At 62.6% G+C, this 226,419-nt stretch carries 204 protein-coding genes, 3 tRNA genes and 1 pseudogene (1 of these 208 only partly in view); 112 read left to right on the top strand and 96 right to left on the bottom strand.

Annotated elements, in window-relative coordinates; genetic code table 11:
* The 7 genes from BLS75_RS29300 to BLS75_RS29325 form a co-directional block, all read right to left on the bottom strand.
* Positions 1 to 5,207: two-partner secretion domain-containing protein (locus BLS75_RS29300; RefSeq protein ID WP_143031446.1), on the bottom strand; the 5,207-nt coding region annotated here is incomplete at its 3' end.
* A 27-nt stretch (positions 5,208 to 5,234) separates the two neighbouring features.
* A complete protein-coding gene (locus BLS75_RS32450; protein WP_019094135.1) occupies positions 5,235 to 5,372 on the bottom strand; it encodes a hypothetical protein in 138 nt (45 codons plus the stop codon).
* A 392-nt stretch (positions 5,373 to 5,764) separates the two neighbouring features.
* Entirely contained in the window at positions 5,765 to 6,202 is a 438-nt protein-coding gene (locus BLS75_RS29305) for an Lrp/AsnC family transcriptional regulator (protein WP_019095870.1), read from the bottom strand.
* Between the two features lie 22 nt (positions 6,203 to 6,224).
* Positions 6,225 to 7,601, bottom strand: coding sequence for a threonine synthase (thrC, locus tag BLS75_RS29310; RefSeq protein ID WP_072452823.1), 1,377 nt, complete (start codon positions 7,599 to 7,601; stop codon positions 6,225 to 6,227).
* Positions 7,602 to 7,617: 16 nt separating this feature from the next.
* Positions 7,618 to 8,508 (bottom strand): LysR substrate-binding domain-containing protein, encoded by an 891-nt coding sequence (locus BLS75_RS29315; protein ID WP_072452821.1) that lies wholly within the window; start codon positions 8,506 to 8,508, stop codon positions 7,618 to 7,620.
* 41 nt (positions 8,509 to 8,549) lie between these two features.
* The gene (locus tag BLS75_RS29320; protein WP_072452819.1) at positions 8,550 to 9,986 is read right to left on the bottom strand and encodes an amino acid permease; all 1,437 of its coding nucleotides are present in this window, start codon (positions 9,984 to 9,986) and stop codon (positions 8,550 to 8,552) included.
* Positions 9,987 to 10,139: 153 nt separating this feature from the next.
* A complete protein-coding gene (locus BLS75_RS29325) occupies positions 10,140 to 11,414 on the bottom strand; it encodes a cystathionine gamma-synthase family protein (RefSeq protein ID WP_072452817.1) in 1,275 nt (424 codons plus the stop codon).
* A 239-nt stretch (positions 11,415 to 11,653) separates the two neighbouring features.
* Here BLS75_RS29325 and BLS75_RS29330 point away from each other — a divergent pair, with 239 nt between their 5' ends.
* Positions 11,654 to 12,190, top strand: a complete 537-nt coding sequence (locus BLS75_RS29330; RefSeq protein WP_072452815.1) for a DinB family protein — start codon at positions 11,654 to 11,656, stop codon at positions 12,188 to 12,190.
* Here the strand turns inward: BLS75_RS29330 and BLS75_RS29335 are convergent, their stop codons facing one another.
* Entirely contained in the window at positions 12,191 to 12,502 is a 312-nt protein-coding gene (locus BLS75_RS29335) for a hypothetical protein (protein WP_072452813.1), read from the bottom strand.
* Between the two features lie 92 nt (positions 12,503 to 12,594).
* Between BLS75_RS29335 and BLS75_RS29340 the strand changes: the two genes are divergently transcribed.
* Complete coding sequence (locus BLS75_RS29340; protein WP_011062106.1) at positions 12,595 to 12,894, top strand: YceK/YidQ family lipoprotein; 300 nt, start codon at positions 12,595 to 12,597, stop codon at positions 12,892 to 12,894.
* 60 nt (positions 12,895 to 12,954) lie between these two features.
* A complete protein-coding gene (locus BLS75_RS29345) occupies positions 12,955 to 13,344 on the top strand; it encodes a YceK/YidQ family lipoprotein (protein WP_011062107.1) in 390 nt (129 codons plus the stop codon).
* A gap of 27 nt (positions 13,345 to 13,371) precedes the next feature.
* On the opposite strand, the gene BLS75_RS29350 is transcribed toward BLS75_RS29345, so the two are convergent.
* A complete protein-coding gene (locus BLS75_RS29350) occupies positions 13,372 to 14,145 on the bottom strand; it encodes an EAL domain-containing protein (protein ID WP_072452811.1) in 774 nt (257 codons plus the stop codon).
* Positions 14,146 to 14,391: 246 nt separating this feature from the next.
* Here BLS75_RS29350 and BLS75_RS29355 point away from each other — a divergent pair, with 246 nt between their 5' ends.
* Positions 14,392 to 15,393, top strand: coding sequence for an AraC family transcriptional regulator (locus BLS75_RS29355; RefSeq protein WP_072452809.1), 1,002 nt, complete (start codon positions 14,392 to 14,394; stop codon positions 15,391 to 15,393).
* Positions 15,394 to 15,439: 46 nt separating this feature from the next.
* Here BLS75_RS29355 and BLS75_RS29360 read toward each other — a convergent pair whose 3' ends face one another.
* Positions 15,440 to 15,961, bottom strand: coding sequence for an SgcJ/EcaC family oxidoreductase (locus BLS75_RS29360; RefSeq protein ID WP_053152622.1), 522 nt, complete (start codon positions 15,959 to 15,961; stop codon positions 15,440 to 15,442).
* Positions 15,962 to 16,134: 173 nt separating this feature from the next.
* Between BLS75_RS29360 and BLS75_RS29365 the strand changes: the two genes are divergently transcribed.
* From BLS75_RS29365 to BLS75_RS29380, 4 genes are read left to right on the top strand one after another with little or no spacing between them, the layout of a single operon-like run.
* Positions 16,135 to 17,295: a sensor histidine kinase gene (locus BLS75_RS29365; RefSeq protein WP_065363281.1), complete on the top strand. Its 1,161-nt coding sequence runs from the start codon at positions 16,135 to 16,137 to the stop codon at positions 17,293 to 17,295.
* The gene (locus BLS75_RS29370; protein ID WP_011062112.1) at positions 17,292 to 17,960 is read left to right on the top strand and encodes a response regulator; all 669 of its coding nucleotides are present in this window, start codon (positions 17,292 to 17,294) and stop codon (positions 17,958 to 17,960) included. Before BLS75_RS29365 ends, BLS75_RS29370 begins: the two co-directional genes overlap by 4 nt.
* Positions 17,957 to 20,284 carry an ATP-binding protein gene (locus BLS75_RS29375; protein ID WP_176876780.1) on the top strand — a complete coding sequence of 776 codons (2,328 nt, stop codon included), beginning with the start codon at positions 17,957 to 17,959 and terminating at the stop codon, positions 20,282 to 20,284. Before BLS75_RS29370 ends, BLS75_RS29375 begins: the two co-directional genes overlap by 4 nt.
* Positions 20,281 to 20,733, top strand: coding sequence for a response regulator (locus BLS75_RS29380; RefSeq protein ID WP_015636233.1), 453 nt, complete (start codon positions 20,281 to 20,283; stop codon positions 20,731 to 20,733). Before BLS75_RS29375 ends, BLS75_RS29380 begins: the two co-directional genes overlap by 4 nt.
* A gap of 73 nt (positions 20,734 to 20,806) precedes the next feature.
* On the opposite strand, the gene BLS75_RS29385 is transcribed toward BLS75_RS29380, so the two are convergent.
* Positions 20,807 to 21,604, bottom strand: a complete 798-nt coding sequence (locus BLS75_RS29385; protein ID WP_015636234.1) for an AraC family transcriptional regulator — start codon at positions 21,602 to 21,604, stop codon at positions 20,807 to 20,809.
* Between the two features lie 85 nt (positions 21,605 to 21,689).
* Here BLS75_RS29385 and BLS75_RS29390 point away from each other — a divergent pair, with 85 nt between their 5' ends.
* The 3 genes from BLS75_RS29390 (at position 21,690) to BLS75_RS29400 (ending at position 24,650) form a co-directional block, all read left to right on the top strand.
* Complete coding sequence (locus BLS75_RS29390; protein ID WP_015636235.1) at positions 21,690 to 22,688, top strand: bile acid:sodium symporter family protein; 999 nt, start codon at positions 21,690 to 21,692, stop codon at positions 22,686 to 22,688.
* A gap of 104 nt (positions 22,689 to 22,792) precedes the next feature.
* Complete coding sequence (locus tag BLS75_RS29395) at positions 22,793 to 23,821, top strand: hypothetical protein (protein WP_072452805.1); 1,029 nt, start codon at positions 22,793 to 22,795, stop codon at positions 23,819 to 23,821.
* Positions 23,822 to 24,029: 208 nt separating this feature from the next.
* Positions 24,030 to 24,650: a LysE family translocator gene (locus BLS75_RS29400; protein ID WP_011062117.1), complete on the top strand. Its 621-nt coding sequence runs from the start codon at positions 24,030 to 24,032 to the stop codon at positions 24,648 to 24,650.
* Positions 24,651 to 24,662: 12 nt separating this feature from the next.
* Here the strand turns inward: BLS75_RS29400 and BLS75_RS29405 are convergent, their stop codons facing one another.
* Positions 24,663 to 25,541: a putrescine utilization regulator PtrR gene (locus tag BLS75_RS29405; protein WP_072452833.1), complete on the bottom strand. Its 879-nt coding sequence runs from the start codon at positions 25,539 to 25,541 to the stop codon at positions 24,663 to 24,665.
* A 101-nt stretch (positions 25,542 to 25,642) separates the two neighbouring features.
* Between BLS75_RS29405 and BLS75_RS29410 the strand changes: the two genes are divergently transcribed.
* From BLS75_RS29410 to BLS75_RS29420, 3 genes are all read left to right on the top strand, one after another.
* A complete protein-coding gene (locus BLS75_RS29410) occupies positions 25,643 to 27,034 on the top strand; it encodes an aldehyde dehydrogenase family protein (RefSeq protein ID WP_072452803.1) in 1,392 nt (463 codons plus the stop codon).
* Positions 27,035 to 27,250: 216 nt separating this feature from the next.
* Positions 27,251 to 27,529, top strand: a complete 279-nt coding sequence (locus tag BLS75_RS29415; RefSeq protein WP_065363278.1) for an Arc family DNA-binding protein — start codon at positions 27,251 to 27,253, stop codon at positions 27,527 to 27,529.
* Between the two features lie 231 nt (positions 27,530 to 27,760).
* Positions 27,761 to 29,944 carry a TonB-dependent siderophore receptor gene (locus BLS75_RS29420; RefSeq protein ID WP_072452802.1) on the top strand — a complete coding sequence of 728 codons (2,184 nt, stop codon included), beginning with the start codon at positions 27,761 to 27,763 and terminating at the stop codon, positions 29,942 to 29,944.
* An 87-nt stretch (positions 29,945 to 30,031) separates the two neighbouring features.
* Here BLS75_RS29420 and BLS75_RS29425 read toward each other — a convergent pair whose 3' ends face one another.
* From BLS75_RS29425 to BLS75_RS29435, 3 genes are all read right to left on the bottom strand, one after another.
* Positions 30,032 to 30,757 carry an alpha/beta fold hydrolase gene (locus BLS75_RS29425; RefSeq protein ID WP_072452800.1) on the bottom strand — a complete coding sequence of 242 codons (726 nt, stop codon included), beginning with the start codon at positions 30,755 to 30,757 and terminating at the stop codon, positions 30,032 to 30,034.
* Between the two features lies 1 nt (position 30,758).
* Positions 30,759 to 31,577 (bottom strand): alpha/beta fold hydrolase, encoded by an 819-nt coding sequence (locus tag BLS75_RS29430; protein ID WP_072452798.1) that lies wholly within the window; start codon positions 31,575 to 31,577, stop codon positions 30,759 to 30,761.
* 124 nt (positions 31,578 to 31,701) lie between these two features.
* The gene (locus BLS75_RS29435) at positions 31,702 to 32,595 is read right to left on the bottom strand and encodes a LysR family transcriptional regulator (RefSeq protein WP_072452796.1); all 894 of its coding nucleotides are present in this window, start codon (positions 32,593 to 32,595) and stop codon (positions 31,702 to 31,704) included.
* 103 nt (positions 32,596 to 32,698) lie between these two features.
* Here BLS75_RS29435 and BLS75_RS29440 point away from each other — a divergent pair, with 103 nt between their 5' ends.
* The 7 genes from BLS75_RS29440 (at position 32,699) to BLS75_RS29470 (ending at position 39,834) form a co-directional block, all read left to right on the top strand.
* Positions 32,699 to 33,367, top strand: a complete 669-nt coding sequence (locus BLS75_RS29440; RefSeq protein WP_072452794.1) for an RraA family protein — start codon at positions 32,699 to 32,701, stop codon at positions 33,365 to 33,367.
* Positions 33,364 to 34,026: an RraA family protein gene (locus BLS75_RS29445; RefSeq protein WP_072452792.1), complete on the top strand. Its 663-nt coding sequence runs from the start codon at positions 33,364 to 33,366 to the stop codon at positions 34,024 to 34,026. The genes BLS75_RS29440 and BLS75_RS29445 overlap by 4 nt, the downstream gene beginning before the upstream one ends.
* Before the next feature lie 2 nt (positions 34,027 to 34,028).
* Positions 34,029 to 34,652, top strand: a complete 624-nt coding sequence (locus tag BLS75_RS29450) for an RraA family protein (protein ID WP_065363271.1) — start codon at positions 34,029 to 34,031, stop codon at positions 34,650 to 34,652.
* Entirely contained in the window at positions 34,649 to 35,860 is a 1,212-nt protein-coding gene (locus BLS75_RS29455) for a pyridoxal phosphate-dependent aminotransferase (protein ID WP_072452790.1), read from the top strand. The genes BLS75_RS29450 and BLS75_RS29455 overlap by 4 nt, the downstream gene beginning before the upstream one ends.
* Positions 35,861 to 36,068: 208 nt before the next feature.
* Positions 36,069 to 37,493: an FAD-binding oxidoreductase gene (locus BLS75_RS29460; RefSeq protein ID WP_072452788.1), complete on the top strand. Its 1,425-nt coding sequence runs from the start codon at positions 36,069 to 36,071 to the stop codon at positions 37,491 to 37,493.
* A 25-nt stretch (positions 37,494 to 37,518) separates the two neighbouring features.
* A complete protein-coding gene (locus tag BLS75_RS29465; RefSeq protein WP_072452786.1) occupies positions 37,519 to 38,466 on the top strand; it encodes a LysR family transcriptional regulator in 948 nt (315 codons plus the stop codon).
* Between the two features lie 48 nt (positions 38,467 to 38,514).
* Entirely contained in the window at positions 38,515 to 39,834 is a 1,320-nt protein-coding gene (locus BLS75_RS29470; RefSeq protein WP_072452784.1) for an MFS transporter, read from the top strand.
* Between the two features lie 89 nt (positions 39,835 to 39,923).
* Here the strand turns inward: BLS75_RS29470 and BLS75_RS29475 are convergent, their stop codons facing one another.
* From BLS75_RS29475 to BLS75_RS29485, 3 genes are all read right to left on the bottom strand, one after another.
* Positions 39,924 to 40,403, bottom strand: coding sequence for a DUF4265 domain-containing protein (locus tag BLS75_RS29475; protein WP_072452782.1), 480 nt, complete (start codon positions 40,401 to 40,403; stop codon positions 39,924 to 39,926).
* A 70-nt stretch (positions 40,404 to 40,473) separates the two neighbouring features.
* Positions 40,474 to 41,160, bottom strand: coding sequence for a hypothetical protein (locus BLS75_RS29480; RefSeq protein WP_072452780.1), 687 nt, complete (start codon positions 41,158 to 41,160; stop codon positions 40,474 to 40,476).
* On the bottom strand, positions 41,160 to 42,128 hold the full coding sequence (locus BLS75_RS29485; protein ID WP_072452778.1) for a hypothetical protein: 969 nt from the start codon (positions 42,126 to 42,128) through the stop codon (positions 41,160 to 41,162). The genes BLS75_RS29480 and BLS75_RS29485 overlap by 1 nt, the downstream gene beginning before the upstream one ends.
* Before the next feature lie 433 nt (positions 42,129 to 42,561).
* Between BLS75_RS29485 and BLS75_RS29490 the strand changes: the two genes are divergently transcribed.
* The 6 genes and pseudogenes from BLS75_RS29490 (at position 42,562) to BLS75_RS32455 (ending at position 50,518) form a co-directional block, all read left to right on the top strand.
* A complete protein-coding gene (locus tag BLS75_RS29490; protein ID WP_072452776.1) occupies positions 42,562 to 42,843 on the top strand; it encodes a fructose-bisphosphate aldolase in 282 nt (93 codons plus the stop codon).
* Positions 42,844 to 43,132: 289 nt separating this feature from the next.
* Positions 43,133 to 45,973 (top strand): type I restriction endonuclease subunit R, encoded by a 2,841-nt coding sequence (locus BLS75_RS29495; RefSeq protein ID WP_176876781.1) that lies wholly within the window; start codon positions 43,133 to 43,135, stop codon positions 45,971 to 45,973.
* Positions 45,973 to 47,538, top strand: a complete 1,566-nt coding sequence (locus tag BLS75_RS29500) for a restriction endonuclease subunit S (protein WP_072452772.1) — start codon at positions 45,973 to 45,975, stop codon at positions 47,536 to 47,538. Before BLS75_RS29495 ends, BLS75_RS29500 begins: the two co-directional genes overlap by 1 nt.
* Before the next feature lie 181 nt (positions 47,539 to 47,719).
* The gene (locus BLS75_RS29505; protein WP_072452770.1) at positions 47,720 to 49,195 is read left to right on the top strand and encodes a class I SAM-dependent DNA methyltransferase; all 1,476 of its coding nucleotides are present in this window, start codon (positions 47,720 to 47,722) and stop codon (positions 49,193 to 49,195) included.
* A 15-nt stretch (positions 49,196 to 49,210) separates the two neighbouring features.
* Positions 49,211 to 49,438 (top strand): annotated as a pseudogene (locus BLS75_RS29510) (DUF3077 domain-containing protein); the annotation flags it as partial.
* 306 nt (positions 49,439 to 49,744) lie between these two features.
* Positions 49,745 to 50,518: an HNH endonuclease gene (locus BLS75_RS32455; protein ID WP_176876782.1), complete on the top strand. Its 774-nt coding sequence runs from the start codon at positions 49,745 to 49,747 to the stop codon at positions 50,516 to 50,518.
* Between the two features lie 120 nt (positions 50,519 to 50,638).
* Here BLS75_RS32455 and BLS75_RS29520 read toward each other — a convergent pair whose 3' ends face one another.
* From BLS75_RS29520 to BLS75_RS29545, 6 genes are all read right to left on the bottom strand, one after another.
* Positions 50,639 to 51,658, bottom strand: a complete 1,020-nt coding sequence (locus tag BLS75_RS29520) for a DUF4238 domain-containing protein (protein ID WP_019095867.1) — start codon at positions 51,656 to 51,658, stop codon at positions 50,639 to 50,641.
* 184 nt (positions 51,659 to 51,842) lie between these two features.
* Positions 51,843 to 53,876, bottom strand: coding sequence for an LTA synthase family protein (locus BLS75_RS29525; RefSeq protein WP_072452768.1), 2,034 nt, complete (start codon positions 53,874 to 53,876; stop codon positions 51,843 to 51,845).
* Between the two features lie 49 nt (positions 53,877 to 53,925).
* Positions 53,926 to 54,537, bottom strand: coding sequence for a hypothetical protein (locus tag BLS75_RS29530; protein ID WP_072452766.1), 612 nt, complete (start codon positions 54,535 to 54,537; stop codon positions 53,926 to 53,928).
* Positions 54,537 to 55,832, bottom strand: a complete 1,296-nt coding sequence (locus BLS75_RS29535; protein WP_072452764.1) for a sialidase family protein — start codon at positions 55,830 to 55,832, stop codon at positions 54,537 to 54,539. Before BLS75_RS29535 ends, BLS75_RS29530 begins: the two co-directional genes overlap by 1 nt.
* Before the next feature lie 45 nt (positions 55,833 to 55,877).
* Positions 55,878 to 56,423, bottom strand: coding sequence for a cytochrome b/b6 domain-containing protein (locus BLS75_RS29540; RefSeq protein ID WP_072452762.1), 546 nt, complete (start codon positions 56,421 to 56,423; stop codon positions 55,878 to 55,880).
* On the bottom strand, positions 56,423 to 56,689 hold the full coding sequence (locus BLS75_RS29545; RefSeq protein ID WP_042941807.1) for a PepSY domain-containing protein: 267 nt from the start codon (positions 56,687 to 56,689) through the stop codon (positions 56,423 to 56,425). The genes BLS75_RS29540 and BLS75_RS29545 overlap by 1 nt, the downstream gene beginning before the upstream one ends.
* Before the next feature lie 169 nt (positions 56,690 to 56,858).
* Here BLS75_RS29545 and BLS75_RS29550 point away from each other — a divergent pair, with 169 nt between their 5' ends.
* The 3 genes from BLS75_RS29550 (at position 56,859) to BLS75_RS29560 (ending at position 59,633) form a co-directional block, all read left to right on the top strand.
* Complete coding sequence (locus tag BLS75_RS29550) at positions 56,859 to 57,521, top strand: response regulator (RefSeq protein WP_072452760.1); 663 nt, start codon at positions 56,859 to 56,861, stop codon at positions 57,519 to 57,521.
* Positions 57,518 to 58,900 (top strand): ATP-binding protein, encoded by a 1,383-nt coding sequence (locus tag BLS75_RS29555; protein WP_072452758.1) that lies wholly within the window; start codon positions 57,518 to 57,520, stop codon positions 58,898 to 58,900. Before BLS75_RS29550 ends, BLS75_RS29555 begins: the two co-directional genes overlap by 4 nt.
* A 190-nt stretch (positions 58,901 to 59,090) precedes the next feature.
* Positions 59,091 to 59,633 (top strand): hypothetical protein, encoded by a 543-nt coding sequence (locus BLS75_RS29560; RefSeq protein ID WP_072452756.1) that lies wholly within the window; start codon positions 59,091 to 59,093, stop codon positions 59,631 to 59,633.
* 75 nt (positions 59,634 to 59,708) lie between these two features.
* On the opposite strand, the gene BLS75_RS29565 is transcribed toward BLS75_RS29560, so the two are convergent.
* From BLS75_RS29565 to BLS75_RS29600, 8 genes are all read right to left on the bottom strand, one after another.
* Complete coding sequence (locus BLS75_RS29565; protein ID WP_072452754.1) at positions 59,709 to 60,482, bottom strand: 1,6-dihydroxycyclohexa-2,4-diene-1-carboxylate dehydrogenase; 774 nt, start codon at positions 60,480 to 60,482, stop codon at positions 59,709 to 59,711.
* A gap of 142 nt (positions 60,483 to 60,624) precedes the next feature.
* Positions 60,625 to 61,638 (bottom strand): benzoate 1,2-dioxygenase electron transfer component BenC, encoded by a 1,014-nt coding sequence (gene benC / locus BLS75_RS29570; RefSeq protein ID WP_072452752.1) that lies wholly within the window; start codon positions 61,636 to 61,638, stop codon positions 60,625 to 60,627.
* Positions 61,639 to 61,648: 10 nt separating this feature from the next.
* Entirely contained in the window at positions 61,649 to 62,137 is a 489-nt protein-coding gene (benB, locus tag BLS75_RS29575) for a benzoate 1,2-dioxygenase small subunit (RefSeq protein ID WP_011062145.1), read from the bottom strand.
* Positions 62,134 to 63,498 (bottom strand): benzoate 1,2-dioxygenase large subunit, encoded by a 1,365-nt coding sequence (benA, locus tag BLS75_RS29580; RefSeq protein WP_072452750.1) that lies wholly within the window; start codon positions 63,496 to 63,498, stop codon positions 62,134 to 62,136. Before benA ends, benB begins: the two co-directional genes overlap by 4 nt.
* Positions 63,499 to 63,749: 251 nt before the next feature.
* Positions 63,750 to 64,706: an AraC family transcriptional regulator gene (locus BLS75_RS29585; protein WP_011062147.1), complete on the bottom strand. Its 957-nt coding sequence runs from the start codon at positions 64,704 to 64,706 to the stop codon at positions 63,750 to 63,752.
* A 136-nt stretch (positions 64,707 to 64,842) separates the two neighbouring features.
* Positions 64,843 to 65,772, bottom strand: a complete 930-nt coding sequence (catA, locus tag BLS75_RS29590) for a catechol 1,2-dioxygenase (protein WP_011062148.1) — start codon at positions 65,770 to 65,772, stop codon at positions 64,843 to 64,845.
* 51 nt (positions 65,773 to 65,823) lie between these two features.
* Positions 65,824 to 66,114, bottom strand: coding sequence for a muconolactone Delta-isomerase (catC, locus tag BLS75_RS29595; protein WP_011062149.1), 291 nt, complete (start codon positions 66,112 to 66,114; stop codon positions 65,824 to 65,826).
* Between the two features lie 10 nt (positions 66,115 to 66,124).
* The gene (locus tag BLS75_RS29600) at positions 66,125 to 67,273 is read right to left on the bottom strand and encodes a muconate cycloisomerase family protein (protein WP_011062150.1); all 1,149 of its coding nucleotides are present in this window, start codon (positions 67,271 to 67,273) and stop codon (positions 66,125 to 66,127) included.
* A 125-nt stretch (positions 67,274 to 67,398) separates the two neighbouring features.
* On the opposite strand from BLS75_RS29600, the gene BLS75_RS29605 reads away from it, so the two are divergent.
* Entirely contained in the window at positions 67,399 to 68,307 is a 909-nt protein-coding gene (locus BLS75_RS29605) for a LysR family transcriptional regulator (RefSeq protein ID WP_072452748.1), read from the top strand.
* 72 nt (positions 68,308 to 68,379) lie between these two features.
* Here the strand turns inward: BLS75_RS29605 and BLS75_RS29610 are convergent, their stop codons facing one another.
* The gene (locus tag BLS75_RS29610; protein WP_011062152.1) at positions 68,380 to 69,132 is read right to left on the bottom strand and encodes an outer membrane beta-barrel protein; all 753 of its coding nucleotides are present in this window, start codon (positions 69,130 to 69,132) and stop codon (positions 68,380 to 68,382) included.
* A gap of 184 nt (positions 69,133 to 69,316) precedes the next feature.
* Between BLS75_RS29610 and BLS75_RS29615 the strand changes: the two genes are divergently transcribed.
* From BLS75_RS29615 to BLS75_RS29625, 3 genes are all read left to right on the top strand, one after another.
* Positions 69,317 to 69,772, top strand: coding sequence for an RDD family protein (locus BLS75_RS29615; RefSeq protein ID WP_072452746.1), 456 nt, complete (start codon positions 69,317 to 69,319; stop codon positions 69,770 to 69,772).
* A 61-nt stretch (positions 69,773 to 69,833) separates the two neighbouring features.
* Positions 69,834 to 70,169 carry a DUF6388 family protein gene (locus BLS75_RS29620; protein ID WP_011062154.1) on the top strand — a complete coding sequence of 112 codons (336 nt, stop codon included), beginning with the start codon at positions 69,834 to 69,836 and terminating at the stop codon, positions 70,167 to 70,169.
* Between the two features lie 42 nt (positions 70,170 to 70,211).
* A complete protein-coding gene (locus BLS75_RS29625; RefSeq protein ID WP_011062155.1) occupies positions 70,212 to 70,916 on the top strand; it encodes a YoaK family protein in 705 nt (234 codons plus the stop codon).
* 15 nt (positions 70,917 to 70,931) lie between these two features.
* Here the strand turns inward: BLS75_RS29625 and BLS75_RS29630 are convergent, their stop codons facing one another.
* Positions 70,932 to 71,681, bottom strand: a complete 750-nt coding sequence (locus tag BLS75_RS29630) for an SDR family oxidoreductase (RefSeq protein ID WP_011062156.1) — start codon at positions 71,679 to 71,681, stop codon at positions 70,932 to 70,934.
* Positions 71,682 to 71,867: 186 nt separating this feature from the next.
* Here BLS75_RS29630 and tusD point away from each other — a divergent pair, with 186 nt between their 5' ends.
* The 6 genes from tusD to BLS75_RS29660 all read left to right on the top strand — a co-directional run bounded on the left by tusD (position 71,868) and on the right by BLS75_RS29660 (position 75,340).
* Positions 71,868 to 72,260: a sulfurtransferase complex subunit TusD gene (tusD, locus tag BLS75_RS29635; RefSeq protein WP_019092899.1), complete on the top strand. Its 393-nt coding sequence runs from the start codon at positions 71,868 to 71,870 to the stop codon at positions 72,258 to 72,260.
* A gap of 1 nt (position 72,261) precedes the next feature.
* A complete protein-coding gene (gene tusC / locus BLS75_RS29640) occupies positions 72,262 to 72,624 on the top strand; it encodes a sulfurtransferase complex subunit TusC (RefSeq protein WP_011062158.1) in 363 nt (120 codons plus the stop codon).
* A complete protein-coding gene (gene tusB, locus BLS75_RS29645) occupies positions 72,624 to 72,920 on the top strand; it encodes a sulfurtransferase complex subunit TusB (protein WP_065363243.1) in 297 nt (98 codons plus the stop codon). The genes tusC and tusB overlap by 1 nt, the downstream gene beginning before the upstream one ends.
* The gene (locus BLS75_RS29650; protein WP_019092901.1) at positions 72,917 to 73,252 is read left to right on the top strand and encodes a TusE/DsrC/DsvC family sulfur relay protein; all 336 of its coding nucleotides are present in this window, start codon (positions 72,917 to 72,919) and stop codon (positions 73,250 to 73,252) included. Before tusB ends, BLS75_RS29650 begins: the two co-directional genes overlap by 4 nt.
* A complete protein-coding gene (locus tag BLS75_RS29655; protein WP_011062161.1) occupies positions 73,249 to 74,250 on the top strand; it encodes a glycosyl transferase family protein in 1,002 nt (333 codons plus the stop codon). The genes BLS75_RS29650 and BLS75_RS29655 overlap by 4 nt, the downstream gene beginning before the upstream one ends.
* Positions 74,251 to 74,338: 88 nt before the next feature.
* Positions 74,339 to 75,340: a glutathione S-transferase family protein gene (locus BLS75_RS29660; RefSeq protein ID WP_072452745.1), complete on the top strand. Its 1,002-nt coding sequence runs from the start codon at positions 74,339 to 74,341 to the stop codon at positions 75,338 to 75,340.
* Between the two features lie 71 nt (positions 75,341 to 75,411).
* On the opposite strand, the gene cysG is transcribed toward BLS75_RS29660, so the two are convergent.
* From cysG to BLS75_RS29690, 6 genes are all read right to left on the bottom strand, one after another.
* Positions 75,412 to 76,806: a siroheme synthase CysG gene (gene cysG / locus BLS75_RS29665; RefSeq protein ID WP_072452743.1), complete on the bottom strand. Its 1,395-nt coding sequence runs from the start codon at positions 76,804 to 76,806 to the stop codon at positions 75,412 to 75,414.
* The gene (serS, locus tag BLS75_RS29670) at positions 76,807 to 78,087 is read right to left on the bottom strand and encodes a serine--tRNA ligase (RefSeq protein ID WP_072452741.1); all 1,281 of its coding nucleotides are present in this window, start codon (positions 78,085 to 78,087) and stop codon (positions 76,807 to 76,809) included.
* A 16-nt stretch (positions 78,088 to 78,103) separates the two neighbouring features.
* On the bottom strand, positions 78,104 to 78,478 hold the full coding sequence (crcB, locus tag BLS75_RS29675) for a fluoride efflux transporter CrcB (protein ID WP_011062165.1): 375 nt from the start codon (positions 78,476 to 78,478) through the stop codon (positions 78,104 to 78,106).
* The gene (locus tag BLS75_RS29680; protein ID WP_015636284.1) at positions 78,475 to 79,800 is read right to left on the bottom strand and encodes a replication-associated recombination protein A; all 1,326 of its coding nucleotides are present in this window, start codon (positions 79,798 to 79,800) and stop codon (positions 78,475 to 78,477) included. Before BLS75_RS29680 ends, crcB begins: the two co-directional genes overlap by 4 nt.
* Before the next feature lie 33 nt (positions 79,801 to 79,833).
* Complete coding sequence (gene lolA / locus BLS75_RS29685; protein WP_011062167.1) at positions 79,834 to 80,457, bottom strand: outer membrane lipoprotein periplasmic chaperone LolA; 624 nt, start codon at positions 80,455 to 80,457, stop codon at positions 79,834 to 79,836.
* Between the two features lie 68 nt (positions 80,458 to 80,525).
* Positions 80,526 to 82,934 carry a DNA translocase FtsK gene (locus BLS75_RS29690; protein WP_015636285.1) on the bottom strand — a complete coding sequence of 803 codons (2,409 nt, stop codon included), beginning with the start codon at positions 82,932 to 82,934 and terminating at the stop codon, positions 80,526 to 80,528.
* 295 nt (positions 82,935 to 83,229) lie between these two features.
* On the opposite strand from BLS75_RS29690, the gene trxB reads away from it, so the two are divergent.
* From trxB to infA, 4 genes are all read left to right on the top strand, one after another.
* Positions 83,230 to 84,180: a thioredoxin-disulfide reductase gene (trxB, locus tag BLS75_RS29695; RefSeq protein WP_015636286.1), complete on the top strand. Its 951-nt coding sequence runs from the start codon at positions 83,230 to 83,232 to the stop codon at positions 84,178 to 84,180.
* Positions 84,181 to 84,252: 72 nt separating this feature from the next.
* The gene (gene aat, locus BLS75_RS29700; protein WP_015636287.1) at positions 84,253 to 84,933 is read left to right on the top strand and encodes a leucyl/phenylalanyl-tRNA--protein transferase; all 681 of its coding nucleotides are present in this window, start codon (positions 84,253 to 84,255) and stop codon (positions 84,931 to 84,933) included.
* Between the two features lie 58 nt (positions 84,934 to 84,991).
* Positions 84,992 to 85,699, top strand: a complete 708-nt coding sequence (locus BLS75_RS29705) for an arginyltransferase (protein ID WP_015636288.1) — start codon at positions 84,992 to 84,994, stop codon at positions 85,697 to 85,699.
* 100 nt (positions 85,700 to 85,799) lie between these two features.
* Positions 85,800 to 86,018, top strand: coding sequence for a translation initiation factor IF-1 (infA, locus tag BLS75_RS29710; RefSeq protein ID WP_002553999.1), 219 nt, complete (start codon positions 85,800 to 85,802; stop codon positions 86,016 to 86,018).
* Positions 86,019 to 86,145: 127 nt separating this feature from the next.
* On the opposite strand, the gene clpA is transcribed toward infA, so the two are convergent.
* The gene (clpA, locus tag BLS75_RS29715) at positions 86,146 to 88,416 is read right to left on the bottom strand and encodes an ATP-dependent Clp protease ATP-binding subunit ClpA (protein WP_011062172.1); all 2,271 of its coding nucleotides are present in this window, start codon (positions 88,414 to 88,416) and stop codon (positions 86,146 to 86,148) included.
* A 29-nt stretch (positions 88,417 to 88,445) separates the two neighbouring features.
* Entirely contained in the window at positions 88,446 to 88,808 is a 363-nt protein-coding gene (gene clpS / locus BLS75_RS29720) for an ATP-dependent Clp protease adapter ClpS (protein WP_011062173.1), read from the bottom strand.
* Positions 88,809 to 89,026: 218 nt separating this feature from the next.
* On the opposite strand from clpS, the gene cspD reads away from it, so the two are divergent.
* On the top strand, positions 89,027 to 89,290 hold the full coding sequence (gene cspD / locus BLS75_RS29725) for a cold shock domain-containing protein CspD (protein WP_275656340.1): 264 nt from the start codon (positions 89,027 to 89,029) through the stop codon (positions 89,288 to 89,290).
* Between the two features lie 79 nt (positions 89,291 to 89,369).
* On the opposite strand, the gene icd is transcribed toward cspD, so the two are convergent.
* Entirely contained in the window at positions 89,370 to 90,626 is a 1,257-nt protein-coding gene (gene icd, locus BLS75_RS29730; RefSeq protein ID WP_011062175.1) for an NADP-dependent isocitrate dehydrogenase, read from the bottom strand.
* Positions 90,627 to 91,130: 504 nt separating this feature from the next.
* Between icd and BLS75_RS29740 the strand changes: the two genes are divergently transcribed.
* From BLS75_RS29740 to BLS75_RS29855, 24 genes are all read left to right on the top strand, one after another.
* On the top strand, positions 91,131 to 93,356 hold the full coding sequence (locus BLS75_RS29740) for an NADP-dependent isocitrate dehydrogenase (protein ID WP_072452739.1): 2,226 nt from the start codon (positions 91,131 to 91,133) through the stop codon (positions 93,354 to 93,356).
* Between the two features lie 147 nt (positions 93,357 to 93,503).
* Entirely contained in the window at positions 93,504 to 93,950 is a 447-nt protein-coding gene (locus tag BLS75_RS29745) for an NUDIX hydrolase (RefSeq protein WP_053152686.1), read from the top strand.
* Positions 93,951 to 94,021: 71 nt separating this feature from the next.
* Positions 94,022 to 95,155: a tRNA 2-thiouridine(34) synthase MnmA gene (gene mnmA / locus BLS75_RS29750; protein WP_015636291.1), complete on the top strand. Its 1,134-nt coding sequence runs from the start codon at positions 94,022 to 94,024 to the stop codon at positions 95,153 to 95,155.
* Positions 95,152 to 95,775: a high frequency lysogenization protein HflD gene (gene hflD / locus BLS75_RS29755; RefSeq protein ID WP_011062179.1), complete on the top strand. Its 624-nt coding sequence runs from the start codon at positions 95,152 to 95,154 to the stop codon at positions 95,773 to 95,775. Before mnmA ends, hflD begins: the two co-directional genes overlap by 4 nt.
* Positions 95,776 to 95,894: 119 nt before the next feature.
* Positions 95,895 to 97,265: an adenylosuccinate lyase gene (purB, locus tag BLS75_RS29760; protein ID WP_019092906.1), complete on the top strand. Its 1,371-nt coding sequence runs from the start codon at positions 95,895 to 95,897 to the stop codon at positions 97,263 to 97,265.
* An 83-nt stretch (positions 97,266 to 97,348) separates the two neighbouring features.
* Complete coding sequence (locus BLS75_RS29765) at positions 97,349 to 98,515, top strand: ribosomal protein uL16 3-hydroxylase (RefSeq protein ID WP_015636294.1); 1,167 nt, start codon at positions 97,349 to 97,351, stop codon at positions 98,513 to 98,515.
* Positions 98,508 to 98,930 (top strand): GNAT family N-acetyltransferase, encoded by a 423-nt coding sequence (locus BLS75_RS29770; protein WP_011062182.1) that lies wholly within the window; start codon positions 98,508 to 98,510, stop codon positions 98,928 to 98,930. Before BLS75_RS29765 ends, BLS75_RS29770 begins: the two co-directional genes overlap by 8 nt.
* Positions 98,931 to 99,108: 178 nt before the next feature.
* Positions 99,109 to 99,864, top strand: a complete 756-nt coding sequence (locus BLS75_RS29775; protein ID WP_072452737.1) for a secretin N-terminal domain-containing protein — start codon at positions 99,109 to 99,111, stop codon at positions 99,862 to 99,864.
* Between the two features lie 515 nt (positions 99,865 to 100,379).
* Positions 100,380 to 101,705: an isocitrate lyase gene (gene aceA, locus BLS75_RS29780; RefSeq protein ID WP_011062184.1), complete on the top strand. Its 1,326-nt coding sequence runs from the start codon at positions 100,380 to 100,382 to the stop codon at positions 101,703 to 101,705.
* A gap of 604 nt (positions 101,706 to 102,309) precedes the next feature.
* Positions 102,310 to 102,723 carry an NADH-quinone oxidoreductase subunit A gene (locus tag BLS75_RS29785; RefSeq protein WP_011062185.1) on the top strand — a complete coding sequence of 138 codons (414 nt, stop codon included), beginning with the start codon at positions 102,310 to 102,312 and terminating at the stop codon, positions 102,721 to 102,723.
* A 10-nt stretch (positions 102,724 to 102,733) separates the two neighbouring features.
* Positions 102,734 to 103,408 (top strand): NuoB/complex I 20 kDa subunit family protein, encoded by a 675-nt coding sequence (locus BLS75_RS29790; protein WP_072452735.1) that lies wholly within the window; start codon positions 102,734 to 102,736, stop codon positions 103,406 to 103,408.
* A 70-nt stretch (positions 103,409 to 103,478) separates the two neighbouring features.
* Complete coding sequence (nuoC, locus tag BLS75_RS29795; RefSeq protein ID WP_011062187.1) at positions 103,479 to 105,260, top strand: NADH-quinone oxidoreductase subunit C/D; 1,782 nt, start codon at positions 103,479 to 103,481, stop codon at positions 105,258 to 105,260.
* 2 nt (positions 105,261 to 105,262) lie between these two features.
* On the top strand, positions 105,263 to 105,760 hold the full coding sequence (gene nuoE / locus BLS75_RS29800) for an NADH-quinone oxidoreductase subunit NuoE (RefSeq protein WP_011062188.1): 498 nt from the start codon (positions 105,263 to 105,265) through the stop codon (positions 105,758 to 105,760).
* Positions 105,757 to 107,112, top strand: a complete 1,356-nt coding sequence (gene nuoF / locus BLS75_RS29805; protein ID WP_011062189.1) for an NADH-quinone oxidoreductase subunit NuoF — start codon at positions 105,757 to 105,759, stop codon at positions 107,110 to 107,112. Before nuoE ends, nuoF begins: the two co-directional genes overlap by 4 nt.
* Before the next feature lie 137 nt (positions 107,113 to 107,249).
* Positions 107,250 to 109,964 carry an NADH-quinone oxidoreductase subunit NuoG gene (gene nuoG, locus BLS75_RS29810; RefSeq protein ID WP_072452733.1) on the top strand — a complete coding sequence of 905 codons (2,715 nt, stop codon included), beginning with the start codon at positions 107,250 to 107,252 and terminating at the stop codon, positions 109,962 to 109,964.
* The gene (gene nuoH, locus BLS75_RS29815; protein ID WP_011062191.1) at positions 109,961 to 110,968 is read left to right on the top strand and encodes an NADH-quinone oxidoreductase subunit NuoH; all 1,008 of its coding nucleotides are present in this window, start codon (positions 109,961 to 109,963) and stop codon (positions 110,966 to 110,968) included. The genes nuoG and nuoH overlap by 4 nt, the downstream gene beginning before the upstream one ends.
* An 11-nt stretch (positions 110,969 to 110,979) precedes the next feature.
* Complete coding sequence (gene nuoI / locus BLS75_RS29820; RefSeq protein ID WP_003223795.1) at positions 110,980 to 111,528, top strand: NADH-quinone oxidoreductase subunit NuoI; 549 nt, start codon at positions 110,980 to 110,982, stop codon at positions 111,526 to 111,528.
* 9 nt (positions 111,529 to 111,537) lie between these two features.
* Positions 111,538 to 112,038 carry an NADH-quinone oxidoreductase subunit J gene (gene nuoJ, locus BLS75_RS29825; protein ID WP_011062192.1) on the top strand — a complete coding sequence of 167 codons (501 nt, stop codon included), beginning with the start codon at positions 111,538 to 111,540 and terminating at the stop codon, positions 112,036 to 112,038.
* A 4-nt stretch (positions 112,039 to 112,042) separates the two neighbouring features.
* Positions 112,043 to 112,366 (top strand): NADH-quinone oxidoreductase subunit NuoK, encoded by a 324-nt coding sequence (gene nuoK, locus BLS75_RS29830; protein ID WP_011062193.1) that lies wholly within the window; start codon positions 112,043 to 112,045, stop codon positions 112,364 to 112,366.
* Positions 112,363 to 114,216, top strand: coding sequence for an NADH-quinone oxidoreductase subunit L (gene nuoL / locus BLS75_RS29835; RefSeq protein WP_072452732.1), 1,854 nt, complete (start codon positions 112,363 to 112,365; stop codon positions 114,214 to 114,216). The genes nuoK and nuoL overlap by 4 nt, the downstream gene beginning before the upstream one ends.
* 39 nt (positions 114,217 to 114,255) lie before the next feature.
* Complete coding sequence (gene nuoM / locus BLS75_RS29840) at positions 114,256 to 115,788, top strand: NADH-quinone oxidoreductase subunit M (RefSeq protein ID WP_015636298.1); 1,533 nt, start codon at positions 114,256 to 114,258, stop codon at positions 115,786 to 115,788.
* Between the two features lie 7 nt (positions 115,789 to 115,795).
* Positions 115,796 to 117,259, top strand: coding sequence for an NADH-quinone oxidoreductase subunit NuoN (nuoN, locus tag BLS75_RS29845; RefSeq protein ID WP_011062196.1), 1,464 nt, complete (start codon positions 115,796 to 115,798; stop codon positions 117,257 to 117,259).
* A gap of 237 nt (positions 117,260 to 117,496) precedes the next feature.
* Positions 117,497 to 117,847, top strand: a complete 351-nt coding sequence (locus BLS75_RS29850; RefSeq protein WP_072452730.1) for a toxin — start codon at positions 117,497 to 117,499, stop codon at positions 117,845 to 117,847.
* On the top strand, positions 117,834 to 118,151 hold the full coding sequence (locus BLS75_RS29855; RefSeq protein ID WP_053152691.1) for a helix-turn-helix domain-containing protein: 318 nt from the start codon (positions 117,834 to 117,836) through the stop codon (positions 118,149 to 118,151). Before BLS75_RS29850 ends, BLS75_RS29855 begins: the two co-directional genes overlap by 14 nt.
* Positions 118,152 to 118,219: 68 nt before the next feature.
* On the opposite strand, the gene cysS is transcribed toward BLS75_RS29855, so the two are convergent.
* Both cysS and BLS75_RS29865 read right to left on the bottom strand, forming a co-directional pair.
* Entirely contained in the window at positions 118,220 to 119,602 is a 1,383-nt protein-coding gene (gene cysS, locus BLS75_RS29860) for a cysteine--tRNA ligase (RefSeq protein WP_072452728.1), read from the bottom strand.
* 18 nt (positions 119,603 to 119,620) lie between these two features.
* Complete coding sequence (locus tag BLS75_RS29865) at positions 119,621 to 121,321, bottom strand: glutamine--tRNA ligase/YqeY domain fusion protein (RefSeq protein WP_072452726.1); 1,701 nt, start codon at positions 121,319 to 121,321, stop codon at positions 119,621 to 119,623.
* Positions 121,322 to 121,591: 270 nt separating this feature from the next.
* On the opposite strand from BLS75_RS29865, the gene BLS75_RS29870 reads away from it, so the two are divergent.
* Positions 121,592 to 122,095, top strand: a complete 504-nt coding sequence (locus tag BLS75_RS29870) for a peptidylprolyl isomerase (protein WP_011062201.1) — start codon at positions 121,592 to 121,594, stop codon at positions 122,093 to 122,095.
* Positions 122,092 to 122,844, top strand: coding sequence for a UDP-2,3-diacylglucosamine diphosphatase (locus BLS75_RS29875; RefSeq protein WP_053152695.1), 753 nt, complete (start codon positions 122,092 to 122,094; stop codon positions 122,842 to 122,844). The genes BLS75_RS29870 and BLS75_RS29875 overlap by 4 nt, the downstream gene beginning before the upstream one ends.
* A 97-nt stretch (positions 122,845 to 122,941) precedes the next feature.
* On the opposite strand, the gene BLS75_RS29880 is transcribed toward BLS75_RS29875, so the two are convergent.
* The 4 genes from BLS75_RS29880 to BLS75_RS29895 all read right to left on the bottom strand — a co-directional run bounded on the left by BLS75_RS29880 (position 122,942) and on the right by BLS75_RS29895 (position 127,707).
* The gene (locus BLS75_RS29880) at positions 122,942 to 124,471 is read right to left on the bottom strand and encodes a DHA2 family efflux MFS transporter permease subunit (protein WP_072452724.1); all 1,530 of its coding nucleotides are present in this window, start codon (positions 124,469 to 124,471) and stop codon (positions 122,942 to 122,944) included.
* Positions 124,472 to 124,548: 77 nt separating this feature from the next.
* Complete coding sequence (locus BLS75_RS29885) at positions 124,549 to 125,751, bottom strand: HlyD/EmrA/EmrK family protein (RefSeq protein WP_011062204.1); 1,203 nt, start codon at positions 125,749 to 125,751, stop codon at positions 124,549 to 124,551.
* A gap of 14 nt (positions 125,752 to 125,765) precedes the next feature.
* Positions 125,766 to 127,235 (bottom strand): efflux transporter outer membrane subunit, encoded by a 1,470-nt coding sequence (locus BLS75_RS29890; RefSeq protein ID WP_053159455.1) that lies wholly within the window; start codon positions 127,233 to 127,235, stop codon positions 125,766 to 125,768.
* Entirely contained in the window at positions 127,225 to 127,707 is a 483-nt protein-coding gene (locus tag BLS75_RS29895) for a MarR family winged helix-turn-helix transcriptional regulator (protein WP_011062206.1), read from the bottom strand. The genes BLS75_RS29890 and BLS75_RS29895 overlap by 11 nt, the downstream gene beginning before the upstream one ends.
* Positions 127,708 to 128,325: 618 nt before the next feature.
* On the opposite strand from BLS75_RS29895, the gene BLS75_RS29905 reads away from it, so the two are divergent.
* The 5 genes from BLS75_RS29905 to BLS75_RS29925 all read left to right on the top strand — a co-directional run bounded on the left by BLS75_RS29905 (position 128,326) and on the right by BLS75_RS29925 (position 136,000).
* Positions 128,326 to 131,499, top strand: a complete 3,174-nt coding sequence (locus BLS75_RS29905) for a hybrid sensor histidine kinase/response regulator (protein ID WP_072452722.1) — start codon at positions 128,326 to 128,328, stop codon at positions 131,497 to 131,499.
* 5 nt (positions 131,500 to 131,504) lie between these two features.
* Positions 131,505 to 131,759, top strand: coding sequence for a hypothetical protein (locus BLS75_RS32660; protein WP_072452720.1), 255 nt, complete (start codon positions 131,505 to 131,507; stop codon positions 131,757 to 131,759).
* 271 nt (positions 131,760 to 132,030) lie between these two features.
* Positions 132,031 to 132,612 (top strand): fimbrial protein, encoded by a 582-nt coding sequence (locus tag BLS75_RS29915; protein ID WP_072452718.1) that lies wholly within the window; start codon positions 132,031 to 132,033, stop codon positions 132,610 to 132,612.
* Between the two features lie 72 nt (positions 132,613 to 132,684).
* Positions 132,685 to 133,434, top strand: a complete 750-nt coding sequence (locus BLS75_RS29920) for a fimbrial biogenesis chaperone (protein ID WP_072452716.1) — start codon at positions 132,685 to 132,687, stop codon at positions 133,432 to 133,434.
* 85 nt (positions 133,435 to 133,519) lie between these two features.
* Entirely contained in the window at positions 133,520 to 136,000 is a 2,481-nt protein-coding gene (locus BLS75_RS29925) for a fimbria/pilus outer membrane usher protein (protein ID WP_072452714.1), read from the top strand.
* 4 nt (positions 136,001 to 136,004) lie between these two features.
* On the opposite strand, the gene BLS75_RS29930 is transcribed toward BLS75_RS29925, so the two are convergent.
* The 3 genes from BLS75_RS29930 to BLS75_RS29940 all read right to left on the bottom strand — a co-directional run bounded on the left by BLS75_RS29930 (position 136,005) and on the right by BLS75_RS29940 (position 142,122).
* A complete protein-coding gene (locus BLS75_RS29930) occupies positions 136,005 to 139,682 on the bottom strand; it encodes a translocation/assembly module TamB domain-containing protein (protein ID WP_072452712.1) in 3,678 nt (1,225 codons plus the stop codon).
* Complete coding sequence (locus BLS75_RS29935; protein WP_015636311.1) at positions 139,679 to 141,406, bottom strand: autotransporter assembly complex protein TamA; 1,728 nt, start codon at positions 141,404 to 141,406, stop codon at positions 139,679 to 139,681. The genes BLS75_RS29930 and BLS75_RS29935 overlap by 4 nt, the downstream gene beginning before the upstream one ends.
* Before the next feature lie 65 nt (positions 141,407 to 141,471).
* Entirely contained in the window at positions 141,472 to 142,122 is a 651-nt protein-coding gene (locus BLS75_RS29940; RefSeq protein ID WP_072452710.1) for a GNAT family N-acetyltransferase, read from the bottom strand.
* Between the two features lie 176 nt (positions 142,123 to 142,298).
* Between BLS75_RS29940 and xthA the strand changes: the two genes are divergently transcribed.
* Positions 142,299 to 143,111, top strand: a complete 813-nt coding sequence (gene xthA / locus BLS75_RS29945) for an exodeoxyribonuclease III (RefSeq protein ID WP_011062215.1) — start codon at positions 142,299 to 142,301, stop codon at positions 143,109 to 143,111.
* A 47-nt stretch (positions 143,112 to 143,158) separates the two neighbouring features.
* Here xthA and BLS75_RS29950 read toward each other — a convergent pair whose 3' ends face one another.
* Positions 143,159 to 143,491 (bottom strand): DUF1508 domain-containing protein, encoded by a 333-nt coding sequence (locus tag BLS75_RS29950; RefSeq protein WP_011062216.1) that lies wholly within the window; start codon positions 143,489 to 143,491, stop codon positions 143,159 to 143,161.
* A gap of 294 nt (positions 143,492 to 143,785) precedes the next feature.
* On the opposite strand from BLS75_RS29950, the gene BLS75_RS29955 reads away from it, so the two are divergent.
* The gene (locus tag BLS75_RS29955; RefSeq protein WP_072452708.1) at positions 143,786 to 145,168 is read left to right on the top strand and encodes a substrate-binding domain-containing protein; all 1,383 of its coding nucleotides are present in this window, start codon (positions 143,786 to 143,788) and stop codon (positions 145,166 to 145,168) included.
* A gap of 42 nt (positions 145,169 to 145,210) precedes the next feature.
* Here BLS75_RS29955 and BLS75_RS29960 read toward each other — a convergent pair whose 3' ends face one another.
* Complete coding sequence (locus BLS75_RS29960; protein WP_011062218.1) at positions 145,211 to 146,440, bottom strand: acyl-CoA dehydrogenase; 1,230 nt, start codon at positions 146,438 to 146,440, stop codon at positions 145,211 to 145,213.
* 179 nt (positions 146,441 to 146,619) lie between these two features.
* Between BLS75_RS29960 and BLS75_RS29965 the strand changes: the two genes are divergently transcribed.
* From BLS75_RS29965 to BLS75_RS29975, 3 genes are all read left to right on the top strand, one after another.
* Positions 146,620 to 147,555, top strand: a complete 936-nt coding sequence (locus BLS75_RS29965) for a LysR family transcriptional regulator (protein ID WP_072452706.1) — start codon at positions 146,620 to 146,622, stop codon at positions 147,553 to 147,555.
* Between the two features lie 125 nt (positions 147,556 to 147,680).
* The gene (locus tag BLS75_RS29970; RefSeq protein WP_011062220.1) at positions 147,681 to 148,085 is read left to right on the top strand and encodes a MerR family transcriptional regulator; all 405 of its coding nucleotides are present in this window, start codon (positions 147,681 to 147,683) and stop codon (positions 148,083 to 148,085) included.
* 62 nt (positions 148,086 to 148,147) lie between these two features.
* Positions 148,148 to 149,047: a hydroxymethylglutaryl-CoA lyase gene (locus tag BLS75_RS29975; RefSeq protein ID WP_041119081.1), complete on the top strand. Its 900-nt coding sequence runs from the start codon at positions 148,148 to 148,150 to the stop codon at positions 149,045 to 149,047.
* Positions 149,048 to 149,430: 383 nt separating this feature from the next.
* Here the strand turns inward: BLS75_RS29975 and BLS75_RS32280 are convergent, their stop codons facing one another.
* On the bottom strand, positions 149,431 to 149,652 hold the full coding sequence (locus BLS75_RS32280; RefSeq protein ID WP_125062762.1) for a hypothetical protein: 222 nt from the start codon (positions 149,650 to 149,652) through the stop codon (positions 149,431 to 149,433).
* A 6-nt stretch (positions 149,653 to 149,658) separates the two neighbouring features.
* The gene (locus tag BLS75_RS29980) at positions 149,659 to 151,362 is read right to left on the bottom strand and encodes an AMP-binding protein (protein ID WP_072452704.1); all 1,704 of its coding nucleotides are present in this window, start codon (positions 151,360 to 151,362) and stop codon (positions 149,659 to 149,661) included.
* A 228-nt stretch (positions 151,363 to 151,590) separates the two neighbouring features.
* Here BLS75_RS29980 and BLS75_RS29985 point away from each other — a divergent pair, with 228 nt between their 5' ends.
* The 4 genes from BLS75_RS29985 to BLS75_RS30000 are packed head-to-tail and all read left to right on the top strand — an operon-like array spanning position 151,591 to position 157,152.
* Positions 151,591 to 152,754 carry an isovaleryl-CoA dehydrogenase gene (locus BLS75_RS29985; RefSeq protein ID WP_015636316.1) on the top strand — a complete coding sequence of 388 codons (1,164 nt, stop codon included), beginning with the start codon at positions 151,591 to 151,593 and terminating at the stop codon, positions 152,752 to 152,754.
* Positions 152,755 to 152,765: 11 nt separating this feature from the next.
* On the top strand, positions 152,766 to 154,373 hold the full coding sequence (locus BLS75_RS29990) for a carboxyl transferase domain-containing protein (RefSeq protein WP_072452702.1): 1,608 nt from the start codon (positions 152,766 to 152,768) through the stop codon (positions 154,371 to 154,373).
* A 17-nt stretch (positions 154,374 to 154,390) separates the two neighbouring features.
* A complete protein-coding gene (locus BLS75_RS29995; RefSeq protein ID WP_072452700.1) occupies positions 154,391 to 155,206 on the top strand; it encodes a gamma-carboxygeranoyl-CoA hydratase in 816 nt (271 codons plus the stop codon).
* Positions 155,206 to 157,152: an acetyl/propionyl/methylcrotonyl-CoA carboxylase subunit alpha gene (locus BLS75_RS30000; RefSeq protein WP_072452698.1), complete on the top strand. Its 1,947-nt coding sequence runs from the start codon at positions 155,206 to 155,208 to the stop codon at positions 157,150 to 157,152. Before BLS75_RS29995 ends, BLS75_RS30000 begins: the two co-directional genes overlap by 1 nt.
* Positions 157,153 to 157,205: 53 nt before the next feature.
* Here the strand turns inward: BLS75_RS30000 and BLS75_RS30005 are convergent, their stop codons facing one another.
* A complete protein-coding gene (locus BLS75_RS30005; protein WP_011062227.1) occupies positions 157,206 to 157,871 on the bottom strand; it encodes a LexA family protein in 666 nt (221 codons plus the stop codon).
* Between the two features lie 131 nt (positions 157,872 to 158,002).
* Here BLS75_RS30005 and BLS75_RS30010 point away from each other — a divergent pair, with 131 nt between their 5' ends.
* Positions 158,003 to 158,350: a DUF6124 family protein gene (locus tag BLS75_RS30010; protein WP_015636319.1), complete on the top strand. Its 348-nt coding sequence runs from the start codon at positions 158,003 to 158,005 to the stop codon at positions 158,348 to 158,350.
* Between the two features lie 488 nt (positions 158,351 to 158,838).
* Positions 158,839 to 159,993, top strand: coding sequence for a M14 family metallopeptidase (locus tag BLS75_RS30020; RefSeq protein ID WP_011062229.1), 1,155 nt, complete (start codon positions 158,839 to 158,841; stop codon positions 159,991 to 159,993).
* Between the two features lie 36 nt (positions 159,994 to 160,029).
* Here the strand turns inward: BLS75_RS30020 and BLS75_RS30025 are convergent, their stop codons facing one another.
* On the bottom strand, positions 160,030 to 160,485 hold the full coding sequence (locus BLS75_RS30025) for a winged helix-turn-helix transcriptional regulator (RefSeq protein WP_011062230.1): 456 nt from the start codon (positions 160,483 to 160,485) through the stop codon (positions 160,030 to 160,032).
* Between the two features lie 104 nt (positions 160,486 to 160,589).
* Between BLS75_RS30025 and BLS75_RS30030 the strand changes: the two genes are divergently transcribed.
* Entirely contained in the window at positions 160,590 to 161,810 is a 1,221-nt protein-coding gene (locus BLS75_RS30030; RefSeq protein WP_072452694.1) for an MFS transporter, read from the top strand.
* Between the two features lie 21 nt (positions 161,811 to 161,831).
* Here the strand turns inward: BLS75_RS30030 and BLS75_RS30035 are convergent, their stop codons facing one another.
* Both BLS75_RS30035 and BLS75_RS30040 read right to left on the bottom strand, forming a co-directional pair.
* A complete protein-coding gene (locus BLS75_RS30035; RefSeq protein ID WP_011062232.1) occupies positions 161,832 to 162,371 on the bottom strand; it encodes a cytochrome b in 540 nt (179 codons plus the stop codon).
* On the bottom strand, positions 162,368 to 163,453 hold the full coding sequence (locus tag BLS75_RS30040; RefSeq protein WP_072452692.1) for a catalase family peroxidase: 1,086 nt from the start codon (positions 163,451 to 163,453) through the stop codon (positions 162,368 to 162,370). Before BLS75_RS30040 ends, BLS75_RS30035 begins: the two co-directional genes overlap by 4 nt.
* A 167-nt stretch (positions 163,454 to 163,620) precedes the next feature.
* Between BLS75_RS30040 and BLS75_RS30045 the strand changes: the two genes are divergently transcribed.
* Both BLS75_RS30045 and BLS75_RS30050 read left to right on the top strand, forming a co-directional pair.
* Positions 163,621 to 164,127 carry an RNA polymerase sigma factor gene (locus BLS75_RS30045; protein ID WP_053152719.1) on the top strand — a complete coding sequence of 169 codons (507 nt, stop codon included), beginning with the start codon at positions 163,621 to 163,623 and terminating at the stop codon, positions 164,125 to 164,127.
* Entirely contained in the window at positions 164,124 to 164,849 is a 726-nt protein-coding gene (locus tag BLS75_RS30050) for an anti-sigma factor family protein (RefSeq protein WP_065363221.1), read from the top strand. Before BLS75_RS30045 ends, BLS75_RS30050 begins: the two co-directional genes overlap by 4 nt.
* A gap of 3 nt (positions 164,850 to 164,852) precedes the next feature.
* Here BLS75_RS30050 and BLS75_RS30055 read toward each other — a convergent pair whose 3' ends face one another.
* The 7 genes from BLS75_RS30055 to BLS75_RS30085 form a co-directional block, all read right to left on the bottom strand.
* On the bottom strand, positions 164,853 to 165,842 hold the full coding sequence (locus BLS75_RS30055) for a Csu type fimbrial protein (RefSeq protein WP_011062236.1): 990 nt from the start codon (positions 165,840 to 165,842) through the stop codon (positions 164,853 to 164,855).
* 32 nt (positions 165,843 to 165,874) lie between these two features.
* Entirely contained in the window at positions 165,875 to 168,232 is a 2,358-nt protein-coding gene (locus tag BLS75_RS30060) for a fimbria/pilus outer membrane usher protein (RefSeq protein ID WP_072452690.1), read from the bottom strand.
* A 119-nt stretch (positions 168,233 to 168,351) separates the two neighbouring features.
* Positions 168,352 to 169,122, bottom strand: coding sequence for a fimbrial biogenesis chaperone (locus BLS75_RS30065; RefSeq protein WP_227454130.1), 771 nt, complete (start codon positions 169,120 to 169,122; stop codon positions 168,352 to 168,354).
* A 67-nt stretch (positions 169,123 to 169,189) separates the two neighbouring features.
* Entirely contained in the window at positions 169,190 to 169,690 is a 501-nt protein-coding gene (locus BLS75_RS30070) for a Csu type fimbrial protein (protein WP_015636326.1), read from the bottom strand.
* A gap of 4 nt (positions 169,691 to 169,694) precedes the next feature.
* Complete coding sequence (locus BLS75_RS30075; RefSeq protein WP_015636327.1) at positions 169,695 to 170,231, bottom strand: Csu type fimbrial protein; 537 nt, start codon at positions 170,229 to 170,231, stop codon at positions 169,695 to 169,697.
* A 20-nt stretch (positions 170,232 to 170,251) separates the two neighbouring features.
* Entirely contained in the window at positions 170,252 to 170,788 is a 537-nt protein-coding gene (locus BLS75_RS30080; RefSeq protein WP_011062241.1) for a Csu type fimbrial protein, read from the bottom strand.
* A 102-nt stretch (positions 170,789 to 170,890) separates the two neighbouring features.
* Positions 170,891 to 171,391, bottom strand: a complete 501-nt coding sequence (locus BLS75_RS30085) for a Csu type fimbrial protein (RefSeq protein WP_029978055.1) — start codon at positions 171,389 to 171,391, stop codon at positions 170,891 to 170,893.
* Between the two features lie 240 nt (positions 171,392 to 171,631).
* Between BLS75_RS30085 and zapE the strand changes: the two genes are divergently transcribed.
* The 4 genes from zapE (at position 171,632) to BLS75_RS30105 (ending at position 175,131) form a co-directional block, all read left to right on the top strand.
* On the top strand, positions 171,632 to 172,762 hold the full coding sequence (gene zapE / locus BLS75_RS30090) for a cell division protein ZapE (RefSeq protein WP_072452688.1): 1,131 nt from the start codon (positions 171,632 to 171,634) through the stop codon (positions 172,760 to 172,762).
* The gene (locus BLS75_RS30095) at positions 172,759 to 173,373 is read left to right on the top strand and encodes a hypothetical protein (protein ID WP_047337314.1); all 615 of its coding nucleotides are present in this window, start codon (positions 172,759 to 172,761) and stop codon (positions 173,371 to 173,373) included. The genes zapE and BLS75_RS30095 overlap by 4 nt, the downstream gene beginning before the upstream one ends.
* The gene (locus BLS75_RS30100) at positions 173,360 to 173,728 is read left to right on the top strand and encodes a hypothetical protein (protein ID WP_072452686.1); all 369 of its coding nucleotides are present in this window, start codon (positions 173,360 to 173,362) and stop codon (positions 173,726 to 173,728) included. Before BLS75_RS30095 ends, BLS75_RS30100 begins: the two co-directional genes overlap by 14 nt.
* A gap of 89 nt (positions 173,729 to 173,817) precedes the next feature.
* On the top strand, positions 173,818 to 175,131 hold the full coding sequence (locus tag BLS75_RS30105; RefSeq protein WP_072452684.1) for a leucine-rich repeat-containing protein kinase family protein: 1,314 nt from the start codon (positions 173,818 to 173,820) through the stop codon (positions 175,129 to 175,131).
* Positions 175,132 to 175,196: 65 nt separating this feature from the next.
* Here BLS75_RS30105 and BLS75_RS30110 read toward each other — a convergent pair whose 3' ends face one another.
* The 3 genes from BLS75_RS30110 to BLS75_RS30120 all read right to left on the bottom strand — a co-directional run bounded on the left by BLS75_RS30110 (position 175,197) and on the right by BLS75_RS30120 (position 178,825).
* Positions 175,197 to 175,901, bottom strand: a complete 705-nt coding sequence (locus BLS75_RS30110; RefSeq protein WP_011062247.1) for a YebC/PmpR family DNA-binding transcriptional regulator — start codon at positions 175,899 to 175,901, stop codon at positions 175,197 to 175,199.
* A gap of 108 nt (positions 175,902 to 176,009) precedes the next feature.
* A complete protein-coding gene (locus BLS75_RS30115; protein WP_072452682.1) occupies positions 176,010 to 177,401 on the bottom strand; it encodes an FAD-dependent oxidoreductase in 1,392 nt (463 codons plus the stop codon).
* 98 nt (positions 177,402 to 177,499) lie between these two features.
* Entirely contained in the window at positions 177,500 to 178,825 is a 1,326-nt protein-coding gene (locus BLS75_RS30120) for an MFS transporter (protein ID WP_019095130.1), read from the bottom strand.
* A 286-nt stretch (positions 178,826 to 179,111) separates the two neighbouring features.
* Here BLS75_RS30120 and BLS75_RS30125 point away from each other — a divergent pair, with 286 nt between their 5' ends.
* Complete coding sequence (locus BLS75_RS30125; RefSeq protein ID WP_072452680.1) at positions 179,112 to 179,999, top strand: LysR substrate-binding domain-containing protein; 888 nt, start codon at positions 179,112 to 179,114, stop codon at positions 179,997 to 179,999.
* 170 nt (positions 180,000 to 180,169) lie between these two features.
* Here BLS75_RS30125 and BLS75_RS30130 read toward each other — a convergent pair whose 3' ends face one another.
* Positions 180,170 to 181,030: a LysR substrate-binding domain-containing protein gene (locus BLS75_RS30130; RefSeq protein WP_072452678.1), complete on the bottom strand. Its 861-nt coding sequence runs from the start codon at positions 181,028 to 181,030 to the stop codon at positions 180,170 to 180,172.
* 110 nt (positions 181,031 to 181,140) lie between these two features.
* On the opposite strand from BLS75_RS30130, the gene BLS75_RS30135 reads away from it, so the two are divergent.
* The 3 genes from BLS75_RS30135 (at position 181,141) to BLS75_RS30145 (ending at position 183,935) form a co-directional block, all read left to right on the top strand.
* Positions 181,141 to 182,250, top strand: a complete 1,110-nt coding sequence (locus BLS75_RS30135) for a 2-aminoethylphosphonate--pyruvate transaminase (RefSeq protein WP_011062252.1) — start codon at positions 181,141 to 181,143, stop codon at positions 182,248 to 182,250.
* Positions 182,251 to 182,351: 101 nt separating this feature from the next.
* Positions 182,352 to 183,179, top strand: coding sequence for a phosphonoacetaldehyde hydrolase (gene phnX / locus BLS75_RS30140; RefSeq protein ID WP_047287945.1), 828 nt, complete (start codon positions 182,352 to 182,354; stop codon positions 183,177 to 183,179).
* A 201-nt stretch (positions 183,180 to 183,380) separates the two neighbouring features.
* Positions 183,381 to 183,935 carry a cytochrome b gene (locus BLS75_RS30145; protein WP_011062254.1) on the top strand — a complete coding sequence of 185 codons (555 nt, stop codon included), beginning with the start codon at positions 183,381 to 183,383 and terminating at the stop codon, positions 183,933 to 183,935.
* On the opposite strand, the gene BLS75_RS30150 is transcribed toward BLS75_RS30145, so the two are convergent.
* The 4 genes from BLS75_RS30150 to BLS75_RS30165 form a co-directional block, all read right to left on the bottom strand.
* Positions 183,926 to 184,855 (bottom strand): 1-aminocyclopropane-1-carboxylate deaminase/D-cysteine desulfhydrase, encoded by a 930-nt coding sequence (locus BLS75_RS30150; protein ID WP_072452676.1) that lies wholly within the window; start codon positions 184,853 to 184,855, stop codon positions 183,926 to 183,928. The two genes, BLS75_RS30145 and BLS75_RS30150, sit on opposite strands and share 10 nt — an antisense overlap.
* Before the next feature lie 207 nt (positions 184,856 to 185,062).
* A complete protein-coding gene (locus BLS75_RS30155) occupies positions 185,063 to 187,102 on the bottom strand; it encodes an NADPH-dependent 2,4-dienoyl-CoA reductase (RefSeq protein WP_072452674.1) in 2,040 nt (679 codons plus the stop codon).
* Between the two features lie 159 nt (positions 187,103 to 187,261).
* Complete coding sequence (locus BLS75_RS30160; RefSeq protein ID WP_011062257.1) at positions 187,262 to 188,407, bottom strand: EstA family serine hydrolase; 1,146 nt, start codon at positions 188,405 to 188,407, stop codon at positions 187,262 to 187,264.
* A gap of 148 nt (positions 188,408 to 188,555) precedes the next feature.
* Entirely contained in the window at positions 188,556 to 189,623 is a 1,068-nt protein-coding gene (locus BLS75_RS30165) for a fatty acid desaturase (RefSeq protein ID WP_065363212.1), read from the bottom strand.
* Between the two features lie 509 nt (positions 189,624 to 190,132).
* Between BLS75_RS30165 and BLS75_RS30170 the strand changes: the two genes are divergently transcribed.
* Both BLS75_RS30170 and BLS75_RS30175 read left to right on the top strand, forming a co-directional pair.
* Positions 190,133 to 191,263: a carbon-nitrogen hydrolase family protein gene (locus BLS75_RS30170; protein WP_015636340.1), complete on the top strand. Its 1,131-nt coding sequence runs from the start codon at positions 190,133 to 190,135 to the stop codon at positions 191,261 to 191,263.
* Between the two features lie 4 nt (positions 191,264 to 191,267).
* On the top strand, positions 191,268 to 192,308 hold the full coding sequence (locus tag BLS75_RS30175) for an AraC family transcriptional regulator (RefSeq protein WP_072452673.1): 1,041 nt from the start codon (positions 191,268 to 191,270) through the stop codon (positions 192,306 to 192,308).
* A 28-nt stretch (positions 192,309 to 192,336) separates the two neighbouring features.
* On the opposite strand, the gene BLS75_RS32770 is transcribed toward BLS75_RS30175, so the two are convergent.
* Complete coding sequence (locus BLS75_RS32770) at positions 192,337 to 192,462, bottom strand: hypothetical protein (RefSeq protein ID WP_011062261.1); 126 nt, start codon at positions 192,460 to 192,462, stop codon at positions 192,337 to 192,339.
* Positions 192,463 to 192,676: 214 nt separating this feature from the next.
* Between BLS75_RS32770 and BLS75_RS30180 the strand changes: the two genes are divergently transcribed.
* Positions 192,677 to 193,765 (top strand): transketolase-like TK C-terminal-containing protein, encoded by a 1,089-nt coding sequence (locus BLS75_RS30180; protein ID WP_072452671.1) that lies wholly within the window; start codon positions 192,677 to 192,679, stop codon positions 193,763 to 193,765.
* A gap of 11 nt (positions 193,766 to 193,776) precedes the next feature.
* Here BLS75_RS30180 and BLS75_RS30185 read toward each other — a convergent pair whose 3' ends face one another.
* Positions 193,777 to 194,247, bottom strand: a complete 471-nt coding sequence (locus BLS75_RS30185) for a MarR family winged helix-turn-helix transcriptional regulator (protein WP_072452669.1) — start codon at positions 194,245 to 194,247, stop codon at positions 193,777 to 193,779.
* A gap of 160 nt (positions 194,248 to 194,407) precedes the next feature.
* Between BLS75_RS30185 and aceE the strand changes: the two genes are divergently transcribed.
* Complete coding sequence (gene aceE, locus BLS75_RS30190) at positions 194,408 to 197,083, top strand: pyruvate dehydrogenase (acetyl-transferring), homodimeric type (protein WP_065363210.1); 2,676 nt, start codon at positions 194,408 to 194,410, stop codon at positions 197,081 to 197,083.
* Positions 197,084 to 197,088: 5 nt separating this feature from the next.
* Here the strand turns inward: aceE and BLS75_RS30195 are convergent, their stop codons facing one another.
* Complete coding sequence (locus BLS75_RS30195) at positions 197,089 to 197,934, bottom strand: DUF2242 domain-containing protein (RefSeq protein ID WP_011062265.1); 846 nt, start codon at positions 197,932 to 197,934, stop codon at positions 197,089 to 197,091.
* Between the two features lie 92 nt (positions 197,935 to 198,026).
* Positions 198,027 to 198,926, bottom strand: a complete 900-nt coding sequence (locus BLS75_RS30200; RefSeq protein WP_011062266.1) for a LysR family transcriptional regulator — start codon at positions 198,924 to 198,926, stop codon at positions 198,027 to 198,029.
* Between the two features lie 124 nt (positions 198,927 to 199,050).
* Between BLS75_RS30200 and BLS75_RS30205 the strand changes: the two genes are divergently transcribed.
* Entirely contained in the window at positions 199,051 to 200,256 is a 1,206-nt protein-coding gene (locus BLS75_RS30205) for an MFS transporter (RefSeq protein WP_072452667.1), read from the top strand.
* Between the two features lie 58 nt (positions 200,257 to 200,314).
* Here BLS75_RS30205 and BLS75_RS30210 read toward each other — a convergent pair whose 3' ends face one another.
* A complete protein-coding gene (locus tag BLS75_RS30210; protein WP_072452665.1) occupies positions 200,315 to 201,193 on the bottom strand; it encodes a sterol desaturase family protein in 879 nt (292 codons plus the stop codon).
* Positions 201,194 to 201,259: 66 nt separating this feature from the next.
* Here BLS75_RS30210 and BLS75_RS30215 point away from each other — a divergent pair, with 66 nt between their 5' ends.
* Positions 201,260 to 202,225 carry an AraC family transcriptional regulator ligand-binding domain-containing protein gene (locus tag BLS75_RS30215; RefSeq protein WP_072452663.1) on the top strand — a complete coding sequence of 322 codons (966 nt, stop codon included), beginning with the start codon at positions 201,260 to 201,262 and terminating at the stop codon, positions 202,223 to 202,225.
* A 69-nt stretch (positions 202,226 to 202,294) separates the two neighbouring features.
* Here BLS75_RS30215 and BLS75_RS30220 read toward each other — a convergent pair whose 3' ends face one another.
* From BLS75_RS30220 to BLS75_RS30260, 9 genes are all read right to left on the bottom strand, one after another.
* Positions 202,295 to 204,166, bottom strand: a complete 1,872-nt coding sequence (locus BLS75_RS30220; protein WP_072452661.1) for a SurA N-terminal domain-containing protein — start codon at positions 204,164 to 204,166, stop codon at positions 202,295 to 202,297.
* A 226-nt stretch (positions 204,167 to 204,392) separates the two neighbouring features.
* Entirely contained in the window at positions 204,393 to 204,665 is a 273-nt protein-coding gene (locus BLS75_RS30225; protein ID WP_011062271.1) for an HU family DNA-binding protein, read from the bottom strand.
* 148 nt (positions 204,666 to 204,813) lie between these two features.
* Entirely contained in the window at positions 204,814 to 207,210 is a 2,397-nt protein-coding gene (gene lon / locus BLS75_RS30230; RefSeq protein ID WP_011062272.1) for an endopeptidase La, read from the bottom strand.
* A 162-nt stretch (positions 207,211 to 207,372) separates the two neighbouring features.
* Entirely contained in the window at positions 207,373 to 208,656 is a 1,284-nt protein-coding gene (gene clpX, locus BLS75_RS30235; protein ID WP_011062273.1) for an ATP-dependent Clp protease ATP-binding subunit ClpX, read from the bottom strand.
* Positions 208,657 to 208,768: 112 nt separating this feature from the next.
* Complete coding sequence (gene clpP / locus BLS75_RS30240) at positions 208,769 to 209,404, bottom strand: ATP-dependent Clp endopeptidase proteolytic subunit ClpP (RefSeq protein ID WP_011062274.1); 636 nt, start codon at positions 209,402 to 209,404, stop codon at positions 208,769 to 208,771.
* A gap of 92 nt (positions 209,405 to 209,496) precedes the next feature.
* The gene (tig, locus tag BLS75_RS30245) at positions 209,497 to 210,807 is read right to left on the bottom strand and encodes a trigger factor (protein WP_011062275.1); all 1,311 of its coding nucleotides are present in this window, start codon (positions 210,805 to 210,807) and stop codon (positions 209,497 to 209,499) included.
* Positions 210,808 to 211,218: 411 nt separating this feature from the next.
* Positions 211,219 to 211,303: transfer RNA gene (locus BLS75_RS30250), tRNA-Leu, on the bottom strand.
* A gap of 57 nt (positions 211,304 to 211,360) precedes the next feature.
* Positions 211,361 to 211,436: transfer RNA gene (locus tag BLS75_RS30255), tRNA-His, on the bottom strand.
* Between the two features lie 32 nt (positions 211,437 to 211,468).
* A tRNA-Arg gene (locus BLS75_RS30260) sits at positions 211,469 to 211,545 on the bottom strand.
* A gap of 280 nt (positions 211,546 to 211,825) precedes the next feature.
* Between BLS75_RS30260 and folD the strand changes: the two genes are divergently transcribed.
* Both folD and pbpG read left to right on the top strand, forming a co-directional pair.
* Positions 211,826 to 212,680, top strand: a complete 855-nt coding sequence (gene folD / locus BLS75_RS30265; RefSeq protein ID WP_072452659.1) for a bifunctional methylenetetrahydrofolate dehydrogenase/methenyltetrahydrofolate cyclohydrolase FolD — start codon at positions 211,826 to 211,828, stop codon at positions 212,678 to 212,680.
* A 282-nt stretch (positions 212,681 to 212,962) separates the two neighbouring features.
* Entirely contained in the window at positions 212,963 to 213,901 is a 939-nt protein-coding gene (gene pbpG / locus BLS75_RS30270) for a D-alanyl-D-alanine endopeptidase (protein WP_011062277.1), read from the top strand.
* Between the two features lie 53 nt (positions 213,902 to 213,954).
* Here the strand turns inward: pbpG and BLS75_RS30275 are convergent, their stop codons facing one another.
* Positions 213,955 to 214,629, bottom strand: a complete 675-nt coding sequence (locus BLS75_RS30275) for a peptidase C39 family protein (RefSeq protein ID WP_011062278.1) — start codon at positions 214,627 to 214,629, stop codon at positions 213,955 to 213,957.
* Positions 214,630 to 214,851: 222 nt separating this feature from the next.
* Here BLS75_RS30275 and BLS75_RS32460 point away from each other — a divergent pair, with 222 nt between their 5' ends.
* Positions 214,852 to 215,022: a hypothetical protein gene (locus BLS75_RS32460; protein WP_176876783.1), complete on the top strand. Its 171-nt coding sequence runs from the start codon at positions 214,852 to 214,854 to the stop codon at positions 215,020 to 215,022.
* 79 nt (positions 215,023 to 215,101) lie between these two features.
* Here the strand turns inward: BLS75_RS32460 and BLS75_RS30280 are convergent, their stop codons facing one another.
* Positions 215,102 to 215,857 (bottom strand): TerC family protein, encoded by a 756-nt coding sequence (locus BLS75_RS30280; protein WP_011062280.1) that lies wholly within the window; start codon positions 215,855 to 215,857, stop codon positions 215,102 to 215,104.
* Between the two features lie 30 nt (positions 215,858 to 215,887).
* A complete protein-coding gene (locus BLS75_RS30285; RefSeq protein WP_011062281.1) occupies positions 215,888 to 216,139 on the bottom strand; it encodes a hypothetical protein in 252 nt (83 codons plus the stop codon).
* A gap of 134 nt (positions 216,140 to 216,273) precedes the next feature.
* On the opposite strand from BLS75_RS30285, the gene nhaR reads away from it, so the two are divergent.
* The gene (gene nhaR, locus BLS75_RS30290; RefSeq protein WP_019092849.1) at positions 216,274 to 217,179 is read left to right on the top strand and encodes a transcriptional activator NhaR; all 906 of its coding nucleotides are present in this window, start codon (positions 216,274 to 216,276) and stop codon (positions 217,177 to 217,179) included.
* Here the strand turns inward: nhaR and BLS75_RS30295 are convergent, their stop codons facing one another.
* Complete coding sequence (locus BLS75_RS30295; protein ID WP_072452657.1) at positions 217,180 to 218,337, bottom strand: MFS transporter; 1,158 nt, start codon at positions 218,335 to 218,337, stop codon at positions 217,180 to 217,182. It abuts the gene before it with no gap.
* 341 nt (positions 218,338 to 218,678) lie between these two features.
* Between BLS75_RS30295 and sstT the strand changes: the two genes are divergently transcribed.
* Positions 218,679 to 219,911 (top strand): serine/threonine transporter SstT, encoded by a 1,233-nt coding sequence (gene sstT, locus BLS75_RS30300; protein WP_015636354.1) that lies wholly within the window; start codon positions 218,679 to 218,681, stop codon positions 219,909 to 219,911.
* A gap of 155 nt (positions 219,912 to 220,066) precedes the next feature.
* Here sstT and BLS75_RS30305 read toward each other — a convergent pair whose 3' ends face one another.
* Positions 220,067 to 220,576: a DUF1993 domain-containing protein gene (locus BLS75_RS30305; protein WP_011062285.1), complete on the bottom strand. Its 510-nt coding sequence runs from the start codon at positions 220,574 to 220,576 to the stop codon at positions 220,067 to 220,069.
* Positions 220,577 to 220,648: 72 nt separating this feature from the next.
* Positions 220,649 to 221,671, bottom strand: a complete 1,023-nt coding sequence (locus BLS75_RS30310; RefSeq protein ID WP_072452656.1) for an AraC family transcriptional regulator — start codon at positions 221,669 to 221,671, stop codon at positions 220,649 to 220,651.
* A 177-nt stretch (positions 221,672 to 221,848) separates the two neighbouring features.
* On the opposite strand from BLS75_RS30310, the gene BLS75_RS30315 reads away from it, so the two are divergent.
* Together BLS75_RS30315 and BLS75_RS30320 are read left to right on the top strand one after the other, a co-directional pair.
* Positions 221,849 to 224,368, top strand: coding sequence for a flavin-containing monooxygenase (locus BLS75_RS30315; protein WP_072452654.1), 2,520 nt, complete (start codon positions 221,849 to 221,851; stop codon positions 224,366 to 224,368).
* A gap of 220 nt (positions 224,369 to 224,588) precedes the next feature.
* Complete coding sequence (locus tag BLS75_RS30320; RefSeq protein WP_011062288.1) at positions 224,589 to 225,239, top strand: YceH family protein; 651 nt, start codon at positions 224,589 to 224,591, stop codon at positions 225,237 to 225,239.
* A 110-nt stretch (positions 225,240 to 225,349) separates the two neighbouring features.
* Here the strand turns inward: BLS75_RS30320 and BLS75_RS30325 are convergent, their stop codons facing one another.
* Positions 225,350 to 226,168, bottom strand: a complete 819-nt coding sequence (locus BLS75_RS30325) for a shikimate 5-dehydrogenase (protein ID WP_011062289.1) — start codon at positions 226,166 to 226,168, stop codon at positions 225,350 to 225,352.
* 249 nt (positions 226,169 to 226,417) lie between these two features.
* Between BLS75_RS30325 and BLS75_RS30330 the strand changes: the two genes are divergently transcribed.
* Positions 226,418 to 226,419, top strand: a 2-nt sliver of a protein-coding gene (locus tag BLS75_RS30330) for a hypothetical protein (protein WP_072452652.1). 367 nt of this gene lie beyond the right edge of the window; a 2-nt sliver of its 369-nt coding sequence is all that appears in the window; the start codon is cut by the window's right edge — 2 of its three bases fall inside, at positions 226,418 to 226,419; the stop codon falls past the right edge of the window.

The raw sequence follows: 226,419 nt of genomic DNA on the forward strand, positions 1-226,419 counted from the left end.
GTTTGCAACTGGCTCTTGCCGCTTTTGGACAGGCCGAGGAAACCGGACTTGGTCTTCTTGCTGTAGGAGCCGTGCTCCTCGACACCGGAGAGGATCGCCACATCACCGGTGGCACCGACCATCAGGTCTGCACCGGCCTTGAGGTGGCTGCCGATCAGCGTGACATCGCGGCCACCGTTGATGCTCATGCCGCCATCGGCTTTCTTGCTGGTGTTGAGGGTCAGGTCTTTCCCGGCCTCGACCACAGAGGCGATGTTGGTGCTGTGGTAGCTCTCCTGTTGCTTACTGCTGCTACGCCCGAAGGAGCCTTTGCTCTTCTTCGAGTAGAAAGAGGCGCTCTCGTCCTTGGCGGACAGCAGGCTAAGGTCGCGAGTGGCATCCAACGCGACGTTTTGCTCGCCCTTCACCTGGCTGGCCACCAAGATCAGGTCCTGACCCGCCTTGATCGACAGATCGCCGCCAGCGGTCACCGAAGACGCCTGCTGACGTACCTGATCGTTACTGCTGGTGACCTTCTTGCTCTTCGACGCGCGGTGGCTCTCATTGGCCGCAGCTTCGATGGATACGTCACGCGCCGCTGCCAATGCCAGGTTGCCCTGGGCAGCGACCTTGCTGGCCACCATCTGCAGATCCTGGCCGGCCGTGGCGGAAAGATTGCCACCGACCTGCACTTCACTGCCGTACTGGGTGGTCTGGCTCTGGCTCCAGTTGGTCTTCTTGTGGCGTCCGCTGCTGCTGTTCACTTGCTCGGTGGCCACCAGCGCCAGATCACGCCCCGCCTTGAGACTCGCATCGCCCCCGGCCTGGAGCACGCTGCCGCTGTTACGGATATCCCGTCCGGCGTCGATATTCAGGCTGTTGTCCGCCTCGACCCGAGCCGCGTTGTTGAGGTAGTCGTTGTGCTGGGCCCCGCCGCCATAACGGGTGTCCTGGCTGACTTTCGAGCGTTCGTTGATGACGTCGCCCTGGGTCGCTACCAGGCTGACGTCCTGGCCTTTGAGAATCCCGCCCTGGGCGTTGCGGATGCTTTGGGTGGCCAGCAGCGACAGGCGTTCGTTGGCGTCCATCAGGCCGCTGTTGTCGATGTTCTGGGCGCTGGCTTGCAGTTGTGCACTGGCGCGCAGGGTGCCCTGGTTGGCCAGGGTGCCGCCGGAGATCAGGTTCACGTCGCGCCCCTGAATCAGTGCGCCGTTGGGCGCCAGGCGGTTGTTGGCCTGGGCCATGTACAGCACCGGTACCAGGACCTTCTCGCCGTTGACCTCCTGTTCCTGCATCCAGACGATGTCGTGGGTCAGGGCCGCGACCTGGGCTGAGGTCAGGGCTATACCGGGTGACAGGTCAAGGGCGGTCTTGCTGGCGATCGCGTTGTCCATCAGGTAGCGGAACATCGCTTCGTCGCTGTCCAGCCCAGCAATAAAACGCTGGCCGGTGCGGGCAATCATCGCTTCGCGGATCAGCCGTTGCTCATAGAGCCCGTCGCCCAGGCGGCGCTGGGCCTGGTCGCTGTTGAAACCGATGCGGTTGAGCAAGTAGTCGGAACTGATGAACTGCTTGAGGTTGGCGAACGCCGGGTTGGTTTCGATCAGGTATTTGTGTTGCAGGTTGCTGCTGACTCTGAACAGGCCGCTGTCACCTTGCGGCAAGCTGAAACTGGGCAAGGCCAGAGGGTTGACCGCTTGTTGCTGCAGGTCCGGAGCGGCTTGCAGGTTCAACTGCGGCAGAGCCTGGGTGCTGCTATCCACAGCTGTCATGCCGACCCGGCTGGCACTGGCGGCCACGGCTTCACCCGGACGAATCACGCTGTTTTCCAGCAGTTGGGTGCCGGTGATGTCCACCTTGCCGGCGCCCTGGATGACTGCCGCGGCGACTTCGCCACTGCCGGTGGTCTCGACCTTGCTGAAGCCGCTCAGGCTACCGAGCGCAATCGCTCCCAGCGGCATCGCCGTAGGGTTGTAACTGGCAGAGTTGGGGTCGTTGTAGGCGTTGTAGCGCCCGATGTTGTTGACGAAGGTGTAGTAGGCACCTTCGTCCTTGGTGTAGACCGAGTAAGCGTAATTGCGAATCTCGCCGCCGCCGGCACCGATGTTCTTCAGGCTGTTGCTTTGCAAGCTGATATCGCCGGCGGCAGAAACGGTACTGAACTGGTTCTCGAAGCTGTCGCCCTTGAAGGTCAGCTCGGCGCCGGAAATCAGGTTGCCGCGCTGGGAGTCCTCGGTGATTTTCGTGCCGTAGACCTCGGTCACCGAGTAATAGGCTTCGCAGTGCTTACCCTTGCAGTTATCGGTAAAACCGAGGTTGATGCGCCCGGAGGTCAGGGCCGGAATAAAGGCGAACTTCTCCTTGCGGTTGACCAGGCGATTGGCCAGCAACTGCATGCCATGGGCGCTTTCAATGGTGCCGGAAATGTTTTCGATCAGGCTGGCCGGTTGTTGTCCCGGGGCATTCACGTCCAGGCGCCCAAGGCTGTAGATGTCACCCTTGTCGTTGGTCAGGCTGCTGGTTTCCAGCTGCATGTCGGCGCCGCTGAAGATCAGCCCGCCCTGGTTGACCAGGGTCGGGGTTTCAATATGCAAGGCATTGCCCGCCCCCAGGGTGCCCTGGTTGGTCAGGCTGTCGACCTTGAGTTGCAGGTCTCCGGCAGCCGTGAGCGTGCCGAGGTTCTGCAGGTGACTGCCCAAGGTGAAATCGGCCACACCGCCACTGCGCACCTCGGCCTCCTGGCCAAGGTCGGCACGGGCGGCAGCGAAAGTCATGCGCCCCTGGCTCTTGAGCAGGCCGTTGCCCTGGTAAGAACCACTGAGAATCAGCTTCAGGTCGCCGTCGGTTTCCAGGCCGCCGTCGTTGATCCAGTGGTTACCACTGGCTTCGACGCCCTCCACTGAAATCAGCTTGCCAGTGCGGGTCTGGGTGAAGGTCCCGACCTTCAAGCCGATCTTTTGTGCCTGGATCTGACTGGTATTGCTCCAGTCCGCCAGGTCCAGATCCAGCCGGCTGTTGGTGATGAAACTGCCGCCGGCATTGCCGGTGTCCGCCAGGGACAACGCGAAGCCTTGTTGCCCCAGGTGGCGCACCAACCCTTGCTGGTTGCTCAGGCCCCCGCTGCTCAGCAGCAAGCGCTGATTGCCGATCTCCACCAGGCCCTGGTCGTTATCGAAACGGCCACCGATGCTGAAGCGGCTCTCGCCCTGCTCGCCCAAAGCCCGCAAACGGCCCTTGGCATTGCTCACCGAACCGGCTTCCACCGCGAGGCTTTCCCGGGACTCGATCAGCCCTGCGTCGTTGTCCAGCTTGCCGGAAAGTGCCAGCCCGATGGTTTCGGCGCTGAGGCTGCCCTTCTGGTTCTGCAGACTGTCGACGGAGAGTTGCAGGTGCTTCTGGCTGGCGATCTCGCCCTCGTTGTTGCGGACCTCGCCGCCCTTGAGTTGCAAATCGCCTGCGGTGGACAGTACATGCCCCTGAGCATTGATCAGACGGGAGCTGCTGCTGATCTCGACTGCCGCCCCGCGGGCCTGACCCCGAGTGTTGTCGAAGGTCGCGCTCTTGACTTCGAGCTTGCCAGTCTGGGCGTTCAGTCGTCCTTGCTGGTTGCGCAGTTCATCGGCTTCCAGGCTCAGTTTGCCGGCACCCGTGAGGATCTTGCCGCCGCCATTGTCGAGGACCTGCTTGACCCTGGCCTTGAGCTCGCCCTGGTTGGCTTGCAGGGTGCCCTGGCGGTTATCCAGGCTGCCGGCATTCAAGGTCAAGTCTGCGCTTTTGCTGAGAATCAGGCCCTGATCGCGGTTGTCCAGGCTGTCGACCGCCACCTTGAGTGACTGCTCGGCGGCCAGGGTCCCGCCACGATTATCCAGACTGTCACCCTCAACCTTCAGGGCTTGCTGGCCAATCAACTGACCGCCACGGTTATCGACACGACCGGCCTTGAGGTGCAGATCCCCCGCTGCCACCAGTTCCGCGCCCTGGTTATCCAGGCGCTCAAGATCAGTCGTGAGACTGCCCCGGGCGTTGATACTGCCCGTGTTGATCAGACTGCCACCCTGAAGCTGCAGATGGCTGGTGGGGTTGATGGTCTCGATACCCTCTTGCCGCTGAAGCCCCGCATTGAGCTGACCGCGACTGACCACCTGCTGGCCTTCGAGGTGCAGGTTGCCGCCCGCGGTCAGGTTTTTGTCCACTGTCAGTTTTTCAGCGGCAACCACTTTGGCGTTCCGGTCCGCATACACCGACTCGGTCAGTTGCACCGCTTGCGCCTTGAGTTGCACGTCGCCCTGGGCTTGAGCACGAGCCAGGGTCAGCTTGCCGTTGGCATCGATTTGCAGGTCACCACCGCTGGTAGCCATATCACCTGCCAGCTTCACCCCTACACCGGCTTCAGTGCCCACCAGCTTGATCGCCCCGGCGTACATGCCGCCCAGGGCCGAAGAGTCGATCGCCAGTTGCGGCGCATCCGCCGGGTTGGCGGTGCGGGCGGTGGCGTTCAAGGTCTTGGCGTCGACGTCATTGGCCCCGGCGATCACCGCCAGATGCTTGGCCTGGATCTCGGCGTTGATTTTCGCGCTGCGGGTGATGATTTCGAACTGGTCGATATTGCTCGCGTTGAGGCCCGCACCCTCGATGGCGACGCTGCCCTGGTCCACCTGGTAACGCTGGACCTGGCCGTTCTCGATCACCGGCTTGCCGGTGGTCAGGGTGGCCTTGGGGGTGTTGATGAAGCCGCAGCCGTTGCAGCTCACGCCATAGGGGTTGGCGACAATGACATGGGCCGACTGCCCGGCCACTTCGGTGTAGCCCTTGAGCTGGCTGGGGCTGCCGCCGTTGACCTCGTTGAGGATCACATTGGCCGCGCGGCCACCCAGGTTGGGGTTGCCGATAATGTAGCCACCCAACTGGGTGCTCTGCAGCTTTTGCGTGGCGTTGTTGAGGATCACCCCCTGCTGGCCAACGTTGTAATCGCTGAACTTGTTATGGGACAGCCCGCCGCCATTGGGCGTGGCAATGTTGACGATGGGCACGCCATTAGCCGCTTGCCCGAGGCTGGTGCCGCTGCCGTTGACCACGATGCCGTCGGCCATCACCACCAGCGGCTGCCAGAACATCACGTTGGCCAGGATGAACGCCAGTCCGCGTTTCGGCAGGCCCAAAAAGGACTCACGGGATTGCAGGGCAGCCGAAGGCTGGCGGGCCAGAAAGGCAAACTGACGAACGTCCATGTCGAATATCTCAGGCAAAAAGCGGAATTAGAGGAACAGGTCCTGGTCGCCGGGGTTGAAGGTCGGTGCGGGCAAGGGAGCGGCAATCGCCATGTGCACGGGGCCGGCCAGCAACAGGCAAGACAAGGCACAGCACAACCTCATCCCGAGGGCGGAGATAGGCATATTCGGTCCTTCGAAAGGGCAGCAAGGGTCAAGACAAGGCGAGCGATGCTAATGTGCCACTACCTTGGCGTCAAACAAGCGCCGAGCACCCCGACAAACTGCGTATACCCCCCGGAATACGGGCCTTGCAGTGGGCGCCGATACTAGATTGATCCCGGTAACCACCACATCGGATTGATCTGAATTTTCGAAAGAGGTTTCTTGGTAGCGGACTGTTGATCCGCCAGAGGCGTTTCTTAGAGCCATCGGCTACCCGCGCAGATTTCCACCGAAGCCATTTCCAGGCGTACCGCCCAACACCTGTTCATGAGGCATGAACAGGCACATTCTGCAGCGCCGAAAAAGCAAAAAAAGCCAACACTCGTTGGCTTTTTCAAGCAGGCAGACAGCCCCTAACTCACCGAGGACAAGACAAAGGACGTCACGGTGTTTTCCACCCCGGGCAAGGCGGCGATGTCATTCCACACCCGATGCACCCGTTCCGCCGTGGCGGCGCTGACCCGCACCAGCACATCGAACTCGCCGCTGAGCACTTCGCACTGGACGATCTCCGGCATGGCACGCAAGGCCTGCAGCACTTCGGCACCGCGCATGCGGTCGTAGCGGTAGACGAAAATCAGCGCATTGATCCGGGTGTCCGCGCCCCGCCCCTCTCCCACGCGAATGGTGTAGCCCTGGATCGCCCCGTCCCGCTCCAGGCGCTCGATACGCTGGCGCACGGCGTTGCGCGACAGGTTGACCTTGGCCGCCAGCTCGGCGTGGGCGGCCCGGGCATTGAGGGTCAGTTCGGCCAGGATGCGCTCGTCCAGAGGATCAAGAATCCGCTTCATAGGCTCACCTTGCACCGGCCCATCACCAGGACTCCAGGCAGTGCAGCAGCGCGCCAAAGTCATCCGCGGCCAGCGTCTGCCACTGCAGCGTCGAAGGCTGTGCCACCGGCTCTTGCGGCAACCCGGGGATGCCCAGCGAGCTCAGCAGGCGCGCCGACTTGGCCGGTGCAATCTCCCCCAGGGTGACCATCGGTGCCACCAGGCTGCGGCGGTACAGGCGCGCCGCCAGGACGCCGGTGGCGGCATGGGGGTCAATGACGTAGCCGGTGTCCCGATACAGGCTGACGATCTCCTTGCCGGTCTCTTCATCACTGACCGAATAGGAGTCGATGATCATCCGCGCCTGGAGCCAGGCCTCGTTGTCCAGGGTCATCTCGCCGCTGTCCTCGAAGCCCTGCATCAGCACCGCCACCGCCTGCGGGTCCTGGCCATACAGCTCCCAGACCAGGCGCTCCAGGTTGGCGAACAGCGACAGGTCCATGGCCGGCGACAGGCTCTGGCTGGCCTGCCCCCGGGAATAGTGGTTCTTCAGGAACAGTTGATGCAGGGCGTCATTGCGGTTGGTGGCCACGATCATCTGGGTGATGGGCAGGCCCATTTTCTGCACGATGTAGCCGGCATAGACCTCGGCGAAACTGGCCGCCGGTACGCTGAAACCGATGGGCCGCTGGCCCCCGCCCAGTTGCAGCACGGCGTGGAAATACAGCACCAGCTGGGCCATGACCCCGACCCAGTTGCTGGAGTTGAAGCCGATCACCTCATGCTCGGCCAACGGCCACTGACGCAGCAAGCGGCCGACCAGGGTCTGGCAGTCATCGAAGCTGCCCTCCACGGCGAAGCGCCACAGGCCCGGCTGGTGCGCCGCCTGCAACTGTCGCCCTTGCTGCTCGGGCACGCCGTGCTGCGGATAGAACACCAGCAGTCGCGTCTGCGGGCAGTCCTTGAAGGCCTCGATGGCCGCCAGCCCGGTGTCGCCATTGGTGGCCCCCACCAGCACCCCACGCCGCTGCCGGCGCTGGAGAAAGTAGCCCACCAGTTGGGCCTGCAGGCGTGCGGCAAAGTCCTTGGCCGAACCGCTGGGGCCATGAAACAGCTCCAGCAGCCATTCATTGCGATCGATCTGGCGCAGCGGCGCCACCGCACGATGGCCAAAACCGCTGTAGGCCTGGCGAAGCAGCCCCTTGAAGTCGGCCTCGGGCAGGCTGTCGCCGACAAAGGGCCTGAGCACGCGAAAGGCCAGTTCGGGGTAATCCAGGGTCGACCAGTTGGCGATTTCCTGGGGGCTGAAACTCGGCAACTGCTGCGGCACATAAAGCCCGCCGTCGGCCGCCACGCCTGACAGGACTACGGTTGCAAAATCCACCTGCTCGGTGGCACTGCGGGTACTCACATAACGCATGCTTGGCTCCGGCCAGTCATTTGTAGCGATGGGCCTGCTCCACCAGCCAGGTGGAAAATTCCAGCGCATCGGGGTGTGGATCGGCCCCGGCGCCACGCACCAGGTAAAAGGATTCGCTGGCCTCGATGCGCTGACTGAAAGGCTCCAGCAAGCGCCCGTCGGCGAGCATCTGGTCGACCATGGAGGAACGGGCCAGGGCCACGCCCAGGCCCAGTTCGGCCATGCGCAAGGTGGAAATCAGGGTGTCGAACTGCATCCCCCGGGACGAATCCACTTGCTCGGCGCCGGCCCGCTGCAGCCAGTAGCCCCAGCCCTCTTCGTAGCCCAGCACATGCAGCAGCGGGTGCCGGGCCAGGTCCGCCGGCACCTCTAGCGGCGCCTTGTCCAGCAAGGCCGGGGCGCACACCGGGAACAGCGTGTCCCAAGTCAGGCGCTGGGCCACCAGCCCCGGCCAGTGGCCGTGGCCCCAACGAATTTCCAGGTCGTCTTCGCCGTCCAGCTCCTTGACCCAGATATTGCTGATGTAGCGGATATCCACCAGCGGGTGCCTGTGCTGAAAATCCGCCAGCTTGGGCGCCAGCCAGTGGACGAAAAACGCCAGGCTGCCGCGCACCTTGATCGGCCGGCGCTTGTGCTGGCCGAAAATTTCGTTGGTGCCCACCGCCAACCGGGTGATCGCGTCCTGCACCACCGGCAGGTAGGAGCGGCCCTCCTCGGTCAGGTCCAGGCCGCGGGGCAGGCGCTTGAACAGCGCCACCCCGAGGTGGCTTTCCAGCTGGCGGATCTGTTGGCTGACCGCGCCCTGGGTGAGGAACAGTTCCTCGGCGGCGTGGGTGAAGTTAAGGCAACGGGCGGACACCTCGAAGGCGCGCAGCCAGTTCAGCGGGGGCAAGCTTTTCTGCTTCATGGCCTGGCTCTCATGGACACCCTGGGCGCCGGGCGCACCCGTCAACCCTGCAGGGCATCGGAGGGCCGAGCCAGGGCTGCCAGGGACAGGCGCCGCTGGCGGCTACTGCGGGTAATGTAATACACCAGGTAGCACCAGGCGATGAAGGGCAGGCCGAAGTACAGGGCCACGCGCTGCTCGGGGTCGAAACCGATGCCGACACAGGCCAGGGCGCAGCACAACAGCGCCCCCAACGGCACCCAGGGGTAGCCACGAACACGGAATTTCAAGTCGCGCACGTCACCGCCGTTGGCCACGAAGTGCCGGCGAAAGGCGATCTGGCTGGCGGCGATGCTCATCCACACCACCACCACCGCCAGCCCGGAAATCGACACCAGGGCCAGGTAGATGGTGTCCGGGGCGAACACGCTGCTGAGCAGCGAGGCGGCGCCACCGGCCATGCTCACGATGATCGCGTTGAGCGGCGTGCCCATGCGGGTCAGGGCCGAGAACTGCTTGGGCAGGTGGCCCTGGTCGCTCAGGGTCCAGAGCATCCGCGAGGCGGCGTACAGCCCGGAGTTGGCGGCGGACAGCAACGCGCTGATGATCACGAAGTTCATGATGTCGGCCGAGTACGGAATGCCGATGTAGGTGAACACCGTGACGAACGGACTTTCCACCAAACCGGCCTGCTCCCGGGGCAACAGGGTGGCGAGGACGAAGATGGTGCCGACAAAGAAGATCGCCAGGCGCAGCACGGTGGTGCGGATCGCCCGTGGCACGTTGCGTTGCGGGTCGCGGGTTTCACCGGCGGCAATGCCGATCAGCTCAGTGCCGGAGAAAGCGAAGGCCACCGCCAGCAGGGTCATGGCAATCGGCATGAAGCCAGTGGGGAACAGCCCCTCGCGGGTGAAGTTGCTCAAGCCGATGCTGTGGGCCTGATCGATGTTCAACAGGCCCAGGATCGCCCCGCCGCCCACCGCCAGGAACACCAGCACGGTGATCACCTTGACCAGCGACAGCCAGAACTCGGTCTCGGCGAACAGCCGCACCGAGACCACGTTGGACAGAAACACCACCATGGCGAACAGCGCGCTCCAGATCCACACCGGGGTGTCGGGGAACCAGCGGGCCATGAGGATGCCGGCGGCGGTGAATTCCGAGCCGATGGCCACGGTCCAGGTCAGCCAGTACAGCCAGGCCACGGTGTAGCCGGTGCCTGGGCCGAGAAAGCGCGTGGCGTAGGTGCTGAAGGAGCCGGTCTCGGGCATCTGCACCGCCAGCTCGCCGAGGCACATCATCACCAGGTACACCATCAGCGCGCCGATGATGTAGGCGATCACCGCGCCCAGCGGGCCGGCCTGGTTCACCGTGTAGCCGGACGTGAGGAACAGCCCGGTGCCTATCACCCCGCCCAGGGCGAGCATGACAATGTGCCGGGTCTGCATTTCTTGCTTGAAGCCGCCGCGCAAGTCGGTCTGTTGTTCTTGTAGGGACATGATGGTTCTCATGAAAGTTGTCAGGGCAAGTCTCAATTTCTGCGACTGTGGAAATGGGCAGAAAACAAATCGGATGCCACCAGGTTTTTATTGTTATTCCTCTTCATGAAGCCCCCACTGGCTGCCTTGCTGTGGGGGTGTTGCGCGCTCTTTTCAGTGGGCGACCTCGGCCCGCGGGTCCTGGGATGGGATGGCGCCAGGCGCCGCATTCTGCTTGAGGGATTGGCGCAGCCAGGCGAAGGCCTGCTGCAGGTCGGCCAGCAGGTCATCGGTGTCTTCGATGCCCACCGAAATCCGCACCAGGCCTTCGGAAATGCCCAGGGCCTGGCGCTCTTCCAGGGTGTTCTCCACATGGCTGGTAGTGCGCGCCGGGCCGTAGATGGTTTCCACCGCCCCCAGGTTGCCGGCGCAGTGGGCATAGCGCAGGCGCGGCAACAGCAGCTTGACGCTGTCCATGCCGCCCACTAGGACAAAACTGACGATGGCGCCGAAACCGCGCATCTGCGCACAGGCCACGGCGTGATTCGGGTGGCTGGGCAACCCTGGGTAGTTCACCGCTTCCACCAGCGGCTCATTCAGCAGGAACTGCGCCAGTTGCGCGGCACTGTGCTGTTGCTGACGCATGCGCAGGGCCAGGGTCTTGATCCCGCGAATGATCAGGTAGGCCGAGAACGGATCGAGGCTGGCACCGTTGATTTCCCGATAGTGACGCACCTGGCTCATCAGCGCTTCGCTGCCGCAGGCCACGCCACCAAGCACATCGCCGTGACCGCTGAGGAACTTGGTAGCGCTGTGGATCACCACATCCACGCCCAGCGCCAGGGGGTTCTGATTCAGCGGCGTAGCGAAGGTGTTGTCCGCCACCACCAGGGCGCCGACCTGTTTCGCCGCGGCGACCAGACGCTGGATATCGACGATCTTCAGGGTCGGGTTGGTCGGCGTCTCCAGGTACAGCAGGTCGCAGCCCTTGGCGATCTCGGCCTCGATCTGCTGCTGGTCGAAGGTTTCGCAGAGGGTCACGGCCACGCCCATGCGCGGCAGGAATTCCTCGAAGATCTTGTTGGTACCACCGTAGCTGTCCTTGGTCGACACCACCCGCTGGCCGTGGCGCAGGAAGCTGTAGAGCACGCCGCTGATGGCTGCCATGCCGCTGCTGAAGGCCACCGCCGATTCGGCGTTTTCCAGATCCTGCAGCTTGGCTTCCAGGGTTTGCACCGTGGGGTTGCTCATGCGGCTGTAGATAAAGCCAGGGGCCTTGCCCAGGGCCACGTCGTACCACTGGTCGATGTCGTCGTAGCCATAGGCGGCGCTGGCGACAATCGGGGGTTGCGTGGCGTTGTAGGGATGACGGACTTGCTCTCCGCCCCAGACCACCCGGGTAGCGGTTCCGGGGTTTTCCAGCCCTGTGCGTTCAGGTTTTTTATTCATTGCAACGGCTCACCATAAAGGGTGCGCGGCCTGTTGCCGCGCTGGATCTGGTGGCCAATATAGAGAAAAGCCCAAGCCCCGAGAAACGATGTTATCGGGGCCAAAGGGGCGGTTTTTTTAATGGCTGCACAGCCCTGCAAACGGCCTGCGCACGAGGCTTTTGTGACACCTCTTGCATTGCGGCACCGGGGCTTGCGAAGCTGCTGCGCGCCAGCCCGCAAACCCCGAAAGGAACCGCAATGAACCGCACCGAGCACCTGTGCCTGATGGCTCGCTACAACCAGTGGATGAACAGCAAGCTGTACAGCGCCGCCATGGGCCTGTCCGATGCGCAACTGGCTCTGGACCGGCAGGCCTTTTTCGGCTCGATCCTCGGCACCCTCAATCATTTGCTGGCCGGCGACACCATCTGGCTCAAGCGCTTTGCCCAGCACCCGGCGCGGTTTGCGGCCCTGGCGCCGCTGCAGCAGGTGGCCCTGCCACAGGACCTCAAGACCCTGCTGTTCCCAAACCTGGGCGGGCTCTGGCAGCAGCGTCAGTGGCTGGACCAGTTGATCCTCGATTTCAGCCAGACCCTGAGCGACGCCGACCTGGACAGCAGCCTGCATTACGCCAACACCCGGGGCGTGGTCGCCGAGCGCGATTTCTATAGCCTGCTGGTGCATTTCTTCAACCACCAGACCCACCACCGCGGCCAGGCCAGCACCCTGCTGACCCAGGCCGGGGTGGATATCGGCGATACCGACCTGCTTATGCTGATACCCAGCGATATCTGATCAGGCTCGAGCCCAACGGGCGCACAACAGGGGCAGGCCGCGCTCGTGCCAGAAGCCCATGGAAATCCCGCCGCTGGACATGCCGCCATGGGCAAAGGCCTCGACGAAGAAGTGCCCTGCCGAGCTCCAGGCCCTGCCGGTCAGTTGCTCGAAGGCCTGGACGATCAGGGCTTCCAACTGCTGCGCCGTGGCCGGCCAGGGCGTGTGGGCCAGATGCGTGGCCATGGCTCGCCACAAATAGGGGTCACCCCGCAGCCCCCAGGACAGCGGTTCCTCGGCGAACAGCCGTGCGACGCTGCGCTCTTCCTCCATCGAACCCTCCCGGCACTGCGCCCAGTATTTATTCAGCGCCCAATCTAGCGTCTGCAGCGGGCTTCTGCGACCATGCGCGCGGAAAAACCCGCTTGCTAAGGAATGGCGCCATCAAAGCCCTCAATGCTCTGTTCGTTGTGTCCCTGCTGTCCCTGGTGGGCTGCGGCACCCTGATCGCCCGCACCCCCAATTCCCATACCAGCTACGACTACTACAAAGGCACCCAGGCCAATATCGAACTGCTGACCATGCGCGGAGCCAGCGGCTACGACGGCTACGTCACGCTGTTCTGCTGGATGAGCATTGTCTGCCCGGTGGTGGCCATCGTCAGCCTGCCGGTGGACGCCGTGGCCGACACCGCGCTGCTGCCCTATGACGCGATGAATCACTGATTCGCGCCCCCTGCCAATGGCCTGAATGGAAGAGCGATCATCCGAATCATCAATTACCTGTTGCTGCTCAACACCCTGCTGCTGTCCGGCTGCGGCACCTACATGACTCGCGGCAATGCCCTGGACTTTCGCGACGACCGCTACTACCGCAGCGTCAAGACCAACGCCCAAGTGCTCACCGGCTATGACATGGGCTACGCACGCATGATCACCGGCGGCTGCTGGGTGATGGTGGTGTGCCCGATCCTGATGATCGCCAGCCTGCCCCTGGATGCGGCGCTCGACACCGTGCTGCTGCCCTACGACGCGCTCCAGCCGGAGCGGCCCAAGCGCAACATGCACGTGGATATGAAGGAGATTCCCGAGCAAGACCTGCAGGCATTGCCCATCAGTGCCGAGGTGCAAGACCCGACGGCCCACACCCCGCCCATCACCCCGCAGGCTGATTGACCCCCTTCAGGCGGGCATGCACCCGGGCTACGCCTGATCCGGCGTGCACAGCTGGGGCACCCGCTGCGCCAGGCGGCAACGTCGCCCCAGGCGATCCACCTGGGGGCGGCCGAACAGGTAGCCCTGCCCCCACTCGCCACCACAGGCCATGGCCAGGCCCTGGTCGGTGGCAGTCTCCACCCCTTCGATGATCACGCAGGGCGCCAGGGTCTTGCACAGTTGCACCAGGTGGCTGAGGGTCTGGGCGCTGTTGAGTTCGCTGCGGGCGCGCTGGATGTAGCCCTTGTCGATCTTGACGATGTCCGGCCGGGTCTGGCGGATGAACTCCAGGGTGCCCAGGCCCGCGCCGAAATCGTCGATGGCCACCCGGCAGCCCAGTTCGCGCAGGCACAGGACAAACTCGCTGGCCGCCTCGATGCTCGGTGGCGTGGCGCTTTCGGTAATCTCGATGACCAGCCGCGCGGCCACGCCGGGAAAGTCTCGCAACTGCTGGACAATGGGGTACCAGAATGAATCGATGATCGCGCTCTGGGCCGAGATATTGCACCCCAGGCGCAGGCGTTCGTCCCGTTGCAGGCTGTCGATCACACAGAGCACCACGCTGCGGTCCAGCTCGCGCATCACCTGGTGTTTTTCCAGTAGCGCCAGGGGGTAGACATCCCCGCCCTGAGCATCGACATGGCGCAGTAACCCTTCGTGGTAGAGCACCCGGCTGCTGTCGGGCAGCCACACCACCGGCTGGAATGCCAGCATCAAATGGCCCTCGGCCAATTCACGATAAAAGTCTTTGATGCTTTGCATGACAGATCCATAGGCAAGCCAACGACGCACCCTCGAACGTGGCACGACGAGCCCGCCGCCGCACTCGCCCAAGGGTCCCTGCCCAACCATGATCGACCCTGCCCGGGCCACCCGGAAGTGTTCCCGGATACCTTTCGCTTGTCCTCGGAAACCTGGGCCGGTGCTTATTCGTCTGTGGCCTTTTGTTTATTGCAATCATGCAAAAGGCCTCATCGATATCATTTAGCCACTAGTCCAGGAAGACCTATGCACAGAATGACCAGCGCCAGCTTTCGGGTGCTTGCCGATGTCATGAGAGAAGGCGGCGCGAATGTCGACGCCCTGCTCAGAACCTTCGGCAGCAGCATCCAGGACGTTGAGGAAAATCCCAAGGGCGTGAGGCTGGAACTGGTCTATCAAGTAATGCGCGAAGCCACCCGCCGCACTGGCAACCCGGACCTCGGGCTGCTGGCCTACAGCAAGGCCCACCCGGCCAACCTGGAGGCCCTGGGCTATGCGGTGATGTCTTGCGCGACCCTGGGGGCAGCGCTGCAGCGCCTGGTGGACTACCAGGCGCTGACCAGCAACGGCTTCTGCATGTGCCTGGAACGCAAGCCCGACGCGTTACAACTGATCGGCTTCGACGTCACCGCCGAGCCTTCGCTGATCCCCCGGGCGGTGATCGACGCCGGCGCCGCCCAGACCCTGGGCCTGCTGCACTGGCTGCTGCCCCAGCACAAGCCGCGGCCGCTGGTGGCGGCCTTCACCTACCCCGAGCCTGAGGACACGCGCATGCTGCGCCGGCTGATGGGCGACAACCTGCAGTTCTGCGCGCCCCACAACAGCCTGACCTTCAGCAGCCAGGACTGCGCCATCGCCCTGCCCACCGCCGACCCGGCGCTGGATGTGCTGCACATGGAATACGCCCGCAACCGCCTCAATGTGCTGCTCAGCGGCTCGATGACTGCGCGGGTGCGCCGCGCCCTGTCCGAATCCCTGGCCCAGGGCGCGCCCAGCGACCTGCCGCATATCGCCCAGGCAGTGGGGGTCAGCACCCGCAGCCTGCAACGCAGCCTGGGCCATGAAGACGTGCACTTTTCGGCGCTGCAGGACGAGGCGCGGCTGATGCTGGCCCACAGTTTTCTGCGCAACTCCATGCGCAGCGTCAAGTACATCGGCGCCCTGTTGGGCTTTCGCGACCAGAGCAGCTTTCACAAGGCCTGCCTGCGCTGGTTCGGCATGACCCCGGGGCGCTACCGCGAGCAGTGACAGCAACGCCGAGCAAAGGCTCGGCGCAAGGTGACAGGAGCCTGGATCAGTGGCTGGCTTGCAACTGCGGCTGCACTTGCGGCATGGCCGAAGAGTGGTGATTGAGGATTTTCCACTGCCCGCCCAGGCGTTCGTAGAGGAAGGTGTAGCGGGCCTGGACCTGCTGTTTCTTGCCGTCGGCGGCAGTCAGGGTGAAGGTGTAGACGCCGCTGTCCATGGCCGCATCCGGGCCCAGGTGACGAATCTCCCGGTAGTTGATCTGGCCCACCGGCCGCGAGGCCATGAAGTGCTCGAAGTAGTCCTGGATCTGCGCGTGGGTGCTACGCACCTGGTTGGAGACCGTGGGTTGCAGCACTGCATTGGCCGCATAGAGGCTGACCACGGCTTGCGGGTTGCCGGTCTGCAGGGCGCTGTTCCAGCGGTCGAAGAGGCCGGCGATTTCCCGGTCCTGCAGGTTCTGCGGCTGCTCGGCCACGGTGCGGTACACGTAAGGGGTGGCTTCCAGGGCCTGAGCCAGTGGCGCGCTCAGCACGAAGAACAGGGCCAGGGCGGTGCTTTTCAGTTTCATTCACGGACTCCAGTGGGTTTCAATGAGCCCCACTGTGCCCCGGGCCGTCGCCCCTGCCATCGGCCAACTGGAGCCTGCGGCCTATGCCATTCGGCAGATAGGCGCGATACCGGGCACGGGGGTCTAATACCCTGCCCCGAACCACTGCACCGCCCCCACCCTGGAGTTTCCCGATGCCCAGCCCGCCCCTCGATCCCGCCAGCGCCCTGGCCCTGCGCAGCCAGTACCGGCAGTCGCAAAGCCGCGCCGCGCGCCTGCGGCTGCTGGTGGACACCGGCCAGGAGCTGCTGCAACTGCCCCCCGGACAGATGCGCCAGCGGGTGGTGCAGCGGGCCTGCGCCTTTGTCGCCATGGACCAGGGGCTGTTGCTGGAATGGAGCCGCGACGGCGTGGCCCACGCCAGCGCCGAACAGGGCCATGGCGAATGCCTGCAAGCCCTGCGCGCCGTGGCCGGGCAGGCCCAATGGCTGGAGCGCCCGCTTGCGCAAACCGGGGTGCTGCGCGTACTGCTGCACCGCGCCGACGGCCAGCCCTTCGGCGCCCTGCTGCTGGCCAACAGTGTGCCCATCAGCGCGCCGGACAGCGAAGACCTGGAATCCCTGCAACTGCTGGCCACGCTGTTGGCCACGCACCTGGAAAACCAGCGCCTGCTGCAGGACCTGCAAGCCCGGGAGCGCAGCATGTCGGAGCTGGTGCAGCGCCTGTTCAGCGCCCAGGAGGATGAGCGCAAGCGCGTCGCCTACGACCTGCACGACGGCCTGGCGCAAACCCTGGCCGGGCTGCACCAGCGCCTGCAGGGTTTCGCCGGGCGCTGCCCGCCGCTGCCGGAGCCCCTGCACGATGAACTGCAGACCATCCTGCAGCTGGCCCAGGGCTGCGTCGGCGAAGGCCGGCAACTGATCGGCGGCCTGCGCCCCCATGTGCTGGACGACTTCGGCCTGTTGCGGGCCATCGACCGCGAGGCCGACCGCCTGCGCGACGCCGGGCTGGCGGTGCACTGGCAGCAGCGCTACCCGGAGCGCCTGCCGGCGGCCCTGGAAATCGCCCTGTTCCGCATCGCCCAGGAAGCCATCAACAACATCCTCAAGCATGCCCGGGCCCACAGCGTCAGCCTGAACCTGGCCCTGGAAGCAGGCCAGGCGGTGCTCGGCATCAGCGACGACGGCGCAGGTTTCCAGCCGGCATCCGGCCAGGGCATCGAACAGTTGGGCCAGGTGGCCATGCAGGAACGCGCCCATTTGCTGGGCGGGCGTTTCACCTGCCACAGCCGGCCCGGCAGCGGCACGCGGATTCTCGCCCGCGTCCCCGTCCCCTCCCTGGAGCACGCGGTATGACAGCGGTGATACGCCTGGTCCTGGCGGACGATCATGAAGTCACCCGCACCGGCTTCATCGCCCTGCTGGCGGGCAACCCGGAGTTCGAGGTGGTGGGGCAAGCCAGGGATGGCGAGCAAGCCCTGGCCCTGTGCGAGCAACTGCGCCCGGACCTGGCCATCCTCGATATCCGCATGCCCCTGCTCAACGGCCTGGGGGCCGCGCGCCTGCTGCAACAGCGCCAGCCCGAGGTCAAGGTGGTGATCTTCACCATGGACGACAGCCCCGATCACCTGGAAGCCGCCATGGCCGCCGGCGCCGTGGGCTACCTGCTCAAGGACGCCAGCCGCGAAGAGGTGCTCGACGCCCTGCAGCGCGTGGCCCGGGGCGAAGAGGCGCTCAACAGTGCGGTCAGCGCCCGCCTGCTGCGGCGCATGAGCGAGCGCGGCAACGGCCAGGCGCCCCAGGCTCAGGCCCTGACTGCCCGCGAGCGCCAGGTGCTGGGGCTGGTGGCCGGTGGCTTCAGCAACCGCGAGATCGGTGAAAAGCTGGGCATCACCACCGGCACCGCCAAGGCCCACGTGGAACGGGTGATCGGCAAGCTCGGCGCCGCCGACCGTACCCAGGCCGCGGTGCGCGGCATGGCCCTGGGGCTGGTGGCGCAACCTGCCGGGCAGTGGCCGTGAACCTGCTCAGCGCCCGGCGCTGGGCCGACCTGCCGCTGCGGGGCAAGGCGCTGGTGGTGATCTCCCTGCCGCTGGTGATCCTGCTGCTGTCGCTGGTGCTGATCTACAGCACCGAGCGCCAGACCGCCCGCGCCGAGGAGGACGTGCGCCGGGTGCTGCTGGTGCAGGGCGATATCCAGGCGGTGCACACCCTCCTGGCCGAGGCCGCCGCCAGCGTGCGTGGCTACCTGCTGACCCGGCGCGAGGACTTTTTGCCCGCCTACCTCCAGGCCCGGCCGCAGATCGAGGCCGCGCTGCAACGCCTGGACCAGAATGTCCAGGACCCGCGCATGCGCGACTACCTGCAGACCATCACCCCGCTGATCCGCACCAAGCTCGACGGCCTGGTGGCCCTGCGCAACGGCAGCCGCGACGACGCCGCCACGGTGACCGCGATCCTGATCGACAACAAGCAGGTACTGGACGTGCTGCGCGAGCAGATCAGCGCCATGCGCGTGCGCGAGGATGCGCTGCTGGCCGAACGTAGCGCAGCCGCCGCGGCAACCCGCATGCGCCTGCTGTTCGCCACCTTGCTGGCCGCCGGCTGCGGGCTGTTCGGCGCCATCGTCGCGGTGCTGTTGCTGTCCCGGGGCATCGTCACCCGGGTGCAGCAGGTACAGGGCAATGCCCAGCGCCTGGCCCTGGGCCAGCCGCTGCGCCCGCAAGCGCCGGAACAGGATGAAATCGGCCAGCTGGGCACGCGCCTGGTGGAGGCCGGGCAACTGCTGGCCGAGCGCGAACGGGCCCTGCGCGACAACGAGGAACGCCTGCGGCTGATCATCGACGGGGTCAAGGACTACGGGATCTTCGCCCTGGACACCGCAGGCCGGGTTACCACCTGGAACGTCGGCGCGGAACGGATCAAGGGCTACAGCGAGCAGGAAATCATCGGCCGGCATTTTTCCCTGTTCTACCTGCCCGAAGAGTGCCCCCAGCACCCGGACATGGCCCTGCGCGAGGCCACCGCCCACGGCCACTACATGGAAGAGGCCTGGCGCTGTCGCAAGGACGGCAGCCGCTTCTGGGCCAGCGTGGTGATCACCGCGCAGTACGACGCCAGCGGCGCCCTGCGCGGTTTTTCCAAGATCACCCGGGACATAACCGATCGCCGTGCCGCGGAAATCGCCCTGGGCACCGCCCGCGAGGAAGCGGAAAGCGCCAGCCGCGCCAAGAGCGAATTCCTCTCGCGCATGAGCCACGAACTGCGCACGCCGCTGAACGCCATCCTCGGCTTCGCCCAACTGCTGGACATGGATTCCAATGCCGGCCAGCGGCCCCAGGTCGGGCATATCCTGCGGGCCGGGCAGCACCTGCTGGGGCTGATCAACGAGGTGCTGGACATTGCCCGTATCGAGGCCGGGCGCCTGCCGCTGAACGTCGAGCCCATGGCCCTGGCGGCGGTGCTGCACGAAGCCCTGACCCTGGTGTCACCCATGGCCGCGGACGCCGGCATCACCCTGGCGCCGCTACCGGAACTGGCGGCGGACAGCGGCGTGATCGCCGACCGCCAGCGCCTGATCCAGGTGCTGCTCAACCTGCTGTCCAACGCCATCAAGTACAACCGCGCGGGTGGCCGGGTCAGCATCGACGTGGCGATCGAGGCATCGCGCCTGCGCCTGAGCGTGCTCGACACCGGCGCCGGCATCACCGCCGAGCGCCTGGAGCGCCTGTTCAAGCCCTTCGAACGCCTGGACGCCGACCCCAGGGTCGAAGGTACCGGCCTGGGGCTGGCCCTGAGCAGGAGCCTGCTGGAAATGATGGACGGCAGCCTGGGCGTACAGAGCAACCCGGGCAGCGGCAGTTGCTTCACCCTGGAGCTGCCCTTCGTGCGCCTGGCCGCTGCAGCCGCCGTGGCGCCCTGCAACGCCCCGGCGCTGAACGTGCCGGCGCCACAGCCCGCAAGCCGCTACCAGGGCAAGGTGCTGTGCATCGAAGACAACCTGCAAAGCCTGGCGCTGATCGAAACCCTGCTGCAACGGCGCCCGGGCATCCAGCTGCTGTCGAGCATGCAAGGCCAGATGGGCCTGGACCTGGCCCGCCAGCACGCGCCGCAGATGATCCTGCTGGACGTCAGCCTGCCGGACCTGCCCGGCCTGGAGGTGCTGCAACGCCTGCGGGCCTCCAGCGCCACGGCCGACATCCCGATCCTGATGATCACCGCCGACGCCAGCGAACCGACCCGGCGCGCCCTGCTCGACGCCGGGGCCACGGCGATCCTGACCAAGCCCATCCACATCCCGGTGTTCTTCGCCCACCTCGATGCCTGTCTTCCGGAGCTCCCATGACTGCCGATCTGCGCATCCTCATCATCGATGACCAGCGCCCCAACCTCGACCTGATGGAACAGCTGCTGGCCCGCGAAGGGCTGCACAACGTCCTCAGCAGCACCCAGCCGCTGCGCAGCCTGGAGCTGTTCAACAGCTTCGAGCCGGACCTGGTGATCCTCGACCTGCACATGCCCGAGTTCGATGGCTTTGCGGTACTGGAACAGCTCAACCGACGGATCCCGGCCAACGACTACCTGCCGATCCTGGTACTCACCGCCGACGCCACCCGCGACACTCGCCTGCGGGCGCTGGCCCTGGGCGCCCGGGACTTCATCAGCAAACCCCTGGATGCCCTGGAAACCCTGCTGCGGATCTGGAACCTGCTGGAGACCCGGGCCCTGTACAAGACCCTGCGCACCCTGGTGCCGCCGGAGCGCATCGAACTGCTGCGCCCACCAAGAACCTGACCTGCCGCACCTGGCCCCACCACCGCCCCCTGTAGCCGCTGCCGCAGGCTGCGGCTACAGGAAGCTCGGGGGGTCAGAGGTCGCGGAAGAACTCCCCCGGGGTGGCGTCGAACTGCTGGCGAAAGGCGGCGATAAATGCCGAGGTCGAGTCATAACCACAGGCCAGCGCCACATCGGTGACCCGCTCGCCCTGCTCCAGGGGAGTCAGGGCGCCCAGCAGGCGCAGGCGCTGGCGCCAGGCACGGAAGGTCAGCCCGGTGTCCTTGAGGAACAGGCGGCTGAGGGTCTTCTCCGTCACCCCAAGCTTCTGGCTCCACTGGCCCAGCGTCGTGGCCTGCTCCGGGTGCGCCTGCAGGCTGCGGTAGATCGCCCGCAGGCGCACGTCGTGGGGCAGCGGCAGCATCAGGTCCAGCTGCGGCGCGGCGGCCAACTGGTCCAGCAGCACCTGGGCCAGGCGCCCGTCGGCGCTGTCCTCGACATATTCCACAGGCAATTCACTGAAGGCGCGGATCAACTCCCGCAGCAGGCTGCTGACCGCCAGCACCTGGCAGCTGTCCGGCGCCGCCCAGGTGGTAACGCTGCAATCGAGGTACAGGCTGCGCATCTCGGTGCGCGGCGAGCTGAACACCCGGTGCGGCACCCCGGCGGGAATCCACACCGCCCGTTGCGGCGGGGCGATAAAGCGCCCGCCGCTGGTCTGGATCTCCAGCACCCCGGCAATGGCGTAGGACAATTGCACCCACGGGTGGCTGTGGCGCCGGGTCAAGGCGCGATTGGGCAAGGATTCGGTGCGCCCGTACACCGGCCGCGGCAGGCTGGGCAAACCGGGAATACTGCGCCGGACGATCTTTTCATGTCCTTTAGGCGGCATTAACTGGCTCCTTGGCGTTAGTCGGTAAAACGCAGCCACGTTAGAGTCGCCCCACCGCACTTGGCAACCCCCGGATGATCCCGCTATGACTCGCTCGCGTCTTTTGCCCGACAACTTCACCCTGACCCTGATCGGCGTGGTGCTGCTGGCCAGTTTCCTGCCGGCCAGCGGCCAGGTGGCCATAGGTTTCGGCTGGCTGACCAACATCGCCATCGGCCTGCTGTTCTTCCTCCACGGCGCCAAGCTCTCGCGCGAGGCAATCATTGCCGGGGCCGGCCACTGGCGCCTGCACCTGCTGGTGTTCAGCCTGACCTTCATCCTCTTTCCCGTGTTGGGCCTGGCGCTCAAGCCGCTGCTGTCACCGCTGGTGGGCAACGACCTGTACATGGGCATGCTGTATCTGTGCGCCCTGCCGGCCACGGTGCAATCGGCGATCGCCTTCACCTCCCTGGCCCGGGGCAATATCCCGGCGGCCATCTGCAGCGCCGCGGCGTCGAGCCTGTTCGGGATCTTCCTCACCCCGCTCTTGGTGACACTGCTGCTGAACGTGCACGGCGAAGGTGGCTCGACCCTGGACGCCATCCTCAAGATCAGCGTGCAGTTGCTGCTGCCCTTTATCGCCGGGCAGATCGCTCGACGCTGGATCGGCGCCTGGGTCGGGCGCAACAAGAACTGGCTGCGCTTCGTCGACCAGGGCTCGATCCTGCTGGTGGTCTACGGCGCCTTCAGCGAAGCGGTGAACGAAGGCATCTGGCACCAGATCCCGCTGTGGGAACTGGCCGGCCTGGTGGTGGCCTGCTGCGTCCTCCTGGCGCTGGTGCTGCTGGCGTCGAGCTTTCTCGGCAAGCTGTTCGGCTTCGACCAGGAAGACCGCATCACTATCCTCTTCTGCGGCTCGAAAAAGAGCCTGGCCACCGGCGTGCCCATGGCCCAGGTGCTGTTTGCCGGCAGCACCATGGGCGTGCTGATTCTGCCCCTGATGCTGTTCCACCAGATCCAGCTGATGGTCTGCGCCGTGCTGGCCCAGCGCTACGCCAAGCGCCCGGAATCGGTGGCCGAGCTGATGGGCCAGGTCGACCCGTAACTGTTCCTGCAAGGCGGCCCGGCGGCTGGCCGGGCCTGCGCGCAGATGGCGGTGAAGATCGCGCAATGGCATGATGCCGCGGCGAAAATCATCAAGGACCGCTGATGTTTCCCCATCGAATTCAAACCCCCAGCCAGGCCGACCTGGAACTGCAGGTTAGCGCCCGGCTGGAGGCCGATGACCAGGCCCAGGTCATCGTCCAGTTCGCCAAGGCCGAACAGTACGACGGCGAGCTGCTGAGTCAGCTCGACACGCTCTGCGCCCGTTTCGGCGAGCGCCTCAATGTGCGTTTCTACAGCCACTATCCGGGCAGCGCGTTTGACGGACGCACCTTGCTCGCCCTGCCCAATGTTCACTCCCTGAGCCTGGATTGCCTGGACACGCTGGAACACTTCGAAACCATTGGCAGCCTGCACAAGCTCAAGGATTTCGCCCTGCAAGTCATCAGCGCCGACCTGCCGGGCCTCTTGGCCCTGCCCAACTTGAGGGGGCTGCGAACGCTGCGCCTGTCCCTGGACAAGGGCCCGGCCATCGATCTCGCGCCCCTGGCCACCATGGCCGAGCTGCACACCCTGTCCCTCAGCGTGCAAAGCCATCACCTGGACGTACTGAGCCAGTGCCCGGGCATCCGCCACCTGGACCTGCATCGCATGCCGGCCAAGACGCCCCTGGGCATGGTCGCCGGCATGACCGGCCTGCTCAACCTCTCGGTAACCTTCGGCAGCCGTGAGCAGATGCCGGAGCTGCGCAATCCCCAGGTCAAGGAACTGGAGATCATGCGGGTGCGTGGCCTCAACCGCCTGGACCTGGATGGCTTTCCCCTGCTTGAAGTGTTGAAGATCGAGGACCAGGCGCAATTGAGCCAACTGGACCTTGGTGGGGCACCGCAGTTGCGCAAGATGAGCCTGATCAACCTCAAGGCCCTGGGGGAACTCAGCGGCCTGAAAACCTCGAACATCGCTGACCTGCGCATCATCAAGGCCCCACAGTTGGATCTACTGGCACTGATCGACAGCCACCTACCGGCCAACGTGCAGCACCTCAAGCTGCTCAGTGGCAAACGCGCCGTGGACAACCAGGTCAGAGCCCGACAACAGCAACTGGGCATTCCTGAACCCCGCGGCCCCTATTGACCCACCCTTGTAGGCGCGAGCTTGCTCGCGAAGGACGTCAACGATAACGCGCACTTGCAGGGAAGCTGCGGCGCGTTGGAAATCATCGCGAGCAAGCTCGCTCCTACAGATTCACCGCCCCTTCCGTGATCACCCGCACCCGTGGCGCGCATTGGCACCCCACGGCTGTGCTAACGTTCGCCAACCCCAAAGTTTGAAACCCTGCCCCATGTCCATCACTGAGAATCTCCTGGCCTTCACCCTGGCCGCCACGCTGCTGACCCTGACCCCGGGCCTGGACACCGCCCTGGTGCTGCGCACCGCCACTGTGGAAGGCCGGCGGCAGGCGCTGCGCGCAGCGTTGGGCATCAATGCCGGCTGCCTGATCTGGGGCGCGGCTGTGGCCTTCGGCCTGGGGGCCTTGATCGCGGTGTCGGAACTGGCCTTCAACCTGTTGAAGTACTGCGGCGCCGCCTACCTCGCCTGGCTGGGACTGAACATGCTGCTGCGCCCGCGCCACTCGTTTGCTCCCACAGGCGCGAACAGCGACCCCGGCACCAACTGGTTTCTCAAGGGCATGCTGGGCAATGTGCTCAACCCCAAGGTGGGAGTGTTCTACGTGTCCTTTCTGCCGCAGTTCATTCCCCAGGGCCAGCCGTTGGTGGCCTGGACCTTCGGCCTGGTGAGCATTCACGTGGTGCTGGGGCTGGTCTGGTCGCTACTGCTGATCGCCGCCACCCGGCCCCTGGCCGGTGTGCTGCAGCGGGAAAAGGTGATCCAGTGGATGGACCGCACCACAGGGATGATCTTCGTACTGTTTGCCGCTCGCCTGGCCTTGAGCAGGCGTTGAACATCGCTCCCCTCAAACCTCAGCCAGCACCGCCCCACGCTCCTCCAGCAGCTTCACAAAACTGCTCAAACTCTGGGACACGGTGCCGCGCCGCCAGACCAGCCAGGTGTGCAGGAAGCGAAAACGCGGGGACAACGGCCAGACGCTGACCGTGGCGCAGCCGGGCATGCTTTCCAGCATGCTGCGGGGCATCAGCGCCAGCCCGGCGCCGGCGCTGACGCAGGCCAGCATGCCGTGGTAGGACTCCATTTCATGGATCTTGCCCGGCACCGCGGCGTCCTGGGTGAACCAGCTTTCAAAGTGATGACGGTAGGAGCAGTTGGCGCGAAAGGCATAGATGCTTTCGCCGTTGACCTCCCGCGCCCGGGTAATCGGCGCATGCCCCAGCGGGGCGATCAGCACCATTTCCTCCTCGAACACCGGCAGCCCTTCCAGGGCCGGGTGGCGCACCGGGCCGTCGACGAAGGCGGCCACCAGGCGGCCAGACAGCACGCCGTCGATCATGGTCCCGGAGGGGCCGGTGGACAGGTCCAGTTCCACCTTAGCGTACTGCTGGTTGTAGGCCGCCAGCAGCGCCGGGATGCGTACCGCCGCCGTGCTTTCCAGCGAGCCCAGGGCGAACGGTCCCTGAGGCTCCTCGCCGGCCACAGTCAGACGCGCCTCGGCCACCAGGTCGAGAATGCGCCGGGCGTAGTCGAGGAAATTCCAGCCGGCGGGGGACAGGCGCATGCGGCTCTTCTCGCGGATAAACAGCTCCACCCCCAGGTCCTGCTCCAGTTGCTTGATCCTGGTGGTTAGGTTCGACGGCACCCGGTGGATCAGTTGCGCGGCGGCGCTGATGCTGCCCTGCTCGGCAACGGCCTTGAAAATTTCCAGCTGGACCAGATCCACGGCATTCTCCAAACGTGAACGACTTGCTCAATATTATTCAGTTTTCAGCAAAGATCCAGCACCGTAACCTGCCGCCATTCCCACCCGAGCAGGACGGTGCCATGAGCCTTGTTTCCAGCCACACCCACGCCTTGTCCATCAACCCCGCCACTGGCGAGCAGATCGGCGCCTACCCCTACCAGTCCGAGGCTGAGCAGGACGCCGCGCTGAGCCGTGCCGCCGCTGGTTTCGCCCAGTGGAAACGCCAGAGCATCGCCGAGCGCGCCAGCCGCCTGAACGCACTGGCCCAGGCCCTGCGGGACAACAGCGAGGCCATGGCCCGCATGATCAGCCTGGAAATGGGCAAGCCCCTGCCCCAGGCCCGGGGCGAAATCGAAAAGTGCGCCCAGCTGTGCCTGTGGTACGCCGAGCACGGCCCGGCCATGTTGGCCCCGGAAGCGACCCTGGTAGAAAACAACAAGGCACGCATCGAGTACCGGCCACTGGGCCCGATCCTCGCGGTGATGCCGTGGAACTTCCCGATCTGGCAGGTGCTGCGCGGCGCGGTGCCGGCGCTGCTGGCGGGCAACACCTACGTGCTCAAGCACGCCCCGAATGTCATGGGCAGCGCCTACCTGCTGCTGGACGCCATGCAGCGCGCCGGTTTCCCTGAAGGGGTGTTCGAGCTGCTCAACGTCACCCCGGACGGCGTATCCAGCGCCATCGCCGACCGCCGCATCGCCGCCGTGACCCTCACCGGCAGCGTGCGCGCCGGCATCGCCATCGGCGCCCAGGCCGGCGCCGCGCTGAAGAAGTGCGTGCTGGAACTGGGCGGCTCCGACCCCTTTATCGTGCTCAACGACGCCGACCTCGACGAAGCGGTCAAGGCCGCGGTGATCGGGCGCTACCAGAACACCGGCCAGGTCTGCGCCGCCGCCAAGCGCCTGATCATCGAGCAAGGGGTGGTCGCGGAGTTCACCCGCAAATTCGTCGAAGCCACCCGCGCTCTGGTGATCGGCGACCCGCTGGCCAGCGACACCTATATCGGCCCCATGGCCCGCTTCGACCTGCGTGACGAGTTGCACCAGCAGGTCCAGGCGACCCTGGCCGAAGGCGCCACCCTGCTGCTGGGCGGCGACAAGGTCGAAGGCGCCGGCAACTATTACCAACCCACGGTGCTGGCCAACGTCACCGAGCAGATGACCGCCTTCAAGCAGGAACTGTTCGGCCCGGTGGCCGCCATCATCAGCGCCCGGGATGCGCAACACGCCCTGGAACTGGCCAACGACAGCGAGTTCGGCCTCACCGCCACGATCTTCACCCAGGACCTGGAACGGGCCCGGCAGATGACCGACGAGCTGGAAACCGGCGGCGTGTTCATCAACGGCTACAGCGCCAGCGACCCCCGGGTGACCTTCGGCGGAGTGAAAAAAAGCGGCTTCGGGCGCGAGCTGTCGCACTTTGGCGTACGCGAATTCTGCAATGCGCAGACGGTGTGGCTGGATCGCCGTTGAGGCTCGGAGGCCACGTCATAGGCTGAACGACCCCGGTGAAAAGCGGACCTGGATCAGGTCCGCTTTTTAATCGGATTAGAGGCCGGTTCTGGTGCGAATCAGAACTTTCCTAATGAAAAAGCGCCGTATTTTTCATTCTTTTAAGAATTTTCTTGAAGCAAGCAAGCCTGCCTCATTCTTATGATGCTGCTCTTTGGCATTACTCTGAGGTCCGCTATGTGCTCCTCCCTGCAAAAGTTCATCGTTCGTCTTCCAGGCGACCTGCACAACCAGCTCAAACACATTGCCAAACGAGAAAACCGCAGCATGAACAATGAAATCGTCGACCGCCTGGAAAAGTCCCTGGTCGTCGATGAAACCCGTGAGATGAATGAGAAGCTCATCAGCCTGCTGCTGCGCAAGGTCGATTCCATGGAGGAGCGGATCAAGTACCTGCAGATGGGCCACCCGGAGCCCGAGCAGGATTGCCCACCGCCGTGTTACGCAAGGACTTGAAGCGGCCACTCCCGCCACGCGATCTTCTACCTTTCCCGCCTTTACCCCCTCGCTGCAGCTTGTATGATGGCGCCTGCCCGACAGTACCCAGCGGCAACCGCCAGGCCCCGGCCTGATGCTCGCAGGGCTCCCCCGCTGTTCCTCACTACACACGCAGGTCGACGCTCGTAGCCTTCCCAGGAACCTCCCCCGGCTTCTGCCATGGGGCCGCGTCGCCTTCTAGGATTGTTCATGAGCCGGATTCACCCGACTGCCCGCGCGCGCACCTGCAGCTCAGCTTTGCCCCTCAACCGCCTGACCCTGGGCCTGCTGCTGGCCGGCAGCAGCGCCGTGGCCAACGCCGCGGGCACCCAGTTGCCGACCCAGACCGTCAGCGGCGAAGAGCCCTACGGCTATCGCGTCGACAGCGCCTCGGTGGGTGGTTTCAGCGAGACGCCCTTGCTGGATACCCCGGCCTCCATCAGCGTGATCAATGAAGACATGATCCTCGACCAGCAGGCCCGCCTGCTCAGCGACGTGCTGAAGAACGATGCCTCGGTGGGCCAGAGCTACGCGCCGGTGGGCTATTACGAAAACTTCGAGGTGCGCGGCTTCTCGCTGAATGCCGCCAGCAGCTACAAGATCAACAACCGCACCATCACCGGCGAACAGAACGTCGCCCTGGAAAACAAGCAGCGGGTGGAATTGCTCAAGGGCCTTTCCGGCCTGCAAAGCGGGGTCAGCGAGCCCGGCGGGCTGATCAACTACGTGACCAAGCGGCCCACGGACATTCGTTCGGTGACCGTTTCCACCGACGACCGCGGCAGCGGCTACCTGGCCACCGATGTCGGCGGCTGGTTCGGCAGCGAACAGCAGTTCGGCCTGCGTGCCAACCTGGCCCATGAAGACCTGCACTCCTACGTCGAGCACACCAATGGCCAGCGCGACTTCGCCTCCCTGGCCCTGGACTGGAACATCAGCCCCGACGCCCTGCTGCAACTGGACATCGAATACCAGAACAAGCAGCAGCGCTCGGCACCGGGCTATCAACTGCTGGGGGGCTCCAGCCTGCCCCACCACGCCTCGCCGAAAAGACTCCTGGGGCACCAGAGCGGGTCAAAGCCGGTGACCAATGAATCGCTGAACATCGGCGGCAACTTCGAGTACCGCTTCAACGATGACTGGAAGGGCAACCTCAGTGCGTCGCGCAGCAAGGTGGTGATCGATGACTACAGTTCGTTTGCCTGGGGCGGCTGTACCACCGGCTGCATCAATGCCAACGGCAACTACTTCAGCCCCGAAGGCAACTACGACATCTACGACTTCCGCAGCCCCGACGACACCCGGCGCAACGATGAAGTGCAGGCGGTGCTCAATGGTCGTTTCGACACCGCAGGCCTGGGCCATGAGTTGAGCGTGGGAACCAGTGCGTTTCGCCGTGTAGTGGACCGGCGCGAGTCCATCAATCAATGGATTGGCACGGGCAATATCCAGAGCGAGCCTGAGAACTTCGGCCGCTACGACGGCGCCCTCAACGACACCCACAAACGCCTGGACAGCCGCCAATACGGCCTGTTCCTCAGCGACCGCATCAGCTTCAACGAACAGTGGCAGACCGTCCTCGGCGGGCGCGAAGTACGCCTGGACGAAGAGAGCTTCGACAAGGACGGCGTGCGCGATCGCCACACCCAACGCTATGTGTTCCTGCCCCAGGCCGCATTGATCTACAAACCGCTCAACAACATTTCGCTGTACACCCAATACAGCAAGGGCCTGAGCCTGGGTGGCCAGGCACCCTGGTTCGCCAGCAACAATGGCGACACCCTCGCCCCCACCGTCTCGCGCCAGATCGAAACCGGCATCAAGTACGACTGGCAGCGCATGAGCTTTGCCGCCGCCCTGTTCCAGATGCGCCAGGCCTACCAGTACTCACGCCCGGATGCTGCTGGCGGTTTCACCTACGTCCAGCAGGGCCAGCAAAAGAACACTGGCCTGGAGCTCTCCGCCAACGGCTGGGCCACCCAGCGCCTGCAGATTGCCGCCAGCGTCGCGGCGATCCGCTCCCGGGTGGAGGGCACCGGTACCCCGGCTTACGAGGGGCACCAGACCCTCAACGTCCCGCGCCTGCGAGCCAGCCTGCAGGGCGACTACGCCCTGCCCTGGCTCGACGGCCTGGCCCTGCTGGGCGGCATGCAATACAGCGCCAGCCAATACGCCGACCGCCAGGGCAACGTCGCCACCGGCGCCTACGCCATCTTCAACATCGGCAGCCGCTACAGCACCCGCATCGATGGCTACGACACCGTGTTCCGCCTGACCGTGGACAACCTGTTCGACAAGCGCTACTGGCGCGACACCGGGGAATACATGGGCGACGACTACCTGTTCCAGGGCGCGCCGTTGACGGCGCGGTTGAGTGCTTCGGTGAATTTCTGATGCAGACCGCCCCTTCCTACCTCTCCCGTAGGAGCCGGCTTGCCGGCGAAGGCGATCTCGGGGGCCCCTTCGCTGGCAAGCCAGCTCCTACAGGCCAGCGGCCGGGGTCAGCCAGTCGCGCAGCAGTTCGGTGGTGCGCTGGGGATGCTCCAGGGGCGGCAGGTGACCGCATTGCGCCAGCACTTGCAGGCGTGAACCAACAATGCCCTGGTGCAGGAACTGCGCTTCGGCCAGAGGGGTGATGGCGTCGTTTTCGCCCACCACGATCAGGGTCGGCACCTTGATGCTCGCCAGCAGCGGGCGGTAGTCCGCACGGTCGATGATCGCTTGTTGCTGGCGCACAAACCCCTCTTTGCCAATGACCAGGGCCATGTCCTGCACCAGTTTCGCCACCGGCGTGTCCAGGCAGCGCGGGTGCATCAGCCGCGGCAGCAGGTGCGGGGTCACGCCCTTGAAACGGCCCTGACGGGCCAGGGCCAGCAAGCCGCGACGCATCCGCGCCCGGGCCTCGTCGTCCGGGCGGGCCATGGTGTCGAACAGCGCCAGCTTCAGCACCCGTTCGGGGGCCTGGCGCAACATTTCCATGGCCACATAGCCGCCCATGGACAAGGCCGCCAGGGCGAATTGCGCAGGCGCCTGTTGCAGGGTGCGGCGGGCCATCTCGGCAATGCTGGCATCCAGGCTGAGGTCGGCAATCTGCACCTCGCGCTCTGGCCCCAGGGCCCGTGCCTGTTGCTGCCACAGGCGTTCATCGCACAAGAGCCCGGGCAGCAGGACCAGGGGCAATGGTTTGTCAGTGCCTGAACCCGGCATCTCAACCTCCATTGGCAGCCACCTGGAACCGGGCGATGTGCTGCCACATCAGGCCCGGGTTGGAATACATGGGGAAATGCCCGCAGTCGGGAATCCGTGCCAGTTGCACACCCCGGGCCTGGAGCTGCGCCAGGTAGGACAGCCCGGCATTCTGCTCGCCGTACATGAACATGCGCGGGCACGGCAGGCCGAGAAAACGCTGCATCAGGTTGCCGTGATCGGATAGCTGGACCATGGATTCGAAGATGCCGCGAACCGCGCCTGCCCGCACCTTGTGCCCCAGGCTCGCGGCATACAGGGCACTGGCATAGGCCGGGGCATGGCGCGCGCGCTCGATGAAATCGTCGAGGAAACGCTGCGCGTCCGCCTCGGGGTAGTCGACAATCTGCCGGCTGAGGAAGCAGTCCTCAGGGGCGATGTTGCCTTCGATATCGACAAAGCTCAGCACCCGCTCAGGGCAGCGGTCCGCCAGCATCAGGGCCGTCAGGCCGCCCATGGAATGCCCCACCAGATGGAAGCGCTCGATACCGAAATGCTCCAGTACCTGCAACGCGGTCTCCAGCAGGAACGGGATGGAGATCCGCGATAGGTCCTCACACTGGCTTGCCCCACAACCTGGCGCGTCGTAAGCGATAAAGGGCTGGCCGGCGAAGGCCGAGTGACGGGTGATATCGGCGTAATCCTCCTTGGTGGAACCAAAACCATGGAGGAACAGGATCGGCGCACGGGTGCCGCCGCGATGCAGGGTGGCGATTTGCAGGGGCACGCCGGCCACGTTCAGCGGCAGATGGGTGTGGGTGAACTCGGGGGCTGATGGCACGAAACAATCCTTGGGCTTCAGGCAGGCGCAGGCGACAGGAAGGCCAGTCTCGGGGCCGGCAAGCTGCCTGTAAATTCCCCATTGCAGAACACAGCCATAGGGCAAAGCTATAAAACCCCGCCACTCAGTTGGCGCCCTGGAACTGCGCCACCAGCGCCTGCACCAGGGGATTGGCCCGGGTCGAATTCCAGGCCATGGCGGTGGTCACCACGTTCAGCCGTTGGCTCAGAGGCCGCAACACCACGTTGTCCGGCGCCACGGTCTTCAGCGAGGCCGGCACCAGGGCAATGCCCTGGCCGCAGCTGACAAAGGCGATCTGCGAGGCCACCGAACGCACTTCATGCAGCACCCGGGGCGAGAAACCGCTGTCGCGGCAGGTGGCGATCAGGTTGTCGAAATACACCGGGCTGACCCGCCGGGAAAACATCACCAGCGGCTCGTTGGCCAGGCTCGACAGGCTGATGCGCGAACGCGAGGCCAGCGGGTGATCGGCGGGCAAAGCCACCGCCAGGCGGTCCTCGGTCAAGGGCAGCGAACGCACGCTGGCCCCCAGGTCGCCTTCCAGGCGGGCGAAGGCCAGGTCGATATCGCCGGCTTCCAGCGCCGGAATCGCCTCGACGCTGTCGATCTCGCGCACCGACACCGTCAACTGCGGGTAATCGGCCTTGAGCTGTTCGATCAGCGGCGGCAGCACATCGAGCATGGCGCTGGTGATGGCGCCGATAGTCAAGAGCCCGGTCTGCCCCGCCACCGCCTCGTGCACCGCCAGCTCCAGGCGCTCCAGTTGCTCGGCGAACTTGCGCACCGCCGGCAGGATCGCCGCCCCCACCGGGGTCAGCTGCGCGCCACGGCGCGAGCGGTCGAACAGCTTGACCTTGAGGGCGTGCTCCAGCACCTGGATCTGCTCGGTCAGCGGTGGTTGGGACATGCCCAGGCGCTTGGCGGCGCGGCTGAAATTCTGCTCTTCGGCCACCGCGAGGAATAGCCAGAGGTGGCGAATCAGGCGGAAATTGATCATGGAAATTCCATAGGTTGAACGTATGAAAGGCTTCTGCGATTCGTAATATACCTATCAAAGCCCAGCCTCGACACTGGCACCTCCTTCACCACGGGAGCCACCCATGCCCAGTGCCAATTCTCTCCAGCGCCTTGCCGCACTGGACAGCAACACCGTCTCCGACGCCCTCGACTTCCTCGCCCTGCCCGGCGCCACCCTGGGCCTGCGGCCCTTGTGGAACTGCGAAAAAATCGTCGGCCGCGCCAGCACCGTACTGCTCGGGCCCAAGACCGACCAGCAGCCCACGGCGCACCTGATTACCCCGGTAGTGGAGCAGATTTGCAGCACTGACCGGGTGCTGGTGATTGCCGGAGGCCTGGAGGGCATTTCCTGCTGGGGCGACATCCTGGCCAATGCCGCGAGCGCCAAACAGGTTCGCGGCACGGTGATCGACGGCTACAGCCGCGACATCGACGGTAGCGCGGCCATCGGTTACCCGGTCTACGGCCGTGGAGTGACCATGATCAGCGCCCGCAACCGGGTGGTGCAGCTGGCCAGCGCCGTGGCCATCGAGGTCGCGGGCACCTGGGTCAATGAAGACGACTACGTGATCGCCGACAACTGCGGCACGGTGTTCGTCGCCGCAGAGCATATCGAGCAAGTGCTGGAGCTGGCGGAACGCATCACTCGGCGCCAGGACGCCATGGTCGCCGCCGTGCGCAGCGGCCGCTCGGTGGCCGAGGTGATGCACGACAGCCACTTCGACGCCATCCAGCAGGAGCCGGCCCAATGAACAGCCAGGACCAGGAACTGGTGGCGCTGTTCGCCGGCCTCGACACCCCCGGAGTCTCCGATGCCCTGGACAAGCTCGGCCTGCCGGGCCAATGCCTGGGCCTGATGCCCCTGGACAACTACCGACAGACGCTGGTGGGCCCGGCCTTTACCGTGCAGTACGTCAGCGCCAGCGTGCCACCGGGCACCGTGGGCGACTTTATCGACGACGTGGCGCCCGGGGACGTGCTGGTGATCGACAACGGCGGACGCAGCGACTGCACCGTGTGGGGCGACATCATGACCCAGTACGCCGGGCGCAAGGGTATCGCCGCCACGGTGATCGACGGCGTCTGCCGTGATGTCGGCAAGGCGCTGGGCGATGGCTACCCGGTGTTCAGCAAGGGCCGCTACATGCGCACCGGCAAGGACCGGGTGCAAGTGCAGGCCTTGAACCAGCCGATCTCCATCGGCGGCGCCCGGGTCTGCCCCCGGGACATCGTAGTGGCCGACGCCAATGGCGTGGTGGTGGTGCCCCGCGAGCACGCCCGGGAAGTGGCCGCCTGCGCCCGCCGGATCGAAACGGTGGAAGCCGATATCCGCGCCCTGCTCGACCAGGGCCAGACACTCAAGCAAGCCCGGGAAACCCTGGGCTATCACCAGTTGCAGAGGAAATCCTGAGCATGTTCAACGACCTCAAGGCCCAGGCCAAGCGCCTGGGCAGCTCGACCCTGTATGAAGCCAGCGGCCTGCCCTGCGCCGTGGACAGCCGAATTCGCCCGATCTGGGACGGCGCCTTCATCGCCGCCCCGGCCTTCCCGTTGCAGTGCTCCCCCGGCGACAACCTGGCCTTGCACCTGGCCATGGAGCGGGCGCCCCGGGGCAGCGTGCTGGTGGTGGCCACCGGCAATTTCATCGCCGGTTACTGGGGCGAAGTGCTGACCGTGGCCGCCGAAGCCGCCGGCGTGGTGGGCCTGGTGATCGACGGCGGCGTACGTGATGTGGCGGCGCTCAGGGCCCGGGGCTTCCCGGTGTTCGCCCGAGGCGTTTCAGTGCAGGGCACGGTCAAGGCCAGCGCGCCCTCGGTCGGCCAACCCTTCAACTTCAACGGCGCCGCCGTGGCCCAGGGCGACCTGGTGGTGGCGGATGATGACGGGGTGATCATCATTCCCCAGGCTCATATCGCCCGCACCCTGGCCGAGGGCGAAGCCCGAGCGCAAAAGGAAGCGCAGATGATGCAGGCCCTGGAGCAGGGCCATTCGACCCTGGAACTGATGCAACTGACGGCCTGGAGAACACCGGCATGAACACAGACCAGCAACGCCTCAACCAGCGCCTGGCCGCCACCCAGCCTTCAGCCACCTACCGCATCATCGATCGGGTGGCCGAACGCCGCGCCGCGGGGGCCAGGGTCATCTCGCTGTGCGCCGGCGAGCCGGATTTCGACACCCCGCCCCACGTGCGCCAGGCCGGCATCCAGGCCATCGAGCATGGCCACACCCGCTACACCCAGGTGGCCGGCAGCCGCACCCTGCGCGAAGCGGTGGCGGCCAAGTTCCGCCGGGAAAACGGCCTGGAAGTGGAGTGGCAGGACACCCTGGTGTGCAACGGCGGCAAGCAGGTGATCTACAACGCCCTGGCCGCCACCCTCGATGAGGGCGATGAAGTGCTGGTGCCGGCGCCCTATTGGGTCAGCTACCCGGAGATGGTCCAGCTGTGCGGCGCCACCTCGCGGATCATCCGCTGCGAGGCCGGCAGCGGCTTCAAGTTGACGCCGGCCGCCCTGCAAGCCGCCATCACCCCGCAGACCCGCTGGCTGATCCTCAACTCACCGTCCAACCCCAGCGGCGCGGTGTACCGCCGCGAAGAGTTGCAGGCCCTGGCCGAGGTGCTGCTCAAGCATCCCCAGGTGCTGGTCCTGGCGGACGACATTTATGAACACCTGATCTTCGATGGCCAGGCCTTCCACACCCTGGCCCAGGTGGAACCGCGCCTGGCACCGCGCACCCTGACCATGAACGGCGTCTCCAAGGCCTACGCCATGACCGGCTGGCGCATCGGTTTTGCCACCGGGCCGCGCTGGCTGCTGGCGGCCATGGAAAAACTCCAGGGCCAGCAGACCTCCGGGGCTTGCGCCATTTCCCAGCAGGCCGCGGTGGCGGCGTTGAACGGGCCCAAAGACTTTATCCTGCACAGCCGAGAGGTATTCCAGCGACGACGGGACTGGATGGTGGCGCGTTTGAACGCCATTCCCGGGCTCAAATGCGCAGTGCCGGCCGGGGCCTTCTACGTGTTTGTCTGCTGCGCCGGCTTGCTCGGCCGCACCTCCCCCGGCGGCCGGCTGCTGAACAGTGATGAAGACCTGGCCCATGCCCTGCTGGAGGAAGCCGATGTGGCCGTGGTCCAGGGCAGCGCCTTTGGCCTGGGGCCCTACCTGCGCATTGCCTACGCCCTGGATGACCCAGCGCTGCAGCGCGCCTGCGACGCCATCGAACGCTTCTGCACCGCCTTGTAGGAGCCGGCTTGCCGGCGAAGGCGATCTCGGGGGCCTCTTCGCTGGCAAGCCAGCACCTGCAGAGACCTGCCGCCATCTGCCCCCGCGATAGCGCCATCTCCAATCTGCACGACCCACCCTCTGCGTATGCAGTTACGATATGGGCAACTCCCTCCCCACCCCGGCCTGACCTTCCGTGCGGTGCGAACAACAAACCGGAGATTGCCTGATGCTGCCCCCTGCCCCCGATACCGCCCGACTCCAGCCCCTGCCCGTCGCCCTGGTGGATGAACTGACCACTCTGCTGGGCCAACGCTTCAGCACCTCCGCCAGCGTTCGCGAGCACCATGGCCGGGACATCTCCGCCCTCGATCCGCTGCCGCCGCAAGGGGTGGCCTTCGTCAATCACCTCGACGAAATCATCGCCGTGCAGCAGGCCTGCCATCGCCATCGGGTGCCGATCATTCCCTACGGCAGCGGCAGTTCCCTGGAAGGCTGGCTGCATGCGGTGCACGGCGGGGTGTGCATCGATGTGTCGGCGATGAACCAGATTCTGGAAATCCGCGTCGACGACATGGACGTCACCGTGCAACCCGGGGTAACCCGCAAGCAGCTCAACGCTGCGCTGCACGGTACCGGCCTATTCTTCCCCATCGACCCCGGCGCCGACGCCTCCCTGGGCGGAATGGCGGCGACCCGGGCCTCGGGCACCAACGCCGTGCGCTACGGCACCATGCGCGAAAACGTCCTAGCCCTGACCGCAGTGCTGGCCGATGGCCGAGTGCTGCACACCGGCGGTCGGGCGCGCAAATCCTCCTCGGGTTATGACCTCACCCACCTGCTGGTAGGCTCCGGCGGCACCCTGGCCACAGTGGCCGAGCTGACGGTGAAACTGCACCCGATTCCCGAAGCCATTTCCGCCGCGGTGTGCAACTTCCCCAGCGTCGACCAAGCGGTGCAAACGGTGATCCAGGCCATCCAGCTGGGGGTGCCGATCGCCCGTATCGAACTGATTGACGCCCTCACCGTGCGTGCCCTGAACGCCTACAGCAAAACCCGATTGAACGAGGCGCCGTCGCTGTTCTTCGAGCTGCACGGCTCGCAATCCTCGGTCCAGGAACAGGTGGAAACCATCCGCCTGCTGGCCGATGAACACGGCGGCCAGGACTTCGAATGGGCCGTGCACCCTGAAGACCGCAGCCGCCTGTGGCAGGCGCGGCACGACGGCTACTTCGCCGCCGTGGCCCTGCGCCCCGGCTGCCGCGCCCTGACCACCGACGCCGTGGTGCCGATCTCACGCCTGGCCGAATGCATCGAAGCCACCGCCGCCGACCTGCAGCAGCAAGGCTTGCTGGCGCCGATTTTCGGCCATGTCGGCGACGGCAATTTCCATGCGGTGATCCTGGTCAACCCCGACGACCCCGAGGAAGTGCAGCGCGCCGACGGCGTGGCCCAGCGCCTGGCGGAACGGGCCATCGCCCTGCAGGGTTCCTGCACCGGCGAGCACGGCGTCGGCCTGACCAAGCAGGCCTATATGAGCCTGGAGCACGGGCAGAACGCGGTGGACGTGATGGCGGCGATCAAGGTCGCCCTCGACCCGCGGCAACTGATGAACCCGGGCAAGATCTTCCCCCGCGGCCCGGCCGTCGACTAAGGCAGCGGCCCGCCAAGGAGCCAGCATGGAAATCCGCCAGCTGAAATACTTCGTCGCCGTGGTCGATGCCGGCAGCCTGTCCCGCGCCGCCCGGGAAGTGCACGTGGCGCAATCGGCCCTGAGCAAGCAGATGTCGGCCCTGGAAGCCGACCTCGGCGCGCAGCTCTTCCATCGCAGCAACAGCGGCATCCGCGTCAACGACGCCGGCAAACTGTTCTACGAATACGCCCAGGGCCTGCTCAAGCACCTGCAGGACGCCCGCGCCGCAATCAGCAGCGAACCCGGCGCCCTAAGCGGCTCCATCGTCGTCGCCCTGCCCCAGAGCGTGGCCAGCACCGTGGCCCTGCCGCTGATCCAGGCCGTGGCCCGCACCTACCCCAAGGTCGAACTGCACCTCAATGAAGAGCTCACCGGCAACCTGGTGGACCAACTGGTGCGGGGCCGGGTCGACATTGCCCTGTTCACCCCCATCGGCCTGCCGCCGCAAGTCAGCTTCAGCCCGCTGCTGGAAGAAGACTTCTACCTGATCCACCGCGCCGACGACCGCCATGCCCCGCCACCGGGCAGCGTCACCCTGGCCGAAGCCGTGGCCCGGCCGCTGGTGTTTCCCAGCCGCGCCCACAGCCACAGCACCCGGGCCTGCGTCGACCAGGCCCTGGAACGCCTGCACTTGCCACCGGCCCAAGTGGCCATGGAGGTCAACTCGGTGCACATCCTCAAGAGCGCGGTGGAGGCCGGCATCGGCCCCAGCATCATGCCGCTGAACCTGGCCCTGCGCGAAGTCGCCGAAGGCCGGCTGGTGGCCCACGCCATCCAGCCCCGGGAAGTCTTCCGCACCCTGGGCATTTGCGTCTGCGAGGCCCTGCCCGGCAGTAACCTGCGCAGCGCCATTGCCAACCTGATCGCCCAGGTGGTGCGCGACATGAGCCGCTCCGGCGAATGGCCCGCCACCCGCCTGCTGCCCGAGGCCTGAACCGCTGTTTCACCCATTGCTTCGACAACAAGAATAAAGAGGCTAGCCATGAACCCACCTTCCCCGCCGCCTGCGTCCCTCGACGACGCAGCCCTGCACTCGGCCTACCGCAAGACCGCCTGGCGCATCATCCCGCTGCTGATTTTGTGTTACCTGGTGGCCTACCTGGACCGGGTCAACGTCGGCTTCGCCAAGCTGCAGATGCTCGACGACCTGAAGTTCAGCGAAGCGGTGTACGGCCTCGGCGCCGGGATCTTCTTCGTCGGCTACCTGCTGTTCGAGATCCCCAGCAACATCGCCCTGCACCGCTTCGGCGCGCGGCGCTGGATCGCACGGATCATGGTCACCTGGGGCCTGCTGTCGGCGGCCATGATGTTCATCGAAACGCCACTGACCTTCTACGTGTTGCGGCTGCTGATCGGCATTGCCGAAGCCGGCTTCTTCCCCGGCATCATCTTCTACCTCACCACCTGGTTCCCCAGCCAGCGCCGCGGGGTGATGACCGCCCTGTTCATCATGGCCCTGCCGATTTCCAACCTGTTCGGCTCACTGATCTCGGGGCTGATCCTGCAACACCTCAACGGCGTCTCCGGCTACGCCGGCTGGCAATGGCTGTTCGTCATCGAAGGCCTGCCCGCCGTGGCCCTCGGCGCCGCGGTGTTCTTCCTCCTGCGCGACCGCATCGCCGACGCCCACTGGCTCAGCCCCGAAGAACGCCACGGCATGCAGGCCGCCATCGACCGCGAAGCTGCCAACAAACAGAGCCACCGCCTGCGCGACGGCCTGCTCAACCCCCAGATCTGGCTACTGGGCGCGGTGTACTTCTGCCTGGTACTGGGCCAATACGTCATCAGCTTCTGGCTGCCCACCATCATCCGCAACAGCGGCGTGCAACAGCCCTGGGCCATCGGCGCCCTCACCGCCCTGCCCTACGCCGCCGCAGCGGTGGCCATGGTCATCGTGGGCCGCAGCTCCGACCGCCACGGCGAGTACCGCTGGCACCTGGCGGTCTGCGCGGGGATTGGTGCGCTAGGCGTGGCGTTTGGCACCTTCTTTGGTGACAACCTGATACTGGCCATGTTCGGCCTGATCGTCGGCACCGCCGCCATGATCAGCAGCCTGCCGGTGTTCTGGGGCTTGCCCACTGCCGTAGTGGGCGGCGCGGCCGCCGCGGCGGGCGTGGCATTGATCAACACCCTGGGCAATGTGGCGGGGTTCTTCAGCACCATCGTGGTGGGCTGGCTGACCCAGGTAACGGGAAACACCCAGACCGCAATGTACTTCATGGCGGCCATCCTGCTGATCGGCGGCGGGCTGGGCTTGATGGTCAACCACGTACGCAAGACGGCACGACTACAAACTGCCTGACGCGCCCCCTGTAGGAGCCGGCTTGCCGGCGAAGGCGTCCACAAGACCGCCCTCGCCGGCACAAATAACACCATCGCCGAGCACCTGAATCAGTCCAGCCACCAGTTCAACAGCGTTTCGTCCTCATCGTCATCGAGGTTTTTATAGACATTGGCGTAGTACCACTGGATCCCGGTTTGCTCGCGGAAGCGATCGAACACCGCGTTGATACGGTCCATGCCATTCCTCGCGGGAACAGTGAATGACAGGTTCCCCTCGAACAGCCCATCCAGGGTTCCGCCCAGTTCACCAGCGACCTCGTTTTCAAGCGCACTGATCACCGCCGGATCAATGTAGTCGGCATAGATCTGAATGCAGAAATTCCCGCCCCGCTTCAGCACTTGCGCCGGCGCATCGGGATTGCGGATGGAAACGATATCGCCCCGCGCCAGGTTCTGCGCCAGGCCCGGTGAGGAGAGCAACTCGTAGGTATCCTCATCGATGCGCCGCGCCAGCAGTTCCTCGCGAACGGCGCCATCGTCATCGGCCATGTACACCTGAATCAGCACAGGAGATTGCTTGTCGTCCATACGGGGCTCCACAGTTTCCACGTTCTACACCGGACCCTTGTTCTGTTACCCAGCGCTTCCATCCCCTGCCTCAGGGCAACGGCTCAAAGCGCCCACTGCCCACATTCCACGCAAACCCCGGCAACGTGCAGTCCTGAAAGCCAATCCGCAGTTGCTCCCCCTCAGCCTGCACCTGCAAGGTATCCACCCCCAGGTTGCGACACCCCGGCGCCGCAACCGCCAGGCTCTGCAACAACTTGCCGGAGGCCTTGTCCATCACCTCCACCGTCGTGATCCGCTGATCATTGCCCGGCATCGGCACCTGGAAATACCAGCGTTTAGTGGAAGCACTCTGCAGCAGCGTGGTGACCGGCTGCGGCCACGAGCGATCCGAATCCACCAGGCCCACCAGCTTCAGCGCAATGGGCAAGGTCTTGCCCGTGCGATAACTGGTCCAGGTGCCGCGCACCTGCTCCTGCTGGCGGGAGTTCATCAAGTCATTGAACTGCAGACGCGCCACCGGCAAGCCCTGCTCGTCCAGCTCATCCATGGCCAGCGTCTTGTTGCTGTAGCTGAAGGTTGGCTTGAGGCGGATCGGCGTGCGATAGCGCTGATAGGCATAGGTGCCCTGGTAGACCGCATTCTGGCTGCCCAGGGTCAAGACAACCGCCTGCTTGCCCACCGTGCCCTCATACACCCCGTGGGACGCCTGCGCCGGCAACAGCCACAGCGCCAACACCAGCACCGCCAGCCCCCGAGCAACATCAAACCCACGCATCAGAAACGCTCCTCGCCCGACGACAGATATTCCAGCCGATCAGGGCTGATCACCCGGTAATAATCCCAACGCCGAGTGCGCTGGTCGTAATTGATGAAGTCCTGCTTGCTGAACTCCATCTGGCCACCGGGGGAAAAGCGCAGATCACCGTCCACCGCGAACTGCTCCAACTGCGGATGACGCAGGTATTCCCGGCGTTCACGGTTATAGAGGTAGTACTGAGTAGGCGAGCACCACAGCCGGCCATCCGACTCCGCCAGGCGATAGCCCTGGGCCTGAAAATCAATCCGCGCCTCGGCCTGGAAATGCCCGAAAGTCAGCGTCCTGGTACCGACCGGTGACAGGCACCACTGCCCACTGATCTCCTGCACCCGCCGCCCGGTGGTGCGGCTCATCACCCGAATACTGTCCACCCGCGCCACCTCCTCCCCGGCCTTGCGCGCGGCATGCACACTGAAATAGAAATCCCGATCGAACACCGGCTGCAGCAACTCCCCCTCAAAAGCGCCCAGCTGACTGTCACCAAAACGCGTCACCCGCTGCAACTGCAACGGCTGCTGCGTGCCCGTGCGCAGATCCACCAGACTGCCCTGCAGCGCCTGCGCCCCCTCGGCGAACGGCTGCAACGACACCGCCGTCGCCGGCAGGGTCGGGTTGTCCATGATGTTGATCAAGAGCGCAGAGCCGGAATGGAAAGGCGTGGACTCCAACGCCATGGGCAGGCGCTCGGACTCGGAAAACCAATAGCCGGACATACCGCCGCCGTATTGGGAATCGTAGGTGAGCGCTAGTTCAACTGGAGTGTCGCCGAGGGTGCCGCGGTAGGTGGTGGTGGGGTTGGCTTGGGCGGTGGGGGTGATTAGCCCGAGGCCGAGCAAGAGTGCTGCGGTCAGGCGGAACAGGAGGTGTGGCAGGTGACGCTGTTGGCCAGCCCTTGTTTGTGAACTGCTGCCAATGGGCTGGGTCATGCCTGCGTTCCTTGCGGTGGGAAAAAGGGGCGCAGGATAGCAAAATCGCTGGGAGGCAGAGGGTATTGCTGATGCAGCTCGCCTCTATGCGGATATGAAATCTTCAGGAAGCTCAGCCTGTCCCTACCCGGAAGAGAGACCATTCCTACAGGGCTGCCATTGCCCCTGATTGACCGCGTCCCTATAGTTTTCTCGTCCGCTGAATGTTGTCAGCGGCAGGGTTTCGCAGCCCAAAAGAAAGAATCAAACAACACAGTCCATGCCAACTCAGGCAAACTTCGCCTGCGTTTCGTTTATGGCAGCTGTGCGTGGGAGACCTCCGGGTCTGCCGGGTTTGTTTCTTTCCTCGGTCTGCGAACCCGCGTACAGCTGCCACCCAGTTGATTCGCAGCAACAGGTGGCGATTTTTCATTTTCTTGGAAGAAACGACACCATGAATACTCAAGATTTATCCGAACGTTTTATCCCCATGACTCCAATCGCCAGCGATGGGCCAGTGCTGTTTATCGACAGCCAAGCGCCGTTGGTGGATTTGCATGCGTGTGCGAGTGAGCGATTGGTGACTGCGCTTGATTATCTGAATCTGATGACTTGCATTACGTTGCGTGATGCGAGCGATAAGGACATTGGTGCCGTCACCAATACCGCTAGGTTGTTGCTTCAGGATGTGCGGGATGTATTGGGGATAATTGAGACCAAGTCGTTTAGCGTTTGATATAAAGCTCAAGAAAGCCGGCCAAAAGCCGGCTTTTTAATACCTCAAATATCTGAAAAATATCATTTTTTATCTTACATCGACATCAGCCCATGCTTCGGCCCATATCCGAACTATGGGCATTCAGACCACATATGATGAGATCTAAGTAGGTTCGCTGACGGGCGCCTGCTTGATTAGCGGCAAAGACAATCCCGTCTTCTCATAAATTCTTGTTCTGAGAGCGAGAACACCCTCAAAAGTAGTACCATCTTGCCACCTCTATGGATTGCAATGGCAAGGTAGCTTGATGACTCTAAACCAGACTCCGGAGCAGATTGCTCGCGACCGTATCGACGCCCAACTCACTGCAGCCGGCTGGGTGGTACAAAAAAAAATTAACTTTAGCTCCGGCGTCGGGATAGCAGTAAGGGAATATCAAACAAGCGTAGGTCCCGCCGACTATGTACTGTTCGTCGATGGCAAACCGGTTGGAGTGATTGAAGCCAAGCGAGAAGAGATTGGCCACAGCATTACTGCTGTGGAGGTTCAGACCCAGGGTTATGCCAATGCCCAGCTGAAATGGATCAAGTCCAATGAGAATCTGCGCTTTCTCTATGAAAGCACCGGCATCATCACCCGCTTCACCGATACCTGCGATCCTAAGCCACGTTCCCGTGAACTGTTCAGCTTTCAGCGCCCAGAAACCCTGCGCGACTTGCTGACCCAGCCATCCACTCTGCGCACACGCCTGCAGGCGATGCCACCACTCAACCCTCAGCAGCTGCCAGCCAGCGAGCTGCAGCTACGGGCCTGCCAAGAGATCGCTGTAAACAGACTGGAAGCCTCTTTTAAGGGCGGAAGACCACGAGCACTGATCCAGATGGCAACAGGCGCCGGCAAGACCTACACCGCTATCACCGCTATTTATCGGCTGCTGAAATACGCTGGCGCCAAACGCATTTTGTTTCTGGTTGACACCAAGAACTTGGGCGAACAGGCCGAACAGGAAATGATGAGCTATCTGCCGATAGACGACAGTCGCAAGTTCACCGAACTGTATCCGGTGCAACGACTGAAATCGCCTCATATCGCCAGCGATAGCCTGGTGTGCATCAGTACTATCCAGCGCATGTATGCCACCCTCAAGGGCGAAGAACTGGAAGATTCGGCTGAAGAGCTTAACCCAGCGGAGCAGATGACCAAGCCCAAAGCACCACTACCGGTGGCATACAACGAAAAAATCCCACCGGAATTCTTTGATTTCATTTTCATCGACGAATGCCATCGCTCTATTTATAACCTTTGGCAACAAGTGCTCGACTACTTCGATGCCAGCCTAATCGGCTTGACCGCCACCCCAGACAACCGCACCTACGGCTTCTTCAACAAAAATGTCGTTAGCGACTACAGTCATGAAAAGGCTGTGGCCGACGGTGTCAACGTCGGGAACGAGGTTTACCTGATTGAAACTGACGTCACTAAGGGTGGTGGACAGCTCAAAGCCGAGCAACTCGTCGAGCATCGGGAGCGCCTAACCCGACGCAAGCGCTGGGAAGCACAGGACGAGGATGAAGCCTACTCGTCAAAACAGCTCAACCGAGACATCGTCAATCCGGACCAGATTCGTACAGTGATTGGCACATTTCGCGACAAGCTCCCTGAAATATTCCCCAATCGTATTGACCAAGATGGCCAGTTCCAGGTGCCTAAGACACTGATATTTGCCATGACCGACAGTCATGCCGACGACATAATCCAGTGCGTACGCGAGGAGTTCGATGAGGGAAATGCCTTCTGCAAGAAGGTGACCTACCGCGCCTCTCAGGATCGGAAGGACGCAGATGGTAACGTCATCGAAAAAGGTGAAGATCCCAAATCGGTGCTGGGCCTTTTTCGCAATTCTTACTATCCGCGCATAGCCGTTACCGTCGATATGATAGCTACCGGCACAGACGTAAAAGCGCTGGAGTGCTTACTCTTTATGCGCGACGTCAAAAGTCGCAACTACTTCGAACAGATGAAGGGGCGCGGCACCCGAACCCTGGATAAGGACGACCTACAAAAGGTTTCTTCCGCAGCCAAAACTGCCAAAACCCACTACGTCATAGTCGATGCAATAGGCGTCACGAAGTCACTGAAGACCGCCAGCCAGCCGCTGATCAGCAAGCCCTCGGTGCCGCTCAAAGATCTGGCCATGGGCGTCATGCTCGGAGCTAGCGACAGCGACAGCGTTAGCTCGTTGGCAGGAAGACTGGCACGGCTGGCCAAACAGCTGGATCCGACCGAACACAAGAAAGTCGAAGCAGCCAGTGGTGGTGTACCGCTGAATACCTTGGTTGGACGCCTGTTCAATGCGATAGACGGCGACGTAGTTGAAGTACGAGCGCTGGAGCTGGCTGGCCAGCCGATAGGCACCGATCCCGGCGATGCCTTCCGCGACCAGGCTCAGGCCGAGCTGGTCAAGCAGGCGGCCAGCATTCTCAATGGTGAATTGATCGAACTTATCGAGCAGATCCGCCGCGACCGGGAACAGAAGGTAGATCACGAAACACTAGATCAAGTCACTTTTGCCGGATGGCAGCAGCAGAGCGCGGAGCAGGCACAAAATCTGAAACAGGATTTCGCCGCCTACCTCAAGGAGCACAAAGAGGAGCTGGAGGCACTGAACATCTACTTCAGTCAGCCGCAACGTCGCCGCGAAGTTACATTCGAGCAGCTGCATGCGGTACTTGAAGCAATCAAGGCAGACCGCCCGCACCTAGCACCACTCAATGTCTGGGAGGCTTACGCCCGGCTGGACAACTACCAGGGTCACTCTCCGCTCAACGAACTCACTGCGCTAGTAGCGCTGATCCGCCTCGTATGTGGACTAGACAATACCCTAATGCCATTCGAAGACACGGTCAGCCGCAACTTCAAGGACTGGATATTCAAGCGCCACTCGGGGGCTGGTGAAAAATTCACCGAACAGCAGATGCAATGGCTGCAGATGATCCGTGGCCATATCGCCGGCTCGATACATATTGACAGCGAAGCGTTAAACTTCGCCCCCTTCGACGCTCATGGCGGGCTGGGCGGGTTCTATGAACAGTTCGGTGATGACTACGAGGCGATGCTAGATGAAATTAATGAGGCGTTGGTGGCGTAATGAGTAAGGCAGAAGGATGCACTCAAGCAGAAGAACATAGTGATTTGCCAACCAATTGGGCCATTGCCCCCTTGGGCGAGGTTTACAACGTGGTTGGCGGCGGCACGCCTTCAACTGAAAAGCCTGAATACTGGGGGGACGGTACCCCATGGGTCACGAGCGCAGATATCCTCGGCGTGCGTGACATCAGGCCCCGTAAGAAAGTAACCGACAAGGGCATAGAGAACAGCACGACTAATAGCGTTCCCAGCAGGACCCTGCTGGTTGTTACTCGTGTGGGCCTCGGAAAAATCGCCATTACTGAAGCACCAACTTGCTTCAGCCAAGATGTTCAAGGCCTGATCCAGAGCCCTGACTTGGTAGTTCCTGAGTACGCACTGCATTTCCTGAGTTATGAACTGCAAATTCTGAAGTTCCAGGGGCGTGGAACTACCATTTCAGGGATCACCAAGAAACAGTTGACCGATCTTGCTTTCCCTCTAGCACCACTTGCTGAGCAAAAGCGAATTGTCGCGAAAATTGAAGAATTGCTATCTGAGTTGGAGAAGGGAGTGGAGTGTTTGTGCACCGCCCAGCAACAGCTCAAGATTTACCGTCAGGCACTGCTCAAGCAAGCTTTCGAAGGAAAACTGACCAGCGACTGGCGAGCGCAAAATTCCGACAAACTTGAATCTGCTGAAATCCTGTTGACGCGTATCCAGCTGGAACGCGAAGTGAGCTACCAAGAGCAGCTCCTTGAGTGGACAGAGGTGCAGAAAATCAAGGAAAAACCCTATAAGTCTGATAGAGAGCCGGCCAAACCCAAGGCGCCGAAGATCTTACCGCCATTGTCTGTCGCTGAGCTATCGGAGTTGCCCGAACTTCCGGAAAGCTGGAAGTGGGTACAGGTTGGAGAGGTTTTTGGTGTGTATGTCGGCTCCACGCCAAGCCGTGGAGATTCGAGCTACTGGGGCGGGGAAATACCTTGGGTTAGCAGTGGTGAAGTGGCTTTTTGTCGAATAAAAGACACGAAGGAAAAAATCACTGAAGCCGGCTACCTCAACGCTTCCACTGAAATACACCCAGCCGGCTCGGTGATGCTGGCTATGATTGGGGAAGGGAAAACCCGTGGGCAGGCTGCAATTTTGGACTTGCCAGCAACCCACAATCAAAATACGGCAGCCATCCGAGTTTCTGAAGCGGGCTGTATGCCAGAGTTCATGTACTTTTATCTCTGTTTTCAGTACGAAATGACCAGAAAGCTTGGCTCTGGAAACAACCAAAAGGCTTTGAACAAGGAGCGAGTTTCAGTAATGAAGTTACCCTTTTGCTCTCTCTCAGAACAGAGAATGCTAGTTCAGTTGCTCGAAGAAAAGCTTTCAGTGGTGGAACAGCTCGAAAAAACCATCACCGACTCTCTGCAACAGGCAAGGGCTCTGCGCCAGTCGATCCTGAAAAAAGCTTTTTCCGGTAAGCTGGCGGATCAGAATAGCGAGGACGAGCCGGCCAATGTACTACTGGAGCGCATCCGATCCGAACGTGCCATCAAGCCAGCCAAGGCCCGCAGCATCAAAGCCAAGGCTTGAATATGTTACACACGGTGATGCATATGAAGAAACAGTTAACGGGTAAGTGCAACGCCCCAGTCGAGGTCCTACTCACTGTTCTAATCGACGATCCACTGCAGAAAAAGACGCCGGTCGGCAACAGGCATATTGCCTGACAGCCACGGGCAGGCATATCTGAACTCCCAGGAATGAATCATCCATGAGCACCCATGCAATTGTCTCCAAGGTCTGGAGTTTCTGTACAACCCTACGCGACGACGGGGTCAGTTACGGAGACTATTTGGAGCAACTGACCTATCTGATCTTCCTCAAAATGGTCGATGAGTACGCCCGCCCACCGTTCATCCGGGATGTCGGCATTCCCGCAGGCTATGATTGGGAAAGCCTGAAAAACAAACGTGGCGCTGAGCTAGAGGTGCATTACGTTACCCTACTGCGAATACTGGGTGGCACGACCGGTATGCTAGGGCAGATCTTCACCAAGGCGCAGAATAAGATCCAAGACCCAGCCAAACTCAGCCGCCTTATCAGCATGATCGACGAAACACGCTGGGTGACCCTAGGTGCGGATGTGAAAGGCGACATCTATGAAGGTCTTTTAGAAAAAAACGCCGAGGACACCAAATCAGGCGCCGGCCAGTACTTCACACCCCGGGCACTGATACGCACCATGGTCGACTGTATACGCCCGGAACCGAATAAGACTATTGCCGACCCAGCTTGCGGTACCGGCGGTTTCTTCCTCGCTGCCTATGACTTCCTCGCTGGCAATCCAGCCCTAACCAAAGACCAGAAGGTTTTCCTCAAGAACGAAACCTTTTACGGCAACGAGATCGTAGCCAGCACCCGCCGCCTTTGCCTGATGAACATGCTACTGCACAATATCGGCGAAATAGATGGCAACAGCTCAGTTTCACCCAACGATGCACTGATTGCCGACAGTGGCCTGCGTGTCGATTATGTTCTAGCCAACCCCCCCTTCGGCAGGAAGAGCTCGATGAGTTTTACCAATGCCGAGGGCGAACAAGAAAAGGACGAACTAACCTACAACCGCCAGGACTTCTGGGCCACCACCTCGAACAAACAACTGAACTTTCTGCAACACATCCATAGCATGCTCAAGACCACCGGCCGCGCTGCAGTGGTATTGCCGGATAACGTGCTGTTCGAAGGTGGTGCGGGTGAATTAGTACGACAGAAGCTTCTGGAGACTACCGAGCTACACACCATACTACGCCTACCGACCGGTATCTTTTATGCTCAGGGCGTGAAGGCCAACGTGCTGTTCTTTGACAACCGCCCGGCTAGCAAAGACACACAAACGAAAGAGGTATGGTTCTACGACTACCGCACCAATATTCACCACACCCTGAAGAAAAAACCTTTGCGCTTCGAGGACATGCAGGACTTTATCACTTGCTACCACCCGCAAAAACGCCACGAGCGCAGCGAGACCTGGAACGAGATTTCCAACCCCGAAGGCCGCTGGCGTAAATACAGCCTCGATCAGATCTTGGCCCGCGACAAGACCAGTCTGGATATCTTCTGGATAAAGGACAAATCTCTATATGACCTGGAAAACTTGCCGGAGCCAGACGAACTGGCCGGCGAGATCATCGAGAATATCGAGGCTGCCTTGGGCAGTTTCCGTGAAATCCTCAAAGGGCTCGGTTAGTCTCAGACGTCTAGCGTAGGTCATCAATCCATGTTCAGCGTCCGCTCCGGCATCAATGCCGAAGAAGCCTTGGTGCATGTGTCGTTGCTGCTGGACTGTGCGGTACAGGTCAGCGATGAAATCACCGAGCGCGCCAGCGGTGTGGAGCGTGGGTTGATTTGGTCGATGATCCATTCGGTGGAGATGGCCAGAGCAGTGGTGGATTCGTTGCTAGATGCCAATAAACCAGCGCAGCCTCGGTAATCGACTAGATACTCAGAAGTCCGAAAAATATGGAAGCGGGGTGAAGGCTGATTTGCCCCGTTTCTGTTAGGCCGCTTTCGCTGGCAAGCCAGCTCCTACAGATGCTGTAGCCCTTCGATATTGCTTAAGCTCTCTCACTGCCCAGCCACGGCCATAGACACGTGGTGAGAGGCAACGCGTCCCTTCCCTGCTCGTCCCGTTTCCTACTCACTAGTGAACTCCCAAACCAGTTGCGAAAAGAATATCCTTACGGCCTCTTACGCTGTTTCGTACAGCGAATCGGGAAACCTACGGATAGCCCCCCGCATGACCTCTGCACCTATCAGCAATCAATCCAACCCTGCTTGGAGCCGCGACGAGCTCGTTCTTGCCCTGAACTTGTACCTCCTTCACCGCAACGGTTTACCCGGGGTGAATCATCCGGATGTTTTGGCGTTATCGCAGTCTCTTAATCTCATCGGCAATGCCACCGGGGTGAGCAAGAATCAGAGCTTTCGCAATGCCAACGGTGTGTGCATGAAGCTCAACAACTTCCGGCGTTGGGACCCGAGCTACACCAACAATGGGCGTACGGGGCTTGCAAAAGGCAATAAGGATGAGCAGTTGGTGTGGCTGGAATTTGCCAATGACCCGGAGCGTCTTGCTGAGGTTGTGGCGGCGATCAATGCCAACGTTCAGACGATTCCAGCTAGCCCTATCGATTTAAGTGCAGCGGATGACCCGGGCTTCTTCGAAGCAGAGGAAGGCAAAGTGCTCACTCGGGTGCATCGGGTACGGGAAAGAGACAAGAAAATCGTTAAGCGCAAAAAGGAAGAGGCACTGAAGCAGCATGGGGCACTGCAGTGTGAGGCGTGTGGTTTTAACTTCAGCCAAACCTATGGTGCAGATGTGGAGGGGGTGATTGACGTCCACCACACTAAACCTCTGCACACGCTCCAGCCGGGCGACAAAACTAAGCTCGCTGATTTGGCGTTGTTGTGTGCCAATTGCCATCGGGTGGTGCATTCGCAACGCAAGTGGCTGAGCGTGGCTGAAGTGAAGGAGCGCTACCAAACAAACCTAAAATCAAATACCCATTAATGATTGTTAAATACCATTTCGCTGACGGCTAACGCCTTCTGGAAAAGAGGACAGCTTAATCGCCCTTGCAAGCTCCAGGGCAGGCCCTACCCCTTATCTGTTACCTGAAAATTAGTTGATTTAAACCAGTTGTCGCTCCGCATGACTTTGATCGCGATGCCAATTTTTCCAGATTGCTTCTTCCTCTTTAAACGACTCTGCACACTCAATTCTTGGACGGCGGGCACGCATATCGTGTTTTTTTGTAGAGAACACATAACGATAAGCGTGCTCCACAATGATTTTTTCTATCTGCATAGCAAACTCAATGGACACTTTCTTTCCACGAGGAGGCATACGCTGACCAAAACTTGTGAACAATAGATGCTTAGGACTTAGAGGAAGCAGGATAAAGCCACTTTCGCCGCCCCATCTTCCTTTAAAGTTATACGGTTTGCTCAACGTATCCAGGCGTATTACAGGATCGTCACTGGTAGACCATTCGAAATCACCAGGTGCAGTGAAAATCGTCCACTTGTGCTTCATCAGCTCAGGCATCACGTTTTGCAGTACATACCGCGTGGCATCCACCCAAAGCTTGCGGCCAATGAGAGTCTTCGCCTGAATCGTACCGCCTGGTCGATCCGAATGGGGCTCAAAGGTCACTTTTACTGGTGCTGAATCGAGTTGCTGCTGAGTAGGAACTTGAATGTCCAGACCGAGGCTGGCTTGGGTTTCCAACTGTTTAAGAGTACGCGGGAGCACCTCGTCTAGTTGGCTTGGAAGATGCTCCTGCTGATACACAAGAAACTCCCTTAGTCGGGCAGGCGTCCGAACATCTTGCGCAGCGAGATACCGTATTAAAAGTTCCCAATCTCGCGGAGTTAAGCGCTGCCCAGTTGTCGCCCTCTCAATGGCAGCTTTAGCCGGAGACTCAAACTCGCTATCCAGCCATCGCTCGAACTCGTCGGTTTCACCTTTGGCGTAGGTGTAGACATAAAGGTGCCGATAGTAAGCAATACCTTTGGGCGTGTACTTTTTCCATTGAGGTACGTTGGGGTTTTGAACCAGCAGTCGATAGGCAAGTACTTTGCCCTCAATCGCCCATTGCTTGAGATACAGCTGTGGAACGTAGTGATTGTCATTGTGTTGCTGGGACATGCAGCCTCCTTGCTGACGCTGGCCTGTGGACTTCAACAAAGCTCGACGTTCTCAGCCGTTTTGGCTATAGGTCATCAATCGGGCGCCGAACTTATTAAAGCGACCACTCGATGTCAATCAAGACGACAACACCTGTACCGGAATGTGAGCCAGTACGTTAGTTAATGCGATGAAGTCGAAAGGTCTAACGCACATTCCTATACAGCATCAGGCGCGCCGTTTCGTGCAGCCCCCTAGTCAATTCCAGCAACCGCTGAAACTCTTCGGGGTGTTGCTGGGCCACGTCGTCGCGTGGGGTGGGTGAGGCCAAATCGTGAAGGGTCGGTCCGCTACCGTCGTGCTGCATCTGCAACAAAAAGTCCTTGGTCACGCCGCCAATCACCGGGAAGATTCCTTCCCTCAACACCAACGGCACCACCCGCTCGCCTTCCGGTGCAGGCTGTTGAATGTCCCGCCCCATGGCGCCATTGGTGAAGGGCATCCCGGCCATGCCGGCCACGGTGGGCAGCAGGTCGGCGAGGCCGACGGCTTCTTCGATCACTCTGGGCTGCAACATCCCCGGGGCATGAATCAGCAGCGGTACGTTGTTGCTTTCCAGCCCCAACTGTTCAAACGCCGGGGCCATGTGGGGGATCTGGCTGATGCGGGTGTTGTGGTCGCCGAAGAACACGAAAATCGTGTTGTCGTAGTAACCGCCCGCTTTGGCGATCTCCATCAGGCGGCCGATGTTGAAGTCCAGCAGGCGCACGGCGTTGTATTGCTCCAGGCTGCGGGAACCGGCGGCCTGGACTTGTTCCAGGGGCAGGTCCTGAGTTTGGAAGCCGTCGTTGTCCTTGGGAATGGTGAACGGGCGGTGGTTGCCGGAGGTTTGCAGGTAGGCGAAGAACGGCTGGTCCTGGGGGATGGCGCGCAGCAGGCGGTCGCTTTCCTTGAACAGGTCGAGGTCGGAGATGCCCCAGACGTCCACCTGGGGCGATTGCCAGTGGCTTTCGTCGTACAGGCGCACGTTGTCGATGCTCTGGCGGATCAGGCCGTTGATGTTGGCCCAGCCGGCGTTGCCGCCGATCAGGTAGAGCCTGTGGTAGTCGCTGAAGGCGTTGATCAGGCTGTGTTGGCGGGTGATCAGGGGCTGGCGGGTGGCGGTCTCTTGGCGGGTGACGTCGGGCACGCCGGTGATGCTGGCCCACACGGTCTTGGCGGTGCCGGTGACCGGGACGTAGAAGTGTTTGAAGAACCAGCTCTGGCGGGCCAGGCGGTCGAGGTTGGGTGTGGGGTTGAGCGGGTTGCCGTAGGCGCCCACGGCGCTGGTGCCGAGGGATTCGAGCATGACGAAGATGACGTTGGGCGGCCGGGGGCGGTCGATGCGGTACGGCTGCACGCCTTGCTGGCGGGTGAAGTTCAGGCGCTGCGGGTCGGGGTTGTCGACGCCGAGGTAACGGGCCAGGGCCGGGTAGTGTTGGCGCACCTGGGCTTCGTCGTACTGGGCCTGGCCGGCCTTGAGGGTGTCGTAGAAGAACAGCAAGGGGTTCAGGCCCAGGGCGGCGATCTGGCTGTTGCCGGAGAAATAGGCGTCGCTCCAGCGCAGGGGCACGGGGTTTTCCAGGTTGAGGTTTTCTACCCGGCCCAGCAGGCCGAGGAACACGGCGGCGATGCCCAGGGCGCTGACGCTGGCCAGGGGCAGCCGGCCCACGGCTTGCGCCGGGCGGTCGAGGGTCAGGCGTTCCAGGCGCAGCAAGGCGTAGCAGCACAGGGCCAGGGCGCTGCCCCAGGCGAGGACGATCCACAGCACCGGGTAGCTTTCCCAGAGCATTTGCCGGGAGATCTGTGCGTCGTCCAGGTAGCGCAGCACGGTGGCGTTGATGCGCACGCCGAGGTAGGCGTAGTGGCCGAAGTCGATGATGTACAGCAGCCCTACCCCGCCCAGTACCAGCAGCAGGTAGGCCCGGGCCAGCCAGCGCAAGGCCGGCAGGCGCAGCAGGTTCCAGCGCGGCAGCCAGGCCAGCAGGGCCAGGGGCAGCAGTATCAGCAGGGTCAGGCGCAGGTCGAAGCGCAGGCCGATGCCGAGGGTCTGGAGGATGGCTTCGCGCTGGTCGGCGGCGCTCAGGTCCACCCCGGAAAAACCCACGGCGAACAGCAGCCGCAGCAGTGCCAGCAAGCCGAATACCAGCCCGATTGCGCCCACGCCGTAGCGCAGGCGGCGTGATTGCAACCCGCCCATCATTGACCTCTGTGTGGTGTTGTCGAAGGCCGCCGCGCGGCCTGTTGGTTTACCCGGCAAGGGGTTGCCCGCGGCTGCGCTGGGCAAAGCGGCGCCACAGCCACAGCAGCAGCCCGCCGCTGCCGGCGATCAGGCAGTAGCCCGCCAGCAACGGGTCCAGCAGGTAGTCCCAGTAGTTTTCCGAGGGCTTGAGGCGCAGGGCAAAGGCCAGGGTCCCGGCTGCCAGCATCAGTACCCCCAGGAGGTTGCGCTGCCACAGCAGCACCAGCGCCGCCAGGCCCATCAGCACGATCATCGGCCGTGGGTTGTAGCCCCAGCGGTAGGGGTCGAGGTAGGTCAGGCCCAGGGTCGCGGGGTACAGGCTCAGGGTCAGGCCGATAAACAGCAGCAAAACCTGCACCCGGTGTTTGGCTGGCAAGGGCGCAATCACCCCCAAGTGCCGCAGGCTGACCCAGCCCAGCAGCACCAGGGTGCTGATGGCCAGATCATCGGTGAAGCTGCGCACATAGGCCGCCAGCGGCAGCTGGTTCAGTGGAATAAAGCTGACCAGCGCCAGCACCGGCAGCAGCCAGGGCCGCCAGGGCGCGGTCAGGCGCAGGCTGCCAAGCAGCACGAAGCCCAGGAGGATAAAACTCAGGTGGGCTTGCCATAGCGACATCATCACAAGCGCTCCGCCAGCCACGCCGCGTTGAAGCTGACGTGCTTGATAAAGGTGTTGTTCCAGGAATAGACCAGGTGGTACAGGCCGTCCGCCCCGCGGCTGAAGTAGGGGTATTCGTACTCGAAGTCGCAGCCCTGGGGCTTGCACACCCGGTAGTCGAGGTTGCTCAAAAAGCGCTGTTCCAGGGGCAGACGCCGGGCGCCGCTGGAGGCACGAAAGCCTTCGCCGATGATGTCCTTGTAGGCCTCGTGGGAAAACGGCTGGCCCAGGGGATCGGGGGACTGGTCCAGTTCCACCAGGGGCCGCCACTGGCTGAGGCCGGCGTCGGTGCCGTACAGACTGAGTTTGAAGCGCCCGTCCTGCAGATCGTTGAGGGCCACCAGCAGGCCCTGGTGGTCGGTGCCCACCGCCGCCAGCGATGAGTTGGGGTTGGACGGTTGCAACGGATAGGGCTCGCTCCAGGTCTGCCCGGCGTCTTCGGTGCGGCTGGCCAGGACCTTGTGGTGGGTGTCGCCGGCGTAGCGCAGCATGGCCACGGCGCGGCGTTCGTCCAGGGGCACGATGGTCGGTTGCAGGGAGTGCTTGCCACGGCTGATGCGGAATTTGTCGATCACCGCGCCATCGGCGCTCAGGTACAGGTACTCGGCGAACTTGCCCATGAACTCGTGGTACACCGGCAGGCCGATCGAGCCGTCGGCATGGAACACCGGCGCGGCGCGCACCAGGGTGCTGATGTTGAAGAACGGCGAGGTCACCAGCTGTCGCGGCGCCGACCAGCTGCGCCCCAGGTCATCGGAAACCATCAGGTTGATGGCGCTGGTGGCCCAGCCGCCCACCGACACCGAAACGTAAAACATCCACAGGCGCTGGTCCGGGCCCAGGGCGATCACCGGGTTGCCGAGCTTGCGGATATAGCGCCCGGTGCCGTCACGGGTCGATTCGCGGGTGGCCAGTACTTGCTCGGCGCCCCACTCGCCGCTCTGGGCGTCAAAGCGTGCGCTGCGCACCTGGACGTCGGCGGCGCCTTCCCGGGAGCCGGCGAACCACACGGCCATCAGGTCGCCGCCGGGCAAGGCGGTCACCGAGGAGGAATGCACGAAGTCATCCAGGTCCGAAGAGACGAAGCGGCTGTTGTATTGCGGCGTGCTGTTGGCTTTAGCCGCATCGCTGCCGACGGCGGCCTGGGCGAACGGCGCCAGTTGGTGAGGCGGATGGCTGCGCCAGGCGGCGATAAAGACGACGGCCAACAGCAGGCTGCCGCAGAGGAAGATCAGGCGAAAGGACAGCGCACGCATACAGGAGCCCGTGGCAAATACAGGGTGGGAACAAGGGAAAAACCATTAGCGCTTATCACTGCCCGGCAAGGGCCGGCGGCGGCCGGTGAGCATCGACAACGGCAGATTGTCGCGCACCTGCAGGCTTTCAAAAATCGCCGCGCACAGGTGCAGCAGCACCAGCCCCACCAGCACATCGGCGCTGGTCTCATGCACTTGCAGCGGCCAGTCGGCGCCCCACAGGGCATCGACCTCTTGCATCAGGAAACCGCTGATGCCGATCAGCAACAGGGCCAGCAGCATCAGCAGCATCACCAAAGCCCCGAGGGGCGAATGCCCCAGGCGATGCTCGGGACGCCCGGCCAGCAGCGAGCGCAGGTGCCGCGCCAGCCGGGCCCGGGTCGGCCAGAAGTCGGACCAGCGCGCACTGCGCGGCCCGACAAATCCCCAGGCTGTGCGCAACAGCAGCCAGGCCATGGCGTAGTAGCCGAGCCAGACGTGCCAGTCGTCACCGGCTTCATTGAAGAAGTAGTTGCCGATAAAGACCCCGGCGATGGACAGGTGAAACAGTCGCACCAGCGGGTCCCACAGCCGCAGGGAAGCGTGCGGCATCAGCCTTTGATCTCGGTCTTCACCGCTTTGCCGGTGACCGGGTCGTGGTAGATCTCGACCTTGCGCTGGTCCTTGTCGAAGCCGTAGATCTCGTAGCAGTTGCCGTCGGTGACCTTGAACTTGCTGATCTGGTAGCCCTGGGCCTTGAGCTGTTCCTGAAAGGCCTTCTGATCCTGCCATTGCGAGCGTTCGGCGGTGGTGCATTGCGGGCCGGCGAGGGCCAGGGGGCTGGCGAGAACCAGGGACAGCAGGAGGATCTTGCGCATGGAAAACGCTCCGGTGATGGGGGAGATTCCACTGTGCAAAACCAAGCTTAGTGAAAGCTTAGTTGGCAACGCGCGGTAACATTTTCCCCGCGAAAAACCCCTGCCGGCCAAGCTTGGCCGGCGTCATCATGCGCCCCTTCCCTGCCCCTCGCCCGACCGAGAACCACCCATGCGCCTGCTGCTTGTCGAAGATGATCGTGCCCTCGGCCAGGGCATTCGCGTGGCCCTGAGCGCCGAAGGCTACACCCTGGACTGGCTGCAGGACGGCGCCAGCGCCCTGCACGCCCTGCGCACGGAAAGCTTCGACCTGTTGCTGCTGGACCTGGGCCTGCCGCGGCTCGACGGCCTGGAGTTGTTGCAGCAATTGCGCGCCGCCCAGCAGGACCTGCCGGTGCTGATCCTCACCGCCCGCGACGGCACTACCGAGCGCATCGCCGGGCTGGATGCCGGGGCCGACGACTACCTGGTCAAGCCCTTCGACGTCGAGGAATTCAAGGCCCGGGTCCGCGCCCTGCTGCGCCGCAGCCAGGGTCGTGCCCAGCCGTTGCTGGAACACGCCGGCATCCGCCTCGACCCGGCCAACCAGCAGGTGCAGTACCACGACGCCGAGGTGGTGCTGACGCCCATGGAATACCAGTTGCTGCACCAGCTGATGGTACGCCCGGGCAAGGTGGTGACCCGCGAGCGCCTATCCCGGGCGCTGTACGGCTGGCAGGACCGGGTCGAGAGCAACACTCTGGAAGTGCTGATCCATAACCTGCGCAAGAAGCTCTGCAGCGAGCTGATCCGCACCGTGCGCGGCGTCGGTTACGTGCTGGCGCTCAAGCCATGAACTCGGTGCGCACGCGGATTCTGCTGCCGGTCCTGGTGCTGGTGCTGCTGGGGGATTTGCTGATCAGCTGGCTGGTGCTGCGCGACAGCCACCACGAAATCGAAGAGGTCTACGACGCCCAGCTGGCCCAGAGCGCGCGCCTGCTGCAAGGGGTGCTGCGCCAGCGCGACCCGGCTCAAAAGCCGGACGCGGCGGACTGGGAGCGCCTGCACCAAGCCTTCGACCAGGCCATGAGCCGGGTCGGCGTGGACGGCGCCGCCCACCCCTATGAAACCCGCCTGACCTTCCAGGTCTGGCGCGACGATGGCCAGTTGCTGATGCGCTCCGCCGAGGCCCCGCTGCTGGAGGCGCCGCCCACCACCCTTGGGGCCCACGACATTCTGGAAAACGGCAAGGACTGGTGCGCCTTCCTGCTGGCCGACCCACAGCAGGGCTTGCTGATCTGGGTCGGCGAGCGCGATGACATCCGCCAGGACCTGATCCAGCGCATCGTCCGCCATACCCTGTGGCCGACCCTGATCGGCGTGCCGCTGCTGGCGTTGCTGGTCTGGCTGACCATCGGCTGGGGCCTGGCGCCGCTGCGGGCCATGGCCCGGGCCATTCGCGGACGCAGCAGCGACACCTTGCAGCCGCTCGGGCTCAAGCCCCTGCCCCAGGACCTGGAGCCAATGCAGACCGCCCTCAACCAGTTGTTGGCCCAGATCGACAGCCTGCTGGAGCGCGAGCGGCGCTTTATCGCCGACGCCGCCCATGAACTGCGCACGCCCCTGGCGATCCTGCGGATTCATGCGCAGAACGCCCAGAGTGCCGGCAGCCCGGAGCAGCGCCGGGAAGCCCTGGATTTTCTGGTGAGCGGCGTCGACCGGGCCACCCGCATCGGCAGCCAGTTGCTGACCATGGCCCGCATCGAACCGCAGCTGAACAGCCCGCGCCTGAGCCGCATCGACCTCAGCGCCCTGGTGCGCGAAGAGCTGGCGGAACTGACGCCCCTGGCCCTGGAGAAAGACGTCGAACTGGTGCTGGAAGGCGACGAAGGCTGCCTGATCGCTACCGACCCGGTGGCCCTGGCCATCGCCCTGCAGAACCTGGTGACCAACGCCCTGAACTTTGCCCCAGCGGGCAGCGAGGTACGGGTCGGCCTGCGACCTCAGGCGGACGGCGCGATGCACCTGTGTGTGGAAGATGCGGGGCCGGGTATCGACGAGCAGCAGCGCGAGCGTTTGCTGGAGCGCTTCTACAGCCAGGGCAACGCCAATGGCGCCGGGCTGGGGCTGGCGATTGTGCAGATGATCGTCAGCAAGATCGGCGGTCGCCTGGAGTTGCGCAATCGGCCTGAGGGCGGGCTGTGTGCGTTGTTGTTGCTGGGGCCGGCGCTTTAGTCGGCGGCGCGAAGGGCCTATCCTGTGCGCCGCTCGGGAATGGGGGCGGCCTTGCGGGCGTATTCGCTGGCAAGCCAGCGCCTACACAAGCACGCCCCCGTAGGAGCCGGCTTGCCGGCGAAAGCATCCGTAAGATCGCCTTCGTCGGCAGCCGACTCCTACAAACGAAATGACAATCAGGGAGACACCCATGGCCATGCCGGAACGGCTGAAACCAACACCCGCCACGCCGAAAATACGTGCGCTGATGAAGGGCTTGCTGAAGCAGATCCTCGACCGCATCTGGGACAACCAGGAACGGGAAAGCCCCGAGATCAGTGCGCTGATCCAGCAGTGGAACAGCCACGCCGGCCGGCCTTTCGAGTTCCACGAATTTCGCGATATGCACAGCCATACCAGCGCGGCGAACTTTCTGCGCACGGCCTTTCATCAGGAGCGCTACGTTGACGACCTGAGCTTCGCCGAGGCCTGCGCCGTGGCGGATTTCATCTGCCAGTGCGAAGGCACGGAGTCTGATACGGACTACGCCCTGAACCTGCTGGAAACCAACTTCCCCGAGGCCAATGCCTCGGACCTGATCTTCTGGCCCAACGAGTGGTTTGGCGATCAAGATATGTTGCATATCGAGCTGAGCTCGGCGCAGATCATCGGTTATCTGATGGCGCAGTCTTCGCGGCAACTGCAGGATGCACCGCCGATCACCTTGCCCTACCCCATTCCACCGCAGCCATAGAGGCCCTCGGGCTGGCCAGCTGCATAAGCACCGCCGTGGCCAGCCACAGGTAAGGGCGTCCAGTTCGCCCCTCGTTCAGCCCTGATCGCCGCCGCCCACCGGCAGCACCGTGCCGGTGATATAGGAGGCTTCGTCGGAGGCCAGGAACAGAATCGCCGCCGCCTGCTCGTCAACGCTGCCGTAGCGGTGCATCAGGCTGCTATCCAGGGTCTGGTCGACGATCTGCTGGTACCAGGCCTGCTCTTCGGTACTGGGCTCGGCGCTGTTGCGCGGAATGCGCCGCGGCGGTGCCTCGGTGCCGCCGGGAGCGGTGGCGTTGACCCGCACGCCGCGGCCGGCGGTTTCAAAAGCCAGGCATGCAGTGAGTGCATTGATGCCGCCCTTGGCCGCGCCGTAGGGCACGCGGTTGAGGCTGCGGGTGGCGATGGAGGAAACATTGACGATGGCGCCGCGGCCCTGCTCCAGCATCTGCGGCAAGGCGGCGTGGCAGCACCACAGGGTGGGGAACAATGAGCGACGCACTTCGGCTTCGATCTGCGCCGGCTCGTAGTGCTCGAAAGGCTTGGCCCAGATGGTGCCGCCAACGTTGTTGATGAGGATGTCGAGGCGGCCGAAGTGGGCGATGGCGGCGGCCATGATCCGGCTGCATTCGCTGTACTGCTCCAGGTCGGCGGTCAGGGCCAGGATCGGGTAGCGGGGGCTGAGTGCAGCGGCCAGTTCGAAGACCAGTTCCGAGCGGTCCACCAGCACCACGCGAGCGCCCTCCTCGGCCAGGCGTTCGGCAACGCGACGGCCGATGCCCTGGGCGGCGCCGGTGACCAGGGCGACTTGGTTGTGGAAACGGTTCATGGAAACCTCGTGAATGCAAAAAGATAGGGAGAACACCACCCAACGTAGGAGCCGGCTTGCCGGCGAAGAGGCCCTCGAGCCTTGCAGCGCTCTTGTGGACGCCTTCGCTGGCAAGTCAGCTCCTACAGCGGCGAGGCGCTCTTCAGGCGGCGCTGGCGGCGAACTTCTCGTAGTAGAAGTTCGCCGGCGCGATGCCCTGCTCGCGGATGAACTGGCTCACCGCCTCCACCATTGGCGGCGGCCCGCACAGGTAGACATCCACATCGCCCTGGTTGAGGTGCGTCGGTTCGATGTGCTGGGTCACGTAGCCCTTGCGCGGGTACTGGCTTTCGGGGTTGGCCACGCAGGCGCTGAAGCTGAACTGCGGGATACGCGCGGCAAAGTCTTCCAGGCGCTCCAGTTCCACCAGGTCGAAGTCGTTGGTCACGCCGTAGATCAAATGCAGGGGGTGTTCGCTACCCTGCTCGGCAATCTTCTCCAGCATGGCGGTGAACGGCGCCAGCCCGGTGCCGCCGGCCAGCAACAGCAGGGGCCGGCGGATGTCCCGCAGGTAGAAGCTGCCCAGGGGCCCGGCCAGGGTCATGCTGTCGCCGGCTTTGGCAAGACCGGTGAGGAAGCTGCTCATCAGGCCGCCGGGCACATTGCGGATCAGGAAGCTGACCTCGCCATCGCGCTGCAGGGAGCTGAAGGAATAGGCGCGGGTCTGCTCGCTGCCAGGCACGCCGAGGTTGACGTACTGCCCCGGCAGGAACGCCAGCTGGTTCAGGGCCTCGCCCTTGATCGACAGGGCGATGGTGCTGTCGGACAACTGGCGCACCGCGCTGATGCTGGCCTGGAAGGTGGCCTGCCCGGCCCGGCAGACCTGGGACGAGGCCGGCACCCGTACCACGCAATCACCGAGGGCGCGCATCTGGCAGGTGAGGACAAAACCCTGCTCGGCCTCGTCGGCGCTCAGGGCGTCTTCGATGTAATCCTCCCCCAGCTCGTAGAGCCCCGCCTCGGCAAAACACTTGCAGGTGCCGCAGGCGCCGTCGCGGCAGTCCAGGGGAACATTGATGCCCTGGCGGTAGGCGGCGTCGGCCACGGTTTCGCCCGGGTTGGCGTTGACGAAACGGGTCACGCCGTCTTCGAAATTGAGTGCGATTTGATGGCTCATGGCGGTCGCCTCAGAGGTGGTAGATATCGACGACCTGACGAACGTAGTCGTTCTTCAGGATGACTTTCTTGGCCAGGATCAGCGGGTTTTCGCCCCGCAGGTCGAGGGTGTAGAAGCTGCAGCCGAAATAGCTGTCCACAGTCTTGTAGCGAAAGCTCAGGGTGTGCCAGTTGAAGCGCAGCTTGCACTGGCCGTCGCCCTGCTCCAGCAGCTCGATATTGCTCAGGTTGTGGGAGGTGCGGGTGTCGGGAATGCTGGCGCTGGAGCGCTCGGTCTTGATGCGGAACACCCGGTCTTCCAGGCCGCTGCGGTTGCCGTACCAGATCAGCGAGATTTCCCGCTGCGGGTCTTCGGTCAACTGATCGCTGTCGTCCCAGGAGGGCATCCAGAAGGTGGCGTCCGGGGCGTAGAGTTCCAGCCAGCTGTCCCAATCCTTGTCGTCCAGGTAGCGGGCTTCGCGGTACAGGAAATCGCGCACGGCGTCGTAGGAAATGGTCATTGCACGGCCTCCACGTCGATCCGGCGAGAGGCTTCAAGCTCCAGGGCCGCGAGCAGGGTTTGCTGCCAGTACTTGTGCTGCATCACGAACAGGCCCTCGTCCTCGGTGCGCACCCCGCTGAGGATCGGTTGCAGGTCGATTTCTTTCGCTGCGTCGTCCGCGCCCTGGACCCAGTGCTCGGCGCCGCGGGACATGTCGTTCCAGGCCGTGGTGCTGCCCTGGTAGCCGAGCTGGCAGGAGCGGAATTCCTCCAGGTCGTCGGGGGTGGCCATGCCGCTGACGTTGAAGAAGTCTTCGTACTGGCGGATGCGCCGGGCCCGGGCTTCGTCGCTCTCGCCCTTGGGGGCGATGCAGTAGATGGTGATTTCGGTGCGGTCCACGGCGATCGGCCGGGCGATGCGGATCTGCGAGCTGAACTGGTCCATCAGGTAGACGTTGGGGTACAGGCACAGGTTGCGCGAGTTCTCGATCATCCAGTCGGCGCGGGCCTGGCCAAAGTCCCGGGCCAGCTCGTCGCGGCGCTCGTAGAGCGGGCGGTCTTCGGGGTTGGACCAGCGGGTCCAGAGCAGCATGTGGCCCTTGTCAAAGGAGTAGAAACCGCCGCCCTGCTTGGCCCAGGTGCCGGCGCTCATGGTGCGGATGTCTTCCCCGGCCTCGCGCTGCTTGCGCTGGTTCTGGGTGGCGGCGTAGTTCCAGTGCACCGAGCTGACGTGGTAGCCGTCGGCGCCGTTCTCGGCGGTGAGCTTCCAGTTGCCTTCGTAGATATAGCTGGAAGAGCCGCGCAGCACTTCCAGGCCGTCGGCGGACTGGTCGACGATCATGTCGATGATCTTCGCCGACTCCCCCAGGTGTTCCACCAGGGGCAGCACGTCGGGGTTGAGGCTGCCGAACAGGAAGCCACGGTAGGACTCAAAGCGCGCGACGCGGGTCAGGTCGTGGGAGCCTTCGCAGTTGAAGCTGGCCGGGTAGCCCGCGGCGGCCGGGTCCTTGACCTTGAGCAGCTTGCCGGTGTTGTTGAAGGTCCAGCCGTGGAACGGGCAGGTGAAGGAGGCCTTGTTGCCGGTCTTGTGCCGGCAAAGCATGGCGCCGCGATGGCTGCAGGCGTTGATGAAGGCGTTGAGCTCGCCGTTCTTGTTGCGCGCGATGAAGATCGATTGCCGGCCCATGGTGGTGCTGTAGTAGTCGTTGGGATTGGGGATCTGGCTTTCGTGGGCCAGGTACAGCCAGTTGCCTTCGAAGATGTGCTGCATCTCCAGGTCGAACAGCCGGGGGTCGGTGAACATCTCCCGCTTGCAGCGGTAGACGCCCTGGTCGGGGTCTTCTTCAAGCAGGGAATGCAGGTATTCGGGTCGCAGGGACATGGCCGCCGCCTCCATTGTTTTTATTCAGGCAGGGCCATGCTAGGGCGGGCTGGGAACGGGCAATAGCCAATGCCTGCAGACCTGTATCCGTTTTCTGCAGGCTGCGAACGGCCCGAAGGGACGCCAGGATCCCAAGGCCGCTGGAAGTCCGGCTGGCGATCGCCAGGCAAGGTCCTGCGGACCTTTTCGCAGCCTCGCAGGCTCGGCAGCGGCTACCAGCCGCCGAGCCGAGAGGCGGGCCCATCAAGGGCTCAGTGCCGACGCTTGAGGGTGTCGGAGGGCAGTTCGCCGTATTGCTGGCGGTAGCTTTGGGCAAAACGCCCAAGGTGCAGGAAGCCGAAATCCAGGGCCAGTTCGGTGACGTTGCGCACCGGGCTGTGCGGGTCGCTGAGGCAGGCGTGCACCCGTTGCAGTTTCTGCTGGCGGATGTAGTTCTTCGGCGTGGTGCGGGCGTTGCGTTCGAACAGCGCGTACAGCGAGCGCAGGCTCATGCGCGCCTGTTGCGCCAGTTCTTCGCAGCCGATGTCGTGCTTGAGGTTGCGTTCGATGTAGTCGGCAATCCGTTCGAAGGTCGCCGCCGAGGCGCCCAGGGCACCGCGCTGCACGTTGGTCTGCATCAGCCCCAGCAGTTTGCCCACCAGGATGTGCGCGTAGTGCTCCTGGACCTTGGGCATGCTTTCCAGGGCTTCGGCTTCCTGGCACAGCAGGCTCAGCAAGGGCACGAAGCCTTCCAGTTCCTGCAGTTGGTAGCGCTGGCGCAGAAAGCGCACGCCCTGCCCCGGGTACTGCCAGCGCTGTTCCTGGCAGGCGTTTTCCACCAGGTGGGTGGGAATCTTGATGATGAATTTTTCGCAGTCGTCGGAATAGGTCAGGTCCACCGGGTCGTCGGGGTTGATCAGCAGCAGTTCCCCCGGGGCGAAGTAGTGCTCCTGGCCCGGGCCACGCCACCGGCAGTGGCCCCGCAGCAGTACTTGCAAGTGGTAGATGCTTTCCAGGGCCGGCGAGGTGACGCGCACGCTGGCGCCGTAGCTGATGCTGCACAAATCCAGGCTGGCCAGGGCCCGGTGCTGCAGGCTGGCCTGGGGATGGCCGGCCCGGGGCAGGCGGATGCAGTGGCTGCCCACATGCTGGTTGACGTAACCGGATACGGCATAGGGATCGGCTTGAACAAACACGCTGCTGCGCTCACTCAACAGATGCATCTGCATGATCGGGTCACTCTGATGGTTCTTATTGGGTCTGCGCTTCAGGCACGCAGCGCAGTCTCGTCAGGCCCGGCATAACGGCAAAAGCCACGGGCACCTGGGTCGGTGCTCCGTGGCCGGGCCAGGCACGGTCGGCGCTTCAATCCTCCAGGGCGCGGACCCGCTCGTGGCGCTGCTGCTCTTGCGGCTGGGCCGAAGACTGCAGGGTGAAGTCGAACTCGATCTCGGCAAAGCGCCCGCTGACCCCCAGGGCCTTGGCCCGAGCCTGGTCTTCGCTGAAGGTGATCTGGGCGATCAGCTCGTCGCGAGTGGCGTAGGCAAAATCGTCGTGCAGGTACTGGTCGCCATCCAGGTTGATCTGGGTGGTCAGATGGCGATGGTCATCGGCCGAGATGAAGAAGTGGATGTGCGCCGGGCGCTGGCCATGGCGGCCCAGTTGGTCCAGCAGTTGCTGGGTCGGGCCATCCGGCGGGCAACCGTAGCCGGACGGCACGATGCTGCGAAAGCGGTAGCGGCCCTCGGCGTCGGTGACGATGCGCCGGCGCAGGTTGAACTCCGACTGGCTGCCGTCGAAGTAGGAATAGGTGCCGCCGGTGTTGGCGTGCCAGACATCGACGATGGCCCCGGCCAGTGGCTCGCCGGCGGTGTTGCGGACCTGCCCCTGCATGAACAGCACCACCCCCGGGTCGACGCCGTCGTCCAGGCGCGCTTCGCCCTGGCTCAGCGGTGCACCGGCCACGTACAGCGGCCCTTCGATGGTGCGCGGAGTGCCGCCGGTCTTGCCCACCTGTTCGTCGGCGGCGTCCATCAGCAGGTCCAGGTAATGCTCCAGGCCCAGGCCCGCGGCCAGTAGCCCGGCTTCCTGGCGGGCGCCGAGAACGTTGAGGTAGTTGACGGCCTTCCAGAACTCTTCCGGGGTGATCTCCAGGTCTTCGATGATGTTCACCGAATCCCGCAGGATGCGGTAGATGATGGCCTTGGCCCGGGGGTTGCCGCCCTCGGTGAACTGGCCGCTGGCTTCTTCAAGAAACTGCTGGGCGCTGGCAGTGTGGGAAATTCTGACGTTCATGATTAATCCTCATCTTGTATTTATTAGAGTGGTGAACGGGCTGGCACGGTCTCAGCGGTCATCCTCATGAATGGAAGAAGGATGCCTGCACATCGCATCAACTTCGATGGCCATGTAGGGGTACAGCGGCAATTGCATCAGGGTGTCGTGCAATTCCTGCACGCTGTCGACGTCGAACACGCTGTAGTTGGCGTACAGCCCGGCGATGCGCCACAGGTGGCGCCACTTGCCTTCGGCCTGCAGGCGTTGGGCCAGGGCCTTTTCGTCGGCTTTCAGCTGCGCGGCGCGCTCGGGGTTCATGTCGACCGGCAGGTTCACGGTCATTTTCACGTGGAATAGCATGCAGCCCTCCTCAGGTGTGATGCAGCACGGGGGTGGTTTTGTCGCGACGGAAGAACGCCAGGCGCTCTTCGTCCAGGCTCAGGCCAAGGCCCGGTGCCTTTGAGACATGCAGGTGGAAATCCCGGTACACCGGCGGCTCGGCGAGGATGTCCTCGGTCAGCAGCAGCGGGCCGAACAGTTCGGTGTCCCAGCTCAGTTTGTTCAGGGTCAGGAAGGCGTGGGCCGAGGCCAGGGTGCCGATGCCGCCCTCGAGCATGGTGCCGCCGTACAGGCCGATGCCCGCCGCCTCGGCAATTGCCGCGGTGCGCAGGGTGGCGCGGGGGCCGCCGTTCTTGGCGATCTTCAGGGCGAATACCGAGGCCGCCCCTTCCCGGGCCAGGTTGAAGGCGTCTTCCACGCACTCGATGGATTCGTCGGCCATGATCGGTGCCGGGCTGCTGGCATTCAGGCGCACCATGCCGGCGCGGTTGTTGCGCGAAATCGGTTGTTCGATCAGGTCGATGCCATTGCCGCCGAGGATGCGGCAGGCGCGCAGGGCCACGGCTTCGTCCCAGGCCTGGTTGACGTCGACCCGCACGCTGGCGCTGTCGCCCAGGGCCTTCTTGATGGCGATCACGTGGGCCAGGTCGCGGTCCACTTCACCGGCGCCGATCTTCAGCTTGAAGATGCGGTGGCGGCGCAGATCGAGCATCTTCTGCGCTTCGGCGATGTCCTTGGCGGTGTCACCGCTGGCCAGGGTCCAGGCCACCGGCAGGGCATCGCGCACCCGGCCGCCCAGCAGTTCGCTGACCGGCAGCCCGAGGCGCTTGCCCTGGGCGTCGAGCAAGGCGCTTTCGATACCGGATTTGGCGAAGGTGTTGCCGCGGATGCTCTGCTCCAGGCGCAGCATGGCGGCGTTGATGTTGCTGGCGTCCTGGCCGATCAGCAGCGGCGCGACGAAACGGTCGATATTGGTCTTGATGCTGTCCGGGCTTTCATTGCCATAGGCCAGCCCACCGATGGTGGTGGATTCCCCCAGGCCTTCGATGCCGTCGGCGCAGCGCAGGCGGATCAGCACCAGGGTCTGGTTCTGCATGGTGTGCATGGCCAGCTTGTGGGGGCGGATGGTCGGCAGATCGACGATGATCGTCTCGATCGATTCAATGGCAGAAGCGTGCATTTCCATACCCATCAGGTTCTTGAAGTTCTGCCAGCGATTCTGTCCCGGCTTTTTCCGGGGTTCCAATATAGAATTGGTCTGGCTTGATACCTTTAAGGTATGCACTTCACCACTGGGGAGCTGTCATGGAACTGCGTCATCTGCGCTATTTCCAGGTGCTGGGGGAAACCCTCAATTTCACCCGCGCCGCCGAGCGCCTGCACATCGCCCAGCCGCCGTTGAGCCGGCAGATCCAGCAGTTGGAAGACGAGTTGGGGGTGCTGCTGCTGGAGCGTGGCCGGCCGTTGCGCCTGACCGCCGCCGGGCGGTTTTTCTATGAACATTCCAACCGGGTACTGGAGCAGTTGGGCAAGGTCTGCGACAACACCCGGCGCATCGGCCTGGGGCACAAGACCTGGCTGGGCATCGGCTTTGCCCCTTCGACCCTGTACGGCGTGCTGCCGCAACTGATCCGCCGCCTGCGCAGCAACGGCACCCTGGAACTGGAACTGGGCCTGTCGGAGATGACTACCCTGCAGCAGGTGGAAGCCTTGAAGGCCGGGCGCATCGATATCGGCTTCGGGCGTATCCATATCGACGACCCGGCCATCGTGCAGAAGGTGCTGACCGAAGACCGCCTGGTGGTCGCCCTGCCCGCCGGCCACCCGCTGCTGGGGCAACCGGTGAGCCTGGCGCAACTGGCGGACGAGCCTTTCGTGCTGTACCCGGCCAACCCGCGCCCGAGCTACGCCGACCATGTGATCGCGCTGTTCAACGCCCGCGGCCTGAACCTGAAGATCGCCCAGTGGACCAATGAACTGCAGACCGCCATCGGCCTGGTGGGCGCCGGCATCGGCATTACCCTGGTACCGGCCTCGGTGCAGGTGCTGCACCGTGACGACATCGGCTTCTGCCCGCTACTGGAGGCCGAGGCCACCTCGCCGATCATCCTCAGCCGCCGCATCGGCGAGCCCTCGCCGGGCCTCACCCACTGCCTGCACCTGATCGCCCAGTTGCGCAGCGAGATCGGCCGCGAACACCCCATCGTCAGCTGAAAGCACAACCGCCGGCCCCATCGAAAGACGGGCACCGGCGGCTCTCTTGCAGCTTGGAACGGGCGGCTGCCCTTAGAAGGTCAGGCCCACCTTGAAGCCATACTCGTTACGCTTGAGCTTGGTGTTGTCAGCCACAGGCGTATCTTCGTCCAGCTTGTACTCGGTGCGGGTGTAATAGACCCCGGCCATGACTGGCAGCGAGCCGTTCTGGTTCATCAAGAAATTCACCTCGGCGTAAGGGTTGGTGCGGTCCTTGAGGTCCACGGTGTCGCTGCCGACGTCATCCACCTTGAGCCGCGCCTTGCCGTTGATGGTATGGCGCGCACCCAGCTCGACGCGCATGGTCAGGTCGTCAAACTGGTGGTTGTAGCCCAGGGCAGCCTTGGCGAAGGGCGACTTGTTGGTGAGCTTCATGTCGTAGTCGCCGGTGTCCGGCTCGTAGCGGGTCCAGGTGTAGCCACCCCCCACCAGCACATCGACAAAGTTGCGTGCGTCCAGGGCGGCGCGCCAGCCCAGGTCGAGGTCGGCCTGGCCCTCCTTGAGTTTGTTGTCGTGCTTCTTGCCGAACTTGGCCTCGACCCCGGCCTGGTAGATCAGGCCCGATTCGGCGGTCATCTTGTTGCCGAAGTTGTAGAACACACCCCCTTCACCCAGGTGCTCCTTGTCGCTTTCACTACCGCCTTCGAGCTTGAAGTCGTTGTAGCTACCGAGGATACCCAGGGTGGAAATCGGCCCGGTGGCCGGGGCGGCCATGGCGCTGCTGGAAAGGGCCAGCAAGGTGGCTGCAGAGGTGCTGGCCAGAAGGGTTGCGAATACCTTTGACATCGTGTGTAGATCTCCCTGTTTGAATAAGGCAAATGCTGCAGGAGCCTTTTCGAGGGAAGCCAAAAGCAAAAGGTTCTAATTATTTTTCACGTTTTTTTCACATCCCTGTGAAGCCTCGCCCCCGCAGGGGCTTTAGGCCTTACAATAGGGCGCTCAATACAGGGCGTAGTCTTTGGGGCAGTGCATGGAAGTATCGAGAGCCGGCCTGATCATCCGGCGCATTCTGGCTTATCTGGTCGACGGCCTGCTGGTACTGCTGCTGTGGTTTGTCCTGTGCCGACTGGCCGAACGCCTCCAATACCCGGATATGGAGCAATTCTCCACCTGGTGCCTGCTGGCCACCTGGTGCCTGTATTTTCCCCTCAACGAATACCTGTGGCGTGGCTACACCACCGGCAAGGCACTTTGCGGCCTGCAAGTGATCAATGGCATCGGCCAGCCCCCCTCGCTGTTGCAGGTATTGATCCGCTCGGCGACCCGCCCCTTCGAAGCGGCCATCAGCCCGGTGACCCTGCTGATCTGCTGCGAATCAAGCCGCGGCCAGCGCATCGGCGACCGGCTGGCGCGCACCTATGTCATCCCGTGCAAGGATCTGGCGCGACTGCGTGGCTTGATGGCCGCTCAGCCGAACCTGCCTTGAGCATCCGGCCGTAACCCATTCAGTCTTGCGCCCTGGCGTGGCGCTTTTTCCGGGAGTCTTCATGGCAATCGATCAACACCCGCATGAACAGGCCTTGGTCACGTTCCTCGAACAGCGCCCCGAGCTGCGCGAACAGCTGGACAACCTCAACCCCCTGGAAGCCCGGGCCCGGGGCGAAACCCCGGCGCAGTATCGCGCCGAGCGCCTGCATGAAGCCTTCGAGGCCGAAGCCGAACGCCTGGGGCTGTTCGCCTGGGAACTGAGCCTGCAACTGACCGCTGCCAACCCCGAGGAATTCCACGCCCAGCGCCTCGAAGTGCACCGGGAAGTGGCGGAGATGGCCGGCATGCCGTGGGACGAGTACTGCACCCTGCACCACCTTGACCCTCGGCCTTGACCCGCACGCGCCCCTCGCAGTCCCTGTTCAGGAGAACCGACGATGTTGCCTTCGACTTCCACGCAATCGGCCAGCGCAGCCCTGCAGCACACGCAGAAATGGCGCGGACGGGTCGGCCTCGGGCTGGTGGCCTGCCTTTCGGTGCTGGCGGGGATGACCGACGCCATCGGCTTCATGGCCACCGGGGATTTCGTTTCCTTCATGAGCGGCAACACCACGCGCATGGCCGTAGCCATCAGCGATGGCGAACCGGGCCTGGTGCTGCGCCTGCTGCTCCTGGTGGCGACCTTTATCGTCGGTAACGCCCTGGGCGTGGTGGTCAGTCGCCTGGCCGGGCACCGTGCCCTGCCCTTGCTGCTGAGCATCGGAGCCTTGCTCTGCGCCTCTGCCGCCTGGCCTTTCGAGCAGCAACTGCCGGCCCTGCTGGCGGCCATCATTGCCATGGGCATGCTCAACGCCGCGGTGGAGGAAGTGAACGGCCTGCCCATCGGCCTGACCTACGTCACCGGCGCCCTCTCACGCTTTGGCCGCGGCCTGGGGCGCTGGATGCTCGGCGACCGGCGCAACGGCTGGCGGGTGCAACTGGTGCCCTGGAGCGGCATGTTCGCCGGGGCGGTGCTGGGCGCCTTGCTGGAACAGCACCTGGGGCTCAAGGCACTGTATGTCAGCGGGTTGTTTGCCGTGCTGCTGGGTGTGGCGTCATTGAAGATCCCCCGCCGCTGGCAACTGGGCTACAAGAACCGCTGACATTGAGCATGGCTATCAGCTGAACAGGCCGCCGCTGTCGGTATCGATCACGATCGACGACAGGCTGATATGCCGCGGCCGGGTCAGGGCGAAGATCACGGCCTCCACCACATCACGGTTGGTGCCCTGCTCGCCCTTCTGCCGCGCCGGAATCTGCTGCCAGGCCTCATCCAGCGGCGAGACATCCTCCAGGTACGGCGGGTGCACGCACAGCGAGCGCACCGGCGTGCCCTTGAGCATCTGCCGCAGGCCATCGGCCAGGGCCAGTTGCCCGTGCTTGGCCGCATAGAACGGCAGCGACACGCTGTGCAGCGGTGCATTGGGCAAGCCGCTGATGGAGCCGATGGTGACGATGTCCGGGCGCTTGGAAGCCTTGAGCACCGGCAGCAGGCCCTGGGTCAGGAGGAAGGTGCCGCTCAGTGCGGCGTCGATCACCCCGGTGACTTCAGCGGCGCTGTGGGGCTGCTCGCTGGCCTCCAGCCACATGGCGCCGTTGTTGATCAGGATGTCCACTTGCGGGTGGCGGACGTGGATCTCAGCCAGGGCGGCCTTGACGCTGTCGCTGCTGGCCAGGTCCACCACCACCTGATCGGCGGGGCTGCCGGTACGCGCCTCGATGGCCGCGCTGACCTGCGCCAGGGCCTCGGGGTTGCGCCCACAGAGAATCAGCTTGCAGCCCTGGTCCGCCAGGCTGATGGCCAGCGCGGCCCCCAAGCCCCTTCCGGCCCCCGTGACCACTACCACCGCCGAATTCAAATCCATCATCCCTTGCTCCTTGTCCCCGGTTGAATGAAGGCGCGAGTCTATCCCTCGCTTCGCAGTTTGGGGCCGGGCAAAGCTTTACCCGATATGTCCTGCATGCCTGGAACCAGAGCCCCAGGGGCGAAACGGGTTTAGCCGATGTTCGGAGAAAGCTTTATCATGGCCGCAGTTTTATCCATCGAGTCCGTCATGAAGTTCGCCATCGCCCTGTTCTCTGCCGCCCACGCGCCTTCCTCGCGCCGCGCCCTGCTGTTCGCCCAGGCGGCGCTGGCGGGCGGGCATGAAATTGTCCGGCTGTTTTTCTACCAGGACGGCGTGTACAACGCCGCCAACAGCATCGTCACGCCCCAGGACGAACAGGACCTGCCTCGGGAATGGCGCGAGTTTGTCGGCCAGCATCAACTGGACGGCGTGGTGTGCATCGCCGCAGCCCTGCGCCGGGGTGTGTTGAATGCTGACGAAGCCCAGCGCTATCAACGCACGTCGGTGAGCGTCGAAGCCCCCTGGGAGCTCTCGGGGCTCGGGCAATTGCATGACGCGGTACAGGCCGCCGACCGCCTGATCTGTTTTGGAGGGGCGTGACATGGCCAAATCCCTGTTGTTGATCAGCCGCCAGGCGCCGTGGACCGGCCCTGGCGCCCGGGAAGCGCTGGATATCGTCCTGGCCGGCGGCGCCTTCGACCTGCCCATCGGCCTGCTGTTTCTCGATGATGGCGTGCTGCAACTGGCGCCCGGGCAACAGGCCTCGCTGCTGCGCCAGAAAGACCTGAGCGCCAACCTGCAGGCGCTGTCGCTGTTCGGCGTCGACGAACTGTTTGCCTGCAGCGCCAGCCTCGCTGCCCGCGGCCTCGACCCGGCGAGCTTGAGTCTTGACGATGTACAGCTGCTGGACGCCCCGGAACTGGCCGGGATCATCGACCGTTTTGACCAGGTGATTACCCTCTGATGTCGACCTTGCATGTGTTGTCCCACTCGCCCTTCACCGACACCCGCCTGAGCAGTTGCCTGCGTCTGCTAGGCAGCGCCGACGGCCTGCTGCTGTGCGGCGACGCCGCCTATGCCCTGCAACCGGGCAGCGCCATTTGCAGCGAACTGAGCACCCGTAGCGGCTTGAATCTGTACGTGCTGGAAGAAGACCTGAACGCCCGCGGCCTGGCCCTGCCGGCCTGGGCCCGCGCGGTGGACTACCCGGGCTTCGTCGAGCTGTCCCTTCAGCATGACAAGGTCAACACCTGGCTATGAGTACCTTGACCGTGGGCGCTCGCGCCATCGAACTGGACAAGGACGGCTACCTGGTCAACCTCGACGACTGGTCCGCCGACGTGGCCCAAGCCCTGGCCGCCAATGAAGCACTTGAACTGAGCCCGGAACACTGGGAAATCCTCGAGCTGCTGCAAGGCTTCTATAGAGAGTTCCAGCTGTCCCCGGCCACCCGCCCGCTGATCAAGTACACCGCCCTCAAGCTGGGCCCGGACAAGGGCAACAGCCTGCACCTGAACCGACTGTTCAAAGGCACTCCCGCCAAACTTGCCGCCAAGCTGGCGGGCCTGCCCAAGCCGACCAATTGCCTATGAACGATTTCGCCCCCCTGCTCACCCAAACCCCGGAAGAACACCCTTTCGCCCAGTTCGTGCGCATCCTTGGCAAGGGCAAGCGCGGCGCGCGCAACCTGACTCGCGAGGAAGCCCGGGAAGCCATGGGCATGCTGCTGGACGGCAAGGTCGAGGACACCCAGCTGGGCGCCTTCCTCATGCTGCTGCGGCACAAGGAAGAAAGCCCGCAAGAGCTGGCGGGCTTCACCGAAGCCTTGCGCGAACGCCTGAACGCCCCGGCGATTGCCCTGGACCTCGACTGGCCGACCTACGCCGGCAAGAAGCGCCACCTGCCCTGGTACCTGCTGGCGGCCAAGTGCCTGGCACAGAACGGCGTGCGCATCCTGCTCCACGGTGGCGGCGCCCACACCGCCGGGCGCTTGTACACCGAACAATTGCTGGAACCCCTGGGGATTCCCCTGTGCCGTGACTGGCAGGCGGTCGGCCAGGCACTGGACCAGGGCAACCTGGCCTTCATGCCCCTAGGGGACTGGGCGCCGCAACTGCAGCGCATGATCGACTTGCGCAACATCCTCGGCCTGCGCTCACCGATCCATTCCCTGGCGCGAATCCTCAACCCCCTGGGCGCCCGCTGCGGCCTGCAGAGCATCTTCCACCCCGGCTACCAGGCAGTGCACCGCGATGCCAGCGGCCTGCTGGGGGACAACGTCATCGTGATCAAGGGCGATGGCGGCGAGATCGAGATCAACCCGGACACCGCCAGCCATCTGTACGGCAGCACCGGTGGCGTCAGTTGGGACGAGGAATGGCCGGCACTGTCGGCGCAACGCCATGTGAAACCTGCCAGCCTGGAACCCGAGCACCTCAAGGCGCTGTGGCGCGGCGATGTAGAAGACAGCTACCCGCAACTGGCCCTGCTGGCGACCATGGCCCTGGCCTTGCGCGGCCTGGGCACGCCCCGGGAGCAAGCCTTCGCCCTGGCCCAGCAGTACTGGGATGCCCGGGACAGATCGATTTAATCGATCAAAACCGCCCATGCTTTGCGCTTTTTGTTCGAACCCAGGGGCATAGACTGCACTCCAACGCAAAACAGCCGAGGAGCATTTCATGGGTCTGCTGATCGAAGGGCGCTGGCATGACCAGTGGTACGAAAGCGGCAAGGACGGCGCCTTCCAACGGGAACAGGCGCAACGTCGCCACTGGGTCACCGCCGATGGCCGCCCCGGCCCCAGCGGTGAAGGCGGCTTCGCTGCCGAGGCCGGGCGCTACCACCTTTATGTGTCCCTGGCCTGCCCCTGGGCCCACCGCACGCTGATCCTGCGCAAGCTCAAGGGTCTGGAAAAGCTGATCGACGTCTCGGTGGTCAGCTGGCTGATGCGCGAGAACGGCTGGACCTTCGACACCGCCTACGGCTCCAGCGGCGACCCCCTGGACCACTTCGACTTCATGCACCAGCGCTACACCGCCGACACCGCGGACTACACCGGCCGCGTCACCGTACCGGTGCTGTGGGACAAACAGCGCCAATGCATCGTCAGCAACGAATCGGCGGAAATCATCCGCATGTTCAACAGCGCCTTCGACGGCTTGACCGGCAATGGCCTGGATTTTTATCCGCAGCCATTGCGCGCACGCATTGATGAACTCAACGCGCGCATCTATCCGGCACTGAACAACGGCGTGTACCGCGCCGGGTTCGCCACCTCGCAAAAGGCTTATGAGACGGCGTTCGATGATGTCTTCGCCGAACTGGATGCGCTGGAGGCCCTGCTCGACACGCAGCGCTACCTGGCCGGCGAGTACCTGACCGAAGCCGACGTGCGGCTGTTCACCACCCTGATCCGCTTCGATGCGGTGTACTACAGCCACTTCAAGTGCAACCTGCGGCGGATTGCCGATTACCCGAACCTGTCGAACTGGCTGCGGGAGCTGTACCAGTGGCCGGGGATTGCCCAGACCGTGGACTTTACCCACATCAAGGGGCACTACTACGCCAGCCATCGCACCATCAATCCGACCGGGATTGTGCCCAAGGGGCCGTTACAGGACTTCAGCCGCGGCCATGATCGGCAGCGGTTGAGTGGGCAAGGGGTTTGGTGCAGGGGTTGAGGACGCTTTCGCCGGCAAGCCGGCTCCTACAACAGCGGAATGTGTAGGAGCCGGCTTGCCGGCGAAGCTTTTCAGACCTCGGACTGAGCGCCTTCGAACCAGGCCAGCTTCTCGCGTAGCTGGACCACTTCGCCAACGATCACCAAGGTCGGGGCATGCACTTCGTGTTCCGCCACCAGGGCCGGCAGGTTGCCCAGGGTGCCGGTGAAGACACGCTGGTTGCTGGTGGTGCCCTGCTGAACCAGCGCCGCCGGGGTGTCGGCGCCGCGACCGTGCTTGATCAGTTGCTCGCAGATGGTCGGCAAGCCCACCAGGCCCATGTAGAACACCAGGGTCTGGGCCGGCGCCACCAGGTCGCTCCAGGGCAGGTTGCTGGTGCCGTCCTTGAGATGGCCGGTGACGAAGCGCACTGACTGTGCGTAGTCACGGTGAGTCAGGGGAATCCCGGCATAGGCCGAGCAACCACTGGCCGCGGTAATCCCCGGCACCACCTGGAACGCAATGCCGTGGGCCGCCAGCTCTTCGATCTCTTCGCCACCCCGGCCGAAGATGAACGGATCACCACCCTTCAGGCGCACCACCCGCTTGCCTTGCTGGGCCAGGGTCACCAGTTGCTGGTTGATCTGTTCCTGGGGCACGGCGTGATCGGCACGACGCTTGCCGACGTAGATGCGTTCGGCGTCGCGGCGGCACAGCTCGAGAATCGCCGGCGCCACCAGGCGGTCGTAGAGCACCACATCGGCCTGCTGCATCAGGCGCAGGGCGCGGAAGGTCAGCAGGTCCGGATCACCCGGGCCTGCACCCACCAGATACACCTCGCCCGGCGCATGAGGCGCCTTGCCCGCAATCTTGGCCTGCAACAGACGTTCGGCTTCCGCCCCCTGCCCCGCCAGCTGACGATCGGCAATGGGCCCTTGGAACACGTCCTCCCAGAACGCCCGGCGTTGCTGCACATCCGGAAACAGGCCTTTGACCTGGGCGCGGAAACGCGCCGCCAACCCGGCCAGTTGGCCGTAGGTGGAAGGAATCCAGGTTTCCAGCTTGGCCCGGATCAGCCGCGCCAGCACCGGCGCATCGCCGCCACTGGAGACTGCGATGACCAGCGGCGAACGGTCGACGATGGCCGGGAAGATCACGCTGCACAGGGCCGGCGCGTCCACCACATTGACCGGCACGCAACGCCGATGGGCATCGGCGGAGACCTGGGCATTCAGGGATTCGTCGTCGGTGGCGGCGATGATCAGGGTGCAGCCGTCGAGGTCCGCCTCGACATACCCGCGCAACAGGGACTCACCGCCGCTGGCGACGATCAGTTCCTGCAATTGCGCTTCTATTTCAGGTGCGACCACTCGCAGCTGCGCACCGGCATCGGCCAGCAGACGGGATTTGCGCAAGGCAATCTCCCCTCCGCCGACCACCAACACACGACTGCCGCGAAGGTTGTGAAACAGCGGCAGATATTCCATTTAGCCGATGACCTCAAGGCCACCCATGTACGGCTTCAGCACATCCGGCACACGGATCGAACCGTCGGCCTGCTGGTAGTTCTCCAGCACCGCCACCAGGGTGCGACCCACGGCCAGGCCGGAACCGTTGAGGGTGTGCACCAGCTCCGGCTTACCGGTTTCCGGGTTGCGGAAGCGCGCCTGCATGCGGCGGGCCTGGAAGTCGCCACAGTTGGAGCACGAGGAGATCTCGCGGTACTTGTCCTGGCTCGGTACCCAGACTTCCAGGTCGTAGGTCTTGACCGCACTGAAGCCCATGTCGCCGGTGCACAGGGCCAGTACGCGGTACGGCAGTTGCAGCAGTTGCAGGACTTTCTCGGCGTTGGCGGTCAGGCCTTCCAGGGCTTCCATGGAGGTCGACGGCTCGACCACCTGGACCATCTCGACCTTGTCGAACTGGTGCTGGCGGATCATGCCGCGGGTGTCGCGACCCGAGGCACCGGCTTCACTACGGAAGCACGGCGTGTGGGCGACGAACTTCAGCGGCAGTTGCTTGGCGTCGAGAATCTCGCCAGCGACGATGTTGGTCAGCGACACTTCAGCGGTCGGGATCAGGTACAGATCGGCTTCGCCTTCGCGAGTGATCTTGAACAGGTCTTCCTCGAACTTCGGCAACTGGCTGGTGCCCACCAGCGCCGGAGCCTGCACCAGGTACGGGGTGTAGGCCTCTTCGTAGCCGTGCTCGCCGGTGTGCAGGTTGATCATGAACTGCGCCAGGGCGCGGTGCAGACGGGCGATCGGGCCGCGCAACAGGGCAAAACGCGCGCCGGACAGCTTGGCGGCGGTTTCAAAGTCCAGCCAGCCGTGGGTTTCGCCCAGGGCCACGTGGTCCTTGATCGGGAAATCGAAGGCGGTCGGAGTGCCCCAGCGGCGCACTTCGACGTTGCCGTCTTCGTCTTCGCCCACCGGCACCGACTCATGGGGCAGGTTGGGAATGCCGAACAGGATCGAATCCAGTTCGTTCTGGATGTTTTCCAGCTCCGCCTTGCCGGAGCTCAGCTCGTTCCCCATGCGCTCAACGTCGGCCATCAGCGGGGCGATGTCTTCGCCGCGTTGCTTGGCCTGGCCGATGGACTTGGAGCGCGCGTTACGTTCAGCCTGCAGTTGCTCGGTGCGGGTCTGCACGGTCTTGCGCTGTTCTTCCAGCGCTTCGATGCGTGCCACATCCAGGGCAAAGCCGCGGGATGCCAGACGATCCGCTACGTCCTGGAGGTTGCTACGTAACAGTTTGGAATCGAGCATGTCGTTCTCTCGTTTATCAAAGTTTGGTCAAGGACAGGCCGGCCCAGGTAGCAAGCAGCCCGCCGAATACACTCAGTGCCGCGTAGCCCAGGGCCAGCGCCACTTGTCCGCTTTCCAGCAGACGCACGGTATCCAGTGAAAAGGATGAAAAAGTCGTCAGGCCACCGAGGAAGCCCACTATCAATCCGGCACGCACTTCGATCGGCACTTCCGGACGGACCAGGAACAGCCCGTACAACACGCCGATCAGCAGGCAGCCCACGATATTAACGGCCAGCGTCGCGGTATAGAAGTGCCGCGGCCAATTGGCGTTGATCCAGTTGCCGGTGGCAAAGCGCAACAGGGTGCCGGCCACGCCGCCGGCGGAGACTGCGAGGATCAGGGGGATCAAGGTTTTCTCCGCTGCAAGGGGCTGGCCCGGTCCAGGGCGGCCAGGTGCTTGAGCTTCTCGCCGATCTTCAGTTCCAGGCCACGGGGCACCGGCTGGTAGAGCGGCAAGGGTTCGAGTTCTTCGGGGAAATAGTCTTCACCGGCGGCGTAGGCATCCGGCTCGTCATGGGCGTAGCGGTATTCGTCGCCGTAGCCCAGTTGCTTCATCAGCTTGGTCGGAGCATTGCGCAGATGGATCGGCACTTCCAGCGAGCCGTGCTCGGCAGCAGCGCGCATGGCGGCCTTGAAGCCCATGTACACGGCGTTGCTCTTCGGCGCACAGGCCAGGTAGGTGATGGCCTGGGCCACTGCCAGCTCGCCTTCGGGGCTACCCAGGCGCTCCTGCACATCCCAGGCCGCCAGGCACAGGCTCAGGGCCCGCGGGTCGGCGTTGCCAATGTCTTCGCTGGCCATGCGCACCACGCGCCGGGCCAGGTACAACGGGTCGCAGCCGCCGTCGAGCATGCGCGCGAACCAGTACAGGGCGCCGTCGGGATTGGAGCCGCGCACCGACTTGTGCAACGCGGAAATCTGGTCGTAGAAGGCTTCGCCGCCCTTGTCGAAACGCCGGCGGGTGTCACCCAGCAGGCTTTGCAACAGATCGACACTGATCTCGCCACCGTCTTCCGCCAGGTCCGAGGCGTTTTCCAGCAGGTTGAGCATGCGCCGGCCATCGCCATCGGCGGCCGACAGCAACATCTGGAAGCCTTCATCGCTGAGGCTCAGCTGGCGCTTGCCCAGCCCCCGCTCCTCGGTCAGGGCGCGCTGTACCAGGGTGCCCAGGGCCGCTTCATCCAGGCTCTTGAGCACATAGACCCGCGCTCGGGAGAGCAAGGCGTTGTTGAGCTCGAAGGACGGGTTTTCCGTGGTGGCGCCGATAAAGATCAGCGTGCCGTCTTCCACGTAGGGCAGGAAGGCATCCTGCTGCGATTTGTTGAAGCGGTGCACTTCGTCGACAAACAGAATGGTTCGCCGACCGTATTGCCCGGCCTGCTGCTTGGCGACTTCCACCGCCTGGCGGATCTCCTTGACCCCGGCCAGCACCGCCGAGACGGTTTCGAAGTGGGCATCCGAGACTTCCGCCAACAGCCGCGCCAGGGTGGTCTTGCCGACCCCGGGCGGGCCCCAGAAGATCATCGAATGCAGCGCGCCCTGCTCCAGGGCCTCGCGCAGCGGCTTGCCCCGGGCCAACAGGTGCTGCTGGCCAACGTACTCGTCCAGGTTGGTCGCACGCAGGCGTGCGGCCAGTGGCTGGGCAATCGGGGCACTACGAAACAGGTCCATGGACTACCTTCGAAACCTTGCGGTTGCGGCTGCTTACTCTTGGATCACATCGGCACCCTTGGGGATGTCGAACTTGAACTTGGACGCCGGGATGGCTTCGTTGGCCTTGACCCCGGTGAACAGGATATTGGTGCGCTGGCCAACGCTGTCGATCAACTGCATGTCGTTGATCATGCCGTTGCGAAACGACAGGCGCAGGCTGTCGAACAGGGTGTCGCGGGTTTTCGGCTTGAGGGTGAAGTCCATCACGCCGCCGGCTTCCTTGGAGGTGATGTCGAAGCTTTCGCTGATTTTCGACACGTCACCGGAGAGCAACAGGGCCGGGGTCTGGGTTAGGCGCTGGTCGAGCTTCTTGATGGTCACCTGCTCCAGGTCCGGGTCCCACAGGGAGACTTTCTGGCCGTCGGAAACCATCAGCTGTTCTTGTGGCGCATCGGTGTGCCAGTAGAACAGGCCCGGGCGCTGCAGGGACATCTCGCCGGCGGTTTCCTGCAACTGGGTGCCGCTGCCATCCAGGGTCAGCTGGGAGAAACGCGCGGTCAGGGTCTGGGACTTTTCCAGCAACTGGGTCAGGCGCGCCACGTCTTTGGGGTCGGCGTGGGCCGACAAGGTGGTCACAGCCAATACCGGCAGCAGCAACATGCGAATCAGGCGCATGGAATTCCTCATTAATTGGATGGGTATACGAGCGGCGTGACTTCACGCCGCTGCAAGCGAAACAGGGATCAGTCGCGCGTCGGGCCCGGCGCCAGCACTTCGCGGGAGCCGTTGGTGTTCATCGCCGTCACCACCCCGGCCATTTCCATGGCCTCGATCATCCGGGCGGCGCGGTTGTAGCCAATCTTCAGCTTGCGCTGTACCGCCGAGATCGAGGCCCGGCGGCTTTCCAGGACGAACTGCACGGCTTCGTCGTAGAGCGCGTCGGCTTCCGGATCATCGCCGTCACCCCCGCCGCTGCTACCTTCGAAACCACTGCCCGCCTCTTCGACACCGTTGAGGATATCGTCGTTGTATTCCGGCGCACCGCGCAGCTTCCAGGCCTCCACCACGCGGTGCACTTCATCATCGGAAACGAAGGCGCCGTGGACGCGGATCGGCAGGCTGGTGCCCGGCGGCATGTAGAGCATGTCACCGTGGCCCAGCAATTGTTCGGCACCGCCCTGGTCGATGATGGTCCGCGAGTCGATCTTGCTCGACACCTGGAACGCCATACGGGTCGGAATGTTGGCCTTGATCAGGCCGGTGATCACGTCCACCGATGGGCGCTGGGTGGCGAGAATCAGGTGGATACCGGCGGCACGGGCCTTCTGGGCGATACGGGCGATCAGTTCCTCAACCTTCTTGCCGACGATCATCATCATGTCGGCGAATTCGTCCACCACCACCACGATGGTCGGCAGCTTGGTCAGCAGCGGCGCTTCGTCGTGGATGCTTTCGCGGTTGTACAGCGGGTCGGCCAGCGGGGTACCTGCTTCAATCGCTTCCTTGACCTTGGCGTTGAAGCCCGAGAGGTTGCGCACGCCCATCTTGGCCATGAGCTTGTAGCGCCGCTCCATCTCAGCCACGCTCCAGCGCAGGGCGTTGGCCGCGTCCTTCATGTCGGTCACCACCGGGCACAGCAGATGCGGAATGCCCTCGTAGATCGACAGTTCGAGCATCTTCGGGTCGATCATGATCAGCTTGGCGTCTTCCGGGCCGGACTTGAACAGGATCGACAGGATCATCGCGTTGACCCCCACCGACTTACCGGAACCGGTGGTACCGGCCACCAGCAGGTGAGGCATTTTTGCCAGGTCAGTGATGATCGGCTTGCCGCCGATATCGTGACCCAGGGCCAGGGTGACCGGGGATTTGAAGTTGTCGTATTCAGGGGTCGAGAGCACTTCGGAGAAGCGCACGATCTGCCGGTCTTCGTTGGGAATCTCGATGCCCACGGTGGTCTTGCCGGGAATCACTTCCACTACGCGAACACTGGTCACGGCCAGGGAACGCGCCAGGTCCTTGGCCAGGTTGGCGATCCGGCTGACCTTCACCCCTGCCGCCGGCTGGATTTCGTAACGGGTAATCACCGGCCCCGGGTGGATCGAATCCACCGAGACTTCGACGCCGAACTCCTTGAGCTTGATCTCCAGCAGGTGGCCAACCGCCGCCAGGGATTCGGGGGAATAGTTCAGCTGTTTCTTTTCTGCCGGGTCGAGGATCGAGATCGGCGGCAAGGTGCCTTCCACCGCGCTGTCGACGAACAACGGCACCTGTTTCTCTTTCTGCACGCGCTTGCTGGGCTCCGGCGCCTTGGTGGCGATCGGCGTGATCACTGGCGGCACCTGCTTTTCGCGCTCGGACATGTGCTTGCTCAGGGCCTGCTCGCGCTCGATAAGGCGCTCCTTGACCTTGGCCTGCTCGCGCTTGTCGGCCACGTTCGGGGTCACGACTTCATCGACCCGGGCATCCACTTCGCGCAATTGCGCCACCAGTTGCTTGCGCTCCACGCGCGCATCCCACCAGCGGTTGGCGGCGCCCTGGAACAGTTCGAACAGGTCGAGGGTGATCTTGCCGGTCACGTCCATCACCTTGAACCACGACAGGTCGGTGAACACCGTCAGGCCGAACAGGAACAGGGCAATGAACATCAGGGTGCTGCCCTGCACGTTCAGGGCATTCTTGGCCAGGTCGCCCAGGCTTTCGCCCAGGGCGCCACCGGCACCGGCCGGCAGGCCCGTGGCGGCATGGAAATGGATATGGGCCAGCGCGGCGCCCGACAGCACCAGGAACACCAGGCCGATCAGCCGCCAGGAAAACAGCCAGCCGCTCCACTGCCAGGGCTCATGGCGCTGGCGGAAGATCTGGTAGGTCTTGATCGCCAACAGCAGCGGGAAGATATAGGCGAAGTAACCCAACACCATAAACAGGATATCGGCGCTGTAGGAACCGGCCGGGCCACCGAAGTTCTGCACGTCTTCAATCTTGCTGTTATGACTCCAGCCCGGATCATCTTTCCCATAGGTCAGAAGTGCCATCATCAAGAACAGGCACAGGGCGCCAATGGCGATCAACGCACCTTCCTTGAGCCGGTAGTGCAATTGTTGACGCCAGAGCGGAACAACAGGTTTAGGTGCTGCGGTGGATTTCTTCAAAACGCGTCTTTTCCTGCGCCAAGGGCGCGTCCAACGGGTGATTGACTACAAGATACTGCTCAATCCGAGCAGGTAAATAAAGTTGACCGGCGTAACTGGGGCTACTTTTAACACTCTGCCCCTTGCTTCTGAAACAGTGCAATTCTGAATAAACCCGGTACAGCGTCGTATTGTACGGGTTTGTTCACGCCATGCCACGTCGGAACCCTCCGACCAGCATAGTCAACGGCCTGTTACGCACTGTTCAATTGGAGCATGCATTCTCTTTTGTGACAAAGGCTTATGAGGTGTTTTTATGAACGATGCGAAGCATTCACGCCTGATCATTCTGGGCTCTGGCCCTGCCGGTTACAGCGCTGCCGTCTATGCCGCTCGGGCCAACCTCAAACCGACGGTGATCACCGGTTTGCAAGCCGGCGGCCAACTGACCACCACCACCGAAGTCGACAACTGGCCCGGCGATGTCGAAGGCCTGACCGGCCCGGTGCTGATGGAGCGGATGCAGAGACACGCCGAACGCTTCGACACCGAGATCGTCTATGACCACATCCACACCGCACAGTTGCAGCAGCGGCCGTTTATCCTCATCGGCGACAGCGGCACCTACAGTTGCGACGCGCTGATCATCGCCACCGGCGCCTCGGCGCAATACCTGGGCCTACCCTCCGAAGAGGCCTTTGCCGGCAAGGGGGTTTCCGCCTGCGCCACCTGCGATGGCTTCTTCTACCGCAATCAGGTGGTGGCAGTGGTGGGCGGCGGCAACACCGCCGTGGAGGAAGCACTGTACCTGTCGAACATCGCCAAAGAAGTGCACCTGGTGCATCGCCGCGACAAGCTGCGGGCCGAGAAGATTCTCCAGGACAAGCTGTTCGACAAGGCCGCCAATGGCAATATCCGCCTGCACTGGAACCAGCACCTGGAGGAAGTGCTGGGCGATGCCAGCGGCGTGACCGGCGCCCGCCTCAAGGACAGCCACAGTGGAGAAACCAAGGATCTGGCACTGGCCGGGGTGTTTATCGCCATCGGCCACAAGCCCAATACCGATCTGTTCCAGGGCCAACTGGAGATGCGCGACGGCTACCTGCTGGTGCGTGGAGGCAGCGAAGGCAATGCCACGGCCACCGGCATCCAGGGGGTATTTGCCGCCGGCGACGTGGCCGACCACGTCTATCGCCAGGCCATCACTTCGGCCGGCGCCGGCTGCATGGCAGCGCTAGATGCGGAAAAATTCCTCGACGACAACTAAGCCCTCGCCCTACGCTTGTGGCGGGCCCGCAATGGCTCGCCACCGCCCTCCCCTGCCGCAAGTCTGGATACCATGCTGACCTGGTTACAACGCAACACACTCGACTTCCCGCCGCTGGAAAAGGCCATGCGCGAGCCCAATGGCTTGCTGGCCGCGGGCGGAGACTTGTCTGCCGACCGCCTGATCCAGGCCTATCGTCACGGCTGCTTTCCCTGGTTTTCCGAAGGCCAGCCGATTCTCTGGTGGTCCCCCGATCCGCGCACAGTGTTATTCCCGGACGAACTGCATGTTTCCCGCAGCCTGGGCAAACTGTTGCGCAAACAACGCTATCAGGTGACCTTCGATCAGGACTTTGCCGCAGTCATCAGCGCCTGTGCTGCGCCTCGCGCCTATGCCGACGGCACCTGGATCAGCGAAGCGATGCAACGCGCCTACCTGCAACTGCATCAACGCGGCTACGCCCATTCGGTGGAAGTCTGGGATCAGGGAGTCCTGGTAGGCGGCTTGTATGGACTGGCCATGGGGCAGCTGTTTTTCGGCGAGTCGATGTTCAGCCGCGCCGACAATGCCTCGAAATTCGGCTTTGCCACTCTGGTGGAGCGCTTGAAGGCGTGGGGATTTGTGCTGATCGACTGCCAGATGCCCACCGAACACCTGCACAGCCTCGGCGCCCGATCCATTTCCCGGCCAGAGTTCGCGAATTACCTGAAACACCACCTGGACCTGCCGAGCCGCGCCATATGGGTTTCCTAGGCGGGTTTGCCGGGGGTGGCTTACACTTAATTGCAAAGCTTATTCCGAGGGTTGACTCATGACCGAGTTGGCGCGCCTGAAGTTCTATGCCACCCAACCCCACTCTTGCAGCTACCTGCCCGACGAACAGGCGACCACTCTGTTCCTCGATCCCAGCCAGCCCATGGACGTGCATGTCTACGCGGATCTGTCGGAAATGGGCTTTCGGCGCAGCGGCGATCATCTGTATCGCCCCCACTGCCAGAACTGCAACGCCTGCGTGCCGGCGCGCATTCCTGCTACACAGTTCCTGCCCAGCCGCCAGCAAAAGCGCATTCTCAAACGCAACAGCGACCTGACCGTACACGCGGCCAAACCCTGCTTCAGCGAAGAGTATTTCGACCTCTACCAGCGCTACATCGAGCAACGCCACGCCGATGGCGACATGTTCCCCCCAAGCCGCGACCAGTTCTCGACCTTCCTGGTTCGAGACCTGCCCTTCTCGCGCTTCTACGAGTTCCGCCTGGACGGCCGCCTGCTGGCCGTGGCGGTCACCGACCTGCTGCCCAATGGCCTTTCAGCGGTCTACACCTTCTATGAACCCGACGAAGAGCGCCGCAGCCTCGGGCGCTTTGCGATCCTCTGGCAAATCGGCGAAACCCTGCGCCTGGGGCTGGATGCGGTGTACCTCGGCTACTGGATCAAGAACTGCAAAAAGATGAACTACAAGACCCAATATCGCCCCATAGAGCTGCTGGTTAACCAGAGATGGGTGATCCTCAACTAGAAGGTCTTGGCTTAAACCCCACTTTTCGGGCACAATGCACGCCGCTTTTGCCTGGCGCAGTTGCACCGGGCCATTCATTGGACACCGAGGGCTTTACTGCATGTCGAAAGAAGACAGCTTCGAAATGGAAGGCACTGTCGTCGACACCCTGCCCAACACCATGTTTCGTGTGGAGTTGGAAAATGGGCACGTCGTAACCGCGCATATTTCCGGCAAGATGCGCAAGAACTACATTCGTATTCTTACCGGTGACAAAGTGCGCGTCGAGCTGACGCCCTATGACTTGAGCAAAGGGCGCATCACTTACCGCGCTCGCTAAGCAAGTCAATACAAGACGCCCGGTTATGCCGGGCGTTTTTGTTCGTCTGCAAAAAAACGTTTCAAACGCCAGATAGCACAAAGGCACCTCCCGGTGCCTTTGGCTGTACTGCTGCGTTATGCGGCGATCAAGCCATTTCCGCCGTGGTCTCGAAATCGAAGGTCAGCTCGCCATCCTTGATGTCGATGTGGACCACACCGCCATGGTCGGACAACTCGCCAAACAGGATCTCCTCGGCCAGGGGACGCTTGATCTTGTCCTGGATCAAGCGCGCCATCGGACGGGCGCCCATGGTCACGTCGTAACCACCGGCGGCCAGCCAGCTGCGAGCGGCATCGGTCACTTCCAGCTGCACGCGCTTGTCTTCCAGCTGCGCCTGAAGCTCGGTAAGGAACTTGTCCACCACGCTCTTGATCACTTCGTGGCTCAGGCGACCGAACTGGATAATGGTGTCCAGACGGTTGCGGAACTCCGGCGTGAAGCTCTTCTTGATCACTTCCATGGCATCGGAAGAGTGATCCTGATGCGTGAAACCGATGGAGGCTCGCGCCGCGGTTTCAGCACCGGCGTTGGTGGTCATGATGACGATCACATTGCGGAAATCCGCCTTGCGCCCGTTGTTGTCGGTCAGGGTCCCGTGGTCCATCACCTGCAGCAGCAGGTTGAAGACTTCCGGGTGGGCCTTCTCGATTTCATCGAGCAGCAATACGCAATGCGGCTGCTTGGTGATGGCCTCGGTCAGCAAGCCACCCTGATCGAAACCAACATAGCCGGGAGGCGCACCAATCAAGCGCGAGACGGTGTGCCGCTCCATGTACTCGGACATGTCGAAGCGTACCAGCTCGATCCCCATGGCCTTGGCCAACTGCCGCGCCGCTTCGGTCTTGCCGACACCGGTAGGACCGGCGAACAGGAAGGAACCGACCGGCTTGTCCGGCGATTTCAGGCCTGCACGGGACAGCTTGATCGCGGTAGACAGCGAATCGATCGCCGCATCCTGGCCAAACACCGTCAGCTTGAGATCGCGCTCAAGATTGCGCAGCAGCTCTTTATCGGAACTGGTGACGTGTTTTGGTGGAATCCGCGCGATTTTCGCCACGATGTCTTCGACCTGGGCCACTTCGATGCGCTTCACGCGCTTCTCCGCCGGCTGCAGGCGCTGATAGGCCCCTGCCTCGTCGATGACGTCGATGGCCTTGTCCGGCATATGCCGGTCATTGATATAGCGCGAGGCCAATTCTGCAGCGGCACGCAGGGCTTCATCACTGTATTCGATACTGTGATGCTGCTCGAAACGCCCCTTGAGGCCGCGCAGGATGCCAATGGTGTCTTCAACCGAGGGCTCGGACACATCGACTTTCTGGAAGCGCCGCGCCAAGGCCCGGTCCTTCTCGAAAATGCCACGGAACTCCTGGAAGGTAGTCGAACCGATGCAACGGATATCACCCGAGGACAGCAGCGGCTTGAGCAGGTTCGAGGCGTCCATCACCCCACCGGAGGCCGCACCGGCACCGATGATGGTGTGGATTTCGTCGATGAACAGGATCGCCTGAGGGCGCTTTTTCAATTCGCCCAGCAGCGCCTTGAAGCGCTTCTCGAAATCGCCGCGGTATTTGGTACCGGCCAGCAACGCCCCGAGATCCAGCGAGTAGACGACGCTGTTGACCAGCAGGTCCGGCACTTGATTGTCGACGATGCGCTTGGCCAGGCCCTCGGCAATCGCGGTCTTGCCCACGCCTGCCTCACCCACCAGCAGCGGGTTGTTCTTGCGCCGGCGCGCCAGGATCTGCGCTACGCGCTCGACTTCCTGCTCGCGCCCTACCAACGGATCAATGCGACCCTGACGGGCCAGTTCATTGAGGTTGCTGGCATAGGCATCCAGAGGATTGCCCGAAGAAGACGACTCACCACCCTCTTCGTCCTGCATATCCTGTTCACCTTCAGAATGATCGCCATGCCCGGGCACCTTGGAGATGCCATGGGCGATGTAGTTGACCACGTCGATACGGGCAACGCTCTGCTGTTTCAGCAGGAACACCGCCTGGCTCTCTTGCTCACTGAAGATTGCCACCAGCACATTGGCACCGGTGACTTCACGCTTGCCCGAGCTCTGTACGTGAAAGACAGCACGTTGCAATACGCGCTGGAAACCCAGGGTTGGCTGAGTTTCGCGATCCTCGTCGTGCACGGGAATCAGCGGCGTGGTGGAGTCGATGAACTCCTGCAGGTCGTGCTTGAGTTTGTCGAGGTTTGCTCCGCAGGCACGTAAAACGGTGGCGGCGGCCTCATTATCCAAAAGAGCCAACAGGAGGTGCTCGACGGTCATGAACTCATGACGCTTCGAACGGGCCTCCTTGAAGGCGAGATTGAGGGTGACTTCGAGCTCGCGGTTTAACATAGCTTCACCTCATACCCAAGTGGTCGGCGTTAACCGTCCTTCTCGATTTCACAGAGTAGCGGATGCTGGCTTTCCCGGGCGTACTGGTTGACCTGCATGGCCTTGGTCTCGGCGATGTCGCGGGTAAACAATCCACACACTGCCCGCCCTTCGGTATGGACGGCCAGCATGACCTTGGTCGCCAGCTCGCGATTCAGGTTAAAAAACATCTCGAGCACTTCGACGACGAAATCCATCGGCGTGTAGTCATCGTTGAACAAAACCACCTTGTACATCGGCGGCGCCTGGAGAGCAGGCTTAGCCTCCTGTACTGCCAAGCCAGCGGAATCGTCGTCGTGCAAGTCCGGGCGATCCTGATTGAATGTTAGTCGAATCTGGCTGATTGCATGCATGGAAAGAAAGGTTCGTCAGTTGTGCAAATACAGTGGTGGGGGCGCCCTGGAAGGATTTCAACTCCGACCGCCGGGTCAACTTGACTATCGGCAAAACGGTGTTACAACCAATAGGGCCCACATTGGGTAATAAACGTCCGCGGCGTCAACCTTTTTACCAAGCTTGGCGGCGGATGAACTGGATGATACTCCAGTGATGGAGTCTGTTGCAGAGGGATATGAGTATGGCTAGCGGTAAGGTCAAGTGGTTCAACAACGCCAAGGGTTATGGCTTTATTAATGAGGAGGGCAAGACTGACGATCTGTTTGCCCATTACTCGGCCATCGATATGGATGGCTACAAGACCTTGAAAGCCGGACAGGCTGTGAGCTTCGAGATCATCCAAGGGCCCAAGGGCCTGCATGCGATCAAAATCAGCGCGTTGAAGGTGCCCGGCGAAATCGTCAGCGCCGAGGCCCAGCCCGAAAGCGCCCTTAGCTGATCCAACCAACATCCAGTCATAAAAAAACCGGCCGACTCAAGGGATTGAGTCGGCCGGTTTGCTTTGGGCGCCGTACAGCTTACATGTGCGAGATCAGCGCATCGCCGAAGGCCGAGGAAGACAGCAGGGTTGCACCGTCCATCAGGCGTTCGAAGTCATAGGTCACGGTCTTGGCCGAGATTGCGCCATTGGTGCCCTTGATGATCAGGTCGGCTGCTTCGGTCCAGCCCATGTGGCGCAGCATCATCTCTGCGGAAAGGATCAGCGAGCCCGGGTTGACCTGGTCCTTGCCGGCATACTTGGGCGCGGTACCGTGGGTGGCTTCGAACATGGCCACGGTATCGGACAGGTTGGCGCCTGGTGCAATGCCGATGCCGCCCACTTCCGCCGCCAGGGCGTCGGACAGGTAGTCACCGTTGAGGTTGAGGGTCGCGATCACATCGTATTCGGCCGGGCGCAGCAGGATCTGCTGGAGCATGGCGTCGGCGATAGCATCCTTGACGATGACGTTCTTGCCGGTTTTCGGGTTCTTGAACTGCATCCAGGGACCGCCGTCCAGCAGGGTCGCGCCGAACTCTTCGGCCGCCACTTCATAGGCCCATTCCTTGAAGGCACCTTCGGTGAACTTCATGATGTTGCCTTTGTGCACGATGGTCAGCGAGTCACGGTCGTTATCCACTACATATTGCAGCGCCTTGCGCGCCAGACGCTTGGTGCCCTGCAGGGAAACCGGCTTGACGCCGATGCCGCAGTTTTCGTCGAAACGGATCTTGGTGACACCCATTTCCTCCTTGAGGAACTTGATGACCTTGGTGGCTTCTGCCGAGCCGGCTTTCCACTCGATGCCGGCGTAAATGTCTTCGGAGTTTTCACGGAAGATGGTCATGTCCACGTCACCCGGCTTCTTCACCGGGCTGGGCACGCCTTCGAACCAGCGCACAGGGCGCAGGCATACATAAAGATCGAGTTGCTGACGCAGGGCCACGTTCAGGGAACGGATGCCACCACCGACCGGAGTGGTCAGCGGGCCCTTGATGGAAACCACGTAATCCTTCACTGCGTCCAGGGTTTCCTGAGGAAGCCAGGTGTCCTGGTCGTACACTTGAGTCGCTTTTTCCCCGGCATACACTTCCATCCAGGAAATCTTGCGTTCGCCGCCGTAAGCCTTCTTAACCGCAGCATCGACAACCTTGATCATGACCGGGCTGATATCAACACCAATACCGTCGCCTTCGATGAAAGGAATAATCGGGTTGTTAGGAACATTGAGAGAATGGTCTGCGTTGACGGTGATTTTGTCGCCGACTGCTGGAACCTGAATCTTCTTGTATCCCATGCTGAACTCCGTTGTGTGGATTGAACATCTGGCTGCGTTCGAGCGTACCCCAGTTGAATCTGGACGGGAACCTCATGTTCCACCCATATGCCGTGAAAGCTGCACAGTTCGCGGCCTACAAGCCTGAAAGCAAAGGGAAAAGTGCCAAAGTAAAGCACCCCGAGCGACTCTACGCCTGCACCCTGCCTGCGACCTTTAGACCAATGGACGAGAACGGGCGCCTATGAAGCATCGGCGTTTTGCTAGCTACCTATGTATAATGCCGCCGCTGACCACAGAGTCACGACGGCCGAACGCTCTGCTACCGACAAAACAAGCCGAGAATGGCCGCCCAAAGCCGGGTTGTTACCGCAGCCCACCCGCTTGACGCTCGACTGATGCACCCAACATCACCGCGAAGAAACCTCGACATTCGGCTCATGGATGACCTTTGAACGAAAGCGCTTACCCGGCGCACCTCGAGTTTCTGCGCACGCTTTAGCAAAGAAGAGAGTTAATCCGAATATGCCCACCCGCTCGAAGATCATCTACACCTTCACCGACGAAGCCCCGGCCCTCGCCACCTATTCCCTGCTGCCTATCGTAGAAGCCTTCACCGCTTCGGCTGATATCGCCGTGGAAACCCGCGACATCTCCCTGGCCGGCCGCATCCTCGCCAGCTTCCCTGAGCAGTTGGGTACCAAAGCGGTGCCGGACCACCTTGCCGAACTGGGCGAGCTGGCGGTCACCCCAGAAGCCAACATCATCAAGCTGCCGAACATCAGCGCCTCGGTCCCGCAACTGCAAGCCGCGATCAAAGAGCTGCAGGCCCAGGGCTATGCGCTGCCGGACTACCCAGAAACCGTGACCTGCGACGCCGACAAAGACGCCAAGGCGCGTTACGACAAGGTCAAGGGCAGCGCCGTGAACCCGGTCCTGCGTGAAGGCAACTCCGATCGCCGCGCTCCGCTGTCGGTGAAGAACTATGCGCGCAAGCACCCGCACAAGATGGGCGCCTGGGCCAAGGACTCCAAGTCCCACGTTGCCCACATGAGCAACGGCGACTTCTACGGCAGCGAAAAAGCGGCCCTGATCGAAGCAGCCGACAGCGTCAAGATCGAACTGATCGCCCAGGACGGCACTGCCACCGTCCTGAAGGAAAAGACCGCCGTGCAAGCCGGCGAGATCCTCGACTGCGCCGTAATGAGCAAAAAGGCCCTGCGCGCCTTCATCGCCGCTGAAATCGAAGACGCCAAGAAGCAAGGCGTACTGCTCTCGGTACACCTCAAGGCCACCATGATGAAGGTCTCCGACCCGATCATGTTCGGCCAGATCGTTGCCGAGTTCTATCAGGATGCCCTGAGCAAGCACGCCACCGTACTGCAAGAAATCGGCTTCAACCTGAACAACGGCATCGGCGACCTGTACGCCCGCATCAAGGCCCTGCCGGCCGACCAGCAAGCTGCGATCGAAGCCGACATCCAGGCCGTCTACGCAGCCCGCCCTGCCCTGGCCATGGTCAACTCCGACAAAGGCATCACCAACCTGCACGTGCCGAGCGACGTGATCGTCGACGCCTCGATGCCTGCCATGATCCGTGACTCCGGCAAGATGTGGGGCACCGACGGCCAGCTGCACGACACCAAGGCCGTGATCCCGGACCGTTGCTACGCCACCATCTACCAGGCCGTGATCGAAGACTGCAAAGCCAATGGCGCGTTCGATCCGACCACCATGGGCAGCGTGCCGAACGTTGGCCTGATGGCGAAAAAAGCCGAAGAATACGGTTCCCACGACAAGACTTTCGAAATCAAGGCTGACGGCGTGGTTCGCGTCACCGACAGCAAAGGCAGCCTGCTGCTGGAGCAGAAAGTCGAAGCCGGCGACATCTTCCGCATGTGCCAGACCAAAGACGCGCCGATCCAGGACTGGGTCAAACTGGCGGTCAACCGTGCTCGCGCCAGCAGCACCCCGGCCATTTTCTGGCTGGACCCGATGCGTGCCCACGACGGCGTGATGATCGAGAAAGTTCAGGCCTACCTGAAGGATCACGACACCAGCGACCTGGACATCCGCATCATGTCCCCGGTCGAAGCCATGAAGTTCACCCTGTCCCGCACCCGCGACGGCAAGGACACCATCTCGGTGACCGGCAACGTACTGCGCGACTACCTGACCGACCTGTTCCCGATCATGGAACTGGGCACCAGCGCCAAGATGCTGTCGATCGTGCCGCTGATGAACGGCGGCGGCCTGTTCGAAACCGGCGCCGGCGGCTCGGCTCCCAAGCACGTACAGCAGCTGCTGGAAGAGAACTTCCTGCGCTGGGACTCCCTGGGTGAGTTCCTGGCCCTGGCCGCTTCCCTGGAGCACCTGGGCAACACCTACAACAACCCCAAAGCCCTGGTGCTGGCCAAGACCCTGGACCAGGCGACCGGCCAGTTCCTCGACAACAACAAGTCGCCATCGCGCAAGGTCGGCAACATCGACAACCGCGGCAGCCACTTCTACCTGGCGCTGTACTGGGCTCAAGCCCTGGCCGCCCAGACCGAGGACGCTGCCCTGCAAGCGCAGTTCAGCACCCTGGCCAAGACCCTGACCGAGAACGAAGCGACCATCGTCGCCGAGCTCAACGCCGTACAGGGCAAGCCCGTGGACATCGGTGGCTACTACAGCGCCAACCCCGAGCTGGTGAGCCAAGCCATGCGCCCGAGCGCCACCCTCAACGCGGCCATCGCTGCGCTGGTGTAAGCACGAGCGAACACACAAACCCCGGCCCCGCGCCGGGGTTTGTGCTTCTGGAGTCCGCAGCAACCGGCCTGTCGGCGAAACAGACAGCGCTCGCTTCGCCGGCAAGCCGGCTCCTACAATGTTCACCCTTTATAAAGGAGTGCCTTTATGGAATGGCAACCGCATATTACTGTCGCCACCATCGTCGAGGACCAGGGCAGCTTCCTGTTCGTCGAGGAATACCAGGGCGAACAAGCCGTGCTCAACCAGCCCGCCGGGCACCTGGATGCCAATGAAAGCCTGCTCCAGGCCGCCGTCCGCGAAACCCTGGAAGAAACCGGCTGGGACGTGGAGTTGACCGGCGTGGTCGGCATCTACCTCTACACCGCCCCCAGCAACGGCGTGACCTACCAGCGCGTGTGCTTTGCCGCCAAGCCACTGCGCCATCATCCGGACTATCAGTTGGATGACGGCATCATCGGCCCGCGCTGGCTGAGCCGCGAGCAACTGCTGGAGCAACGGGCCAACTGGCGCAGCGAGCTGATCCTGCAGTGCCTGGACGATTACCTGGATGGCCAGTTGCACAGCCTGGCACTGATCCGACCAATGCTTTAACCGCAGTTTTAGCCTTGCAGGCCTCAGCCTGTTAGAATCGCGTCCTTTTTCAAGACACCCGTTGAATTCCTATGCGTGATCCAGCCCCTTCTGATAACCAAAAGAAGCGCGTCATTGTCGGCATGTCCGGCGGCGTGGATTCTTCCGTTTCCGCCCTCCTGCTGATGGAGCAGGGTTACCAGGTGGAAGGCCTGTTCATGAAGAACTGGGAGGAAGACGACGGAACCGAATACTGCACCGCCATGGACGACCTGGCCGACGCCCAGGCCGTGTGCGACAAGATTGGCATCAAGCTGCACACCGCCAACTTCGCCGCCGAATACTGGGACAACGTGTTCGAGCACTTCCTGGCCGAATACAAGGCCGGCCGCACGCCGAACCCGGACATCCTCTGCAACCGCGAAATCAAGTTCAAGGCCTTCCTCGACTACGCCATGATGCTTGGCGCCGACCTGATCGCCACCGGCCACTATGTGCGTCGTCGCGACATCGATGGCCGCACCGAACTGCTCAAGGGCCTGGACCCGAACAAGGACCAGAGCTACTTCCTCCACGCCGTTGGCGGCGAGCAGATCGCCAAGACCCTGTTCCCGGTAGGTGAGCTGGAAAAGCCCGAAGTGCGCGCCATTGCCGAAAAACACGACCTGGCCACGGCGAAGAAGAAAGACTCCACCGGCATCTGCTTTATCGGTGAGCGGCGCTTCAGCGACTTCCTCAAGCAATACCTGCCGGCCCAGCCCGGCGAGATCAAGACCACCGAAGGTGAAGTCATCGGCCGCCATCACGGTTTGATGTACCACACCATTGGCCAGCGTCAGGGCCTGGGCATCGGCGGCCTGAAAGACGCCGGCGAAGAGCCGTGGTACGTGCTGATCAAGGACCTGGAGCACAACGAGCTGATCGTGGGCCAGGGCAATGATCACCCCTGGCTGTTCTCCCGCGCCCTGCTGGCCTCCGACATCTATTGGGTCAACCCCATCGACCTGAGCCAGCCGCGACGCCTGACCGCCAAGGTGCGCTACCGCCAGAGCGACCAGCCCTGCACCCTGGAAAAGACCGCCAACGGCTACCGCGCCACCTTCGACGACCCACAGCGCGCCGTCACTCCCGGCCAGTCCGTGGTGTTCTACGACGGCGAGATCTGCCTCGGTGGCGGCGTGATCGAAGTGGCCGAACCCTGGAGCAGCAAGGACGCCCGTCCATGAGCCCGATTCAGGAACAACTGACGGCGCTGGGCGGTGTATTCCTGGCCGCCGTGCTGGTGGACCGGATCGCCAAGACCGGCCAGGTCAGCGAAGCGGCCTTGAGCTGCATGCTCGGCAGCCTGCTGATCCGCGACCCGAAAGACACCCTGGAAGTCTACGGCGGCGACGACATCAACCTGCGCGAGGGTTACCGGGCCCTGATCGGCGCCCTGGAGCGCGACCCCAGCACCCTGCAGCGCGAACCGCTGCGCTACGCTTTGTCGATGCTCGGCCTGGAGCGCCAGCTGGCCAAGCGCGACGACCTGCTGGAGACCATCGGCAAACGCCTGCCGCAGATCCAGTCCCAGGTAGAACATTTCGGTCCAGCTCACGAAAACGTCATCGCCGCGTGCGGCGGGCTGTACCAGGACACCCTGAGCACCCTGCGCCAGCGCATTCAGGTGCACGGCGACATGCGCAACCTGCAGCAGCCCAGCAATGCCTCGAAGATCCGCGCCCTGCTGCTGGCCGGCATCCGCTCGGCACGGCTGTGGCGACAGCTGGGCGGCCATCGCTGGCAACTGGTGATCAGCCGGCGCAAATTGCTCAAAGAGCTTTATCCGTTGATGCGCAGCAGCTGAGCTGCGCCTGATTTTTCAAGAGCTGCGCGTAAGACGCTGGTCAGTTGGCAACGGACCGGCGGATATTTTCATGTATGATACGCGCCCCATTTCGTTGCCCGACTGTCCGAGAACACCCCATGCAGCTCTCTTCGCTCACTGCGGTTTCCCCTGTTGACGGCCGCTACGCCGGCAAAACCCAGGCCCTGCGCCCCATTTTCAGCGAATACGGCCTGATCCGTGCTCGCGTCCTCGTTGAAGTGCGCTGGCTCCAGCGCCTGGCCGCCCATAGCGCCATCAGCGAAGTGCCGGCGTTCTCCGCCGAAGCCAACGCCGTCCTCAATGCCCTGGCAGAGAACTTCTCGCTGGAGCACGCCGAGCGCGTCAAAGAGATCGAGCGCACCACCAACCACGACGTCAAGGCCATCGAGTACCTGCTCAAGGAACAAGCCGCCAAGCTGCCTGAGCTGGCCAACGTCAGTGAATTCATCCACTTCGCCTGCACCAGCGAGGACATCAACAACCTGTCCCACGCCCTGATGCTGCGCGAAGGCCGTGATGAAGTGATGCTGCCGCTGATGCGCCAGACCGCCAACGCCATCCGCGAACTGGCGATCCGTTTCGCTGAAGTGCCGATGCTCTCGCGCACCCACGGCCAGCCGGCCTCGCCGACCACCCTGGGCAAGGAACTGGCCAACGTCGTTTACCGCCTGGAGCGCCAGATCGCCCAGGTCGCTGCCGTGCCGCTGCTGGGCAAGATCAACGGCGCCGTGGGCAACTACAACGCCCACCTGTCGGCCTACCCGGACATCGACTGGGAAGCCAACGCCCGCGCCTTCATCGAAGACGAACTGGGCCTGGCCTTCAACCCCTACACCACGCAGATCGAGCCGCACGACTACATCGCCGAGCTGTTCGACGCCATCGCCCGCTTCAACACCATCCTGATCGACTTCGATCGCGATATCTGGGGCTACATCTCCCTGGGCTACTTCAAGCAGCGCACCATCGCCGGCGAAATCGGTTCCTCGACCATGCCGCACAAGGTCAACCCGATCGACTTCGAAAACTCCGAAGGCAATCTGGGCATCGCCAACGCACTGTTCCAGCACCTGGCAAGCAAACTGCCGATCTCCCGCTGGCAGCGCGACCTGACTGACTCCACCGTGCTGCGCAACCTGGGCGTGGGCTTTGCTCACAGCGTGATTGCCTACGAGGCCAGCCTCAAGGGCATCAGCAAACTGGAGCTCAACGCCCAGAAAATCGCCGAAGACCTGGACGCCTGCTGGGAAGTCCTGGCCGAGCCGATCCAGACCGTGATGCGCCGCTACAACATCGAAAACCCCTACGAAAAGCTCAAGGAACTGACGCGCGGCAAGGGCATCAGCCCAGAAGCGCTGCAGACTTTCATCGACGGGCTGGACATGCCCGCCGCGGCCAAGGCCGAGCTGAAACAGCTCACCCCGGCCAGCTACATCGGTAATGCCGCAGCCCAGGCCAAGCGCATCTGACCGTTTGCTCGACCTTTTGACGCCCGGCCGCGCCGGGCGTTTTTATTCCTGCTAGAAAAGTACACTTTTTCAATAGGTTACACATGAATCCTGATATTCCTCTTCAACTTCTGGGCGGCATCACTGCACGGGAATTTCTGCGTGACTACTGGCAGAAGAAACCCCTGCTGATCCGTCAGGCCCTGCCTGACTTCGAAAGCCCGATCGAACCTGACGAACTGGCCGGCCTGGCCCTGGAAGAAGAAGTCGAATCGCGCCTGGTGATCGAGAACGGCGAGCGCCCATGGGAACTGCGCCGCGGCCCCTTCGCCGAAGACGAGTTCAGCAAGCTGCCGGAACGCGACTGGACCCTGCTGGTCCAGGCCGTGGACCAGTTCGTCCCGGAAGTCGCTGAGCTGCTGGAGCACTTCCGCTTCCTGCCGAGCTGGCGCATCGATGACGTGATGATCAGCTTCGCCGCACCTGGTGGTAACGTCGGCCCGCACTTCGACAACTACGACGTGTTCTTGCTGCAAGGCTTTGGTAAGCGCAACTGGAAGATCGGCCAGATGTGCGACTCCGAAAGCCCGCTGCTGCAGCACGCGGACCTGCGCATCCTCGCCGAATTCGAAGAAACCGAAAGCTGGGTCCTGGAGCCCGGCGACATGCTCTATCTGCCACCGCGCCTGGCCCACTATGGCGTTGCGGTGAACGATTGCATGACCTATTCGGTCGGTTTCCGCGCCCCGAGCGCCGCCGAAGTCCTGACCCACTTCACCGATTTCCTCGGCCAGTTCCTGCCGGACGAAGACCGCTACACCGACGCCGACGTGCAGCCGGCCAGCGACCCGCACCAGATCCAGCAGGACGCCCTCGACCGGCTCAAGGGCCTGCTGGCCGAGCACATGAGCGATGAACGCCTGCTGCTGACCTGGTTCGGCCAGTTCATGACCGAACCACGCTACCCGGAACTGGTGACCGGACCCGAACTGGAAGAAGAAGACCTGCTGGGCAGCCTGGAACAGGGCGCGATCCTGATCCGCAACCCGAGCGCGCGCCTGGCCTGGTCGGAAGTGGATGAAGACCTGCTACTGTTCGCCAGCGGCCAAAGCCGCCTGCTTCCCGGTAAGCTGCGCGAACTGCTGAAAATGATTTGCGCCGCCGACGCCCTGCATATCGATAACCTCGGCCAGTGGCTGGCGGATGACGATGGGCGCGGCCTGTTGTGTGAACTGGTCAAGCAAGGGAGCCTGGGGTTTGCCGATGAATAAGATTCACGTACGTGTCGCAGACTGGCAAAAGGACAACGCCGAGATCCGGCGCATCCGTGAAGCCGTATTCATTGCCGAGCAATCGGTGCCGCCCGAACTGGAGTGGGATGCCGACGACGACAGCGCCGTGCACTTCCTGGCCTTCGAGGGCGACTTCCCCATCGGCACCGCTCGCCTGCTGCCCGACGGCCATGTGGGCCGGGTTTCGGTACTCAAGGACTGGCGCGGCCTGAAGGTTGGCGACGCGCTGATGCGCGCGGTGATCGATGAAGCCGAAAAGCGCGGCCTGAAGCAGCAGATGCTCAGCGCCCAGGTCCAGGCCACGGCGTTCTATGAACGCCTGGGCTTCTCCATCGTCAGCGAGGAGTTCCTCGAAGCGGGCATTCCCCACGTCGACATGGTTCGCGGCGCCTGACCGACACACCGCTCGCGGCAACGGCCAGCCAAAACGCCCCGCCATCCCTCCTCCGGCAACTAAGCTGGAGACCAGGATGCCGGGGCGTTTTGCCGTGCGCGATTCAACTTGCCCCACCCAAAGCCGACAAAGTGTCAAACTCAAGGCTTTACGCCAGCTACTCGCGGAGATAACGGATATGTCCCTACGCACCCTGCTCACGACGCTGCTGCTGACCTTCAGCTGTTCGGTCATGGCCGCCACCGAGATCGTGCCCCTCAACAACCGCACCAGTGCCGACCTGCTGCCGGTGGCGCAGAACTTCCTCGGCAAGGACGGCAAGGTCAGCGCCTATGGCAACCAGCTGATCGTCAACGCCGAGCCGGGCAAGATCGCCGAACTGCGGGCTTTCATTGCGCAATTGGATACGGCGGCCAAGCGCCTGCTGATCACCGTCGATACCAATGAAAACAACTTCCAGGACAATCAGGGCTATTCGGTCAACGGTGCGCCCCAGACCCGAATCATCAATCGCAGCACCGAGAGCCGCGATGGCGGCATCCAACAGGTCCAGGCCAGCGAAGGCGTGCCGGCGCTGATCCAGGTCGGCCAGAGCGTGCCGTTGACCACCACCCAGACCGACCCCTACGGGCGCCTGCAGAACCAGACCCAGTACCGCAACGTCACCCAGGGTTTCTATGTCACCGCCAGCGTCACCGGCGAGACCGTGCACCTGAGCATCAGCACCAACCGTGACCGCATGAGCCAGGAACGTCCCGATGTAGTGAACGTGCAAAGTACCGACACGACTGTCAGCGGGCGCCTGGGCGAGTGGATCACCCTGGCCGGGGTCAATCGCCAGACCCAGGCCGATAAACAGGGCCCGGGCCGCAGCTACTCGACTCAAGGACGGGATGACATGACCTTGCGCGTCAAGGTCGACGCCTTGGACTAAAGCACCAAAAACTGACTGATTAGTCGTATTAGACCAAAGATGTAGTGCTACAAAAAAAGCACTACAAAACATTTGACGAGCCAAAAAACCGCGGGCATGATGGCCTCGCTCCCGCTAATCAGGGGCCCTGGCAAGGGCCTTCGGATCGCCGCTCTAACCTACCCACCTGAGCCGATTCGTGTCTGTACCGCCCACAAGGTGTGTTTGACGAGATTGCGACTGGAACGAAGTTGTCCCGAGGGACGGAAGCGTAATTAGGTAGATCGGCAACACACTGATGGAACGCACCAAGGCCCACGACGCCGGCATGCGCCCCGCAGCTCGCCTTCACCTGCTCACTTTCCCCTCGAGCCCATCGTTCACCCGTCGCCATCCCCGCCAGACCCGACTTGACCGCCATAAGCTTCCTGGTCAGCGAGCAGCCTTTTACGCAGCGTTATGACGCGTGATCGGCGGAGCCGGAATTCTCCAACCAAGAACGACTTTTTACACAAGACGCGACGAGGTTTATCTCCATGGCACTGACACGCGAACAGCAAATTGCAGCCCTTGAAAAAGACTGGGCTGAAAACCCGCGCTGGAAAGGCGTGACTCGCACCTACTCCGCTGCCGACGTGGTCCGTCTGCGTGGCTCGGTTCAACCCGAGCACACCCTGGCACGCATGGGCGCCGAGAAGCTCTGGAACCTGGTCACCCAAGGTGCCAAGCCGTCCTTCCGTCCTGATAAAGATTTCGTCAACTGCATGGGCGCCCTGACCGGCGGCCAGGCTGTACAACAGGTTAAAGCCGGTATCCAGGCGATCTACCTGTCGGGCTGGCAAGTGGCTGCGGACAACAACTCCGCCGAATCCATGTACCCCGACCAGTCGCTGTACCCGGTGGACTCGGTTCCAACCGTGGTCAAGCGCATCAACAACTCGTTCCGTCGCGCCGACCAGATCCAGTGGAAAGCCGGCAAGAACCCGGGCGACGACGGCTACATCGACTACTTCGCACCGATCGTGGCCGACGCTGAAGCCGGTTTCGGCGGCGTACTGAACGCCTACGAGCTGATGAAGAGCATGATCGAAGCAGGCGCCGCCGGCGTTCACTTCGAAGACCAGCTGGCTTCCGTGAAGAAGTGCGGCCACATGGGCGGCAAGGTACTGGTGCCAACCCAGGAAGCCGTACAGAAGCTGACCGCTGCCCGCCTGGCGGCCGACGTTGCCGGCGTACCGACCATCATCCTGGCCCGTACCGACGCCAACGCTGCCGACCTGTTGACTTCCGACTGCGACCCGTACGACCAGCCATTCGTGACTGGCACCCGCACCCAGGAAGGCTTCTACAAAGTGAAAGCCGGCCTGGACCAGGCAATCGCCCGCGGCCTGGCTTACGCTCCGTACGCCGACCTGATCTGGTGCGAAACCGCCAAGCCGGACCTGGACGAAGCCCGTCGCTTCGCCGAGGCGATCAAGAAGGAATACCCGGACCAGATCCTGTCGTACAACTGCTCGCCTTCCTTCAACTGGAAGAAGAACCTGGACGATGCGACCATCGCCAAGTTCCAGCGCGAACTGTCCGCCATGGGCTACAAGCACCAGTTCATCACCCTGGCCGGCATCCACAACATGTGGCACAGCATGTTCAACCTGGCGCACGACTACGCCCGCAACGACATGACCGCCTACGTGAAACTGCAAGAGCAAGAGTTCGCTGACGCCGCCAAGGGCTACACCTTCGTGGCTCACCAGCAGGAAGTGGGCACCGGCTACTTCGACGACATGACCACCGTGATCCAGGGTGGCTCGTCCTCGGTAACCGCGCTGACCGGCTCCACCGAAGAAGAACAGTTCCACTGATTTAGGCCTCACGGCTTGATCGAGCGGCCAATGCAGACCCGGTAAAAACAACTGCATTGCTGTACAGCTGACGCCCCGACTGGTTCGGGGCGTTTTTTTTGCCCACCCCTCCTGTAGGAGCCGGCTTGCCGGCGAACCTCTACCCTGCGCGCCCTCCTCAAAAGCCTCGCCATGCCCGCTCCCTGCAAAAAAGCTGGCCAAACATTGATCCAGGGCGGTGTTAGCAAGGGCGAAAGAGGTTAAAAGGTGCGCCCCTGCTACTTGCAGTAACAGGGATATAACAAGCAACTTTCCCACTCCCCGAAGAAAAGCAGATTAAAACAGCCTCCAAACAATATTGATTATCATTTAGCAGTTGTAACTTTCGTTACAGCAGCTACAAAACATAATTAACAAAACCTCCCCTAATGCCCGCAGGCCGCGGCTTACGGGGCTGCCGGGGTGAGCTATGTCCTTATTACGATAAACAATTTCGCTTTAGAAATTTTACTTGCCCGGTGTTTAGCCATAAAATCAGCGCGATTGATTGCGCTGCGACATATCGTCACTGCTTTATTTCTTTATCAAGCTCAGAGACTCTTGCTCTCTGTTAAGGATTACCAGCATGCCCGAAGCGACAGGACTCATGGCCCACAACTGGGGCTTTGCCATTTTCCTTCTGGGCGTTGTCGGCCTTTGCGCCTTCATGCTCGGCGTCTCCAGCCTCCTCGGGTCAAAAGCCTGGGGCCGCAGCAAAAACGAACCGTTCGAGTCCGGCATGCTACCTACCGGTGGCGCCCGCTTGCGGCTCTCAGCCAAATTCTATCTGGTCGCGATGCTCTTCGTGATCTTCGATATCGAAGCCCTCTTTCTCTTTGCCTGGTCTGTGTCCGTCCGCGAAAGCGGCTGGACCGGATTCGTCGAAGCTCTCGTTTTCATAGCAATTCTGTTGGCAGGTCTTGTCTACCTTTGGCGGGTGGGGGCTCTTGACTGGGCTCCGGAAGGTCGTCGTAAGCGGCAGGCGAAGCTAAAACAATGAGGCTTTGGCGATGCAATACAATCTCACCCGGATCGACCCCGATGCTCCTAACGATCAGTATCCGATCGGCGAACGGGAAATCGTTTCCGATCCGTTAGAGGATCAGGTCCACAAAAACATCTTCATGGGCAAGCTCGAAGACGTGCTGAGCGGCGCGGTCAACTGGGGGCGTAAGAACTCCCTGTGGCCGTACAACTTCGGCCTTTCCTGCTGCTACGTGGAAATGACCACCGCCTTCACGGCGCCCCACGACATCGCGCGCTTTGGCGCCGAGGTTATCCGGGCATCGCCGCGTCAGGCGGACTTCATGGTTATCGCCGGGACCTGCTTCATCAAGATGGCGCCGATCATCCAGCGTCTCTATGAGCAAATGCTCGAGCCAAAATGGGTTATCTCCATGGGTTCGTGCGCCAACTCCGGCGGCATGTACGACATCTACTCGGTAGTCCAGGGGGTGGACAAGTTCCTGCCCGTGGACGTCTACGTACCTGGCTGCCCGCCCCGTCCCGAAGCGTTCCTGCAAGGCCTGATGCTCTTGCAGGAATCCATTGGCCAGGAGCGTCGCCCACTTTCCTGGGTCGTCGGCGACCAAGGCGTGTATCGCGCCGAGATGCCGTCGCAAAAGGAACAGCGCCGCGAACAGCGTATACAGGTCACCAACCTGCGCAGCCCTGACGAAGTCTGATCCAGTTCTGTTCTTACAAAGAAACGAACCTGGCTTCACTCTTTACGTTGACCGAAAGCGATAAAAAACCATGACTACAGGCAGTGCTCTGTACATCCCGCCTTATAAGGCTGACGACCAGGATGTGGTCGTCGAACTCAATAACCGTTTTGGCCCTGAGGCGTTCACCGCCCAAGCCACCCGCACCGGCATGCCGGTGCTGTGGGTTACCCGCTCCAAGCTCGTTGAAGTCCTGACCTTCCTGCGCAATCTGCCCAAGCCATACGTCATGCTCTATGACCTGCACGGCGTGGACGAGCGCCTGCGCACCAAGCGCCAGGGCCTGCCAGGCGCCGACTTCAGCGTGTTCTACCACTTGTTGTCGATCGAACGTAACAGCGACGTGATGATCAAGGTGGCCCTGTCCGAAGGCGACCTCAGCCTGCCCACCGTGACCGGTATCTGGCCTAACGCCAACTGGTACGAGCGTGAAGTCTGGGACATGTTCGGCATCGACTTTGCCGGCCACCCTCACCTCTCGCGCATCATGATGCCGCCGACCTGGGAAGGTCACCCGCTGCGCAAGGACTTCCCGGCCCGCGCCACCGAGTTCGACCCGTTCAGCCTGAACCTGGCCAAGCAGCAGCTGGAAGAAGAAGCCGCGCGCTTCCGTCCGGAAGACTGGGGCATGAAGCGTTCCGGTGCCAACGAGGACTACATGTTCCTCAACCTGGGCCCGAACCACCCTTCGGCCCACGGTGCCTTCCGCATCATCCTGCAGCTGGACGGTGAAGAGATCGTCGACTGCGTACCGGACATCGGCTACCACCACCGTGGTGCCGAGAAGATGGCCGAGCGTCAGTCCTGGCACAGCTTCATCCCTTACACCGACCGTATCGACTACCTCGGCGGGGTGATGAACAACCTGCCGTACGTGCTCTCGGTCGAGAAACTGGCCGGCATCAAGGTGCCGGAGAAGGTCGACGTCATCCGCATCATGATGGCCGAGTTCTTCCGGATCACCAGCCATCTGCTGTTCCTGGGCACCTACATCCAGGACGTCGGCGCCATGACCCCAGTGTTCTTCACCTTTACCGACCGTCAGCGCGCCTACACGGTGATCGAAGCCATCACCGGTTTCCGCCTGCACCCGGCCTGGTACCGCATCGGTGGCGTCGCCCACGACCTGCCGCGTGGCTGGGAGAAGCTAGTCAAGGACTTCGTCGAATGGCTGCCCAAGCGCCTCGACGAATACACCAAGGCCGCCCTGCAGAACAGCATCCTCAAGGGCCGGACCATCGGCGTTGCCGCCTACAACACCAAGGAAGCCCTGGAGTGGGGCGTCACCGGTGCCGGCCTGCGCTCCACCGGTTGCGATTTCGACCTGCGCAAGGCCCGTCCGTACTCCGGCTACGAGAACTTCGAGTTCGAAGTCCCGCTGGCCGCCAACGGTGACGCCTATGACCGCTGCATGGTTCGCGTCGAGGAAATGCGCCAGAGCATCAAGATCATCGACCAGTGCCTGCGCAACATGCCGGAAGGCCCGTACAAGGCGGATCACCCGCTGACCACGCCGCCGCCCAAAGAGCGCACCCTGCAGCACATCGAAACCTTGATCACGCACTTCCTGCAAGTTTCGTGGGGCCCGGTGATGCCGGCCAACGAATCCTTCCAGATGATCGAAGCGACCAAGGGCATCAACAGTTATTACCTGACGAGCGATGGCGGCACCATGAGCTACCGCACCCGGATCCGTACCCCAAGCTTCGCCCACCTGCAGCAGATCCCTTCGGTGATCCGCGGCAGCATGGTCGCGGACTTGATCGCGTACCTGGGTAGTATCGACTTCGTTATGGCCGACGTGGACCGCTAAGCATGAACAGCACGCTTATCCAGACAGACCGTTTCGCCCTGAGCGAAACCGAGCGCTCGGCCATCGAGCACGAGATGCATCACTACGAGGACCCGCGCGCGGCGTCCATCGAAGCCCTGAAGATCGTCCAGAAGGAACGTGGCTGGGTGCCTGACGGCGCGGTCTACGCCATCGGCGAGATCCTCGGCATTCCTGCCAGCGACGTTGAAGGCGTGGCGACGTTCTACAGCCAGATCTTCCGCCAGCCAGTGGGCCGCCACATCATTCGCGTCTGCGACAGCATGGTCTGCTACATCGGCGGCCACGAATCCGTGGTCAGCCAGATCCAGAGCGAGCTGGGCATCGGCCTCGGCCAGACCACCGCCGACGGCCGCTTCACCCTGCTGCCGGTGTGCTGCCTGGGCAACTGCGACAAGGCCCCGGCGCTGATGATCGACGACGACACTTTCGGCGACGTGCAACCTGCTGGCGTGGCCAAACTGTTGGAGGGCTACGTATGACCCTGACCTCTTTCGGTCCTGCGAACCGCATTGCGCGCACCGCAGAAACCCATCCCCTGACCTGGCGCCTGCGCGACGACGGCGAGCCGGTCTGGTTCGACGAGTACCAGGCCAAGAACGGTTACGCGGCGGCCCGCAAGGCCTTCGCCGACCTGTCCCAGGACGACATCGTGCAGACCGTCAAGGATGCCGGCCTCAAGGGTCGCGGCGGTGCGGGCTTCCCCACCGGCGTGAAGTGGGGCCTGATGCCCAAAGACGAATCCATGAACATCCGCTACCTGCTGTGCAACGCGGACGAAATGGAGCCCAACACCTGGAAAGACCGCATGCTGATGGAGCAACTGCCCCATCTGCTGATCGAAGGCATGCTGATCAGTGCTCGCGCACTCAAGACCTACCGCGGCTACATCTTCCTGCGGGGCGAGTACACCACCGCCGCCAAGCACCTGCGTCGTGCCGTGGAAGAAGCCAAGGCCGCAGGCCTTCTGGGCAAGAACATCCTGGGCAGCGGCTTCGATTTCGAGCTGTTCGTCCACACCGGCGCCGGGCGTTACATCTGCGGTGAAGAAACCGCACTGATCAACTCCCTGGAAGGCCGTCGCGCCAACCCGCGCTCCAAGCCGCCCTTCCCTGCCGCCGTGGGCGTGTGGGGCAAGCCGACCTGCGTGAACAACGTCGAGACCCTGTGCAACGTGCCGGCGATCATCGGCGACGGCGTGGAATGGTACAAATCCCTGGCCCGCGAAGGCAGCGAAGACCACGGCACCAAGCTGATGGGCTTCTCCGGCAAAGTGAAGAACCCCGGCCTGTGGGAGCTGCCCTTCGGCGTGACCGCGCGCGAGCTGTTCGAGGACTACGCCGGCGGCATGCGCGACGGCTTCAAGCTCAAGTGCTGGCAGCCAGGCGGCGCCGGTACCGGCTTCCTGTTGCCCGAGCACCTGGACGCCCAGATGTATGCCGGCGGCATCGCCAAAGTGGGCACCCGCATGGGTACCGGCCTGGCCATGGCGGTGGACGACAGCATCAACATGGTGTCCCTGCTGCGCAACATGGAGCAGTTCTTCGCCCGCGAGTCCTGCGGCTTCTGCACACCGTGCCGCGACGGCCTGCCCTGGAGCGTCAAGCTGCTGATGGCCCTGGAAAAAGGCCAGGGCCAGCAAGGGGACATCGAGACCCTGCTGGGCCTGGTGGGTTTCCTCGGCCCAGGCAAGACCTTCTGTGCTCACGCACCGGGTGCCGTGGAGCCTTTGGGCAGCGCCATCAAGTATTTCCGTCCAGAGTTCGAAGCCGGCATCGCGCCCACCAGCGCCGCCGTCCCGCCTCTGGCCCGACCGATCGTAGTCGGCGCGTAACGCTTAAATGAGGGCGCCGGGTCCGTGCCCTGCGCTCGACGTGCGATGACGCCGTGAACGGCTGTGTTGATTCGCACGCATAACAAGATTCCATTAGCCACGCCCGCTGACACCGGGCCAACGAAGAACTTTGAACCATGGCCACTATCCACGTAGACGGCAAAGCGCTCGAAGTCGATGGGGCGGACAACCTGTTACAGGCTTGTCTGTCACTAGGCCTCGACATCCCTTATTTCTGCTGGCACCCCGCTCTCGGTAGCGTCGGTGCCTGTCGCCAGTGCGCGGTCAAGCAGTACACCGACGAGAACGACACCCGTGGTCGTATCGTCATGTCCTGCATGACCCCGGCCACCGACAACACCTGGATCTCCATCGACGATGAAGAATCCAAGGCGTTCCGCGCCAGTGTCGTCGAGTGGCTGATGACCAACCACCCCCACGACTGCCCGGTCTGTGAGGAAGGCGGTCACTGCCACCTGCAGGACATGACGGTGATGACCGGCCACAACGAGCGCCGTTATCGCTTCACCAAGCGTACCCACCAGAACCAGGACCTCGGCCCGTTCATTTCCCACGAGATGAACCGCTGCATCGCCTGCTATCGCTGTGTGCGCTTCTACAAGGACTACGCCGGCGGCACCGACCTGGGCGTCTACGGCGCCCACGACAACGTGTACTTCGGTCGCGTTGAAGACGGCACCCTGGAAAGCGAGTTCTCCGGCAACCTCACCGAGGTCTGCCCGACCGGTGTGTTCACCGACAAGACTCACTCCGAGCGCTACAACCGCAAGTGGGACATGCAGTTCTCGCCGAGCATCTGCCATGGCTGCTCCAGCGGTTGCAACATCTCCCCGGGCGAGCGCTACGGCGAGCTGCGCCGCATCGAGAACCGCTACAACGGTTCGGTGAACCAGTACTTCCTCTGCGACCGTGGCCGCTTCGGCTATGGCTACGTCAACCGCAAGGACCGTCCACGCCAGCCACGCCTGGCCGATGGCACCAAGCTGACCCTGGACCAGGCACTGGATCAGGCCGCAGACCTGCTGCGTGGCCGTAACATCGTCGGTATCGGTTCGCCCCGCGCCAGCCTGGAAAGCAACTACGCGCTGCAGGAACTGGTCGGTGCCGAGCACTTCTACTCCGGTATCGAAGCCTCCGAACTGGAGCGCATCCGCCTGGTTCTGCAGGTCCTGAACGACAGCCCGCTGCCGGTTCCGAACATGCGCGACATCGAAGACCACGACGCCGTCTTCGTTCTCGGTGAAGACCTGACCCAGACCGCCGCACGCATGGCCCTGGCCCTGCGCCAGTCGGTCAAGGGCAAGGCCGAGGAAATGGCCGATGCCATGCGCGTCCAGCCTTGGCTCGACGCTGCGGTGAAGAACATCGGCCAGCACGCGCTGAACCCGCTGTTCATCGCCAGCCTGGCTGAAACCAAGCTCGACGACGTGGCCGAGGAGTGTGTACACGCCGCTCCAGACGACCTGGCGCGCATCGGTTTTGCCGTGGCCCATGCCATCGACGCCAGCGCCCCTGCCGTGGAAGGCCTGGACAGCGAAGCCCTGGAACTGGCCAAGCGTATCGCCGATGCCCTGCTGGCAGCCAAGCGCCCGCTGATCATTTCCGGTACCTCCCTGGGCTCCAAGGCGCTGATCGAAGCCGCGGCCAACATTGCCAAGGCCTTGAAGCTGCGCGAGAAAGCCGGCTCCATCAGCCTGGTGGTGCCAGAGGCCAACAGCCTCGGCCTGGCCATGCTCGGCGGCGAATCCGTGGACGCCGCCCTGCAGGCGGTGATCGACGGCCGTGCCGACGCCATCGTGGTACTGGAAAACGACCTGTACACCCGCACCGACGCGGCCAAGGTGGATGCAGCGCTGAACGCGGCGAAGGTGGTGATCGTTGCCGATCATCAACAAACCGCTACCCTCGAGCGCGCGCACCTGGTGCTGTCGGCGGCGAGCTTTGCCGAAGGCGACGGTACCCTGGTCAGCCAGGAAGGTCGCGCCCAGCGCTTCTTCCAGGTCTTCGATCCGACCTACCTGGACGCCAGCATCATGGTCCACGAAGGCTGGCGCTGGCTGCACGCCCTGCGCAGCACCCTGCTGAACAAGCCGGTGGACTGGACCCAACTGGACCACGTGACCGCCGCCTGCGCCGCGAGCACGGCGCAACTGGCCAGCATCGTCGATGCCGCACCTTCCGCGGCGTTCCGCATCAAGGGCCTGAAACTGGCGCGCGAACCGCTGCGCTACAGTGGCCGTACCGCCATGCGCGCCAACCAGAGCGTGCACGAGCCACGTACCCCGCAAGATCCGGATACCGCCTTCGCCTACTCCATGGAAGGTTACTCGGGCTCCGTCGAACCGCGCTCGCAAGTGCCGTTCGCCTGGTCGCCGGGCTGGAACTCGCCACAGGCCTGGAACAAGTTCCAGGACGAAGTCGGTGGCCACCTGCGCGCCGGTGACCCGGGCACTCGCCTGATCGAAACCCAGGGCGACCGCCTCAACTGGTTCGCCAGCGTGCCACGGGCCTTCTCCCCGGCCCCGGGCACCTGGCAGGCCGTGCCGTTCTACCACCTGTTCGGCAGCGAGGAAAACTCTTCGAAAGCCGCTCCGGTGCAGGAGCGCATCCCGGCTCCGTACGTTGCTCTGGCTAAATCCGAAGCGGATCGCCTGGGTGTCAACGACGGTGCCCTGCTCGCGGTGAACGTGGCTGGCCAGACCCTGCGTCTGCCGCTGCGCATCAACGAAGAGCTGGGTGCTGGCCTGGTGGGCCTGCCTGCCGGCCTGGCGGGTATTCCTCCGGCAATCGCAGGCATTTCCGTTGATGGTCTGCAGGAGGCGGCACAATGAGTTGGTTTACCCCTGAAGTGATCGACGTGATCCTGACGGTCGTCAAGGCCATCGTCATCCTGCTGGCCGTAGTGATCGCCGGTGCGCTGCTGAGCTTCGTCGAACGTCGCCTGCTGGGCTGGTGGCAGGACCGTTACGGTCCGAACCGCGTTGGCCCGTTCGGCATGTTCCAGATCGCCGCCGACATGCTGAAGATGTTCTTCAAGGAAGACTGGACCCCGCCGTTTGCCGACAAGGTGATCTTCACCCTGGCACCGGTGGTGGCCATGTCCGCCCTGCTGATCGCCTTCGCGATCATCCCGATCACCCCGACCTGGGGCGTGGCGGATCTGAACATCGGCCTGCTGTTCTTCTTCGCCATGGCCGGTCTGTCGGTCTACGCGGTACTGTTCGCTGGCTGGTCGAGCAACAACAAGTTCGCCCTGCTCGGCAGCTTGCGTGCCTCGGCGCAGACCGTGTCCTACGAAGTGTTCATGGGCCTGGCCCTGATGGGCATCGTGGTACAGGTCGGCTCGTTCAACATGCGCGACATCGTCGAGTACCAGGCGCAGAACCTGTGGTTCATCATTCCGCAGTTCTTCGGCTTCTGTACCTTCTTCATCGCTGGCGTGGCCGTGACTCACCGTCACCCCTTCGACCAGCCGGAAGCGGAGCAGGAACTGGCCGACGGCTACCACATTGAATACGCCGGTATGAAATGGGGCATGTTCTTCGTCGGTGAATACATCGGCATCATCCTGATCTCGGCGCTGCTGGTCACCCTGTTCTTCGGTGGCTGGCACGGTCCGTTCGGCATCCTGCCGCAACTGTCCTTCGTCTGGTTCGCACTGAAGACCGCGTTCTTCATCATGCTGTTCATCCTGCTGCGCGCTTCCATCCCGCGTCCGCGTTATGACCAGGTGATGGACTTCAGCTGGAAATTCTGCCTGCCACTGACCCTGATCAATTTGCTGATAACCGCTGCGGTTGTGTTGTGGAACACACCTGCGGTTGCGGTTCAGTGAGGATTTGACCCATGTTCAAATATATTGGCGACATCGTTAAGGGTACTGGTACCCAGTTGCGCAGCCTGGTCATGGTCTTCGGCCATGGCTTTCGCAAGCGCGACACCTTGCAATACCCGGAAGAGCCGGTCTACCTGCCTCCACGCTACCGTGGCCGCATCGTCCTGACCCGCGACCCCGATGGCGAAGAGCGTTGCGTAGCCTGCAACCTGTGCGCCGTGGCCTGCCCCGTGGGTTGCATCTCGCTGCAGAAAGCTGAAACCGAAGACGGTCGCTGGTACCCGGACTTCTTCCGCATCAACTTCTCGCGCTGCATTTTCTGTGGCCTCTGCGAGGAAGCCTGCCCGACCACCGCGATCCAGCTGACACCGGATTTCGAGATGGCCGAGTTCAAACGTCAGGACCTGGTTTACGAGAAAGAAGATCTGCTGATCTCCGGTCCCGGAAAGAACCCTGATTACAACTTCTATCGTGTTGCAGGTATGGCCATTGCCGGTAAGCCAAAAGGCTCCGCGCAGAATGAAGCCGAGCCGATCAACGTGAAGAGCTTGCTGCCTTAAGGAAGAAAGATGGAATTCGCTTTCTATTTCGCGTCAGGTGTTGCGGTTGTCTCCACACTCCGTGTGGTCACCAATACCAACCCTGTGCACGCCCTGCTCTACCTGATCATTTCGCTGATCGCCGTGGCCATGACCTTCTTCAGCCTTGGCGCGCCGTTCGCCGGTGCCCTGGAAGTGATCGCCTACGCCGGTGCCATCATGGTGCTGTTCGTGTTCGTGGTGATGATGCTGAACCTCGGCCCGGCCGCGGCTCAGCAAGAGCGCATCTGGCTCACGCCCGGCATCTGGATCGGCCCGGTCATCCTGGCCGCGCTGCTGCTGGCTGAACTGCTGTACGTACTGTTCAGCCATCAGAGCGGTGCCGGTATCGGTCAAACCACCGTCAGCGCCAAGGCCGTGGGCATCAGCCTGTTCGGCCCTTACCTGCTGGTGGTCGAACTCGCCTCGATGCTGCTGCTTGCCGCGGCCGTCACGGCGTTCCACTTGGGCCGCAACGAGGCGAAGGAGTAATACGATGCCTACTATCTCTCTCGGTACTATCCCGATGGAACATGGCCTGGCGGTTGCCGGTATCCTGTTCTGCCTCGGTCTGGTCGGCCTGATGGTCCGCCGTAACATTCTCTTCGTGTTGATGAGCCTGGAAGTGATGATGAACGCCTCTGCACTGGCCTTCATCGTTGCGGGCGCCCGCTGGGCGCAGCCGGATGGACAAGTGATGTTCATCCTGGTGATCAGCCTGGCAGCCGCCGAGGCCAGTATCGGCCTGGCGATCCTGCTGCAGCTGTACCGCCGCTTCCACACTCTCGATATCGATGCAGCCAGCGAGATGCGCGGATGAACCTTCTCTTTCTGACTTTCGTATTCCCCCTGATCGGTTTCCTGCTGCTGTCGTTCTCCCGTGGACGCCTCTCGGAAAACCTCTCGGCCCTGATCGGTGTCGGCTCCATTGGCCTCTCGGCCATCGTTGCTGCCTACGTGATCTGGCAATTCAACGTCGCGCCGCCCGAGGGTGGCCACTACACCCAGGTGCTGTGGCAGTGGATGTCGGTGGACGGTTTCGCGCCGAACTTCGCCCTGTACCTGGATGGTCTGTCCGTGACCATGCTGGGCGTGGTGGTGGGCGTGGGCTTTTTGATCCACTTGTTCGCGTCCTGGTACATGCGTGGTGAAGTCGGCTACTCGCGCTTCTTCGCCTACACCAACCTGTTTATCGCCAGCATGCTGTTCCTGGTACTGGGCGATAACCTGCTGTTCCTGTACTTCGGCTGGGAAGGCGTGGGCCTGTGCTCCTACCTGTTGATCGGTTTCTACTACAGCAACCGCAACAACGGTAACGCCGCACTCAAGGCCTTCATCGTTACCCGTATCGGCGACGTGTTCATGGCCATCGGCCTGTTCATCCTGTTCCAACAGGTGGGCACGCTGAACGTCCAGGAACTGCTGGTGCTGGCCCCGCAGAAATTCCAGGCCGGCGACTTCTGGATCACCCTGGCAACCCTGATGCTGCTGGGTGGCGCCGTGGGTAAATCTGCCCAGTTGCCACTGCAGACCTGGCTGGCGGACGCGATGGCCGGCCCGACCCCGGTTTCGGCACTGATCCACGCCGCAACCATGGTCACCGCCGGTGTCTACCTGATCGCCCGTACCCACGGCCTGTTCACCCTGGCGCCGGAAATCCTGCACCTGGTGGGCCTGGTCGGCGGCGTGACCCTGGTACTGGCCGGTTTCGCCGCGCTGGTGCAGACCGACATCAAGCGGATCCTCGCCTACTCCACCATGAGCCAGATCGGCTACATGTTCCTGGCCCTGGGCGTTGGCGCCTGGGACGGCGCGATCTTCCACCTGATGACCCACGCCTTCTTCAAGGCCCTGCTGTTCCTTGCTTCCGGTGCGGTGATCGTTGCCTGCCACCACGAGCAGAACATCTTCAAGATGGGCGGCCTGTGGAAGAAACTACCTCTGGCCTACGCCAGCTTCATCGTCGGCGGCGCGGCCCTGGCGGCCCTGCCTCTGGTGACCGCAGGCTTCTACTCCAAGGACGAGATCCTCTGGGAAGCCTTCGCCAGCGGCAACCATGGCCTGCTGTACGCCGGCCTGGTGGGTGCGTTCATGACCTCCCTGTACACCTTCCGCCTGATCTTCATCACCTTCCACGGTGAAGCCAAGACCGAAGCCCACGCCGGCCACGGGATCTCCCACTGGCTGCCGCTGGTGGTGCTGATCGTGCTGTCCACTGCGATCGGCGCGATGATCACCCCGCCCCTGCATGGCGTGCTGCCGCAAAGCGTCGGCCATGCCGGTGGCGAAGCCAAGCACAGCCTGGAAATCGCCTCGGGTGCCATCGCCCTGGCCGGTATCCTGCTGGCCGCCCTGTTGTTCCTTGGCAAGCGTCGCGTTGTGACCGCCATCGCCAACAGCGGCATCGGGCGTCTGCTCTCGGCCTGGTGGTTCGCCGCCTGGGGCTTCGACTGGATCTACGACAAACTGTTCGTCAAGCCATACCTGGCCATCAGCCACGTACTGCGCAAGGACCCGCTCGATCAGACCATCGGTTTGATCCCGCGTATGGCCAAGGGGGGTCACACCTCCCTGAGCCGTACCGAGACCGGTCAACTGCGTTGGTACGCCGCCTCGATGGCAGCCGGTGCCGTGCTGGTCATCGGCGCCATTGTGCTGGTAGCGGTCTGATATGAACCTTGCGAACTTGCGAAAGGAATTGAGCCCGTCATGATTCTGCCTTGGCTAATCCTGATCCCCTTCATCGGCGGCCTGCTGTGCTGGCTGGGTGAGCGCTTCGGCGCCACCCTCCCCCGCTGGATTGCGCTGTTGACCATGACCCTGGAACTCGCCCTCGGCCTCTGGCTGTGGGCCCACGGTAACTATTCATTTGCTCCGGCGCCTGGCGCCGATCCAACTTGGGCCATCGAGTTCAAGCACGTCTGGATCGAGCGCTTCGGCATCAACGTGCACCTGGCGCTGGACGGCCTGTCGCTGCTGATGATCCTGCTGACCGGCCTGCTGGGTATCCTCTCGGTACTCTGCTCCTGGAAAGAGATCCAGCGCCACGTGGGCTTCTTCCACCTGAACCTGATGTGGATCCTGGGCGGCGTTGTCGGCGTGTTCCTGGCGCTGGACCTGTTCATGTTCTTCTTCTTCTGGGAAATGATGCTGGTGCCGATGTACTTCCTCATCGCGCTCTGGGGTCACAGCTCGGCAGACGGCAAGAAAACCCGGATCTACGCAGCGACCAAGTTCTTCATCTTCACTCAGGCTTCCGGCCTGATCATGCTGGTGGCGATCCTGGGCCTGGTGCTGGTGAACTTCAACAACACCGGGGTCATCACCTTCGATTACGCCCAGTTGCTGAAGACCAAGATGTCCACCGCCACCGAGTACATCCTGATGCTCGGCTTCTTCATCGCCTTCGCGGTGAAGCTGCCCGTGGTGCCATTCCACTCCTGGCTGCCTGACGCTCACGCCCAGGCACCGACCGCCGGTTCCGTGGACCTGGCGGGCATCCTGCTGAAGACGGCGGCCTACGGCCTGCTGCGTTTCGCCCTGCCACTGTTCCCCAACGCCTCGGCAGAGTTCGCACCGATCGCCATGACCCTGGGTCTGGTCGGGATCTTCTACGGTGCCTTCCTGGCCTTCGCCCAGACCGACATCAAGCGCCTGATCGCCTTCTCCAGCGTTTCCCACATGGGCTTCGTGCTGATCGGGATCTACTCCGGCAGCCAGCAGGCCCTGCAGGGCGCGGTGATCCAGATGCTGGCCCACGGTGTTTCGGCAGCCGCGCTGTTTATCCTCAGCGGCCAGCTGTACGAGCGCACCCATACCCGCGACATGCGTGAAATGGGCGGCCTGTGGTCACGTATCGCCTACCTGCCGGCCATCAGCCTGTTCTTTGCAGCCGCCTCCCTGGGCCTGCCGGGCACCGGCAACTTCGTCGGCGAGTTCCTGATCCTGATCGGCACCTTCGTCAGCGCTCCATGGATCACCGCGATCGCGACTTCGGGCCTGGTGTTCGGCTCGGTCTACTCGCTGATCATGATCCACCGTGCCTACTTCGGCCCGTCCAAGTCGGACGCGGTGCTGCACGGCATGGATGCTCGCGAACTGATCATGGTGCTGGGGCTGGCGGTACTGCTGATCTACATCGGCGTGTACCCGCAACCGTTCCTCGATACCTCTGCCGCCACCATGCATGGCGTGCAGCAATGGCTCAGCACCGCCTTCACTCAACTCGCTTCGGCCCGGTAAGAGCGCTATGGACTTTACGATTCAACACTTTATAGCCCTGGCGCCGCTGCTGATCACCAGCGCCACCCTTGTGGTGGTGATGCTGGCGATCGCCTGGCGGCGCAACCACGCCCAGACCTTCCTGCTATCGGTGGCCGGTCTGAACCTGGCATTGCTGTCGATCTTCCCGGTGCTGAAAGTGGCACCGCTGGCGGTCACCCCGCTGTTGCAGATCGACCAGTTCGCCTGCCTGTACATGGCCCTGATCCTGGTGGCCACCCTGGCCTGCGTCACCCTGGCCCACGCCTACCTGGGCGATGGCAGCAGCGGTTACCCGGGCAACCGTGAAGAGCTGTACCTGCTGATCCTGCTGGCCGCCGCTGGTGGCCTGGTACTGGTCAGCGCGCAGAACCTGGCCGGCCTGTTCATCGGCCTGGAGCTGCTCTCGGTACCGGTCTACGGCCTGGTGGCCTATGCCTTCTTCAACAAGCGCTCCCTGGAAGCCGGCATCAAGTACATGGTGCTGTCGGCCGCCGGTTCGGGCTTCCTGTTGTTCGGCATGGCCCTGCTCTACGCAGAAGCCGGCAGCCTGAGCTTCAGCGGTATCGGCCAGGCCCTGGCCGCCACCGGCCTGCCAAGCCCGCTGGCGCAACTGGGCCTGGGCATGATGCTGATCGGCCTGGCCTTCAAGTTGTCGCTGGTGCCGTTCCACCTGTGGACCCCGGACGTCTATGAAGGCGCCCCGGCCCCGGTGGCCGCCTTCCTGGCCACCGCCAGTAAGGTGGCGGTATTCGCGGTGCTGGTGCGTCTGTTCCAGCTCTCGCCAGTGGCCAGCAGCGGTGTCCTGAGCAACGTGCTGACCGTGATCGCCATCGCCTCGATCCTGGTGGGCAACCTGTTGGCGCTGACCCAGAGCAACCTCAAGCGTCTGCTGGGTTACTCCTCCATCGCCCACTTCGGTTACCTGCTGATCGCCCTGGTGGCGAGCAAGGGCCTGGCCATGGAAGCCATCGGCGTGTACCTGGTCACCTACGTGATCACCAGCCTGGGCGCCTTCGGTGTGATCACCCTGATGTCTTCGCCGTACAAGGGCCGTGATGCCGACGCCCTGTACGAGTACCGCGGCCTGTTCTGGCGCCGTCCGTACCTGACCGCCGTCCTCACCGTGATGATGCTGTCCCTGGCCGGTATCCCGCTGACTGCAGGCTTCATCGGCAAGTTCTACATCATCGCTACCGGTGTCGAAGCGCACCAATGGTGGCTGGTCGGTTCCCTGGTAATGGGCAGCGCCATCGGCGTCTTCTACTACCTGCGGGTGATGGTCACCCTGTACCTGATCGAGCCGAACCTGCGTCGCGTCGATGCCCAGCTGCACTGGGAACAGAAAGCCGGTGGCGTCATGCTGCTGGCCATCGCGCTCCTGGCGTTCTTCCTCGGCGTATACCCACAGCCGCTGCTGACCCTGGTCCAGCATTCGGGCCTGGCAGGTTGACCGCTTAAGCTTCAGCGCAACAAACAGAACGGCACCTTCGGGTGCCGTTTTGCATTTCAGGGCCCTGCCCTCCCCTCTTCCCAGCGAAACTCGGAATCGCCCTTCCTGTCACGTCGACCCGGTCCGACATTCAGCCCACTGCCGCAGACATAGACTGTTGCCAGATCAAACGCGGCGCTCAGCGAGCCTTGACCAAAGCTGCAGCGTCATCCAGTCTATACGCAGGAAGCGTATGAAATGAATGCTCTGTTTATTGAACTACCGGCATTTGCGCGATACCGAAAGGGCTTCCTTGACGACGAATTGTTCTGCGAACTGCAGATCGAGTTGCTGCGCCACCCGCACGCGGGTGTTCTGATTCAGGGCACTGGCGGCTTGCGCAAGATGCGTTTCATCGATGAGCGACGCAACAAGGGCAAACGTGGCGGGCTGAGGGTGATTTATTACTGGTGGTCCGGAGGAGCACAGTTCTGGCTCTTCACCCTGTTCGACAAGGAGCAGATGGACGACCTGCTACCGCAGCAGCGACAACAGCTCAAACAACTGCTGGAACGTGAAATCGAGGCCAGAAGACATGACCAAACGTGACATCTTTTCCGAACTGGTTGAAGGCATCGACGCCCTCACCCAGGAACGCCAGGGCAAGATCACCCTGCGCAGCCATAAAGTGAAACTCGACAAGCTGCCCCCCATCACCGCCGCCGAGGTGATGAACATCCGCCAGCAACTCAACCTCTCGCGCTCGGTATTCGCCATGTACCTGCGCACCAACACCCGCACCCTGGAGAACTGGGAACAGGGCCGCGCCATACCCAACGCCCAGGCCACGACCTTGATACGCCTGGTGGAACGCTACCCCGATACAGTGGAGCGCCTCGCCTCGCTGGCCTGATCCGGCCCTGTTCGAAGGGCAACAAAAAACCCGCACCAGGCGGGTTTCTTGTTGCAGCGAACGCAGGCTCAGTCAGCCAGGCGCCAGGTCGTACCGCCCTTGCCGTCTTCCAGGATCACGCCCATGGCGGTGATCTGGTCGCGGATCCGATCGGACTCTGCCCAATCCTTGTTGGCACGGGCCGCCAGGCGGGCCTGGATCAGCGCCTCGACCTGTGCCGCATCGACCCGACCTTCGGCACCGGCCTGCAGGAAGTCGTCGGCCTCCAGTTGCAGCACGCCCAGCACACTGGCCAGTTCCTTCAAGCGGGCTGCCAGACCGGCCGCCGCATCGATATCGCTCTCACGCAGGCGGTTGATCTCGCGTACCATCTCGAACAGCACGGCACAGGCTTCCGGAGTACCGAAGTCGTCGTTCATCACCTGGGTGAAACGCTCGACGAAGGCTTCGCCACCGGCCGGTGCCACCTTCGGCAGGCCCTTGAGCGCATGGTAGAAACGCTCCAGCGCGCCCTTGGCGTCCTTGAGGTTGTCTTCCGAGTAGTTGATGGCGCTGCGGTAGTGGCTGGCCACCAGCAGGTAACGCACCACTTCCGGATGGTACTTGTCGAGCACGTCGCGAATGGTGAAGAAGTTGTTCAAGGACTTGGACATCTTCTCGCCATTGATGCGGATCATGCCGCAGTGCATCCAGGCGTTGGCGTAGGTTTTGCCGGTAGCCGCCTCGCTCTGGGCGATCTCGTTCTCGTGGTGCGGGAACTCCAGGTCGCTGCCGCCGCCATGAATGTCGAAGGTCTCGCCCAGGCAGCAGGTGGACATCACCGAGCACTCGATGTGCCAGCCCGGACGACCGTCACCCCAAGGCGATGGCCAGCTCGGCTCACCCGGCTTGGCGGCTTTCCACAGGACGAAGTCCAGCGGGTCCTGTTTCGACTCGTCGACTTCGATCCGCGCGCCGATGCGCAGGTCTTCGATCTTCTTGCGCGACAACTTGCCGTAGCCCATGAACTTGCCGACGCGGTAGTACACGTCGCCATTGCCCGGAGCGTAGGCGTAGCCCTTGTCGATCAGGGTCTGGATCATCGCGTGCATGCCGGGGATATGGTCGGTGGCGCGCGGTTCCATGTCCGGCTTCTTGATGTTCAGCCGCGCCTCGTCCTCGTGCATCGCCGCGATCATGCGCTCGGTCAGGGCCTCGAAGGCCTCGCCGTTCTCATTGGCACGATTGATGATCTTGTCGTCGATATCGGTGATGTTGCGCACATAGGTCAAGTCATACCCGCTGAAACGCAGCCAGCGGGTAATCAGGTCGAAGGCCACCATGCTGCGGCCGTGCCCCAGGTGGCAGTAGTCGTACACGGTCATGCCGCACACGTACATGCGCACCTTGTTGCCATCCAGCGGCTTGAAGACTTCTTTGCTCTTGGTGAGCGTGTTGTAGATCGTTAGCACGTTAGTTCCTTGACTGAATCACTGACCCCAGGAGTCGCGCAGGGTCACAGTACGGTTGAATACCGGAGCGCCTGGTTTCGAGTCCTTGATATCCGCGCAGAAGTAGCCTTCGCGCTCGAACTGGAAACGGTCTTCCGGCTGTGCGTTGCCCAGCGAGGGTTCGGCACGACAACCAGTGAGCACTTGCAGGGAGTCAGGGTTGATGTTGTCCAGGAAACTCGCGCTGTCCTCGGCCTTCTCCGGGTTCGGAGAACGGAACAGACGATCGTACAGACGCACTTCGCACTCGACGCTGGCGGCAGCCGGCACCCAGTGGATCACGCCCTTGACCTTGCGGCCTTCAGGGTTCTTGCCCAGGGTGTCCGGATCGTAGGAGCAACGCAGCTCGACGATATTGCCCTCGGCGTCCTTGATCGCTTCATCGGCACGGATCACGTAGCTGCCACGCAGGCGCACTTCGCCGTTAGGCTCCAGACGCTTGTAGCCTTTGGGCGGCTCTTCCATGAAGTCGTCACGGTCGATGTAGATTTCACGGGCGAACGGCAGCTGGCGCACGCCCAGCTCTTCTTTCTGCGGATGACGCGGCAGTTCGAGGTTCTCGACCTGGCCTTCCGGGTAGTTGGTGATCACGACTTTCAACGGACGCAGCACGCACATGGCACGCGGGGCATTCGCGTCGAGGTCCTGACGGATGCTGAATTCCAGCATGCCGTAGTCGACCACGCCGTCGGAGCGGTTGGTGCCAACCATCTCGCAGAAGTTGCGGATCGAAGCCGGGGTGTAGCCACGACGACGAAAGCCCGACAGGGTCGACATGCGCGGGTCGTCCCAGCCATTGACGTGCTTCTCCTCCACCAGTTGCTTGAGCTTGCGCTTGCTGGTGATGGTGTAGTTCAGGTTCAGGCGGCTGAACTCATACTGGCGCGGGTGCGCGGGCACCGGCAGGTGCTCAAGGAACCACTCGTACAGCGGACGGTGGCTTTCGAACTCCAGGGTGCAGATCGAGTGGGTGATACCTTCGATGGCGTCCGACTGGCCGTGGGTGAAGTCGTAGTTGGGGTAGATGCACCACTTATCACCAGTCTGATGGTGATGGGCGTGGCGAATGCGATACATGATCGGGTCGCGCAGGTTCATGTTCGGCGAGGCCATGTCGATCTTGGCCCGCAGCACGCGGGCGCCGTCCGGGAACTCGCCGGCGCGCATGCGGGCGAACCAGTCCAGGTTCTCTTCCACCGAGCGATCGCGGAACGGGCTGTTCTTGCCTGGCTCGGTGAGGCTGCCGCGGTATTCCTTGGCCTGCTCAGGGGTCAGGTCGCAGACATAGGCCTTGCCCGCCTTGATCAGTTCCACGGCCCAGTCGTGCAACTGGTCGAAGTACTGCGAGGCATAACGCACTTCGCCGGACCACTCAAAACCCAGCCACTTGACGTCGCTTTCAATGGCGTCGATGTATTCCTGATCTTCCTTGGCCGGGTTGGTGTCGTCGAAACGCAGGTGCGTGACGCCACCGAATTCCTGGGCCAGACCGAAGTTCACGCAGATCGACTTGGCGTGACCGATGTGCAGGTAACCATTGGGCTCCGGAGGGAAGCGGGTCACGATCTGTGTGTGCTTACCCGAGTCCAGGTCCGCCTGGATGATCGGGCGCAGGAAGTTGACCGGTACGGCCGGTCCAGTCTTGGAATTCGAGGTAGGGTCGACAGTGGGCTTGCTCATAGGATCCTTGAACGTACAAGTGCGTGGCCGGGTGCGGCCTGACAAATCAAAACGGATATCATAGCCGATGCTGTCAAGTGCCTGACAGAGCGCAGCTTTAAAACTGCGGCTATTAATGGCAGGCCGGTGAAAAAACAGCCTCGAAATTCGTGGCTGTCACGCTAAACTGCGCTCCTTGGCTGCAAGATGGCCAAACCGGTCCGGGCTGCCCACGCGTCCCGATACCCAGGATTTTCTTGAAAACGCTTCTCCTTATAAAGAGTACCGACCATGACCCAAGTCAAACTGACCACCAACCACGGCGAGATCGTGCTGGAACTGAACGCCGAGAAAGCCCCGTTGACCGTGGCCAACTTCGTCGAATACGTGAAAGCCGGTCACTATGAAAACACCGTTTTTCACCGCGTCATCGGTAACTTCATGATCCAGGGCGGCGGCTTCGAACCTGGCATGAAAGAAAAGAAAGACAAGCGTCCAAGCATCCAGAACGAAGCTGACAACGGCCTTTCCAACGACAAGTACACCGTTGCCATGGCCCGCACCATGGAGCCGCATTCGGCTTCCGCGCAGTTCTTCATCAACGTTGCCGACAACAGCTTCCTCAACCACAGCGGCAAGACCGTGCAGGGCTGGGGCTACGCCGTATTCGGCAAAGTGATCGCCGGCACCGAGGTGGTCGACAAGATCAAGGGCGTGGCCACCACCATGAAGTCCGGCCACCAGGACGTACCCGCAGACGACGTGATCATCGAGAAAGCCGAGATCATTGAGTGATACTGCTGATTTCAGATCTGCATCTGGAAGAGGAGCGCCCGGACATCACCCGGGCGTTTCTGGAATTACTCGGTGGGCGCGCCCGCGCCGCCGAGGCGCTGTACATCCTCGGGGACTTTTTCGAGGTATGGATCGGCGACGATGCCATGACCCCCTACCAGCTTTCCATTTGCCAGGCATTGCGCGAGCTCAGCGACAGCGGCACGCAGATCTTCCTGATGCATGGCAATCGCGACTTCATGCTCGGCAAGGCCTTCTGCAAGGCGGCCGGTGCCACCCTGCTCAAGGATCCCAGCGTCGTCGACTTCTACGGCGAGCCGGTATTGCTGATGCACGGTGACAGCCTGTGCACCCGTGACGAAGCCTACATGCGTATGCGCCGCTACCTGCGCAACCCGCTGAGCCTGTGGATTCTGCGCCACCTGCCCCTGGGCACCCGGCGCAAGCTGGCGCGCAAACTGCGCAACGAAAGCCGGGCCCAGACCCGCATGAAGGCCAACGACATTGTCGATGTGACCCCGGACCAGGTACCGCAGGTCATGCAGGAACACGGGGTGCGCACCCTGGTTCACGGCCACACCCATCGCCCGGCGATCCACAAGCTGCAGATCGGCGAACAAGCCGCCAAGCGCATTGTGCTGGGGGACTGGGACCGTCAGGGCTGGGCGCTGCAGGTGGATGAACAGGGTTTCCAACTGACGGCGTTCGATTTCGTACCGACGCAACTGGCGCTGCCCGGTTCGCCCTGAACGGACGCCCTCGCTACCGTAGGAGCCGGCTTGTCGGCGAAGGGGCCAGCAAGCCTTGCATGGCCCTTTCGGACGCCAGAGCCTGCGACGAAAGGCATCAATGCCCCGCCGCGGCTGGGCCGGCCTTGGCAGCGAACGGCGGCTTGGCCAGCCAGACCAGCAGAATCAGGCCCATGAAGCCCCAGCCCAGCAAGGTGAAATAGTCCACGGTCGAGAGCATGTATGCCTGGCTGGTCAGGACTTGATCCAGTTGCGCGTAAGCCTTGGTGCTCGCGCCTCCGAGATTGTTCAGCGCATCCCGGGTGACCGGGTCGAAGATGCTCATGCTTTCGCTCATGTAAGCGTGATGCTGGTCTGCCCGGCGAATCCAGATCCAGGTAGTCAGCGACGCCGCAAAACTGCCCCCCAGAGTCCGCAGGAAGGTCGCCAGGCCAGCGCCGTCGGCGATCTGGTGCGGTGGCAGGTCGGACATCAGGATGCTCAGGGTCGGCATGAAGAACAGCGCCACGCCGATGCCCATGAACAGTTGCACCAGAGCGATGTGCTGGAAGTCCACCTCATTGGTGAAACCGGCACGCATGAAGCAGCTCAGGCCAATGGCCAGGAATGCCAGCCCGGCCAGCAGGCGCAGGTCGAACTTGTTCGCGTACTTGCCGACAAAGGGTGACAACAGCACCGGCAGGATGCCGATCGGTGCCACCGCCAGCCCTGCCCATGTCGCGGTGTAGCCCATCTGGGTCTGCAACCATTGCGGCAGGATCAGGTTAATACCGAAGAACCCGGCGTAGCCCAGCACCAGCACTATCGTGCCAATGCGGAAGTTGCGGTGCGCGAACAGCCGCAGGTTGACCACCGGATGTTGGTCGGTCATTTCCCAGATGATGAACACCGCCAGCGCGATCACCGAAATCGCCGCACCAATGATGATGAAGTTCGACTCGAACCAGTCCAGGTCATTGCCCTTGTCGAGGATCACCTGCAACGCGCCGACGCCAATGACCAGTGAAATCAGCCCGACGTAGTCCATCGGCTGACGGCTGGTGACCACCGGGCGCTTGGACAGCTGCGAACGCACCACCATCACCGCAAAAATGCCGATCGGAACGTTGATGAAGAAAATCCACGGCCAGCTGTAACTGTCGGTGATCCAGCCACCAAGAATGGGACCAGCAATCGGCGCCACCACCGTGACCATTGCCAGCAATGCCAGAGCCATGCCGCGCCTGGCGGGTGGATAAACGGCGATCAACAGGGTTTGCGTCATCGGGTACAACGGCCCGGCCACCAGGCCTTGCAGCACACGAAAGCCGATCAGCTCAGGCATCGAGGTCGAGATGCCGCAGAGAAACGAGGCCAGCACAAACAGCATCGTCGCCCAGAGAAACAGTTTTACCTCGCCAAAGCGCCGGCTGAGCCAGCCGGTCAGCGGCAACGCAATCGCATTGCTCACGGCGAACGAGGTAATCACCCACGTGCCCTGCTCCGAACTCACACCAAGGTTGCCGGAAATGGTCGGCAACGCCACGTTGGCGATGGTGGTGTCGAGCACCTGCATGAAGGTCGCCAGCGACAGGCCGATGGTGCTGAGCAACAGGCTGGGCGGCGTGAAAGAAGCGTTATTGCTCATCGCGAATCCTTTGAAACCGGGGTGGCGCTGCGCCCCTGTGGGGCGAGCATGCTCGCACCCACAGGGTCAGTGGCGAATCAGCGTTGCGCGGTTTTGCTGACCACAGCGCTGTTGTCATGGATCAGCTGAGCGATCATCGCATCGGCTTCGGCCAACTGCCGGTCGTAGACGTTGGTGCTGAACGAGGCCTTTTGCTGCGGTTGCTGCGCCAGTACCGGGCCGCTCTGGTCATGCAGGTTCACTTCAACATTGGTCGACAGCCCAACCCGCAGTGGGTGCTTGGCCAGCTCTTCGGCATTGATGTGAATCCGCACCGGCACACGCTGCACGATCTTGATCCAGTTGCCGGTGGCGTTCTGCGCGGGCAACAGAGCAAACGCGCTGCCGGTGCCGGCGCCGAGGCTGTCGACGGTGCCACTGTATTTCACGCTGCTGCCGTAGATGTCGGACTCGATGTCCACGGGCTGGCCGATGCGCATGTCACGCAGTTGGGTTTCCTTGAAGTTGGCATCGATCCACAGTTGATCCAGCGGGATCACCGCCATCAACGCCGTACCCGGTTGCACTCGCTGGCCGAGCTGCACGGTGCGTTTGGCAACGTAACCGGTGACCGGCGCGATCAGGGTGCTGCGCGCATTGGTCAGGTAGGCCTGGCGCAGATCCGCAGCCGCCGACATCACGTCCGGGTGCGACGAGACCACGGTGTCATCGACCAGCGCACTGGTGGTTTTCAACTGCTGCTTGGCGTTGGCCAGGGCGTTTTGCGCCGAGGTCAGGTCGTCGCGGGCGTGGGACAGTTCTTCCTGGGAAATCGCGCCGCCAGCGGCAAGGTTTTTCCGGCGGTTGAAGTTGTCCTGAGCCTTCTGCACTTCAGCCTGTTGCGCGTTGACCTGGGCTTTCATGCCGTCGACATTGCTGTACAGGCCGCGAACCTGACGCACGGTACGCGCCAGTTTCGCCTGGGCACTTTGCAGACCGACTTCGGCATCGTTAGGGTCGAAGTTGATCAGCACCTGACCTTCGTGGACCAGGTCACCATCGTCGGCGCCGATGCTGACCACGGTACCGGTCACCAGCGGAGTGATTTCAACGACGTTGCCGTTGACGTAGGCGTCATCGGTACTCTCATTCCAGCGCCCGATGAATTCGTGATAAGCCCAGACACCGGCACCGGTGAGGGCTACAACGATGGCCAGCACCAGCAGCATCACTTTGCGCTTGCGCGGATTGCCGGTGTCTTGCGAGTTGTCTTGAGCTTGGGTGTTTTCGGCAGTGGCCATGACAAATACCTGAATTAGTTGTGCGGCGTGGCTGGGATGGCGTTGGCTGCGCTCAGGGTCTCGCCCTGAAAGCCCCCGCCCAGCGCTTGCATCAGTTGAATCGACAGATCGATCTGCTCGGCATTGAGGTTGGCCAACTGACGTTGGGCCTGCAGCAGTTGCTGCTCGATGCTGAGTACGTCCAGGTAGTTGCCGATGCCGGAACCGTAACGCTGGACCACGGTGTTATAGGAATCCTGAGCAATGTCGGTGGCGTGCTGTTGCGCGCCGATTTGCCGGCCGATGTCACGCAACTGGTTGATCGTGTCGCTGACATCACCCAGCGCTTTCACCAGGCTTTTGTTGTACTGCGCCACCGCCAGATCGTAATCGGCGTCACGCGAATCGAGGTTGGCGCGCAGGCGCCCGCCATCGAAGATGGGTAGCGAAATGGTCGGGGCGATGCTGAAGAAACGACTGGCCGAACCAAACATTGCGTCACCCAACAAGGATTCGGCACCGGCGGACGCCGTAAGGTTCAGGTTGGGATAGAAGCGGGTTTTCGCCGAATCGATGTCTTTGCTCGCGGCCTCTACACGCCAGCGGGCGGCGACCAGGTCCGGGCGACGGCCAAGCAGCTCTGCCGGAAGAACCGAGGGTACTGCCACGGCGCTGGCTTGCAATACTTTGGGCCGGGCGATTTCACTGCCGCGATCCGGGCCTTTGCCGAGCAGCACGGCCAGGGCGATTTTCGCACTGCTCAGACGTTTTTCGGCGTCGATCAGGCTGGCTTCGGAACTGGCTTCCAGACTCTGGGTTTGCTGGAACTGGTACTGGCTGTCGATCCCGGCGCTCAAGCGACGCTGGCTCAGATCGAGCATTTGCCTGGTGCGCTTGAGGTCGTCGCTGGCCAGGTCATAGACGATGTGCGCCTGCCCCAGATCGCTGTAGGCCCGGGCCACATCGGCGGCGAGGGTCAATTGCGCGGCCTGACGGTCGACTTCAGCAGCACGGGCCTGGCCGAGTGCGGCTTCCCAGGCATCACGCTGGCCGCCCCACAGGTCGAAGTTGTAATTGAAGCCGGCGCTGATGTTACGCACGGTGGCGTAGGCATCGCCCTGCCCCAGCGGATCCTGATCCTTGGCCAGGCGCGAACGGCTGATGCCGGCGCTGGCGTCGAGGGTCGGATAGCGTTCGGCATCGGCGGCATACGCGGCGGCGCTGGCCTGATGGGCACGGGCGGCGGCGATCTGCATGTCCGGGCTGTCGCGCAGGGCTTCGCGGATCAGACCGTCGAGCTGTGGATCGCCAAGGCTGGTCCACCAGTCGCTTTTCGGCCATGCCGCAGGCGACAGGGTCACACCGTTGAGGGATTGGCCGGCCTTCAGGCTTTTCGCGTCGAGATTTTTGCCTTGGGTATCGAGGCCGCTGTAATTGGCGCATCCGGCAAGGATCATCGCCGACAGCACCAGCGTCAGGCTGCTGCGCAAGGTTTTACTGCTCATTGTGTTCACCTAAGCGCTGGATGGTGATCGGGTCACCGGCGGCCAGCAGGATTTTCTTGAGGATGTATTCCAGGGTCTTCAACTCGTCCGGGGAGATCGCGCCAGCCAGTTCATTCATCGCGTCGGCGCCGATCTGCGGCAGCCGATCGGTCAACTGCTGGCCCTGTTCGGTCAGGGTCAGTTGCACTTGGCGGCGATCACCTTCGCTGCGTTGGCGAGCCAGGAAGCCCTTCTGCTCCAGACGATCGAGCATGCGTGTCATCGAACCGCTGTCCAGCGACAGGTGCCGGCACAGCTCGGCCGGGGTATCGACGCCGAACTGGGCCATGATGATCAACACTTTGAACTGCGCGGCAGTGATGCCGTGGGGTTCCATGTGGGTGTCGATGATCCGGTCCTTGAGCAATGCGGCGCGGCCCAGCAACAGGCCGAGATGGCAGGTTTTGAATTCGTCCGGGGTGAAATGCTTCATGTGCTCACCTAATAACTGCCTAGGCAGTGAATATATGTCGAGATGTTACTGCCTAGGCAGCGAATGTCAACGCAATAGTTAGGTTGCTTTGTAATTAGTTGACCAATGGACTGGGTCTTTATGTTGAACAGGCGAGCGTCATCGCCAACCTGCTGGCGACGGGTCGTTTCCATCCCTCTGCCTGCTGCCTGTGAATCATCGGGGTTGGCCTATTCCACGATGACTTCGACAAAGGCTATGGCTCGCACGTGCCCCCGGTATCACCCTCCTTCAGCGAATTGAAGATGGAGCGCATACAGGTGCACGACTGCAACGCCAACGAGGACTGGCGTAGGCGCCGACCTGCATTGCTCGGCTCGGTCACCCGTCGGGTCTAACGGTGATGGCGGGAAGCTTGGAGACCGCGCAAGAACTTGATCTGTTGCATAAAATCGACTGCACTCAGACTCAGGGTTTCCTGATCTTTCACGCCATGTCTTCGGATCAATTCCGGCAGTTGCTGTCCCATGACGGGCCGGCAAACGCGTACGGATTGGCAAGCGGGTGTTGATACCCGTCACTTGCCATCGAGATCACTGCGTCCAACGGCTCTCCCATCACTGCTGCCCAGGTCCTCTAATGCCACATCCCAATGCCTTTCTGGAGAAACTCGCCAGCAGTTCCTCGCGCCTGAACAAGAGCCTGCTGGTGCTCGGTGCCCTGGTGCTGCTGTTGCTGGGCATCAGCTATGTAGGGGTGACGCGCATGATCGAAGAGCGGCGCGAAACCTTGCAATTTCACTTCGCCCGGCTGATGGAGAATGTCCACGAACAGGAAGTGTTCCTGCAGGATATCGCCCGGGAAAGCGTCAAAGGCGAACGGCTGCCCAATGCCATGTTGCCGCCCTACTCACAAAAAAACCTACCCGATGAAGGGCCGAACATTTACGAGGGCCGCGGCCTGCCGTTTTCGCTGCCCTATAGCTTGAAGATCAATACGGACAGGATTGCCCCCAGCCAATACCCGAAAATCTTTGCGCTGGGTACCCATCTGGCGGCCTATTACAGCGCGTTCTGGTCGGCCTCACACTATCAGTCGCCCCAAGTCGTCCTGATCAATGGCCCCGACAATTTTGATCTGGCCGTACCCTCCGCCGGGCGTTTGCGCGGTACCGGGCAGCTACCGATGCAGATGGGCGACCTGATTGATGCGATGACCCGCTTGAACAAGCGCCTGCGCGGGCAGGACTTGCCATTGCCAGATCTGCAGGTGCACTGGGAACCCTATGTCTCTTTCAATGACGACAAGAGCGCCCCCACCCTGCTGGCTTACGTGAGTATCAACCTGGCTAAAACCGCATTGACCGTCGAGGGTGCCGATACCTGGGTGGTACTGGGCTCACTGATGAACCTGTCCCAGGTCAACAACATCGAGCGGTTGATGCAGTGGTCGATCTACGATGACTTCACCTTGATCACCCCCCGTGGCGTGGTATTGACCGGTGCTCTGAAACCCGGCCAGGTGCTGGATGAAGGGGTGAACTTCAACCGCGACGGCCTGGTATTCAAACTGAGCAGCCCCGGGGAGCAACACTGGACGGCGATCTACGTCATCAGCCTGCGCAGTTTCCTCGATTACGCGCTGTGGCCATTGCTGTGCCTGGTTGCTCTGGTGCTTGCGCTGCTCGGTTGCAGTCGGGCGGTCAATCGCTGGTACCAGGCCCGGGTCATCCTGCCCGCGCAGAGGGCGCACGCCAGCATCGCCGAAAGCGAGGCGTTCAGCCGCACGGTGATCGACACGGCGCCGACCGGCCTGTGCGTGATCCGCCGCAGCGATCACCACGTCCTGCTGGAAAACCAGCGCGCCCAGCAATGGCACGACAACGGCCAACTGATGAGCTTGCTCACGCCCCTCACGGGCCCCGGTCATGCCGATCTTGAAATCAATGGACGCCACCTGCACGTCGCCTTTGTGCCCACCCGCTATCAGGGCCAGGACGCCTGGTTATGTGCGTTGCATGACGTGACCCGGCATGTCGAAGATGCGGCGGCGCTGGAAGAGGCGCGCCAGGCCGCCGACTCGGCAAACCAGGCCAAGAGCCGTTTCCTCGCCACCATGAGCCACGAGATCCGTACTCCCCTGTACGGCGTCCTGGGAACTCTGGAGCTGCTTGGCCTGACCTCGCTCGCCCCGCGCCAGCAGGATTACCTGCACACCATCCAGCGCTCCTCCGCCACGTTGTTCCAACTGATCAGCGATGTACTGGATGTGTCGAAAATCGAAGCTGGACAGATGACCCTCGAATTTCAGGATTTCTGTCCGCTGCAACTGACCGAAGACACCGTGCGCACCTACAGTGCCTTCGCCCGATCCAAGGGCCTGCTGCTCTATGCCTGCATCGACCCGGCGCTGCCGGATCGGTTGCGCGGCGACCCGATACGGATTCGCCAGATCCTCAACAACCTGCTGAGCAACGCCATCAAGTTCACCGATAGCGGTCGCATCGTATTGCGGGCTCAACTATTGGCAAGCGACAACGATCGCGCCCATGTCCAGTGGCAGGTCAGCGATTCTGGAAGGGGGATTGCCCAGACGCAACAACAGCAACTGTTCGACCCTTTCTATCAGGTCAACGATGCCACTGAACAGGCCGGTGCCGGATTGGGGCTGGCCATTTGCAAATGGCTGTGCGAATTGATGGCGGGCCAGTTGAACGTGGTCAGCGAGCCTGGGCTCGGCAGCAGTTTCATCCTTCAACTCTCGCTGGACCACGCAGTCGGTGACCTGGCCGCTTGCCCTGTGTTCGGCCCCGGCAGCGCCACCGTCTATGTACGCGCGCAGGTCACTGAACAGGCACAACACCTGATGGCCTGGCTCAAGCGTTTCGGCCTCGACTGCCGCCCACTGACGGCCGGTACACCGGTGTCATCGGCACTGCTGGTAGAGCTTTGCTCGCCGGCCAATACCGCGGCCTGGCCCGGTCCGAGGGTCGTCGCCAGGGCGGATGGCCCCAACCCTTCGCAATTGCGCGGTACCGACCGAGAAGTCGACGCCCATGATGTCCGCGCGATCGCCTGGGCGATATATCAGGTCCAGCATGGCGCCAGCACCGACAGCCAACCTTCGTCGCCGGAAAAGCCTCGGCAGTTGAATCTGCAAGTGCTGGTGGCGGAAGACAATGTGATCAACTCGGCGATCATCAAGGAGCAACTGGAAGTGCTGGGCTGCTCGGTGGTCGTCGCGGCCAATGGCGAGCTGGCCCTGGCGCAGTGGTCGCCCGGACGCTTCGACCTGCTGCTGACCGACGTCAACATGCCGGTCATGAACGGCTACCAATTGACCACGGCGTTACGACAACTGGATCAGGCCTTGCCGATTATCGGCGTCACCGCCAACGCCTTGCGCGAAGAAGGCGAGCGCTGCGCTGGCGTCGGCATGAACGCCTGGATGGTCAAGCCACTGAACCTTGCCACCCTGCGCGCGCACCTGGAAAGACATTGCAAAATCACCCTGCCGGCGACCAGCGTAGCGCCTCTAAAGCTGTCACCGGACATGCGCGAACTCTTTGTCACGACGCTGCGCCAGGACATGCAGACCACGCTGACGGCACTGGACAACGCCGATGCCCATCGCGTGGCGCAACAGCTGCATAGCATGGCCGGTGCATTGGGTGCGGTACAGCTCGAGGCACTGGCCACAACCTTCGTCGAGCTGGAGTGCCGCTTGAACGGCATGAGCGTGACCCGCACCCTGGACCTGGAAGTGCGCCAGAATCTGGCTCGATTGAAAGACCTGCTGGACACCCTTGAATAATTTCAATGCGGATGATCAGCAATGAAACCCTCAGGGTTGCCATTGCCGATGACCACCCCATCGTCCCGGTGGGGTACGAGAGCGGGTTGAGCGTGGCCAATGCTTTCGCACTGATGGCATACCTGACGCGGCAATTCCCCAACGTGCTGGTGCTGACGATAATTTCCAATCAACTGAGCCTGACGCGTCTGCAAGAGCTCGGACAAGCCGGTGCGCACCAGCGCCGAGCGCTTTACTCACCTATTGCTAAAGGAAAATAAAATAGTGCATTTATTTGTTCCGGGAGTGGGAGTTAGCGACGACTGACTTAAGAGCGCAAAGATAACAAGCATTCAAAAGATGTTCGCCACGAGAAAACTTGAGATCAACAGCAACTATAAAAATTTGAATTGCCATACATAACAAGAACCAATTCAAACTAACAGACAACTACATTCCAGCTGCAATCAACTTCTAGGAATCGTCTGATGTACCACCAAAAATTCGCGTTATATCGTGTTGTTGTTTTAAACCTAACCATTGGGAAACAACATGAAAAAGCTAACTCGCGCACTTCTCGCCCTTTCAATCATTGCCGCCACTGGCAACGCCCTGGCAGACGACCCCGTCAAGGCTGGCAGCGGCACTATCAACTTCACCGGTACCATCAACAACGATGCCTGTTCGGTCGAAGGCGCCGGAAACAACAAGACCATTTCAGTCGCCATGGGCGAAGTTTCGATCAAGGACATGGGCACCGCCACTGCACCTAAAGGCAACGGCACCCTGAGCGCCGAGAACTTCGACATGAAGATCAACTGCAACGCTGGAACCAAGGTCGCGATGATCTTCGAACCAACCAAGGGCGCAGGTTCGGGCATTGAACCCGGCACCAAGGTGCTGCGCCTGATCGATGGCCTGGGGGCTGCGAAAGGTATCGGCATTGCGCTGCTTGACTCCAATGGCGCCGTGATCGACCTCAGCTCGCCGAGCGCCGCAAAAATCGAAAACACTCTGCAAGACAGCAACGCAACCCTCAAATTCTCCGCAGCCTACGTAACCACCGTCGATCCGAAACTGGCTGTTGCCGGTCGTGGCGACGCCACCCTACCGTTCACGCTGCAATACGAATAATCCGCGCGAACATACAAGCCTGGTGCGGGGCCTTTCGGCCCTGCATCCTCATTCACTTGCGCGGTAGCCCTCATGTTTTATCGTCACTCACTGTCCTTTTGTGCAGGCCTGCTGGGCCTGTTCGCGGTCAATCAGGCCGTGGCCGGAATTTCCTTGAGCAGCACCCGTCTGATTTTCGACGGCCAGCACAAGGAGGCCGGAATCACCGTGCGTAACAGCGGTGAAGATGTGTTGATCCAGTCGTGGATCGACACCGACTCCAGCGAAACCGCAGCCGTACCCTTTGCTGTGACGCCGCCCCTGGTGCGCGTCAGCGGCGACGAACAGCAAATATTGCGGGTGATCTACGAAGGCGCGGGCATGCCGACCGACCGCGAGTCGGTGGTGTGGCTCAATGTGCAAGAGATCCCTAAAGCGGCGAAATCCGAGAACACGTTGCAACTGGCCGTGCGCCAGCGCATCAAGGTGTTCTTCCGCCCGGCAGGCCTGAAAAACAACGCCTATCTGGCACCGAGCGAACTGACCTGGCGCCTGACAGAACAAGCCGGCAAGAGCTTGTTGGTGGTGAATAACCCAGGCCGGTATCACGTGTCGATTGCAGATATCACACTTCAATCCGGCACCATCAGTGAACACCCCTTCGATTCGATGATGATTTCCCCCGGCGAACAAAAAAGCTTCCCTCTTAAACAACTTCACACCCCCAATACAGCTCGCCTTTCATTCAGCAGTATTAATGACTATGGCGCACAAGATCGTTATGGCGCGCAACTTTCCAACAGTGCTGACACCCAAGCCAGTTTAAATAAACAAACCCCATAACTTACGTGCCGCTATGACGGCTGCACTTCCACTGTATTTCTCTTCGCTCCGTTAGTTGGTATCGGAGGTGATATAGGGTTCCTGAATGTTTTTACTCAAGCGCGACGGATGGGCGCCGTTTTCGATTGCCCTGGTTTTCAGCTGCACCTGCCTTGCCGATGACGAAGAACAGTTCAATACCTCGTTTCTGCAAGGCGCAACATCTTCTGTCGATCTGCAATCACTGTTTGCCAGCAGTCGCGTGCTGCCCGGTATCTATCGGGTGGACCTGTACGGCAACGAGACGCTGGTCGGGCGCCGCGACATCGATTTTCGTCGTTCTCCCGGCACGAACAAGATCGAGGCCTGCCTGACTCTGGAGATGGTGCAGCAATTAGGGGTCGACATCGACAAACTGCAGGCCAGCGGCAAACTGGGCAGCGATGATCCCGAAACCTGCCTGGACCTGCCCGCCTTGATCGATCACGCCAGCGTGCGTTACGACGTGCCCCGCCTGCGCTTGATGGTCAGTGTCCCGCAAAGCGCCATGGCGCGTGGCCGACGTGGTTATGTCGACCCGGCCCTGTGGGACGAAGGCGTTCCCGCCGCGTTCATCAACTATCAATTGAGCAGCAGCCGCAACGGCACTCGGGGTGAAAATACCCTGTCCAACAACGTCGGCCTGCGCAACGGCATCAACCTCGGCGCCTGGCGCTTGCGTAACGAATCGAACTTCAGCAGCAGCACCGGCCGCCCCAGCACATTCAAAAGTAACCGCAGCTATCTGCAACACGACGTGACAGCCCTGAAGGGTCAGTTCAGCGCCGGGGATATCTTTTCAGATGCCGACCTGTTCGACAGCGTGCGCTATCGCGGCCTGAAACTGGCGTCCGACGACGGCATGCGTGCCGACAGCGAGCGCGGTTATGCGCCAATCATTCGCGGCATTGCGCAGTCCAGCGCCACCGTGGAGATCCGCCAGGACAGCTACCTTCTCTACACCGCCAACGTGCCGCCGGGGCCATTCGAGATCAGCGATATCTACCCCAGCGGCTCCAACGGCGACCTGGAAGTGACGATTATCGAAGCCGATGGCCGCCGCCGGGTGACGGTGCAGGCATTTTCCAGCCTGCCGATCATGGTCCGTGAGGGCCAGTTGAAGTACAGCGTCTCGGCCGGCCAGTACAACAGCAACAGCGATGACCAGAAGTCACCGCAATTTGTCAGCAGCACCCTGGCGTACGGCATCAGCAGTAACTTGTCCGGGATCATCGGGGTGCAGGCCTCGGAAAACTTCAAGGCGCTGTCCGTCGGAGCTGGCCGCAATACAACTATCGGTGCCGTCTCACTGGACTTGACCCACTCCATGAGCAGCACTTTCGGCGCAACCATCACCGGCAACAGCCTGCGCGCCCTGTATGCGAAGACGTTCACCGGCACCGACACCAACTTTACCCTCGCCGCCTATCGCTACTCGACCGAGGGCTATCGCACCCTCACCGAGCACGTCGAGGAACTGAGCAACGACGGTCACAAGCGTATCGGCAACTCGAAAACCCGTACCGACCTGACCGTCAACCAGAGCCTGGGCCGAAACCAGCGATACGGCAGCATCTACATCAACGCCAGCGACCAGCGTTACTGGGGACGCGGTGGTTCGCAAAGCCTGTCGGCGGGTTACAGCAACTATTGGGGCGATGTGAGCTACAACCTCGGCGCCACCTACTCCAAGGATGTCGGCAACTACGGGCCGGCGAACAATGACACGCTGGTGAACCTGTCCGTATCGTTCCCGCTGGGCTCCAAGCCTCGTGCACCCCGCGCCTTCGTCTCGGCCAGCACGCAGAAGTCCGGCGATACCACGCAAATGGGCATCAACGGCTATCTGTCGCAAGACAGCGACACCTATTACTCGGTGCAAGCCGGCAACAGCAGCACTGGCGGCAGCTCCGGCTCGGTCAACCTCAGCACCCGCACCTCGGTAATGGATATCAGTGCCGGCTACAGCCAGGGGCGCGGCTACAACTCGCAAAACCTTAACCTGTCAGGCTCGATCGTCGGCCATGCCGGCGGGATCAACCTGGGACAGACCGTGGGCGAAACGTTCGCGCTGGCGCAGGTCGAAGGCGTGGAAGGGGTGAAAATCGGCAGCTTCTCCGGAGCCAGGACCGGCAGCAACGGCTTCGCCGTGGTCCCCAATGCGCAGCCCTATCGCGTGAACTGGATCAACCTCGACACTCGAGACCTGGGCGCCGATATCGAGATCGACAGTGCGACCCGGCAAGTGGTGCCACGTCGTGGTGCCGTGGTGCTGGCGCGTTACACCAGCAAGACCGGACGGCGAGTGCAGTTTGCGCTGTTCGACGCTCGACACCAGCCGATTCCGTTTGGCGCGTCGCTCGAGGACAGCACCGGCAAACAGCTGGCGATTTCTGACCCTGGTGGCAAGGCCCTGGCGCTGGTTGAAGCCGACGCCGGTACCCTGACCATCAACTGGCAGGGCCAGCGCTGTGAAGCGCCTTATGCGTTGCCCGAACGCAACGCCGCGCTGAACTACGAGCGGGCGACACTGGTGTGCCGCCCCTGACTCCTCAGAAATCGCGCTTGTAAAAGATATCCAGGGAGCTGGCGAAACCGCTCGCTGCTTCCAGATAGACCTTCTTGCTCAGCTTGTAACGCAGAGCGATGGTACTGGCCGGCTCAAAGACCCCGACGCCATAGCGCAGGCTGAGCCTTTCGGAAATGGCGCCGCTGGCCACCACGCTGGTGTTGTTGCCGCTGCCCTGGGTATCGAGCTGGAAGTCCTGAATGCCCAGGTTCTTGGCAATGCCGCCGGTCAGTTCCGAACTGCCCATCAGCCCCAGCCCGAGAGCCGCCTGGGCCAGCATGTTGTTGTCTTCACCGGTGGATGTCAGCGGGCGCCCCAGAACCAGATAGGACAGCGCCTGTTCCTGGCTCATGGCCGGCTCCGAGAAGATCTGCGTCGCCGGTTGCTCGGCGCTGCCGCTCAGGCGGATGCCGGCAATCACGTCGTCAGTCTGGCGCACGGCCTCGATGTCCAGGTAAGGCTGGTCGATGGGGCCGGCAAACAGCAGCCGCGCACGACGCACGGTCAAGCGCTGGCCGTAGGCCCGATAGCGGCCGTCGTTGAGCCACAGCTCACCGCGGGTATCCATGTTGTCACCAATGTGCACGTGCCCCTGCAGGTTGGCAGTCAGGCCGAAACCGCTGAAGGCCAGCTTGTCCTGGCCCACCTCCACATCGATGTTCATGGCCATGGCCATGGCCTTTTTGCCGTCGTCGGTCTGCTGGCCGACGATCACCGTGTCGTCGGAGACCTTGACTGTCGAGGGCGGCAATTCGCGCACGGTGATCTGGCCCTTGGGGATCAGCACCTTGCCGGCAATCGCCAGCTTTTCCTCCTGCAGCGAGATCTTCAGGTCCGGCGCCACCTCCAGCGCTGCATAGGGCTCCACCGTCACCGGCAGTTGGGTGCCCTTGAGGCTCAGGTCCACCAATAGCGCCCGGCCCCAAGCGATGTTGCCATTGAGGCTGCCCTGCCCGGCCTTGCCGCTTTTCCAGCCGCCGTTGAGCTGCACGCTCTCGCCAGCGATCTGCGCGCTCAGTTGCAGGTCTTCAAGGCTGATGGGCAACTCGGAGCCGGACACCTCGCCCCCGGACAACTGCACGTTGCCGTTGACCTGAGGCGCCAGCAGGCCGCCAGACAAACGACCGCTGCCATTGAGGCTGCCGCTGAGCTTTTCCACCATGGGCACGAACGGCCGCGCCACGGACAGATCCAGGCCACTGAGGCGGAAATCACCGGACAGCGGTTTGCTTTTCGGCAACGGATTGATCTGCGCCTGGAGCATCAGCTCACCCAGTTTGCCGCCGTCGAACTGCAACTGCGTGTCGATGCGCCGCGGGGTGAGGCGGGTATTGAGCTTCAACGCCTGATAGGGGAAATCCAGCCACTGGTCCTTTTCCTTGACCCGCAGGGTGCCACCGCTGGCGTCCAGCATGATCTGGCCCTGGGGCCCGCTGGCCGGCAAGTCCAGCTGCACATCGGCATTGAGCATGCCCTTCCAGGCGAAATCCTTGGGCAGCCACTGCGCCAGGCTGTCTAGGGGGAAACGCTTGAGGTGATAACGCAGTTTCGGGTCCGGCATCAGCCGCTGGTCTTCACCGCACAGGCTGGCATCGCCGCTGGCCCAGCAGTGGGCACCGAAGTTCAGCGTGCCGTTGGCCAGCCGCTCAAGCCGGGCCGGATTTTGCAGCTTCCAATCCTGGCCGCCAGTCTGTACATCACCGCTGGCCAGGCGCCCGCGCCAGTTGCCCTGGTCCAGGACGCCATCCAGGCCCAGGGCCAGTTTCAACAGCGGTCCTTGCAGGTCCAGTTGCAGTTTCTGTTTCTTGATGTCGCCCTGGCCGGCCAGGGTCAGGGTCCCCAACTGCGTGTCGCCCAGTTGAATCCCGCTGCCCTTGAGGTCCACCTGGGCCTTTTGCGCACCATCCAGAGTGGCGTCCAACTTGAGGTTCTGCAGGCGGTTTTCGGCAAAGGCCAGTTGCTGCCCGGCCAGGTCCAGCTTGCCCTGTGGCGCCTTGAGGGTGCCGGCCAGGTCCAGCCGACCGTTGAGCTGCCCACGCAACTCGGGCCAGAGCTGACCCAGGCGCGGCATCTTGATCTCCAGCTGGCCGGCGATCTTCTGTTGCAGGCTGCCGGAGCCGTTGATCCGGTTGTCTCCCAGGCGGATGTCCAGCGCGCCCAGGGTCCATTGCTCGCCCGCTCCGTCGGCCTTGGCCTGGAGAACCGCCGGCTGTCCGCGCAAGCGTCCCTTGAGGTCGAGGTTGGCATTGAGCTTGAGTTGCTGGTTCTTCATTTCGCCTTGGCTGCGCAGGGGGCCGGCCAGGGTTCCGGGCAGCTCCGCCACCCAGTACGCGGGGTTGATGGCCGACAGATCCAGGGCGGTATCCCAGGCAATGCCGTCGGCGAACTGCAGGTTCAGGTGGCCCTCGGCCTTGCCCTGGCCCGCCGCCAGCTTGAACTGCGGCAGATAGATTTTCGTCAGGTCGCCGCTGAACGGGCTGCTCAGGCTGAACGCGCCTGCCGGGCCGTCCAGGTCGCCCTTGAAGTTGCCCAGGTAGTTACCGTCACGGTAAGCCACTTCGGCATCAAAACTGCGGACCCGCACCGCCGGCTCGTCAATCAGCGGATACAGGCGGTGCCAGGGGAAGTCCAGCCAGGCCAGCTTGGCCTCGGCGGCGAAACCTTCGCTCCAGTCCAGTTGCCCACTGAGCTTGAGGTGTTGCTTGTCGTTGGCGCTCAGGTCCAGGGCGGCAATCTGTGCGCCCTTGGCGTCGACCTTGCCTTGCAGCAACAGGGCCACCGGGCCCTGCTCCGCCGGCAGGCTGGCCTTGCCGGCGAGCTGGTAGCCGCTTTTCAGGTCGCCCTGGCCAGTCAGCTCCAGCTGATCCAGTTGCAGGGTGTCCGGCAGATCGGCGCTGGCCTTGAACCCATCGGCAGTGATGCGCACCTGGGCCGGCAGGTTCTCCACCAGGGGCTGCACCTGGCCGCTCAATTGCCCTTGCAGGTAGCCACTGCTGTCGGCATTGAGCCGCAGAGTCTTGAGCAGGTCGCCTTCAACCTTCAACGCCAGGGACCAGGGGCCACCACCGGGAGCGGGCAAGCCGAGGTTGCCCTGGGCGGTCAGGGGCCAGTCGCCACTGGGTTGCAGCAGCCCGGAAAGGTCCAGACTCAGTTCATCGCGCTTTAGGTGCAAAGAGTCGATCTGCAGGCCTTGGGCAGTCCAGTGCGCCGCCAGTTGCAGAGTCTTGAGTTCTTCACTGCCATTGAACAGCAGGCTGCCCACACGCACTTGCCCCAACTCGATGGCCAACGGCAGCTTCAATTCCGGCAGGCTGATGGGCTCCGAACTGGTTTCGGTTTCGCCGCTCGGAGGGAACAGCAGGCTGACCTGATCGGCTTCCAACTGCTCGATGCACAGGGTCATGCGCAGCAGGCAGCCGGGCGACCAGGTGAACTGCACGGCGTTGAGCTCGACCCGGTTGCCCTCCTGTTGCCAGAGCAAATGATCGGCGCTCCAGTGCCCGCCAAGGCGGCCCTCGAAATTGTCCAGGGTCAGCCCCGGCACTCGCGCCAGGGCCCAGCGGCTGCCAGCCTGGGTTCCGAGTACGCTGGCCACGGCCAGAATGATCAGGATCACCAGCGCAACAATTGCCAGCAGCGTTATCTTCAAACCACGCTTCAAAGCTCTGGCCCCATGGAAAAGTGCAAGCGGATGCCGCCGTCGTCATTCATCGCGTGGGCCAGGTCGACCCGGATCGGTCCCACTGGCGAAACCCAGCGTACGCCGACGCCCACCCCGGTCTTGAGGTTAGGCAGTTCCAGCTTGTTGAAAGAGTTGCCCTGGTCGACAAAGGTCGCGATCCGCCATTTCTCGGCGATCGAATACTGGTACTCGACGCTACCGGCCACCATGTAGCGGCCGCCAATGCGATCACCTTCGGAGTTTTCCGGTGACAGGGTCTGATAGTCGTAGCCCCGAACGCTCTGGTCGCCACCGGCAAAGAAGCGCAAGGATGGCGGAATCGACTTGTAGCCATTGGTGGCACTGCCACCGAACTGCACTCGCCCGAGAAAGCGGTGGTTGTCCCAGACCGTGGTCAGTCCCTTCAGCAGCACCGTGCCATACAGCAGGTTGGTGTCGGAACCGACCCCTTCCTTGGCCAGCTTGGTGTCGAACTGAATGCGATAGCCGTTATGCGGGTCGATGCGATTGTCGCTGCGCAGGTAGGAATAAGTCAGGCCAGGCATCAGCAGATTACTCAGGCCCGAGTCGTCCCCGAGGCGATATTCCTCTCGCTGATACTTCAGCGACAGCACCCGCTGCCAGCCGCTGGGCAACTTGCTGTGCCACTCGGGACCGATGGTGAGCAACTTACTCAGGGTATCGGTGCCAGCAATCTCTTCATTCTGGTAACCACCGGCGAACCGCAGCTTGTCGGTCAGAGGCGGGTCCAGGGGAATGTCGTACCACAGGCCGACGTTCTGCCGCGGAGCAGAAACTTCTGCCTCCCAGCCGTAACTGTGGCCCTGGGGGTTGACCCAGTGCCGGGTCCAGTTGGCCTTGACCCGCGGCCCCACGTCGGTGGAATAGCCGAGGCCGAGGCCCATGGTCCGGGGCTTGCGGGTTTCCAGCTGGACCGCCACCGGAATCACCTCGTGCTCGGCGGCAGTAGGCGCGGCGTCCACCCGCACGCCCTCGAAGTAGCCGCTCGACTGCAGGGCCTGGTTGAGTTCGGCAATCAGTTCGGAGTCGTAGGGCGCACCGGCCTTGAACGGCACCATGCGCCGCAACAGGTCTTCATCGAACAGGGAGTCACCGCTAAAGCTGACCTTGCCCAGCGCGTAGCGCGGGCCGCTGTCATAGACCAGGTCGATGTCCGCGACACCTGCCTGGGGGTCCACCGACAGTTTCTGCTGGGTAAAGCGCCCGCTGAAAAAGCCATAGCGCGAAGCCTGGTTCTGGATCAGGCGCTTGGCGTCTTCGTAATGGCCATGATTGAGCACGGCACCAGGCTTGAGCTGGTCGCCGTCGGGAAGGCGAAACGACTTGAGGGAGGCCGCCGGGCCTTCGACCCGGACTGTCACGTTGCGCAGGTGCACCGGTTCGCCGGGGTCGATCCGCAACGTCAGGCGCGGTTTGTCACCGCCACGCACCTCACTCTGGATATGCGGTTGGTAGTAGCCCAGGGCCTGGGCGGCTTTCTTCGCCTGCTCCTCGGCGCCCCGGCTGAACCGCAGCAAGGCTTCTTCATCGCGATCGCCGACACTGCCAATGTAACCCTCCACATTGGCCTTCAACTCGTCATTGGCGGGCTTGACCCTGACATCCAATTCGCTCTGCGCCAGCGCCGCACAGCTTGTGAACAACAGCAAAAAGCCGCTGGTAAATCTTCCTGGAAACTTCATAGGCGCGGATGCTATCACGAGCTTGGGAGGGCGATAGAGCGCTCAGGTGCACGGAAAGTTCTATATCAGGCTGTTGCTCTTTGTAAGTGCTGCGGGTTGGGGTGAAAAAATACATGCTCACGCACCGGCCCCACCGCAATCTCACCGACCTCTTCATAGCCCTGACGCTTGTAGAACTCCAGGTAACGCGGATTGCCGGTGTCCAGCACCACACCCTGGGAATGTTCGTCCACGGCGCACCAGTTGTGCACCGCCGCCAGCAATTGCTCACCGAAATGCTGGCCCTGAAACTGCGGATGTACCCCCAGCAGCGGCAGCACATGCACCGCATCATTGGGCAGGCAGGCCTGCACCGCCTGGTGATACTCCAGATAGCGCTGGGTGCAGCGAAACCCGGTGCTGAGCACCATGCGCAGGCGCCATGCCCAACTTTCGGTGATGCCCAGGCGCCGTTGCGGCGGCGCGATCAGGGCGATACCGATCAGCCGGTCATTGACCAGCAGGCCGATGGCCGGCAGGTCCTGAAGAAAATGCTGCTTCACCAATTCGCGCACTGTGGCTCGTACCCGCTGTTCGTAGCCGGGGCGATCGGCTTCGAAAATGAAGCCGAAGGTCGGCTCATGGCGGTAGGCCTGGTACAGCAGCGACCGCGCTTCGCGGGAATAGCCGCTGTCGAGCTGGTGAATATCGGCGATGACATTGGAGGAATCAGGCATGACGGTCACTCTCCCCTGGACCCGGCTCAAATGGCCGCGTTCTTGTTAGTACGAGCCCTGCGCGCCGCTGATCGTTCCCGCGCCCCTGGGACATTAGCAGCGCATCCGCCACGCCGCCACGCTGGCCGGCCCGGGCGTTGTCAGCTAGCATCGCTGTTTTGCCAGGACCGCCGACCATGAAAATCGTCTCGTTCAATATCAACGGGCTGCGTGCCCGCCCCCATCAGCTGGCGGCGCTGATCGACAAACACCAGCCGGACGTGATCGGCCTGCAGGAAACCAAGGTCGCCGACGAACAGTTCCCCCTTGCCGACATCCAGGCCCTGGGCTACCACGTGCATTACCACGGCCAGAAAGGCCATTACGGCGTAGCCCTGCTCTCGCGCCAGGCACCATTGGCCCTGCATAAAGGCTTTGAAGGTGACGACGAGGACGCCCAGCGGCGCTTTATCTGGGGCACCTTCGCCGATGCCAACGGCACCCCGGTGACCATCATGAACGGCTACTTCCCCCAGGGCGAAAGCCGCGACCATCCCACCAAATTCCCGGCCAAAGAGCGCTTCTACCAGGATCTGCAGCACCTGCTGGAAAGCCGTTTCAGCAATGACCAGCCCCTGGTGGTGATGGGCGATGTGAACATTTCCCCGGAAGATTGCGACATTGGCATCGGCGCCGAGAACGCCAAGCGCTGGCTGAAGACCGGCAAGTGCAGCTTCCTGCCGGAAGAACGCGAGTGGATGGCCCGCCTGAAGAACTGGGGCCTGGTGGACAGCTTTCGTCACCTGAACCCCGAGGTGAACGACCGCTTCAGCTGGTTCGACTACCGCAGCCGCGGCTTCGAGGATGAACCCAAACGCGGCCTGCGCATCGACCTGATCATGGCTTCCCAGGGGTTGTTGCCACGGGTCAAGGACGCTGGGGTCGACTATGAACTGCGGGGCATGGAAAAACCTTCGGACCATGCGCCGATCTGGCTCGAACTGGGCTGATCGACAGGCACAAAAAAGCCCATCTGCCGATGGGCTTTTTTTTGCGGTTACAGCTGTATGTGCTCGACCCGCTCCGTGGTACCGGCACTGGCGATAGCGCTGATGGCGCTCTCGAGGGTGGCTTCCGAATCGTACAAGTGGCTGACCAGAATCACTTCCTTACCGGACTTGAGCTTGAAAAAAGGTTTGCCGCCCGACGAAATTTTCTTGACGTAGCGTTCCGGGGAAGCGCAGTGTGCGCGGAACAGGCCGAGAGCCGCCTCGGCACTGTCCCGGCAAGGGTAGCGGTCGCTTTGAAGCATGGTCTGCGCCTCCTTTGTCTTCAGCAAGAATCTGCATGCACCACTGCCATACTGCTTCAGCTCGAACCAGGCACTCATTTGTAACTCCTTTGCATACTACGAAATAGCAGCTCAACACTGCCGAGGCATCCGCGGGGGATGACGCGTTGGCAGTCGCCCCAATCCCCGCCAGACAAAGTTGCCCACTCTACGCGCCGTTCCGAGGTTGGTCTTTAGGACAAATCTCAAAAAATCTAGAGAAAACAGCTATTTATGATGTAGGACTTTCGCCATTTCTCTGCAAATAGCCCCGTCCGTCACATCCCTGTCACCTCCCTGACTTAATGTCCCCAGCACTTACCTCCTCCCTCTATATAGAAGGCCAGTGCCGCCATGCCCCGCGCTTCCACCGTCAGCGAACGAGATATCTGGTGCCGGACCATCAGCCTGTTTCTGATCGGTTTCGTTTGCTACGCCCTGCCCTGGTCGGTATTCGCCGCCCTGCCCTCAGCCCCGGACAATGCGCCCGTCCTGCGCATCCAAGGCTCCAATACCATCGGCGCCCGGCTCGGGCCGGCCCTGGTCAGGGGCCTGATGGAAGAACAGGGCCTGCGCGATATCAGGATCACCGCCAGTGGCAAAGACAATGAACAACAGGTGGTGGGGCAAACCGCCCAGGGCCGAGCGGTGCGGGTGGAAGTGGCCGCCCACGGTTCGAGTACCGGCTTTGCCGCTCTGAAAACCGCCCGGGCCGACCTGGCCGCCGCTTCACGGCCTATCAAGGACAGCGAGCTGGTGGACCTTGAAAGTCTGGGGGACCTGAAAAGCCCCAGCGCCGAACAGGTGATCGCCATCGACGGGCTGGCAATCATCCTGCATCCGCACAACCCGCTGAACCAACTGGACACCGAGCAACTGGCCCGGCTGTTCAGCGGCGAAGCCAGGACCTGGGAAGAACTGGGTGGCATTGGCGGCGCGGTACATCTCTACGCCCGGGATGACCAGTCCGGCACCTACGACACCTTCAAGGAACTGGTACTCAGCCGTCGCGGCAAGGCCCTGGGCCCCGGCGCAAAACGTTTTGAATCCAGCGAGCAGTTGTCCGACGCAGTCAGCCATGACCCCCAGGGCATAGGCTTCATCGGCCTGCCCTATGTACGCCAGGCCAAGGCGGTGGCCATTGTCGACGGCGACTCACAGCCGATGCTGCCGCTCAACAGCCTGATCGCCACCGAGGATTACCCGCTGTCACGGCGCCTGTATCTGTACCTGCCGCCCAATGGGCAGAACCCCTGGGCCGATGCCCTGGTGAGATTTGCCCAGGGCAGCAAGGGCCAGGCCATCGTCGCCGCCAACGGCTTTATCGCCCAGACCGTGCAGGCCATGCGTGTCGCTCCCAGCCCGCAGATGCCGGAGGCTTATCAGGCGCTCACCCGCCAGGCGCAGCGCCTGACGGTCAACTTTCGTTTTGAGGAGGGCAGCGCCAGCCTGGACAACAAGGCCCGCCAGGACCTCAATCGGGTACTGGATTACCTGCGCCAGCACGGCAAGATGAACCGCCAGGTAACCCTGGCCGGCTTCGGTGACGCCAAGAACGATCCGGCCCGCGCGGCCCTGCTGTCCAAGCTGCGGGCCATGGCGGTACGCCGGGAACTGGTGAAGAGCGGCGTGGTGTTTCGCGAGATTCGCGGCTTTGGCGGCGAGCTGCCGGTAGCGGCCAACAGTGCCGACGAAGGGCGGATCAAGAACCGCCGCGTGGAGGTCTGGGTGTACTGAACTCACAGCGGCCGGCCTTGCGACAGGCCGGCCGCATCGCCCTCAATGCCCGCTGCGCATCAGCTCCTTGGGTACATACTTGCCGATTTCATACTTGCCGATCGCCGCGCGGTGCACCTCATCCGGGCCGTCGGCCAGGCGCAAGGTGCGCTGCATCGCATACATATAGGCCAGCGGGAAGTCGTTGGAGACCCCGGCCCCGCCGTGAATCTGGATCGCCCGGTCGATCACCCGCAGGGCCACGTTCGGCGCCACGACCTTGATCTGGGCAATCTCGCTCTTGGCCACCTTGTTGCCCACGGTGTCCATCATGTACGCGGCCTTCAGCGTCAGCAGCCGGGCCATGTCGATCTCCATCCGCGAATCGGCGATCTTGTCGATGTTGCCCCCCAGGCGCGCCAGCGGCTTGCCAAAGGCAGTGCGGTTCACCGAACGCTTGCACATCAGTTCCAGCGCCCGCTCCGCCATGCCGATGGAACGCATGCAGTGGTGGATCCGGCCCGGGCCAAGGCGGCCCTGGGCAATCTCGAAACCACGGCCCTCACCCAGCAGCACGTTCTCGTAGGGCACCCGGACGTTGTCGAACAGCACTTCGGCGTGGCCATGGGGTGCGTCGTCGTAGCCGAACACCGGCAACGGGCGAACAATCTTCACCCCGGGGGTATCCACCGGCACCAGGATCATCGAGTGCTGTTGATGGCGCGGCGCATCCGGGTTGCTCAGGCCCATGAAGATCAGGATCTTGCAGCGTGGGTCGCAGGCGCCCGAGGTCCACCATTTCTTGCCGTTGATCAGCCACTGGTCGCCGTCGCGTACCGCACGGGCCGCCATGTTGGTGGCATCGGAGGACGCCACGTCCGGCTCGGTCATGGCGAACGCGGAGCGGATCTCGCCACGCAGCAATGGCTCCAGCCAGCGCTGTTTCTGCTCTTCGTTGGCGTAGCGCACCAGCACTTCCATGTTTCCGGTATCCGGTGCCGAGCAGTTGAAGGGTTCCGGGCCCAACAACGACCGCCCCATGATTTCCGCCAGCGGCGCGTACTCAAGGTTGGTCAGGCCTGCCCCCAACTCCGACTCAGGCAGAAACAAATTCCATAGCCCGGCCTCCTTGGCCTTGAGTTTCAGCTCTTCCATGATGGCGGTCGGCTGCCAGCGATCGCCTTCGGCAACCTGACGCTCGAAGACCGCTTCAGCCGGATAAACATAGGCATCCATGAACGCGGTGACACGCTCACGCAGTTCCTGAACCTTGGGGGAATAGGCGAATTCCATGGGCAGCTCTACCTTTGTGACGATCGGGTGTTGGAGGACTGAAATCGATGCTAGATCAGCTACGAAAATTTACCTAGCCTATTCTCGGCATGTATTAACATTCATCACCGATATATGATCGGCTGATCCGACAGGCTTCCGAGCCCTCCCACAGGCCCTAACAATAAGAGTGCAGCGCAATGAATCTGAGCAAGGTCGATCTCAACCTCTTCATCGTTTTCGATGCGATCTACACCGAAGCCAACCTGACCCGCGCAGGGCAGATCGTCGGCATCACCCAACCGGCGGTATCCAACGCCCTGGCACGCCTGCGCGAGACCTTCAACGACCCGCTCTTCGTGCGTACCGCCCAGGGCATGGTGCCCACGCCCATGGCGCAGAACATCATCGGGCCGGTGCGCAATGCCCTGTCGCTGCTGCGGGTTTCGGTCCAGGAAAGTCGCATTTTCAACCCCCTGCAAGCGGTCAAGACCTACCGCATCAGCATGACCGACCTCACTGAAGCGGTGATCCTGCCACCGCTGTTCCAGCGCCTGCGGCGCCTGGCGCCGACGGTGATCATCGAAAGTTTTCTCTCCAAGCGCCGGGAAACCACCAAGGAGCTGGCAGCCGGGCGCCTGGACTTTGCCGTCGACGCACCGCTCAATACCGACCCCCAGGTGCGTCACGTCAAGCTGATGGAAGACCGCTATGTGTGCGCCATGCGCAAGGGTCACCCGCTGGCGGGCAAGGAAAAATTCAGCCTGGACGATTACCTGTCCCTGACCCACATCCATATCTCCAGCCGCCGCAGCGGCCTCGGGCATGTCGACCTGGCCCTGGGCAAGATGGGTATCCAGCGCAAGATCGCCCTGCGCTCCCAGCATTACCTGATGGCTTCCCAGGTGCTGCAGCAGACCGACATGGTGATGACCGTACCGGAGCGCTTTGCCCGTCGCCATGAACTGCACGCGTTCAACCTGCCAGTCAATGATGTTCCGCCGGTGGAAACCCACCTGTACTGGCACGAGAGCACCGACCAGGATCCGGCCAACCGCTGGATGCGCGAGCAGATGATCGAACTCTGCCAGCAGGTCACGGCCTACGAAAAGAAGCTCGACCAGCAGACCGCCTGAGCCCTTTCGCCGGCAAGCCCTCACTGCAGGAGCCGGCTTGCCGGCGAACGGGATCGGCTCGGACTGCTTGACGTATACGTCAACCTGCCTTTAGCTTAGCGCCAAGCCCCCTCTTGAGCGCCTCCATGAGCAGCCAGACCTACAGCATTTCCGACCTCGCCCGCGAGCTCGACATCACCACCCGGGCCATCCGCTTCTATGAAGAGCAGGGCCTGCTGGCTCCCGAACGCCGTGGCCAGGAGCGCATCTATTCGCCCCGGGACAAGGTCAGCCTGAAACTTATCCTGCGGGGCAAGCGCATCGGCTTTTCCCTGGCCGAGTGCCGCGAACTGATCGAGCTCTACGACCCGAGCAGCGGCAACCTGAAGCAGCTGCACAGCATGCTGGCGAAAATCGCCGAGCGTCGCGAACAGCTCGAACAGCAATTGCTCGACATCGAACAGATGAAGCTGGAACTGGACACCGCCGAAGAGCGCTGCACCCAGGCGCTGGAACAGACCATCCTGAACCAGAAAAGCACCGCCCGATAATCATCGGCACACCTGCGCCCGGGCGCCGGTATCCGCCACTCCCTATAAGAAGGTGAACCTCTATGTCACTCCCCAGCCATGTACGCCTGATCGAAGTCGGCCCCCGCGACGGCCTGCAGAACGAAGCCCAGCCCATCAGCGTCGAAGACAAGGTGCAATTGGTGGATGCCCTCACCGCCGCCGGCCTGGGCTACATAGAAGTCGGCAGTTTCGTGTCTCCCAAATGGGTGCCGCAGATGGCCGGTTCAGCCGAGGTCTTCGCCCGTATCCAGCGCAAGCCCGGGGTTGTCTATGGCGCACTGGCGCCCAACCTGCGGGGTTTCGAAGATGCCCTGGCGGCTGGGGTCAAGGAAGTGGCGGTGTTCGCCGCGGCCTCGCAAGCCTTCTCCCAGCGCAACATCAACTGCTCCATCAGCGAAAGCCTGGAACGCTTCGTGCCGATCATGGACGCCGCCAAGCAGCACGGCATCAGCGTGCGCGGTTACGTGTCGTGCGTGCTGGGCTGCCCTTATGAAGGTGAAGTGGCCCCGGAACAGGTGGCCATGGTCGCCCGCGAGCTGCATGACATGGGCTGTTACGAGGTCTCTCTGGGCGACACCATCGGTACCGGCACCGCCGGTGCCACCCGGCGCATGTTCGAGGTGGTGGGCGCCCAGGTACCACGGGAAAAACTCGCCGGGCACTTCCACGACACCTACGGACAGGCCCTGGCCAATGTCTACGCCAGCCTGCTGGAAGGCATCGCGGTGTTCGACAGCTCCATCGCCGGCCTCGGCGGCTGCCCCTATGCCAAGGGCGCCAGCGGAAACGTCGCCACCGAAGACGTGCTCTACCTGCTCGATGGCCTGGGCATCCATACCGGTATCGACATGGACCGCCTGATCGACGCCGGCCGGCAGATCTGCAACGTGCTGGGGCGCCCCTCCGGCTCCCGCGTGGCCAAGGCGCGTAACGCCAGCTGAGGCATTGTGCGGCCGGGTGTTACCGGCCACTCCGATCTGGGGCGGGAACGAGTAACACGGAAACAGTTTGTCGAATTTGTTGCGGTACAGATTGTCCTACAAAATTATCAAGTCATTGATTTTAAAGGACTTTAAAAAGTTGGCACGGCTTCTGCTATCTCTATGGCATAACAAGAATAAAAAGCAGCAAACCTAATAAAAATAAGACGTAACGACTCTGAGATAACAAAAACAACACGGCAGAGACGCAGCTAACAGATTTTTTTGGAGAGGATGCACTGTGCAGGAGGGCTTGCAAGAGCCACCCGCAACCGGTCAGAGAACAATAAAACTACCCTGAGGTAGCTCCCGAACTGGTTGGATCGCCCTGGCGACACATTGAATCAGCGCTCAAAAAAATACGTTTGCTCTTGATCCCGGATGGGGATCGCCAAAAACAGCAGTAAAGGGCAACGGTTGCCAAAAACAACAATAGACCGCCCCTCAATAATAAAAAAAGAGCACGCAACGACAAAATTAAAGGGGAGCTTCGGCTCCCCTTTGTGCTTTCTGCGATCCCTCTTTGCTGCCCATAAAGCGTGCACCGGCGCCGATGCACGCTCCATCCGGGTTCACCCCTTGTTCATGCGCTCACGCAGCTCCTCGATGCTGATTTCGCGCATGCGGAACTTCTGGATCTTACCGGTCACGGTCATGGGAAACTCTTCAACGAACTTAAAGTAACGCGGCGTCTTGAAGTGCGCGATACGCTCCTTGCACCAGGTCTGCAGCTCCAGCTCATTGGCCGAATGGCCGGGGTGGAACTTGATCCAGGCGACGATCTCCTCGCCGTACCTGTCGCAGGGGATGCCGATTACCTGCACATCGGCCACCGCAGGATGGGTGAAGAAGAACTCTTCCAGCTCTCGCGGATAAATGTTCTCGCCACCGCGAATGATCATGTCCTTGTTGCGCCCGGCAATGCACACATAACCCTGCTGGTTCATGGTGGCCAGGTCACCGGTGTGCATCCAGCCGGCCTGATCGATGGACTCGCGGGTGCCCTCAGGGTTGTTCCAGTAACCGAGCATGACGCTGTAGCCCCGGGTGCAGAGCTCACCGATGGTGCCGCGAGGCACCACATTGCCGGCCTCGTCGATGATCTTGCTCTCCAGGTGCGGCTGGGTCCTGCCCACGGTGGTCACCCGCAGTTCCAGGTCGTCGTCCGGCCCGGTCTGCAGCGACACCGGGCTGGTTTCGGTCATGCCGTAGGCGATCTGCACTTCGCTCATGTGCATTTCGCTGATCACCCGGCGCATCACCTCGATCGGGCAGGTGGCCCCGGCCATGATCCCGGTCCGCAGGCTCGACAGGTCGAACTCGCTGCGTCGGGGCTGATCGAGCACAGCGATAAACATCGTGGGTACGCCGTACAGGCCGGTGGCGCGCTCTTCGGCCACCGCAGTCAAGGTCAGCAGCGGGTCAAAGGCGTCATTGGGATAGATCATGGTGGTGCCGTGGGTGATGCACCCCAGGTTGCCCATGACCATGCCGAAGCAGTGGTACAGCGGCACCGGGATCACCAGCCGGTCGGCAGCAGTCAGGCCCAGGCTCTCCCCCACCATGTAACCGTTGTTGAGGATGTTGTAGTGGCTCAGGGTCGCGCCCTTGGGGAAACCGGTGGTGCCGGAGGTGTACTGGATATTCACCGGCTGGTCGAAATCCAGGCTGTCCTGGCGCGCCTGCAACTGCTCGGCCGTGGCCCCCGCCCCCAGCGCCGATAGCTGCGACCAGGGCAGGAAACCCGACGGCGGCTGCGCATCCAGGCTGATCACCCCGCGCAGCTCGGGTAACCGCTCGCTGTGCAATTGGCCGATGGACTGTTGCGCCAGCTCGGGCACCAGGCCCTGGAGCATGCCGTGGTAATCGGACGTCTTGAATGCTCCGGCGCAGATCAGCCACTGGCAGCCGGACTGCCTGAGCACATACTCCAGCTCGGAACTGCGGTAGGCCGGATTGATGTTCACCAGAATCGCGCCGATCTTGGCGCTGGCGAACTGGGCGATGCACCACTGGGCGCAGTTGGGGGCCCAGATCCCCAGGCGATCGCCGGTCTTGAGCCCCAGGGCCAACAGCGCCCGGGCATGCAGGTCGACCGCCTCGCGCAGTTGCTGCCAGGTGTAGCGCAGCTGCTGGTGGCGCACCACCAGAGCCTCGCCCTGGGGATAGGCGGCGACGGTGTTATCGAAAGCCTGGCCGATGGTCAACGCCAGCAGCGGCTGGTCTTGCGTACCACGGGTGTAACTGCGATCCGGCTGGAAACCCGAGTGTTCCATGACGACCCCTATTGTCTTTATTAGTGGGTGTGCAGGAGCCAGGCGAAAGGTGCAAAACAGCCTGGCTCCAATCGAAAGCCTCGCTACTCTGGCGCAAGTTGACGTTTACGTAAAGGGCGATTGACAGCCACCGGTCGCAGGTTTACGTTAACGTAAAGGTGAGAGCCAGGCCGCGCCGCTCTCGACATGCTGTTCCCTCAATAAAAACAAGTTTGAAGGTGCCCCGCCATGAGTTACCCGACCCTGAACTTCGCCCTCGGTGAAACCATCGACATGCTGCGCCAACAGGTCCAGGCCTTCGTCAAGGCGGAGCTGGCACCCCGGGCAGCGCAGATCGATGTCGACAACCTGTTCCCCGCCGACATGTGGCGCAAATTCGGCGACATGGGCCTCTTGGGCATCACCGTGGCGGAAGAATACGGTGGCGCCGGCCTGGGTTACCTGGCGCATGTGGTCGCCATGGAGGAGATCAGCCGCGGCTCGGCCTCGGTGGCGCTGTCCTACGGCGCGCACTCCAACCTCTGTGTGAACCAGATCAACCGCAACGGCAACCACGAACAGAAGAGCAAATACCTGCCCAAGCTGATCAGCGGCGAACACATCGGCGCCCTGGCCATGAGCGAACCCAATGCCGGCTCCGACGTGGTGTCGATGAAGCTGCGGGCCGACAAACGCGGCGACCATTTCGTGCTCAACGGCAGCAAGACCTGGATCACCAACGGCCCCGATGCCAACACCTACGTGATCTACGCCAAGACCGACCTGGAGAAAGGCCCCCACGGCATCACCGCGTTCATCGTCGAGCGCGACTGGAAAGGCTTCAGCCGCAGCAACAAGTTCGACAAGCTGGGCATGCGCGGCTCCAACACCTGCGAGCTGTTCTTCGATGACGTGGAAGTGCCGGAGGAAAACATCCTCGGCGTGCTCAATGGTGGCGTCAAAGTGCTGATGAGCGGCCTCGACTACGAGCGCGTGGTGCTCTCCGGCGGCCCCACCGGGATCATGCAGGCCTGCATGGACCTGGTGGTGCCCTACATCCACGACCGCAAGCAGTTCGGCCAGAGCATCGGCGAATTCCAGCTGATCCAGGGCAAGATCGCCGACATGTACACCCAGCTCAACGCCAGCCGCGCCTACCTGTATGCGGTGGCCCAAGCCTGCGAGCGCGGCGAAACCACCCGCAAGGATGCCGCCGGAGTGATCCTCTACAGCGCCGAGCGCGCGACCCAGATGGCCCTCGACGCAATCCAGATCCTCGGCGGCAACGGCTACATCAATGAATTCCCCGCCGGCCGCCTGCTGCGCGACGCCAAGCTCTACGAGATCGGCGCCGGCACCAGCGAGATCCGCCGCATGCTGATCGGTCGCGAACTGTTCAACGAAACCCGCTAACGGAGCTGTCCATGGCTATCTTGCATACCCAGCTCAACCCGCGCTCGGCGGAGTTCGTGGCCAACAGCGAGGCGATGCTGGCCCAGGTCGACGCCTTGCACAGCCTGCTCGCCCAGGTCCAGCAAGGCGGCGGCGCCAAGGCCCAGGAGCGCCACACTTCGCGAGGCAAGCTGCTGCCCCGCGAGCGCATCAACCGCCTGCTCGACCCCGGCTCGCCGTTCCTGGAAATCAGCGCCCTGGCCGCCTATGAGGTCTACGGCGAAGACGTACCCGCCGCTGGAGTGATTGCCGGTATCGGCCGGGTGGAAGGTGTCGAATGCATGATCGTGGCCAACGACGCCACGGTGAAAGGCGGTTCCTATTACCCGCTGACGGTGAAAAAGCACCTGCGGGCGCAGACCATCGCCCAGCAGAACCGCCTGCCGTGCATCTACCTGGTGGACTCCGGCGGCGCCAACCTGCCGCGCCAGGATGAAGTGTTCCCGGACCGCGAGCACTTCGGGCGGATCTTCTTCAACCAGGCCAACATGAGCGCCCAGGGCATCCCGCAGATCGCCGTGGTGATGGGCTCCTGCACCGCCGGTGGTGCCTATGTTCCGGCCATGGCCGACGAAGCCATCATGGTCCGTGAACAAGCCACTATCTTTCTCGCCGGCCCGCCCCTGGTGAAAGCCGCTACCGGCGAAGTGGTAAGTGCCGAGGACCTGGGCGGCGCCGATGTGCATTGCAAGATTTCCGGGGTCGCCGACCACTATGCCGAGAGTGACGAACACGCCCTGGCCCTGGCCCGACGCAGCGTGGCCAACCTCAACTGGCACAAACAGGGCCAATTGCAACAACGCACGCCGATCGCTCCGCTGTATGCCCGCGATGAACTCTATGGCGTGGTCCCGGCCGATCCCAAGCAGCCGTTCGATGTACGTGAAGTCATCGCCCGGCTGGTGGACGGTTCGGTATTCGATGAGTTCAAGGCCCTGTTCGGCACCACCCTGGTCTGCGGCTTCGCCCACCTGCACGGCTACCCGGTGGCCATCCTCGCCAACAACGGCATCCTCTTCGCCGAAGCCGCGCAAAAAGGCGCGCACTTCATCGAACTGGTCTGCCAGCGCGGGATTCCGCTGCTGTTCCTGCAGAACATAACCGGTTTCATGGTGGGGCAGAAATATGAGGCTGGCGGCATCGCCAAGCACGGCGCCAAGCTGGTGACCGCAGTGGCCTGCGCCCAGGTACCGAAGTTCACGGTGATCATCGGCGGCAGTTTCGGTGCCGGCAACTACGGCATGTGCGGCCGGGCCTATGACCCGCGCTTCCTGTGGATGTGGCCCAACGCGCGCATCGGCGTGATGGGGGCCGAGCAGGCCGCCGGAGTCCTGGTGCAGGTCAAGCGCGAACAGGCCGAGCGCGGCGGGCAAAGCTTCGACGCCGCCCAGGAAGCCCAGATCAAGCAGCCGATCCTCGACCAGTACGAGCATCAGGGGCACCCTTACTACTCCAGCGCACGGCTCTGGGATGACGGCGTCATCGACCCGGCGCAAACCCGTGACGTACTGGCCCTGGCCCTGTCTGCGGCCCTCAACGCCCCCATCGAACAGAGCCGCTTCGGCGTGTTCCGCATGTAATCCTGCGCGAGAAGAACATGAGCGACTTCAATACCCTGGAACTGCTGCGTGACCCTCGAGGCTTCGCCACCCTGTGGCTCAGCCGCGAAGACAAGAACAACGCCTTCAACGCCGAAATGATCCGTGAACTGATCCTCGCCCTGGATCAGGTGCAGGGCGACCCGAGCCTGCGCTTCCTGCTGCTGCGCGGGCGCGGCCGGCATTTCAGCGCCGGCGCCGACCTGGCCTGGATGCAGCAATCGGCCGAGCTCGACTACCACACCAACCTCGACGACGCCCGGGAACTGGCGGAGCTGATGTACAACCTGGCCAAGCTGAAGATCCCGACCCTGGCGGTGGTGCAAGGCGCGGCCTTTGGCGGGGCCCTGGGCCTGATCAGTTGCTGCGACATGGCCATTGGCAGTGACGAGGCGCAGTTCTGCCTCTCCGAAGTGCGCATCGGCCTGGCACCAGCGGTCATCAGCCCGTTCGTGGTCCAGGCCATCGGCGAACGCGCTGCCCGCCGCTATGCCCTCACCGCCGAACGCTTTGGCGGCCAGCGGGCGCGGGAAATCGGTCTCCTGGCAGAAAGCTATCCCGCCGCAGAGCTGGATCAACAGGTCCAGCAGTGGGTCGACAATCTGCTGCTCAACAGTCCCCAGGCGATGCGCGCCAGCAAGGACCTGCTGCGGGAAGTGGGCAACGGCGCGTTGACCACCGCCCTGCGTCGCTATTGCGAAAACGCCATCGCCCGCATCCGGGTCAGCGCCGAAGGCCAGGAAGGCCTGCGGGCATTCCTGGAAAAACGCCCGCCCAGCTGGCAGTCCGAGACCACGTCCAAGGAGTTCCGTTGATGAGCGCCCCTGTTCTAGACACCCTGCTGGTGGCCAACCGCGGCGAGATCGCCTGCCGGGTGATGCGCACCGCCAAGGCCCTGGGCCTGACCACCGTGGCCGTGCACAGCGCTACCGACCGCGACGCCCGGCACAGCCGTGAAGCGGATATCCGCGTGGACCTAGGCGGCAGCAAGGCTGCCGACAGCTACCTGCAGATCGACAAGCTGATTGCCGCCGCCCGGGCCAGCGGCGCCCAGGCCATCCATCCCGGGTATGGGTTTCTCTCGGAGAACGCCGGTTTTGCCCGAGCCATCGAAGCCGCCGGGCTGATTTTCCTCGGCCCGCCTGCCGCGGCCATCGACGCCATGGGCAGCAAGTCGGCAGCCAAGGCGCTGATGGAAACCGCCGGGGTGCCCCTGGTTCCGGGTTACCACGGTGAAGCCCAGGACCTGGAAACCTTCCGCAATGCCGCCGAACGCATCGGCTACCCGGTGCTGCTCAAGGCCACCGCGGGCGGTGGCGGCAAGGGTATGAAAGTCGTCGAGGACGTCAGCCAACTGGCCGAAGCCCTGGCCTCGGCCCAGCGCGAAGCCCAGTCGTCCTTCGGCGATTCGCGGATGCTGGTGGAAAAGTACCTGCTCAAGCCACGGCACGTGGAGATCCAGGTGTTTGCCGACCAGCACGGCAACTGCCTGTACCTCAACGAACGCGACTGTTCGATCCAGCGCCGCCACCAGAAAGTGGTCGAGGAAGCTCCGGCCCCGGGCCTCAGCCCCGAACTGCGCAAGGCCATGGGCGAAGCCGCGGTGCGCGCGGCCCAGGCCATTGGCTACGTGGGTGCCGGCACCGTGGAGTTTCTCCTGGATGCCCGTGGCGAATTCTTCTTCATGGAGATGAACACCCGATTGCAGGTGGAACACCCGGTCACCGAGGCCATCACCGGCCTGGACCTGGTGGCCTGGCAGATCCGCGTGGCCCGCGGCGAAACCCTGCCCATCAGCCAGGAGCAGGTGCCGCTACGCGGGCATGCGATCGAAGTACGGCTGTATGCCGAAGACCCGGCCAACGACTTTCTTCCGGCCACCGGGCGCCTGGAGCTGTACCGCGAATCGGTTGCAGGCCCCGGTCGGCGGGTGGACAGCGGTGTCGAGGAAGGCGACAGCGTTTCGCCCTTCTACGACCCGATGCTGGGCAAGCTCATTGCCTGGGGCGAAGACCGCGAGCAGGCGCGCCTGCGGTTGCTGAGCATGCTCGACGAGTTCGTCATCGGTGGCCTGAAGACCAACCTGGCGTTTCTGCGGCGCATCATTGCCCACCCGGCCTTTGCCGAAGCGCAGCTGGATACCGGCTTTATCCCTCGCTATCAGGAGCAGTTGCTGCCAGCCGCAGGCGAGCTGAGTGCAGACTTCTGGCAAGCGGCCGCCCACGCCTTCAGCCAGAGCCAGCCGCCACGCACACGAAGCGATGATCCCGACTCGCCATGGTCCGCCATCAACGGCTGGCGCAACGGCCTGCCAGCGCAAACCAGCCTGCACCTGAGCTGCGCCGGCCAGGATCAGGCCATCAGCCTTGGCGCTCGCACTGCGGCCTTTGAGCTGCAGGGCGAGCACCTATGGACAGAGCAACAGGGACTGCGCCGCGAGCACCGGGCCATCCGTCGCGACGACACCCTGTACCTGAACTGGCAGGGCGACACACATGCCGTCAGCGCCTATGACCCGATTGCCGCGGCCGAAGCCAGCCATAGCCAGCAAGGCGGGCTGACTGCGCCGATGAATGGCAGCATCGTTCGGATATTGGTCAGCCCGGGTCAAAGCGTCGAGGCCGGTGCACAACTGGTGGTGCTGGAAGCCATGAAGATGGAACACAGCATTCGTGCACCCCAGGCCGGGGTCATCAAGGCGCTGTATTGCCAGGAAGGCGAAATGGTCAGCGAAGGCAGTGCACTGGTGGAGTTGGAATAACTCCCAAGTAAGAAAGCCCCTTCCTGTTTGCAGGAAGGGGCTTCTAGGGAAAGTTAAAACTTCGCAGTAGCTTGTACGACTACACCAATAATCCGGCACTTGTCGCTGTAGAGCATCTTCGGATAAGTAGGATTGAGCGGAACCAGGTAACGCAAACCACCCTCTTGCACCAACTTGCGGAAGATCGCCTCGTCACTACCAGGACACTGTACAACCACCAACTTCCCGGGTTCGGCGCCAATCGCCGGGTCCACCAGGATCAGCATGTCCTGGCTGATGCTCAGACCGCTGGGAGCGATCATCGCGTCGCCGACCACCACCAGCCAGAATGCCGCGCCCCGGGCCTGATAGTCGGAAAGCTCGTAGCGCTCCGGCACGTAGGCAGGCTGCCCGTCTTCGCGAACCTCGCCGGCCACCCGCCAATCGCTCACCGGGTAACGGAAGTACGGGTTGTACTTGTTGAGCAGCGCAGGCCCGTCTGCCAGGGGCTCGCCATCGTCTCCTAGCAAGGGTTTCTCGCGGACCACCAGGGCCACTTCGAGAAAGCCCATGCCGATCTCTTCCAGCACCCGGTTCATGTCTTCGATCTTCGGTTGGCGGCGCTTGCTCAACCAGTGACCGATACCCCCTTGAGACATGCCCAGGCGCTCGGCGAGCTTTTCCTGTGTGACCTTGCGGCCTTTCATGTTGGCTTTGACCAACTCGATCCATTTGTCCATGGGCCGAACAATACGTTGTGTATTTCCAGCCTCAACACACAACTTGTAGTATTTGAAATCCCGTCACAATTACAATGTGTATTAACATCGCCCTACCCCTATTTCCTTTCTCAGACAGGGCAGAACACTTCATGAACACAAGCAGCAAGGACGTGCCGGAACTCGATACAGAGACCACATTAAGCTCACTCAAGGACAGCCAGGCTGCCCGACGCGCAATGGACTATTACTTGAAGCCGGCCATTACCGAGTCAGACAAGGAAGAGAAGTTCTTCGAAATCAGGCGCAGCCTGAGCAGCGAGGAAGCCATGATCCACGCCTCCGACCTGCTGCGCTGTGCAGCGGCCACCGCCTACGATGCAGCGGACAATCTGCGGGGAGCCAATCGCGACCTGGCGTTTTCAGTGGTGCACATGATCGATCTGGCCAAGGCCCTGGTGGACAAATCACTGGAAAGCCAGCGCGTTGAGTCGAACTGAAGCCCTGCGCAGGGCTGGACGTGAAGCCAGCGACGGGAAAAAACGGAAGTGGAAAAATATTTTCCGGAAGGCGGGGAAAAACATTTGACTTGCAAATGATAATGATTATTATTGCAAGCAACTGGTCGCGAGATCAGTCGATAGCCCAAAGGACCTTAGGTCGGACCTTTGGATTATCTCCTCATCAGGCTAATCACGGTTTTTGACCCGGCTTTTTGCCGGGTCTTTTTTTTTGCCAGTTTTTCTGGCTTGGCTTCAGGCTAATGAAGACTGTAGGTGCCGCAAAAAATAATGGCGGCGATGATAGCAAAAGAATGTCCTTTTGCAAGCAAACGCCCGTCGTAAAAGCCCTGCAAATCAAAAAGTAGCGCTTGAGAATCAATCGCATAGCCACTAAGCTTCGTCTGCGTCAAGGACGACGCCCCCCTTCTTTTACCCCCCCTTCTGTGTAGAGTAGCGCTCATAACAATCCTGATAAGGAATCGATTATGACCGTGGGCAATCACACTTCTTTTGATATTTGCGCTGATTTCGACAGTGGCAACATCGACGTACTGGATATCAGCAACCCGTTGCAGGCACTGCTGGCCATCCGCCCGGATACCCGCAGCCCGCACTTCCAGTGGTTTCATTTCAAGGTCAGCGGCCTGCATGTCGGCCAGGAACACTGGTTTCGCCTGACCAACGCCAGCCAGTCCTCCTACAACAAAGCCTGGACCGGCTACCAGGCAGTGGCCTCCTACGACCATGTGAACTGGTTTCGCGTACCGACGATCTTCGAAGGCGACGCCTTGCGCTTCAACCTGGAAGCCACCCAGACCCATGCCTGGTTCGCCTACTTCGAACCCTACAGCCGTGGCCGCCACGACTGGCTGATCGACCAGGCCCTGACCAAGGCCGGCACCGAGTTGCTGGCCGTGGGTAAAAGCGTCGAAGGCCGGGACATCCAGTTGCTGCGCAAAGGCAGCGGCGCGCCAGGCCAACGCAAGATCTGGATCATCGCCCAGCAGCATCCCGGTGAGCACATGGCCGAATGGTTCATGGAGGGCGTGATCGAGCGCCTGTTCCGTCACGATGATGCGGAGCTCAACGCGCTACTGGCCAAGGCCGACCTGTACCTGGTGCCGAACATGAACCCCGACGGCGCATTCCACGGCCACTTGCGCACCAACGCCCAGGGCCAGGACCTGAACCGTGCCTGGCAGACCGCCAGCCAGGAACTCAGCCCGGAAGTGCTGTTCGTCCAGCAGCAGATGGAACAATACGGCGTCGACCTGTTTCTCGATGTGCACGGCGATGAAGAGATTCCCCACGTGTTCACCGCCGGCTGCGAAGGCAACCCGGGCTATACCCCGCGACTGGAGAAGCTCGAGGAGCATTTCCGCAGCCACCTGAAACGCCAGACCCGGGACTTCCAGACCACCCACGGCTACACCCGGGACAAACCCGGCCAGGCCAACATGGCCCTGGCCTGCAATGCCGTCGGGGAAAAGTACGACTGCCTGGCCCTGACCCTGGAAATGCCCTTCAAGGACCACGATGACAACCCCAACCCGCTCACCGGCTGGTCGGGCAAACGCTCCATGCAACTGGGCAAGGATGTGCTGAGCACCCTGGCCGACCTGGTGGATCACCTGCGCTGAACCCGACTGAGGGCTGCGCCCCCCGTTGCGCAGCCCTCAGTCACCCTCCCCGACCGGCACCCGCCGGCAATCCTCCGGCCCCAGCAAGCGCCCGTCCGCCGAGCGCAGCTCCAGCGCGCGCAACGGCTGCCCGGTCTGCCGGTCGACCATCCGTGAATGCGCTTCCCCTTCCTGGTAGAAAAACGCTTCGCCCCATTGGCGCAAGCCGATGATCAGGGGAAACAGCCCCCTGCCCTTTTCCGTCAGCACGTACTCCTGGTAGGCACTGCCATCGGACGCCGGGACAACCTCGAACACCCCATGTTCCACCAGGGTCCGCAGACGTGTGGCCAGGATGTTCTTGGCCATGCCGAGGTTGCGCTGGAACTCGCCAAAACGGCGGATTCCGTCAAAGGCATCCCGCACGATCAGCAGGGACCACCAGTCGCCAATGGCGTCCAGTGAGCGGGCAACCGGGCACTCGGCATCTTGCAGGCTGGTGCGCTTGACCATGTTGGGCATTCTCCGATCAGGCCAAAGGAAAGTGGTTGCAATATAAAACCATGATCTTTACCGTACAACTGGTTTCATTATGAAACCAAAAACCGGAGCCCAACATGTCAGCCAATTCTTCCCCTCACGCCTCGCCTGCTCTTTCCACCAAAGTGGTGCTGCTGTTCGCCATCGCCTGCGGTCTGGCGGTGGGTAACGTCTACTACGCCCAGCCACTGCTGGATGCCATGGCTCATACCTTCGACCTGGCGCCGGCCACCGTGGGCATCGTCATCACCCTGACCCAGGTCGGCTATGGCCTGGGCCTGCTGTTGCTGGTGCCCTTGGGGGACCTGTACAACCGGCGACGGCTGATCGTGACCCAAACCCTGCTCTCGGTGCTGGCCCTGCTCACCGTGGCCCTGGCCCCGAGCAGCGCCTGGCTGCTGCTGGGCATGGCCTGCATCGGCCTGCTGGCGGTGGTAACCCAGGTACTGGTGGCCTACGCCGCCAACCTGGCCTCGGCAGCGCAACGCGGCCGAACCGTGGGCATGGTCACCAGCGGCGTGGTGGTAGGCATCCTGCTGGCCCGTACCGTGGCCGGGACCATGGCCGACCTGGCGGGCTGGCGTTCGGTCTATCTGTTGTCCGCCGGGCTGACCCTGCTGGTGGCCCTGGCCCTGTGGAAAACCCTGCCTACCCGCGAGCAACCCAAGGCCACCCAGGGTTACGGGCAATTGCTCGGTTCGCTGCTGCAACTGTTCAGGGAGGAAAAGGTGCTGCGGGACCGGGCGGTGCTGGCGATGCTGATCTTCGCCGCCGGCACCGTGCTGTGGACGCCATTGGTGTTGCCATTGAGTGCCCCGCCACTGTCCTTGTCCCACACCGAGATCGGCCTGTTCGGCCTCGCCGGCGCGGCAGGCGCCCTGGGCGCGGCACGGGCCGGGCACCTGGCCGACCGCGGCCTGGCGCAGTGGACCAGCGGCCTGGCACTGGGCCTGATGCTGCTGTCCTGGCTGCCCATTGCCTTCACTCAATCGTCCCTCTGGGCCCTGCTGTTCGGGGTAATCAGCTTCGACCTGGGCCTGCAGGCCGTGCACGTCACCAGCCAGAGCCTGATCTACAGCGTGCGCCCCGAGGCGCAGAGCCGACTGGCCGCCGGCTACATGCTGTTCTATTCCCTGGGCAGCGCCGCAGGTTCCATCGCCGCCACCGCCACCTACGCCTGGGCCGGCTGGACCGGGGTCTGCCTGCTGGGGGCCGGGATCAACGGCGTGGCGCTGATCTACTGGCTATGGAGCCTGGCCCCGGGCAAAGCCGCGGCCAGGGTGCGTTGCGCCACTTGAGCCCGGCGCCGCCGGGTTCAATCAACCGCGGCCGCGCAACATGCTCTGCAGCACACCATCGCGACGCACCCAGCCATGGAACAGCGCCGCGGCCAGATGCAGCAGCACGGTGAAAAACAGCAGGTACGCCAGATAACCATGGGCCTTGCGCAACACCGCAAACAGCTGGGCATTGGCCGGCAGGATCGCCGGCAGTTGCAGCGAACTGCCGAGCATCACCGGGTCACCGGCCGCCGAGATCATGCCCCAGCCCAGCAGCGGCAGGCTCAGCATCAAGGCGTACAGCAGCACATGGGAGGCCTTGGCCGCCAGCACCTGCCAGCCCGGCAGGTCTGCCGGCAACGGCGGTTGTCGGGTGTAGAAACGCACCCATAGGCGCACCAGCACCAACAGCAGGATGGCGATCCCCAGGGGCTTGTGCAGGTGGATCAGCCATTCATGACGCGCGGAAACCGAGGCCACCATGCCGGCGCCGATGAACAGCATGGCGATGATCAGCAACGCCATCAGCCAGTGCAGCAGGCGCGCCAGGGGGGCGAAATGTCGAGGTTGGCTATTCATGGACGTGGCTCCTGGGCGCCGGGCAATTGGCTGACTTCGCTGGTGCGACGCAGGTAGGAACTGGCGTAGGCCGCAGAGCGCGCTGCCAGCAGGGGGTCGTCGGACGCCTGGATGCCGCTGGGCAGGATCAGCGGGTCGTAATTGATGTCCCGACACTCGCCGCTGTTCTGCGCCTGGGTGCTTTGCAGCACCAGGGTCCCGGCGTTGATTACCGGCCGCTGCGCCGGCCAGGCCTTGCTGGCGTCATCCGTGGGGTCACCGGGCGCCGCCAGGGTGATCTGCAAGCGCCAGCGCAGCGGCCCTTGGGCCAGGCGCCGAGCCAGGTCCTGCTCCAGGTAGTCGGCGCCTTGCGGGGCACTGCCTGCATCAGGCCCATCACGGGTCTCGGGCACTACCCCCCAGCGCACTGCCTGGCGCTTACCGCTGCCATCCACCAGATAGAAGGCATTGATCCCGTTGTAGCTTTCACTGGCATAGCTGGCCGAAGGTTTGGCGCCCTTGACCCATTGCAGGAACGGCGCCGCCTCGGGATGGCTGGCGAAGAATGCCGGCACTTTGCTCGGGTCCGGCTTGCCCGTGGCCGGATCAGGGGAGCCGGCCTGTTGCAACTGATAGAAGGCTTCGGGAGTGCCCACCGGGAACACCGGCATGCTGTTCATCCCGGTCCGCCACTGCTGGCCGTTGGCCTGGAGGAAACGCAGCGCCAGGCTGCGGATCGGCACGCTGCTGTCCGGCGCATAGGGGTTGCCACTGGGCAGGGCAAAGCGCCCCACCACCGGCGTGCGTGCCTCATTGAACACCTGCGCCGTGGAGTAGGCCCGGGCCTCGCCGCTGCTTTCGAAGTAGCCGATGACGCACACCCCCTTGGCGTGGTTGCGGCGATACCCCGGGTGCACGCCATTGTTGGTTTCCAGCACATCCACCAGGGCCTTGGGGGTCAGGCGACCGGGATCGAGGCTGCCATGCACATAGGCCAGAACCCCCGCAGCGACGGCAACCACCAGGGCGATTGCCCCCAGGCGCAGGGTCAGGCTGACGGGCCCCAGGGGTGGGCGGTCGGGCTTTGATGAAGGATCAACCATGGGACATCTCCAATACGCGAAGCCATGAGGGCAAGGACCTGTCAGACGCAGCTCGCCCAGGGTTATTCCATGACCGGTATTTATTTTTCTGCGGCTGGAATAACCTGCTGTGCGGCGCGTCTTCCTAGCCTCAAGCCTAGTGACTGGCCCAGCATCCGCAGGATTTCATGAACGATCTCGACCAACAGCTACGCCCGCTGATTCCAAGGCTGCGCCGCTTTGCCCTGTCCCTGACGCGCCAACCCAGCAGCGCCGACGATCTGGTGCAGGCCTGCCTGGAACGCGCCCTCGCCGGATGGACCGGGAAACGCCCCGAAGGCGACCTGCGGGCCTGGCTGTTCGCCATCCTCTACCGGCAGTTCCTCGATGCCCACCGGCGTTCCCGACGCTACGCGCGGATGCTGGAGTTCTTCACCGGCCGTGACGACAGCCAGCCCTCGGTGGAGCGCACGGTGATGGCGCAATCGACCCTGGAAGCCTTCGACCGCCTGAATGCCGAACAGCGCGCCCTGCTGCTCTGGGTGTCGGTGGAAGGCTTGAGCTACAAGGAGATCGCCGAGATTCTCCAGGTGCCCACCGGCACCGTGATGTCGCGCCTGTCCCGGGCCCGCCAGGCCCTGCGCCAACTCAGCGACGGCGAAATCAGCAGCCCTTCTCTACGGATACTCAAATGATCAGCCTGCCCCCCAGCGACAGCGACTTGCACGCTTATGTCGATCACCAACTCAGTGAGCAGGACCGCCGGCTGCTGGAACACTACCTGGCCAGCCACCCGCAGGTGGCGGCCCGGGTCCAGGCCTGGCAGCAGGACGCCCAGCACCTGCGGGCGGCCCTGGGTGGTGCCCTGCTGCAGCCGGCCAACCCGGCGCTGGACCCTGTGCAGATCCGCGCGCGCCTGAAGCAACGTAGCCTGCGCCGCCTGGCCAGTGCCGCGGTGCTCCTGATGGCGGTGGGCGTGGGCGGCCTGAGCGGCTGGCAGGCGCGGGAACTGACCCTGGCCGGCAGCAGCGTGCTGCCCATGACCGACGCCCTGCAGGCCTATCGTCTGTTTGCCGAGCAGGGCATGCTCCCCGCGGACTTCAAGGTACAGGGCAATCAGAGCATGCAGGCCTGGCTGGACCGCTACTTCACCCAGGCCAGCCCATTGCCGGATCTGCAGGGGGCCGGGTTCAGGGCCGTCAGCGGGCGCCTGCTGAGCACCGAGCAAGGCCCGGCGGCCATGGTGCTGTACGAGGATCGCGAGGGGCGCAAGGTCAGCTTCTACATCCGCCCGCCAGGGCCGCAGAACAAACTGCTGCCCCCGGGCAGCCGCCGCGAGGGCCCGTTGCAGGCGCAGTACTGGTCCGGCCAGGGCTACAACTACGCCATGGTCGGCCCGGCGGAAATTCCCCTGTAGCCCTCAGAAGCCCACGTCCAGCACCACGTTGTCGATATAGGTGCCGGCCGGGGGGGTGCTCTGGTCGGTGTAGATCCTGGCGTTGTAGTTGAAGATCTGGCTGCCGGTGCCCAGGCCGTTGCCGGGGTTCACCTCGGCATCGGTGCTGGAGCGCCGGGCACTGCCGACACTGCCCCAGCGGGTGCTACCGGCACTCTTGAAGATGTCGTAGGCCAGGTAGTTGCTGCCGGAAATCATCTGCCTGCGCCCCCCCGCACTTACCGGGTGCTGGCCGTCGCTCAGGCCCACGGTGTAGGCACTGCCCTTGGTGCAGGCCAGGTTGATGGTCTGCCCGGTCACCGTCGCGAAGGCGCTGATCACCGGCGCGCTGCCGAAACTGATGTTCGGCGCAGTGATCACGCAATCGTTGGACACCGTCATGTTCACGGTCAGGCTCTGGGTACCGCTGCCGACATCCCGGCCCAGACAGATCCCCAGGGCGCCGATTCCGGAGCAATAGTTCCAGCTCCAGAGAATGCTCAGGTTCTCGGTATAGACCCCCGCCGCCACGTTGCTGCCGGTGAGGGTACCCAGGTAGATGGGCACCGTCTTGGCCACGGTCGGGCTGCCCAGCAGGCCCAGCAGGTCGATGATGGAATTGCGGGCGAAGTCGAACTGCACCCCGCGGGTGATCGGATAGCTGGTGCTGTTGTTGGCGTACAGGGTGTAGCTGATGACGTCGCCGGTAGGTCCCACCATGCCGCTGGTGGTGGAGGTGATGGTGGCGTAGAAATGATCGTTGCTGGCCAGAATGCTCAGCAGCGAGCCGGTACAGCTCAGCCCGGCATTGGTGGTGGAGGCCGGCTGCGAGGTGGTGCGCACCAGGATCGAGCTGACGGTACCGAAGCCTGCCGGCGCGGTCGGGACCGTCGTGCACAGTGCCTGGGCCGTGCACGACAGCACGCTCGCCAGCAGCCCCAGTATTGCCTGTCGCCATCCCTTGCCCGCATTCACACGCCACGCTCCTTGATCCGGTGATACCGCCGTTACTGACAGATCAGCGGGCCGATCAACGGCACCTGCTGCTGTTGCATGTCGATGTCGAACTGCGCCCGGCAGGTCTTGCCGTCGGCCAGTTCCACGTGCAGGGTGTTTTGGGCCGCGAGGTTTTCCAGATAGACCAGCCCATCCCAGCCGACCACCGTCCGCGCCCCGCTCTGCTCATGGGTGACGTTGCTGCCCAGGGGCAGCTCGCGCTGCTGGGCGTCCACCAGCACCACGCTGGCGGCAATGATCCGGGTCAGCGGAAACTCCAGCAGGTAGCCGCTGCCACGCCGCACCGCCACCCGCTGCTCGACATTCGGGCTCTGCACGTTGGCCGGCAGGTTCAGCGGATCGATCTCGTACTTGCCGCGGTAATAGGCGCTGCTCCAGGGCACCAGCAGATGGCCGTTCTTGTCGGTCTGGCCCACCAGCTGGTTTTCATAGCGCACCGGGATGTCCTTGTAGCCGTCGGTACTGACCACCACGAAGGCGTCGTCGATCTGGTTGGCGGCGAACACCTGGCGGTCCATCCACACCAGTGAACCGCTGGCATCGGCCCAGCGGGTTTCGGCATCGCTGGTGCCATAGACCCCGGCCTGCAGGCGCACCGACTGCAGGCGCCAGGTTACGTCGGCCTGGCGATAGTCGGCGCCACTGCCGGTGGCGTAGCCAAGGTTGTAGCCAACCCCGCCTTCGATCGGCACCGAGCGGCTGAAGTTGACCCGCTGGCGGCTTTCCCCGGTCTTGCTGCGCTCGTTGCTCAGGCTCAGGCTGCCGTGCAGGTCGAAGGGGATCACCAGTTGTGCCTGCATGGCCCAGTGGCTGTCGCCGATCTCGCGGTTGGCCGACAGGTAGAAGCTGCTGCTGTGCCACAGCGGCTTGCTCCAGGTCAGGTTCAACAGCCGGGTACGGGTCGAGTCGGCGGCGCGCACATCGAAATAACCGGCGCCCAGGCTGCCGAAGCGCTCCAGGTTGAGGCTCAGGGTCAGTTGCTCGCTACGCTGGCTGAGGCTGGTGTAGGGGCTGTCGACCACCGTCAGGTCGGCGTACTGATCACGCCGCTGCACCCGCTGGTAGGCGACGCTGTAGCGCTGGCTGCTGTACTGATAGCCAAGGCTCAACTGCTGGCCGCCGTCGCCGTCGAAACGGCTCTGGCTGACGGCGGTATTGATCACCCCGAACTGCCCCAGCCGCAGGTTGCCGCCGACCCCGCCCAGGGTCAGGGAGTCCGAGGCTTCGGCATGGCCTTCCAGGGTCAGGCTATCGCTCAGGCCGTAGCGCAGGCTGCCGGAAGTCACCCCCGGGCCATAGCCGAAGTCGCGCAGGGTGTAGTCCCGGCGCAAGGTACCCGCGGCCACCGAGAAGTCCGTCAGGCCCTTTTGCAGCAAGGTGCTGGTGACGTAGAACGGCACCGTGGTAGACACCTGCCGGCCAAGGGCATCGGTGGTGACCACCACCGCTTCGCCGGCGCCGTTGATGAAGGGAATGTTGGTCAGGGTGTAGGGGCCGGGCTGCAGGTCGGCGCTGCTGGATTTGTAGCCGTTGATGAACAGGTCCACCGAGGACGGCACCGCTGCTTCCCCGGCGAACTGCGGCAAGGGATAGGTCACCAGGTCCGGACGCACCGAGAAATCCCGGGACAGTTGCACCCCGCCCAGGCGCACCGAGTTGCTCCAGGGCAAGGCGCCACTGATCAGGTCACCGGCCTCGTAGGTCAGCAGGCGTTCATCGTCGGAAAAACGCCAGGTGGTGTCATAGCGTCGGTAACCGTTGTTCAGGGAGCTGTTCCCAACCCCCGACAGGGTCTGGCGGTACTGCCCGGTGTTGGACAGCGTGCCCCAGGAGTCGAACAGCCGCACCTCGTTCCAGGCCGCCAGGTAGGTGCCGCCGTCATCGGTGTCGTTGAGGTACAGGTCGTAGTTGAGCAACCCGCCGAAGCTGCTCAGGGCCGGGGTCCGTGGGTAGGCCTGGCGGCTGCCGATGAATTGCTCCGGCAACCAGTCGGGCGGCACGTCCAGCAGCAGCCGCTGGCCCTGGCTGTCGTAGTCGCTGTGCAGGCCCGGCAGGCTGTCCAGGTCGACCTCGGCGCCCAGCCCCTCGGGCAGCTTGATCCCGGTTTCACGCAGGGTCTGCGCCGGCAGAAACAGCCGGCCGGAGCGCTGCTCCACCGCCACCACCTTCCCTGTGTTCATCTGATTGATCACCAGTTCCAGAAACAGCTGTGCATCGGCCATCGACTCCAGGCTGCTGGGCGGCGGCGGCAGTTCGCCCGCCGGCACCCCTGCGGCCAGCATCAGGCTACACAGGCCGGTCACCAGCCCTTGCCACCTGCGAAAACGCCGAGCCGGGTCCTGGCTCATTGCGGGCTCAAGTCCATCTATGGACATCTCCATCCCGGGGCGGATGCGCCACCGCGCTCACATCCGTCCGTACCTCTCCCCACCGGCCGTCCGACTGGCGGCCGCGTTGCGCCCGAGGCTCAGTGCGTAGGCGCCAGGTCCTGTACCTGCGGTGCTCCATTGACCCGCAGTTGCAGGGTCGACTCGGCCGCCAGGGTTTCCGGCACCGGCCAGCGCATCACCGCCCCGGGCAACACATAGCCCAGCAGCCCAGGCGCCACGGGCCGGGCCTGCCCGCCCTGCTTGAAGGCCACATCGGTCAGGCGGGCGTGCACCGCGCCCTGGTTGCGCAGCTCGAAAAACGTCTTGCCGTCCACTGCCACCTTGCGCCAGCTCAGGTCCGGCACGCCGGCCCCCTTGGGATCGCGTGGACGGGAGGTGTCTTCCTTGCTCCACAGCCCGGCGCCATAGGCGAACAAAGGCACCGAGTAGCGCATCTGGAAGCGGATCGCTGCCGCACTCTTGGCATCCCCTTCCGGGGTGATGGGCTTGGCCGAGGGAATCTCGTCGATGATGATCCGGTACGCCAGCTCCTGCCCCGGTGGCACCTCGCGGGTGCGGGTCAGGCGTACCAGTTGCTTCTGCCCCGGCTCGATCTTCGCCACCGGCGGGCTGCCGATGACATCGCGCTGGTTCTGGTACTGGTCGGCAAAGCCGCTCTGGCTCCAGGCAAACACCCGGATCTGCAGGTTGGCGGTCTCGGTACCGCGGTTCTCCAGCCACAGCGCGCTGGCCTGCTGATCGGCCTCCAGTACCGGGTCGATCGGCCAGATCAGCACCGAACTGGCGGCCTGGACCCTGGGTACAACTGCCAACAGCCCCGCCAGGATCAGATAACCGGTCCCCCGCATGCCCTGCAAAGGTAAATGCATACTGCTACTCCTTGTCCGCCTGCCGGCTGGTTATGAATGCGCCCCATCACCACGACAGCTGCACCTGCAGCACATCGCTGTACGTCCCCCCAGGCTGATTGCCCGGCAACTGCACCTGCCCGTAGATCGGCAGGCTGATGTTATTGGCATCGCTGTAGGCCACGGCCACGCTCTGGCCTATCCCCAGGCTCTGGCTGTAGCCCGCATCGCGAAACAACTGATAGGCCACCCGCGCACTGCCGCTATTGAGCTGCATGTGCCGGCCGCTGCTGTTGTACTGGCCTCCGTCCACCGTCATGTTCAGGGTCACCCCCGGCGTGCACTGCAACTGCACGCCCCCGGTGAGCGCCACTCTGACCGTGCTGGTGGACAGCGCCGACTGGCTGCCGAAGGCCAGGCTGCCGTAGTTGCTGACGCCCCCCACCACCAGGCACCCGGCGGTGATGGTGGCGCTGACCTGGAAGCTCTGGCTGGTGGCCGCAGCGATCCACCCCGGCCAGGCACTCGCGCAGGCCAGGAGCAGCAGCGCACAAGCGTGGCTGGCCATGGCATCAGAAGGTCAGTTGCACGGACACCGTATCGGTGTAGGTGCCGGCCGGTAGCCCCGCCTTGCCCACCGCCTGGCCATAGAGGTTCACGGTTTGCGCCACCCCGGTGCTTGGCGCCAGGTTGATCACGCCGTTGATCGCGACGATCTGCGAATGCCCGGAGTCGGTGTACAGGTCATAGGGCACATAGTTGGCCACCCCGTCGAACAGGGCCCGGGTGCCACCGGTGGACTTGCCGTCATTGGCGCCACCCTGGATGGTCAGGGTCGGCGTGGTGCCGGTGGAGCAGAGGATCGACAGCGCGCCGCCACCGCCGCCCAGCACCTGGCCGGTGGCCGTGGTGAACAGGCTGTTGGTGGTGCCGAAGTTCAGGGCACCGAAGTTCAGCCCGGTGCTGCCGCCGACGCCGTTGACCTGGCAACTGCTGGTGAGGATCAGGGTCGAGCTGATCTGCCCGGTGACCGTGGTGGCGGCATTGGCCGTTGAAGCCATGACCAGCCCCAACAGAGGCCAGCCGATTCTGGATACAAGCGCGTGCATGATGTGTGTCCTCTCATGGTTTACCAATCCAGCGTGATGGTCAGGGTGTCGGTGTAGAGCCCTGCCGGAACCGCGCGGGTATTCGCGACCACAGAGCCGAACACCGGGATGGGAATCCGTCTGCCGCTGCTCACTGCGAAATTGCGCTGCTGGCCGATGCTGTAGCTGTCGCTACCGGATGCATCGACGAACAATCGATAGGGAATGGTCTGGCGGCCATTGCTCAAGCGCCGGGTCGTGCCGTCGCCGTTGAGGCCGCCATTGATGGTCACGGTGAAGCCGGTGACCGAGGAGTTGCAGGCCACCTGCAGCTGGCCCTCGGCGCTGTTGGTGAGGCTGGCCTTGATCGGCGCGACCCAGGTCGGGCCCTGCTGGCCGAAGTTGAGCATGCCCGGGTCGCCGATCGGGCTGGCAGACGGATCGCCGCCGCTGCTGACCTGGCAGGCAGCGGTAATCACCAGGCGTGCCTGGATCTGCCCGCTGATTGCCGCCTGGGCGTCGTCCGCCAACAGGCACAACGAACCCAGGGCGACAATCGTCCAGGTCCTGCCTTTCATTGCAGCCATCCCAGTTCCATCAGGACTCCCACATGGGCCGTTCACCATGAACCGCCCTCCCTGCTCTGCCCCGTTACTCGTGGCAGCATTCATGCCCCGGCCCTACCAGGTCAGGGTCACTTTCAATACATCGGAATAACCGCCGGCCCGAGGGATCTCGGCCAAAGGTTCGATACGCCCGTACAAGGGCAGGTCCACCGTGCCGGAATCCGGCACCCGGCCACTGACCGGTACATTCACCGGCAGCGGAATCCGCCGGGCCGGGTCCTGGTAGAGGCGATAAGGAATGGGTTTGCCGGCCTGGGTGTTGCTGGCCAGGTAGCGCACTTCGCCGACGCCACCGTGCAGGCCGCCGTCGATGCGCATCTGATAGGGGGTATCGGGGTTGCATTCCAGGCGCGGCTGGCGGCTGCCCGGCAGTGCCGCCGACAAGGGCCCGGCCGGGTCGTCCAGGCGTGCGGTGCTGCCGAAGTCCAGGGTACCGAGCTGTTCGATCCCCGCTTCGCGCTGCTGGCCGACCAACTGGCAGCCACGCAGCACATCGACCCGGACCTGCACCTGCAAGTCCGCGGCCCCTGCTGTCGCGCTGAGCAATGCGCTCATCACTGCCACACCCTTATATCCATTCAAGGCCTCAATCCTTATGAGGAGCATTCGCTGAAGTCAGGTTAGCAACCCGCGGGGAAACCGCCAGTTAGCGTATTAATTGCTCACGGCATGAGCGCTGCGCCGGGACGGCTGCAGCCATGCCTTTTCGAGATGACTGGCCGGGGCATTTTCTATTGGTTAAATTGGCGCGCCGCTCTTAAGGTGAGCGGCCTGGAACCATCGGGGTAATCAACATTGGCCGCTTTACCGCCAAAACCTGCACAGACTCGATCTCCCTGGCGTCGCCTGTTCGCCAGGCCCGCCCGCCGCCCGAGCGCCGCTGGCGCGCTGATCCATGACTACTTTCGCCATAAGGCCCTGGACCTGGGCTACACCCTGAGCCATGGCCAGTTGCAGGTGATCGAGCGCATGGGGCAACTGGCCGACGCCCTGGAGCAGGCCACCCCGCAGGCGCCGAGCCTGTACCTGTATGGCGCCGTGGGGCGGGGCAAGAGCTGGCTGCTGGACGGTTTCTTCCGCGCCCTGCCCATCACCGAGAAACAGCGCCTGCATTTCCATGACTTCTTCGCCCAACTGCACCAGGGCATGTTTCGCCACCAGCAGCAGGCCGATGCCCTGGAAACCACCCTGGACGAGCTGCTCCGCCAGTGCCGGGTACTGTGTTTCGATGAGTTCCATGTCCACGACATCGGCGACGCCATGCTCATCACCCGGCTGTTCAAGGCCCTGTTCAAGCGCGGCATCGTGCTGCTGGTGACCTCCAACTACGCCCCCGAAGGCCTGCTGCCCAACCCGCTGTACCATGCCCGCTTCAAACCGGTGATCGAACTGATCAACGCGCGCATGCAGGTCATGGAAGTCGGCGGTGCCGAGGATTACCGGACCCACGCGCAAACCCACGAACAACAGGCCTTTACCCGGGGGCAGTATCTCTGGCCCGGCACCGCGGCCCAGCGCCAGGCGCTCAAGCTGCCCGAACGCCATGCCCCGGCAACGCTGCTGCAGGTCGGCAGCCGCCAGCTGACCACCCGCCAGCGCCAGCAGCGCAGCATCCGCTTCGAATTCAACGACCTGTGCCAGCAGCCCACGGCAGTCATGGACTACCTGGAACTGAGCCGCCAGTTCGACACCTGGATCATCGATGAACTGCCGCCACTGGCTGAGTGCTCGATCGCCGCCCAGCAGCGCTTCATCAATCTGATCGACGTGCTCTACGACCAGGACAAGCGCCTGCTGCTGATCGGCCAGCGCCCGCTGGCCGAAAGCCTGGGCGGCCACGCCATCGACCTGGCCCGCACCCGCAGCCGCCTCGGGCAATTGCAGGAAATCGGCCCCGAGCACCCGCTTGAGCAGGTAGCCACATGAGTTCGATCAGCTTTTGCGAGCTGGTGTGCCTGCACCTGCAAGATTCAACCCTCCAGCACTCCCGGCTATTTGGCCTGGAGAGTTTCTCGGCAGCCGAACTGGCGGCCAAAGGCTATGAGCGGGTCGGCGAGCCCCAGGACTTTCACCAGTATGAAAAAAGCTGCACGACGCGCTACCACCAGCGAACCCTGGAGGTGCTGTTCAAGTGCTACTTCCTTGACCGGCAACGGGTCGGCAGTGGCTTCAACCTGGCCCCCGGGGCCCGCCTGACGTCGGTGCTCAAGTACAGGAAACGCCTTGCGGCCCAACAAAACCTGCCCCCTTCGCAGTTGGCGTTCCATTTCTCGGACGACAAGCAGGAAGGCGCGGTGATTCTGGATGACCGGCACGTCATGCGTTTCAACCAATGGAGCCGCCAGGGCGCCTACCTGCTTGCAACCCTGGAGAGCGACTTCGACCTGGAAAGCCCGCTGGGCAGAGCCGCCACCGGATCGGTAAAAAATACCCTGGAGCACCACAGCCTGGAGTCGATGCTGGCTGAGGCCGGGAACTCCAGGCAACCCGCGGCATTTCGCCGGCTGGCTGGAGCACTGCAAGATGCAAGCATTTGACCGCAAAGAGATTTACCGACTGGCAGAGGCGCTCTTGCGCGCCATTGAGCATGCCCAGCCGAAGGCATTGGCGGCAGTTGGCGTGAGCCCGGCCATTTATGCAGAAATCCTCGAAGAGCTGGACAGCTCGGGAGAACAGGCCGGCGACCTGGCCCTTGCGCCCTATGATCGGGCATTCCAGCCGGATCGCAGCGGCCGGGTCGCCCTGGACCTTTACCCACTGGACACCGAGCCATCAGCCATGAGAGTGGCCTGCCAGCTGTGGTCCAAAGGCCGCAAGACCGACCTGACCCTGATTGCCGACTACGTTCAGGGAGCGGGCGCGTTGGCCTTCAGGCTGCTGGAAACCCAATAGCATTCATCCCATGGCCGCTCAGGCAGCAGAAACCGCCGAACTGCTTTATTCTGCCCGCCTTTTTCTTCTTTCGAGTGTTGACGCTGTTCATGGATACCCTTGCCCAACTGCGGGCTGGCCAACTGGCCGGCATCAAGCGCCTGGACCTGTCCTGCGGGCTGACCGAGTTCCCCCGGGAAATCTTCGATCTGGCCGACTCCCTGGAGATCCTCAACCTCAGTGGCAACGCCCTGAGCAGCCTGCCCGAGGACCTGCACCGACTCACTCGCCTGCGCATCCTGTTCTGCTCGGACAACCGGTTCAGTGAAGTACCGGCCTGCCTCGGCCAATGCCTGCAACTGAGCATGATCGGCTTCAAGGCCAACCGCATCGAGCGGGTGCCGGCCGCCGCCCTGCCACCGCAGCTGCGCTGGCTGATCCTCACCGATAACCGCATCGCTGAGCTGCCGGAAGAACTGGGCCAGCGCCCGCTGCTGCAAAAACTCATGCTCGCCGGCAACCGCCTGACCCGCCTGCCCGAAAGCCTGGGCCAGTGCCACCGCCTGGAACTGCTGCGGATTGCCGCCAACCGCCTGACCGAGCTGCCGCCCTTCCTCCTCGCGCTGCCGCGCCTGACCTGGCTGGCCTACGCCGGCAATCCGCTGGAGTCGGAAGCCGACGCCACGGCGCTGGCATCCACGCCAAGCATCCCCTGGAGCGAACTGACCCTGGAACAGCGCCTGGGCGAAGGCGCCTCGGGGGTGATTCACCAGGCGCAGTGGCAGCCCGCCGGGCAACCGCCGCGGGCGGTGGCGGTCAAGCTGTACAAGGGCGAGATGACCAGCGACGGCTCGCCGCTGCATGAAATGAACGCCTGCATCAGCGCCGGGCTGCACCCGAACCTGATCCGCGTCGAAGGCCGCATCCTCGACCACCCCCAGGGCCAGAACGGCCTGGTGATGCAACTAATCGACAAAAGTTTTGCCAACCTTGCAGCGCTGCCCAGCCTGGACTCCTGCTCCCGGGACATCTACCCGGACGACACCCGCTTCAACGCCGACGTAACCCTGGGCATCGCCCTGGGCATCGCCTCGGTGGGCGCCCACCTGCACGCCCAGGGCATTACCCATGGCGACCTCTATGGCCACAACACCTTGTGGAACGCCCAGGGCGACTGCCTGCTGGGTGATTTTGGCGCAGCGTCCTTCCATGCCCAGGACGACACCGTGCAAAGCCGGGCGCTGCAACGCCTTGAAGTGCGGGCCTTCGGTATCTTGCTGGAGGAATTGCTGGAGCGCGGGGATGGCTCGCTGAGCCTGGGGCAACAGCAGAAACTGGCGGCGCTGGTGCAGCGCTGCTGCCAGCCGGAGGTACTGGCGCGACCGGGCTTTACCCAGGTCTGCGAGGAATTGGCGGGGCTTTAAAACAGCTTCGCCGGCCAGTCGGCTCCTACAGAGGAATGCAGGAGCCGGCTGGCCGGCGAATCGCCTTAGCCTGCCAGGCCGACGAACATGTCCTGCACGTCGTCATGGTTGTCCAGGCCTTCGAGGAACGCCTCGACTTCAGCCATCTGCTCATCGCTCAGGCCGCTGACCGGGTTCTTCGGCTGGTAGCCAAGCTTGGCCGAAAGCACGGTGAAACCTTGCTCGGGCAGGGCTTTCTGTACCGCATCCAGGTCCGCAGGCTCGGTCAGGAACAGGGTCGCGCCCTCTTCGCCCGGCTCGAAGTCCTGGGCTCCAGCCTCGATGGCGGCCAGTTCCGGATCGGCGTCCGGGCTGTCCGGCGAGGCCTCGATCATGCCCACGTGGTTGAAATCCCAGGACACCGAACCCGAAGCGCCCAGTTGGCCCTTGCGGAACGCCACGCGGATTTCCGCCACGGTACGGTTGATGTTGTCGGTCACGCATTCAACGATCAGGGGTACCTGGTGCGGGGCAAAACCTTCGTAGGTCACGCGGTGGTACTGCACGGTCTCGCCCAGCTGGCCCGAGCCTTTCTTGATGGCACGCTCCAGGGTCTCGCGGGGCATCGAAGCCTTTTTCGCCTGTTCCACCACCAGCCGCAGGTGGGCGTTGGTGGCGGTGTCGGCGCCGTTACGTGCGGCGATGGTGATCTCTTTGACCAGCTTGCCGAAAATCTTGCCCTTGGCATTGGCTGCCGCTTCTTTGTGTTTAACCTTCCACTGTGCGCCCATTACTCACTCTCTTGATCTATGGCGTCGAGTTGGATTTGGCCGACGCGATGGGCAAGTTTATACGTCCTCAAGGCCCTGATCGACCAAAAAGTCAGTGGCTGGCAGGCTTCAGCCCTTGTCGGCCTTGCCGGCCGCCGCGGCGAAACGCGCCAGGCGCACATCCAGGTGCCGCGGCCGGCGCCCGTGGTCCTCGGCCCGCTCCTTGCGGCGGATGGCGTTGCGCACCACCAGCGAACCCAGGTAGCGGATCGGCTCCGGCGGGAAGTAGCCCAGGGGGCCATTGACCAGCGGCGAGCGAGTCCAGGGGTTGTCCAGCCCCTGCACCAGGGAGGCGAGGATCTGCCCGCCCATATGGCAGGGGCCGACGCCGCTGCCGGAATACCCGAAACCGTAGAACACATTGCCCGCGCGGCTCATCTGGCCGAAGAACGGCAAGCCGGTTACCGAGCGATCCGACGGGCCATTCCAGGTGGCCGCCACCGGCACGTCGGCAAAGGCCGGGAAGAACTGCCCCAGGCTGCGCTTGAGCAAGCCGGCGTAGGGCGACGGCTGGTTGAACACCGGCAGCATCCGCCCGCCGTAGGCGAAGGTGTTGCCGCCCTTGCCGAGCATGATCCGACCGTCCGGGGTGTTGTGGTAGTAGTGCACGAAGATCCGCGAATCCAGCACCGTCACGCCGCTGGTCAGGCCGATCTGCTGCAGCAGTTGGGGCCGCGGCTCGGTGATCAGCATGTCGCTGGAAACAATCGCCACGCTGCGCTCGAATTGCGGGAAGGCCCGGGCCATCCAGGCATTCATCGCCAGTACCACGCGCTCGGCGCGGATCTGCCCCAGGGGCGTGCGCAACAGCGCCGGGCGCCCCTCCTCCAGCCCGGTCATGGCGGTGTTCTCGTGAATCCTCACGCCCAGTTGCAGGGCCACCCGGCGCAGCCCGCGCACCAGCAGGCCCGGCTGTACGCTGGCCGCAGCTGGCGAATACCAGCCCTCCAGATGCTGGCTGGAACCGGCCATGCGCTGCACGTCGGCCAGGGGTCGCTTGTCGAAGGAGTTGATGCCGCGGCGCTCCAGCGCAGCGATCACGCCATCGGTGGAGCCGACCTGGGCCGGGTTGGTGGCCGTGTACAAAGTGCCGTCGAGGCGGTACTGGGCATCCACCCCGTAACGCTCGCAGAAGGCGCCGATGGCATAGATGCTCTGCTCGGATTCCTTGACCAGGCGCACGGCCTCCTCGACACCGAACAGCCGCTCCAGGGTGAAGTACTTGGCCGACCAGGACAGCGCGCAGCCGCCGTTGCGCCCACTGGCACCGGCGCCGCAGATATCCGCCTCGATCAGCAGCACGTCCAGCCCGGGGTTCTGCTCCTTGAGCATGATGGCGGTCCACAGCCCGGTGTAGCCGCCGCCGACAATCGCCACCTGGCAGGTCGTGTCGCCCGACAGTGGCGGGCACGCCGGTGAGGGTTGCTGTTGCAGGGCCTGTTCCAGCCAGAAAGGTCGCATGGTGAGTCTCCAGGTAAAAAACGGCGAGTGTGTTCGCTGGCAAGCCTGCTCCTACAAGCCTTCGTAGGAGCCGGTTTGCCGGCGAAGAGGCCCGAAAGTCAGGTACGCAGCGGTTTGATCAGCAAAGGTCCATTGGGAACGAGTGCGCGCACCGGTTCGAGCCCTTGGGGCCGGCTGTTCCAGTACGGCACCAGCACCAGGGCCGAGACCAGGGCGCAGGCGGCAAACACGATGAACACCGTGACCGTGTCGAAGTAACCCGGCAGCAGGCCACCCAGCACCGCGCCCACCGAGCCGCAGCCATTGACGAAACCGGCCGCGGTGGCCCCGGCCTTGGCCGAGCCGAAGTCGATGGCTGCAGCGCCACAGATCATCGAGTCCGGCCCGTACAGGGTCAGGCCCATGAAAAACAGCAGGGCCATCACCAGCACGACGCTGCCGGTATGCAGAGCGCCCATGAACAGCGCCAGGGACAGGGTCAGCGCCAGCAGGCTGATGACACAGGCCGGCATGCGCCGGGCGCCGAACAGCTTGTCCGAGGCCAGGCCGATCATCACCGGCCCCAGCAGCCCGGCCAGCTCGAAGCTGGTGGGCACGATCGCCGCCCCCACCTTGCCCACCGAGGGCATCTGTTCGTAGACGATCACCGGCCCCCACAGCAGGATCGCGTAACGCGCCGGCTTGAGCAGGAAGTACGACAGCCCGAGGATCAGCACCGTGCGGTTGCGCAGGATCTCGCGCAGCGGTTCCCAGACGCTCATGCGCCGTTCGGCGGCGTCTTCTTCGGCGCTCTGCGGGGGCAATGGCTCCACGGCCGGCAGGCCCACGTCCTCCGGGGTATTGCGCTGGAAGATGAAGAACAGCACCGCGGTCAGGCCCACCACCACCGCACTGGAAATGAACGCCGCGTGCCAGGTGCCGATCAGCGTATAGGCCCACCAGCCGGCAAAGGGCGAGGCCACCAGGCCGCCGAAGGCGTAGCAGGAACTCCACAGCCCCAGCACCCTGCCGCGCTGCCCGGCGGGAAAGAAACTGCCGATGTTCTTGCACAGCCCCGACCAGCCCGTGGACTGCGCCAGCCCCTGGACCAGCATGCAGGTGGCGAACACCGGCAAGGTGGCGAAGCTGCCCATCACCAGCGCCGCAGCGGCGGAAATCAGCAAGCCGCCCAGCACCACCACCCGCGGGCCGAAGCGGTCGGCGAAGATGCCCCAGGTGAACTGCCCCACGGCGTAGGCCGCCAGGTAGATGGCGTCGAGGTTGGCCATGGCCATCTTGTCGAGGGTGAAGTCGGGATCGTCGGCGATCCCAAGCTTGGCGACGGAAAAGGCTTTGCGGGTGAAGTAGAACGCCGCGTAGGCGATCCAGGTGATGGCGAAAATCTGCACGCGCCAACGTTTGATGGTGCCGATCTGCTTGTTCATTGTGGTTCTGACCTCAGGGTGAGTGTGCCGGCAGGATGCGAAGCAAACGCCTGTGTTTTTTATTCTTGAGCACTGCAGCAGGGTCCTCGCGGCGGGCGCTGCTGGTCAGATGAGTCCTGTTGCCGGCCCGTTTCGGGGACCGAAGCTGCACGCACAGGCCTCAGGGCCCGGTGCCGGTCGACCGACCGGTCACTGGGCTTGCAGGGATGGAAGCAATTACTGACTAATAAATGAAATCGATTTATCGTATTTCAAATATAAGCTCAGCTTGTAAGAGGTTTGGCCCATGTCGGTTTCCCACGCCCAATTGAAAGCCTTCCACGCCGTGGCGGTGCACGGCAGCTTCACCCGGGCGGCCGAACGCCTGTACCTGACGCAGCCGGCGATTTCCGACCAGGTGCGCAAGCTCGAAGAGCGCTTCGAGGTGCTGTTGTTTCATCGCAACAAGCGCTCGGTGCGCCTGACCGACCTGGGCGAGCGCCTGCTGGCCATCACCCAGCGCCTGTTCGTGGTGGAAGCCGAAGCCAAGGAGCTGCTGCAGGAGTCCCGGGCCTTGCAGACCGGCAGCCTGGTACTGGCGGTGGATGCCCCGGTGCATGTGCTGCCGCAGATCGCTCGGTTCTGCGAGCTGTACCCCGGGATCAATGTGAAGATCGAAACCGGCAACACCGATGAATCGCTGCTGCGCCTGTTCAATTACCAGGCCGACCTGGCTCTGCTGGGGCGGGCCGTGGACGACGAGCGCCTGCTGTCTCTGACCCTGCGCAACGACCCGATGGTGGCGTTCGTCTCCCGTCACCACCCCTGGGCCGGCCGCCAGTCCATCTGCCTCGCCGACCTGGACGACACGCCCCTGGTGCTGCGGGAGGTCGGCTCGGTAACCCGCCAGACCCTGGAAGAGGAAATGAACCGCGCCGGCCTGCGCATCCGCCCGACCATCCAGGTGGAAGGTCGCGAAGCCGCGCGCGAAGCGGTGGTGGTGGGCATTGGCGTGGGGGTGGTCTCGGCGGCGGAGTTCGGCGCCGACGCCCGGGTCTGCGCCCTGCCGATCGTCGACTGCCAGCGACGCCTGACCGAAACCCTGGTGTGCCTGCGCGAACAGAGTTCGCGACGGATCGTCGCCACCTTCCTCGACCTGGTACGCGAAAGCCTGGCCTCCCCCACCGCCCTGTAGGAACCGGCTCGCCGGCGAAGGTGATCTCCAGGCACCACTACCGTAGGAGCCGGCTTGCCGGCGAAAGCGATCCCCCAGACACCGCTACCGCAGGAGCCTGGCTTGCCGGCGAAGGCGATCTTTCGGGCCTCTACGCCGGCAAGCCAGCTCCTACAAGAGTGGAGGTGGGCTCAGGCTGGAGCCAGGGCGAAAAACGCCTGGATCAGGCGCAGGTCCCGGCGCCGCTCCACGCAGCCGATCATGTGCCGGTTGACCAGCCCCGCACCGCGGATCGGCACCGTGCGCACCCGCGGGTCGTGGCCAACCTCCACCGAACTGACAATGCCCACCCCCAGGTGCGCCGCCACCGCCTCGGTCACCGCTTCGCGGCTGTCCAGCTCCAGCAGCACCCGGGGCTGGACCTGGGCCAACCCACAGGCCTCATCGAACGTCCGGCGGGTGATCGAACCCAGTTCGCGCAGCACCATGATCACCTGGTCCAACTGCTCGATGGCGACGCCCTCGGCCAGTTCCAGCCAAGGGTGCCCATCGGGCACCAAGGCACAGATCCGCGACTCGCCCAGGCTTTGCAGGTGCAGGCCCTTGCGCGGCTCGACCTCGGTCAGCACCGCCACGTCGGCATGCTCGGACAACAGCGCCGCCAGGGTTTCCTGGGCATTGCCCAGGCGCAGGTTGACCGTCACCCCCGGGTAGCGCGCCCGCAGGCTGGCCAGCATCGGCATGACCAGATGGGGGCCATCCGCTGCCACTTCCAGGCGCCCGGTGAGCAATTGCCGGTTGGCCTCGAGCATGGCCTGGGCCTCTTCCGCCAGGCCGAACATGGCCCGGGTAATGGCCGCCAGCTTGATGCCCTCTTCGGTCAGTTCCACCCGGCGCGCAGTGCGCCGCAGCAAGGTGATCTGGTAATGCTCTTCCAGGGCCTTGATATGCCCGGTGACTGCCGGCTGGCTGATGAACAGCCGCCCGGCGGCCCGGGTAAAGCTGCCTTCCCGGGCCACGGCGTCGAATGCGCGGAGTTGAAACAGGTTCATAGCTATCGGCCTCACTGATGGCTGGCATAACAACAAACAATTTGATTGATGACAAGGCAAACTGCAATTTAGTCCCCGTAGCGTCATCCCCACCTTTTCGAGGACACAGCATGAGCATCGCCGAGCCAATCCTGCTTACCCCCGGCCCCCTGACCACCTCCGCCCGCACCCGCCAGGCAATGCTGGTGGACTGGGGTTCGTGGGATGACCGCTTCAACCAGTTGACCGCCAGCCTGTGCCAACAGCTGCTGGCCATCATCCAGGGCGCCGACAGCCATCACTGCGTGCCCCTGCAAGGCAGTGGCACCTTCGCCGTGGAAGCGGCCATCGGTACCCTGGTGCCCCGCGACGGCAAGGTCCTGGTGCTGATCAACGGCGCCTACGGCAAGCGCCTGGCGAAGATCTGCGAAGTGCTCGGCCGGGATTTCAGCACCTTCGAAACCGCCGAGGACCAGCCCACCACGGCCGCGGATGTCGAGCGCCTGCTCCAGGCCGACAGCAGCATCAGCCACGTGGCGCTGATCCACTGCGAAACCAGCACCGGTATCCTCAACCCGCTGCCGGAAATCGCCCAGGTGGTGGCCAGCCATGGCAAGCGCCTGATCATCGACGCCATGAGTTCCTTCGGCGCGCTACCCATCGATGCCCGGGAAATCCCCTTCGATGCGCTGATTGCCGCCTCCGGCAAATGCCTGGAAGGCGTGCCCGGCATGGGCTTTGTCTTCGCTGCCAAGGCGTCCCTGGCCCAGGCCGGCGGCAATGCCCACTCCCTGGCCATGGACCTGCACGACCAGCACAGCTACATGGCCAAGACCGGCCAGTGGCGCTTCACCCCACCGACCCACGTGGTCGCCGCGCTGCACGAAGCCCTGCTGCAATACGCCGAGGAAGGTGGCCTGCCGGCGCGCCACGCCCGCTACGCCGACAACTGCCAGACACTGCTCGATGGCATGGGCGAGTTGGGCCTGCGCAGTTTTCTGCCGGAAGCGATCCAGGCACCGATCATCGTCACCTTCCACGCCCCGAAAGATCCCCGCTACCAGTTCAAGGATTTCTACGAGCGGGTCAAGGCCAAGGGTTTCATCCTCTACCCGGGCAAGCTGACCCAGGTCGAAACCTTCCGCGTGGGCTGCATCGGCCATGTCGACCGCCGCGGCATGCAGGCTGCCGTCGCCGCCATCGCCGAAGTGCTGCAAGAGATGGAAGTCCTCGATATCTGACTCCCCACCGAGCCTGTAGGAGCGAGCTTGCTCGCGAATCAGGCGACGCGATACCGAACCTTTTTTGCGAGCAAGCTCGCTCCTACACAGGCATCGAAACCATGAACTACAGCAACCCTTCTCAGCTGCAAGCGGCAATCCTCGACTGGGCCGGCACCGTGGTCGACTTCGGCTCCTTTGCCCCGACCCAGATCTTTGTCGAAGCCTTCGCCGAGTTCGATGTGCAGGTGTCCATCGAAGAAGCCCGCGGCCCCATGGGCATGGGCAAGTGGGACCACATCCGCACCCTGTGCGACCTGCCGGAGGTGGCCGAGCGCTATCGCAAGGTCTTCGGCCGCACCCCGACTGACGCCGATGTGACCGCCATCTACGAACGCTTCATGCCGTTGCAGATCGAGAAGATCGCCGAGCACTCGGCGCTGATCCCCGGCGCCCTGGAGGTGATCGCCAAGCTGCGTGAACAGGGGATCAAGATCGGCTCCTGCTCCGGCTACCCCAAGCAGGTGATGGACAAGGTGGTAGCCCTGGCCGCCACCAACGGCTACACCGCCGACCACGTGGTGGCCACCGACGAAGTGCCCAACGGCCGCCCATGGCCAGCCCAGGCCCTGGCCAACGTGATCGCCCTGGGCATCGACGACGTGGCCGCCTGCGTGAAGATCGACGACACCGTACCGGGCATTCTCGAAGGCCGCCGCGCCGGCATGTGGACCGTGGCGCTGACCTGCTCGGGCAATGCCCTGGGCCTGACCTACGAAGGCTACCGGGCCCTGGCCAGCGACACCCTGGCCAGCGAGCGCAAGCGCATCCACAAGCTGTTCGAGGCTTCGCGCCCGCACTACCTGATCGACACCATCGCCGACCTGCCCCAGGTGATCGCCGACATCAACCAGCGCCTGGCCCGGGGGGAAATGCCCCAGGGCAACTGATTCAGGCACGGGGCAATATTAAAAAACGGCGGTGCCTTCGGGGCCGCCGTTTTTTCATACCCGCCCACCGCCCCGGCGCTGCACAGGGGGGCGATAAAAGCCGCTACAGCTCCAGGCAGACCGGCATAAAGCGGATTACAGTTAAAGCACTCCGTCGCTCAAGAACGGAAGCTTCAGACCTGATGACCGAGGATGTCCCGTATGCCCTGGAAAAACACTGAGTCTCGCTACAGCACCATGACGATCGCCCTGCACTGGTTGATGCTGGTGCTACTGGCCGTGGTTTACGCCTGTATCGAATTTCGCGGCATCTTCCCCAAAGGCAGCGGTGGTCGCACGCTGATTGTCGAAGCCCACTTCATGCTCGGCCTGACAGTGTTTGCGCTGGTCTGGCTGCGCCTGTTCGCTCGCGCCCAGGGCGTAGCGCCGAAGATCCTGCCCACCCCGCCCCACTGGCAACGGCTGCTGTCGACCCTGATGCACTGGGCGCTGTACCTGTTCATGATCGCCATGCCGATCCTCGGCTGGCTGACCACCAGCGCCAAGGGCCATCAGGTGATGTTCTACGGCCTCGACCTGCCGCTGCTGCTGGCCGAGAACAAGCCACTGGCCAAGCAGCTCCAGGGCTGGCACGAACTGCTGGGTACGGTCGGCTACTGGCTGATCGGGCTGCACGCCCTGGCCGGGCTCTACCACCACTACGTGATGCGCGACAACACTCTGCAACGCATGTGGCGCAAGCGCGGTCAGGCCTGAGCCAACAGCCCGCGGCGGCCCTGCAGGCCGCCGGTATGCACAAAGATCAACCGGCAACCCGGGGAGAAACGCCCGGCCTGGACCTGTTCCTGCAACGCCAGCAGGGCCTTGCCGGTGTACAAGGGTTCAAGCGGTAGAGCGCATTGTTGTTCAGTGAGCCGGATAAACCCGCTTAACACTTCATCGACCTTGGCAAAACCGCCGCGGCTGCTGTCCAGCAGTTGATAACCGCCGCGGCCCTGCCCGGCCTCTTGCAAGATCCCCTCGACCTGCTGCGCCACCCCGTGATCCTCGGGAACCGCCAGGGCGCCGTAGACCGGATGCGCTCCGGCCTCCGCCAGCACCAGCCCGGCCAGGGTAGTGCCCGTGCCGGCGGCCAGCCACCAGCCGTGGTAGTCGCTCCAGCCCAGGCTCGGCAACTGCCGCCGCACCTGATCGCGCAGGGTCATGCAGCCCGCTGCGCCGGCCAGGCCACCGCCGCCTTCGGGCACCGGGTACAACTCCGGATACCGGGCCTGCCAGGGCGTCCAGAAACCCGCCTCGTGGCGCGCGCGATAACCGCCATAGCCCAGCCAGTGCAGGCGCATGCCGAAGGCTTGCAGGTCGAGCACCGTCGGTGTGTCCTGTGGATGGCCACGCAACAGACCCACGGTGGGAAAGGCAAAACGCCGGCCAGCAGCGGCCAGCGCATGCAGATGATTGGAATGGGCGCCCCCCAGGCTGATGATGCCGTGGGCACCGGCGGTGCGTGCCGCCGCCAGGTGTTCGGTCAGCTTGAACCACTTGTTGCCGCTGATCAGCGGGTCGATCAGGTCCAGGCGCAGCACCGCCACCTCGACCCCGGCCCGCGACAGCCAGTCCAGCTCCAGCCGTTGCAGTGGGGCGTGGGGTAACCAGTCGAAGGAGTCGGGGAAGGACATCGGCAGCGGGGGGTCGGGAAAGAAGCTGCGCAGTCTATCAGCTCCAGGCCCAGGCTCATCCTTGTAGCCGCTGCCGCAGGCTGCGAGCGGGTTCGCAGAACCCGCAAGACAGGCAACCGCGCTCGCTGGTTGCAGCGCGATTGCCCGCTGGGCGAGTCCTGCGGCCTCGTGCCCAGCCTACGGCAGCGGCTACAGGACGGCAGGCCGTTACAGCTCGGCCGCCAGACGCGAACCCTGGTTGATGGCGCGCTTGGCGTCCAGTTCGGCGGCCACATCGGCACCACCGATCAGGTGCACGTTCTGCCCTGCCGCCACCAGGCCGTCCTGCAGTTCACGCAGCGGATCCTGGCCGGCACAGATGACGATGTTGTCCACCGGCAGCACCTGGGGTTCGCCGTCCTCACCGATACGGATATGCAAGCCGGCATCGTCGATCTTCAGGTACTCGACGCTGTTGAGCATCTGCACCTGCTTGTTCTTCAGACCGGTGCGATGGATCCAGCCGGTGGTCTTGCCCAGGCCGTCGCCGACCTTGGTCTTCTTGCGCTGCAAGAGGAACACCTGCCGCGCTGGTGCATGGGGCTCGGGCTTGATCCCGGCCACGCCGCCACGGGCCTGGAGCTGGGTGTCGATGCCCCATTCCTTCCAGAACGCCTGGCGATCCTGGCTGGTGGCCACACCCTGGTGCACGAGGAATTCGGAAACATCGAAACCGATGCCGCCGGCACCGATCACCGCCACGCTCTTGCCCACCGGCTTGCGCTCCAGCAGCACGTCCAGGTAACTGAGGACCTTGGCGTGCTCCACCCCGGGAATCGCCGGCACGCGAGGGGCAATGCCGGTGGCCAGGATGATTTCGTCAAAGCCGCCGGCCACCAGTTGCTGCACATCGACGCGGGTGTTGAGGCACAGCTCGACATGGCTGGTCTGCAACTTGCGCTTGAAGTAGCGCAGGGTCTCGAAGAACTCTTCCTTGCCCGGCACTCGCTTGGCGATGTTGAACTGGCCGCCGATCTCGCTGGCGGAATCGAACAGGGTCACCTGATGCCCACGCTCGGCAGCCACGGTAGCGGCGGACAGGCCCGCCGGGCCGGCACCGACCACGGCGATCTTCTTGATCTGCTTGACCGGCAGGTAGTTCAGCTCGGTCTCGTGGCAGGCGCGCGGGTTGACCAGGCAACTGGTGAGCTTGCCGCCGAACGTGTGGTCCAGGCACGCCTGGTTGCAGCCGATGCAGGTATTGATTTCGTCAGCGCGGCCTTCGGCGGCCTTGTTGACGAAGTCCGGGTCGGCCAGGAATGGCCGCGCCATGGAGACCATGTCGGCATCGCCCTCGGCGAGGATCTGCTCGGCGACTTCCGGGGTGTTGATGCGGTTGGTGGTGATCAGCGGAATGCTCACCGAACCCCGCAGCTTGGCCGTCACCTTGCTGAATGCGGCACGCGGCACCTTGGTGGCGATGGTGGGGATCCGCGCTTCATGCCAGCCGATCCCGGTGTTGATCAGGGTGGCGCCGGCCTGCTCGATGGCCTGGGCCAGTTGCACGATCTCTTCCCAGGTGCTGCCGCCTTCCACCAGGTCGAGCATCGACAGGCGGAAGATGATGATGAAGTTCGGGCCCACCGCCTCACGTACCCGACGGACGATTTCCACCGGCAGGCGCATGCGGTTTTCATAACTGCCGCCCCAACGATCGGTGCGGTGGTTGGTGTGGGCGGCCAGGAACTGGTTAATGAAATAACCTTCCGAGCCCATGATCTCGACACCGTCGTATTCGGCCTTCTGGGCCAGGGTCGAGCAAGTGACGAAATCGCGGATCTGCTTCTCGATGCCTTCCTCGTCCAGCTCCTTGGGCTTGAACGGGTTGATCGGTGCCTGGATGGCGCTGGGAGCCACCTGCTTGGGGCTGTAGGCATAACGCCCGGCATGAAGGATCTGCATGCAGATCTTGCCGCCGGCCTCGTGCACCGCACGGGTCACGATCTGGTGCTTGAGTGCCTCTTCTTCGGTGGTCAGCTTGGCGGCGCCGGAATACACCCCGCCCTCATCGTTGGGGCCGATGCCGCCGGTGACCATCAGGCCCACGCCGCCCCGGGCACGCTCGGCAAAGTACGCCGCCATGCGCTCGAAGCCGCCGGGCTTTTCTTCCAGACCGGTGTGCATCGACCCCATCAGGGTGCGGTTGCGCAGGGTGGTGAAACCCAGGTCGAGGGGGGCCAGCAAATGCGGGTAAGGTGCTCCAGCCATGGTGTCACTCCAGATCGGGCAATCACGGAAAAATGCGGAAGCTCTGCGGCTTCCATCAGTAGTGCTGCACAGACTAAGAGCAGAACATCGGGCACTCAATGACCGTAACTGACAACTTAATGATCAGAACGTACACCCTTTTTCCATCCCCCCTTCCTCTTAAAGTGCCGCGTAGGCCAGCGCGGCCAGTTGCTGCGGGCGGGGATCGATCATGGTGTGCCGGCCCGAGGTGGTGGTGACAAAGCCGAAGCTCACCTCGCGCTCGGGGTCGGCAAAACTGATCGGGCCGCCCAGGCCGATATGACCGAAAGTCTCGGGCCCCATGCCGAGGGAGGCAGCCGGATCAGCCGGTTGCTCCATCATGCAGCCCAGGCCATAGCGCATGGGGCGTCGCCAGATGCGATCCATGTCATTGCTGTGCTCGCGGGTGAACTCACTCAACAGATCGGGCCCGATCAGGCGGCCCCCCAGCAATGCGCTGTAAAAGCCGGCCAGGCCATGGGCGGTGCTGTGGCCGTTGACCCCCGGCTGCCGATAGGCCCACCAGCGGGGGTCGCAGGTGCGCCGGGGCACCATGCCCGGGTTGGTAAAGGCCAGGGTCGCGACATGCTCCGGCTCGGCAATGATCACCTTGCGCAGGTCCTCCGAGTAGTAGTCGCCCACCCGCCCCTCGGCGGCATCGAAATGCGCGATACGCTCAAAATCCTGTTCCTCGACCCCCAGGTAAACCTCCAGGTCATGGGGCCGGGTGATCCGCTCGTGGATGAAGGTGCAAGGCTCTCGACCGTCGACCCGGCGAATCAATTCACCGATGACCCAGCCAAAGATAGTGGTGGCATACCCCAACCCGGTTCCTGGCTGCCACCACAATGGCTCGGCAGCCAGGATCTCAACCATGTGCTCCCAGTCATACATCATGGCGTTGTGATTGGGCCCGCGCAGCGCCGGTATGCCGGAGGTGTGGGTCATGACCTGGCGCACGGTGACCCGCCCCTTGCCGCCCTGGGCAAACTCGGGCCAGTAGCGGGCCACCGGCGCGTCGAGCTCCAGCTTGCCCTCCTCCACCAGCATCAGGGCAGCCACTGCGGCCAAGGGCTTGATGGTGCAGAAGGTATTGGCCAGGGTGCCGTGGTGCCACGGCTTGTTGCCCTCCAGGTCCGCCACGCCGGCCCACAGGTCGACCACGGTCTGGCCGCCGACCTGCACACAGAGCCCGGCACCGCGCTCCTGGGGATCATCGAACATTGCCTCGAAGGCGTGCAGCACGGCTTCGAAACCCTTCGCACATGTTCCTTGCGCTTCCATTCTCAAAACTCCCATCCATCGTCATGCCGCCCTGGCGAGAGTCGGCCAGGGTCAGCATGAGTTAAAAACCGAAACCAAGAGGCCGGTTGCATTCGTCAATGGCAATGCAAACCTGTGATAACAAGAACAATAAAGGTGCAAAAGACCTTCAGCCTCTGGACTGAAAGTGGACCGTATCCAACTTGAAACGATTTGCGCGCTTGTAGGTACCGAAGTCATTGAAACGAACTCCGGCCTTCGCCATGACTTCATGGGCATAGGGCGCCGTCATCTGTCGAAGATAAAAAGGATCTTTCACGACAAAATGATGAATACTGTGAGTACTGCCAAAGTTGAAACAGAACAACTGGAACGGCCACAGCAGCCAATGGTTCATTACTTGGGTTTGTTGTAGAGCATTGCGTGGCACAACATCACCGTAATAATGCATATTGGAACTGATGAAATACAGGCAGAATTGTCGAATCATATTCGGCGCAACAACAATGACCACTGCACAATCAATCACGTTCATCACTTGCAGCACTAACGGCGAACTTGGTGGCGGCACTCCTGCCAGGCCGCCCAGCCAGGTAGACAAGTGATAACCCAGGAACACATACCAGCTGCCCCAGTACAGGAGCCCGAAGGGGGTATTGAGGCGAATGATCCTGGCCAGCAGTTTCATTTTCTGCCGCCAGCCCGGCGCGCAGACCGCATTCACAAAGCCGAACAGGAAGCCATCCATCAGCTTCAGCAGCCTGAGAATGCCCCAGGGGTTGCCGCTGGTGGTGATCCAGGCCTCGACATCGGTGGCGGTTCCGGATTCCTTGTGATGATGAAAGTGCAGGCCGCGCCTGAGCCAGGGGCTGGGCATTCCCGGGCGCGTCAGCCAGCACAGCAGCATCATGAAGTTATGGGCCAGAGGCTGTTTCCGGAAATACAGACGGTGAATCAGGTCATGTTCAAGTTCATGAATGATCGAGGTCGACAGCGCGTTTACCAAGATGCACAACCACGCGGGCATGATGCCCTTCACATACAACACACCAGTCACCACCATAACTGTCACCGAAACAGCCATGGCACTTGCACCCAGGGCGTTCTGATAGTTCAGGACAGGATAGCGTCTGCGTAGTTCGTTACCATGCTCGGTAATTTGGCGGGTGACTTCTTCGATCTTTTGCTGGTCAGTTACGGAGCGACCGCAATCAAGTTCCTTTTCTATGGAGTTCATCACTTCATCCTTTGAAGAAAATGAGTGGAGGCGAACTTCAATAGAAAGACATACTTCGATAGCAAAACAACCAATTGGGCCGAAACGGCGGCTACAACTGATAAGTGGCCCCTTGGACCGCTGGTTTTTTTAACAACTGTTATGAATGACCCAGCAGTCCACTTTGGAACTGTTAGTTCGCCACTACTGAACCTCTTCGGATAAGTCCCGAAGAACTTTCAAGATTGCTTCATTGTCGAACAACCCATCAACGTGCAAAACCTCAAACTTCGACGAAAGTAGGGGCAACTGCACTAAACCTGACGCGCTCGACGCAGGACCGCAGCACCCTGCCAGCCCTCTCCCCCCTGAGGCGACATCGCAGGCGCAGCCCAGGGAAAAGCCCGAAACGCCACGGAAAAAGACCCATTTCATGCAAAAAACCGCTCTAACACACTGTTTTCCTGTACCTTTGGCCCAAATATCCGAGAAATGTCACGATCCAGCACACGGCCGCTGACTGTTTTCCCATGCGCAAACTTCTCTACATCACCCTCACCCTGGCCCTGCTTGCCGCCATCACCAGCTACGCCATCTGGACTCGTGATCGTCCAGGTGCGCACTACCTGTCGGACCTGCGTATCCAGCTCGCGGTGGACCAGGGTGTGCCTGCCGACCACGGCAACCTGCTGGCAATCCAGCCCGAGCTGTTCCCCACCGACTACCAGAGCATCGAGCGCCTGCATCGCAAGCTTGCGGCCTACATGCAGCAAGCCCGTGACAAGGGCCTGGTCAATGACAAAACCATCGTCGTGCTGCCCGAGCATGTCGGCACCTGGCTGATGGTCAGTGGTGAAAAGAATGAGCTGTATCAGGCCACCTCTCTGAAAGAGGCAATGAACTGGCTGGCGGTGAGCAACCCGCTGCCGTTTCTCAAGGCGCTGATCAGCGCCAGGGGTGACAGCCGCCTGGACGATGCGTACCTGCGCATGAAGGCCAAGAGGATGGCTCGGGACTATCAGTCGCTGTTCGGCGGCCTGGCCAAGGAGTTTCATGTGACCCTGGTGGCCGGCAGCATCATTCTTCCAGAACCCAGTGTCAGCCAGGGCAACCTGCAGATCGGCAGCGGCGCCCTGTACAACAGCAGCCTGGTGTTTGGCAGCGATGGCCTGCCCATGGGCCAGCCCCAGCGGCAGATCTACCCGACCTACGCCGAAAGCGGCTACGTGAAGGGCGATGCCGACAAAGCGCTGGAGGTTATCGACACCCCGGCCGGGCGCCTCGGTGTGCTGATCGGCAGCGACAGCTGGTACCCCGACAACTACCGCAAGCTCAATGACCAGCACGCCCAACTGGTGGCGGTCCCGGCCTTTGTCATGGGCCGTGATGGCTGGGACAAACCCTGGCGCGGATACAAGAGCATCGCCACCCCCAGCGAAGTCAGCCTCAAGCCCGAGGAAGTCAGCGAGGGGGAGGCCTGGCATCGCCTGACACTGACTGCGCGTGCACCCAGCAGCCTGGCCAGCGCCGGGGTCAGCGTGTTCCTGCGCGGCCAGTTCTGGGACCAACGCAGCAGTGGCCAGAGTTTCATCAACAGCAACGGCCAGACCTTTGCCGACGACGGCAACCGCGGCGCCCGCCTGCTGAACATCTGGTTGTAGGCCAATGAAAAACCCACCGATGCGCCTGGGCGACTTGTCGGTGGGCTTCGTCCATAGCCTGGTGGACGCGGTCCTCAGCTACGGGCAGGACCCCACCCCCCTGCTGGAACAGTACGCCCTGGACGCCGCGCGCCTGGGCGAAGCCGGAGCGCGGCTGTCAATCCCGCGCTACATGCGCCTGGGCCACGGGGCGATCCAACTGACCGGAGACCCGGCCCTGGGCTTGCGCATGGGCCGCCTGAGCCGGCTGAGCCAGGCCGGCCTGGCCGGAGTGACCGCAGCCCAGGCCCCCACCGTGCGCGAAGCCGCCCGCTGCCTGACCCGCTTCGAAGCTCTGTATGGCTCCAACTATCGCGGCCAGTCGAGCTTTCACGAGGATGCCAGCGGCGCCTGGTTGTGCTTCTACTCCATCAGCCCGTACAACGCCTACAACCGCTTCGTGGTGGACTCGATCATCTCCGGCTGGCTGCAGCAGTTGTCCAGCGTCGCCAACCAGGCGATCCACGCCGAACAGATCGATATCGAATTCCAGCGCCCGGACTACCACGAGGCCTATGCGGTACTCGGCCCCACGCCTATCCAGTTCGGCGCCGAACAGAACCAGCTGCGCCTGAGCCAGGCCAGCCTGGGCCTGCGCAACCCGCAGCATTGCCCGAGCACCTGGCGGCATCTGGTGCAGTTGTGCGAGAGAGAACTGGAACAACTGACCCGCACCCGCAGCCTGCGCGAACGCATCATTCAGATGCTGGGGCCGTTGCTCAATGGCGGCCGCGAGCCGGACCTGGAAGAAGTGGCGATGCGCCTGAAGCTGCCGACCTGGACCCTGCGGCGCAAGCTGGCGGAAGAAGGGACGCAGTTCCGGGCGATTCTCAATGACACCCGCCGCGACCTGGCCATGACCTACATTCGCGATACTGAACTGGCGTTCGGGGAGATTGCCTATCTGCTGGGCTTTGCCTCAGCCGAGGCGTTTCAACGGGCCTTCAAGCGCTGGAATGGCCAGACCCCCGGGGATTATCGCCGCAGCCACCGACAATTCGGCTAGAGAAACGGTAAAAAAAACGCCACCGGCGTTACAGCTCGGTGGCGTCTTCTGCAGGTTCCAGAGGATCCAGCTCGAAAGCCTGATACTCCAGCAGTTCCTCTTGGTATTCGTCCATGGCGGACTCCTTTTTCCGTTGTTGAAAGACCTTGTTCAATAGCCCTGTGCCTAATGACCACCGGGATCAGCATAAAGTGCCGGGATGACAGAAAAAATACTACCCCCCAGGTCAGGATTTCTATCATTAAAACGTAACAGGCCGTGAGGAATTTAACCTTCGAACACAGATGCAATTGCAACGATTGCAATTGCAATCATATTTACCAATCCGTTAGGGTAGCCGCTCTCCCCCCTTGCGGACGGCGCCGAGCATGAACCCATCCTCACTTTTCCCCACTCGCCACAAGGCCCTCGCGCAACAGGCGGCCCAGGCCTGCCTGGACCTGCTCAGGAGCGCCCGCCCCCCTGGCGGTTCACCACTCAACACCGTGCTGGAGATGGCCAATACCCTGGAGCTGGACCGGCGCACCGCACGCCAGTCCTTTGTGGTGCGCAGCCACAGCGCACCACAAAGGAGTACCCGGATCAGCGCCTGGCCATTGTGGTTCTCCACCGACAGCGCGGAAAAACCCCTGCTCTATCTGCACCGCTGCAGTTCTTCGGCGCAGTTGTGCGCGGTCAGCGCCGAGACCGCGGCGCGGGGCATCCTGTGCAACGACAGTGAGACCCAAACCTCCCCATGGCCCAAGGGTGCCGACCCGTCACTGGCGTTGTGGCTGGCCCACAACCCGCACTGCCTGCCATTCGACCCGGCCACTGGCGCAGAGGCCGAGGCGATTGTCCTGGAGGCCCTGCAACGCCTGTATATCGAAGGCCAGCCAGGCTTCTACTACCTGGCCCTGCATGACCATGAGCTGCAACTGGAACTGACGCCCGAGCAACGGCAAGCCGCATTGCAGGGCATGTACAAAGTGACGGACACCACTGCCCACCCAGCGGCGGGGCGCGTGCGCCTGCTGGGCGCCGGCCGGGCGTTTGCTCAGGTCAGGGCCGCGGCGGATCTGCTGCAGCGTGATTGGAAGGTGGCCAGCCAGCTCTGGAGTTGCCCCAGCTACACCCGCCTGGCGAGGGAAGCGGCTGCGGCGCAGCATTGGAATCGCCTGCATCCTGGGCAGGAGAAGCGCGGCTCACACCTGCAGCGCTGCCTGGCGGATGACTCGGCGCCCGTGATTGCAGTGACTGGCTACGGCCAGGCGGTGGCCGAACAGCTACGCCCTCACCTCAAGGCCGAGCTGGTGGCCCTGGGCACCGACTCCTTCGATGCCGCCCGCGACCCGCGACGCGGCCGCTGCCCCGAGGCACGCTGGATCGCCGTGCTGGCACTCAAGAGCCTGGCAGACGCTGGGCAATTGCCCATGCAATGCGTGGAACAGGCCATGGCGACCTATGGCCTGCCCTGACGGTGCCAGGCTCAGCCCCTGGAGCCAGTGTCGCCACCGTTGGCCGCCGCCCGGGCCAGGGTCGCGGTGCGCTCCAGGGCATCGGCAAAGGCGTGTTTCTGCTCGCTGTCCAGTTGCGAGAGAAACAGCTCGGCCACTGTCGCCTCGTAGATTTTCCACATCTTCTTGCGCAGCTTTCGCCCTTCGTCGGTGATGCTGACAAAGGCCGCGCGACCATCGCCCTCACAGCGCGAGCGCTGCACCAGGCCGTCTTTTTCCAGGCGGTCCACCAGGCGTGTGAGGTTGTAGCGCTCGATGGCCAGCACATCGGCCAATTCGTGCATGCGCCGGGTACCTTCGGTGCCGCTTTCCAGGCCCCAGAGGGCGTCGTACCAGGCATACGCCGGCAAGCCGGCCTGGGCCAGGCGGCGCTCGATTTCGCGAATCACCGTCCGGTGAGCCCTGACAAAACGGAACCAGACATCGGGCTCTTTTGAAGACATGCCACACCATCCGAAGGTTTGAAGAAGGGTTGCAATAGTAGCGCATGCCGGGATAGATTCGGCCATGTAGTTGCAATTGCAATTACTTTTCCCGGCGCCGAATACCTTCCGATTCCACAAGAATCCACGCGCTGGAACCCCGCCCAACACGGAGCCAGGTATGACCCAGAACAACAGTGCAACCCTCGATAACGATCCCCAGGAAACCCGCGAGTGGCTCGACTCTCTGGAGTCGGTGCTGACGGTGGAAGGTCGCCCGCGGGCCCATTACCTGATCGACCAGTTGCTGGATTTCGACGTGGCACGCCACGGTGACTTCCATGGCCGGGTGACCACGCCCTATATCAACACCATTGCCCCCGATCGGCAGCTGCCCTACCCCGGCGACCTGGAGACCGAGCGCAAGCTCAACGCGATGATCCGCTGGAACGCCATGGCCATGGTGCTGCGCGCCGGCAAGCATTCGGGCGTGGGCGGCCACATCGCCACCTATGCTTCGGCAGCCGTGCTCTACGACGTGGGTTTCGATCATTTCTTCCGCGGCCGCAGCGACAGCTTCGACGGTGACATGGTGTACATCCAGGGCCACTCCTCCCCTGGCATCTACGGCCGCGCCTACCTGGAAGGCCGGATCAGCGCCGCCCAGCTCGACAACTTCCGCCGCGAGGCCGACGGCCAGGGCATTTCCTCCTATCCGCACCCCAGGCTGATGCCGGACTTCTGGCAGTTCCCCACTGTATCCATGGGCCTGGGGCCGATCACCGCGGCCTATCAGGCGCGTTTCATGCGCTACCTGGAGCTGCGCGGGCTCAAGCAGCACCAGGGGCGCAAGGTCTGGGCCTTCCTCGGCGACGGCGAAATGGACCAGCCCGAATCCCTGGCGGCGATTTCCCTGGCCGGGCGGGAGAAACTCGACAACCTGATCTTCGTCGTCAACTGCAACCTGCAACGCCTCGATGGCCCGGTACGGGGCAACGCCAAGGTCATCCAGGAGTTCGAAAGCCTGTACCGCGCCGCCGGCTGGAACGTGATCAAGGTGATCTGGGGCAGCGGCTGGGACGCGCTGCTGGAGAAGGACCGCAGCGGCCTGCTGCGCCAGCGCATGATGGAGTGCGTGGATGGCGACTATCAGAACTACAAGTCGCAGAACGGCGCCTATGTGCGCGAGCATTTCTTCGGCAAGTACCCGCAATTGCTGGAGCTGGTGGCCGACCTCTCGGACGAGCAGATCTGGAAGCTCTCCCGGGGCGGCCACGACCCGCTCAAGGTCTACAACGCCTATGCCGCCGCAGTACGCCACAGCGGCCGGCCCACGGTGATCCTGGCGAAAACCGTCAAGGGCTTCGGCATGGGCGAGGCCGGCGAAGGCCAGAACATCAACCACCAGTTGAAGAAGATGGGGGCCGAGGCAGTGAAGGCCTTCCGTGATCGCTTCGAACTGCCGGTCAGCGATGAGCAACTGGCTGAAATGCCCTACCTCAAGCCCACGGCGGACAGCACGGAAGGCCGTTACTTCGCAGCCTGTCGCAGCCGCCTGGGGGGCTATGTGCCGGCTCGCTACAACGACTGCGCACCGCTGCAGATCCCGGCCCTGGAAGCCTTCGCCACCCAGCTCAAGGACACCGGCGACCGGGCGATCTCCACCACCATGGCCTTCGTGCGCATCCTCGGCACCCTGCTCAAGGACCCGCAGATCGGCAAGCGGGTGGTGCCGATCGTGCCTGACGAGTCGCGCACCTTCGGCATGGAAAGCCTGTTCCGCCAGATCGGCATCCACTCGGCGGTGGGCCAGCTCTATACCCCACAGGATGCCGGGCAACTGAGCTACTACAAGGAGAGCAAGGACGGCCAGATCATGCAGGAGGGCCTGAACGAATCCGGGGCGATTTCCTCATGGATCGCCGCCAGTACCTCCTACAGCAACCACCAGGTCATGACCCTGCCCTTCTACATCTTCTATTCGATGTTCGGCTTCCAAAGGATCGGTGACCTGGCCTGGGCCGCCGGCGATGCGCGGGCCCGGGGCTTCCTGCTGGGCGCCACGTCCGGGCGCACCACGCTGATGGGCGAAGGCCTGCAGCACGACGACGGCCACAGCCATATCCTCGCCTCGGTGATCCCCTGCTGCATCTCCTACGACCCGACCTTCGCCTATGAACTGGCGGTAATCATCCATGAAGGCATGCAGCGCATGTATGTGCAGCAGGAGGATGTGTATTACTACATCACCCTGCTCAACGAAAACTACCCGCAACCGGCCATGCCCGAAGGTGCTCGCGAAGGCATTCTCAAGGGCTTGTACCGCTTCAGCTCAAGCACCGCCCAGGGCGCCAAAGCCCCGCGGGTGCAACTGATGGGCAGCGGCTCGATCCTGCGCGAGGTGATCGCCGCCGGGCAGCTGCTGGAGAAGGACTTCGGGGTGCAGAGCGACATCTGGAGTGCCACCAGCCTCACCGAACTGCGCCGCCAGGGCCTGGCGGCGGAGCGCTGGAACCTGCTGCATCCGCAGCAGCCTCGGCGAGCGGCCTATGTCGAGCAATGCCTGGAAGGCCATCAAGGCCCGCTGGTGGTGGCCACCGACTACATGAAACTGTTCGCCGACCAGATCCGCCCCTTCGTCGAGGGTCGGCGCTTCGTCGCCCTGGGCACCGACGGCTTCGGCCAGTCCGATACCCGGGAAAACCTGCGGCAGTTGTTCGAGGTGGACCGGCATTTCATCGCCCTGGCGGCGTTGAAAGCCCTGGCCGATGACGGGGAGATACCCTACAGCCAGGTCGGCGAAGCCTTGAGCCGCTATCGGATCGACGCTGAAAAAGTCGACCCGAGCTCGGTCTAGGAGCCTTAGTGCCCGCTGCTCGGCAGGGCCGGAATCGGCTCGCTGGGCGGCGGCAGGTTGCTGGCCGGTGGCGGCGTGACGGTTTGCGTGGCGGGCGCTGGCTCGCTGCTGGCTGCCGGCACTATCGGCGCCGCCTCGGCCGGAGGAGCCAGGGGTTGCGAGACCGCAGGCTCAGGCTCGGTGGCGGGTGCCGGCGCGGCCACAGGCGCAGGCTCGACCACTGGCTGCGCCTTGGGCTCGGGCTTGGCTGGCGCCTCGGGCTTGTTCTCGGGAACCCCGAGGTCGGCCTTGGGTTTCTCTTCGATATGCGCCGCCTTCTTCGCTTCCTGGGGCAGGAACAACTCCACCAGGGCGAAATAGCGGTCATAGAACTTGGCCGAGGACACGGTTTCGCTGGCCACCTTGACCATCGAATCATCGGTAGAGCCGATCGGCATCGACACCGAGCCCAGGACGCCCACGCCGAGGCTGGCCGAGTTGTTCACCTTCTTCAGCGCATAGCGGTCCTGCAGGGCGTTGGCGAACATCGTCGAACGCTGGTCGCCGCTGCCGTCCTGGGCACAAACCACGTTGAAGCTGATTTCCAGGTGGGTCTCGCCGGTCTGCTGGAAGCTCTTGTGGCCGCTGACCAGCTTCGGATCGTTGCTGGTGATGATGTAGCCCTGGCTGAGCAGGGCACGCCGCGCGGCCTCACAGGAGGCGGCATCGCTCACCGGGTAATTGCGCGAAAACGTGCCGGAATCATCGAAGCTTTCGTGCTCGTAGATGGCGGTCTTGTGCGACGAACAGCCGGCCACCGCAGACAGCAGCAACACCCCGGCCGTGGCGCGCAGATGAAATGATTTAAACATCGAGAATCCTGAGGAAAACGCTCCGGCGCGTATTGTGCAACAGATCAGCGTCCCGCAGCGCGGGTAATTGGTGCCTTAAATTTCTCATCAGTTTACTGACCACTGTTTGCCGGAAAAAGTCGCTCGCTCAAGTGCTCGATCAACACCCGCAGCTTGGCCGCTGCATGTCGGCTCGAGGGCCACAACACCCAGAAGGCACCGTTGTGCTCCAGGTATGGGTCGAGCACGGTTTGCAACTCGCCACGGCGCACCGCGGCCTGGACCATGAAGTCCGGCAGGCAGGCAATGCCCAGCCCGCTGCGCGCCGCGTGCTCCACCGCCTCGATGGAGCTGCTGGTCAGGCGAGTGGGCAGCACCGGCTCCGGCGCATCCGCTTGAACCTTGAAGGGCCAGGCCTCGAGCTTGCCGGTGTGGTGAAAGGTATGCCGCAGGCAGGAGTGACTGCGCAATTCCTGCGGGGTCTGCGGCACGCCGCGCTGCTGGAAATAGCCGGGGCTGCCCACCAGCACCATGCGAAAGCGCCCCAGCTGCCGGGCCAGCAACCGCGAGTCCTTGGGGTTGCCGGTGCGCACTACCAGGTCAAAACCCTCTTCCACCACATCCACCATGCGATCGGAGAGGTCGATATCCAGCTCGATCTGCGGATAGCGTTGCATGAACTCGGCCAGTACCGGCATCAACAACCCATGGACCTGCGGCGCGCTGACCCGCAGCTTGCCCACCGGCGCGCTGGAAGAGTCACATAGCTGGAACTCCGCCGCCTCGACTTCGGCGGCGATCCTGCGGCAGCGTTCGAGGAATCCGGCGCCTTCGGCGGTGAGGCTGATGCTGCGGGTGGTGCGATGAAACAGACGAGTCTCCAGGCGCTCCTCCAGACGGGCGATACTTTTGCCAACCGCCGAGGAAGAGACTCCCAGAAGGCGCCCCGCTTCGGTGAAGCTGCGGGTTTCCGCCACCTGCATAAACACCGGGATACTGCCGAGCCAGTCCATCGCGTCGCTCCGAAATTAAAGACACCTGTGTCCGATAAGTTCGGAACCTTAGCCTATTTTTCCGCCATGAACAGCGCCCTACCCTAGGCCCCTTACTTCCAAACCCACCCATCGGGGCCTTTCCATGAGCAATTGCGTCAATGCCTGCGAACCCTTGCAAGTACCTGCCACAACCCACGAACGCCTGCCTGTCGGCGGCCTGTTGGCCCTGGCCACTGCCGGGTTCATCACCCTGATGACCGAAACCCTGCCCGCCGGCCTGCTACCGCAGATGAGTGCCGACCTGGGCGTGTCTGCAGCGCTGATCGGCCAACTGGTGACCGTCTATGCCCTGGGCTCACTGCTGGCGGCCATTCCGCTGATCCTCTTCACCCAGGGCTGGCGGCGCCGGCCCCTGCTGCTGATCGCCATCGGCGGTTTCGCCGTGGTCAACAGCATCACGGCCCTCTCCACCGAATACAGCCTGATCCTGGTGGCGCGCTTCTTTGCCGGAGTCTTCGCCGGCTTGCTCTGGGCCCTAGTGGCAGGTTATGCCAGCCGCATGGTGGCGCCACACTTGCAGGGCCGGGCGATTACCCTGGCCATGCTCGGCGCGCCGCTGGCGCTGTCGGTGGGCATGCCCGCCGGGACCTGGCTGGGCGCCCTGCTGGGCTGGCGCATGAGTTTCGCCGTGATGACTCTGCTGACCCTGGGCCTGATCGGCTGGGTACTGGTGCAAGTGCCGGATTTCCCCGGGCTGCGGGCGCAGAAGCGCCTGTCGCTGAGTCGTGTCCTGACCCTGCCGGGGATCCGGCCGGTGCTGTTCGTGACCTTCGCCTATGTGCTGGGCCACAACATTCTCTACACCTACATCGCGCCATTTCTTAAGCCGGCCGGGCTTGGCGGGGAAATCGAGCGGGTGTTGCTGGTGTTCGGCCTGGCCGCCTTGCTGAGCATCTGGCTGGTGGGCCTGCTGATCGACCGCTGGCTGCGTGAGCTGGTACTGGCCAGCTGTCTGCTGTTTATCGGCTCGACCCTGCTGCTGGGCCTGCTCGGCGACCGGCCACTGGCAATCTATGGGGCAATCGCTATCTGGGGGCTGTCCTTTGGCGGCATGGCCACCTTGCTGCAGACTGCGCTGGCCAAGGCCGCCGGCGAGCACGCCGATACCGCGCAGTCGATGCTGGTGACCCTGTGGAACCTGGCAATCGCCGGTGGCGGCCTGGGCGGCGCGTTGCTGCTACAGGGGCCGGGCGTGGCCACCTTCCCCTGGGTGATTGCCGCCCTGTTGCTGGTGACCCTGCTGGTGGCGGTGAACGCCCGGCGCCAAGGCTTCCCTGCCCGGGCTTGAAATCCGGCTCCCGGCTCGGGTGGCCGGGGCTCCAGCACCAGGGCTCGTGAAAGAATGGCTAGCCTTGCGAAGCAGGGTTCGCCGGCAAGGCGCCCTCTACCCTCGCCCCTGCACTGGCGCGGGCTTTACGGCTGCGTACCAGCGGCCAGAACAACTCTTGCGTCCAGCTCACGTGTGCCAAGTGTTCGATGCCATAGGCAACGGGCCGGCGCCGAGTGATCTTCGCCGTACCAAACAGCACATCCCAGAGGAACAGCAGGTTGCCGAAGTTGCCCTTGTAATGGGTCACGCCATCCTCGGCGCTCAGGCCGTGGTGCGCCGAATGGGTGGACGGCGTAGAAAAAATCCGCTCCAGCAACCACATCAGCGGCCGCAGAAAACCGATGCGGTACAGCTTGTCATCCCAGGCCACACTGCTGTGAGCGGCGAAGATCACCGTCATCTTGAGAATCAGGTAACCGTAGTAGACCGGCGCCAGCCCCAGATAAATCAGCACTCCCGAGAACCAGATGCTGGGCATCAGCAGGTAATAGAAGCTGTTGTTGCGGTAGACGATGCGAATGCTCATGTAGGGCGCCGAATGGTGCGCGCGATGCAACGCGTACAGCGCCGGTACGCGGTGGGTCAAGCGGTGCCACCAGTACTGGGTCATGTCATCGAAGACCAGGAACAGCAGCAGGCCGAGTACCCAGGGGATCTGTACCAGTGCTCCCTTTGCTTCGGGCAGCGATAGCTGCATGAGCGCGCCGCTGGCCCACATCACCAGGGGAAAGGTCACACCGAGCAACAGGCTTGAGCCCACCGCCTCGATCAACACATCACGGCGCTGGCCGCGGCGTTGGCGAAAGGCCGAACAGGCGATTTCCAGGAGGATGAAAAACACAAAGATCGCCGAAACGATCAGCAGCGGGTTGTTGGTCAGCAGGTCGTGGTTCATGGCATTCTCGCTCTTATCCTTGTGGGCAACGCCCCACCATTAGAGATCAGCAAGGCAGCCCGCTCTATGCGCGAACTGGACAGAATTCCGCGAGATCCGGCCAAGGGCATGGCCCCGCGTTTCCATCGCGGGCGCCTGGGTGAAGTCCTGCAACGCTTTCTCGATGACCAGAACACCGGCCCTCAGCAGGACTACAACCTGCTGCAGCTGGAGCAGCTGTGGCGCGCCGCGGCAGCGCTGGAGCCGGCCATTGGCCTCAAGCTGTTCGAACGCTTCACCCCCCAGGACTGGCACGTGATCGCCCACGCCAGCCTGTACTGTTCGGATGTCGCCGCGTCCATGGCGTTCTGGGTGCGCTACGCGCCCTTGGGTTCGGATACCGACCGGGTACAGCTGGTGGCGGATACCCGGGGGGCCGGTGTCGAGGTTGATATCGACACATCGGCGCAACTCGGCCGCTACCTGATCGAGCACTATGGCGTCATGTCCATCACTCAGTTGCGCCGTGGCACCGGCCTTGCGGTGCAGCCGGTACTGGCCTGCTTCAGCCATCCACGCCCGGCCTATCACGCGCAGTACCATCACTGGTTCGGCGAGCGGATCGAATTCGATTGCCCGGCCAACCGCTTCTACTTCGACCCGCAAACCCTGCAACTGCCGCTGCAAACCCGCCACGCCGGCATGCTGGAACTGCTGAGCGAGGAGCTGGATCGACGGGTGGCCCTGCACCGGCGACAGAGCGGTTGGGCCGCCAAGGTGGCAGCGGCTTGTCGCCAGGCCCTGGCCGCCGGCCACTCACCAACCCTGGAAAGCCTTTGCGCGCAACTGCATCAAACCCCGCGAACGCTGCGGCGACGCCTGGACGAACAGGGGTTGAGCTTTCGCGAATTGCTCGACCAGACCCGCGCCGAGCTGGAAATGCATCTGCAACTGCAAGGCGAATCCCGGGCCCAGATTGCCCTGCAGTTGGGCTACAACGATCAGGCGGCGTACCTGCATGCACGCAAACGCTGGAAGAACGCCCTTGGCTGAGGTTTTTTCCAGCCCAAAAAAAGACCCCGGCATTGCGGCCGGGGTCTTTTCAACACTGTGGGTCAGGCATCAGTAACGCTTGATGTCCGCCTGGTTTTCCAGCTGCTTGCGGTAGGCGGCAAAGTCTTGCTGCCCTACCCGTGAGGCCAGGAAGCGACGGTATTGAGCCTTCTCTTCCTCGGTCGGAGCAGCGGCTTCGTTGACACCATTGAGCTGCAGCACCAACAGGTTGCCATTAGGCAGGGTCACGTTGGTGAAGGTCGGTTTGTCCTTGGACTCAGGCTTGGTCATGCGGAACAGCGCCTGCAGCACGGTCGGATCGATCCCTTCCTGGCCACGGGTCACGGCGTGCGCGACTTTCCAGTCCTGGCCATCCACCGGCTTGTTCAGCGCGGTCTTGCCGTCGCGCAGGCTGGCGATCAGCTCTTCAGCCTTGGTCTTGGCCGCGGCACTGGCGTGCTCTTTGGCCAATTGCGTGCGAATGGCACTGGCAACGCTTTCCAGTGGCAGTTGCTCAGGTTTGCGGTGCTCCTTGGCACGCAGCACTACCACGGTTTCCGGGTCCAGTTCGATGGCGGTGCTATTGGCACCCTCATCGAGGACTTCGGTGCTGAACGCCGCTTGTATCACCGCGCGGTTGGCTGCGATGCCGTCACCACCTTCACGGCCGAATGGCGCGGAAGTGTGGACAGTCAGCTTCAGGTCCTGGGCCGGTTGTGCCAGATCGGACGCTTCGAACGACGAGTCTTCCAGTTGCTTGGTGGCCTCGACGAAACGCTGCTCGACCTGCTGGGTCTTCAGATCCCGGGTCAGCTTGCCCTTGAGGCTGGCGAAGCTCGGCACTTCCGGCGCTTCGACACCCAGCAGCTTGATCAGGTGGAAACCGAAGCCGGTACGTACCGGCGCCGATACCTGGTCCTTGTTCAAGGCATACAGGGCTTTCTCGAAGGTTGGGTCATAGACGCCAGGACCTGCGAAACCCAGGTCGCCGCCGTTGCTGGCCGAACCCGGGTCCTGGGAGAACTCCTTGGCCAGTGCCTCGAAGCTTTCGCCCTTGGCCAGACGTGCCTGGATCTCTTCGATCTTGGCCTTGGCCTGGGCCTCATTCACCTTGTCATTGACTTCGATGAGGATGTGCGCGGCGCGGCGTTGCTCGGACAGGTTGGCAATTTCCTTCTGATACAACGCTTGCAGGTCCTCGTCCTTGACGCTGACCTGATCGAAGAAGGCGGCCTTCTTCAATTCGATGTAATCAATCACCACCTGGTCCGGAGTCATGAACTCCTTGGCGTGCTGGTCGTAGTACGCCTTGACCTCATCGTCGGTCAGCTTTACCGCTGCCGGGTCGGCCTTGATGGTCAGGGAAGCGAAGTCACGGGTCTGCTTTTCCAGACGGGCGAATGCCAGCACCTGGGCGTCGGTGACAAAACCGCTGCCTGCCAGACCGGCGCGTACCTGGCCGATCAGCATTTCCTGAGTCAGCATCTGGCGAAATTGCAGGCGGGTGTAACCCAGTTGACGGATCACCTGGTCGAAACGCTCGGGGCTGAACTTGCCATCAACCTGGAATTCCGGCGTTTGCAGAATGACCTGGTCCAGCGCACCCTCGGAGAACGCGAACTTGGAATCCTGCGCACCTTGCAGCAACAGCTTGCGGTCGATCAGCCCTTTGAGAGCAGCTTCGCGCAGCATCTTCTCGTCCAGCAGGGAGGCATCGAAGTCTTTGCCCAGCTGCTGCATCAACTGACGACGTTGCATGTCGACGGCCTGGCTCAACTCGTTCTGAGTGATTTCCTCACCGTTGACCTTGGCCGCGTCCTGATTGTGGGTAGTGGCCTTGAAAATGGCATCGAATCCCGTCAACGCCAACAGCGCGACGATAACCCCGATGATGGTTTTGGCAATCCAGCCTTGTGAATTGTCCCTGATATTCTGCAGCATGCGTCCCCCAGAAACGGTTGTACTTCAATTTGAGCAACCGTGGAGCGTGGGTAGAGTCCGGATAGAAGAAAGGCGCATCCGAGGATGCGCCTTCTCGTAACTGGCGGAGCGGACAAAGGTTAAACCCGCGACCCTCGGCGTGAACCGGTGGTAGACCGGCTGACTAGCGCCCCGCTGCCAGATCAGGCATGACCCCGACCCGGATGGGCAAAGACCCTGAAGAAACTTAGTTAACGGCTTCTTTCAGTGCTTTACCGGCTTTGAAACCTGGCTTTTTAGCAGCAGCGATTTCCAGAGTCTTACCGGTCTGTGGGTTACGACCGATACGCGCTGGACGATCAGTTACGGAGAAAGTACCGAAACCAACCAGCACCACAGAGTCACCGGCCTTCAGAGCGCCAGTAACGGATTCGATTACTGCGTCCAGCGCACGGCCAGCAGCAGCTTTCGGGAGATCAGCAGATGCAGCGATAGCATCAATCAGTTCCGACTTGTTCACTCTAAGTCCCCTTATATATCTATGAGTATGATTCTAAGTTTTTTGGTGAAAGCAAAAACGAGTGCTGAATGGCCTACAGACACTTAAGAGCCGCTTTATAACAAGGGCTCTAAAAAGCTGTCAAGGAAGCCCCCCAGGCTAATGCGTACTAATGCGTGCTAATTCTTTCCTTAGAGTCAGACTCGCGTTTTTCGTCCTTTGCGACTATCTCGGGAGCCACATCCGGCAAGGGCTCCGGCGCGTATTGCAGCGCAATTTGCAGGACTTCGTCAATCCATTTAACCGGTTTAATCTGCAGATCCTGCTTGATATTGTCAGGAATTTCTTTCAAATCGCGAACATTCTCTTCCGGAATGATCACTGTCTTGATTCCACCCCGATGAGCGGCGAGTAATTTCTCTTTCAACCCGCCGATAGCCAATACCTGACCACGCAGAGTGATCTCGCCCGTCATTGCCACATCAGCCCGCACCGGAATGCCGGTCAGCGCCGAAACCAGCGCCGTGCACATGCCTACACCCGCGCTGGGGCCGTCTTTCGGGGTCGCCCCTTCTGGCATGTGGATATGGGTGTCGCGCTTCTCGTGGAAGTCCAGGGGAATGCCCAGGCTCTTGGCCCGGCTGCGCACCACGGTCAGTGCCGCAGTGATCGACTCGACCATCACATCGCCCAGGGAGCCGGTCTTGATCAACTGGCCCTTGCCCGGAACCACAGCGGCTTCGATGGTCAGCAGTTCACCGCCCACTTGAGTCCACGCCAACCCGGTCACCTGACCGATCTGGTCTTGCTGCTCGGCCAGGCCGTAGCGGAATTTGCGCACGCCGAGGAAGTGCTCCAGCAGGTCGGAAGTGACCTTTACCGAGAAGCGCTTTTCCATCGCATGCTCTTTCACCGCCTTGCGGCAAACCTTGGCAATCTGCCGCTCCAGGCCGCGTACACCAGCCTCGCGGGTGTAGTAGCGAATGATGTCGCGGATCGCATCCGGCTCGAATTCCAGCTCGCCCTTTTTCAGGCCGTTGGCCTGGATCTGCTTGGGCGAGAGGTACTTGACCGCGATGTTGATCTTCTCGTCCTCGGTGTAGCCAGGCAGACGAATCACCTCCATCCGGTCCAGCAAGGCCGGCGGAATATTCATCGAGTTGGAGGTGCAGAGGAACATCACATCGGACAAGTCGTAATCGACTTCCAGGTAGTGATCGTTGAAATTATGGTTCTGCTCGGGGTCCAGCACCTCGAGCAATGCCGAGGCCGGATCACCGCGCATATCGCTGCCCATCTTGTCGATTTCGTCGAGCAAGAACAGTGGGTTGCGCACCCCCACTTTTGTCATCTTTTGAATCAATCTTCCTGGCATCGAACCGATATAAGTCCGACGATGACCACGAATCTCCGCCTCGTCACGCACGCCACCCAGGGCCATGCGTACGAACTTGCGGTTGGTAGCGTTGGCAATCGACTCCGCCAGGGAGGTCTTACCCACCCCAGGAGGTCCCACCAGGCACAGTACCGGGCCACGAATCTTTTTCACCCGCTTCTGTACGGCGAGGTATTCGAGAATCCGTTCCTTGACCTCTTCCAGGCCATAGTGGTCGGCATCGAGAATATCTTCGGCACGTGCCAGATCGAGACGAACCTTGCTCTGTGCCTTCCACGGCACCTGAACCAGCCAGTCGATATAAGAGCGAACCACAGTCGCCTCGGCAGACATCGGTGACATCTGCTTGAGCTTGTTCAGTTCGGCCTGGGCCTTGGTCATGGCGTCTTTTGGCAGGCCTGCGGCATCGATACGCTTTTTCAGCTCCTCGATTTCGTTATGCCCTTCGTCGCCATCACCCAGTTCTTTCTGAATGGCCTTCATCTGCTCATTCAGGTAGTACTCTCGCTGGCTGCGCTCCATTTGCTTCTTGACGCGACCACGGATGCGCTTTTCCACTTGCAGCAGATCGATCTCGGCGTCCAGCAATGCCAGGACATGCTCGACCCGAGCGGACAGATCGATGATCTCGAGGATTTCCTGCTTCTGCTCGATCTTCAACGCCATGTGCGCAGCCATGGTATCCACCAGGCGGCTTGGCTCATCGATGCTATTGAGGGACGACAGCACCTCGGCAGGGACTTTCTTGCCCAATTGCACGTACTGTTCGAACTGGGACAGCAGACTGCGAACAAACACTTCCGACTCACGGTCAGGAGCATCGACTTCGTCAATCAGGGAGACTTCGGCACGGCAATGGCCATCAACTTCGCTGAAGCGCTCAACAGCACCACGCTGTTCGCCTTCAACCAATACCTTGACGGTGCCATCAGGCAATTTGAGCAACTGCAAGACAGTCGCAATGGTACCTACGCGATAGAGTGCATCTTCACCGGGATCGTCATCAGCAGGGTTTCTCTGCGCCAGCAAGAGAATCTGCTTGTCGCCCGTCATCGCTGCCTCGAGGGCTTCGATCGACTTCTCGCGCCCCACGAACAGCGGGATAACCATGTGCGGATAAACCACAACATCACGCAATGGCAGGAGAGGCAATTCGATGGTTGTCTTCATGATTTCGCCTCTACGGCGGCCGTAAGGCCGTAAACAGATGGAAGTAAGCTTGAAACCAAGATGGGGGCTGCCTGGAAAAAAAACAAGCTCAAAGACAGCACTTTAAGGCGCTAAAAACAAAGGGGCCCGAAGGCCCCTTCTTTCATTCCAACAGCGCGACGCTTACGCGTCTGGCGCCGCCTTGGCCGTCGGCTCACTGTTCTCATAGATGTACAGTGGCTGGGACTTGCCTTCAATGACGCTTTCGTCGATCACTACTTTACTCACCTCGGACTGCGAGGGGATTTCATACATAGTGTCGAGCAGAACACCTTCAAGAATGGAGCGCAGGCCACGAGCACCAGTCTTGCGTTCAAGGGCTCGCTTGGCGACGGACTTCAAGGCATCGGTACGGAACTCCAGGTCAACACCTTCCATCTCGAACAACTTGGCGTACTGCTTGGTCAAGGCGTTCTTCGGTTCGGTGAGGATCTGAATCAATGCCGCTTCGTCCAACTCGTCCAAAGTAGCCAGAACTGGCAGACGACCGACGAACTCCGGGATCAGACCGAACTTGACCAGATCGTCAGGTTCGACTTCACGCAGGGATTCACCGACTTTCTTGCCTTCTTCCTTGCTGCGAACTTCTGCGTTGAAACCGATGCCGCCCTTGGTGGAACGGTTTTGAATAACCTTTTCCAGACCGGAGAACGCACCACCACAGATGAACAGGATGTTACGGGTATCGACCTGCAGGAACTCCTGCTGCGGATGCTTGCGACCACCTTGCGGCGGAACAGAGGCAACCGTGCCTTCAATCAACTTCAACAGGGCTTGCTGAACGCCTTCGCCGGAAACGTCCCGGGTAATCGAAGGGTTGTCAGACTTGCGGGAAATCTTGTCGATTTCATCGATGTAGACAATGCCCATCTGGGCCTTCTCTACGTCGTAGTCGCACTTCTGCAGCAACTTCTGAATGATGTTCTCGACGTCTTCCCCCACATAACCGGCTTCGGTCAGGGTAGTGGCATCGGCGATGGTGAAAGGTACATTCAACAGGCGAGCCAGGGTTTCGGCCAACAGCGTCTTACCCGAACCTGTAGGGCCGATCAGCAAGATGTTGCTCTTGCCAAGCTCGACGTCGTCACTCTTCTTGTCACGCTGGTTCAGACGCTTGTAGTGGTTGTACACCGCTACTGCTAGAACCTTTTTTGCACGCTCCTGACCAATCACGTACTGATCAAGGATGCCGCTGATTTCTTTAGGCGAAGGCAATTTATGCGCGCTGCTCTCGGCCTGTGCTTCCTGCACCTCCTCACGGATGATGTCATTGCACAGGTCGACGCACTCGTCGCAGATAAAGACCGAGGGGCCGGCAATCAATTTGCGCACTTCATGCTGGCTTTTGCCACAGAAGGAGCAATAAAGCAGTTTGCCGTTGTCCTCGCCGTTGCGGGTGTCAGTCATTCGTTCGATCCAAATCCGATAGGCTTGCAACACAAGATGAAGGCTATTGCGGGCTTTTTCAAGCCCGCCACTGATCGGAACAACCGACCATGCCTATTTTGAGCTGCTTATTTTAAGCGGGGCGCTGGTTGATGACTTCGTCGATCAACCCGTACTCACGCGCAGCTTCGGCACTCATGAAGTTATCGCGATTGGTATCGCGCTCGATTTCTTCCAGGGTGCGCCCGCTATGCTTGGCCATCAGCGTGTTGAGACGCTCACGGATGAAGAGGATTTCCTTGGCATGGATTTCAATATCCGACGCCTGGCCCTGGAAACCGCCCAGTGGCTGGTGAATCATCACTCGGGAGTTTGGCAGACAGAAACGCTTGCCTGGAGCACCGGCTGTCAGCAAGAACGCGCCCATGCTGCATGCCTGGCCAATACACGTGGTTGAAACGTTAGGCTTGATGAACTGCATGGTGTCGTAGATCGACATGCCAGCTGTCACCGAACCGCCCGGGGAGTTGATATAGAGATGGATGTCCTTGTCCGGGTTTTCCGCTTCAAGGAACAGCAGTTGCGCACAGATCAGGTTGGCCATGTAGTCCTCTACAGGGCCCACCAGAAAGATCACTCGCTCCTTGAGGAGGCGCGAGTAGATGTCGTAGGCGCGCTCGCCACGAGCGGACTGCTCGACAACCATCGGGACCAGGCCGCCTGCGGCCTGGATATCAGAGTTCTGCTGAATATACGAATTACGGAACATGCTCTGCAGTCACTCCCAAATAGTCACGTCTTGAATACGCATAAGCCAGCGCGAAGGCTGGCTTATGGTGTGTGCTTCGAACGAGAAGAAAATCAGTCGGCTTGAGGTGCTTCTACCGGCTTGACCGCTTCTTCGTAGGAGACCGATTTGTCGGTCACGCTAGCTTTCTGCAGAACAGTATCCACAACTTGTTCTTCCAGCACAACCGAACGAACTTCGTTCAATTGCTGCTCGTTCTTGTAGTACCAGGACACGACCTGCTCAGGCTCCTGATAAGCCGAAGCCATTTCCTGGATCAGCTCGCGAACGCGGTCTTCATCAGGCTTCAGATCGAACTGCTTAACAACCTCGGCAACGATCAAACCCAGTACCACGCGACGCTTGGCCTGCTCTTCGAACAGCTCGGCTGGCAGTTGATCCGGCTTGATATTGCCACCGAATTGCTGGACAGCTTGAACGCGCAGACGGTTAACTTCGTTGTCCAGCAGCGCCTTCGGCACTTCGATCGGGTTGGAGGCCAGCAGACCGTCCATGACCTGATTCTTCACTTTGGACTTGATGGCCTGACGCAGTTCGCGCTCCATGTTCTTGCGAACTTCGGCGCGGAAGCCTTCCAGACCTGCTTCCTTGATACCGAACTGAGCGAAGAACTCCTCGGTCAGCTCTGGCAGCTTAGGCTCGGAAACGCTGTTGACAGTCACAGTGAACTCGGCGGCCTTGTTGGCCAGATCCAGGTTCTGATAGTTCTCAGGGAAGGTCAGATTCAGGACGCGCTCTTCACCCGCCTTGGCGCCTACCAGGCCTTCTTCGAAGCCAGGAATCATGCGACCCGAGCCCAGCACCAGCTGGGTACCCTTGGCCGAACCACCGGCGAAGACTTCACCGTCGACCTTGCCAACGAAATCGATGTTCAGTTGATCGTCGTTCTGCGCAGCACGATCGGCCACTTCAAAACGCACGTTCTGCTTACGCAGGATTTCCAGCATGTTATCCAGGTCGGCATCAGCCACATCAGCGCTCAGGCGCTCAACGGCGATGTTTTCGAAGCCGGCAACAGTGAACTCTGGGAACACTTCAAAAGTGGCAACGTACTCCAGGTCCTTGCCCTTCTCCAGCACTTTAGGCTCGACCGAAGGAGCGCCGGCAGGGTTCAGTTTCTGCTCGACAACGGCTTCATAGAAGGAAGCCTGGATCACATCACCTACTGCTTCTTGACGCGCATCAGCCTCATAACGCTGACGGATCACGCTCATTGGAACCTTGCCAGGACGGAAGCCTGGAATCTTGGCCTTTTGGGCAGTCTGCTGCAGACGCTTGTTGACCTGGCTCTCGATGCGCTCAGCCGGCACGGTGATGCTCATGCGGCGCTCAAGAGCAGAAGTATTTTCAACAGAAACTTGCATGGATATTCCTCGTTGCACAGACGTTAGCCGGCCGTTTTCCGACCCCAGAATCAAGGGCATGCATTCTAGAGGGTCAAACTCAAGAAGTCACCCTACTGAAAACGGGTAAAAAACCGCCGGCAATGTGAAGGCGGGGACAAAGGATTGAGCCTCGCCATGAGAGCAAATATTGCGAACCAAACCAGGGCCTCTACTTCAACCCTTCTATATATAGAAGGAGTCGTTCAGCACACCCCTGAAAAACGCCAGCCAATAGCTGAAACCCGGAACCTTCAACGACCAAAGGACAACATTCTGCCACTCAACCGGCTCATCGGATGCAGCCACTTAGAGGTATCGAATCCAGAAACGAAAACGGCGCAGCCCTTTTCAGGTGCTGCGCCGTTATCTGCTATTAACTAGCTACTTTATTGGTGCGGACGAAGAGACTCGAACTCTTACACCTTGCGGCGCTGGAACCTAAATCCAGTGTGTCTACCAATTCCACCACGTCCGCGTAACAAGCTTTTAAAGCAAAGGCGCCAGACTATTAATCTGGCGCCTTCTTCGAATATGGGGTGGACGATGGGGATCGAACCCACGACAACAGGAGTCACAATCCTGTGCTCTACCAACTGAGCTACGCCCACCATATTGCGTTACTTGTGCCAAAGCTGCCTAATGGCGCACCCGGCAGGACTCGAACCTGCGACCATCCGCTTAGAAGGCGGATGCTCTATCCAGCTGAGCTACGGGCGCCTTATTAATCTGTATTCTTTAACGATTACAAACTAATTGCTTTCAGTCGTTACGAGTTAAACATCAACTCTGCCCGACCTTCTTAACCAGTGCTAGGCTGTGCCCGACAAGTGCGACGAATGTTATAGACGGTCCGTTAGGTCGTCAACTCTTTTTTGAAAAAAATTCATTTAATTAAAGGGCTTAGGGGAATTTGCAGACCAAGCGCCTTTGCCCTCACGTTCCGACATGCGAGAATGCGTTCTCTTTTTCTCACCCTCTCGATGGTTAATCACGCGTCATGACTGCACAACTAATCGACGGCAAGGCGATCGCCGCTAGCCTGCGCCAGCAGATCGCCAAACGCGTCGCCGAGCGTCGCCAGCAAGGCCTGCGTACTCCAGGCCTCGCGGTGATTCTGGTCGGCAGCGACCCGGCCTCTCAAGTTTATGTCTCGCACAAGCGTAAAGACTGCGAAGAGGTCGGCTTCCTTTCCCAAGCCTATGACTTGCCCGCCAACACCACTCAAGAGGACCTGGCCGGCTTGATCGACCGCCTCAACGAAGACCCGAACATCGACGGCGTCCTGCTGCAGTTGCCGCTTCCCGAGCACCTGGACGCTTCTCTATTACTGGAGCGTATTCGCCCGGACAAAGACGTGGACGGTTTCCATCCTTATAACGTCGGTCGCCTGGCACAGCGCATTCCACTGCTGCGCCCTTGCACCCCCAAGGGCATCATGACCCTTCTGGAAAGCACCGGTGCCGATCTGTACGGCATGGATGCAGTGGTTGTCGGCGCTTCCAATATCGTTGGTCGCCCGATGGCCATGGAGTTGCTGCTGGCCGGTTGCACCGTGACCGTGACCCACCGCTTCACCAAGGATCTGGCTGGTCATGTCGGCCGTGCCGACCTGGTAGTCGTAGCCGCCGGCAAGCCAGGCCTGGTCAAGGGCGAGTGGATCAAGGAAGGCGCAATCGTCATCGACGTTGGCATCAATCGCCAGGACGACGGCAAGCTGGTGGGTGATGTGGTGTATGAAACCGCCCTGCCCCGCGCCGGCTGGATCACTCCAGTACCTGGTGGCGTCGGCCCCATGACCCGCGCCTGCCTGCTGGAAAACACGCTGTACGCCGCTGAATCGCTGCACAGCTGAGTTTGCTGCCCCGCAACAGAAAACCCGCCAATGGCGGGTTTTTTTATTCTGAAATTAAAGGCCGCCAGGGGTCTTTATCACCCCTGACTCTTAGCCCACGCCCATTACTGCGCAAAGCCCTACCGTTCAGGAAAAAAACGTGTTTTTTCTTTATTTTTAAGGGCTTTCGGCTGACCGTGGAAGAACAATCGACAGTTCTTCAGCCATACTCATAAAATGTAACGTTTTTCCCAGAAAGCCCGTTACCCAACGGCATATCCATTCTTTATCGAGTCCGCCCGCGTGAAAATTCGTCTCTCCATTCTCAGCTTGTTGTTTGCTGTGTCCGGCACACTGATCGCGCACAGCGTCGACGCCAGCGAAACCACCGCGGCGCCAAGAGACACTTCACAATTGCATATCGCGTCCGGCAGCGCCCTGCTGCTGGATCTGCAGACCAACAAAGTCATCTATTCCAGCAACCCGGACGTGATAGTCCCCATCGCCTCGGTGACCAAGCTGATGACCGCCATGGTGGTCCTGGACGCCAAGCTGCCCCTGGACGAATACATCTCCATGAACATCAGCGATACACCGGAAATGAAAGGGGTGTTCTCCCGGGTCAAGCTCAACAGTGAGCTGAGCCGCCGGGACACCCTGCTGATCGCCCTGATGTCTTCGGAAAACCGTGCTGCCGCCAGCCTGGCCCATCACTATCCGGGCGGCTACGCGGCGTTCATCGCAGCAATGAACGCCAAGGCCAAGTCCCTGGGCATGACCCACACCCGCTACGTGGAACCTACAGGCCTGTCGATCCACAACGTTTCCACTGCCCGTGACCTGAGCAAGTTGCTGGTGGCTTCGCGCAAGTACCCGCTGCTCAGCGAACTGAGTACCACCAAGGAAAAGACCGTAGCCTTTCGCAAGCCCAACTACACCCTGGGCTTCCGTAATACCGACCATCTGGTGAACAAGGAAAAATGGGACATCAAGATCACCAAGACCGGCTTTACCAACCAGGCCGGCCACTGCCTGGTGCTGGTCACCAGCATGGGTAATCGCCCGGTAGCGCTGGTGATTCTCGATGCCTTCGGCAAATACACCCACTTCGCCGATGCCAGCCGCATCCGCAATTGGGTCGAAACCGGTAAGAGCGGCTCGGTACCGGACGTCGCCCTGCGCTACAAAGCGGACAAGAACCTGAAGAACCGTCAGGTCGCCGCTCCCCAGGCCTCACACTGATACCCGGCAAAAAACAACGGCGCCCTCAGGCGCCGTTGTTGTCTGTAGCACACTCAATGACTGTCCAGTGCCTTGCTCGCCCGGGCTGCCGCCTGCTCCTGGCCGGCCTGGGCCAATTCATTGACGGCTTTCAACCAACGCTGGCGATCCACCTTGGCCGGCAACTGGTTGGGGGCCTGGATCAATACCGCAAAGCTGCCGGCACTCTTCCAGGATGACTCGAACTCGCTGAAGCTCATCAGTTGCCGACGGCTTTTCGCCCCACGCAACAGCACTGTCTGCTTGTCGCGGTTGTAGCCGGCCAGCACGGCATAGCGCGGCTCAGCCCAGAATGTCGAACCCTCGGTAAAGCGCACCAGCACCGGGTAACCCGCCGCCACCTGCGTCAGCAACGCCGACAATTGGTTATCCAGGGGATAGACGACCATGCCGTATTCACGCGCCAGGTTCTGCATGTTCTGCTGCAACTGCGCCTCGGCACCCGGCAGATGCAATGGCTTGTCCAGCAGACCGGGCGTGATCACCACGCCCTGCTGCGACAGCATGCTGGCCAGTGCACCTGGGCCGCTCTGGTACATCTGGCCACGGAAAGACGGCACACTGTTGAGCTCGACACGTTCCGGCAGGCGCTGGATGTCAGGCTGCACGCTACCGGCACAACCGGCCAGGGCCAAGACACAGGCGCTGGCCAGCAGCGCCACTCGAAACCGAGGAAATACCCGCACCATCTTTGCTCTCTATTCAGACACCGGGCGACCCGCCTCCGGCTGGGGCCCTGATAATAGGGCGCCCGCAGGCAAGGGTATAGCGCTAGGCGCCAGTTAATTGAAAACCATAGAGCGAAGTGTTCGAAGACTCTCGACTATTGGTCAATAGCTTGAAACACACAGGCTACTAGACTGTCGATTGTTAAGAGTGTGTGCCCCGCACGGGGCATAAAGGAGGCACTTATGAGCCTGACAACGACCATCCTGATGCTGATCCTCGGCTGGCTGGCGGTAGCCGCCGCTATGCTCTGGGGCGTGCTGCGCATCACCCGCCGCCACCATCATCAGCCCCGGCAAGCAGCCACCGCCATCAAGGCTGGAAAGAGCGCCCGACGTCCTGCCGCTGCCCACTGATCAAGGTTTCCCCTACCCCTGAAACAAAGCGGCCGCCTGACTCCAAGGAGTACAGGCGGCCGCCAGTCATGGCTGCGGATCAAGCGTCGCTATGGGCCGCCTGACGCTTCTGCCGGGCCCGGCGGGCCAGCATGTTGAGACTCTCAATGGCCGCCGAGAAGGCCATCGCCGCATACACATAGCCCTTGGGCACATGGGCGCCGAAACCTTCGGCGATCAGGGTCATGCCGATCATGATCAAGAAGCCCAGGGCCAGCATCACCACGGTCGGGTTGTCATTGATGAACTTGGCCAGCGGTTCGGCCGCCAGCAGCATCACCAGCACCGACACCACCACGGCAATGATCATGATCGGCAAATGCTCGGTCATGCCGACTGCAGTAATGATGCTGTCGATGGAGAACACCATGTCCAGCAACAGGATCTGACCGATCGCTGCCGCAAAGCCGATAGCCACGCCCGGAGTCTCGTTCTTGGCCTGCTCAGGTTCAGGGTCCATGCTGTGGTGGATTTCCGTGGTGGCTTTCCACACCAGGAACAGGCCACCGGCAATCAGGATCATGTCCTTCCAGGAGAAACTCTGCCCCATCACTTCAATCACCGGCTCAGTGAGCTGGACGATAAACGCAATGGTACTGAGCAGTGCCAGGCGCAGGATCAAGGCCATGCCGATACCGATGCGCCGTGCCTTGGCCCGGTGCTTTTGCGGCAACTTGTTGGTGAGGATGGAGATAAAGATCAGGTTATCGATGCCAAGCACGATCTCCATCACCACCAGAGTGGCCAGGGCGACCCAGGCGGTGGGGCTTGCAGCGAGCTGTAAAAGGTAATCCATGGGTCAATCCTGACTCGGTTGTATGAAAGATCAGATTTCCTGGGAAGCAGGCGCTGGTTTCTTCTCGCTGTCGTCCTCTGGCTTTTCCTTGCCGGTCACGCTCTGTGTCGCATCGCTGAGCGCCTGTTCTGCCGCTTTGTGGGTATCGTCGATGGCCTGCTTGGCCGACTCCGCCGCCTTGCCCAGCATCTGCTGCGCGCTTTTTTCCGCCTGGTCACAACCCGCCAGGGTCAGCATAGACAGGGCCAGCAGCGACGCTGCGCCCAAGGTTTTGAAAGACATACCGTATTCCTCGATAGAACGGACGGGACCAAGTAGGGCCCCGGCGATAGCGACGCATTCTAAGGAGAGTGATACTTCAGGAAAATTCGTTTTTTTAGCAGTTATACTTCGCTTTTTACGAACTGAATGTGCCCATGCTCAACTACCGCCAGCTGCATTATTTCTGGGTTGTGGCCAAGACCGGCAGCATCGTCCGCGCCTGCGACCAGTTGAACCTGACCCCGCAAACCATCAGCGGCCAGATCAGCCTGCTGGAACAGACTTACGGCATCGAATTGTTTCGCCGGGTTGGCCGCCAGTTGGAGCTGACCGAAGCCGGACGCCAGGCCCTGCCCTACGCCGAGCAGATGTTCCAGCTCGGGGGCGAGCTGGAAGCCATGCTCCGCGCCCGCCCCGACGAACAGCAGATCCAGTTCCGGGTCGGCGTGGCGGATGTGGTGCCCAAGTCCATCGTCTATCGCCTGATCGCCCCCACCATGGAGCTCAGCGAGCCGATCCGCCTGACCTGTCGCGAAGACAAGCTCGAACGCCTGCTGGCGGACCTGGCCATCCAGCGCCTGGACCTGGTGATTTCCGACAGCCCGATGCCCTCGCACCTGGACATCAAGGGCTACAGCCAGAAGCTCGGGGAATGCGGTATCAGTTTCTTCGCCACCGAGGAGCTGGCGCGACGGCACGGCGCCGACTTCCCACGGGGCCTGCACGGCGCGCCACTGCTGATTCCCGGGCAGGAAACCGTGGTCCGCAGCCGCCTGCTGCGCTGGTTCGCCGAGCAACAGTTGCAGCCACGGATCATCGGTGAATTCGACGACAGCGCCCTGATGCAGGCCTTTGGCCAATCCGGCAGTGGAATCTTCATCGCCCCCAGCGTGATTGCCGACGAGGTCATGCAACAGTACGGAGTGCAACTGATTGGCCAGACCGATGCCGTGGCCGAGTCGTTCTACGCCATTTCCGTGGAACGCAAGGTCAAGCACCCCGGCATCGTGGCCATTACCGAAGGGGCGCGACGGGAATTGTTCACGCCCCTCAATCTCTGATCAGGAAGCGCAGGCACTCGGCGCTTTGAGCTTCATCAGCAGCAGCGCCAGGGCGATCGACAGCAGAATGAAACCCGAGGCCGCGAACCCCAGGCTGCCCAGGCCCAGGGTATCGATCACCCGGCCGCCGACCATTGCCCCCAGGCCAATGCCCAGGTTGGCCCCGGCAATGTTCAACGAAGCGGCGAAGGCCGGCGCCTGGGGAGCCGCCTTGATCAAGCGCACATGGCTCACCAGGAACATCGCCGCCTGGGTCACGCCCCAGATGGCCATGGCCGCTGCCAACCCCAGGGTCGAATGAATGCTCGGCACCAGGGCTACCATGCCGCCAATCATCAGTGCGCAGAACACCATGGAGGCGATCAACGGGTGACGGTCCACCGCCCGGCCGCCCAGGGAATTGCCGATCAGGCCCACCGCGCCAAAGCCCATCAGGCACCAGCCCACCAATGCACCGTCGAACCCGGCCAGGCGCTCGAGTATGTCCGCCAGGTAGGTGTAGGCAGTGAACATGCCGCTAAATACCAGGATCGACAGCAGCACATGCCCTTGCATCAGCGGGCTGCGCAGGATGCGAAACTGCGCCCGCAGGCTCACCTGCTCGTTGTGCTGGCAGGTTTGCGGCAGGTAGATAAACAGCAACAGGGCCTTGGCGAACGCCACCACCGCCAGGATACCGAAGGCGCTGCGCCAGCCGAACGCATCGGCAATCAGGGTGCCCACGGGAATCCCGAACACCGTGGCGCAAACAATGCCGAAGCCGATCTTGGCAATCGCCCGCCCGGCGTAGTCCGGGCCGACGATGTCCACCGCCGTCTCGCTGGCCAGGGCCCAGAACACCGGCAACCCCAGGGCCGGTACCAGCCGCGCCAGGGACATCACCCAGATGTTCGGCGCCAGCGCCGCCAGGGTATTGGCCAGGCCGAACATCACCAGCACGCTGATAAACAGCTTCTTGCGGGGAAAACGCGCGAAGTAGGCGGTCAGAAATGGCCCGAAGGCAGCCACGGTAAAGGCGAACAGGGTCACCAGCAGCCCGGCCTGGGACACGCTGACCTGCAGGTCGCGGGCAATCGACGGCAACAGACCGACGATGATGAACTCCGTGGTCAGCACGGTAAAACCGGCGGCCGACAACAGCAGGATGGGCAACAGCATGCAGAACTCCAGAAACAGCGACAGCAGCGACAGCCCGAAGGGCCCGCTGACTGGATAGAAAAAGGGGATGGCGAATCTTAACAGAGTGCGCCCGGCTCCGGGCAACCACCGCGTGCACGGCTCTGCAAGGGGCAAGTGGCAGATCGTCACATCGACGCGGTAACCCCGGCCTGCTGTGATAAAGTCCGCCCCCTGCTGAAAACAGGCCCTGTCGAGTTCGTCTACCCTTCAAACGTCTCGATCGCCCGTCGCCTTTTCAGACTGCGTCTGTGCCTGGCGGTTCAACCACCGGCGCTGGCGACCGGCAGGCTCCGCACATTAAAAAAAACAGAGATACCGCTATGAGCGCTTCACCCCCTTCCTTTCTGCATTCCCTCAAACGCCTGAGCCTGGTCACGCAGATCGTTATCGGCCTGATCGCCGGTATCGCCCTGGCACTGCTGGCACCAGAGGTGGCGAAATCCACCACCTTTATCGGCAAGGTATTCGTCTCGGCGCTCAAGGCCGTGGCGCCGATCCTGGTGTTCGTGCTGGTGATGGCCTCCATCGCCAACCACAAGCACGGCCAGGAAACCCATATCCGGCCGATCCTGGTGCTCTACCTGCTGGGCACCTTCGCCGCTGCCGTGGTGGCGGTGATCGCCAGCAGCCTGTTTCCTTCCGCCCTGGTGCTGTCCACCCACGACGTGGCCATCAGCGCGCCCGGCGGGATCACCGAGGTGCTGCAAAGCCTGCTGCTGAGCGTGGTGGACAACCCGGTCAGCGCCCTGATGAACGCCAACTTCATCGGCATCCTGGCTTGGGCCATTGGCATGGGCGTGGCCATCCGCCATGCCGGCGAGACCACCCGCACCGTGCTCGATGACCTGTCCAACGGGGTGACCGTCATCGTGCGCGTGGTGATCCGCTTCGCGCCCCTGGGGATCTTCGGCCTGGTGGCCTCGACCCTGGCCACCTCGGGCTTCAACGCCCTGCTCGGCTACCTGCACCTGCTGGCGGTCCTGATCGGCTGCATGCTGTTCGTGGCCCTGGTGATGAACCCGCTGATCGTGTTCTGGAAGATCCGCCGCAATCCCTTCCCGCTGGTGCTGACCTGCCTGCGCGAAAGTGGCATCACCGCCTTCTTCACCCGCAGCTCGGCGGCCAACATTCCAGTCAACCTGGAACTGAGCAAGCGCCTGGGCCTGCATGAAGACACCTACTCGGTGTCGATCCCGCTGGGCGCCACCATCAACATGGCCGGCGCGGCAATCACCATTACCGTGCTGACCCTGGCCGCCGTGCACACCCTCGGTATCGCCGTCGACCTGCCCACCGCCGTGCTGCTCAGCGTGGTCGCGGCCATCTGCGCCTGCGGTGCTTCCGGCGTGGCCGGCGGCTCGCTGCTGCTGATTCCCCTGGCCTGCAGCCTGTTCGGCATTCCCAGCGAAATCGCCATGCAGGTGGTGGCCGTAGGCTTCATCATCGGCGTGCTGCAGGATTCGGCGGAAACCGCGCTGAATTCCTCCACCGACGTACTCTTCACCGCCGCCGCGTGCATGGCCCAGGAAGACAAGGCGCAAGCCTCGGCCTGATGCGCACATCCCGGATCGGCATGGCCCTGTAGCCACTGCCGAACCCGCTCCCTGCGGACCGTTCGCAGCCTGCGGCAGCAGCCACAAAAAAGCCCGGCCAGGGTCAACCTGGCCGGGCTTTTTTGTGCGCTACGAGAACCTCGTAGCCAAACGCCTTAGAACGCGCCCATGTAGTCGCGCTTGCCCACTTCCACACCGTTGTGACGCAGGATTGCGTAGGTGGTGGTGACGTGGAAGAAGAACTGCGGCAGGCCGTAGGTCAGCAGGTAGGACTGGCCACTGAAGCGCTTCTCTTTCGGGGTGCCCGGACGGGTCACGATCTCGATGCCTTCCTTGCCATCGATCTGCGCCGGCTGGATGCCGTCGATAAAGGCCAGGACCTTGGCGATCAGCGCCTGCAGGTCGGCGAAGGTGGTTTCAGTGTCGTCGTACTTGGGCAGCTCGACTTCGGCCAGGCGCGCCGATACGCCCTTGGCGAAGTCCACGGCGATCTGCACCTGGCGCACCAGCGGGAACATGTCCGGGTACAGGCGCGCCTGCAGCAGGGCGTTGGGCTCGATGTTCTTCGCCGTGGCGTGGGCTTCGGCCTTGTGCAGCACGTCGCTCAAGGCATTGAGCATTTGCTTGAAGACAGGAACGGAAGCGGCGTACAGGGAAATAGTCATGACAGTCTCGACAGGGAATGGCGGGAATACAGCGAGCAGCGATTATAGCCACAGCACGCCAGCACGGGGCCTTTATCCGCAGCGCTCCTGGCGATACACGCTGGGGGCCACGCCGAACCAACGCTTGAAGCTCTGGGAAAAACTCGACAGGTCACTGAAGCCAAGCCTTTCGGCAACCTGGGACAGGCTCAGCCGCGGATTGCCCAGCAACTCCAGGGCCCGGGCGCCTCGATGCCCGGCCAGTACCTGCCGATAGCAGGTGCCCTCCTCCTGCAAGCGTCGCTTCAGGGTCCGCACGCTGGTGCACAGCAGCCGGGCCATGGCCGGCAAGTCCGGTACGCTTGCCGCCGGCAGGGCATCCAGGTGCTGGCGGACCAGCGCGGCAACCCCCTGATGGGCCTGTCGCCGCTCCAGCAACTGCGCGCACATCTGCTCGCACATGGCCACCGTGAGCGGGTTGGCCTGGGGCAAGGGCCGGTGCAAGAAACGCCGGTCGAAGGCCAGGGTATTGGCGTCGGCCCGATAGTCGGCGGGCACCCCGAGAATCTGCGCCGGCTCGTCGCCTTCTAGCTCAAGGCTGACACTGCGACCGAAACGCAGCAGGCGAAAATCCGCACCGACTATTTCCTGCATCAGCGTCGCGGCGGCGGCCATGTCCCGCTGTAACAGGAACTGCGCCAACAAGGGGTCCGCCACCCGAGGCTCGGCAAAGGTCAGCACCCCGAGCCCCGGCTCCAACCGGTAGCCGATCTCGGCAAAGGCGTAGGTCAGCGGCAGGAACCGCAAGGCCAGGGCCAGGGCATCCGCCGGGGTGGCGCTGCTGATCAGGCCGTAGCCGAACAGGCCATAGGTGGAGAAGTGATAACGCGCCCCCACTGCATACCCCAGGCCCCGGGGCTGGCCGAGCAGCGCCAGCAGGTTACTGGCCAGGCGCAACTCCTGGGCCGCCGACAGCAGGCTGTTGGGGTTTTGCAACTGCTCCCGGGACAGCCCGCAACCGGCCAGCAACCGCGCTGGCGCCAAGCCCTTTTCGCAGCCGAAACCGAGCAGCAGCAAGGCGCTGGAAGGTCCCCGGGTGAACGACTGAGTGCTCATGGGCGCGGCTCGTGAAGAAAGGTGTTGGCCCAAATACTAAAGCACTTGTCCCGTTACAGCATGGGGTCCACGGTTTATTCCCCGCATGCTTCACTGATCGGGGCTGCACCGCAGAAACAAGGAAGTGGCCCCGGGAGCATCAACCCTGCGCCGCACAACAATAACAACGAGGTCGTCATGCGCGAATTCGCACCTGCTACACACCCCGCCCCCGACTCGGCCACACCGCTGGAGGCCATCATCATCGGCAGCGGCTTTGGCGGCCTGGGCATGGCCATCGCCCTGCGCAAGGCGGGCGTGCACCGTTTCGTCATTCTTGAAAAAGGCCAGGACGTGGGCGGCGTCTGGCGCGACAACAGCTATCCCGGCGCTGCCTGCGACGTGCCCTCGCACCTGTATTCGTTTTCCTTCGAACCCAACCCGCACTGGTCCCGAGTGTTCGCGCCCCAGGCAGAAATCCATGGTTACCTGCAACATTGTGCCGGCGTCTATGAGCTCAAACCCCATATCCGCTTCGGCGCCGAGGTGCGCCATGCCGAATTCGATACCGCCAATGCCTGCTGGCATGTCACCTGCGCCGATGGACAGCGCCATGCCGCCCGCCTGCTGATCAGCGCCACCGGCCAGTTGAGCCGCCCGGCCCTGCCCGACCTGCCGGGCATGGCCAGCTTCCGCGGCCGGGTCTTCCACTCCGCCCACTGGGATCATGACTATCCCCTGGCGGGCAAGCGGGTGGCGGTGATCGGCACCGGCGCCTCGGCCATCCAGTTCGTCCCGGAGGTTGCCAGGCAGGTGGCCGAACTGAAGGTCTTCCAACGCTCACCGGCCTACATCATGCCCAAGGCCGACCGCCCCTACAGTGCCGAGGAAAAGCAGCGCTTCCTGCGCCAACCCTGGAAGATGAAGCTGGTGCGTGCGGCCCACTACCTGCACTTCGAATCCCGGGCTTTGGGCTTCACGCGCCTGCAGGGCCTGACCAAGTGGGTGGTCGGTGGCCCGTTCAAGAAGCTGCTGCACACCTCGGTCGCCAGCCCCGAACTGCGCCGCCAGATGACCCCGGACTACCCCATTGGCTGCAAGCGCATCCTGCTGTCCAACGACTACCTCAAGACCTTCGACCAGCCCCATGTGCACCTGCTGACCCGAGGCATCCGGCAGATCACAGAGCACGGCATCGAAACCCTGGACGGCGAGGAACACGCCGTGGACGCGATCATCTATGGCACCGGTTTCGCCGCCACCGAGTTCCTCTCGCCCATGCGCATCACCGGACGCGACGGGCTCGACCTGAACCAGGCCTGGCAAGGTGGCGCGGCGGCCTACCTGGGCATCAGCGTGCCGGGTTTTCCCAACTTCTTCATGCTCTACGGGCCCAACACCAACCTGGGCCACAACTCCATCATCCATATGCTGGAAAGCCAGATTTCCCACGTCATGCAGGCCCGCCAGGCCCTGCTGGACAGCGGCGCCAGCCATGTGGAAGTGGACGAACAGCGCCACCAGCGCTTTCAACTGGGCATCCAGCGCCGCCTGGCCACTTCGGTGTGGAGCGGCTGCAAGAGCTGGTATGTCGACGAACGGGGGCACAACAGCACCAACTGGCCAGGCTTCACCTGGTCCTACCGCTGGCTGGCGCGCTATGCCGGGCTGGCGGCCTATCGCCTGTCCAGCCCGCTGGACACCCAATCCCCAGCCTGCGACGGGCAACGCATAGCCGCCCCCCGGAACTGGTTGGAGCGGGCCAACGCAGCCTTCCTGCGGGTTTTCCTGCGGGTCAGTTTCAGGGCCTTGATCGGCCCGCCCCGGGCCCTGGCCAGCCAGCGCAAGATAGTCGACCGGTTGTCATGGCTGATGCCCGGCTGCCTGGGCGTGAACCGCCGGAGCATGCAGTTGGACGGGCTCTCGTTGCAGATTGTCGAACCCGGAACCAGGGCGCCCAAGGGGGTGATTCTCTACCTGCACGGTGGCGCCTTCTGCCTGGGCAGCCCGCGCTCTCACTACAGCGTCACCAGCCGCCTGGCCAGGGACAGCGGCTGCGCGGTGTGGGTGCCGGACTACCGGCTGGCCCCGGAACACCCCTACCCCGCCGCGCTGGAGGATTGCCTGGCCTGCTATGACGCGATCCGCGCCCAGCTCTGCCCGGCGGACAAGCTGCTGATTGCCGGCGACTCCGCCGGTGGCGCCCTGGTGCTGGCCCTGGCCCTGGCCCTGAAGGAGCGTGGTGAGGGGATTGCCGCCGGGCTGATGCTGCTGTCGCCGGTCACCGATCCGGACCTGGGCGGCGCCAGCATGCAATCGCGCCAGGAGGCCGACCCGATGATCCGCCGCGACTGGCTGGAGCAAGCCCTCAAGGCCTACGCAGCGCCCGTTCAAGCACTGAGCCACCGCCCCCTGGAAGCAGACCTGCGCGGCTTGCCGCCGATGTTGATCCAGGTGGGCGACCAGGAACTGCTGCTGTCCGACTCCACGCGCCTGGCCGAGCGTGCCAGGCAGTCCGGCGTGGCTTGCCAGTTGGAAATCCACCAGGGCCGCTGGCACGTGTTCCAGTTGCAGGCGTTCTACCTGCGCTCGGCGAGAAACGCCCTGCTGGGCCTCGCCCGGTTTGCCCGCCAATGCCTGGAGACCGCGGGCCAAACCCCGCAGGCAGCCGACTCACCCCGTACGACACAGCCTGCAACAGATCCGCAACCCAGCTGAACCGGCTGCCCTCGCCCAAAGCATGGTGGCGGGGGCGCCCCGGTCAACCGGCGCTGGCGCGGGCCGCGCCAAGTTCTAATGGCAAGATCCGGGTTCTGGAGGTAAAACAGAGCCCCTCGAAAGTGGCCGACCCGGCCACGCAGAAAACCCGGACGCTGTTCCAGCGCCCGGTGGCGTTTTTTTCACGATCCATCCATCAGTGACCAAGGGACCAGCACTTATGAGCAGCGAGCACGACACACCCGGTGAAGCACTGCGCTTGAGCAGTACCGATATCCGCATCCTGGGTTCGTTGATCGAAAAGCAGGCCACCAGCCCGGAAACCTATCCCCTGACCCTCAACGCCCTGGTGATTGCCTGCAATCAGAAAACCAGCCGCGAACCGGTGATGAACCTGACCCAGGGCCAGGTCGGGCAAAGCCTGCGTGCCCTCGAAGCCCGGGGCTTCACACGCCTGGTGATGGGCAGCCGCGCCGACCGCTGGGAACAGCGCCTGGACAAGGCCCTGGAACTGGTGCCGGCGCAACTGATCCTGTGCGGCCTGATGTTCCTGCGTGGCCCGCAGACGGTCAACGAACTGCTGACCCGTAGCGGGCGCATGCATGATTTCGAAGACAGCGAGCAGGTCCTGCACCAGCTCGAACGCCTGATTGCCCGGGGCCTGGCCCTGCACATTCCGCGGCAGGCCGGCCAGCGCGAAGACCGTTATACCCACGCCCTGGGTGACCCGGCGGACATCGAGGCAATCCTCGCCGCCCGCAGCAACCCGGTTGAGCGCAGCGCCGGCGGCGCGGTTTCAGTGGAACGCATCGAAGAACTGGAAGCGCGGATCGCTGCCCTGGAAGAGCGCCTGGCCCAACTCGAAGGCTGAACCCCGGAGCCGCTGCCGCAGGCTGCGATCGACCTCGAAGGGGGCTTCAGGGCCCTGCTGGCCCTGCGGGCCTTGTCGCGGCCTGCGGCAGCGTTGACAGGGCTTCGGGCTCAGGGGCGGGCGAAGGCCACGGCCTTCTGGAACTGCTCTTCGCTTGGGCGCACCCCGGTATAAAGCACAAACTGCTCCAGCGCCTGGATGGCAATCACTTCCAGCCCGGTGATGACCTGCTTGCCCTCGGCCCGGGCCCGCAGGATCAACGGCGTCTCCGGCGGCACCGCCACTACATCGAACACCGTCTGCGCCGCCTTTATCGCCTCGGCGTCGAACGCCAGCTGCTGCGCCTCTGGCCCGCCGCTCATGCCGATCGGGGTGACGTTGATCAGCATCTGCGGCCGCAGGCTGCCCAACTCGGCCTGCCACTCATAACCCAGGGAGCTGGCCAGGGCGCGCCCGGCCACTTCGTTGCGGGCCACGATCACCCCGTTGGCATAACCACCATCACGCAAGGCACTGGCCACGGCCTTGGCCATGCCGCCGCTGCCGCGCAGGGCAAAGCTCGACTCTCGAGGCACCCCGTGGCCCGCCAACAATTGCGCCACAGCGATGTAGTCGGTGTTGTAGGCCTTGAGATGGCCGTTGGTGTTGACGATGGTATTGATCGAGGCAATGGCCCGGGCCGAGGCATCCAGCTCATCCACCAGGGCGATGCAGTCTTCCTTGAACGGCATGGACACCCCGCAACCGCGGATGCCCAGCGCCCGGATCCCGGCTACGGCGCCGGGCAGGTCCTGGCTGCTGAAGGCCTTGTAGTAGAAATTGAGACCCAACTGCTCATACAGGTGGTTGTGAAAACGCAGGCCGAAATTCCCCGGGCGCCCGGACAAGGACATGCACAACTGAGTGTCTTTGTTGGGGTTCATTTGCATATCGGTTTCCTCGCTCGGCACTTTCAGATGGACGGGATTGGTCTGGCGCGCCGCTTGGCCTGATCATATCGGCGCGTGTTCACCGGCCTTCGCCACCGCCCAGGGATGACGGTAAAGAGACCGGTACAGACCTTACACAATATTTACTCAGCGGCTGTGCAGATTTCGCAGGAACCGCTGTCTTAGAAGTATCCCCGCGTCAGTTCTTGAGTCTGGTGCAGACCATAAACGCTGGGGTTGAACCGAGGAAT

Source organism: Pseudomonas sp. NFPP12 (assembly GCF_900103205.1).
GTDB classification, from domain to species: domain Bacteria; phylum Pseudomonadota; class Gammaproteobacteria; order Pseudomonadales; family Pseudomonadaceae; genus Aquipseudomonas; species Aquipseudomonas protegens.

Bases quoted from the DNA above. Each gene is read 5' to 3' on its own strand.
- BLS75_RS29600 (WP_011062150.1), bottom strand. From the start codon at position 67,273: ATGCACGCTTCTGCCATTGAATCGATCGAGACGATCATCGTCGATCTG.
- tusD (WP_019092899.1), top strand. From the start codon at position 71,868: ATGAAGTTCGCCATCGCCCTGTTCTCTGCCGCCCACGCGCCTTCCTCG.
- BLS75_RS29920 (WP_072452716.1), top strand. From the start codon at position 132,685: ATGTTTTATCGTCACTCACTGTCCTTTTGTGCAGGCCTGCTGGGCCTG.
- BLS75_RS30275 (WP_011062278.1), bottom strand. From the start codon at position 214,629: ATGGTGCGGGTATTTCCTCGGTTTCGAGTGGCGCTGCTGGCCAGCGCC.
- BLS75_RS30325 (WP_011062289.1), bottom strand. From the start codon at position 226,168: ATGCAAATGAACCCCAACAAAGACACTCAGTTGTGCATGTCCTTGTCC.
- BLS75_RS29770 (WP_011062182.1), top strand. From the start codon at position 98,508: ATGAATAAGATTCACGTACGTGTCGCAGACTGGCAAAAGGACAACGCC.
- BLS75_RS30165 (WP_065363212.1), bottom strand. From the start codon at position 189,623: ATGAACTCCATAGAAAAGGAACTTGATTGCGGTCGCTCCGTAACTGAC.
- BLS75_RS29850 (WP_072452730.1), top strand. From the start codon at position 117,497: ATGAATGCTCTGTTTATTGAACTACCGGCATTTGCGCGATACCGAAAG.
- BLS75_RS29385 (WP_015636234.1), bottom strand. From the start codon at position 21,604: ATGCCGCCTAAAGGACATGAAAAGATCGTCCGGCGCAGTATTCCCGGT.
- BLS75_RS29935 (WP_015636311.1), bottom strand. From the start codon at position 141,406: ATGAAGTTTCCAGGAAGATTTACCAGCGGCTTTTTGCTGTTGTTCACA.
- aat (WP_015636287.1), top strand. From the start codon at position 84,253: ATGCTGACCTGGTTACAACGCAACACACTCGACTTCCCGCCGCTGGAA.
- BLS75_RS29740 (WP_072452739.1), top strand. From the start codon at position 91,131: ATGCCCACCCGCTCGAAGATCATCTACACCTTCACCGACGAAGCCCCG.
- clpP (WP_011062274.1), bottom strand. From the start codon at position 209,404: ATGTTCCGTAATTCGTATATTCAGCAGAACTCTGATATCCAGGCCGCA.
- BLS75_RS29965 (WP_072452706.1), top strand. From the start codon at position 146,620: ATGAATCTGAGCAAGGTCGATCTCAACCTCTTCATCGTTTTCGATGCG.
- thrC (WP_072452823.1), bottom strand. From the start codon at position 7,601: ATGCGTTATGTGAGTACCCGCAGTGCCACCGAGCAGGTGGATTTTGCA.
- BLS75_RS30195 (WP_011062265.1), bottom strand. From the start codon at position 197,934: ATGTTTAAATCATTTCATCTGCGCGCCACGGCCGGGGTGTTGCTGCTG.
- BLS75_RS29955 (WP_072452708.1), top strand. From the start codon at position 143,786: ATGCCCCGCGCTTCCACCGTCAGCGAACGAGATATCTGGTGCCGGACC.
- BLS75_RS30045 (WP_053152719.1), top strand. From the start codon at position 163,621: ATGAACGATCTCGACCAACAGCTACGCCCGCTGATTCCAAGGCTGCGC.
- BLS75_RS30070 (WP_015636326.1), bottom strand. From the start codon at position 169,690: ATGGCCAGCCACGCTTGTGCGCTGCTGCTCCTGGCCTGCGCGAGTGCC.
- cysG (WP_072452743.1), bottom strand. From the start codon at position 76,806: ATGGAATATCTGCCGCTGTTTCACAACCTTCGCGGCAGTCGTGTGTTG.
- BLS75_RS30215 (WP_072452663.1), top strand. From the start codon at position 201,260: ATGCGCGAACTGGACAGAATTCCGCGAGATCCGGCCAAGGGCATGGCC.
- BLS75_RS32660 (WP_072452720.1), top strand. From the start codon at position 131,505: ATGCGGATGATCAGCAATGAAACCCTCAGGGTTGCCATTGCCGATGAC.
- BLS75_RS29745 (WP_053152686.1), top strand. From the start codon at position 93,504: ATGGAATGGCAACCGCATATTACTGTCGCCACCATCGTCGAGGACCAG.
- cspD (WP_275656340.1), top strand. From the start codon at position 89,027: ATGAGTATGGCTAGCGGTAAGGTCAAGTGGTTCAACAACGCCAAGGGT.
- BLS75_RS32450 (WP_019094135.1), bottom strand. From the start codon at position 5,372: ATGCCTATCTCCGCCCTCGGGATGAGGTTGTGCTGTGCCTTGTCTTGC.
- BLS75_RS29440 (WP_072452794.1), top strand. From the start codon at position 32,699: ATGCCCAGTGCCAATTCTCTCCAGCGCCTTGCCGCACTGGACAGCAAC.
- BLS75_RS30050 (WP_065363221.1), top strand. From the start codon at position 164,124: ATGATCAGCCTGCCCCCCAGCGACAGCGACTTGCACGCTTATGTCGAT.
- BLS75_RS32455 (WP_176876782.1), top strand. From the start codon at position 49,745: ATGACCTCTGCACCTATCAGCAATCAATCCAACCCTGCTTGGAGCCGC.
- BLS75_RS30100 (WP_072452686.1), top strand. From the start codon at position 173,360: ATGCAAGCATTTGACCGCAAAGAGATTTACCGACTGGCAGAGGCGCTC.
- BLS75_RS29765 (WP_015636294.1), top strand. From the start codon at position 97,349: ATGAATCCTGATATTCCTCTTCAACTTCTGGGCGGCATCACTGCACGG.
- lolA (WP_011062167.1), bottom strand. From the start codon at position 80,457: ATGCGCCTGATTCGCATGTTGCTGCTGCCGGTATTGGCTGTGACCACC.
- BLS75_RS29950 (WP_011062216.1), bottom strand. From the start codon at position 143,491: ATGAGTGCCTGGTTCGAGCTGAAGCAGTATGGCAGTGGTGCATGCAGA.
- nuoG (WP_072452733.1), top strand. From the start codon at position 107,250: ATGGCCACTATCCACGTAGACGGCAAAGCGCTCGAAGTCGATGGGGCG.
- BLS75_RS32460 (WP_176876783.1), top strand. From the start codon at position 214,852: ATGAGCCTGACAACGACCATCCTGATGCTGATCCTCGGCTGGCTGGCG.
- BLS75_RS29855 (WP_053152691.1), top strand. From the start codon at position 117,834: ATGACCAAACGTGACATCTTTTCCGAACTGGTTGAAGGCATCGACGCC.
- BLS75_RS30155 (WP_072452674.1), bottom strand. From the start codon at position 187,102: ATGGCTGGAGCACCTTACCCGCATTTGCTGGCCCCCCTCGACCTGGGT.
- benA (WP_072452750.1), bottom strand. From the start codon at position 63,498: ATGTCCCTGCGACCCGAATACCTGCATTCCCTGCTTGAAGAAGACCCC.
- BLS75_RS29355 (WP_072452809.1), top strand. From the start codon at position 14,392: ATGCACAGAATGACCAGCGCCAGCTTTCGGGTGCTTGCCGATGTCATG.
- nuoK (WP_011062193.1), top strand. From the start codon at position 112,043: ATGCCTACTATCTCTCTCGGTACTATCCCGATGGAACATGGCCTGGCG.
- BLS75_RS29960 (WP_011062218.1), bottom strand. From the start codon at position 146,440: ATGGAATTCGCCTATTCCCCCAAGGTTCAGGAACTGCGTGAGCGTGTC.
- BLS75_RS29525 (WP_072452768.1), bottom strand. From the start codon at position 53,876: ATGGGCGGGTTGCAATCACGCCGCCTGCGCTACGGCGTGGGCGCAATC.
- BLS75_RS29500 (WP_072452772.1), top strand. From the start codon at position 45,973: ATGAGTAAGGCAGAAGGATGCACTCAAGCAGAAGAACATAGTGATTTG.
- BLS75_RS29335 (WP_072452813.1), bottom strand. From the start codon at position 12,502: ATGGAGGAAGAGCGCAGCGTCGCACGGCTGTTCGCCGAGGAACCGCTG.
- tusC (WP_011062158.1), top strand. From the start codon at position 72,262: ATGGCCAAATCCCTGTTGTTGATCAGCCGCCAGGCGCCGTGGACCGGC.
- BLS75_RS29775 (WP_072452737.1), top strand. From the start codon at position 99,109: ATGTCCCTACGCACCCTGCTCACGACGCTGCTGCTGACCTTCAGCTGT.
- BLS75_RS30075 (WP_015636327.1), bottom strand. From the start codon at position 170,231: ATGCACGCGCTTGTATCCAGAATCGGCTGGCCTCTGTTGGGGCTGGTC.
- BLS75_RS29560 (WP_072452756.1), top strand. From the start codon at position 59,091: ATGGCCATGCCGGAACGGCTGAAACCAACACCCGCCACGCCGAAAATA.
- BLS75_RS30000 (WP_072452698.1), top strand. From the start codon at position 155,206: ATGAGCGCCCCTGTTCTAGACACCCTGCTGGTGGCCAACCGCGGCGAG.
- BLS75_RS30110 (WP_011062247.1), bottom strand. From the start codon at position 175,901: ATGGGCGCACAGTGGAAGGTTAAACACAAAGAAGCGGCAGCCAATGCC.
- BLS75_RS30130 (WP_072452678.1), bottom strand. From the start codon at position 181,030: ATGAACCTGTTTCAACTCCGCGCATTCGACGCCGTGGCCCGGGAAGGC.
- BLS75_RS29980 (WP_072452704.1), bottom strand. From the start codon at position 151,362: ATGGAACACTCGGGTTTCCAGCCGGATCGCAGTTACACCCGTGGTACG.
- BLS75_RS29415 (WP_065363278.1), top strand. From the start codon at position 27,251: ATGTGCTCCTCCCTGCAAAAGTTCATCGTTCGTCTTCCAGGCGACCTG.
- BLS75_RS29705 (WP_015636288.1), top strand. From the start codon at position 84,992: ATGACCGAGTTGGCGCGCCTGAAGTTCTATGCCACCCAACCCCACTCT.
- BLS75_RS30145 (WP_011062254.1), top strand. From the start codon at position 183,381: ATGCCCTGGAAAAACACTGAGTCTCGCTACAGCACCATGACGATCGCC.
- BLS75_RS29585 (WP_011062147.1), bottom strand. From the start codon at position 64,706: ATGCAGATGCATCTGTTGAGTGAGCGCAGCAGCGTGTTTGTTCAAGCC.
- BLS75_RS29420 (WP_072452802.1), top strand. From the start codon at position 27,761: ATGAGCCGGATTCACCCGACTGCCCGCGCGCGCACCTGCAGCTCAGCT.
- BLS75_RS29660 (WP_072452745.1), top strand. From the start codon at position 74,339: ATGGGTCTGCTGATCGAAGGGCGCTGGCATGACCAGTGGTACGAAAGC.
- BLS75_RS30280 (WP_011062280.1), bottom strand. From the start codon at position 215,857: ATGGATTACCTTTTACAGCTCGCTGCAAGCCCCACCGCCTGGGTCGCC.
- BLS75_RS30185 (WP_072452669.1), bottom strand. From the start codon at position 194,247: ATGTCTTCAAAAGAGCCCGATGTCTGGTTCCGTTTTGTCAGGGCTCAC.
- BLS75_RS30320 (WP_011062288.1), top strand. From the start codon at position 224,589: ATGAGCAGCGAGCACGACACACCCGGTGAAGCACTGCGCTTGAGCAGT.
- BLS75_RS29925 (WP_072452714.1), top strand. From the start codon at position 133,520: ATGTTTTTACTCAAGCGCGACGGATGGGCGCCGTTTTCGATTGCCCTG.
- BLS75_RS29990 (WP_072452702.1), top strand. From the start codon at position 152,766: ATGGCTATCTTGCATACCCAGCTCAACCCGCGCTCGGCGGAGTTCGTG.
- benC (WP_072452752.1), bottom strand. From the start codon at position 61,638: ATGAGCCATCAAATCGCACTCAATTTCGAAGACGGCGTGACCCGTTTC.
- BLS75_RS30080 (WP_011062241.1), bottom strand. From the start codon at position 170,788: ATGAAAGGCAGGACCTGGACGATTGTCGCCCTGGGTTCGTTGTGCCTG.
- BLS75_RS29350 (WP_072452811.1), bottom strand. From the start codon at position 14,145: ATGCAAAGCATCAAAGACTTTTATCGTGAATTGGCCGAGGGCCATTTG.
- BLS75_RS29995 (WP_072452700.1), top strand. From the start codon at position 154,391: ATGAGCGACTTCAATACCCTGGAACTGCTGCGTGACCCTCGAGGCTTC.
- BLS75_RS29520 (WP_019095867.1), bottom strand. From the start codon at position 51,658: ATGTCCCAGCAACACAATGACAATCACTACGTTCCACAGCTGTATCTC.
- BLS75_RS29445 (WP_072452792.1), top strand. From the start codon at position 33,364: ATGAACAGCCAGGACCAGGAACTGGTGGCGCTGTTCGCCGGCCTCGAC.
- BLS75_RS29460 (WP_072452788.1), top strand. From the start codon at position 36,069: ATGCTGCCCCCTGCCCCCGATACCGCCCGACTCCAGCCCCTGCCCGTC.
- nuoH (WP_011062191.1), top strand. From the start codon at position 109,961: ATGAGTTGGTTTACCCCTGAAGTGATCGACGTGATCCTGACGGTCGTC.
- BLS75_RS29305 (WP_019095870.1), bottom strand. From the start codon at position 6,202: ATGAAGCGGATTCTTGATCCTCTGGACGAGCGCATCCTGGCCGAACTG.
- BLS75_RS29320 (WP_072452819.1), bottom strand. From the start codon at position 9,986: ATGTCCCTACAAGAACAACAGACCGACTTGCGCGGCGGCTTCAAGCAA.
- BLS75_RS29885 (WP_011062204.1), bottom strand. From the start codon at position 125,751: ATGGCCACTGCCGAAAACACCCAAGCTCAAGACAACTCGCAAGACACC.
- BLS75_RS30005 (WP_011062227.1), bottom strand. From the start codon at position 157,871: ATGGACAAATGGATCGAGTTGGTCAAAGCCAACATGAAAGGCCGCAAG.
- BLS75_RS30020 (WP_011062229.1), top strand. From the start codon at position 158,839: ATGACCGTGGGCAATCACACTTCTTTTGATATTTGCGCTGATTTCGAC.
- BLS75_RS29605 (WP_072452748.1), top strand. From the start codon at position 67,399: ATGGAACTGCGTCATCTGCGCTATTTCCAGGTGCTGGGGGAAACCCTC.
- BLS75_RS30310 (WP_072452656.1), bottom strand. From the start codon at position 221,671: ATGAGCACTCAGTCGTTCACCCGGGGACCTTCCAGCGCCTTGCTGCTG.
- BLS75_RS29630 (WP_011062156.1), bottom strand. From the start codon at position 71,681: ATGATGGATTTGAATTCGGCGGTGGTAGTGGTCACGGGGGCCGGAAGG.
- nuoN (WP_011062196.1), top strand. From the start codon at position 115,796: ATGGACTTTACGATTCAACACTTTATAGCCCTGGCGCCGCTGCTGATC.
- BLS75_RS30210 (WP_072452665.1), bottom strand. From the start codon at position 201,193: ATGAACCACGACCTGCTGACCAACAACCCGCTGCTGATCGTTTCGGCG.
- BLS75_RS29940 (WP_072452710.1), bottom strand. From the start codon at position 142,122: ATGCCTGATTCCTCCAATGTCATCGCCGATATTCACCAGCTCGACAGC.
- nuoL (WP_072452732.1), top strand. From the start codon at position 112,363: ATGAACCTTCTCTTTCTGACTTTCGTATTCCCCCTGATCGGTTTCCTG.
- BLS75_RS29465 (WP_072452786.1), top strand. From the start codon at position 37,519: ATGGAAATCCGCCAGCTGAAATACTTCGTCGCCGTGGTCGATGCCGGC.
- tusB (WP_065363243.1), top strand. From the start codon at position 72,624: ATGTCGACCTTGCATGTGTTGTCCCACTCGCCCTTCACCGACACCCGC.
- BLS75_RS29565 (WP_072452754.1), bottom strand. From the start codon at position 60,482: ATGAACCGTTTCCACAACCAAGTCGCCCTGGTCACCGGCGCCGCCCAG.
- BLS75_RS29680 (WP_015636284.1), bottom strand. From the start codon at position 79,800: ATGGACCTGTTTCGTAGTGCCCCGATTGCCCAGCCACTGGCCGCACGC.
- BLS75_RS30035 (WP_011062232.1), bottom strand. From the start codon at position 162,371: ATGAATAGCCAACCTCGACATTTCGCCCCCCTGGCGCGCCTGCTGCAC.
- BLS75_RS30120 (WP_019095130.1), bottom strand. From the start codon at position 178,825: ATGAACAAGCAGATCGGCACCATCAAACGTTGGCGCGTGCAGATTTTC.
- BLS75_RS30030 (WP_072452694.1), top strand. From the start codon at position 160,590: ATGTCAGCCAATTCTTCCCCTCACGCCTCGCCTGCTCTTTCCACCAAA.
- BLS75_RS30105 (WP_072452684.1), top strand. From the start codon at position 173,818: ATGGATACCCTTGCCCAACTGCGGGCTGGCCAACTGGCCGGCATCAAG.
- BLS75_RS30315 (WP_072452654.1), top strand. From the start codon at position 221,849: ATGCGCGAATTCGCACCTGCTACACACCCCGCCCCCGACTCGGCCACA.
- hflD (WP_011062179.1), top strand. From the start codon at position 95,152: ATGAGCCCGATTCAGGAACAACTGACGGCGCTGGGCGGTGTATTCCTG.
- nuoI (WP_003223795.1), top strand. From the start codon at position 110,980: ATGTTCAAATATATTGGCGACATCGTTAAGGGTACTGGTACCCAGTTG.
- BLS75_RS29790 (WP_072452735.1), top strand. From the start codon at position 102,734: ATGCAATACAATCTCACCCGGATCGACCCCGATGCTCCTAACGATCAG.
- BLS75_RS29380 (WP_015636233.1), top strand. From the start codon at position 20,281: ATGACTGCCGATCTGCGCATCCTCATCATCGATGACCAGCGCCCCAAC.
- BLS75_RS29975 (WP_041119081.1), top strand. From the start codon at position 148,148: ATGTCACTCCCCAGCCATGTACGCCTGATCGAAGTCGGCCCCCGCGAC.
- BLS75_RS30180 (WP_072452671.1), top strand. From the start codon at position 192,677: ATGAACCCATCCTCACTTTTCCCCACTCGCCACAAGGCCCTCGCGCAA.
- BLS75_RS29530 (WP_072452766.1), bottom strand. From the start codon at position 54,537: ATGATGTCGCTATGGCAAGCCCACCTGAGTTTTATCCTCCTGGGCTTC.
- aceE (WP_065363210.1), top strand. From the start codon at position 194,408: ATGACCCAGAACAACAGTGCAACCCTCGATAACGATCCCCAGGAAACC.
- BLS75_RS29360 (WP_053152622.1), bottom strand. From the start codon at position 15,961: ATGAAACTGAAAAGCACCGCCCTGGCCCTGTTCTTCGTGCTGAGCGCG.
- clpX (WP_011062273.1), bottom strand. From the start codon at position 208,656: ATGACTGACACCCGCAACGGCGAGGACAACGGCAAACTGCTTTATTGC.
- BLS75_RS29545 (WP_042941807.1), bottom strand. From the start codon at position 56,689: ATGCGCAAGATCCTCCTGCTGTCCCTGGTTCTCGCCAGCCCCCTGGCC.
- BLS75_RS29915 (WP_072452718.1), top strand. From the start codon at position 132,031: ATGAAAAAGCTAACTCGCGCACTTCTCGCCCTTTCAATCATTGCCGCC.
- icd (WP_011062175.1), bottom strand. From the start codon at position 90,626: ATGGGATACAAGAAGATTCAGGTTCCAGCAGTCGGCGACAAAATCACC.
- BLS75_RS30200 (WP_011062266.1), bottom strand. From the start codon at position 198,926: ATGGACTGGCTCGGCAGTATCCCGGTGTTTATGCAGGTGGCGGAAACC.
- phnX (WP_047287945.1), top strand. From the start codon at position 182,352: ATGAACTACAGCAACCCTTCTCAGCTGCAAGCGGCAATCCTCGACTGG.
- BLS75_RS29555 (WP_072452758.1), top strand. From the start codon at position 57,518: ATGAACTCGGTGCGCACGCGGATTCTGCTGCCGGTCCTGGTGCTGGTG.
- BLS75_RS29390 (WP_015636235.1), top strand. From the start codon at position 21,690: ATGACTCGCTCGCGTCTTTTGCCCGACAACTTCACCCTGACCCTGATC.
- BLS75_RS29865 (WP_072452726.1), bottom strand. From the start codon at position 121,321: ATGAGCAAGCCCACTGTCGACCCTACCTCGAATTCCAAGACTGGACCG.
- nuoF (WP_011062189.1), top strand. From the start codon at position 105,757: ATGACCCTGACCTCTTTCGGTCCTGCGAACCGCATTGCGCGCACCGCA.
- nhaR (WP_019092849.1), top strand. From the start codon at position 216,274: ATGCTCAACTACCGCCAGCTGCATTATTTCTGGGTTGTGGCCAAGACC.
- infA (WP_002553999.1), top strand. From the start codon at position 85,800: ATGTCGAAAGAAGACAGCTTCGAAATGGAAGGCACTGTCGTCGACACC.
- catC (WP_011062149.1), bottom strand. From the start codon at position 66,114: ATGCTATTCCACGTGAAAATGACCGTGAACCTGCCGGTCGACATGAAC.
- BLS75_RS30115 (WP_072452682.1), bottom strand. From the start codon at position 177,401: ATGCGACCTTTCTGGCTGGAACAGGCCCTGCAACAGCAACCCTCACCG.
- BLS75_RS29905 (WP_072452722.1), top strand. From the start codon at position 128,326: ATGCCACATCCCAATGCCTTTCTGGAGAAACTCGCCAGCAGTTCCTCG.
- BLS75_RS30160 (WP_011062257.1), bottom strand. From the start codon at position 188,407: ATGGAAGCGCAAGGAACATGTGCGAAGGGTTTCGAAGCCGTGCTGCAC.
- BLS75_RS29480 (WP_072452780.1), bottom strand. From the start codon at position 41,160: ATGCGTGGGTTTGATGTTGCTCGGGGGCTGGCGGTGCTGGTGTTGGCG.
- BLS75_RS29365 (WP_065363281.1), top strand. From the start codon at position 16,135: ATGCCCAGCCCGCCCCTCGATCCCGCCAGCGCCCTGGCCCTGCGCAGC.
- BLS75_RS30175 (WP_072452673.1), top strand. From the start codon at position 191,268: ATGAAAAACCCACCGATGCGCCTGGGCGACTTGTCGGTGGGCTTCGTC.
- serS (WP_072452741.1), bottom strand. From the start codon at position 78,087: ATGCTCGATTCCAAACTGTTACGTAGCAACCTCCAGGACGTAGCGGAT.
- BLS75_RS29890 (WP_053159455.1), bottom strand. From the start codon at position 127,235: ATGAGCAGTAAAACCTTGCGCAGCAGCCTGACGCTGGTGCTGTCGGCG.
- nuoM (WP_015636298.1), top strand. From the start codon at position 114,256: ATGATTCTGCCTTGGCTAATCCTGATCCCCTTCATCGGCGGCCTGCTG.
- BLS75_RS29410 (WP_072452803.1), top strand. From the start codon at position 25,643: ATGAGCCTTGTTTCCAGCCACACCCACGCCTTGTCCATCAACCCCGCC.
- BLS75_RS29625 (WP_011062155.1), top strand. From the start codon at position 70,212: ATGTTGCCTTCGACTTCCACGCAATCGGCCAGCGCAGCCCTGCAGCAC.
- nuoC (WP_011062187.1), top strand. From the start codon at position 103,479: ATGACTACAGGCAGTGCTCTGTACATCCCGCCTTATAAGGCTGACGAC.
- BLS75_RS30305 (WP_011062285.1), bottom strand. From the start codon at position 220,576: ATGACTATTTCCCTGTACGCCGCTTCCGTTCCTGTCTTCAAGCAAATG.
- BLS75_RS29475 (WP_072452782.1), bottom strand. From the start codon at position 40,403: ATGGACGACAAGCAATCTCCTGTGCTGATTCAGGTGTACATGGCCGAT.
- BLS75_RS30285 (WP_011062281.1), bottom strand. From the start codon at position 216,139: ATGTCTTTCAAAACCTTGGGCGCAGCGTCGCTGCTGGCCCTGTCTATG.
- BLS75_RS29615 (WP_072452746.1), top strand. From the start codon at position 69,317: ATGGAAGTATCGAGAGCCGGCCTGATCATCCGGCGCATTCTGGCTTAT.
- BLS75_RS29470 (WP_072452784.1), top strand. From the start codon at position 38,515: ATGAACCCACCTTCCCCGCCGCCTGCGTCCCTCGACGACGCAGCCCTG.
- nuoE (WP_011062188.1), top strand. From the start codon at position 105,263: ATGAACAGCACGCTTATCCAGACAGACCGTTTCGCCCTGAGCGAAACC.
- tig (WP_011062275.1), bottom strand. From the start codon at position 210,807: ATGCAAGTTTCTGTTGAAAATACTTCTGCTCTTGAGCGCCGCATGAGC.
- BLS75_RS29870 (WP_011062201.1), top strand. From the start codon at position 121,592: ATGACCCAAGTCAAACTGACCACCAACCACGGCGAGATCGTGCTGGAA.
- BLS75_RS30065 (WP_227454130.1), bottom strand. From the start codon at position 169,122: ATGCGGGGGACCGGTTATCTGATCCTGGCGGGGCTGTTGGCAGTTGTA.
- lon (WP_011062272.1), bottom strand. From the start codon at position 207,210: ATGAAGACAACCATCGAATTGCCTCTCCTGCCATTGCGTGATGTTGTG.
- BLS75_RS29370 (WP_011062112.1), top strand. From the start codon at position 17,292: ATGACAGCGGTGATACGCCTGGTCCTGGCGGACGATCATGAAGTCACC.
- BLS75_RS30010 (WP_015636319.1), top strand. From the start codon at position 158,003: ATGAACACAAGCAGCAAGGACGTGCCGGAACTCGATACAGAGACCACA.
- BLS75_RS30095 (WP_047337314.1), top strand. From the start codon at position 172,759: ATGAGTTCGATCAGCTTTTGCGAGCTGGTGTGCCTGCACCTGCAAGAT.
- BLS75_RS29550 (WP_072452760.1), top strand. From the start codon at position 56,859: ATGCGCCTGCTGCTTGTCGAAGATGATCGTGCCCTCGGCCAGGGCATT.
- BLS75_RS29330 (WP_072452815.1), top strand. From the start codon at position 11,654: ATGAACCGCACCGAGCACCTGTGCCTGATGGCTCGCTACAACCAGTGG.
- BLS75_RS30295 (WP_072452657.1), bottom strand. From the start codon at position 218,337: ATGCTGTTGCCCATCCTGCTGTTGTCGGCCGCCGGTTTTACCGTGCTG.
- BLS75_RS29505 (WP_072452770.1), top strand. From the start codon at position 47,720: ATGAGCACCCATGCAATTGTCTCCAAGGTCTGGAGTTTCTGTACAACC.
- BLS75_RS29485 (WP_072452778.1), bottom strand. From the start codon at position 42,128: ATGACCCAGCCCATTGGCAGCAGTTCACAAACAAGGGCTGGCCAACAG.
- sstT (WP_015636354.1), top strand. From the start codon at position 218,679: ATGAGCGCTTCACCCCCTTCCTTTCTGCATTCCCTCAAACGCCTGAGC.
- BLS75_RS29450 (WP_065363271.1), top strand. From the start codon at position 34,029: ATGTTCAACGACCTCAAGGCCCAGGCCAAGCGCCTGGGCAGCTCGACC.
- clpA (WP_011062172.1), bottom strand. From the start codon at position 88,416: ATGTTAAACCGCGAGCTCGAAGTCACCCTCAATCTCGCCTTCAAGGAG.
- folD (WP_072452659.1), top strand. From the start codon at position 211,826: ATGACTGCACAACTAATCGACGGCAAGGCGATCGCCGCTAGCCTGCGC.
- BLS75_RS29785 (WP_011062185.1), top strand. From the start codon at position 102,310: ATGCCCGAAGCGACAGGACTCATGGCCCACAACTGGGGCTTTGCCATT.
- BLS75_RS32280 (WP_125062762.1), bottom strand. From the start codon at position 149,652: ATGGAGCGTGCATCGGCGCCGGTGCACGCTTTATGGGCAGCAAAGAGG.
- BLS75_RS29985 (WP_015636316.1), top strand. From the start codon at position 151,591: ATGAGTTACCCGACCCTGAACTTCGCCCTCGGTGAAACCATCGACATG.
- mnmA (WP_015636291.1), top strand. From the start codon at position 94,022: ATGCGTGATCCAGCCCCTTCTGATAACCAAAAGAAGCGCGTCATTGTC.
- BLS75_RS29540 (WP_072452762.1), bottom strand. From the start codon at position 56,423: ATGCCGCACGCTTCCCTGCGGCTGTGGGACCCGCTGGTGCGACTGTTT.
- BLS75_RS29435 (WP_072452796.1), bottom strand. From the start codon at position 32,595: ATGATCAATTTCCGCCTGATTCGCCACCTCTGGCTATTCCTCGCGGTG.
- BLS75_RS29895 (WP_011062206.1), bottom strand. From the start codon at position 127,707: ATGAAGCATTTCACCCCGGACGAATTCAAAACCTGCCATCTCGGCCTG.
- benB (WP_011062145.1), bottom strand. From the start codon at position 62,137: ATGACCATTTCCTACGACGCCGTGCGCGATTTCCTGTACCGCGAAGCC.
- BLS75_RS30170 (WP_015636340.1), top strand. From the start codon at position 190,133: ATGCGCAAACTTCTCTACATCACCCTCACCCTGGCCCTGCTTGCCGCC.
- BLS75_RS29620 (WP_011062154.1), top strand. From the start codon at position 69,834: ATGGCAATCGATCAACACCCGCATGAACAGGCCTTGGTCACGTTCCTC.
- BLS75_RS29315 (WP_072452821.1), bottom strand. From the start codon at position 8,508: ATGAAGCAGAAAAGCTTGCCCCCGCTGAACTGGCTGCGCGCCTTCGAG.
- BLS75_RS30205 (WP_072452667.1), top strand. From the start codon at position 199,051: ATGAGCAATTGCGTCAATGCCTGCGAACCCTTGCAAGTACCTGCCACA.
- BLS75_RS30085 (WP_029978055.1), bottom strand. From the start codon at position 171,391: ATGAGCGCATTGCTCAGCGCGACAGCAGGGGCCGCGGACTTGCAGGTG.
- BLS75_RS29395 (WP_072452805.1), top strand. From the start codon at position 22,793: ATGTTTCCCCATCGAATTCAAACCCCCAGCCAGGCCGACCTGGAACTG.
- BLS75_RS29880 (WP_072452724.1), bottom strand. From the start codon at position 124,471: ATGAGCAATAACGCTTCTTTCACGCCGCCCAGCCTGTTGCTCAGCACC.
- catA (WP_011062148.1), bottom strand. From the start codon at position 65,772: ATGAACGTCAGAATTTCCCACACTGCCAGCGCCCAGCAGTTTCTTGAA.
- BLS75_RS30025 (WP_011062230.1), bottom strand. From the start codon at position 160,485: ATGGTCAAGCGCACCAGCCTGCAAGATGCCGAGTGCCCGGTTGCCCGC.
- BLS75_RS29650 (WP_019092901.1), top strand. From the start codon at position 72,917: ATGAGTACCTTGACCGTGGGCGCTCGCGCCATCGAACTGGACAAGGAC.
- BLS75_RS29490 (WP_072452776.1), top strand. From the start codon at position 42,562: ATGAATACTCAAGATTTATCCGAACGTTTTATCCCCATGACTCCAATC.
- nuoJ (WP_011062192.1), top strand. From the start codon at position 111,538: ATGGAATTCGCTTTCTATTTCGCGTCAGGTGTTGCGGTTGTCTCCACA.
- BLS75_RS30220 (WP_072452661.1), bottom strand. From the start codon at position 204,166: ATGCTGCAGAATATCAGGGACAATTCACAAGGCTGGATTGCCAAAACC.
- BLS75_RS30060 (WP_072452690.1), bottom strand. From the start codon at position 168,232: ATGAGCCAGGACCCGGCTCGGCGTTTTCGCAGGTGGCAAGGGCTGGTG.
- BLS75_RS29400 (WP_011062117.1), top strand. From the start codon at position 24,030: ATGTCCATCACTGAGAATCTCCTGGCCTTCACCCTGGCCGCCACGCTG.
- BLS75_RS30150 (WP_072452676.1), bottom strand. From the start codon at position 184,855: ATGTCCTTCCCCGACTCCTTCGACTGGTTACCCCACGCCCCACTGCAA.
- BLS75_RS29495 (WP_176876781.1), top strand. From the start codon at position 43,133: ATGACTCTAAACCAGACTCCGGAGCAGATTGCTCGCGACCGTATCGAC.
- BLS75_RS29610 (WP_011062152.1), bottom strand. From the start codon at position 69,132: ATGTCAAAGGTATTCGCAACCCTTCTGGCCAGCACCTCTGCAGCCACC.
- BLS75_RS29970 (WP_011062220.1), top strand. From the start codon at position 147,681: ATGAGCAGCCAGACCTACAGCATTTCCGACCTCGCCCGCGAGCTCGAC.
- BLS75_RS30040 (WP_072452692.1), bottom strand. From the start codon at position 163,453: ATGGTTGATCCTTCATCAAAGCCCGACCGCCCACCCCTGGGGCCCGTC.
- BLS75_RS29325 (WP_072452817.1), bottom strand. From the start codon at position 11,414: ATGAATAAAAAACCTGAACGCACAGGGCTGGAAAACCCCGGAACCGCT.
- BLS75_RS29655 (WP_011062161.1), top strand. From the start codon at position 73,249: ATGAACGATTTCGCCCCCCTGCTCACCCAAACCCCGGAAGAACACCCT.
- BLS75_RS30135 (WP_011062252.1), top strand. From the start codon at position 181,141: ATGAGCATCGCCGAGCCAATCCTGCTTACCCCCGGCCCCCTGACCACC.
- BLS75_RS30125 (WP_072452680.1), top strand. From the start codon at position 179,112: ATGTCGGTTTCCCACGCCCAATTGAAAGCCTTCCACGCCGTGGCGGTG.
- trxB (WP_015636286.1), top strand. From the start codon at position 83,230: ATGAACGATGCGAAGCATTCACGCCTGATCATTCTGGGCTCTGGCCCT.
- BLS75_RS29455 (WP_072452790.1), top strand. From the start codon at position 34,649: ATGAACACAGACCAGCAACGCCTCAACCAGCGCCTGGCCGCCACCCAG.
- aceA (WP_011062184.1), top strand. From the start codon at position 100,380: ATGGCACTGACACGCGAACAGCAAATTGCAGCCCTTGAAAAAGACTGG.
- BLS75_RS29535 (WP_072452764.1), bottom strand. From the start codon at position 55,832: ATGCGTGCGCTGTCCTTTCGCCTGATCTTCCTCTGCGGCAGCCTGCTG.
- purB (WP_019092906.1), top strand. From the start codon at position 95,895: ATGCAGCTCTCTTCGCTCACTGCGGTTTCCCCTGTTGACGGCCGCTAC.
- xthA (WP_011062215.1), top strand. From the start codon at position 142,299: ATGAAAATCGTCTCGTTCAATATCAACGGGCTGCGTGCCCGCCCCCAT.
- BLS75_RS29425 (WP_072452800.1), bottom strand. From the start codon at position 30,757: ATGCCGGGTTCAGGCACTGACAAACCATTGCCCCTGGTCCTGCTGCCC.
- clpS (WP_011062173.1), bottom strand. From the start codon at position 88,808: ATGCATGCAATCAGCCAGATTCGACTAACATTCAATCAGGATCGCCCG.